This is a genomic window from Streptomyces sp. NPDC001594 (assembly GCF_042893675.1).
Classification (GTDB): Bacteria; Actinomycetota; Actinomycetes; order Streptomycetales; family Streptomycetaceae; genus Streptomyces.
Genome location: NZ_JBIAVB010000009.1, coordinates 55,317 through 281,056 on the forward strand (window position 1 = coordinate 55,317; position 225,740 = coordinate 281,056).

A 225,740-nucleotide genomic window follows, 5' to 3' on the forward strand; every position below is an offset into this window, starting at 1 on the left:
GGCGAAGGAGAGCTCGTAGACGATCAGCCGCGGCTCCCGTTCCGGCAGGGCCTGGAGGAGCTCGTCGTGCGTGAGGTTGGCTTCGACCTCTGCGACCAGGACCTGAGGCGTGCCCGTGGTGTGCATGACCACGGTGTTGATCTGTCGTGTTTCCCTCAGGTCGCGTAGGGCCTTCAGACAGCCCGAGGACAGGCTGATCATGCTGCTCAGTGGGGCCTCCGTCATGGGTAGGTGGGCAGGAACGCGTGGCGGCCCCCGGCCTGGCCGTGCGGGCCGCCGGCCTCGAGGGCCGCCCCGGTGGCTTCCCCGGCGGGGTTCAGGTGTGCAGGCGGCTGTTGTGCCCGTCCTGGTCGCCGGCGCTCTCGTCGTTGAACCAGTAGTCCCCCGCCGCCAGATAGCGGAACGCGTAAGTGCTCTCCCCCGGCAGCTCCACCGTCACCGCCCGCTTGCCGTCCTTGCGCGGCTTGAGGGTGTGGGCGCCGGGCTGCCAGTCGTTGAAGTCCCCCACCACGCTCACGGGACCCGGCGGAACATCCGCAGGAAGAACGAAGGTGACCTCGGTACGGTCCTTACGCATCGTGCGCTCCAGCATCCAAGCACTCCCGACCATCGCAGAAAAAGGGTGACCTGGCCCATCGTCAGCGGCTGGTGCCCTGGGCGCACCTCGACGCCCTCTATCCCGCGCCCACCCTCACCCCTCCGCCACAGGCGGTGATGCAGATGGCACCGCGCGCCGGCCAGGCTGGGGTACCTCTACCGCCGGTGGGCGAGGGCGTCGGCGAGCTCGTCATGCGTCATGTGCGAGCGGCCGCGGATCCCGGCCTTGGCGGCCTTCTCGCCGGTGGCTTTGAGGCTGCGGGCGCGGTCTACGGAGGCACGTAGGGCTTCGATCAGGTCGACGGCGCCGGTGGCATTCGGGGCGGCCCCTTCCTTCTCGGCCGTCTCACCCCTCTGCTCCGCCGCCTGCTCCACCCTTCAGCCGCTCCACCTCGGGAGACCGTGATTCCATCTGCTCACGACATCGGCATAGCCGAAATCATGCTGAGCATGGCGCCGTAGGCCTCGTTCCTACTGCATGAGGTCTAGCTTGGCCTTCTCCAGGTTTGTCCTGTTGAAGCTCACGTCTGTCAGGACGACGCAGGCGAGATTAGCGGATTGCGAGAACGAGAGGTCGAGATTGGATCTGACGATGCGGGGCAAATCTCACGTCGGCATGTTCCAGATTCACGGGCCCAAGACCAAGGCACGGCGGAGGAACACCCTTGTCGCCCTCAGTGAGCAGACGCTGCGTTTCATCGACACGATATGGCGTCAGGTTCAGGCCGTGTAGGTCGGCGTAGGAGAGATCGACCTGTGCTCTTACGCCCTTAGCCGCGGATCGGGTGGCTAGGATGAAAACTACTGCGGAAATGTCTGGCTTCTGTTCCTCGATCCGCCCGGAGAGCTCTTTGAATTCTCCTGTCATGGGGACAGCACTCTTCTCGCGGATGTAAGAAGTCAGGACCGCGATTACTCGTGGCTGATCTTTTTCCGAGTCACGCATGATGCGATCCAGGGCATGGATACCACCGATCCGAACTTCCCTTTCCTTTGATCCCAGATTGGTCGTCGCGTCGTTGAATCGCGCGGTGTATTGGCCCTGTTCGGCGATGTCGACCTGTGCGCCGGTGTAATCGCCGCTCCTGGGGCACCCAAGCGCACGGAAGCGGGCACCCGTGCCGGTGAGGTCGAGGACCTGAAGTGCCTGGCGGGGGACGTGCGCAAGTTCCAGGGTCCCGCCCTCGGACACGTCGATGGTCAGGGCGGGAATCATCTCGGCCGCCGTTTCTGTAGGAGCCCATCATGGTCGGCTCCCGGCAGGTGGGCGGAGGAGGCCGTCAAGCGTCCGGCACCGCGCCGGCCAGCAGCCGAGCAAGACCACCCGCACCCTCCCACCCTGCCCGGCAAGGCCGGGCAGCCCCCGCGCGGCGGGGCCGGGCATGGCGCGGCGCGGGCCGGGCAGGCGCCTGGCCCGGCCCCCACACGGCTCGAGGAGGGGATGATGGCCGACCCCGCCAAACGGCACTGCCCCTGCGAAGGCAGCGGAGCGGCAGCCCGCGCCCGCGACGAACTGCGCCACTTCCTCGACGACGTCCTCGCCTGCGGGCACCGGGTGCCGCAGACCGTCCAGGACGCGGCCCTGGTCGTCGTCAGCGAACTGGTGGCCAACGCACTACGCCACACCCGCGGGCCCTGCACCCTGGACCTGGGCTGGGCGCCGGAGGGCGGGATCGACATCGACGTCACCGACACCAGCCCCCAGCAGCCACGCGCCCGGACCCCGGACCCGGGCGGAAGAGCGGGGGGATGGGGATGGCCGCTGGTCCACCACCTGGCCACCGGGGTGGAGGTCCGCCCCACCACGACTGGCGGCAAAACCATCCACGCCCACATGACCACCGGCGTATGACCGGACGTGGGCACCAGGGCTACCGCCGGTCGGTCAGTGGCGCCTTCACCGACGCGGCGGTCAGTGCCGTGCCGATGGACGTCGGCGGCCGCGAGCCTGTGCGCCAGGGTCTGCGCGCGGGGGTTCGGCCCTCCCCGGCAGAGCTCAGGAGTCGGGGCAGGAAGGCACGCAGCGCGTCCGGCGCGGCCGTGCGCTGCACCGGCAGGGGCTCCCCGTACTCCCCCACGGTGGCGAACACGAAGTCGCGGTACTCGCCCTGGGCATGATTGGCCCAGCGGCAACGAACGGCTCCAGCCGCTGAGCCGGTCCACGGACGGCCACGTCGCCCCTCTGCGGCAACACGGTCCGATCCGCTCCCGCGAGATGTCGGCGAGCATCCAGGAGATCGCCGAACGCGCCGACGTCGGCTTCGGCACGTTCTACAACCACTTCGAGGCCAAGAACGACCTGTTCGACGCCGCGGTCGGCGACGCCCTGGAGGAGTACGGCCAGCTGCTCGACAGCGTCACCGAAGGCATCGACGACCCGGCCGCGGTCTTCGCCACCAGCGTCCGCCTCACGCTGCGGCTGGCCGCCTCGCACCCCGAGATCCCCAGATCCTGCGCCTGCGCGGCCTGCCGCACATCAACCCGCCACCGGGCTCGGGCCGCGCGCCCTGCGCGACCTGGAGGTCGGCAAGGCGTCCGGCCGCTTCACCTTCGAAGACCCTCTGGTGGCTCTGTCCGCGGTCGGCGGCGCGCTGATCGGCCTGCTCCAGCTCAACTCGGCGCGCGACCTCGGTACAGAGGCCGGCGAGCAGATGGCCGAGATGATCCTGCGCATGCTCGGGCTCCCCGTGGACGAGGCCCACGAGATTTCCGTCCGCCCCCTGCCCGACCTGCCCTGACCCCGTCGGTCCGCCGACCCCGCGACTGGGGGCCAGGCGATGGTGCTGGTTCGGTTTATGAGGGGTCCGAGCGGTCATACGGGGCGCTGTAAGGCTTTTTCGACTGAGCAGGGAGTGATCAGCTGTGTCTGGTGAGCAGAAGGCCGAGGCGAAGGGCGAGCAGGCCAAGGGCAAGCTCAAGGAGACCGCTGGCCGCCTGACGGGCAATGAGCGGATGGCCGGCGAGGGCCGCGCGGAGCAGGCCACGGGCGATGCGCGTGAGGCCAAGGAGAAGATCAAGGACGTCTTCAAGCACTGACCTACACGTCGTGAGGGCCCGGACCGCTCTGCGGTCCGGGCCCTCACGACGTGTAGGTGGTCACGCGGCGGCGGCCTGAGGTCGGGCTGCCGGAGGGCGGGGCGGGATGTCAGTTTTCTATGCCGAAGTAGCGGGTGAGGTAGTCGATGATTTCGGGGGCGTGGGGGACGAGTTCGGGCAGCTGGGTGGCGAGGGCGTCGCGGGTGGCGGCGGCCAGGCCGGCGCTGCTGGTGGCGGCGGGGCGGACGTAGGGTTCGAGGCGCTTGATCAGCTCGTAGTTGCTGTCGATGTTCTCGGCGCGCATCGCCTTGTCCAGCGGCGGCGCTCCGGGCGGCGGGACGGGTGCGAGGACCCGGCTGACGTAGGTGACCCGGTGCAGGACGCGCCAGCACGGGGGCTTGGCGGAGCTCTGGCGGGTCTGACGCAGGGCTGCGGCGTCGGGGGCGTCGCTGTTCGACAGCCAGGTGGGGTCGACGACCTTGTTGTAGAAGTCGTCGAAGTTGGCGCTGTTCTCGCCGAGGTAGAAACTCAGGAAGCGGTAGGCGTCCACCTTGCCCGGCACCATGACGGGCTTGCCCGCCCCGTCATAGAGGGGCTTGCCGTCCTTGTCCCGGCGTTGCAGGTCTCCGGACGGCGCGCACTGGACGTCGAGGCCGAAGCTGCGGGAGGTGTCCCTGCTCTTGGCCCGGGTGACGGTGAAGCCGCCGCCCCTGGAGCCGTCCAGGTGGGCGGTGAAGCCGATGCCGAGGACGCCGAAGCTGAAGTCCATGGATCCGCCGAACTTGCTGCTGTAGGTGTAGGAGCCGGAGGTGGTCTCGCTGACGGCGTCGGTGGCCTCCGTGGTCTCGGCGAAGAAGCCGCCCTGGGCCGTCCAGACGTAGGTGTTGACCAGGTCCCGGTGGGAGTAGCCGGTGGCGGTCTTGCTGCCGGCGGTGGTGCGGCGGCCGTCCGGGCCGACGGACACGCCCATCGAGCGCAGGGCCGTCTTGGCCTGTTCCTTGGCCTGGTCGTCGCTCGTGTTGTGGTCGACCTCCGTGGAGAGCGACTCGTAGAAGGCTTGCAGTCGCTGCTGGTCGCGGGTGATGCGGCGCTTGAGCGCGTAGGCGTCCTTCGGCTTGAAGTAGCTGTACTCGCCGTAGTCCTTGGCATTGGGGTAGTCGGGGTCGAGGACCTTGCCGTTGTCGTTGAAGCCGACCGCGCCGTCCAGGGTGCCCTGCTTGGTGTAGCGGGGGTTGATCGGGAAGTGGATGACGTTCCAGTCCAGCGGGATGTCGGGGTTGGGCATCATCCGGTAGGCGACGAGGGCGCCGGTGTGCGCCAGGCGCAGGGCGAAGATGTCGGCGGTCTGCGACTGGACCAGTGCCATACCGGTGTTGGCGGGCACGTAGCGGCGGCCGACGGCGGCGTTGAGCACCTTGGCGGGGTCCTCGACGTAGCCGCTCAGCGCGAGCTTGGTCTTGCGGGCGGTGTTCTTGCCCTGGCTGACCTTGGTGTCCTCGCTCCAGGTGTTGGAGAACTCGAGGCTGCCCGTCGCGGCGAGCTTCAGCTGGAAGCTGGCCGCGGGGGTCGCGGTGCCGACGCCGAGCGGCGCGGTGACGGTCATGGTGCCGGTGTCCGTCTCGCCGCCGAAGGAGAAGTTGAAGGCGGTGTTGACGCTCCGGGTCCGGCTGGCGGAGAGGCTCTGCACCACCTGCTCGGCCTCGCCGAACTCCACCGAGGAGGCGGCGGCGTAGCCGTCGGCCTTGTCGGTGAGGTTCTCCGAGGGCACCGGCGGGGCACCCTCGATGTAGCCCATGAGCTGCGGGTCGAACTGGGCCTGGCCGACCCATTCGGTGATCAGGTCGCCCACCTTGTAGCCGGTGATCAGGTGCCAGCGGCCGTCGCGGACGAAGCCGTAGCAGCGCTTGAGCACGCCGAGCGCCTGGCCCCGGGCGTCGTACTGGAGGTCGGCGTACTCGGTGGCGCCGGGTGCGCCGGCGATGGTGCTGTGGAAGGGGGTGCGCACGTCGGCGAGGGCCGAGCGGACCTGTGCGGTGTCGGCGGAGACGGGCGCGGTGGAGAGCAGGATGCGCGGCCGCTTCGGGGAGAAGTCCAGGTTGTTGCCGCGCAGGCCTTCGTCGCGCACCGAGGCGGCGCCTGGCGCGGTGGAGTCCTTGTCGAAGGGCCAGTAGCCGAGCAGGTCCTGCTTGTCGCCGCGCAGGCGGGTGAAGAGGTTGTCGGAGATCTGCTCCCGGGTGCGGACGGTTCGCCAGACCCGTACCTCCTCCAGGGTGCCTGCCAGCAGCTCGGTGGGCTTGCCGCCCACCAGGCGTCCGCCCAGGGTGAGCTGGGCGTCGCCCCAGGCGTCGTGGTCGCGGGGGGTCACCGGGCCCTCGGACAACGGCTCGCCGTTGCGGTAGAGCCGCAGGGCGCTGGCCTTCGGGTCGGGGTCGCGGGTCCAGCGGGCGCCGCGCAGCTTCGCGGGGAAGGATCCGCCGACGTCGTGGGTGACGTTGCCGGTGTTCTCGTTGAAGGGCCAGCAGGCCAGCAGGCCCTTGTCGCGCGGCCGGACCGGCAGTCCGAGCTGGGGGGCGGTGCGCGCGGTGCTCCACAGCCGCACCTCGCACAGGACACCGTGCAGTCCGCGGCCCATCTCCAGCGGGCTGGTGTTGGACTGCGGGCCCGGGCCGCTGTACAAGGTGGTGCCGGCCGACACGCCGTCGAAGTAGAGGCGGATCTGCTGCACCGGCGGGCTGCTCTCGGTCAGCGTCGCGGTGGTGCGGGCCTCGGGGCTGAGGCGTTCGCGCACCACGGTGAGCCGGTGGAAGGTGCCGGGCTTGACGGCTTGGGCGGTGGTGTAGCGGCTGGCCTTGCCGTCGGCGTCGGCGAAGGCGAACTCCACCCGGCCGTCGGCCCGGATGCCCAGCTGGTACGGGACGCCGTCACGGCCGCCGTCGACCGCCGCTCCCTTGGCGAACAGGACCACGGGCTTGCCCACCTGCTCGACCTGGACGAACGCCTCGATGGTGAGGTCCTCCAGGATGTTGAGCGAGTCCTGCGAGTCCACCGACAGGCCCTCGCCGCCGTCCAGGCGCACCGCCCAGGACTGGGCGAAGGTCGCGGCGACGTGCCCCCACTCGTTGCAGGGGAATCGCTCGGCCGAGCGCGCCACCTGGCCGCCGACCCGCGCGACCACCTGGTAGCCCTTGATCGGAGAGGCCGTGTCGTTGGAGCCCTCGAAGTTCCAGTGGCCCAGCAGGCCGGGCTCCAGGCCGGACAACCGCTGGTAGCGCTGGGCGGTGATCTCCTCCGGGGTGCGGACCCGTCCGAAGACGCGGACCTCGTCGATCAGGCCGTAGAGGTGGGCCCCGGTGAACTGCTGGTGGCCCAGGACCAGCGGCCCGTTACCGGCATAGGCCCCGGTAGCGGTCCGCCGGGCGACCTCGACGCCGTCCCGGTAGAGGATCTGCTCGCGGGTGGCGTTCTTGTACACCGCGGCCCAGTGGTGCCACTCCAGGTCGGCATACGCCTGTGTGGTGGTCAGGTCGTCACCGAACAGCGCGAAGCCGAAGGTGTTGTCGGGCTCGAAGTGCAGGTGCAACGTCCGGTCCTTGTGGCCGCCCTCCTGGAGGCCGTGGGTCAGCAGTGGCTCCCGGACGCTGCGGGCGTTGTCCCGCTTGGCCCACAGTTCGATGGTGAAGTCGCGGTGCGACAGGTCGAGCGAGCCGGTCAGTTCGACCTTGGAGTTGCCGAGGAACTGCCACACCGGGAGGCCGGCTGCGCCGAGCGCCAGCGAGTAGGACGCCCCGTCCGTTTTTCCGTGGATGAGCCGGCCCTGCCCGGCCTCGGGGTGGACCCACGCCTCCAGGCTCAGGTCACCGCCCGGGGTGACGGCCTGCTGCTGGGCGGCGGGCAGCGTCAGGTACTGCTCCTTGCCGTCGAACAGGAAGGCGCGGCCGGGCATTTCGGCCCGCCAGCGGCAGCCGCGGCCGGTGATGGACGCCTTGGCCGTGCCGTTGGGCACGGAGTCGACCCCGCCCGTGGCCAGTCCGATCAGCCGGGACCCGGCGGACAGCAGCACTCCCGGGCGGCTGGACTGCGCCTGGTCCCAGTCGTAGTTGACGATGCTGACCTTGTCACCGGGCTTGATCGCGGTGCCCGCCGAGGTGAGGGTGAGGCTCTTGGCACCGACCGGCGCGTCTGCGGACACGGCGTAGTTGGTGCTGCCGATGAGCAGGTGGGCCCTGGCCGACGCGGCGACGGTGGTGGGGGCGGTCAACTCCACCGTGCTGCCCGTCACCCGCGCGACCGCGCCGAGCGTCACCGGCCGGCCGGGGCTCCCCGCCAGCGCGGCGGCCATCAGCTCGGCCTTGCGCGGCAGGGACTTCCAGGTCTCGGTGTCCGACCCGACGGTGACGGTCAGGTCGCAGCGGCCGGGTGCGTCGCCGTCGCTGACCTTGATGGTGCACGGGTTGAGGGTGACGGCCGGGTCGCGGGCGAGGAAGGCCAGCGTGCCGCCGTCCCCGGCCAGCGTCTGGGTGCCGCGGATGACCGCGGTGTCGTAGTACGTGGCGAAGAACTGCTCGTTGACCCCGCGGAAGTACAGCACGAGGTTGCCGGTGCCGCTGTCCATCAGCGCCGGCCGGTCGGTGCCCCGGGCGAACTCCAGCAGGCTGCCCGACAGGCTCAGCCCGGTGGAGTCCACCGCGATCAGCGGCATGGCCAGCGTCAGGTCGTCGTCACCCTGCAGAGCGGTCGACAGGGCGGCCAGCTTGCTCTGCGCCACTTGCAGTTCGGCCTGCCGGGCGGCGAGCCGAAGCTGCAGCTCAGCGGTACGCTGCTGGGCGGTGAGCGCCTCCGCAAGCTTGCGGCGCAGTTCGTCCATCGCCGTCTTGGCGGCGCCGTACTGCTTGTCGAGACCTGAGGCCAAGCCGAGGTTCACCAGCAGGAACAGGCCCGACTCCGCGGTGAGGCACTCGCTCGACTGGCACAGGTTGGCGAACGGCACGGCGGAGGGCGAGCCGATCGCGAGCTGGCTCTTCCGGTTGACGAAGCGGACCTCGCGCGTGGCGGTGACGTCGGGATTGCTGCTGACGAGCGTGAACTGCATGGCGGGGTTGGTCAGGTGGCGGGGGGACGCGTCCAGCCTGGCGTTCTCCGCAGTCGAGTCGTCGACGACGTGCAGTACCTGCTGGTTCTTGTTGGTGGAGGCCAGCCAGTAGCAGGGCTTGCCGTCCGGGCTCTGACCGGCGAGCTCCAAACGCCAGACCATCCGCGACCGCGCCTCGGCCGGCTTGTCCTCGGTGAAGACCGCCAGGCCGTTGCCCCCCGAATTGGTGGAGGCGAACAGCCAGCGCCACCGGTAGCCGCTCGGCGCCACCCGCTCGGTCTTCAGCCCCAGGTTGTAGTTGTAGGCGGTCGCCAGGTCCTTCTCGGCGAGGTAGCGCCGCTCCAGGTCCTCGAAGCCCGGCCGCTCGCGGTCGTACTGCGCCTGGTACTCGGTCGCCTTGCCGGCCACGCCGGCGAGTTGGGTGATCTGCTGTTGCAGGTCGGCGATCTCCGGTTCCAGCCGCTTGATCGTCTGTTGCAGGGCGCTGATCTGTTCCGAGTCCTGGCCCTTGACCGGGCGCTTGAGCACCGCAGGGTCCAGCACGTCCGGTGCCTGGGCCAACCGGCCGTCGCGGCCGACGGCGAAGTCCAGAGCGGCCATGTGCGGGTCCTGGCCGTCCTTGGCGGCGAAGGCGAGCATCACCCGTGCCTGCCGCTTGGCGGGCTTGGGGTCGGGGCGGTACCCGGCGACGACATTCTCCTGCTGGTGGTAGAGCACGGCCGACATGCCGGACTCGACCGTGCGCCCCTTGAGGGTGAAACTGTCGCGCCGCACCCCGGGGTGGTCCCCGACCGGTGCGTCCGAGCCGGTCCACCGCGCGTCGGCGCTGAGCGTGCCGTGCAGGGCGTTGTCCGTCTGGTCGTACGCGGTGGTGCCGGCGCCCTCGTCGAAGCGGTAGTAGGCGACCAGGCCCGGCTCGTTGCCTATCAGCCGGTACTTCATGTCCTCGGTCAGCTCGGCCTGGGACCGTACCCGGTTCCAGATCCGCAGCTCGTCGACGTCACCGTCGAAGTGCTCGCCCGCCTCGTCCTTGCCGACCAGGCTGTTGGCGCCGGTGGCCGGGGTGAACGGCAGCGCCCCGCTGCCGGCGGCCTGGCCGTTGACGTACAGCGTCGCGGTGGTGCCGTCGAAGGTGGCGGCGACGTGGGTGTAGGTGTCGGTGGGGAGGGTCTCGGTGGAGGTGAGCGGGGCGGGCGCCCCCGCGTGGGTGAGCGTGACCGCACCGGTGGTGTCCAGGCTCAACTGGTACTCGCCGCCCCGGCCGAGCACCGGGCCGTCGTACGAGCTGGGCTTGACCCAGGCCTCGATCGAGTACGCCTTGCCGCCGAAGCGCAGCGCCGCCGGATCGCCCAGGTCGACGCAGGGGTCGGTGCCGGTCAGCCGCAGCGCCGTCTCCGCGTGCCCCTCGGTGCCCGTGACGGGGACCAGCTCGCGCCCGGTGAACGGACACGTGCCCGGTCGGCGTTCGAACACCGAGTCCCGGTAGAGGGGGTCCGGGCTGGTGTAGAAGCGGGTACCGAGGGTGTTGAACAGACCCTGGACTCCCTGCTCGACGTTGAAGCAGTCGATGCGTCCGGTGGCGTCGTTGTGGGCGAACAGCTGCCAGCGCTGCACGTTGCTGATCGCGGTGGGTATCAGGACCGCGGCGAACCGGCCTCGGGTCAGGTTCCGGACGAAGGAGAGTTCCTGGGTCGGCTCGTGGAACGGGCGGCCCTCCATGTCCTCTGTGCCCAGGCTGTCCTTGGCCGACTCGGGCCGGGTGGCGTGCCGGCTGCGCTTGAAGCGCACCTCCAGGACGGGCTTGAGCTTGCCGTCCACCAGCAGGAAGCGGTCGGCCAGCAGGGTGTCGCGTACCAGCGGCACCTTCTTCGCCCCGCTGAGCACGTAGTCGCCGCGGGCGGCGTCCCCGGAGCAGCCACCGCCGGTCAGCTTGTGCACCGCATCGGGGTGCGTCCCGCCGACCGACTGCCGCAGCACCACCAGGTACGTGCCGTCGGAGACCACGTGGAACGGCGCGTCCGCCGTTAACCGGGCGGTGGTCGACAGGAAGGAGTCGGTCTCACCGGCCGTCGGCCGCTCGTCGGGGCCCGCCTCGGTCCCGCCGCGCTTGACCGTGGGCATCGCCGTCGCACCCACGACGGCGTACCCCACCTCAGCCAGTTCCCGGGGGAAGGCCAGTTCGGCCGGGTTCTCACTCCAGTACGCGGAGTCGATCTCCCCCTTGGTCTGCTGGCCGGACAGATCGAGCACGGAGTAGACGATCCGGCGAGCTGCGTCCATCGCGAACGCGATGGTCGTGCCCTGGTGCCGCGCCATCGTCACATGCCGGTACGACCGGTCTCCGTAGACCTTGAGCAGAGATTCCTGAGGTGCCACTGTTCCCCTCCCACAAACATGGACGCCTGGCCTCCGGTTCCTCCGCCAACAGGAGCACGGCGATGGATCCGCGGAGCACTCCTCACGAAGCGTCGACAGTCTGGCATTCGTGGCCCGAAGGCAGAGGATGTTAGGAAATTACCGGAGTACAGATGACTTAATAGCGCTTTGGTGGCCGGACTTCGCTGTCCGACCGGGTGGAGTGCGGCCGTTCTCAAGCAGTAAATTCCAAAGCCAGCCGCATCACGTCGCTCGCACAGCTCACACCCATTGACCAGGTGTTACGTCCGTAGGTGGCTGGCGGTCCGGGGAGGCGAGCAGCCTTTCACCCCTCACCTGACCAATGACTACGCGGCCGGCAGCCACCCCGCCGAAACCAAAGCCGCTTTCCGCCCCGGTGGCCGGTTCCCCTCCGGAATGCGAGGCCGCCTCCGCACTCCCAGCGACGATGTGAACGCCCCGGCCCGGAACGCAGGGAGGTCAGCAAAGTGCCCCGGGACGTCGTGACTGTAGGTGAGGGAGAGCTGGCCGACGGCCGCGTAGCGCACGTCCTCGCCGTCGAGGTCGTCCGCGTTCCACTGACCGAAGCCTCACGGGTCGCCAGCGGCCGCGCCCAGGATGTCCCACACGGTGTCTTCGACGTGCTCGGGCAGGGTGTCGAGGACCTGGGCGGCCGGTGCGGAGAAGCGGACCGCGTACGGCTGTCCGCTCACCGGCGCCTTCGCCTTCCCCGCAGCTCCGCCATGTCGATGGCCTCGCTGTCGTCGTAGCCGGAGGCGACGAACGCGTCGAACGCGGGGGCGTGGGCGAGGCGGCCCTGCCAGTCCTGGACGACCTCGTACAGGCCGGCGAGGGAGAACGTCCGGCGGGACTCCTCCAGCGCTGCCGCCCACTCCCGCTCGAAGGCCGGCACCCAGGTGTCGGCGCGCGGGTCGGCGCGCAGCTGGGCGAGGAGTTCGGCCGGAGCACCGGGCGCCCAGTGGGTGTGAGTGGTCCTCGACATACCGCGTACTGTCGGGCGCGACTCGGCCTGCGCCGGATTCCTCTCGCCGTCAGTTGCGCCGACCTTCGGTAGCAGAGGTCAGAGCCTGGACATGTGACAGAGCAATACGACAGCGCGCGAGATCGACGTCGATGATCTTCACAGTCAGGGCGTCACCGACCTCGAGGACGTCTCCGGACGATTTGTCCAGCTCGCTGGTATGCACAAGCCCTTGGAAACCGTCCTCCCGGTCCTCGATGCGGACGAAGACGCCGAACGGCACGATCTTGGTGACCGGTCCGACGACCACCTGGCCGATCCTCTGCGCTACCTGCGGCCACGGGTTTTCCCGCACTGCTCTGAGCGACAGCGGTACACGTTCCCGGACCATGTCGACGTCGAGGACCTCGGCTGTGACCTCCTGGCCGACGCTGACGACGTCGGACGGGAAAGCGAAGGGGCGCCAGGACAGTTCCGGGATGTTGATCATCGCGGTGAAGCCGCCGATGTCCACGAACGTGACGCCGAAGCCGGCGATGGTCGTCACCGTGCCGGTGACCACCTGGCCGCGCCGCAGGGTCTTCAGGAACGCCCAATCCCGGTCGCTGGGCGTGGGCTCGGTCTGCCAGCGAGCGCGCAGAACGCCGTCGCTGTCGGGTAGCACAGCGGTGAACAGCGGGAGATCCTCACCGGCGTACATGGATACGACGCCGGCAGAACGCGCGCTGGCGAGCTGGGAGGTCACTGCCTCGAACTGGGTCTCGTCCACGACCGTGCTCGTCATCTGCCCGTCCTCGTCCTCCCAGACGATCTCCACGAGGCCTTCGTCGGGCAGGGCGGCCACGGCCGTGTCGACGTCGGTGAGCAGGTCTGGCCAGACAGCCAACTGGGAGCGTGGGACCAGCTTGGAGCGCACGGTCTCGATGTTGTCGCGGGTCAGGCGGTGCCACCGGGAGGCGTTGCCGACGAAGGTTTCCTCCAGGAACACCGCCCGGTGGCTACTGACCGTCCAGTGCAGGCGGGCCCAGAGTCGGCGTCGGCCGGCCGCTGCACGTACGCGGGGTCGTCGGGGGCGAAGTCGTACGGCGAGGCGTCCATGCGTTCAGGGAACAGGCCGAGCGCTCGGGTGCGGGCCAGGGCGGTCTCGCAGGGCAGGTTGCTGCCGATGTAGAGGTACTGGTCCCAGCCGACGTGCAGGGCGAACGCTCGCCCTGCCTCCAGTCGGCACCAGGCGCCGTTGTCGCGGAGCATGGACCGGACGAGTTCCAGGCCGACGGCGATCGGCACCAGAGCGCCGTCGTGGAACGCGGCCGGGCCGGCCGGGAACAGGTCGGCCAGGCCGTAGCCGTCGACCGGGGGCTCCAGCCCGAAGTGGGCGAAGCCTCCGATCTGTGGCTCGCGGACCTCCAGTTGGTCGATGCCTGCCGCTTCCGCGAAAGCGGCGACGCCGCCAGGTAAGCCTCCTCGACCGGCCCGTGGTCACTGACCGTGTCCTCGGTGCCGGTGTCGTGACCGTGCTCGTCACGGTGGGCGGGGTCGTACTTGGTGATCCGGTAGACGAACGGCGGCACGCTGCTCCCTGGGTGGCCTGAAGGGGATCCCAGCGTAGGCTCCGCCGGCGAGTCCGCGGTCAGGATCTTCGGAGGAACAGCCCAGGTGAACAGCCTGATCAGGATGATCCACCCGCTACCGTGCGCGCCACCTGGCACGATGGACAACTCCGATGCTCAGATCAGCCGCGACAGAACCGGCCGGCCGCCGGGCGGACCAAGTGGCCCCTAGCGGATGTATGTGAGGGTCCACTTCTGGTTCGGTAGTCCCTGGTTGTCGTTGGTCACGACCGGGGACTCGTTCGCGCCGTTCCAGCCGCGGTCGGGCTCCAGAACACGGCCGAAGAGATTCGCGATGCGGGCCGGGCCGGACTGGGTTGCCGGATCGACGTACCAGAGCTGGTCGACGTTGGAGAAGGACGGGTCGCAGTTGGACAGCCAGGTCGCCCACCCGCTCGGACCCTGCGCGTAGCCCGCGAGGCAGCGGCCGTCCCTGCGGGTCACCATGTGATAGCGGCCCCGGCCGTCGGGGACCAGGTCCCAGAGCTGGTACGCCTCCGTCGTGCAGTTCCACACCCGCATCCGGTCGTCACCGGCGGGCATCCCCATGCAGCGGCCCGTGCCCTGGTTCCTGACCTGGAAGGGCCCGGTTGCGGCGGCGGCCGCCGGGGCCCTCTCCGCGCCGGTCTGCGACGCGGGGCAGCCCCAAGGCAACCTGGAGGTCGGAGGACCGGCGGAACGGTCCAGGTCGGCCCTCCTGGCGCCGCCCTGCCCCCGACAGCTCCAATGCACCGTTGACAGCTCCGGTGCTCAGTCACAACAGCGTTACTGGGCGGAGTAGTTGGCGGAGTTCGCCACGTACCCCGGTCATCTGCCGAGTGCGACCGGGCCGAGGTCGGGCGGCAGGTGGCGTACGGCCAGTGCCACGGCCTCGTGCGGTGTGGCGAACAGGCCGAGGTCTGGAGTGATGAAACCCCTTCCCACACCGTACGTGCCGTCGCTGCCCGCGGTCAGGCAGGGTCCGCACAAGGTCAGGCTCGGTCGGGTGGTGGCGGAGAAGCGCAGCGCCCAGTGGCTCGTGAACGGGTAGAGGGCGCGCAGCGCCGGCTCGGCGTACGCCGCCTCGATCAGGGCCTGGTACGACTCCTGCCAGGCGTGCTCCAGGTCGGCCGCCTCCTGGCGCATGCCCTGCCACTCGGATTCCGTCAGACGCACGGGATCGTTGTCGGGCACCTCGAACCGGCCGGTCAGGTGCACGAAGGGGGCCGCCCGGCGGATGTCCTCCAGGGGCGCCCCGTCGTGCCACGCCCGCGCGGCCCTGGCGACTTCCGCCAGGGCCGTCGTCTCGCCATCGACGAGGGGCAGGCCCTGGAACGGCTCCTCGCCCCGGATCGACCACTTCCGTTCGTGCTCCCATGCGCTGATCCGCAGCGGCTCGCGGTGCGGCAGGGTGCTCGCGACGGACGCGTGCAGCAGCGGAGCGATGTCCGAGGACGTGACGGGGACGGCGCCGAGGCGGCCTTCCGGCTCGGCCCGAAGCGCGGTGGCGAGGCTGCCGCAATTCGCGACGTCGGGGTACAGAACGGCGGGATCAGGAGGGGTAGGCACGGCCCTGAGTATGCCTGACCTGCTGATTCCAGGAGCAGGCAGACCGGCTCCCTCAGTGGTGGGGCGCCTTCGCGCGGAGTGGTCGTGCGCGGCTCTCGGGGCGGGCAGGACTGGTGGTGGGCATGCCGTGGCTCGCTTCAGCCCTGCGCTGCCCGCTCACGCGCAGGTGTCGAGCACCGCCTGCAGCCGATCGCGCTCGGCCTCGGTGAGGTTCAACCAGTCACGATGTCAGGTGCGATGTCCAGCACCAGGAGCGCCGCCGCCACATGGGTCGGGTTGTCCTCCACCTTGACGGCCGAGAGCTCGTTGGCGCGTGAGACCCGCCGTTCGACGGTGTTGCGGTGCGCGTAGAGGTTGGCGGCCGCCCGGGTCGTACTGAAGCCGCACTGTACATAGGTGAGCAGTGCCTGCCGCAGCGCTGTGTCGGCTTCGGCCAACGGCCCGAGGGTGTTGATGACGAACCGGCGTGCGCCGGGCCGGTCCTTCGTGAGCGCGTCGATCAGCTCGACGTCGGCGTAGGCGGTGAATCGCCGGTCGGACCCCAGCCGGATCACCAGCGCCTGCGCCGCGAGGGCGTCCTGGTGGCTGGAGCGGAATCCTTCGAGTCCGCGTCCCGGCCTTCCCAAGGCCGCGCGGACCTCGTCGGCCGCCGCGAGGTCCTTCTCCACGTGGTGGGGGTCCGGGACGGCTTCCCCGGAGAGCCAGATCCACCGGGACGTGGCGCTGGCGCGCGCCACCAGGGCGCTTCGGCCGGCGGCGGAGCGCACGGCGGCGATCGCCTCGTCCAGGGCGCCGGCGTCCTGGGGATCATCGACCCAGAGGACGAGGCCCACGTGCCACCGCGCCATCCGGTAGCGCAGGTGCCCTTCGGCGAGGTCCTCCGCCGCGGTGTGGCAGGCGCAAAGCGGTCAGGACCTGCGCCGGCAGGCCCGCCAGGCGCAGCAGCAACTCGACTCCGTCAGCGCCGTGCTGGCAGCACCCGATGCCCGCACCGTCCACGGCAGGGCCGTCAACGGTGCCGTCACCACCGTCGTCGCCTCCGCCCGGCAGAACAAGGCCGTCTTCACCACCGTCAACCTCCCCGCCCCCGGCACGGGCAAGACCTACCAGCTGTGGCTCGAGCACGACGGAACGATGCGTCCGGCCGGACTCATCGACCACGACGGCAGCGTGCTCCTCACCGGCGACCCCGCCGACGCGGGCGCCGTCGGGCTCACCCTCGAACCCGCAGGGGGCTCTCCCCAGCCCACCACCACCCTGCTTGTGATGACCCTGCCCGCCTGACCGGGCGCCCGCAGCGACAGATCGAGGGCGGGGACACCCTCGGCGGCTTCCGCCTGTCCGGCGGGCACCTGGACCGCGACACCTCGGGCTGGGCGCGAGCGAGGGAGTACCGGAGAGCTACGGCCCGTACAGAGGAGCGGTCCGCGTTCGGGGCCCCGGGCCGGAGGAGGCCGGGGTGGGGGGCGACTTTTGCGCCGGCGTGGCGGGCGCGGAGCGCGAGCAGCATTCCATGGCACGCCACCAGCGGCCTTCCCGGTCGGCGACGACAGCCAGCACGAACGCACCGCCGCACCGCCAAGGCCGCTTGCACAGCTTGCGGTCAGCGGGACGGGCGTGGATGCGGCAGGTCAGTTCGGCACGCGCAGTAGGCGTCGGCCCGAGGCGCGGCGGCTGCCTTCAGGTGGGCCTTGAGGTGAGAGACCGGGGCCCAACGGCCGGCGGCGGCTTGGCAGGCGATGTTCGGAACAGAGGGCGGCTGCACGAGACGCGTACGGCGCCGCTGCCGCGCCCGGCGGCTTCCAGAATGCAGATCCACCGCCGCGCCTCCTTCAACACAGCACGAGCATAGCCACCCTGCAATGTCGATCACCCGACGGATGGTCACGGGGTGCCCCGGGCCTGGACTTCCGCAGGGTAGCCAGAGGCGACGCAGGCGCTCGCGGGTGGACCGGTCGGCCTCATGCCGGCGGAGTCATGAAGCCATAGCAGGATTGATCTTGGACGCAGCCGGTGCGCCGCACCTAGCGTCGTCGGTGTCCGATCGACCCGCCAGATGGGGGGGGACCAGCCATGGTCACCGAAGGAAACCCGCGCCACACCGCCAACCGCCGCACCGTACGCACACGGATCGCCGCCGTGTCGCTGGCCGCCGCGGCGGTCGGCGTCCTCGCCGCCAACGGCGCCGAGGCCGGCACCCCGGCCCGGGGCGGGGTAGAGATCGTCGAGGCGCAGCTCCGCACCGAGCAGTGGCACGTCATCGACGCCGCCCCGGAGGGGCCGAGCCTGGGCGACCAGGACGTCTACTCCGGCACCGTACTCAAGGGCGGCCGTGAGGCCGGCCGCGGCGCAGGTTCCTGCCAGGTGGTCCGTGTGGACGGCGCAGACGTCACCACCCAGTGCGTGCTCACCTTGGAGCTCGAACGCGGCTCCGTGACCCTGCAGGCGATGTGGACTAAGGGACCGGAGCCGCTCGACATGGCCGTCACCGGCGGGACCGGCGCGTATCGCAACGCCCGGGGGACCGCCCGCTTCTGGGACGTCAGCACCCCGTCCGAGCGCGTGCGGGCCGAGATCCTGCTCTGACCCCTCGCCCCTGGCTTCCTGGGCCAGGCGGCCGAGCTCGCGTACCTCTGGCCGGACAGGGCGAGGGAAGCGCCCGGTCCTTTTGGTACCGAGGACAACGCGGGCAGCCGGTACCGCCCGACGGCCGTCGAGGGCGGCGGCGATCGCCTGAGCCATTGCGGCCACGAGGTAAAGCACGCTCAAGCCAACCAGGCACCGGTTGGCGAGGTCGGGGTCCAGGCGGTGGGCGGCGGCCGCCTGGGGCCGACCCTCGGCATACATAACTCCGGCCAGATGGCGGGCTGCACTGAACCAAGCCGGCTCCCCAGGGTCGGTTGCTGGTGGCGCGCCCACGCGGTACCTCAACCGCCTCGTGGCCGGGAGGGACATCCAGGTCGGGGGACGTGCCGCGGGCCATGGCCGTGCGGCCGGCGGGCTGCTCGGCAGTTCGCTGCAAAGCAGCTGGTGCCGGTCACTGCCACCGTGCGCGCCCCCGATCCATTCCCGACGGCCGGCTCAGGACGGCCACCACCCACCCCACCGCGGCCGCCACCCGGTCGCGGCCTGCTGGGCGCTCCGGGCCTGTCCGGTCGGCCGCTGCCCATGGACCTGGGGGCCGGCGCGGGCAGCCGACCGTGCAGGGCGCTTGGCGGGGTCTTGCGGCGTTGGCGGGCTCTGCGGTCAGTTCAGTCCGTGGTGGAAAGCCATGAGCTGGCCTTGCAGGCCGTGCTGGTCGCGGTAGACGGCCAGGGCGGGGCCGGCGGCGCGCTGCCATGGGCGGGAAGTCTGGTGCCGCGGCTCCAGCCATTGCCGTCGAACGCGGCTTGGCGCCCGGCGGTTGAAGACCGCACCCGGCTTCCCCCGAGCCTGGGGCCTTAGCGGGGCGCATGGCCACGGGTGCCGACTGGGTGGGTTTGAAATCGCGGCCGGCGCGCACGAGCGAAGTGACAGCGGAAACGACCATCACCTCACATCGAATGGGCGGAGGCACATCATGGGCATCATCGCGTGGATACTCATCGGGCTCCTGGCCGGTCTCATCGCCAAGGCCCTCATGCCGGGCAAAGACCCCGGCGGCATCATCATCACCACCCTCATCGGCATCGCCGGCGGACTGCTCGGCGGCTGGCTCGGCAAGGTGATCTTCGGCGTCGACTCCATCGACGGCTTCTTCGACCTCTCCACCTGGATCGCCGCGATCGTCGGCTCCGTCATCCTGCTGGCCCTCTACCGCCTGCTCACCGGCAACCGCCACTCCCACCGCCACGCCTAACCCCCGGCGACGGCCCCACACCACACGCGGGCGGCCGGTGCCCACGCCGATGGGACACCGGCCGCCCACGCATGCACGAAGCCGTCCCGACCAACATGAAGGTGCTCTCCCCCTTGGCTGTGGCGGGACCCAGAGTGCTCGCACGGGTATGCGGAGGAGCATCGAGCAGCTGAGTGTCGAAGCCGTGCGGTAGATCCGCGAAGCGGGATCGCGGAAGCCGCCGGGTTCAGAACGCAGGTGCCGCAGCGGCCTGCGGGGCCGCGGATCTCGCCGGTGACCACATCACCCACACCACCGCCCGCCGGGCCGCCTTCCCGGTCTCCGCCAAGTGCAGAGACCGCAGGCACCACGACTCGCCTCCTTCACAAAGGCCGCTTCCCGGGCCGCTCACGGCCGATCGTATGGAGCGGCGCCTCACCGAGCACCGGAACTGCTTGTCGACCAGTGCACTTGCCGAAGTGGCCCCCGGCCGGTTCCCGTGCTGGGCCACTTCGGTTCTCTATGCTCATGCGTCACGAATCGAAGAGCACGATCCCAGAAGGGAAGCCGCTCCGCGTCCCGTGAGCGGCGCACCCCACAGGAGAGGCAGTGACTGACATGTCTGGTAGCAGAGCCGCCGCCCGTATCCGCCATCCGCGCCATGAACGGCGCGGCGAAGCCAGACTGCCTGCGGTCGTCGCCACGCTGGCGGCCATCCTTCTTTACCTGGCGCTGCCGCAGAAGTTGTTGATCGCTCCGCGCTACGTGCTCCCAGCGTTGGAGGCACTGCTCCTCCTGCCCCTGATCGCGATCAATCCGCGTCGTCTGACGCGCCAGACGAAGGTGTTCCGATCCTTGTCGGTGGCGCTGGTCATGCTCATCGTGGGGAGCAATCTGACCGCCCTCGGCATCCTCGTCCACGAACTCCTCTACGCCGGAGTCGACGATGGGCGTTCTCTTCTCGTGGCGGCACTCCAGGTATGGCTGACGAACATCATCGCGTTCGGGCTGGCCTACTGGGAACTCGACCGCGGCGGCCCCGTCAGCCGTACCCAGACCCCTCGTGAAGACCTGCCACTCGCCGACTTCCGTTTCTCGCAAGACGAGAACGACGATGCCGTGCAGGAAGTGGCAGACGGCGCCAGCAAGGTCTCCGACTGGGTCCCCACACTGGTCGACTACCTGTACGTATCGGTGACCAACTCGACCGCCTTCAGTCCGACCGACACGATGCCCCTGTCCGTGCGCGCCAAGATGCTCATGGCCGTGCAGAGCGTGGCGGCGCTGCTGACGTCGCTTCTGGTCATCGCCAGGGCGGTCAGCATCCTGCGGTGAACGCCGCACTCCTCCGCCGTCGAATCCGAGGTGTCCCCCGCGCTCAGCGTGAGGCCACCGTGCTGATTCTCCGGGGTCTGCGCGCCCTGACCACCTGGCCCGGCAGCCCAGCCCCCGACCTTCCGCGCGTCCCCGCCACCCTCGCTCGCTCCCGCTCCACCACCACCCCCACCGGCGCCGCCCCCGGGGAGCCAGCCGTGCCCGCGCACCAGCAGGACATGATCAGCGCGGCTTGACCATGCTGTTCGGCGAACAGCCAGTGGTCGTTCGCCGAACGCGAGCCACGCCCGTCCAAACCCTCGGAAGCACTGCCGGACAGGACAGACCGAGCAAGCGGCGGATCACACGGGTGCGAGGACGAACCAACTGGGGCTGTTGAGGCGCGAAGCGTTCAACCTGATCCCAGCGAGCCTGCCACTTCGGCGGCGACCCCCGCCGGGATCCCCGCACCGACCCTCAGGAAGCCACGTTGACGCGCCTAGCCGACTCCCCGCGCGTGATCGCCGTCAGCAGCATCGGCTCCCCCGGCGGCCTCAATACCACTACAGGCCCAGGGTCAGCAGGATCGTGACCGTCGGCGGGACCGTCGCGATCCATCCCGCCCAGCGGCCGGCTCTGGCCAGAGCGGGGTGGCGCCGGGACAGCCAGAAGGCCACCGCGAGCAGTGGAGTGGCCGTCCAGGACCCGAACCAGCAGACCGTGACGACCGCAACGGTCTGAGGATGAACCTCTGCGGCCATCCCGGCCAAGGCCCCGAAGACGAATGCCACCGGAGTCAGGGCCACCGCCAGGGCCGTGACCCATCGCAACACCACATCAGACGCTGGGGTTTCGGCGGGGCGGTCGGTTGCCGGGGAGGGGGCTGTCTCGTGCATGGGTACAGCCAAGCGGCTCCGGGGCCGGTTCGCCTGCGCGGGCGTACTCAGGGGCGGCAGGTCTTCGTACTCATCCGGGCGCCGGGGCCGTCACGCGGAGCTGCGGGCCGTGGCCGATCCAAGATCCCCCTGGGGATCTTGGAGGCCCCTGCGGCGGTGTTTCAGTAGCCGATGGTGAAGCGGCGCTGGACGAAGCGGGGCAGTTCCGCCTCGTCGACCAAGGCGATGGCGGCGTCCTCCGCGGAGATACGGCTGCGGCCGTCGGCATCCCGGACCGCCTGATCACCACCGACCCGGAAACGGCCGGTCCGCTCGCCAGGGGCGATCTCCTCGGCGGGGCTGAAGTAGGTCCAGAGCCGGTTCGACGTGCGCAGGACGTTCAGGCCGTCCCGGGCGCCGCGCGCCGCGGCCGCGTACTCGCGGGGAAGCCCGAGCTGATCGAGGGTCTCGTGCATCCGCTCGACGTCGTCGGCAAGAACCACTCCGGGCGCTGTCTCCAGACTGCCGGCCCCGCCGATCACGATGAGCCGGGTCCGGGGGTGGCTCTCCAGGGCCTTGAGTAGCGCCCGGGCTGCGGTCGAATGGACCGTGGGGTCGGCTATGGACCGACGCACGGTGTCCGCGATGTCCTTGGCTGCGTTGCCCGGTTGGAACCCGCTGATCAGTACATCCAGACCGGGCAGGATCGCGGCGATGCTCGCGGGGTCGAGGACGTCCACGCTGGCCCAGGTGACGTTCGCTCGGCTCTCGTTGATCTGCGAGGCATCGCGGCTCAAAGCCATGACGCTGTGCCCGCGGCCGAGGGCCTCCGTGACGACCCGGCTGCCGATGGTGCCGGTGGCACCGATCACTCCGATGTGCATGGTTCTCCCCTTGTTCATGCCCGGACGTACGGGCTACCGGCATCGTTTGGACGCCGTGCGAAAACTATACGCCGTATAGTTTGAGTACGGCAATCAATCCCGTGACGCTGTAGACTGAGCGCATGGTGAACACCGGGACCAGGGGGCGGCGTGAGCGGCTGCGGGCCGAGACGACTGCCGAAATCAAGAGCGTGGCGCTGGAGTTGATGGCTTCGGGAGGCCCGGGAGCGATCACACTGCGCGCCATCGCCCGCGAGATGGGCATGACCCCCAACGCCATCTACGGCTACTTCGCCACCCGCGACGACCTGGTCACCACGCTGATCAACGACGTGTACACCTCGCTCGCCGACGCAGTCGAGGCCGCCTGGGACGCCACGCCCGCCACGGACCCGGCCGCCCGGATCCGGGCATGGGCGCACGCCTTTCGCGGCTGGGCGCTGGTCAATCCCGAAGGTTTCCGCCTCATCTACGGCGACCCGGTGCCCGGATACATCGCGCCCGAGGGCGGCGCCGCCCCGGAGGCCGCGCAGCGGGTCTGTACGGCTCTGACCGGGCTCGCGGACGCGGCCTGGCCGCATGCGGAATCCCTCTACGCGGACGGCGACTTCCAGTGGTCCGACTTCGACCCCGGCCTCCTCGACAAGGTCCGCCCCACCTTCCCCGACCTTCCCCCGGCCGGCGTGGCCCTGGCACTGCGGATCTGGGGTCACCTCCACGGCCTGGTGTCACTGGAGGTCTACGGCCATCTGCACCATCAGACCGTTAGCCCGGAGAAGCTCTTCCACGAGGAACTGATCCGACTCGTCGCTTCCTTGGGTATCGCACCGAAGGGCTGACGGCGTTCGGGACCGCTGGACGCACGAGTCGGGCAAGGTTTCGGTCACGCGCCCCTGCCGCATGGCAGCGAGCCTCGCGGGCAAGCGCCTGCCGGAAAAGGACCCGGGCATGGCGGGGCACTGCCGGGGCCCATTCGCGATCACGCCCACCCCGTGGCCTTCATGGGTTCGGCGAGGCATTCGCGGAGAAATTCGAACACGTGTTTCCATTGGAGGGTGAGACCACCGTTCCGCTTCCCTGAGGACCTGATCGCCCTGCAACAGGCGTGGCAGCAGACCTACGCCGCCCTCGCCCAGGCCCCCGCCGGGACCGGCACGACGGCCCTGCGGCGTCGCCTGCTCGCCCTGTCGGGACGCCTGTGCACCCACTCCTACTGGACCGTCCCCACCGGTCGGCGGGCCGGTGCCGCCGACTTGCGCCTCGCCGCCCGAGCCCCCAGCGGCCCGGGCCCCGAGGGAGGACCGCAGCATGAGCCACCCCCCATCGAGGCCGCAGCCCCGCGGCCCACGCCGGACTCGACCGGGGCGTGCACCGGGTGCCGCCGACCCACGACGCACTACGGAGCCGGCGCCAGCGCCCTGTGCACACCGTGCCAGCGGGCCCGGGCGGAGCGCCTCGCTCGCACGTGACCGTGACCTCAAGGACCGGGAGAGCCCTGGGATTGCCCGGCCGTGGCAGTCACGGATTGCGGGGTGCGACGGGCTGTGTCAGCGTGGTTAGCCGGAAGCTGGGGGATGTCAGGGGCGGGGACCACCCGAGGAATCCCGGACGAGGGGAAACCCATGAGGCACATTCCGAGTACTGCCGTGAGCGCAGCCGCAGCGCTGCTCCTGTCCGTCGGCGGAGCCACCGCCGCCTTCGCGGCCGATCCGAGCCCCAACCAGAGTGCCGCGGCCGCGCAGTTGTGCACCGATCTCAACAAACTCCGGTCCGACGCGACGGCACTGTTCGGGCTGAAGCCGGCGTCCGCGACCAAGGACCAGGTCAAGGACGCGTACAACGACGTCAGGGACGGCTGGGACGCAGTCTCGAAGTCCACGGCGGAATGGAACGCCGCCCAGAAGGACGCCGTGAAGTCCGCGGCAGACGGGCTGAAGAAGACCTGGGACGGCCTGCCGGGCGACGCCACCGGTGCCGAGGCCGCAACCAAGCTGAAGCCCCAGGCCCAGATGCTGGACAGTGCGGTGAAGTCCGCGCGGACCGGCCTGAAGTGCCCGGGCTGACCACCCGGCTCGGAACCCCGACGATGATCCCCGCGACGTGTGACCACGCCGCGGGGATCACTCGCAACAGGCCAGTTCCGGCCGCTACCCGCACGGCTAGTTTGGGGGTGACTCGTCGGCTCGCTGGTTGCCGAGGCCGATCTCCGGCATGTGTGTCTCGGCACTGCGGCCACATCGTCCCGCTGCACCGGCCGCACGCCCTGCTCACGCTACTGCGTCCGTTCCTGGCCGGTGAGGACGCGAAAGCAGCGTGACGGGGGCGGGGCTGGCAGGGGGGTGCGTGCCGCCGTGCGGAGGGTAAGAGGCGACAACAGGTGCTCAGTTGATCCCGCGACAGCGCGGTCAGCGGGGGGCGAGTACGGAGTCGTCGAGAGCGCCCGTGCCAGGCAGGTGGTGCCGAGCGGCTATCAGCGCGGCGTGCACGTCCGCCGTGCCTGTCGCCACGCACAGGGCCTGCTCGACGTACCGCAGTTCCTGGCGTACGGGCGAGGCATCGTCTGCGGCGTCGAGTACGGACAGTGCCCAGTAGCGGTCGACGAGGCCGGGGAGCACGGCCGGGTGAGCCATCAACATGAGATCTGCCTTCCGCCAAGTGATCGATCTTGTGGCCGTCGCTTACCCTGCCGATCACGGTTGAATCCCGGGATGCGCGCGCCGCCGCCCCCTTCCCTCGCGACCGGGAGGCGTCTTCCTCCGCGTCCAGCCCGCCGAACGCCGGCTACACCTGCGCCTTCAGGCTTGCGCGGTGGGGCGCACGACGATCTCGCTGACGTCGACGCCATCGGGTTGTTCGATGGCGTAGCCGATGGCGGAGGCAATGGCCGAGGGCGGCATGGCGATCTCGTCCCGCTGCCGGGTCATCGCGGCCGCGACGTCAGGGCTGACCCCCTTGCCGATGCCTTCGGTATGGGTGAAGCCGGGTGAGACGAGTGTGACGCGCAGGTCGGGTCCCGACTCCTGGCGTAGGCCCTCGGTGAGCACCTTCACCGCCGTTTTGGTGGCCGCGTAGACCGCCTGGGGGGTCTTGACGACGTAAGCCGCAGTGGAGCCGACGTTGACGAACTGGCCGAAGCGCTGCCGGCGGAAGATGGGCAGGGCCGCACCGATGCCGTTGAGCAGGCCGGTGATGTGGGTGGAGACCATGGCGTCCCAGTCGTCTTGGCGCAGGTCGTCGAACGGTGAGACGGCCATCGTGCCCGCGTTGGAGACGAGGACGTCGAGCCGACCGTACTGGTCGAGGGCCGTGTCCGTCAGCCGCTGGAGGTCTTCGCGGCGCGTCACGTCGACGACGACACCGGTGGCGGTGCCACCCTTCGACGTGATGCCGTCCACGACGGCGTTCAGCCGCTCTTCACGCCGGGCCCCGAGCACGAGTTGGGCGCCCCGCGCGGCGAGGTAGGACGCGGTTGCCTCACCGATGCCGCTGCTGGCACCTGTGATCGCGATGACTTTGCCCTGGATGCCCGACATGATCGGTTTCCCTTCTTGGGGGCGCCTCATCCCGATGGCCTACAGTGAAACCGGAGGAGCCCCCAGTTAGACCAATCTAAGTGGGGGCGTATCCGGTTAGCAAGTCGTCGGGCTTCGAAGAGGGGATGGCAAGCACGAATGACGGATGGAACGCTTCGGCCGCTGCGCGCTGACGCACGGCGGAACAGGGAGAAGATCCTCACGGCCGCCGTACGCGTCTTCACGACGGAGGGGCTGGATGCGCACCTGGAACGCATCGCCAAGGAGGCGGGCGTGGGCAGTGCGACCCTGTACCGCAACTTCCCCACCCGGGAGGCCCTGATCGAGGCGGTCTACCGCAACGAGTTGGCCCATCTGTGCGAAGCCGCCCCCGCTCTGCTGGCACAGAAGCCGCCGACAGAGGCCCTGCGCGCGTGGACACGCCTGTTCCTGGACTACGTCACCGCCAAGTACGGCATGATCGACGCCCTGCGCGCCGTCGCCGCGACGGGGGGCAATCCTTATGGCCACAGCCGGGAAATGATCCAGGCCGCCATCACCTCACTCATGGACGCCTGCACGGCCGCCGGGGCGATCCGCACCGACATCCAGCCCACCGACATCGGCGCCGCCCTGGAAGGAATCGCCCTCACCTCGGCGGGTGCCGAACACCGACAGCAAGCGGAGCGCCTGCTCGACCTCACCCTGGACGGCCTCACGGTCCGCCCCTGAGCGGTCGATCGCCACACAGGCCCAGCGGCAGCCCGCACCGGCACCGCCGCCCCTCAGAGCCGCCCCACACGGCGGGAGCCAGGCACCCCACCGACGCCTCCGGCCGCCACCCGCAGCCCCGCCCTCCTGCGGCTGGACCGGGCACAGGCAGCAGCTTTCGGCTTTCATGATCACTGCCCGGTCCGTAGGCTGGCCCGGACGCGACGCGCATCGATCAACAAGGGGGCCAGATGAGCAACTTGAGCGACAGCATGGCAGCGAAGTACAACGACCTGGCGTGGCGGCACAGCACGAGCGCCAACGAAGCCTTCCAGTCCTGGATGCTCCGCAAGGAGCAGGAGGACCATGCGGAGGCGATGCTCCACGCCCAGATGGCCACCATGTACGCGGGCATGGCCGCAGCCGCAAAGCTCACCGGCTGACGACTGCGCCGCCACCTGCGGGGGGTGGCCCAAGCGGGTTCGGCCCCGTACGACGCCGCAGCCGCTGCTCGGCCCGCCGGCCGGCTGGCCGGTCGGCGACGCTCGCGGGGCGGGTGGTCCGCGCCAGTGACCAGGCGGTCAGGCCGCGCTGGGAGCCGCTGTGTCAAGGCCGCGCGTGGCGACGAGCTGTGCGCTGCCGTCGCCCAAGCGGTAGGAGAGCCCCACCACGCCGAGGCGTCCCTCGGCCACCCGGTCGGCCAGGATGCGAGAGCGTTCCAGCAGCAGGTCCACCGTCTGCTCGATGTGCTCGGCCAGTATCTCCTCGGCACTCTCGCGTCCGGCGGCGCGGGCCGCCAGCACGCTCGGCGTCACCCGCTCGACGACGTCGCGGACGAATCCGCCCGGCGTCTGCCCGTCCTCCAAGGCAGAGCAGGCCGCACCGACGGCGCCGCACGAGTCGTGGCCGAGGACGACGATCAGGGGCGCGCTGAGGACAGCCGCGCCGAATTCGATCGAACCCAGAACTTCCGTTCCCGCGACGTGTCCGGCGGTGCGCACCACGAAGAGGTCACCCAGGCCGCGGTCAAAGATGATCTCGGCTGCCAGCCGGGAGTCGGAGCAGCCGAACAGCACGGCGAAGGGCTGCTGGGACGGTGCGGTCTCGGCGCGGCGGGCAGCGTCCTGATTGGGGTGCTCGGGGGTGCCGGAGACGAAGCGCTGGTTGCCGGCCATGAGCAGTTCGAAGGCATCACGGGGTGTAAGCGGCGGAATCTCAGTCATGGAACGAAGGCTACGGCCGGTCTCGCACAGGCGCTCGACCGGGGGCCCACGCACCGGCACCTGCGGAGGAGGCTCGGGGGAGGCCTGGCTGCGGCGAGCTGCCTGTGCGGTGGGGATGAGTCAGGGGTGCTTACGCCGACGGACGCGGGACCGCGGGCGCTCGGGACGGTACAGGACTTCCGGCGGGACGGGCAGGCGGGGCTCCAGCGGGCTTCGGTCGAGCATGAGTCTGCCCAGCCCCGTGAGCGCGTCCGCCCCGAGCCGGCCCAGTATCGCGTCGAAAGCCCCGTACAGGCTGCCGCTGTCACCGACCAGCAGTACACAGTTCCGACCTGAGAACTCCCCCACCGGGAACACGGGCTCCCCCGCCGCCCGGCTCCACGTCCCGACCCAGCCCAGAATGTCCGCGCCGCCGCCGATGTCGATGTCGGTCTCGCCAGAACTGTTCCGCGGATCGGCGAACACCAGATGCAGTCCACCGTACTGAGCCAGGAACTCCCGTGCCGCGCGCGGCGCCGGCCCGTACTGCGCCACCATGTCCGGCCTGGGGCCCGGTCCCGCGCTCCGACCGGGCTTCCACCCCGCCGCACGCAAAACCTCCGTCGCGGCCGCACGGTAGGCCTCGTGGAGGGGGCCGGCATCGAGGGGTGGTACTCGTCCTGGGGCAGTGCTCATCGTCCGGCTCCGGTCGCGTCCTGGTCACCTGGGGAAGGGCGCGGCGCCGCAGCCACGCCGGACGAGTATCACAGGGGCCGCGCACCCCCGCCGCACACGGCGGTCTCGGTCAGTTCCGCCTGCTGCCCGCGCGCGTGCGGTCTGAGCGTCGGAGGGGTTTCGACGGGCAGCGCGCCAGGGCGGCGCTCGTGTTCTCGCGCGGAGCGGGTGGCGATCCCGCGCCATTGCTTGAGGCGGTGGAAACAGCGTTCCACGACGTTGCGGCGCAGGTAGGCGGCCTTGTCGAACCCGTGGGGCCACTCGCGTCGCCGTCCGCCGCCGGCCAGTTGGGCGACCCGCTTGGGGAGGTGGCCTTGACACGTGTAACGGCACCGTCGTCGAGACCGGCACCGACTCCTGCCGCCTCGCCGGCCGATACCCGAGCCCGAGCCGAGGAGCCGGTCCAGGCCGGCTGGACCATCCGGGGCCGCCTTGTCTGCGGCGGGGCGGACGCACTGCCAGGACGCCTGGGCCAGCCGTGAGATCCTCTCCCTCATGTTCGAGAGCGAGCGCAGCAAGCGGGCGACAGCAGGCGTCGAGGCCCACGTTCGCGGCTTCTTCACCGGCCACATGATCACGGTCAGTGATCACGACCTGGGACCTGGGCGAAGGGAAGCGGTTCCCAACCTGCGGATCCTCACCGTCAGCCCAGGACCGCGCGCCGACAGCTGGGCCTACATCACCGCCGGCTGCTGGCCCACGGCCGAGACGGACGGCCACGGCCTCGAATTCGTCCTCACCGCTCCCGTCCGCGACGAACGCTTCGTTGAGCTCCTGACCATGACCGCCTGTTACCACGCCGATCGCCATCTGGATCTCGAGCACAGCCTGCCCATCGGGGAGCCGTGGCTGCCCGGATCCGACTGCGACCACCTGCTGATCAGCCTGCCCTACCTCCACGGCCCTGACCTGGAGCACTGCCCGCTGCCGGACGGCCACGCCCGTATCCTCTGGGCCCTGCCGGTCACCGCGGCCGAGATGGCATACCGCCGTGAGCACGGCCACGAGGCCCTTGAACAGCGCTTCGACGAGCACGCGATCGTCCCCACCGATCCAAGGCGTCCATCCGTCGCCTGAACCTCGCGACCGGCGTATCGGTCGGCGAGCGGCCGCGGACGCCTGCACCCAGGTCCGGGGGCCACCCCCGGAACCGGTGGTCACTCCATGTCACGTTAGCTGGGGCGGCCCAGTGCGCTGGGGTGACGACATCACTCCAGGTCAGGGCCTTTTGCAGCTATTTTGAGCGGCGTGTCGCCGGGGCGGGAGGGCGGCTCCGGTTGCGATGCGTGACGGGGTGGCGGTGAGTAGTACGGGGCATCCACCCCGCCCCGGGCCGACTCCGGCCACACCACATCGTCATCACCGAACAGGAGCAAGCCGTTGTCCCGTATGACCCGCTATTGCGTACCCGCCGCCCTCTGCGTGACCCTGCTGACCGCGTCACCGGGTATCGCGGCAGCCGCCCACGACCCTGGGCAGCCGCCGACCGCCGTCACGGGACAGGCCGTCCCCGGCAGTGAAACGCTGCTCGCACAGGTCCAGTCGCTCGGTGCTGCCGCCGGGGTGCTGGAGCCCGTCACGGGTCTGCTATCGGCGGTGCTGAAGTCGCCGGACGGGAAGGTGTCGGCGGCCGAACTGGCCGCGGTCAAGTCGAAGATCGAGCCCGCCTTCGCGGACCTGAAGAAGTCCGTGCCCGCCGCGCAGACCCCGGCGAAGCCCGTCGTCACCACCCCGGAGAAGCCCGCTGTCCCGCCGTCGGACCCGGTGGTGAAGCCTCCGGTGGCGAAGCCGGCCGACCCGGTAGCGAAGCCTCCGGTCGCCGAGCCCGCGAAGCCGGCCGACCCGGTGGCCCAGCCGCCCGTCGCCCAGCCGCCCGTCGCCCAGCCGCCGGTCGCCCAGCCCGCGAAGCCCGCCGAGCCGGTGGCTAAGCCGCCGGTCGTCGCGCCCGCGAAGCCCGCCGAGCCGGTCGCGCAGGCCCCGGCCGCCGTGCCCGCGAAGCCGCCCACCGTGCTTCCGGCGGCCGCCCCCAAGTCCGCCCGTGTCGAGCAGGCTTCCGCCGCGATCGACAAGCTCAAGGGCTCCGTCGACAGCCTGCTGATGGTCGCCGAGAAGGGCGCCACCACCGCCGACGCCAAGGCCAAGGCCAACACGGTCGTGTCCGACCTCGGCACAGCCCTGGTCGCCCTGCTCAACGTCCAGAAGGCCCCCACCGCCTGAGTGTGGTCCCGCAACGAGCCGTCCCCGGCGTCCTCCGGGCGCCGGGGGCGGCTCACGTACACCCCACGCACGGGCGCACCCGCCTCCCCTGGAACCGACTGCGCGGCCCCGCCCGGTGTCCTCAACCACGACGACGAGTGGCTACCTCGACAGCCGGCCCGGCGGTAGCGGGGCCGGCGGTATCGGCGTGAGCCGGTCGGAGCCCGGTGGTCAGAACGGCGGGGCGGGCTCGATCAGGAAGAGGCGGGTGGTGCCGGTGAGTTCCAGTAGGCGCAGCACCTGGTCTCTCGGTGCGGCCAGGTAGAGGGCGCGGCGGACGTCGGCCGCAGCTGTGCGGGCCTCGAGCAGTGCGTTGAGGCCGGCGGAATCGCAGAAGTCCAGGTGTTGCAGATCGACGACCACGTCGGTGGGCAGCGGATCGCGGGCGAGCGCGGCCAACAGTGCCCGGCGGAAGAGGGGTGCGGTACCGCGGTCGAGGTCGCCGAAGGGACGGATGACGGCGGTACCGCCGCGCGTCTCGACCTCGATGCCGGGAGCACCGGCCTCGCCGTCCTGCTGCATGCCCCTGCCTCCCTCCGGTCGCTCCAGCCCGCGCACGCAAGAGGTGCCGGGCCGGCGTCTCTGACGGCCGGCCCCGCAGGGGAACCCCCTGTCAGTGCCCTGCCCCGCTGCACATGCCCCGGCACGGGCGCCGCACGCCTCCAAGGGGCCAGACGGCCCTGCCGCCACGCGTCGCCTTCGCCCAGGGCCGCCCCGCCCGTCGGCACCGGCACTCGCGGCGCCCAGGGCGAGATCGTCCAGAAAACCGGCCGCACGCTCCGCCTCAACGAGGACGACTCCACCGAGGTCACCCGGATCATCGTGCCCGGTGTCGAAGGAGAACCCGGCGGGGCCTCGCTCGGCTGACGGCCGGGTCGCCGGGCGGCGGAATGGGAGTGAGGCCCCAAGGATGGGGCCCTCACCCAGACCGTCAGCCCTGGTCGCTGCTGCGCCCCCTGCTGTGATCGACGATCGCCTGGAGGCCTCGCGACTCGGGCTGCTTGGTGCCCTTCGTCGTGGCCTGCCGCGACTTCTCCCCCGCGTGCGACGCCCCACCCTTCTTCTCCGCCTGCTTGGCCTTGTCGGAGAGCTTTCCGGCCTTGCCCTGGGGCTGGTCCTTGGTAGCCATCGACTGCCTCTTTTCCTGGTTCACAGCTCGAACGGGCCGGTCGGCCCATCCCCACCACGCTCATTGCCACGAAGGCTGCACGCCACCTCTGCTCAGCCAACCGGCCGAAGGCCGGAACGCCCCGCGCAGGCATGAGGCCCCGCCGGGGAAGGGCTGTGGTCGGTAGCAGTGCCTTCGTGGCCGGAGCGGGCTGGGTCGTGGGCGAGCACGGTCAGGTCAGGGCGGAGGGTGACGGCTCCGGACTTGGTTCCGTTCCAGGTGAAGACATGGCCTCCACCAGGGCCCTCGCCCCGGCTCCTCCCGGGGGCGGCACCAGTCACGTTCGCGTTCACGCCGCGGCGAATTCCCCGGCCCGCGATCCGGCGCTCCCTGCACGGCGGTCCAGCACGACGGTCGGGGATGGGCTCCGTGGCCAACCAGGCGCGGACTGTGGTCAACTCCCCCCTTGTGGACACCATTTTGGCCAGCGTGGTGGCCGTCGCCGGTACGCTGATCGGCTCTTTGAGCACGTACCTGTTTCAGCGACGGACCGCCGAGCACGCGCACGCCGTCGCCCGGGAGGAACGTCTACGGCAAGAGCGCCTGGCCGCCTACAGCGGGTATGCCAGCGCCGTCACGGAGCTGAAGCGCGCCATCATCACCCTGTGGTTCCGCCGGCGGGCCTCCCCCCACGACCGGGCCTCCTCCACGGCCGCGCAGCAGGAGGGCGACCGCCTCGGAGCCGCGGCCGAGTCCGCCGCCTCCCACCTCCGGCTGGTGGCACCCGACCCGGCCCTCGATCAGCTGATGGACGCGGTCTCCGCCAAGCTCGCTGCGCTGGCAGAAGCCGAGAACCGGCAGCGGGTTGCGCGCATCGAGGGCGAGTTCGAACAAGCGGTGCGTGCGTTCCTCGATGCGGCTGCCGAATGGATCTGCTGACGTGCAGGGCAGCATCGCGGCCGAGCGCTACGACCGTTTCCCGGCCGGCAGCGTCGAGGACCACCGAGGGCGCTCCGGTGATCACGGTGCCCAGAGCGGACCAGGCGTTCGCCTGGGCGGTGCCGCCCCGGTGGTAGAAGATCTCCAGCCGGCCGTCGGCGTTGCGGCCGACGGTGATCGGGCCGGCCGGGGCGGGACCGAGGTATCCGCTGTCCTCGGTGAAGGAGGCGCTGTCCGGCCCGCGAGTACGCCTTGTCGCCTGCGCGGCGGTAGCCTGCGTTGCTCCGGGCATGGCACGAGGGACGGCGAGGAGAACGGGATGCTGCGGGGCGCAGAGGCGTGGTTCACCGAGGAGCACCGGGATGCACCGGTGCTGCTCGATTCGGCGCATGCCGTCGACGCCATGATGGACGCGTTGATCGCCGCCGGCCCGCTCCGCAACACGGCCCAGCTGATTTCCCTGGACCGCCAGACGCTTTCGTCGGGCTGGCCGGACCACGAGTTCCTGGTCGGGGTCGGCGCCGGGGGGACGTTCGGCATCCTGTCCTACAGCACAGGTGACGAGGGCGCTTTGATCCCGGCCGGCGCGCCGACCGCGCCGGTGGCGACCTACATGCTCAACACCCACCCCCGTGAGTTCCTGGAGCCGACGGAAGTCCCGATCGACCTTGTGCGCGAGGCTGTGAAGGAGTTCGTCCTGTCCGGCGGGCGCCGGCCCACCTGCCTTGAGTGGCGGGAAGAGCCGTACTGAGCCCCAGGCGCGAAAGCCCGAGGCACAGGGGTGTTGTCCGGAGGCCCGCGACACCCGAGGCGCACTCACGGTGCCGGGCCCGGCGTCATCGGAGGTCGTAGGCGCTGAGGGTGCGCCCCGCCCAGACTTCGCGGGACGCCTGCTCGGGGTAGCGGACGGTCCGCGAAGTGGCGTCCAGGACTCGCGTCAGCTGCCGCTCCGGCTCGAAGGCGGCCCACCCCGGGTCGCCGGTGGTGGCGAACCGGATCCAGGCCTGCCGCAGCTCCCGGGAGACCCGGACGGCCTCAGGGGACGGCGGCTCGCCGAGGAAGTGGCGACCCACGGGGCTGTCCAGGGTGCCGAACGCGAGCGGGACGTCCAGGCCGTGGCAGGCGCCGAACGCGCCTTCCATCGCGGGGGCGGGGAGGGCGAGTGCGAAGAGGTACGAGGTGCCCCCGGCCGCGGCCGCCGTGTTGGCCTCGGCCAGCCGGAGGGACGGCATCCGGAAGAGGGCGTCGGAGCTGACCGCTTCGAGCAGGTCGGAGGCCGTGGCCTCCGGGTACGCGGCGCGGTAGTCGTCCGGTCCGGACGGCGAGGGGGCGAACAGGTTCAGGGCCAGGCGGGCCTCCTCGTCGGTGAAGGCGCCGTGCCGTCCGCTGAGGACGCTGAACAGCCTGAACTCGTCGCGGGTGTGACCCACCAGCAGGTCGACGCCGCCCACCCCGCCGGAGGCCAGGACGGACCACGGCGCGCCGGTCAGGACCTCGCCGTCCACGACCGGGACGGTGGCGATGCCGCTCTGCGCGAGCCGCCCCCAGCGCGCGAGGTGCTGCGGGAGCGCCGTGCCGAGGTCGGTGACCGCCGCGGCCAGGCGCCAGGGGTCGACCCCGGCCAGTCCGGCGGCCGTGGCGGTGGTGCCGAGCAGGTCGGCGAGTTGGGCCGTGACCTCGGCCGCGAGCGCCGGGGTGCAGAGGTTTCCCGGGACGCTGTGGGCGATCGCCCGCCGGAAGAGGCCGCGCGCCTCTCCCATCGTCAGGAGTGCGGCGACCGACCCGGCTCCGGCGGACTGGCCGGCGACGGTCACCTGGCCCGGATCGCCGCCGAACCGGGCGATGTTGCGCCGCACCCACCGCAGGGCGGCGATCTGGTCGAGGAAGGCCCGGTTGGCCGGGGCGCCCTCCAGCAGCGCGAAACCCTCTGCGCCGACACGGTAGTTGACGCTCACCACGACCAGTCCGGACCGGGCGAGCTCGACCGGATCGTACAGCGGGTCGTTGGCGGTCCCGGAGATGTAGCCGCCGCCGGGGATCCAGAACAGGACCGGCAGCCCGGCTCGGCCCGGGTCTGGGGTGCAGACGTTGAGCGTGAGCCAGTCGGTGCCCCCGGTCGGCTGCGCGGGCATCGGGCCGGACTGGGGGACGACGGGGCCGAACTCGAACGCCTCGCGGACGCCGTCCCACCGCTCCGGCGGGGCGGGGGCGGCGAAGCGCAGGGCCCCGACCGGCGGCTGGGCGTAGCGGATGCCGCGGAACACCGCGAGCCCCCGGTCCGCCAGGCCGCGGACGGTTCCCTCGGCGGTGTGGACGACGGGTTGCGTGAGCATGCGGAGCCCCTCCCTCGGAATGCTTCGGAACGCTTCGGAATGCCCGTCAGCGTTGTAGGTCACGTGTATTATGTCAAGCGTATTGGAAAGGCGCTGCCGGAGCCCCCGGCGGGCACGAGGACGGAAGAGGGGCGGCCATGCCCAAGCAGGTGGACCACCAAGAGCGCCGCGAGGCCATCGCCCGGGCGCTCTGGCGGGTGGTGGACCGGCGGGGCGCCACCCACCTGACGATGCGCGAAGTCGCCCAGGAGGCGGGCATGTCGCTCGGGCAGCTCCAGCACTATTTCACCTCCCGCACGGCGATGCTCACCTTCGCCATGGACTTCGCCGGCGAGCAGAGCGCCCTGCGCGTCGGCCGCGTGCTGGCGGAGCTCGGCGAGCGGCCCCACCCGCGCGCGGTGCTGCGGGCGATGCTGGTCGAGCTGTTGCCGCTGCACGCGGACGCGCGGGCGACCAGCCGGATGAGCGCCGCCTACGTGCTGGAGGCCCTGCACGACGAGGAGGTCCACGCACGGGCGCGGGCCGGACTGGTGCGGGGGCGGGCGATGGTCGAGCAGGTGGTCCGCCAGGCGGTCGCCGACGGGCTGATCGCGGCTGACCGTGACCCGGTGGTGGAGACGGACCTGCTGCTCGCGCTCACCGGGTTCACCACCCTGCTGGAGCTGGACGTGGTCGGGCCCGCCGCCGTCCTCACCGCCGTCGACCGGCACCTGGAGCGGTTGTTCGCGGCTTAGGGCGGGCCGTCGAAAGCGTGGAGGCGTACCGGAGGCCGGCGGCGCAGGACGGGCCAGACCGGCTGCGGCCACGGCGGCTGTGCCGCGCCGCGCGCAGCGCCACCCTCACCCCCGGATCACCAGAGCCCGCGCCACCGGGGCTCTCGACGAAGCAGTACCGGTGCGCGCGGGGACGCGGGCGGCGTAGCGTGGTGCGGTATGGATGAGGTTGTGGAAGCCAGGGGTCCGAAGGTTCCGCCGAGTTTTCCTCCGAAGTCTCCGCCGCCGCAGAGGAAGCCCGTGGAAGCGCCCCGGCCGCGCCCCGCCACGAAGCCGAAGGCGGCGTGCGGGTGTCCGCCTGCGCGCCTGCGGGGTTCCGCGCGGGTCCCCCTGCGCGGCGCGGACCGGTGTCAGATCAGGTCGGTGCGGGGGTCGACGGCCCAGTGGTTGGTTTGCAGGACTTGACCGGCGAAGGGCACGTCTCGCGTGCCCAGGAGTCGGAAGTCGTGAGGCCACAAGGTCACGGTTCCCGCCACCACGTCCGGCTCCGCCTCATCGGGCACGATCATCTTGGGATGAGTGCCCTACCCGAGGGCTTGATCCTCACGTAGGGGGAGGTCCTACGGTCCCTGTCATGAAGATCATCGTTCAGGACACGGCGTCCGCCATGCTCGATCTCCTGCAGCGCCCGCTGGAGGAAAGGCCTGATGCCCTACGGGAGATGTTCAGCCCCCTGCAAAGCGCCATGTCCGCGATCGGCGACCTGGACATGGTCCAGATGCACCAGGCGGGCAGCGGCTTCCGCATCGACGTGGAGGACGCCCGTTACGCGGCAGCACTGCGGCAGATGCAGGACGCACAGGTATGGAACCAGATCGAGGACCGTCTCGCCGCAGCCTGGACATGGCTGAACGCAGCCCTGCCCGGGGTCAAGACCGCCGAGACCGTCCATGTCGTCCTCGCACTGGGCAACCCCGACGACGAACTGCTGACCGTCCACAACGGCGGCTACTTCGGAATGGGCGGCATTCCAGGGGCGATCCAACTGACGATGTGGCCCACCGAGACCAGCCTCGCGAAGATCGGATACGCCGCAGCGCACGAGCTCCACCACAACGTGCGCTACGCCAACGTGATCTGGGATCCGGCCACCGTCACCGTCGGCGAGCAGGTGGTGGCCGAGGGGCTGGCCGAGGCGTTCGTGCGCGAGCTGGCCGGTGAAGAAGCGATGGGGCCGTGGGCGACGACGTTGTCCGGCCGGGAACTGGAGCAGGCACAGGCCAAGGTGACGGCGGCGGTCGACGTGGCCGGGATGGCGAACCTGCCCCCGTACGTGTACGGCGACGCCACCGCCCGACGCATGGGCTGCGAACCCGTCGGGCTGCCCGACGCCGCGGGGTACGCGGCCGGGCTGCGCATCGTCGACGCCCACATCAGGGCCTCCGGTCTCACCGCAGCACAGAGCACCGCTCTGCCCGCCCGCGAGATCCTCAGGAACGCGGGCGTATCCACCAGCATGTGACCCGCAGCACGCGGACGCCGTCCCCGAATGCGCCGCGTCGAGCACTCAGGACCGACAGGGCAAACCGGACCCCGTACGAGCGAATCCGGGCGTATCTGGAGCGCGAGCGCGACGTGTTGCGCGGCTGCCCCGTGGGCCGCCTGACGATGGACCCGGATGTGATCGCGAACGAGGATCTGCGGGCCCCGGTGGACGAGACGATCGCCCGGCTGCGTCCAGCAGCTCGCCCGCGGCCTTCGAGGGGAGTTGAGGAGTTTCCCATATGTACATCACGACAAAGCGGCCCGACAGCGTACAGGGTCCCGCGGAGCACTTCACGGGCACGGTGTGGCTCGACGAGATCGCCGCCCCGCGGCCACCGTCCCGGTTGCGGATGTTCAACGTGCACTTCGCCCCCGGCGCGCACACCGCCTGGCACCGCCATCCGCAGGGCCAGGTCCTGCACGTCCTGGAGGGCGCGGGCCTGGTCCAGTGCGAGGGCGGTGACGTCGAGGCGATCCGGGCGGGCGACACCGTGTGGATCGAGCCCGGTGAACGGCACTGGCACGGCGCCGCTCCCGGCGCCTTCATGACGCATCTCGCCGTCGTGGAGGCGGCCGAGGACGGCTCGACCGTCGAATGGCACGAACACGTGGACCACTACCCCGCCTGAGGAAGGACCTCACGATGCACGCCATGCAGTACGAGATGACCCTGCCCGCCGACTACGACATGGGCATCATCCGCGACCGTGTCTCCCGCCTCGGGCACGCCCTCGACGACTGGGACGGCCTCGGCTTCAAGACGTACCTGATGCGCGAGCGCGGGGTGCAGGGCTCGCCGGTCAACCAGTACGCGCCGTTCTACCTCTGGAACACCATGGAGGGGATGAACGCCTTCCTGTGGGGAGGCGCCTTCCAGGGGCCCGTCAATGACTTCGGGCGGCCCGCCGTGCGGCAGTGGACGGGTCTGTCCTATGAGGAGGGCGCCGCGGCCGGCTCCCCCGCCGTCGCCGCGGTACGCCGGCGACAGCGGGTCCCGGAGGGCGTGACGCTGTCCGAGTTCATGGAGGACACGGTGCGCGAAGCGGGTCGGCTGGCCTCGCAGGAAGGCGCCGTACTCGCCGCGGCCGCCGTCGACTCGCACCGCTGGGAGCTGGTCCACTTCTCGCTCTGGGACCACCCCGCACCCAAGGCCCCGGGCGACGTCTTCGAGGTGCTGCACGTATCGGCGCCCGGAAGGCGGGTACTGCCGCGCGGACGGCAGTGGTGAACCGCGTCCGCACGGTCCTCGGAGCCGTGCGCCCCGATGACCTCGGCGTGTGCGACGCCCCCTCTTCCCGCGCAGCCCGTCTCCGGGGCGCGGTCGGTCGACGGCGGCCGCGGGACGCTCCCGGGCGGTCCTTCGTCGCGGTCCACTCCGCGGCCGAAGTCCCTGACCTGTGCGTAGTGTTGCGGCAGCCGGATCGGTGCCGTCCCTGCGCACCGGGGGCTCGGGCTCGGAGGGGTACGGCATGAGGGAGACGGGGGCGGGTTCGATGGTGGAGGAACTGGAGGCGTACCGGAAGGAGTTGACCGGGTACTGCTACCGGATGCTGGGGTCGTACGCGGAGGCCGAGGACGCGGTGCAGGAGGCGCTGGTCCGGGCGTGGCGGAACGCGGAGCGGTTCGAGGGCAGGTCGTCGGTCCGCTCATGGGTGTACCGCATCGCCACCCACGTCTGTCTGGACGCGCTCGCCGCGGGCAAGCGGCGGGCGTTGCCGATGGACCTGTCCGGCCCGGCGGACGGCGCCACGCCGCCGGGAGCGCCGGCGGCGGACCAGGCATGGATCGATCCCCTGCCTGGGAGCGACCCGTCGGCAGTGGCGGAGGCCTCCGAGTCGGTGCGGCTGGCGTTCGTCGCCGCGCTGCAGCACCTGCCGCCCAGGCAACGGGCCACGCTGATCCTGCGGCAGGTCCTGGGCTTCTCCGCCCGCGAGGTCGCCGACCTGCACGGCTCGACCATCGCCTCCGTCAACAGCGCCCTCCAACGGGCCCGCGCCACCCTCGCCGACCGCAGGGAGGCAGTCGAGGGGCCGGCCACACCGGCGCCCGAGGGCGTCCGGCGCATCCTGGCCGAGCGGTACGCGGCGGCGTTCTCCCGGTACGACATGGAGGAGCTGAAGCTCCTGCTGCACGTCGACGCCACCCTGTCCCTGCCGCCGTACGCGAAGTGGATGCGCGGAGTCCGCGACATCGAATCGTGGCTGGCCGGGCCTGCCATCGGCTGTCGGGGATCCCGGCTCGTCCCTACCGTGGCGAACGGCTCCCCGTCCTTCGGGCAGTACCGCCCGCGTGCCGACGGAACGGGCTACGAGCCGTGGGCCCTCCAGGTCGTCGAGTTCTCCGGAGACCGGATCACGAGCATCACGGCCTTCCGCGACACCGCGCGTCTCTTCCCCCAGTTCGGCCTGCCGGACCGCCTGGGCGCCGAGACCGGCCTCACGGTCCCAGCGGTGTTCGCCTAGGGCCTGTCCGGCGGATCAGGGTCGGACAGGCCGCGGTGTCCGGCGCGGTGCATCGCAAGGCGCCGGAGCGTCTCGATAGCGGAGCTATTGGGGCGTTTCGGCAACGCCGCGAGGCGCCGTGCCGGGCGCCGCGGCCCCGGCCATGATCCGCCGGACAGGCCCTAGCGGCCTGTGGGGGCGCTCGCGAGGCGGGCGGTCAGCGCGCTCAGCCACAGCAGACCGAGGCCGGCCCCCAGGGTGAACGCCAGGACCGACGCGGCCGAGGCCGCGAATCCGGCGAGAACCGCCACCGGGACGACCCTGGATGCCATGGCCCAGCCCCGCGTGCCCCGGGCCGCGAGCGGACGGGCCAGGACGAAGAAGGCGGCGCACAGGGTGAGGTAGCCGACCATCCCGCCGAACATGTGGACGGCACCGTGACCGCTCAGCACGGTCACCTCGGGTGCTCCGGCGGGGAAGCCCGCCCCGGGGTCGGCCGGGAAGGCGCCCGCGACCCAGAAGGAGACGCCGAAGACACCGACCAGGGCCGGCCCCCACGTGCCGCCCGGACCACCGCGCAGCGCCGCCCGCAGTCCGGCCGCGCCCGCGACGAGCAGCGCACCGGTGATCACGAAGCTCACCGTCTGGATCCAGCCCTCCTCGCCGAGGGCAAGCTGGCTGATCGCGTTCCGCGTGAAGTCGAAGCCGTCCCGTGCGAGAGCCTGGGCGACCCCCGCTGCCAGGAACAGCGGTCCCGCCACCACGCCGCCGGCCACGGTCCACCGCACCGCCGGGCGCCTCCCGGGCGCAGCAGGGACGACCTGGCGGGGAGCGGTGAGCATGTCGGTCATGGCGGAGCCTTCCTCGTTTCGATGGTGTCGCTCATATGACCGACGGAACCGAGCGAAGTCATCGCTCCCACTGCCGTGGCCTGGATCACATGCGGGCGGGGGGTGGCGCCCCCAGCGTGCTGGCGGGGCCGCGGTGGGGTCAGGGGCGCAGGGTGAACAGGTGGCGGGGGTCTGTCCGTTCAGGGGGAAATCGTCGGTGATCTTGACGAGGTCAGGGCGGTGTCCATGTCGAGCTCGCCTGCCACGAGCAGCACGATGTGGCTGGTGCGCGTGAAGACGTCGAGGGTCAGGGCGGGCATCATCTCGGCCGCCGTTCTGTAGGAGCCCATCACGGTCGGCTCCCGACAAGGGCTGCGGAGGAGGCCGTCAAGAGTCCGGCATGGTGCCGGGCAGCAGCCGAGCGAGACCACCCGCACCCTCCGATAGCCACCTCCGGGTGGCCGGCTGGTAGCGCGGGGTCTCCCACAAGACCAGGCTGGATACCCCGCACCTACCCAAAACACGAAACCCGCACGCGCGTCCGAAAGTCCGGCCACCGCCGCAGGTCGGGGCCGGCGGTGGCCGGGCACCGGCATGCCGCAGGCGCGGGCAGGGCAGGCACCGGGCCCGGCCCACCCGCGAGGCCCCCAGGAGGGAACGATGGTAGACCCCGCACCACGGCACTGCCCGTGCCAGGGCAGCCGCGCAGCAGCCCGCGCCCGCCAGGAACTACGCCGGTTCCTCGACGATGCCGCGGCCTGCGGACACCAGCCGCCGCGGCTCCGGGCCCCGGACCCGGGCGGGAGAGCCGGCGGGTGGGGGTGGGGTGGTGGCCGGCCGCCCGGCCGGACCGTTCCCCGAACTCCGGTGGTGGCACTCCCGCTGGTGCCGGCCCCGGGACTCGGCCGAGCGGTCCTCTCCCCCGGCCGGCTGCGCTCCCGGCGCAGCTGCCAGCCCGGTGTTTGCGATGGCCTCTAGGGTGGGGAGATGCAGATCATTCTGGTGAGCGGGCCCTCGGGATCCGGGAAGACGACCGTCGCGCGCATCCTGGCCCAGAGCAGGCTCGCGCCCAGCGTGCATCTCCATACGGACGACTTCTATGCGGCGATCAAGCAGGGAGCGCTGGCGCCGTACCTGCCGGAGGCGGACGAGCAGAACCGGACCGTCACCGGGGTGATCGCCCGAGCCGCCGCCGGCTACGCCGCCGGGGGTTACCACACGGTGGTCGACGGGGTGGTCGGGCCGTGGTTCCTGGAGGCCTACGAGAAGGCGGCGAAGGCCGCAGGTGTCGAACTCGTCTACGTGGTGCTGCGGCCCGAGCGGGAAGTCGCGCTTGATCGCGGGACGCGCCGGTCTCAGCACCCGCTCACCGACCGGCAGATCCTCAGCCAGATATACGACGGCTTCACCGACCTGGGGCCGTACGAGAAGAACGTCCTGGACTCCACCCACCTCACCGCGGAGGAGACGGCAGACGCCGTGCTCCAACTTCGTTGAGACTGCTCCAGCCTCGCTGGGACAGGGACCAGTGCGGCTGAGTGGAACCAGGCCCGGGGCCGAGGTCCGTCGGCGGGCCTACTGGCGGTGTTCCGCGCGGAGACCGTGCGGCAGTTGGCCGATGTGGTCGGCGGTTGGCAAACACGTCCGGCTGCTCGTCGACGGCCTGGGCGCGACCGGGGTGCTGACGCCGACCAAAGGTCGGACGCGGCAGGGCGGCGGGATCCCGCGTGCTCAGTGCCCCGGCTGTGCGGGCCCCGACAGGGGCGCCTCCTGCGCGTCGATCAGCTCGTCCCAGTGCTCCTGCGTCCATTGGCACGCCGCGTCCAGCTGGCCCAGCAGGCCGCGGCCCAGCGGTGTCAGGGCGTACTCGACCCGGCGCTCCGCTCCCCCGTGCTCCTGCCGTGCGACGAAGCCGCTCTGTTCCAGTCTGCGCAGGGACTGCGTCAGCGACTTGGCCGTCACTCCGCGCAGCGGGACCTTGAGTTCGGAGAACCGGCGGGGGCCGTCCTCAAGGCAGCGCAGGATCAGCGCGGCCCACTTGTCGCCCACGCGGAACGGCACCAGCGTCGAAGGGCAGACGGGGTCGAACATCTCCGGGTCCAGGGGGGCCCGTTCGGTCTGCGGCATTTTCATGATCCACACCGTAGGGCGGTATCCGTTCGGAAACCAGCCCCCGTCCTACGCTCAGGTCCATGGAAACGAAGAGCAGCAGGATCATCGTGTTCGGGGCCCGCGGGCGGGTCGGCAGGGCGGCCGTGGCAGAGGCCCGGCGGCGGGGCCATGAGGTGACGGCGGTCGGGCGGGCCGACGGGGACGTCGCGGACCCGGCGGTCGTGGCGCGGCTGGCGGCCGGGCACGACGCGGCGATCGTCGCCGTCTACGACCCCGCGGCGCCCGCGGGCACGTTCTTCCCCACCGTCGCACGCGCCCTCGCCCAGGGGCTGTCGGCGGCCGGGGTGGAGCGGCTGGTATCGGTCGGGCTGGCCTCCGTGCTGCCGACCGCGTCGGGGGAGCTGTTGATGGACACGGCCGGATACCCGCAGGAGTGGAGGGAGTTCTACCTCGGCCACGGCGCCGGCAGCGAGGCACTGCGGGAAGCCGCGCCCGCGGAGCTGGACTGGGTGGTGTTGAGCCCGGCAGGGGACTTCGACCACGAGGGCGAGCCCTCAGGCGGTTACGTCCTCGCTCCGGCCGCCGCCGACAGCCGGATCGCGCCCGCGGACTTCGCCCGCGCACTGCTGGACGAGATCAAGACCCCGACCCTGCACCGGACGCATGCGGGGGTGGCCGCCGCATGAGCGACACGGTTCACGACAGCCCCGCCCCCTGGGTCGCCGACCACATCCGCCGGTTCGAGGAGACGGGTGGTCGGCCCCGCCCGGGGGTGGCCGACCTGCTCCTGACCACCCGCGGCCGCAGGTCCGGCCTGCTGCGCCGCACCGCGCTCGCGTACGTCCGCAGCGGGGAGGCGTACGTCCTGACGGCGTCCAACGCGGGAGCGGACCGTCACCCCGCCTGGTACCTGAACCTGTTGGCCGATCCGGACGTCACCCTCCACGTCGGCACGGACACCCTCCGGGCGACGGCCCGGCCGGCCACCGCCGAAGAGGCGGCCCGCCTGTGGCCGGCGGTGGTGGCCTCGATGCCCTCCTACGCGGCCTACCGGAGCGCCACCACCCGGGAGATCCCCCTGGTCCTGGTCACCCCCACCAAGCACGCCGACCATCCGTAACCTGGCGGTCGGGCGGAGCAGCTGCCGGGTCAGCCCGCGCGGCCCGTCCCGGGGACCAGCAGCGCTCCGCGGCGGCCGGCCGTGCGGGGGCGGTAGCGGGAGACGGCCACCCCGGTCAGGCACAACAGGCCGCCCAGCAGGGTCAGCCAGGCCGGAACCTCCCCCAGGAGGATCCAGCTCAGGGCGACGACGATGGCCGGTACGGCGTACGTGGTCGCGCCCAGCTTTCCGGCGGGCATCCGCGCGAGGGCGTAGGTCCAGGTGGTGAAGGCGAGGGCGGTCGGGACCACGCCCAGGTAGACCATGTTCAGGGTCGCCGGGAGCGGGGCCCGGGGGACCTCGGCCACCAGCTGCCCGGTGAAGGGCAGGCAGGCCACGGCGCCGGTGAGGCAGCTGAACGTGGTGATCTGCAGGGGCGTGCCGGAGGAGAGGGCGGGCTTCTGCGCGACGACGCCCGTCGCGTAGGCGACCGCCGCGAGGAGGCACAGCGCCACTCCGAGCAGGGAGGTGGAGCCGTCGCCGCCGGAGGACATCGACAGGCCGACGACCACGGCGCCGGCGAAGGAGACGGCCATGCCCGTGAGCAGGCGTGGCGGCAGGGCCTCACCGAGCAGGCGCGCGGCGAGGAGCGCCATCAGGATGGGCCCGGTGTTGACGAGCAGGGAGGCGGTGCCGGCGTCGACGAGGCGCTCGCCCCAGTTCAGCGCGACCGTGTAGCCGGCGAACCAGACGAGTCCGGAGAGCAGGATGCCGCGCCGGGCACCGCGCGGGGGCAGGCCCTCGCGGCGCAGGAGGAGCAGCGTCACGAGGGTCAGCGAGGCGGCGAGCAACCGGCCGAGGGCGAGCGCCCCCGGCGAGTAGGCCGCTCCCGCACTGCGGATGGAGACGAAGGCGGACGCCCAGGCGAACACCGTGAAGCAGACGGCGCCGCCGGTGAGGAGGCCGGGCGGCAGGGCACGCTGAGAGGTCTTCATGACTCTGACCCTACACCCAATAGTTCGGCATCCACCGAAGTATTTCTTCTGAAAGTTCGCGGCTGGGTCGCCAGACCCTAGCTCCAGGCCTCCGGGGTGAGCCCCAGCAGTTCCCCGAAGGCCTCCTCCCCCGCTCCCGTCACCAGCAGGCCCCGGCCGCCGCCCTCCGGCCGGACCACCCAGCCCTCCCCCAGGGCCCGCGCGCACAGCCGCGCCCCGACGAGGCCGCCCAGGTGGCGGCGGCGCTCGGTCCAGTCCAGGCAGGAGCTCGCGAGCGGCCGGCGGCCGGCGCCGGCCGTGTCGACGCCCGCCCGGCGGCACCAGTCCAGTCCGGCCGCGGTCAGCTCGAAGACGGCGTCCGTGCGCAGCAGCCCCCGCTCCTCCATCGCGTCCGTGACCGCCATCCCGAGCCGGCCCGCGAAGTGGTCGTAGCAGGTGCGGGCCCGGGCCAGCGGGTCGGGCGCGGCCACCACCGGCACGGCGTGCGCCGCGTCCCGGCCCGGTACGGCGTAGCAGGCCAGTTCGTCCACCAGGCGGGCGGTGGCCGCGTCGGCGATGCGCACGTAGCTGTGCCGCCCCTGGCGTTCGGTCACGCAGATCCCGGCGTCGATCAGCCGGGTCAGGTGCCCGCTGACGGTGGAGGGGGCGACCCCGGTGGTCCTGGCCAGCTCGCCCGCGGTCCAGGCGCGGCCCTCCAGCAGGGTCATGCAGATGGCGGCCCGGGTCTCGTCGGCCAGGGCGGCGGCCAGCGAGGCGAGCCGCGCGGCGGGGGCCGGGGACTCCGCCGGTCCGGGAGCAGAGGTGTGATCCATGCTTCCAGAGTGCCTCATCGTTTCGGCGGATGACGAATGATGGGCCGTTTCGTTTCCGTCTCGGCCGCCTCCCAGGGCGGGTGCCGGACCGCATGCGTGCAGGTCGTCCGGGCATGTGCGCGGTGTGATGACGAAGCTCAAGGTGATGACGTTCGCACTGCCCGGCGTGCTCGCGGCCGGCGCTGTCGGTGCGGCGGTGGCGTTCTCCGCGTGGTGGTGGGTGCCGGCCGTCCCGATGGTCCTCCTGGTGGCCCTGGCGGTCCGGGACGTGAGCCAGCGCAAGCACTCCGTCCTGCGCAACTATCCGGTCCTCGGCCATTTCCGGTTCGCCCTGGAAGCTCTGCGGCCCGAACTCCAGCAGTACTTCATCGAGCGGAACTTCGACGGCCGTCCCTTCGACCGCGACATCCGCAGCATCGTCTACGAACGCGCCAAGGGGACCGACGCCGAGGAGCCGTTCGGCACGGAACGGGACCTGTACCGGGCGGGCGCCGAGTACCTCGTGCCGTCCATGGCTCCACGGCCGGTCGCCGAAACCCCGCCGCGGGTCAGGGTCGGCGGCCCCGACTGCGGCCGCCCCTACGACATGGCGCTGCTCAACGTGTCCGCCATGAGCTTCGGCTCGCTGTCGGCACAAGCGGTCACGGCGCTCAACACCGGTGCCCTGCGCGGTGGTTTCGCCCACGACACCGGCGAGGGCGGTCTGTCCGAACACCACCTGGGGCCGGGCGGCGACCTGGTCTGGGAGATCGGTACGGGGTACTTCGGCTGCCGCACCCCGGACGGCCGCTTCGACGAGAGGCAGTTCGCCGAGAAGGCCGCGCACGAGCAGGTGAAGTGCCTCTCGCTGAAGCTGAGCCAGGGCGCCAAGCCCGGTATCGGCGGGGTCCTGCCCGGGGCGAAGGTCAACGCCGAGATCGCGGCGGTCCGCGGGGTGCCCGAAGGGGTCACCGTGGTGTCGCCGCCCTACCACACGGCGTTCTCCACGCCCCGCGGCCTGGTCCGCTTCCTGGCGCGGATGCGGGAGCTCGCGGACGGCAAGCCGGTCGGCTTCAAGCTCTGCGTGGGCTCGCGCAGGGAGTTCCTCGCGGTGTGCAAGGCCATGCTGGACGAGGGCACCACCCCGGACTTCGTCATCGTCGACGGCGCCGAGGGCGGCACCGGCGCGGCGCCCTTGGAGTTCGCCGACCAGGTCGGGCTGCCCCTCACGGAAGGCCTCGTCACCGTCCACAACTCCCTCGTCGGCACGGGCCTGCGCGACCGCGTCAGGATCGGAGTCAGCGGCAAGGTCGCCACCGGGAGCGACCTGGTCAAACGCCTCGCCCAGGGAGCCGACTACGCCAACGCCGCCCGGCCGATGATGTTCGCCCTGGGGTGCATCCAGGCCCAGCGGTGCCACACCAACACCTGCCCCGTCGGAGTCGCCACCCAAGACCCCCGCCGGGCGGCAGCCCTCGACGTGGCGGACAAGGCCGCCCGCGTCCAGCGCTACCAGGAGGCGACCGTCAAGAGCGCCCTGCAGATCATGGCGGCGATGGGCGTCGACGAGCCCCGCCAGCTCCACCCCGGGCTGGTGCTGCACCGCGTCGACCCGCACACCGTCCGCTCCGGCGCCGAGCTCTACGAGTGGCTCTCCGCCGGGCAGCTCCTCGACGGGGCGCCCCGTACCTGGGCCGAGGACTGGACCGCGGCCGACCCGGACCGCTTCGCCGGCTGACCGCCTGTTCCCCCCTCCCCCACAGCCCCACCGTCCCACCACCCCACGACCACAGGAGTGCCCATGACACGCACCGTTGCCCGCGCCATCGTCGACACCCTCAAGGAACTCGACGTCCACCACGTCTTCGGCGTCGTCGGCGACGCGCTCAACCCGCTGACGGACGCCATCCGCACCACCGACGGCATCGAGTGGATCGGCTGCCGCCACGAGGAGGCGGCAGCCTTCGCAGCCGGCGCGCAGGCCCAGCTCTCCGGCCGGCTCGGCGTCTGCATGGGCACCGTCGGCCCCGGCTCCGTCCACCTCCTCAACGGCCTCTACGACGCGGCCAAGAGCCACGCACCCGTCCTCGCCGTCTGCGGCCAGGTCCCGCTCACGGAGATGGGCACCGACTACTTCCAGGAGGTCGACAACGACCAGGTGTTCCGCGACGTCGCCGTCTACCGGGCGACGGTGACCTCGCCGCAGCAGATGCCGCGGATGCTGGAGTCGGCGGTCCGCGCGGCGGTGACGCAGGGCGGTGTGGCGGTCCTGACCGTTCCCGGGGACCTCGGGGACCAGGAGATCGAGGACGACCGTCCGGTGCGCCTGGCCCCGGCCAGGCCCGTGACCCGGCCCGACGACCCCGCGCTCGCCGAGGCCGCACAGCTCGTCAACGCCGGCTCCAAGACCACCCTGCTGGTCGGCCGCGGGGCCCGGGACGCCCGCGAGGAAGTCCTGCGGCTGGCGGAACTCCTCGCCGCGCCCATGGTGCTCACCCTGAAGGCCAAGGAGGGCTTCGAGCACGACAACCCGTTCCAGGTGGGCCAGACCGGGCTGATCGGAAACCCCGCCGCCTCGCACGCCCTCGACACCTGCGACACCCTGGTCATGCTGGGCACCGACTTCCCCTACCGCGACTGGTACCCCTCCGGCTGCAAGGTCGTCCAGATCGACACCCGGCCCGAACACCTGGGCCGCCGGGTCCCGGTGGACGCCGCCCTGACCGGGGACGTCGGAGCCACCCTGCGCGCCCTGCTCCCCCGGCTCGAGGCCTCGTCCGACCGCTCCCACCTCGACGGGGCCCGATCCCGCTTCGATTCCTGGACCGAGGACCAGCTCAAGCTCGCCGACCCGCGCCACGACCGCCGCTGGACCGGCCGGCTGCGCGCACTGGTGGACAACCGGGACCACGACATCCGCCCCGAGGCCCTGGCCCTGGCCGTGGACCGGCACGCCGCCGACGACGCCGTCTTCACCTCCGACACGGGCATGGCCACCGTCTGGCTGTCCCGTTTCGTCACCCTGCGCGGAACGCGGCGGCTGCTCGGCTCCTACAACCTGGGGTCGATGGCGAACGCCATGCCGCAGGCGCTCGGCGCCCAGCTGTGGGCCCCGGGCCGCCAGGTGGTCGCCTTCTGCGGGGACGGCGGCCTGAGCATGCTGCTCGGGGACCTGATGACGATCAAGACGTACCAGCTGCCGGTCAAGCTCGTCCTGTTCGACAACCGGCGCTTGGGGATGGTCAAGCTGGAACAGGAGCAGGCGGGACTGCCCGAGTTCGGCACGGAACTCGACAATCCCGACTTCGCCGCCGTCGCCACCGCCCTCGGCCTGACCGGCATCCGCGTCACCGACCCGGCCGCGCTGGACGACGCCGTGCGCCAGGCGATGGACACACCCGGACCGGTCCTCCTCGACGTGCTGACCAACCCCCGCGAGATCGCCGTCCCCGCCAAGCCCACCGTGGGGCAGGGCTGGGGCTTCGCCATCGCCAAGGTCAAGGAGACCCTCGCCAGCGACCGGGACTGAGGGCCGGCCCCGCGCCGCCGGCGGGTGCTCAGGGGCGCTCCGCAGCGCCCACCGGCGGCTCGGGGTGCTCGGAGCGGATCTCCGGCTCCAGACCCTGCGCGGGCGTGGTGGTGGCCCGGCCGACGTCCACCCGCCAGGCCTCGAAGGCGAGGGTGGTCGCCGTCACCACGGCCAGGCCGAGGAACCAGCCGCCCGCGACGTCGCTGACCCAGTGCACGCCGAGCGCCACCCGCGTGTAGCCGACGCCCACCACCGACACCGCCGCCAGCGCCCACGGCAGCGGACGCCACCCGCGGGGCACCAGCGGCAGCAGCACCAGCAGCAGGACCGCGCAGGAGGTGGTGGCCGTCATGGCGTGCCCGGACGGGAAGGAGAAGCCGGGCGCCTGGGAGACCGGGTCGGGCAGGTGCGGCCGGGCCCGCGCCACGACGTCCTTCACGAGGAGGCCCAGCAGCCCGCTCGCCGTGGCCGTCACGGCGGCCCACAGCGCCAGCCGCAGCGCGCGCCGGACCAGGAGCCACACCACCAGGGCCGCCACGAGCAGCCGCATCGTCACCGGGTCCCACACGACGTGCGTCAGGAAGTCGAGTACCCGCACCCACGCGGGATGCTCCAGTGCCGCGGTGTGCAACCGTCCGGCCGTGCCCCGGTCCAGGCGCAGCAGTGGGGCCCACTGCGACTCGACCAGGACGAGGGCCAGCGCGAACGGTACGGACACCAGGGCGGTCAGGGCCACGGTGGTCAGCAGCCGCACGCCGAACCGGGCGTCGGGGCCGGAGCGGCCGCGGAGGAACCGGGCGGGCGCGCGCCGCGGGGCGGAGGGGCGGGTCATGGTGGTGCCTTCCTTTCAGGGGGGTGCGCCGCGGGCTCAGACGCCGGGGTCCGGGGTGACCGGTTCGCTCACCCCGGCCCGTGCGGCCTCCAGTTGCGCGGCGAAGGCCAGGCCGAGGAACAGGGCCATCGAGGTCAGATAGGACCACAGCAGCAGCGCCACGAAGGCGCTGAGGGGCCCGTACACGGTGGTGAAGGAGCCGCCGGCGCCCACGTAGACGCTCAGTCCCCATGTCGCCAGCAGCCACAGTGCCAGGTACACCCCCGCGCCGAAGGCCAGCCAGGTGTAGCCGGGCTGCCTCCGGCGGGGGGAGAGACGGAAGATCGCACTGGTGGCGAGGAGGGCCAGCAGGACACCCACGGGCCAGCGGAGCAGGTCCCAGGCGTGGACGGGGCCGGGGCCGAGGTGGTAGACCTCCGCGACGGCGCGGCTGAGGTGGGCGCCGAGGACGGTGACGCAGAAGCTGAGCCCGAGGGGCAGGCCGGCCAGCACGGACATGACCAGTCCGCGGGTGTACTTGTGGAGGAACGGCCGGTCGCGTTCCGTCCCGTAGATGCGGTTGGCGCCCCGCTCCACCTGGCACAGGGCGGTGGTCACGTTCACGACGGAGAACAGCAGGCCGAACCAGAGCGCGGCCTGGCTCCCGTCCCCGGACCGGTGCCGGCTCTGTGCCAGGGCCTCGTCCACCACACCCCGGCTAGGGCCGCCGGCCAGTCGCCGGATCGTCAGTTCCGCCAACCGGCCGACGGCCTCCGCGTGAAGGGCTCCGGACAGCCCGATGAAGGCGATGGCGAGCGGGACGATGGCCAGGACCGTCTGCAGGGCCAGCGCCCTGGAGTGGCTGAAGCCGTCGGCGTAGCGGAAGCGGATGAAGGAGTCCCGTACGAGGCTCCAGCCGCAGTGACGGCGCAGCGTGGCGAGGGCTTCCTCCGCGGACAGTTCCTCGCCCTCGACGGCCCGTGCCGCGGAGGCCGCCGCCAGGTCCTGGCGCTGCGGTACGCGTGTGGCGGTACCCATGAACCCCTCACCCCCTGTCGAAGTCCGGTATCCGGCGGGCCGGTTCGCCCTCCGGGGCCGTGCGCGGCCGTACGGTCCGCTCCCGGGGTGCGTAGGGAGTGCGCGGGGGGACCCGGATCAGCAGGGCGCCCGGTTCCACCTCCGCTGTCAGCCGGGTGCCGGCGGCCATGACGTCGCCGTCGAGCTCGCGGGGCTGGGGCCGGGTGAAGCGGATGTCCACGCGCACGGCGCTGAAGTACTCCAGCGCGCCGCCGGCCACCGGGCCTTGGCTGCCGCCGGGGCCGGGGACCGGCCCGCCGGGCAGCATGCGCGCCACGAGGTGGCCCGCCGCCCCGAGCCAGCCTCGGATCCCGCGCGGGTCGAGCAGCACCACCTCCAGCCGGCCGCTGTCGGGGCGGGCGTCGGGCAGCAGGGGGAGTCCGCCCTGCAGGGTGCCGACGTTGCCGATGACGACCATGCGGGCGCGGCGCTCCCGTACGGGGCCGCCGTCGAGCCGGATCGACAGGCGCATGCGGGGGTCGCCCAGGTGGCGGACGGCGGACACGGCGTACGCCGCCCAGCCGAGGCGTCGTTTCACGCGCTCGGAGGCGCCGGCGACCATGGCGGCGTCGAAGCCCGCTCCCGCCATCACCGTGAACCGGGTGGCCCGCGGCCCGTCGCCCAGGACCCGGCCCACGTCGATGTGGGCGGTCTCGCCGGAGAGGGCCGCCTCCAGGGCGGCGGACGGGTCCGTGGGCAGGCGCAGGTTGTGCGCGAGCAGGTTCCCGGTGCCGCAGGGGACGACGGCGAGCGGGATGCCGGTGTGGGCCAGGAGATCGGCGCAGGCGCGGACGGTGCCGTCCCCACCGCAGGCGACCACGAGGGCCGGGTCCTCCTCGTCGATCCGTCGGGCGAGCGCGCCGGCGGGGTGCTCGGCGGAGGTCTTCGTCCACACCGGGTCGGCGTAGCCGTGGCGGCGCAGCGCTTCCCCCACCTGCTCGGCCAGTTGCGGCGCGCAGTGGGGGTGGCGCACCACCACGGCCGGCCGCCGGCCGGGGCCGGGGCGGCTCCGGTACCGGTCGGCGGTCAGGGCGGCGGGGGCGGTGGCCGTGGCACCGGCCGTGTGGCCGGGCGTGCGGGTCCGCACGGGCAGCAGCACCGCGTGGGCCAGGACGAGCAGGGTGCAGGCGCCGTTGAGCAGGCCGCCCACGACGTCGGACGGGTGGTGCATGCCGCGGTAGAGCCGGGAGCACGCCACGAGAACGGGGATGGCGAGCAGGGCGGCGGCCAAGGCGTGCCGCAGGCACGGCCGGCCGGGGCGGTGGCGGAGCACCGCCAGCACGGCGAGACCCCCGAACAGGGCTACGGCCGCGCCGACGTGGCCCGAGGGGAAGCTGGAGGTCGGCGGCGCGGCGTCCAGCTGGGCCACGTTCGGACGCGGCCGCTCCACCAGGAGGGTGACCAGGAGGAAGACCGCCGACTGCGCGGCCACGGCCCCCGCCAGGAACAGCGCCTCCCGCAGCCACCGCCCCCGCGACAGCGCCAGCATGGCGGCGACGGCGAGGACGGTGAGGGCGATGATGCTCGGGGTGCCGGCCAGCAGGGACAGGCACTGCGACAGGGGGAGGGCGGGGCCGCCGCGGTGGGCGGCGAGGCCGCGGTTGACCGCGTCTTCGGCCGCGAGCGGCCACTGGTCCGCCAGCGGACCGGTGACCAGCAGCCCGACGCCGACCATGAGGGCGGTCTGTACGGGCAGCAGCCACAGGAGGCGGAGCCGGCCGGGGGCAGGTACCTCGGGGTGTCCAGGTCTCATTGACGGCGTGTAACCCGCGGCGAGCGGCTCATGCGCCCTGGGTGGGCGGGCGGCCGCCCGGGGTGGCGTCCGCCCGGTCCCTCAGGAGCCCGGATCGACCGGTCGATCACCGATCACCACGCCGGTGGGCCGGTACCTGAGGTCAACGGACCTCGATTCCGATGAGGCAGGTGTCGTCGTCGGTGTCGGAGGCGCTGTACGTCAGCACGCTGTCCAGCCGCTTCTCCAGGGTGTCGGCGGAGCGCGAAGCGACGGTGAGCAGTTGGGCGAGGGAGTCGGTGACGGCGATGTCCCTGCGTTCGACGAGTCCGTCCGTGTACATCAGCAGGATGTCGTCGGCCTCGAGCTGCACCTCCTCCTCCTCGAACGCGGCATCGGGCAGAGCTCCGAGCAGCAAGCCGGCGGTGAGGGGGAACGACTGGGCCTGGGCGTCCCTGATCAGGACGGGTGGCAGATGGCCGGCGCGCGCCCACTGCAGGGTTCGGGTCTCGGGGTCGAAGAGGGCGCAGACGGCGGTGGCGGTGAGGTGGCTGGTGAGGTGGAAGGCGACCCGGTTGAGCCAGGCGAGCAGTTGCGCCGGGCCGGCGCCGGTGACGGCGAGACCGCGGAGGGCGTTGCGGAGCACGACCATACCGGTGGCGGCCTGGATGCCGTGGCCCGCGACATCGCCGACGCTGAGGAGGATCTTGCCGTTGGGCAGGACCACGGCGTCGTACCAGTCGCCGCCGACGAGGGATTGCGATTCGGCGGGTCGGTAGCGCACCGCGATCCGGATGCCGGGTACTTCGAGGGGTGCCGGGGCGGGCGGCATGATCGCGTGTTGCAGTTGGAGGGCGAGGCGGCTGCGGTCGGCGGATTCCGCTTCGGTGTCGGCGAGCTGGTCGCGCGTCGCGGCCAGGGCGACCTCGGTCCAGTGCTGGGAGGACACGTCCTGGCAGGCGCCGCGTACCGCGTAGAGCCGGCCCTGGTCGTCCAGGACGGGCTCGGCCACCATGCGGATGTGACGGGTGATGCCGTCGGGTCGCTGGAGGCGGAATTCCACGGACGATTCGCGCCGGCTGTGCAGGAGAGTGCGCAGGAAGCGCCCGATGGAGTTGACGTCATGGGGGTGGGCGTGGGCGGCGAGATCCTCCAGGGGGAGGGGGGTGGCGGTCATCGGCAGACCGAAGAGGGCGAACAGCTGCTCGTTCCAGCTGATCTCTCCGGTGCGCATGTGCTGTTCGAAACCGCCGACCCGGCCGAGCCGCTGCGCGTGCTGCAGCAGGTTGGCGAGCCGTGCCTTCTCGTCCTCGATCTTCCAGACGAGGAGGAGGGCGGAGCCGTGCCGGCTGATGCGCACGTCGGCGACGGTGGTGAGGGGCACCTCTCCCACGAAGGTGGTCAGGGCGGTGCGCACCGCCTGGCAGGCCTCGCCGGTGGCATAGGTCCTCTCCAGTGCGTCGAAGAGGCCCCCGTCCTCGGCTGCCGCCGGGTAGATCTCGAGGAAGTGGCGGCCGGTGACCATGGAGCGGGGGCGGCCGGCCGGATCGATGAAACCGTTGCTGAGGTGGTGGATGCGGAAGTCCGCGAGATGGCCGTCGCGGTCGAGCACGGGTGCGAGGACGAGGACCGTGTCCTCAAGGTGGTTGGCGAGGTCGGTGAGTTCCGCCAGGGTCGCGTGGTGGGCGGCGTCGGTAGCGTCCGGGATGTTGTGCGGGGACTGTTCTTCGAGGGTGTGGGCGCACAGTTCCGCAAGGGCTTCGAGCTGGCGTGTGATCGCTGCGGACTGCGGGGGCAGGGGTTGGGGCCAGCCGATCTCCAGTACGCCGTGGATGCGTCCTCCGGTCCCCGCGGGGATGACGATGCGGCCCCCGCCGGGGTGCTGGCGCCGTCCGATGGTCGGCAGGCTGGCGTGGGACAGGCTGGTGACGACGGAGAGCTCGCGGTGGGTGAGGGCGAGCCGGGCACACGTGGCGACCTCGGGCGGAACGTAGCGCCAGCGGTCGGCCTCCTCCGGAGTGAAGCCCGCCTGACCGGCCAGGGTGAGCGAGGCGTCGGCTCCCGCGAGCCAGATCGCGACGCCGTGGGCACCGAGCGGGGCGAGCGCGTTTTCGAGGAGGGCCTCGGCGACGGCCGGTGTGTCGTCTGCCGCCAGGGCGCGGCTCTCCGCGGTCCGCAGCCGGACCGCCGGCGCCGCCTCGGAGGCCTGCTCGGCGACGGCGGTGGCGAGGAATTCCTGCGCCACCTCGCTGACGCGGTCACGCGCGGACTGGTTGATGATGTCCACGGCGAGGGCGAGCAAGGTGGTGCCGGACTGTTCGGCGAGCTTGGCCAACTGGCGGGACGCCTCTACGGGTCCGCATCCCAGGCGGCCGACGAGGATTCCCTTGGCCAGTTCCAGAAGCGCGCGGCCGTCGGCCGCGGACTGGGCTTCCAGCGCCTCCTCGCGCAGGCGCTCGACGGTCGCGGCGAGACGGCCGCCCTCCGTCCCGGAGGGGGCGGGGGCGGACCGGGTCGGCAGGGGTCCGTCGTTTTCGGCCCCCTTGGGGGTGTCGGGTGTGGCGTTGTCCTCCGCGGGGGCGGAGATGGCGTCCGGCTGGGACACCGTGTGATCGTCAGGAGTGATGTTCACCGTGTGGTCGCCAATTCCTCAGAGGGGTGGCCAGGGGCGGTCAGGCGCGGGTGGCGTCTGAGGTGCTACGGGGCGGAAGCCACCGGCGGAGTCGGGTGATGAGGTCGTTGGCGTCGACGGGCTTGGTGACGTAGTCGTTCGCGCCGGAGGCCAGGCTCTTGTCGCGGTCTCCCGGCATGGCCTTCGCGGTGACGGAGATGATGGGCAGATCAGTGTATTCGGGCATGCGCCTGATCTCGGTGGTTGCCGCGTAGCCGTCCAGTTCCGGCATCATCACGTCCATCAGGACAAGGTCGATTCCCTGGGTCTGGGTGAGGGTTTCGATGCCCCTGCGGCCGTTCTCGGCGTGCAGGACGTGCATGCCGTGCAGTTCCAGGATCCCGCTGATGGCGTAGAGGTTGCGGGGGTCGTCGTCGACGACGAGGACCGACCGGCCGGCGAGGCTGGCGTCGACGACGGCGTGCTCGGTGACGGTGTGGCTGTCGGCGTGCACGAGTGTGGGGACGTCGCCCGGCCGCTCCGCCGACAAGTGCAGCGCGATGCGCTCGCGGAGCTCGTCCAGGCTGGAGAGCACCTGTAGCGGCAGAGCGGTGGCGTGCTCGGCGACTTCTGCCTGCTGCTCCCTGGTCATACGCCGGTTGTCGTGGGCGAGGACGGGCAGGGAGGCGGTGGCGCCGTCCCCTCCGAGGGCTTGGAGGAAGCGCAGTCCTTCCCCGTCGGATCCGAGTTCGAGCACCACGCAGTGGAAGGGTGCCTGTGCCAGTGCGGCTGCCGCGTCCGCCGCGGTGACGGCGGTGACGACCTCGGCCCGGTCGGCCGGGACGGCCACCGCTCGTCCTGCGGTGAGGTCCCCTGCCGCGCTTTCGGCGACCAGGCTGAGCAGACCGTTGCTGCGCTGCTCGACGACCAGAATGCGGCGCGGATGACGCTGTGCTTCGAGGGCGGCCTGCCCGGCGGCGCCGGCCGACTGCTCGAGCTCCGAGCCGGCGGGCTCCGCGCTGCCGGGGCCGGCCGTCGCCCCTCCGGCGATTTCGCGTCCTGAGACGGGGAGGTACAGGGTGAAGGTGGAGCCCTTGCCGACCTCGCTGCGGGCGGTGACGGCGCCGCCCAGGAGGCGGGCGATCTCCCGGGTGATGGACAGGCCCAGGCCGGTGCCGCCGTACTTGCGGCTGGTGGTGCCGTCGGCCTGCTGGAATGCCGCGAAGATGGCTTCCAGCTGCTGCTCGGCGATCCCGATGCCGCTGTCGATCACACGGAACGCGACCACGGACCCGGCCTGGGCCAGCTCGTCGGGGAGCTCCGCCGAACTCGCGGGTTCGATCTTGACGTGAACGCGGCCGCGCTCGGTGAACTTCACCGCGTTGGACAGCAGGTTGCGCAGGATCTGCTGGAGGCGGGCGTCGTCGGTCAGCAGGTCCACGGGCACGCCAGGCGCGGTGGTGATGGCGAACTCAAGGCCCTTTTGGCTGGTCAGCGGCCGGAAGGAGGCTTCCAGGTAGTTGAGGAGCTGCTTGAGGGAGACCCGCTCGAGGTTCACGTCCATCTTGCCCGCCTCGACCTTCGACAGGTCGAGGATGTCGTTGATGAGCTGGAGCAGGTCGGAGCCGGCCGAGTGGATGATGCCCGCGTACTCGACCTGCTTGGGCGTCAGGTTGCGGCTGGGGTTCTGCGCGAGCAACTGGGCGAGGATGAGCAGGCTGTTGAGCGGGGTGCGCAGTTCGTGGCTCATGTTCGCCAGGAACTCCGACTTGTACTTGGAGGCCAGCGACAACTGCTTCGCCCGGTCCTCCAGTTCCTGGCGGGCCTGCTCGATCTCCAGGTTCTTGGCCTCGATGTCGCTGTTCTGGCTGGCGAGGAGGGCGGCCTTCTCCTCCAGTTCGGCGTTGGAGCGCTGCAGTTCCTCCTGCTGGACCTGCAGCTCCTCCGAGCGGGCCTGGAGCTCTGCCGTGAGCCGCTGGGACTCGCCGAGAAGCTCGTCCGTGCGGGCGTTGGCGACGATCGTGTTGACGTTGACGCCGATGGTCTCCATCAGGCGGCCCAGGAAGTCGCGGTGCACAGGACTGAACGGAGCGAAGGAGGCGAGCTCGATGACGCCCAGGACCTGGTCCTCCACGACGATGGGCAGAACGATGAGATGGGCGGGCGTCGCTCGTCCGAGCCCGGACGAGATCAAGTAGCCGGCCGGCACGTTGTCGGTGGTGAGGATGCGGCGGCTGCGGGCCGCCTGTCCCACCAGCGTCTCGCCCTGTCCGACCCGCGCGGCGGCGGGGCTCTCCACCGGCCGCCCGAAGGAACCGATCAGCGTGAAGCCCGCCTGGCCGTCGATCTCCTCACCGAGGTAGAAGGCGCCGTAGCTGGCGTCGACCAGCGGCGTCAGCTCGTCCATGACGAGCTCGGCGACGGCCGCGAGGTCGCGGTGGCCCTGCATCAGGCCGGAGATCTGGGCGAGGTTCGACTTGAGCCAGTCCTGCTCCTGGTTCGCCCGCGTGGTCTCGCGCAGGGAGCCGACCATGGAGTTGATGTTGTCCTTGAGTTCGGCGACCTCGCCGGAGGCGTCGACCGTGATCGATCGGGTCAGGTCGCCCTCGGCGACCGCGCTGGCGACTTCGGCGATGGCCCGTACCTGCCGGGTGAGGTTCCCGGCCAGCTCGTTGACGTTCTCGGTGAGCCGCTTCCAGGTGCCAGAGACCCCTTCGACCTCGGCCTGGCCGCCGAGGCGGCCCTCGCTGCCGACCTCACGGGCGACGCGGGTGACCTCGGCGGCGAAGGAGGACAGCTGGTCGACCATGGTGTTGATGGTGGTCTTCAGCTCCAGGATCTCGCCGCGGGCGTCCACGTCGATCTTCTTCGACAGGTCGCCGTTGGCGACGGCGGTCGTGACGAGGGCGATGTTGCGGACCTGGCCGGTGAGGTTGTTCGCCATGGAGTTGACGTTGTCGGTGAGGTCCTTCCAGGTGCCCGCCACGTTGGGCACCCGGGCCTGGCCGCCGAGGCGGCCCTCGGTACCCACCTCGCGGGCCACGCGCGTGACCTCGTCGGCGAACGCGGACAGTGTGTCGACCATGGTGTTGATGACGCCGGCCAGAGCGGCGACCTCGCCCTTGGCCTCCACCGTGATCTTCTGCGACAGGTCGCCCCGGGCCACGGCAGTCGCCACCTGGGCGATGGAGCGCACCTGCCCGGTCAGGTTGGAGGCCATGACGTTGACGTTGTCGGTGAGGTCCTTCCAGGTGCCGGAGACCCCTCGGACCGTGGCCTGGCCGCCCAGGTTGCCCTCGGTGCCGACCTCGCGGGCCACGCGCGTCACCTCGTCGGCGAACGCGGACAGCTGGTCGACCATCGTGTTGATGGTCTCCTTCAGCTCCAGGATCTCCCCGCGGGCGTCCACCCGGATCTTCTGCGTCAGATCGCCCTGGGCCACGGCGGTGGTGACCTCGGCGATCGAACGGACCTGGGCGGTCAGGTTGTCCGCCATGAAGTTGACCGAGTCGGTCAGATCGCGCCAGGTTCCCGAGACGCCCTTCACGTCCGCCTGCCCGCCGAGGCGGCCGTCCGTGCCCACCTCGCGGGCCACGCGCGTCACCTCGTCGGCGAACGCGGACAGCTGGTCGACCATCGTGTTGATCGTGGTCTTCAGCTCCAGGATCTCGCCCCGCGCGTCCACCCGGACCTTCTGCGAAAGGTCGCCCTGCGCCACGGCGGTCGCCACCTGGGCGATGGAGCGCACCTGGGAGGTGAGGTTCCCGGCCATGAAGTTCACCGAGTCGGTCAGGTCGCGCCAGGTACCGGAGACGCCCTTCACGTCCGCCTGCCCGCCGAGGATGCCCTCCGTGCCCACCTCGCGGGCCATGCGCGTGACTTCACCCGCGAACGCGGACAGCTGGTCGACCATCGTGTTGATGGTGTTCTTCAGCTCCAGGATCTCCCCGCGGGCGTCGACGGCGATCTTCTGGGAGAGGTCTCCCTTGGCGACCGCGGTGGTCACCTGGGCGATGTTGCGGACCTGGTCGGTGAGGTTGCCGGCCATGAAGTTCACCGAGTCGGTGAGGTCACGCCACACTCCGCCCACTCCGGGCACCTCGGCCTGGCCCCCGAGGCGGCCCTCGCTGCCCACCTCACGGGCGACGCGCGTGACTTCGGCGGCGAACGAGGACAGCTGGTCCACCATAGTGTTGACGGTGTCCTTCAGCTCCAGGATCTCGCCCCGGGCAGCCACGTCGATCTTCTGCGAGAGGTCGCCGCGCGCCACCGCCGTCGCCACTTGCGCGATGTCGCGGACCTGGGTGGTGAGGTTGCCGGCCATGGCGTTCACCGAGTCCGTCAGATCCGCCCAGGTACCCGACACTCCCGGTACCTCGGCCTGACCGCCCAGCGTGCCCTCGGTGCCGACCTCACGGGCGACGCGGGTGACCTCGGACGTGAACAGCGACAGCTGGTCGACCATCCCGTTGAAGACGGTGGCGATCTCCCCGAGAAGGCCGTCGGCCTCATCAGGGAGGCGGGTACCGAAGTCCCCGTCGCGCACCGCCGTCAGGCCGGCCAGGAGCTGCCGCAGCTCCGGCTCGCCGACCTCCCCCGTCGTCGCCTGTGACGAACCAGCCGTCCTGGCCATAGCAGTCCCGCCCTCTCGTGCTGCCCATGGGACGCCCGCAACCCTTCCGCGCCCCATGGTGTAGTCCATCACATGTGCAGCCGTGCCCAGGGCCCGAGGGGGACTAAGAGCCGACGCGCGCATGGATGGGCGGTGCCGAGGCATGCGAGGGGGATGGAATGCGTCATTTACGAGCAGGCTTCGGGAGCGTCGGAGCACGTGGAGTGCGATCTGCCGGACGACACCTGTCGCACGGCCCTCAAACGGATGCGGGACCTGGGAGACGGCGCGTTCGCCTGGGTCCGGCTGACCGACCCCTCGGAGGGCGAACTGCTCCAGCTCGCCGACGAACTCGCCCTGCATCCTCTGGCCGTCGAGGACGCCCTCCATGGACGACAGCGCCCCAAACGGGAGCGTTTCGACGATGTCCTGGCCGTGGCTCTGAAGCCCCTGCGGTATGTGGAGGAGGACACGGCGGTGGAGACCGGAGACATCATGATCTTCGTTGGCCCCCGCAGCGTCCTCACCGTGAGCCACGGAACGATCGACCCCTGCGCCGAGGCCGCACGTCGGCTGGAGGCCCATCCGCAGATGCTGCGCATGGGGCCCTGGGCCGTGCTGCACGCCGTGCTGGACGTCGCGGTCGATGCGTACGGCGACGCGGCCCGGAGGGTGCGCACCACGCTCGACCGGCTCGAGGACGAGGTGTTCTCGACCTCCCGTGTCGACCACACCCAGAGCATCTACTCCCTCAAGCGGGAGGTCCGCGAGTTCCGTGATGCCGTGCAGCCGCTCGTCCCGGTCGTCCAGGGCCTCTTGGACAGGCCGGGTACAAAGGAGGACCTTTCAGACATCGCCCCGTACGTCCGTGACGTCGCCGATCACCTGCACCGCACGGACACCGAGGTCCGGACCCTGGACGAGCTGGTGGACTCCGTCCTCGGCGCACAGCAGGCCCGCGTGGGCACTTGGCAGAACGACGACATGCGGCGCATCTCCGCATGGGCGGCGATCTTCGCGATCCCCACCATGGTCGCCGGCGTGTACGGGATGAACTTCGAGCACATGCCGGAACTCGGCTGGACCTACGGCTACCCGCTGGCCGTCGCGCTCATGGCCCTCGCCTCAGGCGCCCTGTACCGCGCCTTCCGCCGCAACGGCTGGCTGTAGGGCCGGCGGCCGCACCGGCCGGTGGCGAGGGCCTAGGGTGCTCGCATGGACATGCGGACGAGCATCGAGCAGCTGATCGTGGAAGCCGAACAGCAGATCCACGACCAGGTATGGGCCCCCACCAGCGCCGACCGGGCCCTCGCGGCGAAGGCCGCCGCCGACCTCCAGACCGCCATCGGCACCCCGCACGCGCAAGAGGCGTTGTGCGAGGTCGACCGGCTGGAGCGGCTGCGGGGAGGGCTGGCCGTCCTGGCGATCTCCCTCGCCCGCGTCCACGGGCGGCTCGCCTGGTTCCTCGGCGCGGCGGTCACCGCCCTCACTCCCGTCCTGCACTGGCGCGCCCTCTCCCCCGAAGGCGGGCCCGCCTTCGGCACCGTCCACGCGGAAGCCCGGCAGTACGCCGACGCCGAAGACGCGATCCGGCTCCTCCAGGACACCCTCAGCCGTATCTCCACCGCCTGACACCCCTGCGCGGCGCCCCCCTCCGGCACGGAGAGTGACGTAAATGATGCGGTATGTCACGGGTGGTGGCATCGTGGCGGGGGGAACCCCCCCACCACCCGTCACAAGGGAGTCGCCGACATGGGCGGAATGAAGGACAAGCGCCAGGAACCGGGCAAGGGCCGCGAGGAGCAGGAACGCATGAGCCGTCCGGGCCAGGACCCCGTCCAGCCCGGGGACAGCGAGGAGCGGATGCGGGGGAAGGGCCCGGACGAACTCAGGCGGCGCGGTCAGGACGACATGCGGCGCGAACGCGACGAGGACGACATGCGCGACGAAGAGCTCTGAGCAGCGCGCGTCGTAGCTCCCCCACACGCAGGACCCGGCCACCCCGTAGTCACCATCACCGGCCGGGTCCTGTCCCATGTCCCCTGCCCGGCCACGGGCAGCCACGTCGTGCGCGGGCCGACGACAGGCCTTCAGGCGCCTGTGCCTGCATCCTGGAGGCGGGCGTCATGGGTTCGGCGGGCTGCCCCGCCCCGGCTCTTGCGAGGCTTCGGATGTTGATCAGCCACACTCTCGACCGCGGCACACTCAGAGTGAAGTTCCACCAGGACCTGGACATCACCAACCGGGCGGCGGCCGCCCTCCAGGTCGAAGCACTCGTCGCGGCCCACCGCCCGGACGAGGTCCTCCTCGAACTGCCCCCCGGCGAACCGGGCCCCGCCACGCTCAGCGCGGTGGCCCGCGCGCAGCGGATGTGCCGGAGCATGGACGTCGCGTTCACCGTCACCGGCACGGCCGTCCCGGTCCAAGAGCCCGCGGGCGAGGCTGGGCTGCGGCTGGAATCGGGGGCGCGGCGCCGCCGCTGACGTCCGGCTCCGCGCGCCTTCCGACGATTGCACGCAGGCAGTGGATGGGGCCGACCGGAGTCAGGGCTGTCCCGCAGGCCGGTGTCCCCCCGCCGGGCCTGCGCGGACCGGCGGCGGACAGGACCTACAGTACGGCCGTGCATGATCATGAGACCCAGTTCCTCGCCGCGGTGCGCGCGGTGCTCGACGAGGCGGGCTTTCCCGCGCGCGCGGCCGGTTCCGAGGGCGTGCACACGGTGCTCCACGCCCGCGGGGTGATGGTCGGCTGGATGCCCCAGGACATCACGCGCCTGCGGGTACGGCGACGCGGCCCCCGCCGCACCCGGAAGAACGGCCGGGCGGACCCGCCCGGGCTGCGCCGGGCCTTCGGTCTCGCCCTGGCGGCAGCCTTCCGCAACGCCGGCTACACCGTCGAGACCCGCGGCGACGAATGGCTGCTCGTCATCGACCCCCAACACCAGCCCGAACTCTGAAGCCCACCGCGGCCCCCACCCGGCCGGTCGCGAAGGCACCGCCCCGTTCGAACGGGGCGGTGACGTCAGGGCGGGAGGCCGGCGCCGCTGCCTCGGCGCGGCCCCGGGGCCCGACGAGGCAGCGGCCTGGGGGTCAGACCTGGCCGCGCCACTGGCCGGTCGGGGTGCCGCGGTCCTCGATGAAGTGCTTGAACCGCTTCAGGTCGCCCTTGACCTGCCGGTCGACGAAGCCGAACTTGTCCGCGATGTTCTCCGCCATCCCATCGGGATCGAAGTCCATCATCAAGGTCACCTCGGTATGGGCGGGGTCGATGGGCCGGAAGGTCACCAGGCCCGACTGCTCCGTCTCGCCGCCGACGGTGACCCAGGCGATCTTCGTGTCGGGGACCTGCGCGGTGATCTCCGCGTCGAACTCCCGCTCCACCCCGCCGATCTTCGTCACCCAGTGCGTGAGGGTGTCACTGCGCTGCTCGATCCGCTCGACGCCGTCCATGAACTGGGGGAACGACTCGAACTGCGTCCACTGGTCGTAGGCGGTGCGGACCGGGACGCCGACTTCGATGGACTCCTTGACCTGCGACATGCTCAACCTCCTGGTTTCGGGACTGCGGAGCCGGGGCCGGCCTCTCGGGTGGCCGGCCCCGGCGGTGGGGAACCCCTCTATGGGTGCCCTCCCGGGCCGCACGTGCCCCGGCTCGGGCGCGGCACACCCCGAACGAGCCCAATCAGGGGCCCAGCCGGCCCTGCCGCCTCGCGCCGCCGAGTACGTCCACTCGGTGCCGCCCGCGGGCTCGGCGCGCGCGGCCGGGGTCAGGTGTGGAGGCGGCTGTTGGTGCCGTCGTGGTCGTCGGCGTCGCTCTCGTCGAACCAGTAGTCGCCGGCCGCGAGGTAGCGGAAGCCGTGGCTGGTGTGCGCGGGGAGGGTGACGCTCGCGGCCCGGGTACCGTCCCCGCGCGGGGCGAGGGGGTGGGCGGCGGGGTTCCAGTGGTTGAAGTCCCCGACCACGCTGACCGGGCCGGCCGGCTGGTCGGCGGGCAGGACGAAGGTGACCTGGGTGCGGCCCTTGAGCCGCTTGCGTTCTAGCACGAAGCACTCCGTCGAGGCGCGGGCGAGGGAATCGGACTGGTGCATCCTCACCCCCGGAAGCGGGCGCGGGGGCCGAAACACGCCCGCCTTCCTGCGGAGGTCATCCGGCCGGCGGCGGGCAGGCCAGGATGGAGGGCAGGGATATCCGGCCGGTGCTGGGCGGGATGCGCACGGAGCGGCTGTACGGGCAGGCCGTCCCTGCCGCCGTTCCTGCGCATGGGGAAGGACCTCGTGCGCGCCGCACGGCACACGGCAGCCCCGGCCCCCGGTGCCTGGGCGAGAGTACGGAGGCATAGCCTGTGGCCATGTCCGTCAACATCGATCTCGCCTTCACCGTCACCGACGTCACCGACGAGGCCGAAGCCACGGCCATCGTCAGCGCCGTGGAGGAACTGCTCCGCGAGGAGTCCATCCACCTCCAGGTCAGCCTCGGTGTGGCCGTGGACGACGACGGCTCGTACTTCGTCTCAGGAGAGTCGGACTTCCCGCTCGGGATCTCCCGCTTCTACCTCTGGCGCCCGCACTTCGAGGGGCTGTTCGCCACCACGGTCACCGCGGTGGCGCCGAAGGCGAAGCCGAGGATCGACTGGGGTTACCCCGACGAGGAGTACTGAACGGCGGGGCGGACTCGGCGCTGCGATACGGCGACCCGGCAGGGGCACTGCATCGGTTCGCCGCCTGAGACCCGCCGTCGTTCAGGCCTTCCTGAGCAGCTGGTTCGCCGCGCGGCCGAACATGAGGCGGGCCGTCCGGTTCACCACTCCGTCGAAGAGGCGTGGCAGGAAGCGGATGCGCAGTTCCTCCCGCCACACCACCCGGCTGCGGCCCCCCGGCCCCGGCCGGACCTCGATCTCCGCCCAGCCCAGGACGACCCGGCCACGCTTCTCCAGCCGGCACAGGCCGGGCTCGTCGCCCACCGGCGGGCGCCAGACCGTGACCTCCATGATGTCGTCGACGGCCACGGGTCCGATGCCCGACCGGGCCACGAAACGCGTGCCCTCGCGGGTCGGCGGCGCGGTGAGCACCTCGATCCCGGTCAGCGGGACCACGTCGGCGTGGCGGGGCCAGTCCGTCAGCCTGCGCCACGCCTCCGCGGGGGCGAGCAGGGGCGTGCGTTCGAGGGAAAAGGGGGACACGCCACGATCCTAGGGAATCGACGCCCTCCACCAGCGCATCGCCCAGGGCTCCCCTCGATAGCTGCAGTACCCGGGCCGGCACCCAGCCGGGTCAGCGGACCTCGGTGGCCCGGCGCTCCTTGAGCGCGCCACAGTTGGAGTTGTACACCTGCACATGCACGTTGCTGATGCCCCCACCCCAGTCGACGCAGTGGCCCTTGCCGGACACGTAGGCCGGCCCCGCGTACGAGGTGTACCGGCCGAAGTCCTCGCCCCGCTCCCGGGTTTCGGGGACTTCGATCCACAGGGCCATGTCCACCGCCGCACCCGGGTTGTTGCGGATGGTCGCGACGCAGTTCTTTCCGTTCGAGGCGTTGTACGTCAGGTAGACGGTGCCCAGCGAGCCGATGGCGGCCGAGTTCACGGTCTTGTAGGCGGTTCCGCAGACCTTCTGCGGCGTGGTGTTGGGTGCGGCGGTGGCGGGCGCCGCAAGCGCGGTCGTGGCGCCCAGGGCCAGGGCGGCGAATGCGGAGGTGGTCAGGACGGAACGGGTGAGTCGCACGTGTTTTCCCCCTGCGCTCAGTGGAGTTGGTCGCTCCTGCATGTTGTGACATCCAGGACGGCGGATCGGTTGCGCACCATGCGCAGGAGATGTGGCCGTGCCCCCAGGCGCACGGCGCTCCCGACGGCGTCCGGGCCGAAAACCCGCCACGCCGCAGACGCCCCCGGCTCCCGTGTTCAGAGCGGCGGCGGCTGGGCAGAGTGGGACGGGAGGGAAGATGACCGGTCAGTGTTCCGGGCCCCGGCCTGCCGCCGACACGGCGGTCGGCCTCGTACGGGCGGAGTCGCGGTGACCTCGGGATCGGCGGGACGGGCCCCCGGCGGGCTGCCGGTGGTCAGCCATCTCGGGGCGTTCGTACGCTCGCCGTTGGGGTTCCTCGGAGGCCTCGCCGCCCATGGGGAAGTCGTCGAGGTCCGGTTCGGTCCCCAGCGGGTCTGGGTCGTCTGCGATCCGGGCTCACCCGTGAGCTCCTGCTCAACGACCGGGTGTTCGACAAGGCTGATCGAACGGGCCCTGGACCCCTCAGCCCGGGCAGCCCCCTGCGCACCGAGGCTGCCCGCCTTCTGACCAGCCCGCCATGGGATGATCTTGAGCCCCGATCGAGAGGACCGCGTATCCGCGGTTCACATCGCCGATGGCAAGATCGGGCCATGGGATTGAACATAGTGGTCGGCGTCCTCGTCGACGCCGAGGACGCCGACCACACCGAGATGGTCCGCGCCGACTTCGTCGCGATCGGCGAGCTACTGGAGCGTGCGGGAGCGCGACCGTGGGCTGAGCCAGACCTCGATGAGGAGGAGGGCGCGGAGTTCGAGGCGTGGGGTTACTCGGGCCTGCACGCCGTTCGCCGTCTCGCTGTCCACCTTGCAGCGGGCGGGCGCCTGCCCGAGCCGTTGGACGGCGACCGACGGGCGACTGACGACCCGCTCCTGTGTGAGGTGTACGAGGCTCTCCCGAGTGATCCTCCTGGACCGTTCGACCATCTGGTCCATCATTCGGACTGCGAGGGCTACTACGTCCCGGTCGACTTCGCCCAGGTCATCGTGGACAAAAAGGCGCGGGGCGGCTATCTCGGCTCTTCGGTGCGCCTGCTGGAGGAAGCCCGCCGACTCGCTGAAGCCCTCGGCCTTCCAGAAGACCTCGATCCGCACTCCGAAGAGGTCTTCGAGGCCGCCGATGCCGAGAAGCCGGCCACTGAGGGGTGGCGTCGCTACGGCGTCGAGTCCTATGTATGCCTGCAACTCCTCCACGCGGCGAAACTCTCGATCTCGACGGGCGCGGCCATCGCCTTCACCTGAGGGCCGTGGGACTCTCCGTGCCTCAGCTTCCGTGAGTCACGTGGTCGTGCGTCGGGTGGCGGGCGGCGAGGGGGAGGGTGAGGACCCAGCGGACGGAGAGGAGTCCCGCGGCCGCCCAGAGGGCGGTGTGGGGGCCGGCGGTCTGGGCGATCAGGCCGGCGAGGGCCGCGCCCGCGGCGAGGGCACCGGTGAGCAGGAAGCGGAAGGTGGCGTTCATGCGGCCGAGGAGCTCCGGTGGGGTGGCCTGCTGCCGGAAGGAGACGCGCAGCACGTTGTCCACGCCCGTCTTGGCCAGCGTGATCGCCCAGGCGGCGCCTGCGAGCCGCAGGTCGTGCAGGCCGATGGCCAGGGCGAACGGGGCCAGCAGCGGGCCCGGGAGCCACAGGGAGCGGAGGGGGCCGAGGGCGCGGCGCAGGAGCGGTGCGGTGAGTGAGCCCGCGAGGGTGCCGAGACCGCCGGCGGCCAGGAAGAGCCCGGCGGTGCCGGGCCGGTCGGCGAGGGTGATGAGCAGGGACACGACGGCGAGTTGGATCGCGAGGTTGGTGAGCGCGCCTTCGAGCGCGATCGGTCGCAGGTGCGGGTGGCGGAGCACGAACCGCAGGCCTGCGCCGACGTCCCGCAGCATCGGCGCGCGTCCGCGCTTGGGGAGGCCGGGTTCGGGGCGGCGGACGCGGGCGGTCAGCAGGGCCGAGGCGATGTAGCTGGCCACGTCGAGCAGGAGGGCCAGCGGTGCTCCGGCCGCCTGGACGATCAGGCCTCCGGCGCCGCGGCCCGAGACGTCGGCGACGGAATTGAGGCTGACGAGCGCCGTGTTCGCCGCGAGCAGCCGGTCCCTGCCGACGACGTGGGGCACGTAGCTGAGATGGGCCACGTCGAAGAGGACCGTGGCGACACCCATCAGCCCGACCACCGCGTACAGGTGGGTGAGGGTCAGCGTCCCGCACGCCCAGGCCAGCGGGACCGAGGCCAGTAGGCCGGCACGGATCAGGTCGGCACCGATCATGACGGGGCGTTTGCGGAGGCGGTCGATCCAGGTGCCGGCGGGCAGTCCGACGAGGAGGAAGGAGAGGGTGGTGAGGGTGGCCAGCAGGCCGACCTGCGCCGGGTCGGCATGGAGTGCGGACTGGGCCAGGAACGGCAGCGCGAGCGCGCTGATCTGGGTCCCGAATTTACTGGTGGCGTCTGCGACGAAGATCCGGCGGAAGTCCCGGTCGGTGGAGAGGAGCATGACCCGGACTCTCGCCCCGGCCTCGTGAACGGCGTGAACGATTTAGCCTTGGCCGAATGGAGCTGAGACTGGAGTACTCGGCGGCGGAGCTCGCCCACACGCGGTTCGCCCTGTCTCCCCTGTGGGAGGCGGTCGCGAGTCTGCGCGTCCTCTCCTTCCCCGCGGAGCACCCGCTGCACCATCCCTGGGAACGGGCCGTACGCCCGCGACTGACGGGGCTGGACCTGCGCCCGCTGACCGAGCTGATCACACCGGGTCTCATCGCCGCGTTCGTCTGCCCGCCCCCGGTGAGCCACGCACCCGATCTGGAACTGGAACTGGCGACCCTGCGCGCCCAGCCCCACGACCGCGTCCAGGCCGGCCTGGCGGCCTGCGGCCTGCACCACCCCGACCCCGCCGGCCGCCTCGACGAGCTGGCCGGGCTCGTCCGCGCCTACTGGGCCATCGCGATCGCCCCGTACTGGCCCCGCATCCGGGCCCTGCTCGACGGCGACGTCCTGCACCGGGCCCGGCTCATGGCCACCAGCGGCGCCCGCGGCCTCTTCGAGGACCTCGACCCCGGCATCACCTGGCAGAACGACACCCTGCACGTACGCCGACGCCGCCAACGTACGGCGCACGTGCGCCTGGAAGGGCAGGGGATGCTGCTCATACCGTCGGTGTTCGCTCACCCGCGCGTGTTCTCGCTGACCGCCCCCGGCTGGCAACCCCTCCTGCGCTACCCCGTCCGGGGCGTCGCGACCCTGTGGGAAAGCAAGGGGGCGGCACCGCCCCACGCGGCACTGGCGAAGGTGCTCGGCCGCTCCCGCGCCCTGCTGCTGTCCCTCCTCGACCAGCCCGCGACGACCACCACCCTGGCCGCCCGCACCGGCCTGACCTCCGGCGCGGTCTCCCAGCACCTCACCGCGATGCGGGACGCCGGACTCCTCACCGCACACCGCCTGGGCAAGGAAGTCCTCTACGCCCGTACCACGCCGGCCCACGACCTGATCGACCGAGCCGTGTCCCGCTGAACAGGGTGCGGCCCGGCGTCAGCGCGCCGGTTCCGGGCGGCGGGTGACGGCCCGTCGGGCGATCTTGGCGAGGACCGACGGGTGCATCAGCAGCGAGGACGGGGCGGTCATGTTGGCGACCTTGACGAAACGGGTCCACACGTCGGCGTCGTGCCGGGCCAGCGCGAACACCTGCTGGTTGTACCAGTGCGCGAACCGGGCGGCCAGGGGCTGGCCGGCCGGGCTCCACATCAGGTCCGAGGTGGTGGACAGGGACCACGGCACCTTGATGATCCGGGCCGCCGTGCGCAGGTACTCCCGGCTCAGGCCGGCCAGGCCCGTGCCCGTGGAGCGGCGGCGGCCGAGCAGCGAGCCGAGTGCTTCGGCCTCGATGGCGGGCACGGTCAGCCCCTGGCCGTAGACCGGGTTGAAGACGCAGAGCGCGTCGCCGATCGCGATCAGTCCCTCCGGCCAGCCGGGGTTGCGGTGGTGCAGCCGCCAGGTGCTGCCGGGGTTGGTGTAGCGGTGCAACTCGTCGTGGCGGCTGCGGCGGGCGATCTGCTCGGCCAGCAGGGGGTTGTCCAGGCTGCGCGCGTACTCCAGGAAGCCGTCCGGGTCGGTCGGGGGGTGCTGTTCGAAGCCGAACAGCGAACAGACCCAGCGGCCGTGCTCGACCGCGAGCATGGCGCCGCCGCGGCGCACCGAGGGGGCGAAGGTCATCTGGTAGGCGAGGTCGTAGTCCTTCTCCTCGGGGGTGCGGTCGAAGACCATCGTGGTGTAGGTGATCTTCGCCTTCACCGTGCTCTTCGGCGAGGCCGGCAGCCGGGCCTCGCCCAGCCACTCGTCGATCGAGGTGGTGCGCCCGGAGGCGTCCACCACCAGTTCGGCGGTGACCTCCCGCTCCCCGCCCTGCCCGGTCCGGTACCGGACCGCCCCGATCCGGCCGTCCGGGCCGCGTACGAGGCCCAGGACCCGGGCCCCGCCGAGCACCTGAACCTGCGCCAGGTCCAGCACCCGGGCCCGGATCCGCCGTTCCAGCTCGTCGCGGGTGAAGGACTGGATCCGCACTCCGGTGGCGGCGCGCACGGCGTAGCCGGTGGGCAGGAGGAAGCTGATCCGCTCACCGTAGTCGTAGACGGGCGCGCCGAGCCGCTCCAGCTCCGCGCGCAGGCCCGGGAAGAGCAGCTCCAGCGTCTGGGCGCCCTTGGCCAGCATCGCGTGCGCGTGGTACGACTGCGGCGCGGTCGGGTGTGCACCGGTCGTGCGGTCGACCGCGTCCCGTTCCAGCACGAGGACCTCGGCGAAGTGGTCGGCCAGGACCCGGGCCGCCAGCAGGCCCGCGTAGCCGCCGCCGATGACCACGGCGCGCCCCCAGGCCGGGCTGCCCGCAGCGGTTGTGGGGTCCGTGCCCGTGTTCGGGCCCGCGTTCGTGTCGGCGTTCGTGTCCGGTGCCACGGTGCCCTTGTCAGCGTCCGTCATGCCGCCCCTGATCTTCGAGTCGCCGGAGACCCGGTCGGGCCGCCATCCGGGCACCACCTCACCGCACTGCTCCGAGGACGATCAAGGGCGGCGAAGGGGCGCTCGGGGGTGCACCAGGGGCGCGGCGTCGCGCCGTCCAGCATGGCCTTGTCCACCTCGATCGCGGGCGACGTACCCGCCGGCGTGGTCGCGCTCGGCGGGGTGGTGGCGGGTGATCCTGTGTTCGAGGTGGTCATCACGAATCCCGTCTGCGGAAGGGGGTGAGTCGCCACGGCGCCAGCAAGCACTGAGGACCACCCACGTGCCGCCGACGTCAGTGGGTGGGGGTCGCAGCGTGAACGTGGCCTTCGTAGAGGCGGTCGGCGAGGAGGGCGTGGGCGAGGGTGCCGCCGGCCCGGACGGAGGCGGTGACGAAGGCGGTCTCGGCGAGTTCCTCGGCGGTTACGCCGTGCCGGCGGGCGGCCGCGGTGTGGACGTCGAGGCAGTAGGCGCATTGGGTGACCAGGGCCACCGCCACGGAGATCAGCTCGCGGTAGCGGCGCGGTACGGCGCCGTCCTCGCGGTCGACGGCGTTCTGGAAGGCGAGCCAGGCCGCGAACTCGGGCGCGGCGGCGGCGCCGACGGAACGGGCACGGTGGAGGTCGTCGGGGTGTGCGTACATGGGTACTCCTCGGGGTGAGCGACGGGGGCTGAGGTGGCCCGGGGGGTGTGGGGAACGGAATTGTGCGGGGGGGGACGGCTCCACTTCACCTCGGATCCCGCCGCCGCGTCCAAGACCGGTTGCGCGGGGGCGGTGCCGTTGTCGGTATCGTGGCTGGTCATGGACTTGAGGGCGTTGCGCTGTTTCGTGGCGGTGGCGGAGGAGGGCCACTTCGGCCGGGCCGCCATGCGGCTCCATCTCGCCCAGCCACCCCTCAGCCGCAGGATCCGCGACCTGGAGGCGGACCTGGCGTGCCGGTTGTTCGAGCGGATCCCGACCGGGGCGCGTCTGACCGCGGCCGGTGAAGTTCTTCTCCCGGAGGCGCGCGACCTGTTGGCGCGGGCGGAGCGCGCCCGCGAGCTGGTGCGTGCGGCGGAGTCCGTCCGTGAGGTCGTCCTGGGCACGGTGGCCGGCGCGGGCCTGGAGGCCGGCGCCGAGGCCCTCGCCGTCTTGCGGGGTACCCGACCCGGGCTGCGTGTCCGGCTGCACGAGGCGCCCGTGACCGATCCGACGGGAGGGCTGCGCGAGCGGCGGGTCGACCTGGCGCTGACCCGGCTCCCCTTCGACACCTCGGGGCTGACCATACGTCAGCTGGGGACGGAGCCCCTGGTGGCGGCACTGCCCGCAGACGACCCGCTCGCCGTGCGCCCGCGCCTGCACGTGGGCGAACTCGCCGGGCGGCCGCGCTTCCGGCTGCCGGCCGGAACGGACGCGCGGTGGCGCACGTACTGGCTCGCCGCCGACGAGGACACGCCCGGCCCGGTGGTGACCTCCGCCGAGGAGTGCCTGCACGCGGTGGTGTGGGACGGGGTGACCGGGCTCCTGCCGGCCGGGGCCGCGCGCAGGCACGCGCGCCCGGGCATCGCATTCGTCCCGGTCGACGGACACCCGCCGAGCCGCGTCGTGCTGGCCCGCCGGGCGGACGCCGGCGACCGGCTCGTGGACGCCGTGGCGGACGCCCTGGCCGATGCCCATGCCGCGCGCGCGAACGGCTCCGCCCGTCCGGACGCGACGCCGGCACACCTCATGGCCTTGCCCCGCCCCACCCGACCGGGCGACCGCCTGGCGGCCAGGGCGCCGCAGTAGGCGGCTCGGCAGTCGATGTCCGGGGCCGGCCGCCGTGCTTGAGCCTGGCGAGAATGTGTCGAAGGCTGACCTTTCTGACGTGGCCCGGGGCGGGGTCGAACGGCAAGGATCGAGGCACGACCTCGACGGAGCCCTGTGGGGACCTCAACCCCCTGGGCCGTCGTCGGGATCGAGCAATCCGAATGCCGAACACAGGAGGTTTCCCGTGGCCAAGGGCTACTGGGTCAGCGTCTACCCCGTCATTTCCGACCCCGAGGCGCTGGCTGCCTACAACGAGCTGGCCGGTCAGGCTGTGCGGGCTGCGGGTGGGCGCGTCCTGTCCCGGGGTGGTCGAGTCGTGGCCCACGAGGACGGAATCGCGCAGCGCGTCGTTCTGATCGAGTTCGACAGCTTCGAGGAGGCGGCCGCCGCATACGAGAGCGAGTCATACCAGAAGGCGCTGGTCGCCCTCCCCGACGGCTTCGCGCGCGACTTCCGCATCATCGAGGGCATCGACTGACCGGCACGAGCAGGCCCGGCTCGGCCCCAACTTCCTCCTGTCACAGGCGTTCGCACAACCCGGGGCCTTGGGTTAGGTTCCCGTCGTGACTGATGATCGCGGACCATTGCTGGCGGGCCGGTACCGGTTGGCCGGACCGCTCGGCCGGGGCGGCATGGGGACCGTCTGGCGGGCCCAGGACGAGCAGCTCGGCCGGCAGGTCGCGCTCAAGGAGCTGCGGCTCCCCGACGACCTCGATGCCTCCGGGCGGGATGCGTGGATCGCCCGCGTGGACCGCGAGGCGCGCGCGGCCGCCAGGCTGAAACATCCGGGGGTGATCACCGTCCACGACCGGATAGCCGATGGCGACGGCCGCCCGTGGATCGTGATGGAACTCGTCCACGGCCGCTCCCTCGACGAACTGGTCAAGGAGGACGGCCCGCTTCCGCCCGCCCGCGTGGCCATGATCGGCCGTCAGGTCCTGGACGCGCTGCGTGCCGTGCACGCCATGGGCGTCGTCCACCGGGACATCAAGCCCGCCAACGTCCTGCTCGAAGGCGACCGGGTGGTGCTGACCGACTTCGGGATCGCCGCCGTGGAGGGCGAGCCCGGTCTGACCCGGTCGGGGGCCCTGATGGGGACCCCGGTCTACATGGCGCCCGAGCAGATGCGCGGGCATGCGGCAACCGCCGAATCCGACCTGTGGTCCCTGGGCGCGACGCTGTTCACCGCCGTGGAGGGGCACCCCCCGTTCACCGGTTCCGGCTCCTGGGCCGTCTTCGTCGCCGTCGCCACCGAGGAACCCGCCCCCGCCGTCCGCGCGGGGGAGCTCGCCCCGGTGCTGACCGGCCTCCTCCGCAAGGAGCCGGCGCAACGCCTCACCGCCGAGGAGGCGTACGACCTGCTCGCCGGACCGGCGGGCGAAGCCGAGCCGTCCCGGCCGGAACCCGCGCCGGCGTCCGCGTCCACCCTGCGGCTGGGCCGGGAGCCGGGCGCCGGCCCCGCCCGTCCTGCGCGTCCCGCCCGGCGGCGGTACCTGCTGGGCGGCCTGGCGGCGGTCGCGGTCGCCGCGATGGTGATGCCCTGGGGGTTACCGGATTCCGGTTCGTCCGGCGCCACCGGCCGCACCGGCGCGATCGGCTCCACCGGGCCCACCCGGCCGTCCCCCTCCTCGTCCTCCCCCGTCGCCTCAGCCACCCCGTCCGTCCCCGGACCGACCCCCAGCCCGAGTCCGAGCCCGACACCGCCCCCCACGCTCAGGCCGACCCGAACTCCCCTCGACCGCCAGGCCATCGAGCGGGTCTTCGCGCTCTACATGAACGGCCTCGCCGACCACGACATGACCTCGCTGCGCCGAGGCACCTGCCCCCGCCTGCGCTCGACCCTGCTCGGATTCGCCCTCAACGGCTACTACGTGGACCGCTGGGAACTCCAGCACTACGAGATCCCACCCGACCGGGACCAGCTCAGCGTGGAGGCGAAGATCACCCGGCGCGACCCCGAGACCGGAACACTCGCGGGCGACATCCTCAACCAATGGATCATCGAGCGGGACGCGGACCAGGAGTACTACGTATGCGGCTGGCTCAACGGGGAATGAGCCTCCAGCGGTGACGCTCCGCCGGGCGGCAGCAGCCGACGGGTGCGCACTGGCCTGGGCGGAGTCCGTCCGCACGCAGGGGACGGTCGCCGCCGGCAGGCCGGAGCCGTCGCCGCCGCGCTCGGAGCGCCGGTGCGCTTCCACGAACTGACCCGCGAGGAGGCAAAGCCGCCATGACCCGCTTCGTCCCACCGGAGCTCGCGGACGACACCCTGGACGTCATCGGCGCTCCGAACGCCGCCGAACCGCGGATCAGCCCGGACGTGCACCGGGTCCTGGGCCGCGGACCGCGGCCCTTCAGCGACTGGGCCGCCCGTAACATCGCCGCTTTCCGCTGAGCCCGGACCTGCGGGCTCAGCCGAGTACGGCCTCGCCCAGCAGGCGGGCCGTGTCGGCGACGAGCCTGGCGTCGTTCGGCCCCTGCGGCGCGTGCGGCCTGGTCGTCAGGACCGCCATCACCACCGGCACACCGGCCGGGCTCCAGACCACGCCCACGTCGTTGGCGACGCCGTAGGCGGTGCCGCCGCCGGTCTTGTCGGCGAGGGTCCAACCGGGCAGGCCCTCCTTGAACCGCTGGGTGTTGGTGGTGTTGGCGAGCAGCCAGCCGGTGAGCCGGTCCCTGTCCTTGCGGGGCAGTGCGTCCGTGCGCAGCAGCCGGGCGTACGTCTCGCCGATGGCGTGCGGGCTGGTGGTGTCCTCGGTGCGCCAGGGTTCGGCGGAGTTCAGGTCCGGCTCCCACCGGTCGAGCCGGGTGACGCGGTCGCCGAGGGAACGGGCGAAGCGGGTGATCGCGGTCGGGCCGCCCAGTTCGCGCAGGAGCAGGTTGCCCGCCAGGTTGTCGCTCTGGCTGACCGCGGCCGCGCACAAGGCCTCGACCGTCATCCCGTCGGGCACGTGGTCCTTGGTGACGGGGGCCCAGTCGGCAGCTTCGACCTCGGCCCGGGTGTAGTGGATCCGGCGGGCCAGGAACTCCCCGTCGCGGTCGAGGTCCCGCAGGACGGCCGCCGCGGCCAGCGGCTTGAACACCGAGCAGACCGGGAAGAGCTCCTCCGCCCGGTGGACCACCGTCCGGCCGGTGACCAGGTTGCGGGCGTAGACGCCGAGGCGGGCGCCGTGCTCCCGTTCCATGTCCCGCAGCCGGCGCACAGGGCCCGCATCCGGGGCCGGCCGGACGTCCGCGGACGCCGAACCGGCGGTGCCGAGGCCGAGGGCGGCCAGGCCCCCGGTGCCGAGGGCCAGGACCGCACGCCGGGACGGACGGCTTGCCACGCGCTTCACATCGTCTCCTCACCATGGATCATCCCTACGGGAGGAATCACGCGAAGCACCCCGGGACGGTTGCACCCACCCATGACGCCGACCCCTTTTCGTCCTCTTGACGATATGGCGATCTTCCGCTTATCGTCGCACTGACGAAATCAAGGGGGTCCCTCATGGCCGACATCACGCGGCGCCTGGGCTGGCGCCATCTGCGCTCCGCGCCCACCGCCCACATCCGTCACCACAGGCGCGGCCGGCTGGTCCACGACGGCCGGGGGCTCAGCTTCTGGTACCGGTCGCTGTCCGCGGCGCTGTCCGAAGTTCCGGTCGACGACCGGGAGTTGGCCATGGCCTTCCACGCCCGCACGGCCGACTTCCAGGACGTCACCGTGCAGGCCACCGTCACCTACCGGATCAGCGACCCGGCCGCGGCCGCGGACCGGCTCGACTTCTCCGTCGACCCGGACACCGGCAGCTGGCGCGGCGCGCCCCTGGAGCAGATCGCCACCCTCCTCACCGAGACCGCGCAGCAGCACACGCTGGACGTACTGGCCCGCACTCCCCTGGCCGCCGCCCTGGTGGACGGCGTCGCATCCGTTCGGCAGCGGGTCGCCGGCGGTCTCGCCGCCGAGCCCAGGCTCCCGGACACCGGCATCGACGTCGTGGCCGTGCGGGTCGTGGCCATCCGTCCCGAGGCCGAGGTGGAGCGCGCCCTGCGCACCCCGGCCCGCGAGCAGATCCAGCAGGAGGCGGACCGGGCCACGTACGAGCGGCGGGCCGTGGCCGTCGAGCGCGAGCGGGCCATCGCCGAGAACGAGCTGGCCAGCCAGATCGAGCTGGCCCGCCGCGAGGAACAGCTGGTGGACCAGCGCGGCATCAACGCCCGTCGCGAGGCCGAGGAGAAGGCCGCCGCGGACGCCGTACGGACCGAGGCCGAGGCGGCCCGCAAGGTCCGCCTGGCCCGGGCGGACGCCGAGGCGGCCCGCGAGACGGGCGCGGCGAGCGCGGAGGCGCAGGCCGCCTGGCTGCGGGTGCACGACGAGGCCGGCCCGGGCACGCTGCACGCCCTGGCGGCGACCCGGCTGGCGGAGAACCTGCCCCGGATCGAGAGCCTCACCCTCTCCCCCGACGTCCTCACCGGGCTCCTCACCCGGCTCGGGCGTCCGAACGGCGGGACGGCCGAGTGAGCCTGGCCCCGCGAGCGGTACTCGTGCACCGCAGGACCGAGTACGAGGAACTGCTCGCGCGGCACGGGACGCACGGGCAGGCCGCGTTCTTCCTCTCCAGCCGGGGCCGCTCCGTCGACGAGGTGGTCCGCCGCCACGAACGCACGCGACAGGCCCTGCGGGAAGTGGCGGCCGCGGTGCCACTGACCTGGCGCAGCAGCAGGGTGGAGCGGGCGGACCTGGACCGCTTCCTGTTCGGCCCGGAGGACGTCGTGGTGGTGGCCGGGCAGGACGGCCTGGTCGCCAACGCCGCCAAGTACCTCCGCGGGCAGCCGGTGGTGGGCATCGACACCGACCCGGGGCGCAACCCGGGTGTCCTGGTCCGTCACCGCAGCTCCGACACGGCCGCCCTGCTGCACGCCGCGACCGGTCCCGGGGTTCCGGCGGAGGAGCTGACCATGGTCGAGGCCGTCGCCGACGACACCCAGCGCCTCCTCGCGCTGAACGAGATCTACCTGGGCCCGCCCGGCCACCAGACCGCCCGCTACCGCCTGGGCGCCGACGGCGAGGAGGACCCGGGCGAGGCCCAGGCGTCCTCCGGGGTCCTGGTCGGCACCGGGACGGGAGCGACCGGCTGGCTGCGCTCCCTGTGGCTGGAGCGCGGCAGCACCGAGGAGCTGCCCGCACCGTGCGACCGGCGGCTCCTGTGGTTCGTACGCGAGGCCTGGCCCTCCCCCACGACCGGAACCACCAGGGTCTCCGGTGAACTGGGCCGCGGTCAGGGGCTGCGGCTGACCGTGGAATCGGACCGGATCGTCGTCTTCGGCGACGGGATGGAGGCCGACGCCCTGGAACTGACGTGGGGGCAGAGCGTACGGCTGGGCATCGCGGACACGTCGCTGCGCCTGGTGACATGAACGCCGGCCCCCTAACCGGTAACGTCCGCGCGGCGCGTTGACGTCGGGCGGTGTCCTCGCGCGCGCCGCGGCCTCGCGACGGCCCCCTCCAACTGGCGGCGAGGCCAGGTGGGTTGGAGGCCGGAGTGGGCCCCCTTTCGGCGCGGCGGCACGGACGGCCCTTCCGCCGTTCGTGTTGTTCTCGCGGTTGCCGTGTCCTGGGCGGCCGCCACGCCGGCCATCTCACCGCGCCATATGGAAGCTTCTCTTCCGCAAGGGATCCGTCCAACAGACGTCCATCAGAGGAGAGGTCCATGTACGAGTGGCTGCGGGACATCATGGTCGAACGCCTCCGGCTGCCGGCCGACGGGGTGCGGCCGGAGGCCACCGCCGACGAGGCGGGGCTGGACTCCCTCGCCGTCACCGAGCTGGTGCTCATCGTCCAGGACGAACTCGGCGTCACCCTGGACGAGGACCGGCTCTACGCCCTGCGGACCGTCGGGGACGTCGCCGCGTTCCTGGAGCGCCACGTCCAGCCGTCCACCACTCGGTGACGGGGCCCCAGCCCCCCGCGGCCGTCCTGTGCGGGGTCGGATCGTGGCTGCCTCCGGACGTGGTGGGCAACGACGTCCTGGCCGCCCGGCTCGGGGTCACCGACGACTGGATCCACCAGCGCACCGGCGTACGCAGCCGCCGTCGGGCCGAACCCGGGACGGCGACCGTCACCATGGCGGTGGAGGCCGGGGCCCGGGCGCTGAAGTCGCAGGGCCACGGGCAGGCGGACGCCGTGCTGCTCGCCACGGCGACACCGGACCGGCTCTGCCCGGCGAGCGCCCCCGAGGTCGCCGCCAGGCTCGGACTCACCGGAGCGGCCGCCCTGGACGTGTCGGCGGCGTGCTCGGGCTTCGTCTACGCCCTGTCGGTCGCCGCCGGACTGATCGGCGCCCGGACCTGCGAGCGGATCCTGGTGATCGGCGCGGACACCATGTCGGCGGTGCTGGACCCGGACGACCGGGCCACCTCGCCGATCTTCGGCGACGGGGCCGGGGCCGTCGTCCTGCGGGCCGGCCACGCCGGCGAACCGGGCGCGCTGGGGCCGTTCGTCCTGGGCAGCGACGGCGAGCGGGCGGACCTGATCCGGCTCCCGGCCGGCGGCTCGCTCACCCGCTACCGGTACACCGCGGACGCCCCGGACCCCTATCTGCGGATGAACGGCCGGGAGGTGTTCCGGCAGGCCCTCGACCGCATGGGCGGCGCGGTGACGACAGCCGTGGCGCGGGCGGGCTGGGCCCTGGAGGAGGTGGACCGGTTCGCCGTCCACCAGGCCAACGCCCGGATCTCGCGGGCCCTCGCCACCCGGCTGGGCGTTCCGTGCGAGCGGTGGCTGTCGAACATCGAGCACGTCGGCAACACCACCGGCGCGTCCGTGCCCCTGCTGCTGGACCACGCCCACCGCGGCCGCCTGCTCCTGCCCGGGCAGCGCACGGCCGTCGCCGCCTTCGGCGCCGGCCTGGCCTGGGCCGCGACCACCCTGACCTGGCCCGACCTCACGCCGGGCACCCCCTAGCCGCGCGACCCCGGGACGAGAGGAGCACGATGGCCGTGCCGAACGCCGCCTACCCGGCGTTGGACCAGATCATCTGGGAAATGGAGCGCACCGGCTCCGGGCACTACCTGCACATCGGCGCCGCGCTGGAGTTCGAGGGCCCGCCGCCCCGGCTCGACGCGGTGCGCGAGCACGTCCTGCGGCGGACCGCCGGGCTTCCGCAGGCCGCGGACGGGGGCTGCGACCCCGGCGACCGAGTCCGGGAACTGCGTCTCGCGCCCGGCGCGAGGCCGTACGACGCCCTCCTCGACGCCCCCGTGCCCGGCGTGGGACGCCCGTGGGGGGTCTGGCTGGTCCACGGCCACGAGCCCGGCCGTCACCTGCTCGCCTACCGCGGCCACCACGGCCTGCACGACGGCGTCAGCATGGCCCGGATCCTGCCCGTCCTCTTCGGCGCGGAGGAACGGACCGGGGAGGACGGCGGCCTCCCCGCGTCCGGTACCGCTCCGGCGGGCCGCCCGGCCGCCCCTCCCCTGGCCGCCCGGCTTCCGGCGCAGGCGCGCCAGGCCGCGGCCTCGCTGCGGCTGTTCCTGCCCGCGCCGAGCACCCCCCTCACGCCGGGCCCCCGCGCGGGCCGGCGGGTGCTGTCCACGGCCTCGGTGAGCGTGGACCTGCTGCGGTCGACCGCACGCCGCCTCGGCTGCTCGGTCCTCGACGTCCACTTGAGCGCCCTGTCCCGTACCGCGCAGCGGGCGGACCGGACGGGCTGGACCGCGGAGCGGGGACGGCCGCGCGGCATCGCCGTCCCCGTCTCCCTCACCCGCACGGAACGCGGCCCCTACCCGGGCAACCGGTTCTCGGTCGTCCTCCTCGACGTCCCGTACGACGAGCCCGACCTCGCCCGCCGGGCCCGGCTGCTGTCGCGGCAGACGCGCCGCTACCGCGAACCCGCGACCCGCTGGGCCCTGGGCGATGCGCTGGGCCGGCTCGGGGTGGGCGGTACCAGGGCGGTGTCCGATCGGATCTTCGCGCGGACCGGCGTGCAGACGACGGTCCTGACCACCTCCGCCGACCTGGGGTTCGCCGGCCGGCCCGCCGTACGGCTCACCGGCCTGAACTGCCTGCCCGCCGACTTCCCGTACCAGCCCGTGCTCGCCCTGTGGCGCGACGAGGCGGTGTGCTCCTTCACGGCCGACGCCTCGGTTCCCGACGCGGCGCTTCTGGCCGGGCACTGGCGGGAGGCCGTGGAGGTCCTCGTCCGCGACGCGGGCGGGGCCGGCGCCGCCCGGGCGGGCTGAGCACGGTGCTCGTCTACGCCGGGACCCGGGCGGTGATGCGCCTCGCCGCCTCCACCCTCTGCCCCCTGCGGGTCGAGGGGGCCGAACACGTGCCGCGCGACGGGCCGGCCCTGCTCGCGGGCAACCACCTGTCGGCCTGCGACACCTTCTTCCTGATGGCAGCCGTGCCCAGGCGGCTGGTGTTCCTCGGCAAGGCCGAGTACTTCCGTACGCGTTCTCCCGGCGGACTGCTGTCCCGGGCCTGGTGCGCCGGGCTGGGCTTCCTGCCGGTCGACCGCGACGGCGGGCCGGCCGCCGCCCGCCGGTCCCTCGCCCTCGCCGCCGCCACCCTGGCCGGCGGCGCCGGCCTGGCCGTCTACCCCGAGGGCACCCGCTCCCCCGACGGCCGGCTCCACCGGGGCCGGTCGGGGGCCGCGGCCATGGCCCTCGCCTCGGGTGCGCCGCTGGTGCCGTTCGGCATCGTCGGCACCGACCGGGTACAGCCCGTGGGGTGTTCGGGGTTGCGCCCGCACCCGGTGACCGTCCGCTTCGGGCCTCCCCTGCCGTACGAGGGGTTCCTCGCCCGGGAGCGGCGCCCGGACGGTCTCGCGACCACGGCGGTCCTGCGGGAGCTGACCCTGCTGCTGATGCAGAACGTGTCCCGGCTGTCCGGTCAGGTCTACGTCGACACCTACGCGCCACGCGCACGGCGCCGGCCGTGAGGTGGCGGTCGGCCGGGGGCGGCGGGCCGGTCGTCCTCGGGGGGTACGCGATCCGGTTCCCCGTCCGTACGCTCGCGCTGGTCCTGGGCGGCACGCTCCTGGCCGTCCTGGCCGCGGTCGTGTGTGGCGGGCGGCTGAGCCATGGCGGCACGACGGCTCCGGGTGCGGAGGCGGCCCGGGCCCAGGCCCTGCTGGCCGCCGGGTTCCCGGGGGCGGGCACGCCCACGGCCACGCTGGTGGCCACCGTGGCCGGGTCGGTGGACGACGCCGGGGCGGTCAGGGCCGGAACCCTGCTGACGGAGCGGGCGAGGAGGCTGCCCGGGGTCGTGTCCGTCCGCTCCTACTGGCCGGACCGGCCCTCCGCGCTGCGGGGCCGGGGAGGCCGGTCCGCACTCGTGCTGCTGGACATCGCGACCACGGAGGAGTCGGCGCTGCGGGACGTCGAGCCCGTACTGGAGCGGCTGACGGGTCGCCAGGGGCCCCTGCGGGTCCGGGCGACGGGCCCGACGGCGGTCGGGCTGGCCATCGAGCGGCAGAGCCGCGAGGACCTCCGGACCACCGAGCTGCTGGCCGTGGCCCTGACGGCGGTGGTGCTGGCGGTCGTCCTGGGCAGCCTCACGCCGGCCGGGCTCGCCCTGCTGGTCGCGCTGACGGCCGTGGTCTGTGCCGGATCGGTGCTGCACGTGCTGGCCCGCGTCACCGAGGTGTCCGTGATCGCGCTGAACATCACCGTGGCCCTCGGCTTCGCCCTGACGGTCGACTTCGCCCTCCTCCTCGTCACCCGGCTCCGCGAGGAACGTCACCGGGCCGCCGCCGATCCGCTCGGGGCCGCAGTGCGCGCGGCGGGCCGTACGATCGCGTGCTCGGCCCTGACCGTGAGCTGCGGCCTCGCCGCCCTGCTGGTCTTCCCCCTGCCCATGCTCCGTTCGCTCGCGTACGGGGGCATCGCCGTCGTGGCCCTGGGTGCCGGGCTGAGCGTCACCGCCCTGCCGGCGGCCCTGGCACTGCTGGGACGGCGGGTCGAGGAGCGGCCGCGCCCGCTCCGGTACGCCCGAGGAGCGGACGGCGACCGGTGGCGGCGGTGTGCGCGGGCGGTGACGCGCCGGCCCGCCGTGGCGGCGGTCCTGGCCGGTGCGGTGCTGATCGCCCTGGTGCTGCCCTTCGCCGGGGTCCGGTTCGGCACGTTCGACGACCGTGCGCTGCCGGCCGGTTCGGACGTGCGCGGTGCCACCGACGTCCTGCGCCGCGACTTCGACTATCCCGCCCTCCACCCCGTCCAGGTGGTACTGCCCGCGTCCGGATCCCGCCACCGGCTCCCGGCCGGGCGGGCGGCCGTGGACGCGTACGCCCTGCGGCTGTCGCTGCTGCCCCATGTCGTGCGCGTCGAGTCGGCGACGGGCACCCACCGGCTCGGGCGCCTCGCCGGTCCCCCGGGCGACGGTCCGTACGTGTCCCCGGCCGGGGCGCGCCTGACGGTCGTGACCGACGTCGGCCCGGAGACGGCCGAGGGCACCGCCGTGGTGCGCGCCGTACGGGCCTCGCCCGCGCCGGCCCCCGCCGTGGTCGGGGGCACCCAGGCATGGCTGGCGGACCTGGAGGAGAGCGTCCGGGCAGGGCTTCCGTGGGCCCTGGCGGTGGTCGCCCTCACCACGCTGGTGGTCCTCGGCGGGTACACCCGCAGCGTCCTGCTGCCCGTGAAGGCCCTCGTCCTGAACGTGCTGAGCCTGACGGCGGTGTTCGGCACGATGGTGCTGGTCTTCCAGCGGGGGCATCTGCGGGGCGTGCTCGGCGGGTTCACGCCCACGGGGGTGACCGACGCCCTGGTTCCCGTGCTGGTCCTGTGCGTGGCCTTCGGCATGTCCATGGACTACGAGGTGCTGCTGCTGAGCCGGGCCGTGGAGGCGTACGAGGCGGGCGCGGACACCCGGGAGGCGGTGGCCGCCGCCGTGGGGCGCACCGGGCGGCTGTTCACCGCCTCCGCCGTCGTGGTCGTGGTGGTCATGGGCGCGCTGGCGGCTTCGCGGCTGGTGGTGCTGAAGGTGGTCGGGGTGAGCCTGGCGGTCGCCGTGGTCGTGGACGCGACCCTCGTCCGGCTGGTGCTGGCGCCCGCGCTGATGGCCCTGGCGGGCCGCGCCAACTGGTGGCCGGGGCGGCGGCGCCCCGGCCGACGTGCGGACGGACAGGACGGTCCGCCGGTCCGGGGGCCGGCCGGGGAGCTCGCGGCGGAGCGGGTGGTCAGCCGCTGAGGGTGGCGGTGGGGGCGTCCTGGCCCAGGTGCGTGCCGGTCCACGACCGTGCCGTCCAGCCTTCCTCCGGGCTGCCCTCCAGGGTCACGACGCCCGTGTTGGGCAGGGGGTGGGCGGTGGCGAACTCCACCGACACGTTCCGCACCCGCGCCGCCGTCCACACCCGCACCGCGGTCCCGTGCGCCACGACCGCGACGGTCGGCGCGCCCAGCGCGGCGGCCTCGGCGACGGCGCGGTCGTAGCGGGCGAGGAAGGCGGCGCCGCCCTCGGCGCCGGGCATGGGGACGTCCGTGCGCCCGGCCCCCCACGCGACGGCCGTGGACATGTAGGACCTGACGGCGTCCGCGTCCCGGCGGCCCTCCCACACCCCGGCCTCCAGCTCCCGCAGTTCCCGGCGGACGAGCGGCTCCAGGCCGAGCGCGCGGGCGAGCGGAGCGGCGGTCTGGCGGGCGCGGAGCAGGCTGGAGGCCAGCAGGGCTCCGATGTCCTCCCCCGCCAATGCGTGCGGCAGCGCGGCGGCCTGCCGCAGTCCCTCGTCGGTCAGGGCCGAGCCGGGTTCGGCCGTGTCCAGGGTGTGGTCGAGGTTGGCGGGGGTCTGGCCGTGGCGGATCAGGAGCAGGCGCATGGTTCCTCGGCGGGGTGTGGGGAGGCGGCGGCGGGTTTGCGGCCGATGAAGACGTAGTGGGGGACGCGGGCCCGTACGTAGGGGACCGGTGCCAGGCACTGCTCCAAGTGGACGGTCTCGAAGCGGTGGCGCAGGTACGGCAGGTGGTCGGCGGAGAGGAAGACGTTGTTGTGGCCGAACCACACCGGCCACAGCAGCCGCTGCCAGGCCGCGTGGCGGACCAGTCCGGCGGGCGGGTGCTTGGCGGAGACGTGGAAGTCGCAGACGCCGATCACGCCGCCGGGCCGCAGGAGCGACAGGGCGTGGTCGATCGCGCCGAACCAGTCCGGGATCATGGTCAGCGCGTACGAGAACACCACGACGTCGGCCGGGCCGTCGGACAGGGGGTGGCGGGTGGCGTCGGCGTGGACGGTGGTGACGTTGTGCCAGCCGCGCCGCTCGGCGCGGTCGCGGGCCACCCGCAGCATCGACTCCGACGCGTCGACGAGGGTGATCCGGCGGCACAACCGCCGCCGTTCGTCACCGAGGCGTTCGATGCCCGTCGCGGTGCCGGCGCCGAAATCGACCAGGTGGTCGCCCTTCCGGAGCGGCAGCCTGCCGTAGAGGGCCCCGCGCGCGTGCAGCAGGCGGTCGCCGGCACGGAACGCGTCGTACGCGTGGACGGTGGGGCCGTAGTACGACTCCATGCGCTCGGTCGGCGTGGTGCCGCGGGCGCGGGGGAAGAGCATGTGGCGGACGACCTGGAGCTCCGACCGGATTCCCATGCGGGGCGCGGCCTTTCCGTGTGCGGGGCGGGTGTCGGGGCGGATCAGGGGAGGTCGGCGATGTGGAAGCTGCCGTAGGTGTGGACCCGGTCCCGCGCGTGGAGCCGGGCGGCCAGGTCCTCGTCGCGGCGCAGCAGGTCGTTGAGGGGGCGCAGGCGGCCGCCGTGGGCGACGCGGACGGGGTCGAGGAAGCGGGTGGTCAGTCCGGCGCTGCGGTGGATGACCCGGGCGCCGGGGCGGGCGGCGTCCACGATCGCCTGCCACTCCCGCGCGAGGGCTCCCTGGTCGGCCCAGCCCATCCAGTCCATGTGGTCCAGCAGGACGAACTTGGAGACGCTCGGTCGCGGCGCGCCGGTGAGGAATCCGGTGACCGTGGCGGTGTGTACGTCCAGCCGGTCGAGGGCGTCGCGCAGCGGGACGAAGTTCTCCCTCTTCAGGTACTCGGGGCAGCAGTCCGGGGTGTAGGACCCGAGGACGTAGCCGCGCCAGAAGTAGTTGTCCTGGACGGGCAGTCGGCCGAACACGGCGTCGAAGGCGTCCTGGACGAGTCTTTCCGCACCCCCGGGGTATTCGGTGCTGATCTCCCGGCGCTGCTCCGGGGGGACTCCGGCCAGGGCCAGTGCGAGCGGGCGGGAGGCGAGGCGGGCCGCGGTGCGCAGCGGCTCGCGCAGCCGGGACTCGTACACCTGCGCCTGGTGGGCGGGGGTGGTGGTGTGGAAGAGGTCCTCGAAGGCCCGGCCGACCCCTTCGCCGCGGCGCAGGACGAACATGATCACTGCGGCGAGGAGGCCCGCGGTGCCGTGGTGGTGGAACGAGCCGCGCGGGCCGCGTCCCGTGAAGGCGTCGATGTGCCGGTCCCAGTAACGGCGTGCGAAGGGGGACAGGTCGCGCCGCAGGGCGTCGCGGTAGAGGGCGCGGGCGCGGGGGGTGCGGCCGTGGCCGAACAGGGCGAAGAACTCGGGGTGTTCCAGCCTGCGTGCGGCGGCCCTCTTCAGCTCCAGGAGCGCGGTCTGGCGGGGGTTGACGTCGACGGCGCTGACCCGGCCGGCGCCGGCCAGCAGGTAGTCGAGGGCGTTGCATCCGGCGCTGGTGATGACCAGGACGTGGTCGTCCGGGTCGAGCCGCAGGGCGGCGCGGTCGAGGGCGGGGTCCTCCCAGCAGACGTTGTAGACCAGGCTGCGGCCGTGGAGGAGGCTGAAGAGGCGCCCCGCGACGGGGGACTTCGCCGGGCGGGCGGAACGCGCGGCGGTGCGACGCCGTTCGGGCGCGGCGGGCGGCGGGGGCGGTGCCGTGGGGGGTGCCGGAGCAGGAGATGCCGGGGCGCAGGACGCCGGGGAAGCGGATGCCGGAGAAGGGGATGCCGGGGAGGCGGGATACTCGGCCACGCTGGACACCTTGATCGATTCCCGGGCGGGAGGGCCAGCCGAGAGCCCCGGATTAGCCCGCACGGCGCATCCGCCGCCCGTGGCGGCGGCCGTTCGGGTGGCGTGGCGGCGACCGGCGCGGCGGACACCCCGCGCCCACCGGAGTTCTGCGTCCCATGGGCCGACGGGCCGGGCACGCGGCCCGCCCCGCACGGAACGGAACCCGCCATGTCCACGCCCCGCCCCGGAACCCTGACCGTCCTGGCCCTCTCCGCGATGGCCGCCACCGTCTTGGTCCGTACCGCCACTTCCGCCCCCTCCACCCCCTCCGCCCACCGCGCGCAGCCGGGCGTCGGGGCGGGCGGTGCGCCTACGCCTACGCCTACGGACCGGCTCGGCCGTCCTGAGCGTCGCCGGAGGTGGCAGCCGCTCCTGCTGCTGGCCTGACGGGAGTCGCCGGAGCGCACGCGCCGTCGCCGCCGGACGGGACGGCGCGCTGCGCCCCTTCACCGCCCTGGGGGCGGACGCGCCCGGGCGCGGACGGAGGTCGAGGCGGCGGTGGCCCGTGGGGTGCGCCTGCCGCCGGCCGGTGGCCCGGTCGGCGTCGAGGCGAGCAAGGGATCCGGCTCCCCGAGACCGCCGCCTGGCCGGCGCCGGGTGTGGCCGCCCGGTCGGCGCGCGCTCCGTTCCGCGTGCCGGGACGGGTCGGCAGACCTGCGGCTCCACGGACCGCGGCCCACCCTCAACCCTCTGGACCCCGCCCGATCGCCGCGCATTTCGGGGGCCGGTTCCGGGGCCGCGGTCGGGGTGGGGCCCGCCCCTCGCCACCGGCTCGGACGCAGCGGGGTCCGTACGCATACCCGCCGCAGGGTGCCGGCATCGGGTTCAAGCCCATGGGCGGCCTGTTGCTCACCCGGGACCGGGCCGGGCTGAGCGGCCCCGGCCTGACGCCCCCGCCCACGTCGCCCCGGCCCCTGCGCCCGGGGGCTCCGGGGCGCCTGGACCCGCACCTGGGTTACGCCGACACCGCCCACGGCCGTCGCGGCACCGCGCTGCGCGCCCGGGACCGGATCGCCCGCGCCGGGCTGCCGCTGGACGTTCGGTGGGCCTCGCCCAGGGGGCCCGTGACGCCGAGGTGGACCTCGTTCACCGGCCGGCTCGACGCGCGCCGCCGCATCTCGCCGAGCAGACCGGGAAGCGGCCGGGCGGGCGGCGGCGGTCCGCTACGGCCCGGTCTCGGCCCGCTCGGGTACCGGCTGCGTACGGACCGGTGCCGGGGACCGGCCGGCGCGGCCGGTCGTCACGGTGAGCGCGGCGGCCGCGGCCAGGCCGACGGTGCCGGCGAGGAGGATCTGGACCCGGTAGTCGAGACCGGCCACCATTCCCGTGCCGATGAGCAGGGCGAGCCCGGTGGGCGCGAACATCAGGGTGCCGGCCGTGGCCGCCACCCGGCCCAGCAGCTCGCCCGGCGTCTCCCTCTGGACGGCGGTCATGGCCGCGATGAGTGCGCAGGGCAGGCCGAGTCCGATGGCCAGGCTGCCGCCCAGCACGGCCGGCAGCCAGGGAGTCGCCCGCGCGAGCACTCCGAGGGCGAAGATCGCGAGTCCGGCCGCCGCGAAGGCGCGTTCGGACATGCGGCGCATCGACGCGCCGGCCGCCAGCCCCCCGACGACCGAACCCAGCCCCTGGAGCGCGGTGAGCACGCCCGCGTAGGCCGGGGTCCGGTGGAGCCCGGCGTCGAGCATCGCGAACGTCGCCGTGCTGCTCAGGCCGGACAGGGCCATGGCCGTTCCGCCGGTGACGACCAGGGGGCGCAGCACGGGGTGTCGCCACAGGTACCGGGCGCCTTCCGCCGTCTCGGTCGTCCATGCCCGCTTCTCGCGCGTGGCGGGCGGGGAGTCCGGTACGCGCACGAACCGGAACGCGAGCGCGGCCAGGACGAAGGTGACCGCGTCCAGCACCGCCACCGCAGGCCCGCCGAGCCGGGTGAACAGGGCGGCCCCGGCCAGCGGAGCGAGCAGCTTCATGCCCTCGATCGCGGTGAACACCAGGCCGTTGAAGTCGCCCCGCAGTGCTTCCGGCACGGCGGTGGCCACCAGCGCGGTCTCGGCGGCTTCGGTGAGGACCGTGCCGGCACCGACCAGGGTCAGCACGGCGAACAGCACCCAGGCGTCCGCCGGCGTGCGCACCGCCAGGGGTGCGGTCATGACCGCGGCCAGGGCGAGGTTGGCGGCGACGAGCAGTCGGCGTCGGGGTACCCGGTCCGCGGCGGTGCCGATCACGGGCCCCGCGAGGGTCGGCAGCCAGAAGCAGAAGCCGACCAGGGCGGCGAGGCTGTCGGAGCCGGTGAGGGTCTTGACCCAGATCCCGGCGGCCAGCGACATCGCGGAGTCGCCGAAGCCGGAGACGACCACGCCGCCCAGGTACAGGCGCGCGTTGCGGTCCCGCAGGACCCTGAACACCGTCCAGCTCATACGTATCCCCCTTGCAGTGTGCTTGATCGCGGCGCTCACCCTACCCCCAAGCATTTGGTTGGGGGTAGGGGTCCGGGCGGCGGCGCTGCGGTTTACTGGCCCATGTGACCGATACCGACCCCGTACTGCGCGCGCTCGCCCACCCCTTGCGGCTGCGGATGCTCAGCCTGCTGTGGCCCGGGCCCATGTCCGCCGCCGAACTCTCCCGCGAGCTGGACGTCTCGCACGCGCTGGCCAGCCAGCACCTGCGGCGCCTGGACGCCGTGGGCCTGGTCGAGTTGGCGGAGGAACGCACCCGCCGCGGCGGCAGGGAGCGCCGCTACCGGGCCGTCCGCGGCACTCCGTTGTCCGACCAGCACGGCGGGACCCCGATGCTGGCCGAGACCATGGCGCACGCGCTCCGCGAACGGGCCGGTCGTCGGCTCGAGGGGGCCGAGGGGGTGACCGTCGACGCCGAGCTGTGGGTGGATCCGCAGATCTGGCAGGACGTGCGGAGCCGCCTCGCCGAACTCGCCGTCGAGCTCCACGAGGCCGCACGGCCGGCGCACACGCCGGGCACCGTCCCGCTGGGCGTCAGCCTGATGGCCTTCCCCTTGCGGGACACGACGGCCTCTGAGGGGTGAGCGGGCACGGCTGAGCATCTCCTGGGTGCGGGTGGGGTCGTCACTTTCCCAGCGAGCACGCCCTCTTCGCCGCCGTGGACCGGGCGCCGCCGCGGCGGGTCGGCGGTGGCGCGTAGGGCGTCGACGGGCAGCCGTTTCCGGCCGCGAGGGCGAGGAATCACTCCGCTGAACGGGGCGCGCCGCCGGGGGCGCAGGCGCTCCGTGTAGGAACCTCGTCCTCCACGGGCGCGGCGAAGTACTCGGGAGGCGACATGAACGAGCGGCCGGTACCCCTGCCCTATGCCGACCCCGCCTTCGTCACGGACCCGTTCCCGCTGTACCGGAAGCTGCGCGAGGCGGGCCCCGTGCGCCGTGTCGTCATCGCGGGCGGTCTGGAGGCCTTCCTCGTCACCCGCTACGACGACGCGCTGGAGGCCCTGTCCGACGCCCGGCTCAGCAGCGACGTACGCGACGCCTCGGACACCCGGCTGCTGCGGCAGCTGCCCGAAGTGGAGCGCGAATCGATGCTGAGCACCATGCTCCGCAGCGACCCGCCCGACCACACCCGCCTGCGCCGGCTTGTCTCCAAGGCCTTCACCGCCCGCAGGGTGGCCGGGATGCGGCCGCGGATCCAGGCCCTCGCCGACCGGCTGCTGGACGCGCTCGCGCCGGCCGGACACGCCGACCTCGTCGCGGAGTTCGCGCTACCGCTCCCGGTCGCGGTCATCAGCGAACTGCTCGGAGTGCCGGTGGACGACCGGCACGACTTCCAGCACTGGACCGACCGCATGATCAGGCGGGGCGTGGAGCCTCCCGACCCGGCCGTGGTGAACGAGGCGTGGCAGCACATGCGCGCGTACGTGGCGGGGCTCATCCGCGACAAGCGGGCGGAGCCGGGCGACGACCTGCTCAGCGGGCTCGTCACCGCCCGCGACGAGGAAGGGCAGCTGTCGGAGGACGAGCTGGTCGCCATGGTGTTCCTGCTGCTGGCCGCCGGCTACATCACCACGGTCAACCTGATCGGCGGCGGCATCGCGATGCTGCTCGCCCATCCCCGGCAGCTCGATCTGCTGCGCTCGGACCCGGCTCTGCTCCCGGGGGCGATCGAGGAGTTCCTCCGCTACGACGGCCCGGTCAGCCCCGGCATCGCGCGGTTCGCCCGCGAGGACCTCGAGATCGCGGGCGTGCGCGTGCCGCGCGGCGCGACCGTGCTGATCGGGTCCGCACTCGCGGACCGGGACCCGGCCCGGTTCCCCGATCCCGAGCGCCTCGACATCACCCGGCGGGACAACGCCCATCTCGCGTTCGGTCACGGGATCCACTACTGCCTCGGTGCTCCGCTGGCCCGGCTGGAGGGGGAGATCGCCATCGGTACGGTCCTGCGCCGACTGCCCGGGCTCGCCCTCGCCGTGCCGCCGGACGCGGTTCCCTGGCGGCCCGGCGGGCTGCGCGGTCCCGAGAGCCTGCCGGTGACGTTCGTGCCGGGCGGCTGAGGCGGCCGGCAGGGCACTGGTGACCGCGATGTACGGAACATGTCACAGGGTGCGTACCGCCGGGTGCCGCGGGTTCCCCCGGCGCTCCGGCGGTGGCATGCTCACAGGCCACGGCTGGCCCGGCAGCAGGCCGCGGGGAGGGATGGGGTGGACGCCTTGGTACACCGCAGACAGCGCACCGCCGGTGCGGGAAGAACCGCCGGTGCGGGAAGAACCGCAGCAAGGGCGCGGGACATCGGACCGACCGGAGCACGCGGCGCGGCGCCCGCGCGCGGCCGGGCGGTGGTCACCGCCGCGGCGATCGCCGTGGCCGCGTCCCTGACCCTCGGCGCCGCCGCGGACGCGGGGGCGGCGCCGGGGACGGCGGGGGTGACGGGGGACCGTCCGATCGTCTTCGCCCGCTACACCGGCGCGGCCCCCACGGAGGACCTTTACGCGCTCTCCCCCGGTGGCGGCGCGGCCGTCCAGCTCACCCACACCCCCACCGTCAGCGAGGTCATGCCCAGTTGGTCCCCGGACGGCAAACGGTTGGCCTTCGTCCGCTACGGATCCGGTGGCGCCGTCGACGGCATCTGGACGATGAACACCGCGGGCGGCGACCTGAAGGCCCTGCCCGGCACCAAGGGCGCCTCCGACCCGGCGTGGTCACCGGACGGCAAGCGGATCGCCTACGCCCAGCCGGTAGGCACCCAGCGGGAGATATACGTGGCCGGCGTCGACGGCAGCGCTCCTGCCACCCGGCTCACCCACACGGCGGCTGACGACCTCCACCCCACGTGGTCCCCGGACGGCAAGTACCTCGCGTTCAACCGGGCGGACGCGGCCGGGCACAGCCGGCTGATGAAGATCCGGCTGTCCACCCTCGCCCAGACGGCCGTCACCGGGCCGGGCTCCCACGACTGGACGCCCGACTGGTCGCACGGCGACCGGCTCGCCTTCAGCCGGGTGGACTCCACCGGCTTCGCCCACCTCTACGTCGTCCGCCCCGACGGCACCGGCCTCCACCGCATCACGGCGGCCCGCGCCAACGACAAGAACCCGTCCTGGTCCCCGGCCGGCAACAGCCTGGTCTTCACGAGGGGAGGCACCGACGACGCGGACCCCGAGCACCTCTACCGGGTACGGGCCGACGGCACCGCGCCGACGCAGCTCACCAAGACCGACTCCCATGACCTGGAGGCCGACTGGCGCCCCTGAACCGCCGGCCGCGGAGTTCACCCGGCTGCCCGGCACGCCTGCACGGGGCCCCCGCCGCTGCTCTCGCACACTCGTGGGAGCGCCACGCGGGGCGGCGCGGTGCCCGAGGGAGTGGCCGTGGTGGATGTGGGACGACGTACCGCGCTGACGGCGCTGCTGGCGGCGGGGCTGGTGCCCGGCCCGAGCGCTCTGGCCGCACCGGCCGCCCGGAGGCGCGCGGCCGGTGCCGCCGCGGGTCCCCGTCCGCCCGCGGCACTGCTCGGGCAGGAGATCCGGCGGCTGCCCACGTCCCGCAAGGTGGTGGCGCTCACCTTCAACGCCGCGTGGGACGCGAGCGGGCTCTCCGCCGTCCTGGCGGAGCTGCGCCGGCGCAAGGCACCCGCCACCTTCTTCCCCACGGGGATGTACGCGGAGACCCTTCCGTCGGCCGTGCGGGCGATGGCCGAGGCCGGACACGGGCTGGGCAACCACTCCTACAGCCACCCGTACTTCGACGACCTGAGCACGCGGGAGCGGGCGCGGGAGGTCCGCGCGGCGGACGCGGCGATCCGTACGGCCTCGGGGGCGGAACCCCTGCCGTTCTTCCGCTTCCCGTACAGCTCCACGACCGTGGACGCGGTCGCGGACGTCAACGACCTGGGCTACGCGGCGATCGAGTTCACCGGTGACACGAACGGCTACCTGGGCTCCTCCGGGGGCATGACCGTGGACGAGGCGGTGCGCAGGGCGGCGGACTCGCTGGAGCCCGGGGCCGTGCTTCAGATGCATGTCGGGAGCAGCACGGACGACGGGGTGGTACTCGACGCCGAAGCCCTGCCACGGATCATCGACGCCGCATTCGAAGAGGAGTACGCGGTCGTGGACCTGCGCGAGTTCCTCACGGCGGCGGCGCCGTAACGGCGGACACGGCGCGGACGACCGGTCAGGAGGGGATGCTCCGCCTCCCGCCCGCAGCGGCCGGTCCGGGTCGAAGGCCCGAGCCGCCGGTGCTCGGTCCCGGCCAATTCCGCGCGGCCGCCGCCTGTTCGGCGCGCAGGGGGGCAGAACTCCGGCATGCCGCGCACCGCTATGCCCGCGAACCAGCCCTCCTCGGCTCGCCGGATCGCCGACGAACACGTGGACGCCCTCGTCGCCCTCGATCCCCTCGCCGGCACGCTCCTCGGGCTGCCCGGCGGAGAGCGCCGCCTGCCCGACTACTCCCCCGACGGCGCACAGGCCCGGGCCGACCTGGACCGGGCCACGCTGGCACGGCTGCACAGGGTCCGAAGCTCCCCAGGCGCCCCGGGCTCTCCGGACTGCCCGGACGCCCCGGACGGCGACGCCGTGGAACGGCGCTGCGCGCGGCTGCTGCACGAGCGGCTGACCGCCGAGCTCGCCCAGTACGAGGCGGGCAAGCACCTGCGTACCGTGAACAACCGTTCCGGCCGCCCCGCCGCGTACCTGGACAGCGAGGTGGTCCGGTACCTGGGCCGGCCCGCACAGGCCATCACGTACAAACTCGGGAAACGCGCATGGCTGGAGGCCCGCGAGTCGGCCCGCCGCGCCCTGGGCGCGAAGTTCGACCTCAAGGCCTGGCACATGGCCGCCCTCTCCCTGGGCTCCCTGGGCCTGTCCGACCTCCACGCCGAACTCTCCGGGGCGTGCGCGTCATTCCGCGCGGGCGGGCGCGGCAGGGCGTACGACGATCTCGTTGACGTCGACCTCCGGGGGCTGGGCGATGGCGAAGGCGATGGCGTCCGCGATCGCCGAGGCGGGCAGCGCGACGGCCCGGTAGGTCTTCATGGCCTCCCGGGCCACCGGGTCGGCGATGGTGTCGGCGAGTTCGGACTCGGTGACGCCCGGGGAGACCAGGGTGACCCGGACGGTGCCGGCGGACTCCTGGCGCAGGCCCTCGGAGATGGCGCGCACCGCGAACTTGGTCGCGCAGTAGACAGCGGCGGTGGGTGACACCTCGTAGGCGCCCACGGAGGCGATGTTCACGATGTGCCCGCTCCCCTGGGCGCGCATCGCGGGGAGGGCGGCCGCGATGCCGTGCAGGACGCCCCGGACGTTCACGTCGAGCATGCGGTCCCAGTCGTCGGTCCTCAACGCGGCGAGCGGGGACAGCGGCATCAGGCCCGCGTTGTTCACGAGGGCGTCGAGGCGGCCGTGGGCGCCGAGCGCCGCGTCGACGAAGGCGCGCGTGTCGGCGGCGTCGGTGACGTCCAGCCTGCGGTACGCGGCCCGGCCGCCGGACTCGTTGATCTCCGCCGTGATCCGCTCCAGCCGGTCGGTCCGGCGCGCGCCGAGCAGGACGCGGTGGCCGTCCGCCGCCAGGCGGCGTGCGGTGGCCTCGCCGATTCCGCTGCTGGCGCCCGTGACGGCGACGGTCTTGGCGGGGGTGGAGCCGCCGTTTGTGGTGCTGCCCGTCATGTCTGTTCCTCCTGGGGTGAGTCCCGTAAGTCCCGTACGGTTTCGTGTTCCGGAGTCTGGCCGGGCGGCCGGGGGCGGGCCAGGCCGGTGCGTGCCGGGGTACGGCGCACCCAGGTTCGCGTTCCGGGGCGCGGCTAGCCTGTGGGGATGACCGGCAACGACCTCGGCGACTTCCTGCGGGCCCGCCGCGCGGCACTGACTCCGGCCGACGTGGGGCTGCCTTCCCACGGGCGGCGCCGGGTGGCGGGGCTGCGCCGGGAGGAGGTGGCGGTCCTGGCGGGGATGAACGGCGACTACTACACCCGTCTGGAACAGGGCCGCGAGCGCTCCCCCTCGCCCCAGATCCTGGACGCGATCGGGGCCGCCCTGCGCCTGGACCGCGAAGCCCTGGCCCACCTCCGCCGACTGGCGCTCGGCGGCCCGGAACTCGGCCGGGAGCGGCCGGCCAGGACGGTCTCACCGATGCTGCGCCGGCTGCTGGACGGGTTCGCGCACACGCCGGCGTTCGTCCTCGACCCGGCGCTGGACCTGCTGGCCGCCAACGCCCTGGCCGAGGCGCTTTTCTCACCGTTCACGGCGGCGGACAACCTGGCCCGCATGACCTTCCTCGACCCCGCGGCCCGCGCGTTCCACCCCCGGTGGGACCGGGCGGCCGGGGCGGTCGTCGCGGAGCTGCGCCGCGCGTCGGGCCTCGCACCGCGCGATGCGCGCCTGCGGGAGGTGGTGGACGGCCTGTGCGCGGCGAGCGCGGAGTTCGCCGCGCTCTGGTCCGCGCACACCGTCCGGGGCAAGACCCGTGACGCCAAGGAGCTCGTCCACCCGGACGCCGGCCGCCTCTCGCTCGCCTACGAGTCGTTCGACGTTCGCGGCGCGCCGGGCCAGCAGCTGGTCGTCTACCACGCGGAGCCGGGCAGCCCGAGCGACCGGGCCCTGGCCCTGCTCGGCAGCCTCCACTCCACGCGCCGACGGGAGACGGCGTCCCCGGGCCGACGACCGGGGTGACCAGCCGTCCGGGCCTACCCGAAGCGGCCCGCTGCCCGTCCGGCGACGGGACCTCCGTGGTCAGCGGGGGTCGGGCCGCAGGTGGGCGGCGGCTGCGGCGACGAAGGCCGCGGCGGCTTCCTTGGCCGTGTGCCGGAGGGCGTCCAGGTCGGCACGGGTGGTGGCGCCGCGCAGGGCGTACGTGGCGTCGGCGGCGGTCTGGGCGGCCCCGGCGAGCTCGGGAACCAGGACCTGGAGGCGGACGTGGGGCGCGGTGACGGCCGCGCGGGTGTCGTGGGACTTCGTCTGGGCTTCCAGCTGGTGCTCGGCGTCGGCCCCGCCGGGCCGGGCCCAGGCCCAGCATGCAGCACACGGGTGCCGTCGGTCATACGGTCCGGCGATGTCGGCCCCGGTGCCCTTGGCGTTCGACGGCCTCGGGCACGGGGCGTCAGCGGCTTTCGGCCGCCCCGGCGTTGTCAGTGGCCCGGCTTAGCCTGAGGACATGACGACGCATCCGACGGCACACACGGCACCGATCTCGGTCGTCTCCGGGGACGCCACGTGCCCGCAGGCCCGGGGACCCAAGATCATCGCGCATGTCTGCAACGACCTCGGCGGCTGGGGGAAGGGCTTCGTCCTGGCGATATCCAAGCGCTGGCCGGAGCCCGAGCGGGACTACCGGTCCTGGCACCGGGGCCGTGCCGGAAACGACTTCGGGCTCGGCGCGGTCCGGCTGGTCCGCGTCCGGGAGGACACGTGGGTCGCCAACATGATCGGCCAGCGGGGCATACGCACCGGAAGCGCGGGGGTCCCCATCCGCTACGACGCCCTGGAGCGCTGCCTGACCGCCCTCGCCGAACACGCCCTCGAACGGGGCGCCTCCGTGCACATGCCCCGCATCGGCTGCGGCCTGGCCGGCGGGAAGTGGTCGCGGGTGGAACCGCTGGTCGAGCGGGCCCTGACCGCGAAGGGCGTTGCCGTGACGGTCTACGACCACGGCGACACGGACCGCTCCCGTCGGCGGGGTCACTGACCTCCCCCGCCCGCGCCGCACGCGTGGACCCAGCGGGCGACCACGCCTCGGCAAGGCGGACCGTCGCGGGCGGCCGACGCCGACAGCCGCTGCTACCGGTCGTCGGGTGGGCCGCCGTGGCAGCCTCCGCCGTGGGCGTTCCCCGCGGTGGGGACGCCGGTACCTCTGGGTCCCCGAGGGCCGGCGGGCCCGTTTGGCCACACGGGGGCTGGTGCCTGTTCGCCACCGCCCTGCCTCTGGCCCTGGCCCGCCGCGATGCCGGCCGCCGTCGGCGTGCCCGAGGCGTCAACCGGTTCCTCGGCGGCGGCCGGGCGAACGCGTGTCGGTTACCGACCCGGGTGCCGAGCCGCCAGGGGCGCGGATCCGGCCGGCGCCCCGCGACGGGTGTCCCGGGCACCGTGGCTGCCCGCGCGGAGCCCGTGCGCACGCCGGGCCGGGCTGCGCTACGTTCGCCGCCATGGACATCCTGAGCGAGAAGATCAGCCACGGCTTCGACCTGCTGGACGCCGACGGCGACGGGGCCCTGACCGAGGCCGACCACGTCACCATGGGCGACCGTGCCGCCGACCAACTCGGTTACGGCCGCGGGTCGGACGAGCACGCACGTATGGTCGACGCGTACGTCGCCATCTGGCGCGATCTGCACGCCCCGCACGTCGGCGGACCCGACGGCCGGCTGACCAAGCGGGAGTTCGTCACCAGCACCCTCACCCTGGCCGCCGACCCCGACGCCGCCGCGACCACCGTGGGAGCGCTGGCGCGCTCGTTCTTCGCGATCGCGGACGCCAACGCCGACGGCGTCGTCAGCAAGGCGGAGTTCGACGCCTTCCAGCGCAGCCATTTCCCGGCCATGGCCCAGGCCGACCTGGACGAGGCGTTCAGCCACCTCGACCGCGACGGCGACGGCTGCCTGGATCCGGTCGAGTTCGAGACTGCCGTCGTCGAGTACTGGTCCAGCGTCGACCCCACCGCCCCGGGCAACTGGTGGACGGGACGGCCGGGGGGCCGCACCGGAGCGTCGACGGACCTCTGATCACCGCCTGCGTACCAGTGGGGGCGCGTCGCGGGGTCGGGCCCGGCCGGCCGGGGCGTGATCCGGGCGGTGTTAGCCTGCGGCCATGCGCGCTCCGCTCGGGATCTTCGACAGGTTCGACAACGCCGTGCCGGCCCCGGCCCGCCTCGGGCAGCTCAGCAGGCCCGTGGCCGAGGCGATCGCCGGCTGGGCGGGGCGGGTCCCCACGGACGAGATCCTGTACGTGGACACCGACCCGGCGATCGCCGACACCGCCGAGTTCGTCGCGCACTACGGGCAGGAACTCCTCGGCCGGTCGGCGAACTGCGTGGTGGTCGCCGCGCAGCGGGGCGGCGAGACCACCCTCGCCGCGTGCCTGGTGCCCTCGTACGGCCGGGTCGACGTGAACGGTGCCGTGTGTCGCCGGCTGGGCGCCCGGAAGGTGTCGTTCGCGCCGATGGCGACGGCCGTCGAGGCGACGGGCATGGAGTACGGGGGGATCACCCCCGTGGGCCTGCCCGCGGACTGGCCGCTGCTGGTCGACGCGGCCCTCACCGAGATGCCCTGGGTGCTCGTCGGCAGCGGCCGCCGACGCGGCAAACTCATCGTGCCCGGGGCCGCGTTCGCCGAACTCCCCTCCGCCGAAGTGCTCCCGGACCTCACGATCACCCCCTGATCGGCCCGCGCCCCGCGCCGGAGGGTCCGATAGCCTGCGCGGCGTGATCGACTCATACGCTGGTTCCGATGACGCCGCCGTCGCGATAGCCGGGGCACGGGCGGGTGCGGACGTGGTCCGTGCCCTGTACGGTCGGCGCCTCGACCGTATCGACAAGGGTGCCGGGGACTTCGCCACCGCCGCCGATCTGAAGGCCGAGAAGGCGATCCTCGCCGTCATCCGCGCCGCGCGGCCCGATGACGCGGTGCTCGGCGAGGAAGGCGGGCGGCACGGCGACGCCGATGCCGTGCGCCGGTGGTTGGTGGATCCTTTGTGCGGCACGTTGAACTACGCCGTCGGCAACATGCTGGTGGCTGTCAACGTGGCGCTGCTCGGCGGGGCGGCGGCGGTGGCCGACCCCTTCAGCGGCGAGGTCTTCTTCACCGACGGGGCCACGGCCCGGGTGCGGCGTGACGGGGCCGACGACGCGCTCCTGACGCCCACGCCGGGCACTCGGCTGGTGGACGTGAACCTGGATCCGCCGTTCCCCGGTGCGCCGGGGTTCCGGGCCGTGGACCTGCTGGCCCACCCGGAATTCGGGGCGCGGTTCCGGCCGCGCGTCGTCTCGACGACGCTGGCGCTGGCCTGGGTCGCTGCCGGCAAGCGCGCCGCGTACGTCACCGATGGCGGTGACCTGTCCCGGAGCGTGCACTTCGCGGCCGGTATCGCCTTGTGCCGTGCTGCGGGCTGCACGGTCACCGGGATCGACGGTGCCCCGGTCGGTGAGGCCGGCCGCGGACTCGTGGCCGCCGCCGACGAGGAGACCCACGGGGCGCTGATGTCGATGATCCGCAGCCGGCGGTAGAGCGGGCCCGCGTGGGCCGCGCCGTCGGCCGTCGCGCCGCCGCTAACGCGGCGGCGATGTCGGGGCCGGACTCGTCGAGTCGGCATCGGGGGCGGGGGCGGGGGCGGGGACGCGGATCGGGGCCGTGCTGGGACTCGGTAGGGGTGGGTGGGAGGCACGACTGCGGGTGGTGGACTGCGCCTTGGCGTCGCGGGGTGCTGTCCGGCCACGGAGCGCCGGTCCGGAGGCGGCGTCGCGGATGTCCTGCAGGCCCCGGTGCAGGCCGGAGCGGAGCAGTCGGGTGGCGGGGCGCTCGACGTAGCGCTGGATGCACCAGGCGAGGGTGATCATGGCGACCGTCAGGCCGCCGGCCAGCGGCACCGGTGGGACCCTGTCACGGAAGTGGTGGATGACGGTCAGCCCCGCGATCATGTGGATGAGGTAGAGCGGGTACGTGAGCGCGCCCGCGGTCCGCAGCCAGCGCCACTGGACGCGGTCGAAGGCGCCGAGGGCGATTCCCGCCATGGCCGCGAAGGCCAGAGTGATCACGAGGTGGGCGGGCCAGACGTGCGCGTCGTGGTCCACGTTGGCGTCGAGGCGCCCGGCGACGTAGGTCTGCGCCAGCAGGAACTGCAGGACGACGATCACCCACAACAGGTACGTCGGCCGGAAGCGGTGCATCAGGTAGAAGGCGATGCCCGCGACGAAGTACGGGGCGAACTGCGGCACGGCGAAGAAGTCGAGCAGACCGGAGTCGGCGGTGGGGGCCATGACGCCCGCCGCCGTCCACAGTCCGCAGAACAGCACGCAGTTGCGATAGGTCACGCCCCGCAGGACGACGACCGCGAAGAGCACGTAGAACTTCAGCTCCACGAAGAGCGTCCAGTAGCCGTCGTCCAGGTGCTTGACGTGGAGACCGCCCTGCATCATGGAGAGGTTGACCAGTACGTCGCTCCAGCGGTCTATGCGGCGCATCTCCGGCCACAGCCACAGCACACCGGCGGTGAAGGCCACGGCGGCCCAATAGGCGGGGTAGAGGCGGGAGATGCGCGAGATCGCGAAGTCTCCGAGCGTGCGGCCCCAGGTGCTCATGCAGATCACGAAGCCGCTGACGAGGAAGAAGACCTCGACGCCGAGCCAGCCGTATTCGGCGACCGGCTGGGCCACCGGGAAGACGGCCGAGCCGGGGCGGCCCCAAGCGGAGGCGAGGGTGACGTAATGGTAGAAGACCACCATCAGGGCCGCCAGGATTCTCAGTCCGTCCAAAGCGGTCAGACGTATGCCGGTCCGGGCTCTGTCGCTCATCGTGTGTCTCGGTTTCGGAAGGGTCCCGTCGCCGTCGCGGTGACCGCCGCATGTCTGGTCACCGCGAGGCGACGGGAAGCACGGCCGCCGGCCCCGCCAGGAATTTCCTGCCGGAGCCGGGGGTGGGGGGTTGGTGTTGGTCAGCTGATGGACTTGATGGCGCCCCAGCCGCTGTTGCCGACCTGGATGCTCGGGCCGTCGATGGGGCCGTGGATGTCGGTGCCGCCCTTGTAGAACTTGAGGGTGCCGTCGCCGGCCGTGGCCCACAGGTCGGCTGTGCCGTCGAGGTTGGCGTCCGCGGCGCCGGCGATGAGCGGCCGGTTGGTGACGGTGTAGGCGCGGCCGAACTCGTTGCGGTCGGAGAAGGTCTTCCCGTCGGGCTGGCCGAGGTAGGCCCAGACGACGCCGTCACGGGTGTCACGGGCCAGCAGGTCGGGGCGGCCGTCCTTGTTGGCGTCGCCGAGCGCGCTCAGGTCCATGACGTCCCAGCCGCCGTTGCCGATCTCGACGGGAGCGCCGACGGCCGCGTCGGTGCCGACGGCACCCGGGTACAGGAAGAGCCTGTTGGAGTGCTTGACGACCAGGTCCGGCTTCCCGTCGCGGTTGGTGTCGCCGATGGCGACGACCTGGGCGGTGGTGGGCAGGCTTCCGACGATCTTGGTCGGCGCGCCCAGGGTGCCGTTGCCGAGGTTGGGGTAGACGCGGACCTCGCCGCCGACGCGGGCGACGACGTCCTCCATGCCGTCACCGTTCCAGTCGCCCCGGTGCGTCACGGAGGCTCCCGACCAGCCGCCGGTGCCGATGATCGTGGGCGCGGTGATGCCGCCGGTGCCCGTACCGGGGTACAGGCGCAGCTTGCCGGTGTCGTCGACCGCGACCAGGTCCGGCTTGCCGTCACCGGTCAGGTCGCCGGGTACGGCGTACGACGTGCTCGCGATCCAGGAGCGCACGTCGTCCACGCGGGTCGCGACGGCGCCGGTGCGGGTCTCCGTGGACGGCGTGCCGAGGCATCCGCCCTGCCACGAACGGCTGACGACGGCGAGGAGCTCGGGGGTGCCGTCCTTGTCGCGCAGCACGGGGCCGCCCGCGTCGCCCTGGCAGATGGCCCCGTCGCCGGAGGCGGTCAGGGCGAGGTCGCCGGAGCCGGTGGCGGCCGCCGTGAAGGAGGCGGTGTGCAGGCGGTCGGGGACCCAGGCGGTCTTGGTCCGGCCGAAGCCGGCCGCCCGTACGGCCTCGTCGGCGCCCGCGGGAGCGGCGGCCGGGACGGCCGGCTTGACGTTGGCGATGCCGGTGTCCAGCTTCACCATGACGAGGTCCCGCTCGGGGTGCGGGACGAGCCGCACCGCGGTGCGGGCGGCTCCTGCGGGGCTGGTCTGGGTCAGGTCCGTCCTGCCGACGGTGACCGTGGTGGCGGTCTTGGGGGCACCGGGCTGGACGGCTCCGGTCGCGTCGGCGAAGCAGCTCGCGGCGGACAGGACCCACTGGGGGGCCACGAGGGTGCCCGTGCAGGCGCGCTCGGCGTTGCCGATGACGATGTGGGCGGTGTGGGAGTAGGCGGCGGCGTCCGCCGGGGTGCCCTGCAGGGCCTGCGCGGGGGAGGCGAGCAGGCCTCCGGCGATCGCGGCGACGGCGGCGGCCCCGCCGGTCCATGCTCTGCGCCTGCGTATGTGGGACATGGGTTCTCCGAGGATCGAGTCAGGATGTTCCGGCCGCGCGTGGCGGGCGGAAGGATGGTCGGTGGAGGGCTAGGCGGAGACGGTGATCTCGACGAGGACGTGATCGCGGCGCTCGGGGTCGGCGCCCGAGCCCACGGCCTTCCACTCGTTCGGGGCCATGGTCACGTTCTGCTTGCTGCCCTCGGCGGTCAACGTCACGTCGGCCTGGTGGCCGGCGTCGCCCTTCATCCCGTAGACGGTGGGGATCTCCAGGCTGAGGTGGCCGCTCTTCCCGGTGGCGCGGAAGCAGATCTTGCCCCGGGTCCGGGAGTACACCTCCATGAGCCCGGTGGCCGAGGCGCAGTCGGCGAGCACGATGTGTCCGTCGCCGCGCTTGAGGGTGATGCCCAGTTCGGTCTGGATGCGGGCGGCGTCGGGGTAGGCGAAGGACTCCACCGCGTACGGCGGCAGGTCGGCGCTGACCGCGGCCGTGTTCCGGGCGGCGGGCTCACTGGCGTGCGTCGCGGTGACGGCGAGGCCTATGCAGGCCGCGGCCGCCGCCGTGGTCGCGATGACGCGTCGTACGAGCTTCATTCCGTGTTCCTTTTCATACGCGGGGGTTTCATACGCGGGGGTGCGGGCCGCCGGTGCGGCCGTTGACGATGGGGGGCCGAGGGGCCGGGCCGGGGGGATTACCACGTCAGCAGGCCGATGACCGTGGACACCGCTCCACCCGCGACGCGCTTGATCCCGGCGCCCACGGCGTTGGCCACGCCCGACTTGTAGAGGTAGCCGGACCTGCCGAGGAAAAGGCCACCGAGCACGAAGAACCCGAGCGAGGCGTGGAACTGGCTGCTGTCCCAGCCGTAGGCCTGGCCCGTGAAATAGGCGCTGACCCCCTTGAGGCCCACGGAGACACCGCCGAGCACGAGGAAGGGCACGCCTCCGGCCGGCGCGGCGACGAGCGAGGCGGTGCCGGCCATCGTCGACCAGTGTTTGGTGACCTTCGCCCAGTCCTGGGCGCTTCCCGTGTCCGAGGGCCAGAACCCCCTGTCCACGTACCAAGGGGTGTCGCTGGCGTCGGTCTGCGAGGGATGGGTGCCGTTCGCCTCGTTGCGCCGCGCCTCCTCGGCCGCCTGCTTCGCCTTCGCGACGGCCTCGGCCTTCTGCTTGGCCTGGGCGGTCTGGCGGGCCGCGGTGGCGGCGTCGGCGGCGGCCCGCGCGTCCTGGCCGGCCTGCAGGGCGGAGGCACGGGCCCGGCTGGCGCTCGCCTGGGCGCTCGACGCGGAGGACGCCGCCTGCTGCGCCGATGCCATGGCCTGGCGCATCGAGTAGTTCGCGGAGCGGGCGGCCACCTGGGCGGCGGAGGCCGCCTGCTTGGCAGTCGCCGCCGACTTGGCCGCTTCGGCCGCCGACACGTCGGCGGCGTCCGCGTTCGTCTTCGCGTCCCGCGCCGCGGTCTCGGCGTCCGCGGCATAGCCCTGCGCCTTCAGGGCCCACTGGCTCGCTTCGGCCGCGGCCTTACGGGCCTCGGCCGCCACCTTCGAAGCCAGCGCCGCTTCCTCCAGGGCCTGCGCCGCCACCTTCGCGGCGTGCGCGATCGAGGCGCGGATCGCGGAGACGTGGGCGGCGTGGTCCTGGTCCAGCCGGGCGACGTCGAACCTGTCGTGGCGGATGAAGTTCCGCCGCATGTAGGCGGGGCCTTCCAGCACGATCTGCGCGGCCGACTTCATGTAGGGGCCGCCGGAGGAGAGGAGGGCGAACACCTCGGCCTGGTCGTCGACCTTGATCGCGTCCGGCAGTTCGACGGTGAGGAAGCGGTGCAGGGCGGTGGCGCTCCCGTCGGCCAGGGCCGCTTGTGCCTTGGACTTGACGCTGGGGCCGGGGTTCTGGTTGAGGAGTTCGAACACCGCCATGCGGTTCTGCGTGGCGGAGGCCTCGATGATCCCGCGGGTGAGGAAATCGCGCGCCGCGTTCGGGTCGTCGCTCGCCAGCGCCTGGTGGGCGGCGGTGGCGACCTCGGAGCCGGCGGTGGTGGCGATGGCGAGCACGGTCTCCCGGTCGTCCTGCCGCTCGGCGAGAAGACGGTCGGTGTCGATCCAGTTGACGACGTCCTGTTCGGCGCCTGCGAGGGCGAACTCCGCGGCGTCGCTCGTCCAGGTGCCGGGCGAGTCGAGGAGCCGTACGGCGGCTTTCCGGCCGGCCGTGACGGCCGCGTCCAGGTCACCGCGGCGCAACGCGTCGGAGGCGGCCGCGACGAGGTCCTTGATGTCCGTGGCGGTCCTGTCGGCCTGGGTGCGCTCCCGGGCCGCCCGGGCGATCTCCTCGGTCTCGGCCTGTGCTCTGAGGCGGGCCTCCTCGACTCCCATCGCGGTGTCCTCGGCGATGCGGGCGGTCTCGGCCTCGCGGGCCGCCCGTTCCACGGCCTGGGCTTCCTTGACCGCGCCGGCCGCCGTGTTGGCGGCCTGCAGCGCGGCCTCCGCGTAGGTGGTGGACCGCTTGGCGTACTCGATCGCCTTTCCCGCGTTGGCCGCCGCGTCGTCCGCCGCCGCGGCGGCCTTCTCCGCATGGTCGGCGGCGCTGTTGGCGGCGTCGCGTGCGGCGCCGGCGGCGCTCGCGGCCCGGTTCGCCAGGGTCTGCGAGAGGGCCGCGGCCCGGGCGGCGCGTCCGGCGGCCGCGTCGGCCTCGGCCGCTGCCGCCCGTGCCTCCGCCGCCTGGGACTTGGCGCTGCCGGCGGAGGCGGCCGCGTCGGCGGCGGCGTTGGCCGCGGCCGCGGCGTTCTGTGCCGCGCTCGTGGCGGCGGTGCAGGCGGCGGACGACTGCTGGGTGGCGGCTGCGGCCTGCGCGGCGGCGGCGGCCGCGGTACGCGCGCGCCCGGCCGCGTCCCGTGCCCCCTGGGCGGCCTGGCGCGCCGCCGAGGCCTTGCCGGCGTCCTTCGAGGCGGCGATGGCCGCGCCGTAGGCCCGCGAGGCGGCGCTGCCCGCCGCCGCGGCGGCGCCCGCGGCGGCCTGGGCGGCCTGCGCGGCTCGGCTGGAGGCGGCCTGAGCGGTACGGGTCGCGGAGATGGCGGTGTGGGCGGCGCTCGCGGCGCTCCGTGCGGCACTCGCGGCGTTGTTCGCCGCCTTGGCCGACTCCGCCACCTTGTTCTGCGCCTCCCTCGCTTCCGCGGCGGCCTTCAGCGCGTCGGCCTTCGCCTTCTCCGCGGCGTCCTTGGCCCGGTTCGAGGCGGCTACGGCCTGTTCCGTCTGCAGTTTCGCCCGGTTGCTCTCCCGGATCACGATCTTGACCAACTGGTCGACCGTCGCGGCCTCTTCGTCACGGGCGCGCGCGATGTACTGGCCGGAGGCGAGGAACTGGGCTATGGCCTCGGGCGAGCCGTCGCCGAGGGCTCGCTCCGCGTACTTCTTGACTTCGGGGGAGGCGGTGTTGAGGATCGCGAAGACCTCGGCCCGCTCGTCCTCCTGCTGGGCGGTGTACTGCGTCGTCTGCAGGAACGTGCCCAGCGCTGCCGGGGTGCCCAGTTGCAGCGCCTTGGCGGCTTCCTCCTTGACGGCGGTCCCGCCGTTGTTCATGACCGTGAAGACCGCTGCCCGCCTGTCCGTGTCGAGCGACTGCACGTAGCCGTCACGCAGGTAGGCGGCGGTCGCGGCGTCCCCGGCGGACAGTGCCGCGTTCGCGCTCTCGCGGACCGCCGTGTCCGCCAGGGAGAGCACGGAGAGAACGCCGAACCGGTTGTCGACGGCCTTCGCCTGCGGCAGTTCGCTCGTGAGGAAGGCCGAGACCGCGGCCGGGGTGCCGACGAGGGCGGCGGCAGCGGCCTCGCGGACGGCCCGGCCTCCGCTCTTGTAGGCCCACACGGCCCTGCCCCGATCGGTGTCGGGCAGGCCGTCGCCCGTCGCGGGGTCGCCCTCGGCGGCCCGGGCCGGACCGGCGCTCAAGGTGACGACGGAGGTCATGGCCGGGATCGCGGCGGCCCCGGCGATGGTGTTGAGTATCCGGCGCCTGCTCCACAGCGAGGGCGGCGTCACGGGCACACCTTGGTGACGCCGTCGCACGGTGGGCAGGGCGGGGCGAGGACCTTGTCCAAGGGAGATCTCCTCGGTTCGAACGGGAAGGGCATGGCGGCGGCGTCAAGGCCGGGGGATGGATCGCCCGGCCGCGCCGACCCACAGACTCCCGTGTGGAGATCGTCTTGACAACGCTCAATATGGGAACCGGTGTTTAGCCTGGCTCAACACCGGGCCGAGGGTGATGACACGGATGCCGGCCGCCCCGCAAGGCCCCCGTGCTTCGAGGAGAGATACTGGAACCTTCGTTTGACCGGGGTGGACAAAAGGGGTGGTGGCCGGGTGCTCGAACGCCTGGAGATGGAAGCGTTCCTCGGGCTGGCGGCAGAGCTGCACTTCGGGCGTACCGCGGAACGCCTGCACGTGACCACCGGCAGGGTCAGCCAGCTGATCAAGGCGATCGAGCGCAAGGTCGGGGCTCCGTTGTTCGAGCGCACCAACCGCAGCGTCCGCCTGACCCCGCTCGGCCACCGTCTCTGCGACGAAGTCCGGCCCGCGTACGAGGAGATACAGGCCGCTTTCGCCCGTGCCGTCAACAACACCCGGGCGACCGTGGACGTCTTGCGGGTCGGCTTCATCGGCGCCGCCGCCGGCCACATCGTCCATCGGGCTGCCGACTTGTTCCCCGCACGCGAGCCCGGCTGGCGCGTCCGGCCCCGTGAGGTCCAGCTCTTCGAAGCCCTCACGCGGCTTCGGGAGAAGGACGTCGACATCCTGATCCTGCACCTGCCGGTCACCGAGCCCGGCATCGACGTCGGCCCGGTGATCCTTTCCGAGCCGCAGATGCTGGCGATTCCTTCGAACCACCCCCTCGCCCGTCGCGAGAGCGTGACCATGGAGGACTTCGCCGACGTCGCGCTGCTGCGCGTCGCCGGCGTACAGCCCGGAACGGGCCTCTCGGACCGCTGGCCCGACCGCACGCCCCAGGGCAGACCGATCGCCGCCGGCCCGGAGATAGAGACGTTCCTGGAAGCCTTGCAAGTGATCGCCTCAGGAGCGGGCGCCGGCATCGTCGGCGAGCAGGCCACCCGCTTCTACAGCCGTCCCGACATCGCCTACGTGCCGATCACCGACATGATGCCCAAGGGGTGGGGTCCCGTCTGGCTGAGTTCGTACCACTCCCCCGCCATCCGCCCCTTCAACGCGACCCTCCTTGAGGCGACCCGACTCCACTACCCGCCACCGCCGGGCCCGAACCCGGCCGGGTGACGCGGAATCCTGTGGCTCGGGAGCCCGGCGTTTGCGTAGCGTGGCGTTGGGTACGCCGCCTTGGCCGAGGCCTTGGACCGGCGCGGCGTGGAGCTGCTCGTGACACCGCAGCGGTACCGGACCGCTCACGAACTGCCCGGCTGGTACGCGACGTTCGCCGACGTCACGCCGACGAGCGTGTGGCGTCAAATCGCGCAAGCACGAGTGGGAGCAGGCGTGCCTCCTCCCCGATCTCGCCGACACCGAGAGCCTGACGCGGGTCGTGCGGCGTTTCGTGGAGCGGCAGGAGGAGTTCCTGGCGGGCCGAATCGTCCTGCGGGCCTTCGAGGCGTTCTCGCGTCTCGAGTCCGTCGCGGCTGAAGTGCGCGTGTGGTGGCTCGACGGTGAGCCCAGGTTGCTGACGCCCCATCCGGACAGTCCGTTCGGGCGCGGGCTGGTGCCGGACCTCGATCGCGTAGCGCCGGCGGTGCGCCGCTTGGGACGCCGGTTCGTCACCACCGACGTGGCGCTCCGCGCGGACGGCGAGTGGCGAGTCGTCGAGGACCAGGGGGCGGCTCGCCGAGATGGAGAAGCGCTACGCCGTCCGATGCTCCGTGCCACGAAGAACGCGGACCGTACTTTTGCGGGTGGAACTGCGTGGACCGTACCCGTCCACCGTGATCGACTGTGCCTGCCGCAGGGGCGCTCCCCTGCGCCGGCGGTCACCCCCACCGCTGCCCTGCGGCGCCCCGGTCGCACGAAGGAGAGAGCCATGCTGGTCCGGAAGTTCAAGGTGGCCGTGATCGCGGCCGCCGCGGTCGCGAGTGTCGCGGTGGTGGCCACCCCTGCCGAGGCGAGCAACTGCTCGCGCGGGGGCGGCGTCTACCTCTGCGAGTACGGCGTGACCAGCTACAAGCTCCCCAACGGCACGAAGCAGGAGTTCATCGTCGGCACCGACCGGGCGGTGTGGACCCGCTGGACCGACTCCGACGGGGACTGGTCGGGATGGATGTCCATGGGCGGAAGGGCGTCGAGCACGGCGCGTGCCTACGACTACGACTACGACGCCAACGACCCTTGGACGTTCAGGGTGTTCTACTACGACGAGAGGGGGGAGTACTGGGGCCGCAACCGGAATCACGACGGCAACTGGTCTCCGTGGACCCGCTACGACCTCCCGCTCAACGGCTGATCACCGAGCCCGGCTGCGGGGCCCCTCGCCCCGGTGGGCCCCCTGTGCGCGGTCGGTGGCCGTGGCGTCGGCCTCGATCACGGGCGTAGCGTATGCGTCGGGCTCCTCGGATCCCCACGCCGGGGTGTCACGCGGGGCGGGCGACCGCGACGACCGGTCCGGGGCAGTCCTGGACGCCGAGCCGGCGGATGTCGATGCGCAGTGGGTCAGGCCGCCTGGCGCGCGCTCTTGGCGGGCGCCGACAGGCCGCCGAATTCGCCGTCGAACCGCTCCGCGATGCCGCGCGCCCCAGGGCGAGGGCGGGTCCCGCGATGCTCGCCCCCGCCACCAGGGACTGCGGATCCGTACGGAACCCATCGGCACGGCCGCCTGCCGTGCGCCGGCACCTATCCGTTCAGTGCGTTCCACGTGCGTGCGGCTTCGGCCGCGGCCGCGGCGGCCTTCTTGAGCGCCGTGTCAGCCTGCCGGCGGCGTCGGGCCGCGGCTTCCTCGGCCTCGTGGAGGCCGGCCCGCTCGTGGCGGGCTCGGCTGAGGTCGTCCTGCAGCGCGCCGATCCGTTCGTCGAGCGCGGCAACCGCCGCCCTGGCCTGCTCGAGGTCCCGCTCCGCCGTTGTGAACTCGGACTCGGCCCGGTCCTTCTCCCGTTCCGTGCGTTCGGCCTCGGCCTGTGCCTTCGTCCGGAGTTCGCGCTCCCGCTTCCGCTCCCGCTCCCGGGAGGGCGCCGTCGTCGCGGCCCTGCGCGTCGCTTCGGCACGCGGGGGTGGTGCGGCTGCCGGGCGTGGGGTGGCGCCGGCGGCGGGTTCCAGGCCGGTGAACCCGACCGGGGAGGGCGGCGCTGCCCTCAGGACACCGCGGGCCCAGTCGGTGGCCGGGCCGGCGGCGGGGTCGGCCAGGACGGCGTGGAGGATCTCCTCGACTTCGTGCTGGACGGTGTCGGAGACGGGGTGGCCCGCATCGCGTGCGAGTCGGCCGGCTTGGCGGGCCATCTCCGTGATCACCACGTGTCGTTGGTGCGACAGGTCCCGCAGCTCGGGGCCGGCCAGCGTCCGGTGGGCCTCGCGCAGCCCCTCCCCCAGCTCCAGGAGCCGCCGTGCCTGCTGCTGGTCGGAGCGGGCCAGCAGGTTCGCGGCCCACACCCCGAGCGTCGGCCGCCGCCAGACGGCGACCTGCTTCGCCACGGCCGCCTCCCCCGCCGAGCGGGCACGGGCCGCGCAGGCATCACGGGCGGCGGTGAACGCTTCCGGTCGCAGTCCGTACAGTTCCCACGCCGCCTCATCGACATCCATGGGCCCACTCTCCCCCGCCGGCCCGCGGTGCGCGGGGAAGCAGGGCGGTTCCGGCTCCGTCGCTGCCGCCGGACGGGGCGCCCGAAGCGTGGCCTAAGGGGCCGCGCAGCGGGCCGGAACGGGGGCCGTGTGTGCGATCCGTATCCGGGACCCGTCCCACAGCACCGTCTCCGCGGGCAGGATGAGCAGCCCCGGCTCACTGTCCTCCCAGGACCCGCCCATGCGCCGCACCTGTACGGCAGCGCCCCCGGCACCGGCCATGTAGACCGTCGGGTCGACCTCCCAGCCGTACGCGGAGAGCCACGCCTCCAGCTGGATCATGTCCGACGGTGTCGCGCCGCGCGGCCACTCGTACGTGCTCGTGCCGGTGCTCTCGCTGCCCATGCCCATCCCCCCGTCGCGGCCGGATGCCCGGCCACCGGGGATCCTGCCATCGAGCACTGACAGCCGGCACGCGATTTCCGAGCGTCGCGCGGTGGCCGCTCACTGGCCGCGGTGCGGCCGTGCAACTCCTCGTAGGCTGCGTCTCATGAGCGTGTGGGACGTCCTGCCGGACACGGAACGACAGCAGTGGACCCTGGATCCGTTCGTAGGCGCGGGTCCCTTGCGGTTCGGGATGAGCTGGAACGAGGCTTCGGACGCGCTCGGCGGCCTGCGCCCGGCCGACTGTCGGCACGACCCCCGGCTGGCCATCACCTGGCAGGTCTGCCGCGGGGCGGGGCTGAAGCTCTACTTCGCCGCCGATGCGGGCCTGTGCGGGCTCTCGGCCGATGCGTTGCGGGGGCCGCAGGTCCTCGCGGACGGGACGGCACTGGTGGCCAGGGTCCCCTCCGAGCTGGAGCGGTGGCTGTTCGACCGTGCCGATGCCCGTGAGCCCTTCACGGAAGCGTTCTACATGCCGGGCGGGGAGGTCGGATCGTTGACGCTCGGAGTGGTCCTGTGCGTTCAGCGCGCCGGCGATCATCTGCTCACACGTCCGGTTCTCCTCTCCGCCGACGTGCTGGACGACGCCTACCATCGGCTTCCGGTCGAAACCTGGCGCATCTCCTGACCCGGCAAGGGCTCCCTGCAGACGAAGGCCGGGGCGGCTGGCGCTCGCCTCCCCGCGGGCGCGGTGTCAGATGCGGGCGTTGCGCAGCGACTGCCACACGGCGCCGGCCAGCGCCCGTGTCGCCCGCGGGAGCGAGAGGTGCTCGTGCTCGCGGTACAGCGACCAGTTGTACTGCACGAGCGAGAGCTTGTTGGAGGACAGGGAGCCCGCCTGGTGGGCGCGGTACACCGCGAGCGGCTCGGCCAGGCCGCGGGCGTCGGCGCCATCCCGCATGATCGACAGCCAGAGGGCGTAGTCCTGGCGCTTGCGCATCTCGGGCATCAGCCTCGTGCCCAGGACATTGCGGTCGTACATGGCGGTGAGGGCCCCGATGTGGTCGCGGACCAGCATCGCGCGGTAGTCCACGTGCTCGCGCGCGCGGACCACGCGCCCGTTGGGGACCCAGTCGACGCTCTCGCCGGCGTAGTCGGCGTCCATCTTGAAGTACGAGGTGAAGGTGAGCGGCGCGGTGGCCTGCGCGGCGAAGGCGAGCTGCTTCTCGGTCTTCTCCGGCAGCCACATGTCGTCGCTGTCGAGGAAGGCGACGTAGTCCCCGCGGGCCCGCTCGATCGCGCGGTTGCGGGCTCGACCCGCCCCGCCCTGTTCGGGTGCCCGCTCCGGCAGGACGCGTTCGTCCTGCCGGGCGAACTCCATGAGGAGGTCCATGGAGCCGTCGGAGGACTGGTCGTCGGTGATCAGCAGCTCCAGGTCGCTGTGGGTCTGGGTGAGTACGGACCGGACGGCCGCACCGAGGGTCGCCGTCGAGTTGTAGACGGGCATCACGACAGATACCAGGGGCACAGCACTTCTCCTTGCCAGACCAGGAACGACCCCCCATTCAAGCACCGCGGCGGAGCAGGAGCTTCCGTCGCCTCCGGTGTCGCCCCGCACAGGGGCTGCGACGAGGCCCGGTACCGCGGGGTCGGAGGTCTGATGTGGGCTCAACTCCCCCTCTGTGCTTAGCCGTCGAGGTCGGAGGAGATCCGTGGCCGACACCGTCCCTCACTGGTCCCCCGCCTCCACGAGCCGATGGTGACGCACCTCACCCGGGAAGCCGCCGGGGCCAACCGGCGCGGGACGCCGGGCTCCGGAACGCGGCGGCGGCCGAAGCGGGGCGGCGGCGTGGAAGGGGGACGGTCGTCGTCCCGCCGGCGGGCCCGGGGACCGCTGTGGGTCAGTGGTCGCCGGGGGCTTGGCCGGGCCGGGTCCGCGGGGAGGCGTGGACGGGCCGTGGGCTGTGCCTGCGGCGGGACGACGGAACGGTGCCGTGGCGGTGGCCCGCAGACGGCACCCCTGGGGGGGAGGAGGGGTGCCGCCTACGGTCGCCGGTCTGGCGAGACGTACCACCGTCAACAGCGCGTGTGTCCCCGTTCGCCGTCCCCAAACCTCCTGACTTGCCACGGAGTTGTGGCCGAACGGCGGGCGTTGGGGTTCGTGGCGACGGCCGCGGACCGGGACGGCCGTCGATCGTTGGAGGCGAGCAGGTCCCCTGCTGCGTCACGACGACCGCCCCGGCTGTCTCCGCGCCTACCCAGGTGCACCCGTCGTGACCCACGGGGCGCGGACATGGCGGTGGCCCGCACCCCTCCTCGGGGTGCGGGCCACCGCCATGCGCCGCGCGGAACACGCGGCTGTGTACGGGCTACCAGCGGTACCAGCGGCCGCTTCCGCCCCGCGGGCGGGCGACGAAGCCGAGCAGCCACAGGACCAGCACGGCGAGGGCGACCCACCAGAGCACCTTCACCGCGAATCCGACTCCGAAGAGGATCAGGGCGAGCAGTAGAACCAGAAGCAGGGGAACCATGATTATCAACCTCCGAAGCCACTCCTGCCCTCCCGCCGCACAACCATGCGCTTGATATTTACGTGTTTCTTATCCGCCGGAGCGGACAGAAGAGTCCACCGGCTCCCCGCCGGGTTTCACGAGGTCAGCCGGTGCCGGCCCCGGGCGGCCGGTGCATCGCCCAGCGGATGGTGGCGGTCACCGCCGCCCCCGCGGGAGCGGCGCACCACCGTTCGGTCCTCGGCAGCAGCGGCAGACCCAGCGGGTGCCGGGCCCAGGGCGGCAGCAGGGCCACGGCGGCCGCCGCGAGCAGGGCGTACGGGGGACGCGCCGGCCAGGGCAGTGGGGGCCTGAGCAGGATGAAGCGGGCCGCGGCCCGGGCTTCCCGCGTTCCGCGCAGCTCCGGTCGGAAGGCTTCGATCCGCTCCGCCAGTTCCTCCGCCGTACGGGGCGGGTGCCGCACGCCCAGGGCCTGTCCGACCCGGGCGGCCGAGGCGACGTAGGCATCGCATCCGGCGGCGTCCAGGCGCCTGGCGCCGTACCGCTGGTGGGCCCGCAGGAAGCTGTCGACCTCGGCGACGTGCACCCACTCCAGCAGGTGCGGGTCGTCGGCCCGGTACGGCTCGCCCTCGGGGCTGCGGCCCCGGATGCGGGCGTGCACCGCCCGTACGCCGTCCACCGCGCGCTGCGCGTCCTCGGCGGTCCCGTACGTGGTGTAGGCCAGGAAGGTGCTGGTGCGCTGGAGGCGGCCCCAGGGATCCCCCCGGTACCCGGAGTGGGCGGCCACGGCGGCCATCGCGCGCGGGTGCAGGGACTGCAGGAGCAGGGCGCTCAGCCCGCCGACGAACATCGAGGCGTCGCCGTGGACGCGGCAGATCGGCTCCTCGGGCGCGAACCATCTGGGGCCGGGGGTGTCGTGGATCCTCGCCCGGTTCTCCGCGCCCGACGGACCGGCGACGTGCCGGAAGAGGGCGTCGCCGAGGCGCTCACGGGCCCGGGACGGCGCCAGCCGGTCCAGCCCTCCCCATCGGTTCACGGTTCGATTCTCACGCCGCCGCCCGCTGCGGGGAAGCCCCGCCGGTCAGCGGGCGGACGGGACGTGCGGTCGGCCGCCCGGAGCCGGTGCGGCCGGATCGACCGTCATCGTGATGCCCGTCGCGGTGAGCGCGCTGACCAGGGCGAGACCGATGGCGAGCCGGCGTGAACGCGCGGGCCCCCGGTGCCGGGCGGGCGTCCGGCGGCGCGTGCGCGGCGACCCGGGGGAACGGCGGACGGCAGCGCGCTCGGGGGCGGCCGGCCCGGAGGGGGCCGGCGGCTGCGCCGGGAGCAGCGGTGGCGGCGGATCCGCCGGCGGGCTCACGGGTGGGTTCGCGGGTGGGTTCGCGGACTGGTTCATGGTCAGGGTCAGGTCCTCAGGAGGTGAAGCACTCGGAATGGATCCGCCCGGAGGGGACGCCCGCCCGGATCAGCGACGCCGTCGTGGCGTCCGTCATTCCGGGCGGTCCGCAGAGGTACACGTCATGGTCGGCCAGCTCGGGCACGAGCGAGCGCAGTGCCTGCGGGGCGAGCGGGTCGTACGCCTCGTCGGAGCGTCCCACCAGGTAGTGCAGGGCGGCCTGGCGCTCCGCGGCGATGGCTTCCAGCTCGTCCCGCAGGACCAGCTGGCCGGCGTCACCGGCCCGGTAGAGCAGCGTGAGGTCACCGGGCGCGGCGGGCAGCGCCTCGAACAGGGCCCGCATCGGTGTGATCCCGATGCCGCCGGCGATCAGCAGGACCTTGGGGCGGGTGCGCCGCCACCGGGTGAGCGCGCCGAACGGGCCCGTCGCCAGCACCCGGGTCCCGGGGCGCAGCCGCCGCACCCGCCGGGAGTGCGCGCCGAGCGCCTTCACCGTGATCCGCAGGCAGTCGTCGTGGACCGGCGCGGAGAGGGAGAACGGCAGGGCGGTGTGCCACAGGCCGCGCCGCAGGAAGCGCCAGCGGAAGAACTGTCCCGGCTCGGCCTGGAGCTCACGGAGCCGGCCGCCCCGGATGGTCACGGAGACGACGTCCGGGCCCTCGCGTTCGACGGCGGCGACCCGCAGCCCGTGCCGCAGGGCCTGGCGCACCGGGACGACGGCCCGGTACCAGACGAGCAGGACGGCGACGAGGGTGTGCAGCAGGGCCCAGAACCAGGTGGTCAGGGAGGTGACGGCGACGTCGGGGCCGGCCAGCTGGTGGACGAAGCCGAGGGCGGCGGCGATGTAGGTGAGCAGGTGGATGCCGCGCCACGTCTCGTGCGCGATCCGGCGGCGTACGGCCCTGACGGAGGCCACGCCCGCGCAGGCGAGCAGGGCGGCTGCGGCGTAGGCGGCGGCCACGGCCGGGTACCCGAGCAGGTCCCTGTTGGCCGTGACCAGGTCGGTCCCGCCGCGCAGGGCGTACACGAGGAGGGCGAGGAGGCCGTGGGCGGCGACCAGGAGCAGCGCCCAGCGGCCGCCGAAGGCGTGCCAGCGGGCGAGGCGGTCGGCGCCGACGCCGTGTTCGACCGCCGGGACGCGTGCCATCAGGAAGAGCATGACCAGGATGCCGTAGCCGGCGAGCAGTCCGGTGAGGTGCGCGCCCGCCCCGATGAGGTCGTCGGGACGGGCGGAGGGCTGCAGCTGGGCGGCCCACAAGAGGACGACGGCGGCCGCTCCGGCGGCCAGGCCGGCGCGCAGCCGCCGGGGCGCGGTCTTCATCGGCGCACGTCCCTTCCACGGAGTGATCGGCATGGTCCCCGGGCCCTGGAACCGGGGGTGCCCGAACTGACCGGCGGGGATCGATAGCAGTGGCAACTATGTGCAAATTCGCTCGCGCCAGGCAATGACGATCTCCGTGGAATGACCTCTGTCACGCCCATCGATGGGGGTCGAGTGTCCCGTTATGCGGAGTTATGGAATGCGCGGGGTATCCCGTCCGCACTTCCCGCCTTCACGGATGTGGCTTTGCGTTTCCGCAGGACAGGCACACCGGGTGGCGGCCCCTACCACGCATCGGCGGGGCTCTTTGGGGAACTCTTTACCCTTCCGGCGCCCGTTCTCGCGCCCGGGCGGCATCGGCGGACCGCCGGGCCGCCGCGGCATCCGTGACGTCCAGGAAGACCTGGTCCAGCTCGGGCCAGCGCCGCTTCAGCTCGGTGCGGACGCGTACCATCGCGTCCTCGACGGTCTCGCTGTCGTAGCCGGCCGTCAGGTCGATGCCGGCGGCGAGCAGCACCGCGTCGGGCCCCAGTCGCATGGTCAGCAGGGCGGTCACGGAGTCGATCTCGGGCTGTCCGTCGAGGAAGGACTGCACCTCGTCCCGCAGGCGCGGGTCGGCGGCCTCGCCGATCAGGTGGGCCCGGGCGCCCTTGCCGAGCACGTACGCCACGTACACGAGCAGGAGGCCGATGAGGACGGAGGCGCAGGCCTCGTACGCCACCTGCCCGGTCGCCAGGTGGAGTGCCATCCCCGCCATCGCGAGAAGCACGCCCACACAGGCGGTGCCGTCCTCGGCGAGCACGGTCCGCAGGGCCGGATCGCGCCCGGCACGTACCTCCTCGGCCAGCCCGTGGCCGGCCGCCCGTGCGGCCCGCCGGACCTGGAGGACGGCGCGCAGCAGCGAGCCGCCTTCGGCGAGGAGGGCGACGAACAGGACCGCCAGGCCGATCAGGTACCCCTCGCGCGTTTCCCCGCCGCCGCCGCGGAAGGCTTCCACTCCCTGGAACACCGAGAAGCACCCGCCCGTGACGAAGATCCCGACCGCGGCGAGCAGCGACCAGAAGAACCGCTCCTTGCCGTAGCCGAAGGGATGCCGCTCGTCGGCCGGGCGCCTGCTGCGGCTGACGGAGGCCAGGAGGAACACCTCGTTGAGGCTGTCGGCCACCGAATGGGCGGCCTCCGAGAGCAGGGCCGGTGACCCGGCGACCACCCCTCCCACGGCCTTGGCCCCGCAGATCACGAGGTTCGCCGCGAGCGCCACCCACACCGTGACCCGGGTCTCGCCGTCCTGTGCGGTCTTCGGGGATGGGCCGGTGATCACACCGGCGCTGTCCCGCTGTACGGCCATGATCCGCTCCTTCGCCCCACCCCGCGGCGCCCGGCCGCCTCCGCACGTACCTCTCGCCGGTGCTCGCTGCGGCGGGGTTCAAACATCGGGGGCCGGCGCCCCGGCCCGCAGGCGCGCGCTCACGTGAGGCTGCTGACGGCCGCCTCCTCGGAGCAGAAGACGTCGAAGACGCTGCCCAGGTGGCCCGCTGCGAGCAGTTCGCGCACCTGTGGGTCGAAGGCGGCCAGTCTCAGCCGGGCGCCTTGGCCGGAGGCCAGGACGTAGCAGTCGGCGAGGTCGCGGAATCCGTACTGGTCGGCCGCGGTGATCTCGAGCAGGTTGATCACGATCCTGGTCCGTCCGGCTTCCACGAGCGCGGCGACGGCCCGCGTCAGCTCCTGGTCCGGCGCCTGGTAGGCGAGCGTGCCGGTGACGTCGACGACGGTGACGTCCAGGTCACCGACCTGTCGGATGCTGACCTCGGCCATGGGGAGCATCAGCCCGTGGGTGAGGGCGTCATGTCCTTCTGGACGGCCGCCGGAAGGTTGTAGACGTGGTCGGGGGTCAGGATGCCGGTCAGCGCCTGGCCGAAGACGGTGCTCGGTTCCTCCTGCCGCGGCCCGTACGGGATGTCGGTGTTGAGCAGGACCACCAGGGTCGCCTGCTGGCCGGGCAGGTACACGGTCAGGGACTCGTAGCCCGGCAGCGAACCGTTGTGGCCGATCCAGCCCTGCACGTCGAAGATGCCGAGGCCGTAGTCCGCTCCGGGGATGCCGGTGGGGCGGGTGTCCAGGCGCTGCTTCTGCAGGTCGGGGACGACCATCCGGGTGCCGTCGGGGAAGACGCCGGTGGCCAGGGTCTTGGCCCAGATCCGCAGGTCGTGCAGGTCGGAGATCATCGCGCCGGCGGCCCAGCCCCAGGAGGGGTTCCAGTCGGTGGCGTTCTGGGTCCTCGCCGACGCCGTCTGCCGGGTGTAGCCCTGGGCGTGCGGGGTGGGGAACGAGGCGTCGTCGGGGAAGCTGGTGCGGTTCATTCCGGCGGGGCGCAGGATGTGGTCGCGGATGTAGGCGGGGAGCGGAAGCCCGGACTGCTTCTCGACCACCAGGCCGAGCAGGATCAGGTTGGTGTTGGAGTAGTTGAACCGCGTGTTCGGTGCGAGGATCTCCGGCTTGGGCGCCTTGAAGGCGTAGTCCAGCAGTTCCCGGGGGGTGAAGTGGCGCGTCGGGTCGGTGGTGAGCGCCTTGTAGAAGGTCTCGGTCGCCGTGTAGCTGAGCAGTCCGCTGCGCATGCCCGCGAGTTCCCTCAGGGTCACCTTGTCGCCGTTGGGCACGCCCTTGACGTACGTGCCGATGGAGTCGTCCAGGTCGACCTTGCCCTGCTGGGCGAGCTGGAGCAGCGCCGTCACGGTGAACGTCTTGGTCTCGCTGCCGATGCGGGAGTACACGTCCGTCGCCATCGGCTGTTTCGTCGCCTTGTCGGCGACGCCGAAGGCCCGCGTGTACGTGCCCTTGCCGGGTGCGGATATGCCGACGACGACGCCCGGGACGCCGGTCTTCCTCAGCACGTCCTGGACAGCCCGGTCCAGTTTCGCGGCCGTGGCGTCGTCGAGGGTGGGGAAGCCGGCCGCCGGGGAGGGCTCCGCCGAGGCGGTCGGCCGGGGGGCGGGCTGCGGCGGGCGGGCGAGGGCACCGGTCGCCGGGAGGGCGAGGAGGCCCGCCGTGGCGAGCCCCACGCAGGCCTTCCGGTACCGGCGGTGTCGCCTCTCTGCACGGCTCACGGCGGCCTCCTCACCGGCCTGGACCTCAGTTCTTCCCAGGTTAGGCGGGGTGGTTCCCACCCGCAGGGCGGGACGGACGGCGCGGGGCCGCCATGGCCGCCGTCGGCGCCGGGCCGGGTCCGGGACCGCCCGGCCGAGCGGCGGCGACTGCAGGCCGTCGCCCGGCCGGGGCGCTACCGCCGGAGCCCGTCCGCCGTCAGCACTTGAGGCCGGTCGAGGCGTCCGTCGAGGCCTCGTCCAGCTTCTGGATCTGCGGCTGGAGCTTGGTGAGCGCGTCCTTGCCCGTGGTGTCGCCCGGCAGGGCCTCGTAGCCCTTCTTCAGGTTCTCGGCGGCGTCCTTGACCGCCTCCTGCTGCGCCTGCTTCATCTTCGTCAGGTTCTCCTTGACGTTCGACCAGTCCTTCTGGACGGCGTCGTAGGCGTCCTTGACCTGGTCCTTCGTCGCGGAGGAGGGGTTGAGGGCCTTCAGCTTGGCGTTGTCCGCCTTGAGGGCGTTCAGGTCGGTGCACAGGTCGGCGGCGGCCTGGGTGGCCTGCTCCTCGGCCGCGTTCTCGTCCTTGTTGTCGGAGCAGGCGGCGAGGCCGAACACCGCGCTGACGCACAGAACACCGATCAGGGGCAGTCGCTTCATGGAAGGCCTTTCTCACAGGGACCGGAAGGGAGGAACACGACTTTTCGGCTTTCTCGGTAAAACTAAGCAGCAAGCGGACACCACGCATCCGTACGAGGCCCGTTCGGAGCACGGCCTGGTTTGGTAACCTGCGACGATGGACGAGGTGTTGGACGAGGGACCGTTCTTTCACGGCACGAAGGCCGAGCTGCGGGTCGGGGATCACCTCACGGCGGGTTTCCGTTCCAACTACCGGCCCGAAATCGTGATGAACCACATCTACTTCACCGCACTGCGCGACGGCGCGGGCCTCGCCGCCGAACTCGCCGCCGGCGACGGGACACCGCGCGTGTACGCCGTCGAACCGACCGGGGAATTCGAGAACGACCCCAACGTCACCGACAAGAAGTTCCCCGGCAATCCCACCCGCTCCTATCGCAGCAGGGATCCGCTCCGCATCGTCGGCGAGGTCACCGACTGGACGCGGCAGACGCCCGAAGCCCTCCAGGTGTGGCGGGACCGTCTGGCCGCGATCCGCGTGGACGACCGCGCCGAGATCATCAACTAGAGGCCGTCCCGGCCCTGCTCGGCCCGGCGGGCGAGCACGGCGTTGAACTGGGCCCCGGCGAGGAGCGCCAGGTTGGTGACCCAGAGCCACACGAGGAACACGACGGTCCCCGCCAAGGAGCCGTACAGCCGGTTGTAGGTGCCCGCCTCGGCGTAAAGGGTGAACAGGCCCGAGGCGCCGAGCCAGAGCAGGGCCGCCAGGGCCCCGCCGGGCAGGCAGCGCCGCGTGCCACGGGCCGGGGCGGGGCCCGTGCGGTAGAGGACGAGGATCAGCGCCGTGACGATCAGGAGCAGGACCGGCCACCGCAGGAGGGTGAGCGTCTCGCTGCCGGAGCGATCGGCCGCCGCGGCGAGCCGGCGGACCACGGGACCGGTGGCGACCAGGCTCGCGGCGCCCGTCACCAGCAGGGCCAGCAGCGCCGCGGCGGTCAGGGCCAGGACGTGCGCCGAGCGCAGGGGCGGGCGGGTGTCGGGCAGCCGGTGCATGGCGTGCAGGGCGCGGCGGAAGACCGCCAGGTAGCTGGAGGCCGACCACAGGGCGCTCAGGACCGCGCTGCCGAGGAGCAGCCAGAGGGACGACGGACCCGAGGTGAGGCCGTCCAACGCCTCCCGGAGCACCTGGGCCGACTGGGGAGGGGCGTACGAGGTGAGGTCCAGGATCAGGCGCTCGCGCGTGTCTTCCCCGGCGAGCCCGACGAGGGAGACGCACACGAGGAGCGCGGGCACCAGGGCGAGGACGGCGTAGTAGGTGAGCGCCGCCGCGTGGTCGGCGACGTTGTCGTCCCAGAGCCGTACCGCGGTGCGGCCGAGGGCCGCGGCGATCCGTCTGGCGGGGGTCCGGTGTGCGGGGGCGCGCCGGTGCGCGGGGAGCGTGTTCGGTGTCACGGACCGCTCTTGCCCCGGGTGCCCGAACCCATCCGCAGGGCCCGCCGTGGGGCCCCTTCACCCGCCCGGGGCGCGCCGACGCGTTTCGGGGGCCGTCGGGCGGACACACGCGGGGAAGCCGGACAGATCGAGAGGAATTGTCATGGCCACCATGATCCTGCTGATCGCGCCCATGCTGCTGGCCCTGCTGCTGGTCACCCGGGGAAGCGGGCGCCGCCCCCGGCACCGGGCCCGCGGCTGAACGGCACGTGCTCCGGGCGGGGTCCTGCCCCGCCGGAGGACCTTGCCGTCACGCGTCGAGGGCGGCCCGTACGTCGGGGTACAGCAAGAGGATCCCGTCCGCTCCCGTCAGGGCGAACAGGCGGCGCAGTTGGTTGCCCGGCCCCGCGACCCGCAGGGCGGTCGTGCGGTGCACCCGCAGGAGCAGGTTGAGGAACGAGGAGTCGCCGAAGGTGACGGCGCTCGCGTCGAGGACCACCACCGGGTGCCGGTCCGCGGCGGCGGTCAGGACCTCCTCCAGGGACGGCAGGGTGTCCTGGTCCAGTTCTCCGCGGGCGACCACGACCCAGCCGGGCCCCGCCGCGTAGCTGTCCTCGACCACACCGTCGCACGGCACGTCCTCTGCTCCGCTCATGTGTGCCTCCCCGATTGGGTCACGGTACGGGTTCCGGAATGGAGTATGCACGGTCGATCACCGCACGACGACGCCCAGGGCCCTTCTCCTACGCGATGGAACTGTCGTGCCGCGGGAGGCGTGCGAGCCGGATCCCTGGGCATGAGCGCGATCGGCAGCCAACGACCACAGGGAGGGAACGGTCATGATGTCCCGTTCGGCCGCAGTCATCACCCCCGAAATCGCGACGGACCACCGGATCCCGGCCGACGCCGCGGCCGCGGAGGGAGCGCCCACGGCGGGAGTCCTGCCGCACGTGGAGCTGGCGCGCGAGCTGTCGCCCACGGACGCCCGGGAGCTGTCCCGGCTGTTCCTCGCGAGGCTGCGCACCCTGGAGGAGGGAACGCGCGCGTACCAGTACGTCCGCAACACCCTCATCGAGATGAACCTCTCCCTCGTGCAGTTCGCCGCCCGTCGGTTCCGGGCGCGGGCCGCCGGCGGCGGGACCGACATGGACGACATCGTCCAGGTCGGCACCATCGGCCTGATCAAGGCCATCGACCGTTACGACCCCGAACGCGGGGTGGAGTTCAGCACGCTCGCGCTTCCCTACATCACCGGCGAGATCAAGCGGCACTTCCGCGACACGACCTGGGCCGTGCACGTGCCGCGCCGCCTCCAGGAGCTGCGCACCGAGCTCGCCAAGGCCCAGGAGACCCTCACCGACGAGCTGAAGCGGGCCCCGACGGTCAAGGAAGTCGCCGCCCACCTCGGACTGTCGGAGGAGGAGGTGATAGACGGCCTGGTCGCCGCCAACGGCTACACCAGCGGCTCCCTGGACCTCGCCTGCGAGGAGGACGAAGCCGCGGGGGCGGGCCGTCCCACCCGGGCACTGGCGGACAAGCTGGGCGACACGGACCCGGCCATGGAGCTCTTCGAGGAATTCCACACGCTCGCTCCGCTGCTGCGTGAGCTCAGTGCGCGGGACCGGCTGATCCTGGACATGAGGTTCGGCCAGGAGAAGACGCAGGCGGAGATCGGAGCGGAGCTCGGTGTGTCGCAGATGCAGGTCTCCCGACTGCTCTCCCGCATCCTGAAGCAGCTGCGCGCCGGCATGCTCACCTAGGAGTTCCGGTGGAAGACCGGGCCGGTGCGCGCCTTCGGCTCCCGTCCGGGGACCGCATATGAACCACGTCTGAGAACGCGGCACATTACACTGTCCCGACGCTCGACGGCGCGCCGCGACGGAGGCCGCCGGATGTCCGCGTCCGGCTGGGGAAAGACCGCACAGAACGACAGCCACGCAACGGTGGGGGTGCAGCACAGTGAAGAGCAGCGGGCCGCCGGCCGGCCATCCACCGCGCAAGCAGTCGGCGGCGGCGCGCCAGCGGCGACAGCTGGCACTGGACGGTGCCCGGGGCCAGGTCGCGAAGGGCCGCGACTTCACCCGGCAGGCGCTGCGCGACTGGGGCTGGGACCGGACCGAGAGCTCGGAGGACTGCCTGCTCGTCGTCTCGGAGCTCCTGACGAACGCGAACCTGCATGCCGGCGGGTGCCTCCAGCTCGTCCTCACCCTCGGCGACTCCCTGCGCATCGAGGTGGTCGACGGTTCCCCGGCCCCCCCGCGCCGCGCCCCCGCCCCCCGGCGCGGCATCCCGGGCGGCCACGGGCTCTACATCGTCGAGCGGCTGTCCGACCGCTGGGGCTACGAGCCCCAGGGGCACGGGAAGGTGGTGTGGGCGGAGATCGAAGGAGCCCGCCTGGTCTCCGGCGAGGCCGCCGGGTCCTGAGCCCCGCGACGGCGACCGCGCGCGCCGTGCGCCCCCTCCGGAAGGCCGGCCGAAGCCCGTCCGCGGTCGCGGATCCGCCCCCGCGTCGCGGGCGTGGCGTCGGGACGTGGACGGGTTGGGGGGGTGATGATGGCGCGGTGCGACTTGATCACGTGTCCTATGCCGTGGCCCGCGACAGCTTCGTCTCGACCGTCCAGTGGATCGGATCGGCCCTCGGAGCCGGGTTCGTGGACGGTGGGGTGCACCCGCGATTCGGCACACGCAACTTCATCCTCCCGCTGAGCGGCGGCACCTACGTCGAGGTCGTCACCACGCTCGACCATCCCGCCGCCGACCGCGCGCCCTTCGGGCAGGCGGTCGCGCGCCGCGCCGCCGAGGGCGGCGGCTGGCTCGGCTGGGTGGTCTCCGTCGACGACATCGCCCCGGTCGAGGCCCGCCTCGGCCGCACCTCGTCCGAGGGCCACCGCGTCCGCCCCGACGGGTTCGACCTGAGGTGGCAGCAGATCGGCCTGCTGGAGCTGCTGGAGGACCCGCAACTGCCCTACTTCCTGCAGTGGCTGGTCCCCGACGAGGAGCGCCCGAGCGCCGGCCCGCGCACCTCCACCACCATCCACGGGGTCTCCATCGCCGGCGACGCCGCCTCCATCGCCGAATTCCTGGGCGAACCGGCCGACCACCCCCTCGACCAGATCGACGTCACCTGGGTCGAGGACGAGGAACCGGGCCTGGTCTCGGTCGAGTTCGAGACCGCCCACGGCCGGGTCACGATCTGACCCCGGCCCTGAACGTCCCGCAGGCCAGGTCCGCGACCTGCCCGACCTTCGAAGCCGTCGTGGCCCGCATCCGCGTCATGCCGTCAGGCCGTCATGCCGCGCCGCCCGGAGAGACGGGGCCCGGCGCCGGGGCGTTCGCGCCCGCTTCCCAGGGCGGAGGGGTGTGCTGTTCGGTCCAGGCGGCCAGCGCCTCGCCGTCGACCCGGACGATCCCGCAGGTGTCGGCGTACTCGGCGGCGGGCGCGGTGAAGGAACTGGTGGTCACGAGGACGGCGACGTCGGCGTCGTGGACCGCGAAGCAGGTGCCGCCGAAGCGCTGGAGGTCCTGCGAGCCGACGCGGTGGTCCTGCGCGTAGTGCTTGCACTGGATCACCACGCGGCGGCCGTCCGCCGCCGTGGCGACGACATCGGCACCCAGGTCGCCCGCGCCGCCGACCACCTCGACCGACGTGCAGCCGTCCCGGGCGCACAGCGCCGCCACCGTGTGCTCGAAGCCATCGGCGTCGGCCCCGACGTGGTCGAGGGCCTCCCCCCCTATGTCGGGGAGGTCCTCCGCGGGTGACGGCGCGCTCCCTCGGGCCCGCGGGGCGCGGGGCCCGCGCCGGCGCCGGGCGGGTGCGAGGCTCCACTTCGCCAGGAGCACACCGAGCAGCAGCACGGCGAGCGCGGCGACCGGGGCCATGGGGAGCCTGATGCCGTCCGCCGACACGGCCCTCACGAAGGCCGTCACGCCCGCGACGGCGGTGGCGAGCAGCCCCAGGGCGAGCACCACGTCACGTCCCGGGCCGGGGCGCCGCGCGGATCCGGCGCCTCGTACGGACACGGGCCCGTCCTCCTCGGGCATGGTCATACGGGTCCCCCCTCTCCCCCGGTGGCACTGCGGTGCCTTGAGCTACTTGGACGCTCGTATGGCCGGGAGGACGGATCTCAAACCCGCGACTCCGGCGTCACGGGCCCGCTCGGAGGCCCGTCGCGGCGCCCCTCTCAGGCCGGTCGGGCTCCCGGGGTGGCGCGGTCCGCGTCCGAGGGGCGGGGGCCCGCGGCACGGCGGAGCCGGTTGGCGATGGCCGCGCCGAGACCCTCTTCGGCAGGCAGGGAGGCGATGATCAGGTCGCAGCCCCGCTGGTCGAACGCGCGCAGGAGCCCGTACAGCTCGCGGGCGTAGGCGGCCGTCGAGGCGGGAACCGCCACCACGGCATGTGCCTTCACCGGGGTGCCGGCGAAGGCGGCGGGCAGGAAGACGCCCACCTGGTGGCCCAGCTCCTGTGCGCGTTCCGCTTCGGCGACGACCTGCTCGGGCTCCACGAGGACGACCCGCGCACGCGGGGCGTAGTGGGAGGGATGCTGCCCCGGAACGCGGACGGGGGCGGCCGACGGCGCCGCCGGCGGGTATCCCAGGGCCGCTTCGATGTCCTCGGCCGTCACTCCGCCGGGCCGCAGGATGCTCGGGACGTCCGAGGTGACGTCGACGATGGTCGACTCGACGCCGACCTCGCAGGAGCCGCCGTCCAGGACGAAGTCCACGGCGTCGCCGAGTTCCGCGCGGACGTGCTGGGGGGTGGTGGGGCTGACCGAGCCGAAGCGGTTGGCCGACGGAGCGGTCACCCCGCCGCCGAACGCGGACAGCAGAGCGAGGGCGACGGGGTGGTCGGGCACGCGCACGGCAACCGTCTCCAGCCCCCCGGTGGCTTCGAGGGGCACCCGCCGTCCGCGTCGCAGGACCAGCGTGAGCGGACCCGGCCAGAACGCCTCGGCAAGTACCCGTGCCGTGTCCGGCACCTCTTCCACCCAGTCGCCGAGCTGGTCGCCGTCGGCGATGTGCACGATGAGGGGGTGCGAGGGCGGGCGGCCCTTCACTTCGAAGATCCTGCCCACGGCGGCGGGATCTTCCGCGTTGGCACCCAGACCGTAGACGGTCTCGGTGGGCAGGGCTACCAGGCCGCCGGCGCGCAGCACGCCCGCCGCCTTCTCGATGTCGTCGTTCGTTGCCGTCACCCGCACAGTTTCTCACCGTCTGACCACCGGCCCTGCCGGGTCCCCTTCGGTGCTCATCCGGCGTCGGCTAGGGTGCGCAGGTGATATTCGGACGTGGGCGGTTTTCGGCCGCCGTAGGGGCCTTCGAGGCGGCTGTGCGGGCCCAGGACGCTGACGCGGCGGAGCGTGCCTTCGCGCGGCTGACGCAGGGTGTGGCCAAGGCGGCGGACCCGGACCTGCGGGCGGCGGGGCCTCGGCTCGCCGCTCTGCTCGGGCAGGTGCCGCCCGGGCCGCGCGCCGTGGTGGCCGTGCTGATCGGGGCGTGCGTCGAGCGGGGCGCCGACCCGCTGGCCTGCGCGCCCGCCGTGTTCGCGGTTGCCGGGGACGCCTTCGGCCAGGCTGCGGTCTTCTGCGAGCGGTGGGCGGAGGGGGGCCGCGGCGGGCTTCCCGGCCACGAGGGCGAGGGCCTGGAAGAGGCCGACTTCGAGCGGATCGGCTTCGAGCCCGTCATGGCCTGGCAGGCGCTGCCGCAGTTCGAGATGGCGTGCGTGGCCATGCTCAACTCCCCGCGGGTGCGCCGCGAGGTCCCCGGCCGGCAGGAGTTGGCGGCGGCCGTCGCACGGGTGGCGGAGCTGTCGGGCGAGCCGTTCAAGTGCCTCGCGTACGCGCTCGCCGTCCTCGACGACGAGCCGCTCGTCGCGCTCGACCGCGCCACCGGCGCCGGCTTCGCGCTGCGCGCCTCCGGGATCGGGGACAACTTCCAGCTGCACACGCTCCTGGCCGACGCCCTGATCGGCCGGGGCCTCGTGGAGGGGCGGGCGCCGTCGGCGGAGGCCGTCGCCTGCTGCCGCGACCAGCCGGGGATGGTGCCGACCACCGGCTCCTTCGACCTGGTCGGCGCCGACGGCGAGTGGATCTGGAACGAAGGCAAGCCGGCGGACATCCCCGTCGTCGACGGCGTCCGCCTCGTGGTCCTCGACCCGCCCGCGTACCAGAGGAGCTGGCCCGCCGGGCGCTTCTTCCCCGGGATGACCGGCGAGCTCGTCTACGACCGCGCCCTCACGCCGGCGGAGTCGGCGGCCCTGCTCGCGCGGGCGGCCGAGCCCGTCCGCTGATCCGGGGTGCCGGTCAGGGGGTGAAGAGCACCTTGATCGCTCCGTCCTGCTTCTTCTGGAACATCTCGTAGGCCTCGGGTGCCTCGTCCAGGGGGAGGCGGTGGGTGGCGAAGTCCTCGACGCCGAGGGGGTCCCCGTCGCAGACCAGGGGCAGGAGGTCGGGGATCCAGCGCCGGACGTTGGCCTGTCCCATCCGCAGCTGGACCTGCTTGTCGAACAGGGTCAGCAGCGGGAGGGGGTCGGCCATGCCGCCGTAGACCCCGGACAGCGAGATCGTCCCGCCGCGGCGGACCAGTTCGATGGCCAGGTTGAGGGCGGCCAGGCGGTCGACGCCGGCGCGCTTCATCAGGCGGGCCGCCAGGGAGTCGGGCAGGAGCCCCGTCAGGGTCTGGGCCCCGGCCGCCGCCGTCGAGCCGTGCGCCTCCAGCCCTACCGCGTCGATGACCGCGTCGGGGCCGCGGCCGCCGGTCAGGTCGCGCACGGCCGCCACGAGGTCCTCGTCCTGTCGCAGGTCGAGGGTGTGGACACCGTGCCGCCGGGCGCGGTCCAGGCGTTCGGGCACGAGGTCGATGCCGATCACCGTCTCCACACCGAGGTGGGCCGCCACGCGGGTGCACATGTCGCCGATGGGCCCAAGGCCGATCACGGCGAGGCTGCCGCCCTCCGGTACGTCGGCGTACCGGACGGCCTGCCAGGCGGTCGGGAGCACGTCGGAGAGGTAGACGAACCGGTCGTCCGGCGGCCCTTCGGGCACCTTGACGGGCAGGGTGTTGCCGAAGGGCACCCGCAGGTACTCGGCCTGTCCGCCGGGGACCTGGCCGTAGAGCTTGGTGTAGCCGAAGAGCGCAGCGCCCTTGCCGTGCTCACGGACCTGGGTGGTCTCGCACTGCGAGTGCAGGCCGCGGGCGCACATGAAGCAGGTACCGCAGGAGACGTTGAAGGGCACGACGACCCGGTCGCCGGGGCGGACCGCGGTGACGTCCATCCCCGCCTCCTCGACGATGCCCATCGGCTCGTGGCCCAGGATGTCGCCCGCTTCGAGGAAGGGACCGAACACCTGGTAGAGGTGCAGGTCGGAGCCGCACAGGCCGGTGGTCGTCACCTTGACGATCACGTCGGAGGGGTCCTGGATCACCGGGTCCGCCACGGTGTCGACGCGTACGTCCGCCTTGCCGTGCCAGGTCAGCGCTTTCATCGCCGTTCCTCCTCGCCCTCGCCCGCCGGGCCGGGGGTGTCCGCTTCGTCCGGACGGCCGGCCTGGCTGTCGTTCCATGCGTCCATGCCCTGCCGTGTGCCCGGTCCGGGGGCGGATACGCCACGGGCGCCGAGGGCGCCGAGGGGTTCCCGGGTGAAGCGGACGCCCCGGGCGCGCAGGCGGCGACGGGGATGCCGTCCGGGCGAGGGCGTCGCGGTAGGGCTGGACGGCCGGGTGGCCGGCGGGCTCCAGCAGGGACGGTCGTGTCCCGCGACGACCCCGCCAGCACCGGGTGCCCTCGCTGGGTGGTCGTCTTGTGGCGCTGCTCGACTGTGTGCCCGATCGCCTGCCTATGCTGCGGCTCATGGGACTGGACCTGGCTCTGTTCATGGCGGACTGGCAGCGGTTGGGCGTCTTCCCCGTCGGAGAACGGATCGACGCGCTCGACGACGCGGTCGGGCCGCCGGGCCCGCTGGCCGGCGGGTGGCGGTGGCCTGCGGACCCGGGGGCCCAGTGGTGCGCCGAGTACGAGTTCTTCACGACCACCGGTTCCTACCGGCCGCACTCCCGCGCCGGCGACGGGTGGGCGGACATGCGGCCGCTGGTCGACGCGTCCGTGCGGGAGGCGATGGACGCCTTCCTCTCCGGTCTCATCTGGAACGCGGATCCGGACGAGGATCCTGCCCTGAGCGGCGCGAAGGGGTTCTTCCCGCCGTCCGCCGATCCCTGGCGCCCGCACCTTCTGCTGGTCTGCCCTCCGGAGGCGATGGAGAGGAAGGTTTCCGCCTGGAAGGAGGTGGAGCCGTGCCTCGACGTGCTGCGTGCGCCGTTCGCCGCCGAGTGCGAGGGCTGGGTGGGCCGTCCGGACACCTTCGAGGGGTTCGCCGCGCTGCTGCGGGAGTGGGGCGGTGTGGTCGGGGAGGCCGCCGGGCGCGGTTGGGGGCTGGTGGGGGTGCCGTAGCCGGGTGGCGCGACAGGCTTCGTGCGTGGGGTGGGCGCCGCCGTGGCCCCGGCATGACGGGGAACGTCCCGGACGGCTCGGACGTAGACTCCCACGGTGATGGAGATCTTGGAGAACCTGGACGTCCTGTCCCAGCCGCACCTCGACCTCACGGCGATCCGGATGGGCGGCATAGCCCTGGGAGCGCCCGCCGACAGCATTCCCCGCCAGAGGATCCTCGAGGCCCAGTCGTCCGTGGTCGCCCGGTATCGCGGCGGGGACGACATCGACAGCGAGTACCACGACTCCGACGGGCGGCGGCTGACGCTCGACCAGGTCATCGACCACACCGTCCGTTCGGACGGATTCCTGTACTGCGCCGAGGAACTCACCTACAAGGTCAGCGGCGGGCTCGTCGTCGGCTTCGCGATCTACGGGCCGCATCTGTCCCATTTCGCCCACCTGACCTCGTACGAGAGCTGCTGGATGTGTTCGGCACGCCCGATCTGGTGCGTGAGGAGGGGGCGTACGGCGACCTCATGGGCTACGACCTCTACTACTGGGGCGCGCGCAAGCATGTGAAATGGGACGCCACTGGCAACCGGGTGAGCCTGATCAACGTGGGCGACTTCAAGGGGAACACGGGGCCGTGAGCGGTCGAGGCGCCGGAAGGAGTCGGGAATGAGTGAGCTGTACCCCGCGATCGAGCCGTACGAGGAGGGGATGCTCGACGTCGGTGACGGCAACCTCCTGTACTGGGAGGTCTGCGGCAACCCTGACGGCAAGCCCGCGGTCGTGGTGCACGGCGGCCCGGGTTCCGGCTGCGGCACAGGCGTACGGCGGTACTTCGACCCGGAGCGGTACCGGGTCGTCCTGTTCGACCAGCGCGGCTGCGGTCGCAGCACCCCGCACGCGAGCGACCCCGCGACCGACATGCGGCACAACACCACCGGGCACCTGATCGCCGACATGGAGGGCCTGCGCGAGCACTTGGGGATCGACCGCTGGCTGCTGTACGGCGGCTCCTGGGGCTCCACACTGATCCTGGCGTACGCCGAGACGCACCCGCAGCGGGTGTCGGAGATCGTCATCTCGTCCGTGACGACGACCCGGCGCTCGGAGATCGACTGGCTCTACCGGGGCGCGGGCCGCTTCTTCCCCGAGCAGTGGGAACGCTTCCTGGCGGGAGCCCCCGGTACCGCGCGCGACGGGGACCTCGTCGCCGCGTACGCGCGGCTCACCGAGCACCCGGATCCCGCCGTGCGGAACAAGGCCACCGCCGACTGGTGTGCCTGGGAGGACGCCGTCCTGTCCGGGGAGACGGACGGCACGTCCCAGCCCTACGGCGACCGCCCGCCGGCCGCGCGACTGGCCCTGGTCCGCATCTGCGCCCACTACTTCTCGCACGGCGCCTGGCTGGAGGAAGGCGCCCTGCTCCGCGACGCTGCTCGGCTGGCCGGCATCCCGGGCGTCCTGGTGCACGGCAGGCTCGATCTGGCGGGCCCGCTGGACACCGCGTGGGAACTCGCCCGCGCCTGGCCCGGCGCCGAGTTGGTCGTCGTCGACGACGCCGGTCACCTGGGCGGCGATACGACGACCGGCCACGTGCTCGGCGCCCTCGACCGCTTCGCCCGCCGGCTGTAGGGTTGGGCGTACCTCGGCCCGGTCGTGGGTCCCGGGGCGGAGCGCTACCGGTCCCGGGTGACGCTCCAGGCCGGCATGTGCTCGAAGAACGCCACCGCGTCCGGCCGCCAGCGCTCCCGCCACGTCGCGGCCTGGGCCGCGGCCCGGCGTGCGTGGCGCTCGGCCTCGGCCTTCAGCTGCCGGTCGACGCCGTGCGCCCGCGCGATGCCACGGATGCGGTCGAGGGTGTCGTCATCGCAGCCCGGGGTGCCCAGGGCGGCGTCCAGCAGCTTGCGTTCGTTTCCGTCGCAGGCGGCCAGGAAGGCGCGGACGGCGTAGCTGCGGCGGCCCGAGCGGATGTCGGAGCCGACCGGTTTGCCGAGGGATTCGGGATCGCCGAACAGGTCGAGCCAGTCGTCGTGGATCTGGTTGGCGATGCCCAGGGCGGTGGCGTAGCGGCGCAGTTCGCCGTCGTACGGGGCGAGGTCGGCGCCGGCGGCCAGCAGGCCCAGGCGCAGCGGGGCGAGGACGGAGTAGCGGGTGGACTTGTACTCGGTGACCTCGTGCAGGAGTTCGGTATCGGGCTCGGGGTGGAAGTCGCGTTCCAGGTCGAGGAGTTGTCCCGCCACCGTGGCGGCCGCGGTGTCGGCGTGGACGGCGGCCATGGCCAGGGCGCGGTCGGGGGGCAGTGCGCCGGTGAGCAGGACGCGGCCGGCGAGGAAGGCGGCCAGGTCGCCGGCGAGGACGGCGAGGGCGAGCGCGGTGTCGGGGCGGTCCGGGAAGTCCTGGCGGTAGGCGTAGTAGGTGGAGGGGCCGCCACGGCGCGTGGGGGCGTCGTCGATGATGTCGTCGTGGATCAGGCCGTGGGTCTGCAACAGCTCGATGCTGATGGCGGCCTCGTCCAGGCCGGGAACGCTCTCACCGGTCACCAGGGCCGCGGCTTCGTGGAGCAGGACCACGCGCAGCCGCTTGCCGCCGCGCAGCGAGAGCTCGCGCACCAACTGGAGGGCGCGGGCGGGGAAGGTGCCGCGCCGGGGTATCTCCAGGCTGCTGTCCTCGGGGTCGGTCAGGGAGTCGAAGTAGGAGGCGAAGCGGGCGTCGAACCGGCGCTGATGGCCGGCCGCGCGCCGCCAGGCGGCGGTGATGGCGTCGTTCACCGGCCCAGCCTGCCATGTCCCCCGGATCGTGCGCGCCGGCGCCCTGCCGATCCGGCGGCCCGCCTGCCGGGGCCGGGCCGGTCGCGGGGGCCCGCGACCGGCCCGTCACCCATGGGGCGGCCGTCAGTCCGTGAGCTTGTACGCGCAGGGCGCGGCCGACTTGCCGCCCTGGTTGTCGGCGACCTGCTTGCCGTCGACCTTGATGGTGCACGGGGCGGGAACGAGCATCCCGTCCGCGCCCTTGACCGAGCCCGGCACCACCGAGACGGTGATGCCGACCTTGAGCTCGGCGTCCACCAGCTGCATGGACTCCGTCTTCGTCCAGGGCAGCGTCACCTGGTCGAAGTGGTTGGAGTTCCCGTTCCACATGACCTGCGCCGCACCGGAGCCGCCCACTTCGAAGACCACCTCATGGGGAACGCCCTTCTTCTTCGCCGTCGAGCCCTTCGCGCCGCCGCTCGACGGGGCGCCGGGCGCGGCGGGTTCCTTGGCGGGGCCGGCGTCCTTCTTCTCGCCGCCGCACCCGGTCAGCAGCGCGGCGGCTGCGAGCAGGCTGATGGTGAGGGTTGCTGTCTTGCGCATGCGTGTACGTCCCCGTGGGTCAACTGCGTTACGTGTGCCGGAGAAGACGGTAGATCACGGTCCCTGGGCGTGGATATCGGGTGCCCTCTTGCCGGACCCGGGTGATGTAATGATCCCTGTAGGGACAGGATCATTACACGTGGGGGGAATCGTGCCCGAGGAGCGGCTCGCCGGCTGGGTGAGGCAGTGGGTCGACGGATGGATCGTCTCGCGCGGCGCGGCCGATCCGGTTGACGAACCGTGGGGGTGGACCGTCGCGGTGGGGAATGCGAAGGAGGTCGCGCGGCATGTGGTGCCGGTGCCGGAGGAGGCCGATGTGCGCAAGCTCGCCGCCACCGCCCCGCCGGGGACCTGGCTCAAGCTGTTCGCCGCGGACGAGGTGGTGCTGCCCTGGGCGGGGGACGGGTGGGAGGCGGACGTCGCCGGCTTCCTGATGACCCTGCCCCTCGCCCCCGTGACCCCCGGTCCGCCGCCGGCCGGGTACACCGTGACGAAGTGGAACCGGGGCGGGGTGGTCAAGGTCCTGGTCCGCGCCGGGGACGGGCGGCTCGCGGCCCGGGGGCAGGCGGGACTGGCCGGGCGCGTCGCGGTGCCGGACCAGATCGAGACCGCCGCGGACCAGCGGCGCCGGGGCCTGGGCGCCCTGGTGATGCGCACGTTGCAGCAGGCCGCGTGGGAGGCGGGGGCGCGGGACGGGGTCCTGGTGGGCACGCCCGACGGCAGGGCGCTGTACGAAGCCCTCGGCTGGACCCCGCGCTCCCCCATGGCGAGCCTGAGCCGCCGCACGGACTAGCGGAGTACCGCGGCCAGTAGATCGGTGCCCAGGGCCGTCAGGTCCGAGAGGTTGAGGCTGTAGCGGACGTACCGTCCCTCGCGCCGGCCCGCGAGCAGGCCCGCGCGCCGGAGCAGGGCCAGGTGGCGGGAGACCTCCGGCGGTGTCATGTCCCAGGTGTGGGCCAGTTCGCCGTTGGTGTGCGGGCCCCGGGCCAGGGTGCGGAGCAGGCGCAGCCGGGCGGGGTGGGAGAGGGCCTCCAGCCGGAGGGCGACGGTGTCCAGGGAGACGGGCTGCGACGGGCCCGGCTCGGCCACCGGGTACTGGACCACCGGCTGCCAGCCGGGGGCGTGGACCACCGCGAGGTGCGGCCGGCCGAAGACGCTGGGGATGAAGGTGACGCCGGCGGTGTGGGCGTGCGTCACCTTGTCCAGCAGTTTGTCCACGAGGATGCCGTGACCGTCCGGGGCGAGGGTGACCGCGCCGGAGACCGAGGCGAGGGCGGCTCCGGGGCCCTGCCGCTTCAGCAGGTCGTTCTTGAGCCGCAGGTCGGTGGCGAGCCGCACGGCGGCGTCGGCCCAGGCCGAGTCGAAGAAGGCCTCGGCGCAGGCCTCCAGCGTCTCGCGGACGCGTGCTCGTACCGCCGCCGGGTCCGCGAGCAGCCGCTCGGCGAAGGCTTCCTGGCGCGGGCCCCGGGCCTGGGCGAGGTCCAGGGCCAGATCGCGGGCGGCGGCGTCGTCGAGGGGTGAGGGGCAGCTGAAGTGGATCCGGTTGCCGCAGGTGGTGACCAGCGCGGCGGAGACGTACCGCTCGTCGTCGATCCGGTCCACGTCGTCCAGTTCCTCCCCGAGGGTCGGCCGGGGCCGGGCCGGGAGCATGAAGTCGGCCTGGGAGGTCCGCCAGAGGAACTCCGCCTCCCGCAGCCGGTCGGCCAGCCCCGGCCGCAGTCCGGCCCACACATCGGCGGCCCACGCGCCGAACTCCGGATGGTGCTCCGGTTCGGCGAGCACGTGCAGCATCGCGGTCAGTTCGGCGAGCGGGGACGCGGCGAACCGCAGCCCGTCGGGCGGCATGCCTCCGATGTCGATCCTCAAGGTCATCGACCCATCATCCCCGCCGTGCCGGGGGGCGCCGACGACTGTTGACGATCTCCGTCAAGCGACGTGCCCGGCCCGGCGGCCGCGTCCACTGTTCAGTCCATGACAGCCACGAGCACCGGCCCGGCCCCTGCCCTCAGCCCCTCCCCCGTCCCCAAGGTCGGGCCGCGCGCCCTCCTGCGCGCCTGCGGCGGCCCCCGATACACCGTGGCCCTGGCCGTCGACGCCCTCGGCACCGGCCTGTTGAGGCCCTTCCTCCTCCTCTACGGGGTGACGGTGCTCGGGCTGTCGGCGTCGGCCACCGGCCTGGCCATGACGGCCGGCATCGTCACCGGGCTGCTGTGCGTGCCCGCGGTCGGGAGGTGGCTGGACCGGGGCGCCCGCAGCACGGTCGTCGCCGCGTCGATGCTGGTGCGCGTGCTGGGGGTGGCCGTGCTGGTGGCGACCCCGGCGGGGCGGGTGTCGCCGTTCGCGGCCGCGGCCCTGCTGCTCGGCATCGGCAACCAGGCCTGGCCCGCCGCCCATGCGGCCCTCGTCGCCACCCTCGCCCACGGGCGGGAACGCGACACCGCCCTCGCGGCGGGACGCGCGCTGCGCAACGCCGGGCTGGGGGTGGGGGCGCTCCTCGCCATGGTCTGCCTGGCGGGTGGGACCTCCGCCCTGCGGGCGCTGGCGGGGGTCACGGGAGCGGCGTACCTGCTGGCCGCGGTCCTGGCGTGGTCGGTGCGGGTGCGCGCGCAGGCGCCGGAGGCGGCGTCGGACCGGTCCCGCGGAACGGCGGGGCCGGAGGGAGCGCCGCCGCGCATGCGCGCCCTCCTGGCCGCCAACGTGGTGTACGTCTTCTGCCTCAACGTCCCCGAGATCGCACTGCCGTTGGTGCTGCTGACGCAGCTGCACGCCTCGCCCGTGTGGTCGGCGGCGGTCTTCGTCGCCAACACGGTGCTGGTGGTCACCCTCCAGGTCCCGGTCACGGTCCTGATGGCCCGCTACGCCCGGCGGACCGCGCTGGTCGTCGCCGGTGCCGTCCTCACCGTCTCGTACCTCGGCTTCCTGGTGGTGACGCTGCTCGGCGAAGGGGGCGGGCACGCGCAGGGGTGGGCCGCGGCCGGCATCGCGGCCGTCTCCGTCGTCTGCACCCTCGGCGAGATCGTCTACGCCGGCAGCGCCACCGCCCTGGTGACGGCCCTCGCCCCCTCCGGGGCGCTGGGACGCACCCTGGCCCGCTTCGAACTCTCCTCCGGGTTCGGGCTCGCGGTCTCACCGGCCGTGATCACCGCCCTCGCCCCCTACGGCCCGACCGCCCTCTGGGGCACCCTGGCCGCGACCACCCTCCTGTCCTCCGCGGCCGTGGCCGCCGAAGCGGACGGCGCGGCGCCGGAGGAGTGAGGTGGCCGGGCCAACCGCCGTGCTCCCGGGGCGGATCGGCCGCGGCGCGCGCCGGCCCGCACGGCCGGGATTGGCGGGTCGTGTGGAGGGGAAGTCACCAGGGGCCGTCCGCGGGGCCCGTCCGGCGCGCTCGCGGGGAGGGGGCCGCGGGGGCGGCCGCCCGGTACATCCTGTGACGGAGTGGGGGAGTTCAGCACATGACCACCGCCGCATTCACGAACAAGGCGATCCTGACGTACTCGATCACCTTCATCGGGTATCCCGACCTCGAAGGGGAGTTCCGGAGCGTCTCGCACCAGGAGCCCCGCGGGGACAGCTACTACAAGGACGTCCCGGAGCCCGCCGACTGGACCGGCGCCCTCAAGGGCCGCCAGCACGGCAGGGACGCCGAACGCCAGGCGGTGAACCTCCTCGCCGACCAGATCTACCGGCACCTGGGGTGTACGAGCACCGCGGACTACAAGGCGCGGATCGGAGCGGTCCGCAAGGGCACGCTGGACCTGTACTCCGACATGGGCCCGTGCCACTCCTGCCGGTCGGTGATCAAGGACTTCCGCAGTGACTTCCCGGCCCTGACCGTCCGGGTCCGCTACCGCAACGCCGTGCACGGCGGCGGCTCCGCGGCCCTGATCTCGGCGGGCGGCGGCCTGTACGGGGCCTACGGCATCGGCGACGCCGCGCAGGGCGGCGACGGACTGTGGGCCAAGACCTTCCCGGGCAGCCCCGTGGCCGCGGCCACCGGCACGTTCGACGTCAAGTTCGCCGGGGGGAAGGCCGGCAAGAGCTACCGGGGTGGGGCGACCGCCGTCGACCAGGAGCCGCACGCCTCGTACCTCTACCCGGCGCCGAGGCCGGCCCCGGCCGCGCTCGACGAGGTGACCGCCGTCCTGGACGGGATCGCCCTGGACCTCAGCTCCCAGATGGTTCCCGAGCCGCTGATGCGGCCGCAGTCCTTCCGGCAGTGGATCCAGGGCATCGAACGGGGCACCGTGCGGCTCGACTGCGAACGGGGGCCCGTCAAGGAGGGCCGGATCGCGGTCGCGGCGTTCATCAAGGACTTCCCCCACGTGGCCGTCGAGGTGGCCTACCCGGGTGCCGCGGCCCAGGCCGACGGCTGCGGCTACACGGACGCCACCGCACAGGGCGACGGGTCGTGGCTGAAATCGTTCCCCGCCTCCTCGTAAACCCCCGCTCCGGCCCGTGCGGCTTTCACTCAGCGTGTTTAATTACCCGCCATTCGGTAACAACACGTGGTGACAGGCAGTCAGAATCGACGAAAGGAAGGAACATGGCCCTCGTCACCGTGCTCATTCTCGTCGCCGTCCTCGCCCTCGTCGCCCTGCTGGCCCTGGCGCCCAGCGTCCCGGCACGGCGAAACCCCTTCCCGGGACGGCACCGCCGCATCCCCGACGGTCGCGCCCCTGCGCGCCGCCTGACGACCCTCCCCCACCAACGCAACTTCCGCCACCACGCCCGCTGATCCGGTTCGCCCGCCGCCGGCGGGCACGGGTCACAGCCAGCCGTTGCGTTGGGCCTGGAGGGCCAGCTGGAAGCGGTTTTCGGCGCCCAGGCGGGCCATCAGGATCTGGAGGCGGCGGAAGAAGGTGCGGCGGCTGATGCCCAGTTCGCGGGCGATGACCTCGTCGGCCGCGCCCCCGGCCAGGAGGCGGAGCAGGCGGCGGTCGGCGGGCGGGAGGCCGGCGGGGCGGGTGGTGCGGCCGTGGAAGGGCAGGGCCTGCTGCCAGGTCTGCTCGAACAGGGCGACCAGGGCCGAGAGCAGGCCGCACGGCTGCACCACCAGCGTCGTGTTGTGTACGTCGGCCTCCCTGATCGACAGGGACACCAGCGCGTACGCCTCGTCGATGATCAGCAGCTTGACCGGTACCGTCGGCGCCACCCTGGCCTGCTCCCCCGCCTCGATGCACGGCTCGATGGCCGCCTCCAGCCGTCCGGGCACCTCCAGTGACGCCTTCGAGTAGACGACCCGTTGCGTCACTCCGCGGGCGAGGGTGCTCAGCGCGTCGTCGAGGGCTTCGGCCTGGGGGAAGTAGGGCGGCGATTCGAGCTGGCGGATCTGTTCGCGCGCGCTGGCCCACGCCTGGCGGAGCCTCGGGCCGACCGCGTCACCGGTGACGACTTCGACGAGGTGGTCGTCGCGGGCCGTGAGCCGCCGGCGGCGGAACGATTCGAACGCGCCGCCCACGGTGATGCGGGACGCCTCCAGCTCGGCCGCGCGGCGCCGGGCGAGGATCTCCAGGCCGGCGGCGGGAGGGACCGGCGCCGCCACGTCCGCGCCCTCCTCGGCGGCGCCCGCCAGCCCGGCGTCGACCAGCTCCCCGTACGCCGCGGCGAATTCGGTGCCCTCCAGCCCGGCCGCCCGCCGCAGCTCGCCGAGGGGGGCGGGGGCCAGTTCCAGGAGTGACCGGTACACGCGGCCCGCCGCGGGGCCGACGCCCAGCATCCGCAGGGCCTCGTCCAGTTTCGCGTTCGCCATGCACCGCATTATCGACGACCGCGGAGCACCGGTGGCCGATCGGTGCCACTGGCACGACGGGGACTCCGCAGGGCGCGCGGCCGCAGTACCGTCCGGGCATCGCCGGGGCCTCCCGGCAGCCGTCCGGAAGAAGAAGGAGCACGACGTGGCGAACGGTCGCAAGAACGGCCTCTACCCAGAGATCTCCGAGGAACTGTCCGCCCTGATGAGGACGGGCTGGGCCGACACCGAACGCCACGACCTCGCGGCCGACGAGCAGGCCCCGTACGCGGCCCAGCGCCGCGCCGCCCTCTCCGCGCGCTTCCCCGGCGAGCGGCTGGTGGTCCCGTCCGGCAACCTCAAGACGCGTTCGAACGACGACCCCTATCCGTTCCGCCCGTACTCCGGCTACGTCCACATGACCGGCGACCGGGCCCGCGACGGCGCCCTCGTCCTCGAACCCCGCCCGGACGGCGGCCACGACGCGTACTGCTACCTGCTGCCGCGCGACGGCCGGGACACCGACGAGTTCTGGCTGGGCTACACCGCCGAGCTGTGGATGGGCCGCCGCCGCTCCCTCGCCGAGTCGGAGCGCGTGCTCGGGCTGTCCTGCCGCGACGTCCGCTCGGCGGTCGGCGACCTGGCGGCCGCGCCCGGCGTGCCGACGCGCATCGTCCGCGGCGTCGACCCCGCATTGGAGGCCGCCGTCGCCACCGACGCCGGGCGCGACGCCGAGCTGGAAGAGGCGCTGAGCGGGCTGCGGCTCGTCAAGGACGCCTGGGAGATCGGCGAGATGCGCAAGGCGGTGGACTCCACCGTCCGCGGCTTCACCGACTGCGTCGGCGAGCTCTCGCGGGCCGTCGCCTCCTCCGAGCGGTGGATCGAGGGCACCTTCTTCCGCCGGGCCCGACTGGAGGGCAACTCCGTCGGCTACGGCTCGATCTGCGCCGCGGGCGACCACGCCACGATCATGCACTGGACCGACAACGACGGCCCGGTACGCCCGGGCGACCTGCTCCTGCTGGACGCCGGCGTGGAGACCCACACCCTCTACACCGCCGACGTCACCCGCACCCTGCCCGTCAGCGGCACCTTCACGGCCGTGCAGCGCACGGTCTACGACGCGGTGTACGGGGCCCAGGAGGCGGGCTTCGCCGCCGTGAAGCCGGGGGCCGCGTACCGCGACTTCCACGTGGCGGCGCAGCGGTACCTGGCGGAGAAGCTCGTCGAGTGGGGCTTCGTCGAGGGCCCGGCGGACCGGGCGTACGAGCTGGGCCTGCAGCGCCGCTTCACCATGGCCGGCACCGGCCACATGCTCGGCCTGGACGTCCACGACTGCGCCCAGGCCCGCACCGGGGAGTACGTCGAGGGTGTGCTGGAGCCGGGCATGGTGCTCACGGTGGAGCCGGGCCTGTACTTCCAGCCGGACGACCTCACGGTCCCCGAGGAGTGGCGCGGCATCGGTGTCCGGATCGAGGACGACCTGCTGGTGACCGCCGACGGCCACGAGAACCTGTCCGCGGGCCTGCCGCGCTCGGCGGACGAGGTCGAGGCGTGGATGGCGCGCGTGGCGGGCTGACCGGCGGGGCGCGTTCGCGTTCCTCAGGTGTCGATGGGCGTGAGGGCCGGGTAGACGTCGTTCCACCGGTAGCGGCGGCAGCGGAGGTGGAAGTAGACGTATCCGGCCGTGTAGCGCTCCAGGTGCGGGCGCTGGTCGTCGGTGGCGAGGGCGAGGATCCGGTCGCGGGCGGTCAGGCCGCCGTCCAGGGTGCGGCGGGCGACCGCCCGGTACGGGGCGCCCTCGCGGACGCTGTCGCGGTGGAGCCGGCTGCGGACGAAGTCGGCTCCGTCGACCGCCTCCTTGTAGGACGACAGTACGTCGTTGACGTCGTTGAGGAAGGTCACTCCGGAGCAGAGCGAGGCCGACCAGAACGCCCGGTTCGTACGGGCCTCCAGGCAGGGGTCGGTGAACTGCAGCGAGACGAACCAGAACTGCGAGAAGCCGTTGTAGGCCCGCACGAAGTCGCTGTCCACGCCGTCGGACACGTCGGGCGTGAACTCCGCCTCCATCAGGACGCCGACGAGCGCGTTGTGGAGGAAGGCCCGGTAGACGGCCAGGAACGTCGGATCGCAGAACGGCGCGATCCCCGCGAACAGGTGCCGCAGGTAGCGGGTGGTCGGCCGGGCGGGGGCGCGTTCGGGCAGCAGGGCCTCCCGCAGGACCGCCTCGGCCTCGGCCGGCTCGCGGCTGCACAGGTCGTCGAGGTAGGTGCCGAACACCCAGACGCGGTCGAGCGCGAGGGCGAGGCCGGCCTCGGCGACCGGCACCATCAGGCCGCGCATCGTGGTGATGGTACGGATCGTCGCGGCCGGGACGGCGATGCCGAAGGCCTCGAACTCGGCGGCCAGGAGCCCGGCGCGGGTGCGGGCCGCGGCCCGGTCGAGGGGCGGCTCGTACGCGCCGGCGAACGCGACCAGCCCGTCGAGGAGGCCGGAATCCAGCAGGCCGGCCACCATGGCGCGGTGGCGCGGGTCGGGGATCGCTTCCAGCCCCGACCGCGCCGTGCAGCGCAGGGTGTCGATGCCGGGCGGCCGGGGATGCCGGATCTCCCGGTGCCGGTCCAGGCTCATCTGCCGTCCTTCCCCGCGGGGCGGCCCGTCGGCGGCGTGCCATGTGCCGTCCCGCCCGCCGTCCGTCCGTCCGTCCGTCCACCATCGTCCGCCGTCTCGCCCGTCACTGTCCGCCCGGATGATCACACGGGCGCAGGACCGGCCGGGTGCGAAGCCGGGGAGCCGGGCCCGACCGAGTGAATGGGGGGTGGACGGTTGACGCGGGCCCGGTCGTGGGGGGGCGGGGTGCGGGGGTCGGGTTTCAGTGGCCGGTGGCGGCCTTGACCACCGCCACCGCCGTGCCGATCGCCGCGTCGATCACTCCGGCGAGCAGGGCGAGGGCCGTTCCGCCGCCCATCCGGAGGCCTCCGTAGCAGCCCCATCCGAACAGGGTGGCGACGTTGACCGCGGCCGCCGTGTACAGCGCCGTCCTCAGCTCCATCGCGCCCAGGGCCGAGACGCCGATCAGCAGCAGCGGGCCCACCGCCGACAGCAACAGGGGGCTGCTGACGAAGAGCATCAGGCGCAGGTCCCGTCCCCGGGCGAGGGCGCCGTGCGTGACGCGGTGGGCCTGCTGGTCGGCGACGAGCGAGGCCAGCCACAGGCCCGCGGCGGCGGTCGCAACCGTGGCCGCGGCCCCGGCGGCGTCCGGATGGCCGGTGCCCGCGAGGCCGATGACCACCGAGATCATGGTGATCGTCGCGTAGAGCCGCTCTTTGAGGTGCGCGGTGACCGTCGCCGTGCCCACCGCGTCCGCCACCCGTTCCGCCACGGGCTCCACCGTAGGGTGCGGACGTGGCGGGTCCGCGGAGCAACACCCGCGTCGTGCCGTGGCGGGTCCGGCCACTGCGCCCGTGCGGCCCGTGGGCGAGGTCAAAGTGGCGCCGCCCCTCAGGCGGCGGTGTCCGGGGAGGGGCGGCGGCGGATGCGGATCGGGCCCCGGGCCTTCGCCGGGTCGACGGGGCGGCCGCCCTGGGTGATCTCCACGGCGCCGTCCGCGACCAGTCGCCGGGCGGCTCGGCGGACCGGTTCCATGAGGTCACGCCAGCCGTCGTCGTCTCCCGCGTACGCCGCCCGCGCGGCATCGGAGGGGCAGATCGTCGCGTCCGGCCCACGACGGTCCAGCAGGTCGAGGATGGCCCGCTCCAGGCGGCCGTCCCGCTGCCGGTCCCCGTCGTCGTTCATCCCTCCAGTCTGGCACCGGGTCAGCGCTGCCCGTCCTCCGGCGAGCCGAAGTTGCCGTAGCCCTTCATCTCGTGCGCGGTCCGCCGGCTGCCGTCCGAGGGGAACGACTGCGCCTCTGCCTCCCGGCTCCGCTCGGGGCGCCCCGCGTCAGCCGGGCGCCGGGGCTGTTCGGCCGGGGTGGGCGGTGTCGGCTCGTGGGCACGCCGCTTCACGCCCCACCACACCGCACCGATGAGCAGCACGACGACGATCACGCCGGCTGCCGAGGCGAACGCGGTTCCGGAGGCGTTCACGGCGAGTCCGGAGGCAGCGTGGATCATGGGGCCGTTTCCTTTCGTCGGCGGCGCCGCGGAGCTCCTGTCGGCCCGTCGGGCGTCCTCGTGTTCCTGTCCACGGCGCGACTGCCCGCGGGGCCGGGGGCGAAACGGCGGACGTGCTTACCGGGCAGCGGCGGCCCCTCCGCGCCTGCCGCGCCGTCCGGGGAATCGGGGCACGCGTCCCGGCGTTCTCGCAGCATGGCCCCTGCACCGGAGTACGGCCCCGACGGGCCCACCGCCTCCAACGGCTCGGACACCCGCCGGCGCCTCGCGGCCGACCGTGCCGACACCCTGGGGCGGCTGGCCGCGCTGACCCGCGACTTCGAGGGGATCGTCGCGGCGAACGCCCTGGTCGCGGTGGACGACGAGCACGATCCCGAGGGCGGCACGACCGCGTTCGAGCGGGCGCACGTGGCGTCCCTGATGGCGCAGGCCCGCGAGCACCTGGAAGAGCTGGACCTGGCGCTGGACCGGCTGGAACGGGGGACGTACGGGCGGTGCGAGGCCTGCGGCGGGACGATCGCCCCGGAGCGGCTGGAGATCCGCCCGGCCACGACCAGGTGCGTGCGCTGCGCCGGGGCCGGCCCGGTCCGTCACGCGCGTTCCGGCTGACGCCGCCCCGACCGCCGGAGAGCACCGCTTCCCATGCCGGGGGCGGTCTGTCATTCCGGATCGTTGCGGGTTCGCAGCCCGGCCGCCGTATGGGTGACTGTCCCCGAAGCCCACCGGATCCCGACCGAAAGCTGCCATGACATCCCACTTCATCCGTGCCGCAAGGGCCTTGGCGGCTCCCGCCCTCGCCCTCGCCGTCATCACCCCGGCTCTCGCCGTCGCCGCGGCTCCCCCGGCGGCCGCCGCGACAGCGGCCGACGCGTACACCTTCACCAACACCGACGGCACGCTCAACGCGACGGGCAACAACGACGGGAACCAGATCTCCGTCACCCCCGACGGCACCAACTACACGAACTGGCGCCTGATCAGGCTCGCGGCCCCCGGCACGTTCAACCTCGCCAGCGCCTCCTCCGGCAAGTGCGTGTACGCCAGCCAGCCGGCCGTCCAGCAGTCCTGCGGCAAGGACGGCGAGCAGTGGCACTTCCGTCCCGTCGACGGCAAGCCCAACGCGTTCGGGATCGTCCGGCGCGACGAGTCCAGCGGCACCGAGTGGTGCATGGACAACCGGGGCGGCCTCCACCTGTGGGGGATCCTCGCACAGCCCAACGTCTGCAACGGCGGTGCGAGCCAGGAATGGACGGTCCCCGCCTCGAAGGCGGCCGAGGCGAGGGGCCTCGCCCTCGACTACTACACGGACCTGTGTTCCAAGCGGACGTCGACGTGTTCGTGGACCCAGAGGTCGGAGGGACAGCCCGAGGTGCTGCCGCGCCAGGTCGCCTCGTCCGTCTGGTTCAACGGCACCGACAGCACGATGAAGCAGATCTTCACGACGGTCTACCACTCCGGCTGGGCGCAGTCGTTCTCGGCCGGCGTGTCCACCTCGTTCGGGGTCTCCACACCGGTCCAGGCCATGATCTCCAGCCAGCTGTCGGCGACGCAGACCTACACCTCGGACGAGACGACGATCAACGGCATCGCCGTGGACGTCCCGGCGAAGAACTACGCCTGGGTCGACTTCGCGGCGGTCGGCAAGAAGGTCACGGGCACCTGGACCTTCGACACGGACAACCAGCCGTGGACGACGGACGCGACCGTCACGGTCCCGGTCGTCAACTCGTCGGCCGGCTCCACGATGTACATCGCCCGCACCAGCACCGGCGCGCCGGGCAGCGGCGCCGCCACCGCCGGTGCGGACGTCCAGCCGCAGGTCCTGGCCACCACCGAGAGCGCGGACCTCGAGATCCCCGACGGGGCCACCGCGACCGTCGAGAACGACACGGTCAAGCTCACGGACGGCTCCGGCAAGAACATCGCCACCGTACGGCCCGGCATCGTCCGGGAGCCGAACGGCGCCACGCACAAGGTCGGCCTCGCCCTCGCCGGCAAGCGGCTCACCCAGACGATCGAGGGCGTCGGCGGTGACACGGTCACCGGCTTCGTGACGCCGCCCACCATCTCGGTGCGTGACGGCGTTCCCGCCGCTGCCGCCGCCCCGTCGAAGGGCGCCGCCGGGCCGGGCACGGCCGTGATGTCGCCGGCCGGTCTGTTCGACAAGCCGAAGACCGAGGACGAGTGGAACAAGTGCATGCTCAAGCACCTGGGCAGCAGCATCTACATCAGCACGGTCGTGGGCACGGCGACCGGCGCCATGGCGGGCGGGGCCGGCGCCGTGCCGGGACTCGCCATCGGCATGATGACGGGCACGGTCAAGGGACTCGGCGAGGCGATCTTCTTCTGCGGCACGGGCCCCAAGGGCTAGCCGGCGCGCATGGTCGGACAGGCCGCGGGGTCATGCCGGGGCGGCCCAGGCGGTCGTCAGACCGTCGAGCCAGGCGGGCGGGAGTTCGGCGGCGTCCCACTGTTCCCGCAGGGCCCGGGGGGAGGCGAGGAGGCGTTCCAGTACGGCGAGGCTCGTCACCGAGTGGAGGAGCGAGTAACGGCCGTGCACCACGGTGGTGCTGTCCGGGCCGAACGCCGCGAACAGCTGCTCGAGCCGGCCGCGGTGGAGCGTGGCGAACTCCGTCAGGCGTCCGGCGTAGCCGGCCCGCTGCCGGGGGCTCATCGTGCCGAGGACGGCGACGAGCACCTCTTCGGTCACCTCCGGGTCCAGCTCCGAAGCCGCGGTGAACGACAGGTAGAGGGGGGTGAGCGCGACCTTGGTCCGCTCCACTTCCATGCGCCGGGCCCGGGGGTGTGCACCGGTCCCGCCGTGGTCCCCTTCCGGGCCCGCGACCCCCGCCAGGGTCCGCTCGGCCACGGCGCCGAGCTCCTCCAGCAGGGCCTCGGCGCCGTCGAGCCAGCCCGCCCGGTACTCCTCGCCCTTGTCCCCCGGGACGGTCCGGCCGGCGCCGTCGAGTTCCGCGTGCGCGAGGGCGAGGGCGCCCGCCTCGACGAGCCCGATCAGCTGGCGCGCGTCACCCGGGGGGACCCCCGCCCGGGCGAGGAGCTGCAGCAGTGTCGTCCTCGCGTTGTCGACGCTGACTTCGTCCGGCCATTGCCGTGCCTCGTGGGCCGCGCTCATCGTCTCCTCCTCTCCCGGTAGTGAAGTGTGTACAAAGAGATCGTTCCCTGCAACGTCCGACGTCCACGGGGTCCGGGCGCGGGCGTGGCGGCGCGACGGGGGGCCCGGCGGGCGCACAGGATGATCACAGACCGGTCACAGGCACCACACAGCGGGAGGGTTCCGGCGAACATGACGTGATGCGCAGACAGCACACCATCATTCTCTGCACCGCGGCCGCCGGTGTCCTCGCCCTCACGGCCTGCGGCCCCCAGAACGGCGCCGGCGACGCCAAGGCGTCGTCCGCCGGCACGCCCGCACCGAAGGGCTCGTCCTCCTCCGCTCCGGGCTCCGCCGCGAAGACGGCGACCCTCCCGGACCTGGTCGGCAAGGGCCTGCAGACCGCGCAGGACGAGGCGCAGGCCGCCGGGTTCTACGCGCTCAAGTCCCACGACGCGCTCGGCCGTGACCGGTTGCAGGCCCTCGACCGGAACTGGAAGGTCTGCTCCCAGACCCCGGCCGGCGGCGGCAGCGTGAGCACCGGCACCACCGTCGACTTCGGCGCCGTCAAGCTCGAGGAAACCTGCCCGGCCTCGGACGCGCCGGCCCCGAAGCCGGCGGGCGACACCATGCCGGACTTCGTCGGCCAGGGGATGAAGGCGGTCCGCGCCGCGCTCCCGGGCAATGCCTCGATCACGGTGAAGGACGCGGTGCAGGGCCGGATGGTCCTCCAGGAGTCGAACTGGAAGGTGTGCACGCAGGATCCGAAGGCCGGTGCCCCGCTGAACGGCCGGCCCGTCTCCTTCACCGTCGCGAAGGTCGAGGAGAACTGCCCCTGACCCCGGCCGGGGGCTCCTCGGATCGCAGGGGCGTGGTCAGGTGAGGCTCCACGACCACGTCCCGTCGGCGGTGACGAGGCAGGCGAGGACGACCAGGTCGGCCACGCCCAGGGCGATGCCCAGGCGGGCGCGGCCGGGCCTGCGCGTGCCCCGCCGCAGGGCGAGGACGCCGAGGACGACGGAGACCGGGCCGAGCAGCAGGTTCGTCACGAGCAGCCCGACGAGGCCCAGGACGAAGGCCGTGACGGCCATGGCGTCGGCCTCGCGGGTACGGCGCTCCCCTTCGGTCCGGGTGCTCATCGCGCACCTCCGCGCGCCTGGCCGGCCCGTGTGGTCCGGCGGCGGTCCGAGAGGCACTCGCGCGCGGCGAACACGGCGAGCCAGAGGGCGATGGCGAGGCCGGCGGCCACGCCGACGGGCACGGGCACGTGGGCCACGGCACCGAGTACGACGCCGAGTACCAGGAGGGCACCTACGAGGAAGAGCACGGGAACGTCCTTCCGTTCAGGCATTCAGGCGTTCAGGCCTTCAGACTTTCAGACTTTCAGGTAACAGTTGTGTACTGACTACCCGGTTCAATTGGCTTCATGCTGGCGGAGCGCGAGTGTGACGCGCTTGACTGCGTGTCATGACCGTCCACACCACCGGAGCCCGCGAGATCCAGCGCCGCCGCACCCGACGGGCCCTGCTCGACGCGGCCCTCTCGGAGCTGGAGGAGCGCAGCCTCGGCAGCCTGGGCCTCAGGGAGGTCACCCGGGCGGCCGGGGTCTCCCCCACCGCCTTCTACCGGCACTTCAGGGGCATGGACGAGCTCGGGACCGTGCTCGTCGAAGAGGCCCTGGCCAGCCTGCACGTGACGGTACGGGGGATGCTGGCCGCGACCGGTGACGCCGAGCGGCGGGGCGACGCCGGGGTGCGGCTCGTCGCCGCGCTGGTGCGCAGCAGGCCCGCGCACGTCCGCTTCCTGGTCCGGGAGCGCCATGGCGGGGTACCGGCGGTGCGTGAGGCCATCGCCGCCCAACTCGACGCCTTCGCGGAGGAGATCGGCGCCGTTCTGCGCACGGACCCCGTCGGTGCGGGCTGGGAGGCCGACGACGTGCGGATGCTGGCCCGGCTGCTGGTGGACCACATGTTCATGACGGCGTCGGCGTTCCTGGCCGCCGCACTGCGGGGCGAGGACTGGTCGGCCGCCACCGCGACCGCCCGGGCCCAGCTCCGCCTGATCCATCTGGGACGCGTGCACTGGAGGGGATGACCGCCGGGGCACGTCCTGGTTCTCCTTCGACCGTGCGGCACGCCGCGGGTAGCAGGGTGGCAGCTCGGGGGCAACGGGCCGGGCCCACAGGCCGTGTCGGGGGGTGTGGGGCGGCGCACCATTCTCCGGTGGTGCGGGGGGTCCTACGGTTACGGGCACCTTCCGTGTCCACCCGTAGGGGGAGCCGCCATGTCGATGCGTCGGAGAGGGCCCGGGCGCGGGCGCGGGCAGGAGGTTCCCGTGCGCCTGTCCGGACCGCTGCGCAGGGCCGCCGCGGCGGCGGCCGCGTTCGTGACCGTCGCGGCAGGGCCCGCGGCCGCCGGGGACCGCGGCGCGGCCGCCACGGCGGACGGGCACTGTGCCGGGATGTCCCGGCTGCGGGTGCCCGGCGCCGAACTCCAGGTTCGGGCCTGCCTGGACGAGCTGACCACGGCCGGGACCGTCGCCACGGGGCACACGGACCCGGCCGACTGGGCGGGGCTGACTCCGGCCGGGCTGAGCGTGCCGAGCGGCGTACCGGGAATACAGGTCGACGGGTACTTCCCGGACTCCTCGACCGGCAACACCGATCACGGCTGGAACCACGACTCCCAGTTCGTGATCCGCCTGCCGGACCACTGGAACGGCGGCCTGGTCGTCACCGGCTCGCCCGGGGTGCGCGAGCAGTACGCCAACGACCGGGCCATCGGCGACTGGGTCGTGGCCCGCGGATACGCCTTCGCGGCGACCGACAAGGGCAACACGGGCACCGCCTTCCACCGCGACGGCCGGACGCCCGGGGACGCGATCGCCGAGTGGAACGAACGGGTCACCCAGCTGACCCGGGCGGCCCGCGCCGCCGTCGCCCAGCGCTACCGCCGGCCGCCCTCCCGCACGCTCGCCACCGGTATGTCCAACGGCGGCTACCTGGTGCGCTGGCAGCTGGAGAACCATCCCGAGCTGTACGACGGCGGGGTGGACTGGGAGGGCACCCTCTGGCGGGAGCAGGGGCCCCACCTGCTCACCTTCCTGCCGCCGGCCCTCGCCGCCTACCCGCGCTACGCCGCGGGGGGCGCCGGCGCGGAGCAGGCCCGCCAGGAGCTCCTCGCGGCGGGCTTCCCGGCCGGCTCGGAGTTCCTGTGGCCCTTCCACCACCAGTACTACTGGGACCTGACCCAGCGGATCTACCGCGAGGAGCTGGACCCCGGCTATGACGGCCCGCAGGAGGCGGGGACGCCGTTCTGCGCGCCGGGCACCCCCGCCTGCGACGCGGACTACGACTACCGCCTGCGGCCCCGGAGCGTCCACGAGGCGGTGGCGAAGATCGCGCTGACGGGCCGGATCGGCAAGCCCCTGATCACGCTGCACGGCACGCTGGACGTCCTGCTGCCGATCGGTCAGGACTCCGACGTCTACGCGCGGATGGTCACCGAGGCGGGCCGGGGCGGTCTGCTGCGGTACTACCGGATCGAGGGAGGCACCCACGTCGACTCCTTGTCCGACGCCTTCCCCGACCGGCTCCGTCCCCTCGTCCCCTGCCACCGCTCCGCGCTGGCCGCCCTGGAGACCTGGCTCGACCGCGGCGTACCGCCGCCGGCCGGCCACACGGTCCCGCGCCCCTCCGCGGGCGAGGACCCGCTGACGAGCTGCCGGCTCGGCCCTTGACCTCGACCTTGGTTGAGGGAGGACCGTGGTGCGCATGAACACGGAATCCGCTGCGCACGCCGCAGACATCGAAGCCATCGAGCAGGTCGTGGCCACCGTCGAGCACGCCCAGCAGCACAAGGACCCGGAGGAGTTCCTGGCCCTCTTCCACCCCGAGGCGATCTGGACGACGGCCCACGGCAAGGTCCTCACAGGCCTCGCCGAGATCGCGGAGTTCACCCGCAGGGTCCTGCCCTCGGCCGACTGGGACGGCAAGGTCACCTACGAGGTGGTCCACGTCCTCTTCATCCGTCCCGACGTCGCGGCGGTCAAGGTCCGCCAGCGCTACCTGTCCCCGGGTGAGGAGAGCGAGGGCGCCCCGCTGTACGTGATGTCCCGGCAGGGCGACGGGCGCTGGCTGCTGACCGCCTGCCAGAACACCGGGGTCGCGGCCCACTGAACCGGACGGAGCCGGCCGGGGGGTCAGGTGGGCGGGGCGGTGGGGAACTCGGTGGCGGGGTGGGTGGCGTAGCGGGCCATGGCGGTGGTGTTGGCCTCCGGGGTCAGGGGGCGGCCGCCCGCGAGCATGCCGCCGAGGTCGCGGAAGTACTGGGCGTACCGGCCGGGGGCGAACGTCCCTGGCCGGGGCGGACCACGGACACGGCGGGATCGGCTCCGGGGTGCGCGGCGGGTGCGTGTTCGGTCATGTTCCGATTCCAGCGCCGGGGCCCCGGGCCCGTCCAATACCGCCTGGGGTACCGATACCGGCTGCGTATCGTTGCCGGTCATGGAGCTGAGAACGCTGCGCTATTTCGTCGCCGTCGCCGAGGAGCTCCACTTCGGCCGGGCCGCCGCCCGGCTGCACATGAGCCAGCCGCCGCTGAGCCGGGCGGTCAAGCTGCTCGAGGCGGATGTCGGGGCGGTCCTGCTGGACCGCTCGGCCGCCGGTGTGACGCTCACCCCGGCCGGGGCCGCGCTGCTGGACGAGGCGCGCACGCTGCTGGAACGGGTCGAGCGGGCGCGGGCTCGGGTGGCGGCCGCGGCGGGCACCGGGGCCCTCACGGTCGGCATGCTGAGCGATCGGACCGACCCGGGCGCCCACCGGCTGGCCGCGGCGTTCCGGCGGCGCCATCCGGGGGTCGAGGTCCGGGTCCGCGAGACCGATCCGGCCGATCCGACGTGCGGGCTGCGGGCCGGGCTCGTCGACGTCGCGCTGACCCGCGGGCCGTTCGACGGGACCGGTCTGACGGTACGTGAGCTGCGCGCCGATCCGGTGGGGGTGCTGCTGCGCGCGGACGACCCGCTGGCGGGGAGGGGCCGTCTGGAGCCGGCGGAGCCGGCCGGCCGGCGCTGGTTCCGGCCCGCCGGGTACCGATCCGCTGTGGCAGGCCTACTGGAGCGGGGGCGAGGAGCGCGAGGGGCCCGTCGTCCGTGCGGTGCAGGAGTGCCTCCAGGCCGTGCTCTGGAACGGCACCGTGGGCCTGGCTCCGCTCGGGCACGCCCCGCCCGAGGGGCTGGTCCTGGTGCCGCTCGCCGGGATGGCGGCGAACCCGGTGGTGGTGGCCTGGCAGCGCGGCGACACGAACCCGCTGGTGACGGCGTTCGCCCGGCTCGCGGTCGCGGCCTACCTGACTCCCCCGGGCCCCGGACCTGCCGTCGATCCTGCCCGGCCCCGCTCCCTCGGCCGGGTGGACCGCCCGGCCGAGGGAGCGGCAGCCGCCGTCCGTGGTGTCCGGCACCCGGGCAGGCCTTCCTGGCACTTCCCCGGGGTCCCCGACGGCCTGCCCCACGTATGGCCCGCCTCCGACCGTGACCGGGGCGGGGGCGGTCATGAGCGGCGCCCTCACCCCGTTCAGTCCCCCTCGTCCTCCCGGCTCTTGTCCTCCCGGCTGCGGTCCCGGTTCTTCTCCTGCCGGTCCCGGAGCTCCTCCGGCGGCCTGCCCGCCACGAGCCGGCTCGCCTCGGGGTGGACGGGGTCCGGGCCGGGGTGGGCGCTGGTCTGCTCCTCCCGTCCGATGCCGGGGGCCTGCCGCTTCTTCTCCATGCCGCCGGCAGAATCCGCTCCGTGCCGTGTGCCGTCGTCCATGATCCGGGCTCCTTTCCTCGACCGGTGGCGTCTACCCACATCGGGCCGCCGCACGACCGCGGCCTGGCCGACACTGGCCTGAACAAGGATGAAGATGACCAAAAGGGCTGATAGGAGTGGCTGCCGCGGGGTAGGCCGTGGGGGTAGGAGGACCGGAGCGGCGATACGGAGGAACGAAGGATGTCGAACGAGCGAGCGGGGCAGCGGGCGCGGGCCGAGGACCTCGTCGACGTGTCCCGGCTGGTGACGGCGTACTACGCCCTGCACCCGGACCCCGCCGATCCGGCCCAGCGCGTGAGCTTCGGCACCTCGGGACACCGCGGGTCGTCCCTCGCCACCGCGTTCAACGAGGACCACATCGCGGCCACCAGTCAGGCCATCTGCGAGTACCGGGCCCGGCAGGGCGTGGACGGGCCTCTGTTCCTCGGGGCCGACACGCACGCGCTGTCCGAACCCGCCCGGGTGACGGCGCTCGAGGTGTTCGCCGCCAACGGCGTGGACGTCCTCGTCGACACGGCGGACGGCTACACCCCCACCCCCGCCGTCTCCCACGCCATCCTCACCCACAACCGCGGCCGCACCGGCGCCCTGGCCGACGGGGTGGTCGTCACCCCCTCGCACAACCCGCCCGCCGACGGCGGGTTCAAGTACAACCCGCCCCACGGCGGCCCCGCCGGTTCGGACGCCACCGGCTGGATCCAGGACCGGGCCAACGAGATCATCGCCGGCGGATCGAAGGAGGTCCGGAGACTGCCGTACGCGCGGGCCCTGGCGGCCCCGACGACCGGGCGGTACGACTTCCTCGGGGCGTACGTCGGCGACCTGCCCTCCGTGCTCGACCTGGACGCCGTCCGCGCGGCCGGCGTGCGCATCGGCGCCGACCCGCTCGGCGGCGCGTCGGTCGCCTACTGGGGCCGCATCGCCGAGGAGCACCGCCTCGACCTGACCGTGGTCAACCCGGAGACCGACCCCACCTGGCGGTTCATGACCCTGGACTGGGACGGGAAGATCCGGATGGACTGCTCGTCCCCGTACGCCATGGCCTCGCTGGTCGAGGACCGGGGCCGGTTCGACGTCACGACCGGCAACGACGCCGACGCCGACCGGCACGGCATCGTGACCCCGGACGGCGGGCTGATGAACCCCAACCACTACCTCGCCACCGCCATCGACTACCTCTTCCGCCACCGCGCCGGATGGCCGGTCTCCGCGGGCATCGGCAAGACCCTGGTGTCCTCGGGGATGATCGACCGGGTGGCCGCCGACCTGGGCCGGGACCTGGTGGAGGTCCCCGTCGGCTTCAAGTGGTTCGTCGACGGCCTCGCCGGGGGGACGATCGGCTTCGGCGGCGAGGAGTCCGCGGGAGCCTCCTTCCTGCGGCGCGACGGGTCCGTGTGGACCACCGACAAGGACGGCATCCTCCTCGCCCTGCTCGCCTCCGAGATCCTCGCGGTCACCGGGCAGAGCCCGTCCGAGCGGTACGCCGCGCTCACCGACCGGTTCGGCGCGCCGGCCTACGCCCGGATCGACGCGCCGGCCACCCGGGAGGAGAAGGCCGTCCTGGGCCGGCTGTCCCCGGAGCAGGTCACCGCGGACACCCTGGCCGGGGATCCGGTGACCGGCGTACTCACCAGCGCACCGGGCAACGGGGCGGCGTTCGGCGGGATCAAGGTGACCACCGAGCACGCCTGGTTCGCGGCCCGCCCCTCGGGCACCGAGGACGTCTACAAGATCTACGCGGAGTCGTTCCGGGGCTCCGCCCACCTCGCCGAAGTCCAGGAAGCGGCGCGTTCGGTGGTCTCCGCCGCCCTGTCCTCCTGAGCCGGGACGGGAGGGATGACGACCTCGGGGATTGCGGGCCCGCCCTCGGGGTAAGGGCGGCCTCGAGTGTCCGAGGAGGGGGTTGCCGTGTTTGATGAGACCGAGGCCGTGGTCGAGGCGGAACTGGAGCCGCACGAGCCGTCGCCCGGCGAGGCCGAGGCCCGCAGCCGGGTGCGGAGCGAGGCCACGGGCATGACCCACCATCAGGCGGTGGCCGCGCTGGAGCGCGTCCGGGCCGGCGTCGGCGAGGTCGCCGACGCCGACCCGCCGCAGCGGGCGGCGCTGGCGGAGTGGTACCGGATCACCGAACTCCTCGCCGGCCACGGCGGCCCGTACAGCTCCGAGGCCGACCCCTACGCCCAGGGGCAGCTGACCGCCCGTCACCGGGGTTCCGCCCCGGCGGAGGGGTGACACCGCGCCGGCGGGAACGGCCGCAGCGGCCCCCTTCCTGCGGGCGGTCAGGAGTGCCAGTGCTCCTGGTGGCGGGTGCGGTAGGGCTCGATGACGGCTTCGGGGTCCCACAGCGCACGCCGCGCCCGACCCCGGAGCCGCATTCGGCCACGCGTTCCCACTCGAAGGCGCGCTGGGGCCGGGGGCAGCAAGCCGCACTCTGGCCCGGAGGGACCGGTGGACCCTCCGGGCCCTCGGGCTTCGCGGCGGCAGCCGCTAGCGGATGTTCAGGTCGGTCTGGAGGAGGTGGTGGTCCGAGTGGGGGGTGGGGCGGACGAGGTGGGTGCGTGGGGGGATGCCGCGGAGGAAGACGTAGTCGAACTTGAGGTTCCAGTCGGTGGTCGTCGTGCAGGTGGCGGCGTCCGGCGCCGAGGGGCGGCAGGCGGGGTCGGTGTCTGACGCGAGGGGCCACAGCGGGGCGAGTTCGGGGGCGGTCGGGACGGCGTTGAAGTCGCCGAGGACGATCGCGCGGTCGTGGCGGGCGACTTCCGCGGCGAGGACCTTCACCTGGGCCGCCCGCACCGCCGGCTGGCGGCGCTCGGCGAGGTGGGTGTCGAAGACGCGGACGGGCCGGCCGCCCACCAGGGTGGTGACGGCCAGGTAGCCGCGGTGCTCCGATCCGCCGTCGGGGTAGGCGACGCTCACCCGGTCCGTCATCGGCTCCGCCGACAGGATCGCCTGGCCGAAGCCGCCCGGCCGCCAGGGCAGGCCGCCACAGCGGTTCCAGTTCCGCAGGACCGATCCGTACGCGACCCGGTAGACCAGCCCGTAGACCTCCCGGAGGTGGGCGCGGATCTCCTCGACGTCCCGTACGCACGCCTCCTGCAGGCCGATGACCTGCGGCGCGGCGGCGGCGATCTCCTTCGCCCGGCCGAAGTTCCGCCCGCTCCCGCCGCAGGGGTTGCAGATGTTCCACGTGGCGACCCGGTCCGGTACGGCCTGCCGGCCGGCCAGGGCGGCGCTGCGGCCCGGTGCGGCGGCGGAGCCCAGGAGCAGCAGCATGCAGACCGCGGCCGTCGCGCCCGCGGCCCACCGTGCGCCCCTTTTCCGCACCGTCCCTCACCTCCCCGGAGTGGACTCCATGGTCACACGGCGTCCTCGACGCGCGATCGAGGTGCCGTCCGCCGGTGCCGTCCGGCATCATCGCGGCATGATCGGCAATCGGCTCACCCATCGCACGGCGGACGGCGTCCGCATACCCGGCACCTGGCGGCACGCGTTCATCTGCAACGGCGGCTCCTACTTCCTCACCGACCTCTTCATCTACGCCGACGGTCTCGTCGACTGCTGGGAGCTGGTCACCCTGGAGGAGTTCGAGGAGAAGCTCCGCTGCGGGTGGGTGGCCACCAGCCTCCCGGAGGGCGGGCGGGCCTCAGCGCACCACCTGGCCTCGTGGACCTTCGGTACACCGGACAGCCGGCTGACGCCGGACCTGCTGCTCGCCGAGGTCCGCGACACCGTCGACGAGCTGAACGGCCGCCCCGACTCGACCGCCCGCTGCCTCACCGCGGTGGACGTCTTCATGGCGGACCGCACGGAGGAGAACCGGGCCGCCGCCCGGGCCGCCTACCTGGAGATCCCCGAGACCGTGCGGCTCTACGCGCTCGGCGACATGGACCGCAAGGACCGCCCCCTGAAGGTGCTGGTGGCGGGGCCCGGCGGCCGGATCCCGGACGAGTCCGCAGCAGTCGTCTCGCAGCGGGAGTACGACGCGGCCGTGGCCTACTTCGAGGAGCTCGAGGAGTGGCGGGCGAAGGCTCCCGCACGGGTGCCTGCGGACGGGCCGGCCGAGTCCTTCGCCCCCGCCGTCAAGATCTACCACTCGTATCCGCAGCGGGCGCTCGAGGACCCCGGCAAGCAGGGGCTGCGCAACGACTACCCCGCCCCGATCACCGTTGGTGACGCCACCTACCCGTCGGTGGCGCACGCCTACTGGGCCCGGTCCGTCGCCGGACCGGAGGCCCGGGCCGCGGTCGTGGCGGCGGAGTCGGGCGCGAAGGCCCGTGCCGTCGCGGCCGAGGCCCCGCGGCGCGAGGGCTGGGAGCAGGTCCGCACGGCGGTCATGGCCCGTCTCCTGCGCGCCAAGTTCGAGCAGCACCCCGACCTCGCGGCGGTCCTGCTCGCCACGGGGGACGCGACCGTGCTGTACGACGACGCCGACTCGGGCTTCTGGGGCGACAACGGGGGCCGGGGCCGCAACTGGACGGGCCGCCTCCTGGAACTCGTACGGGCCGAGCTGCTGGCCGGGGAGGCCCTCGTCGACTGACACGGGCCGGCAAGTGGGCTGAAGCGGTGGGAAGTTTGACCACTCGTCAGTAACATCCGTCCGGCCAGTAGCACTCCGTCGAGAAGCCACCTCCGAAAGGCTCTCCCGCATGCGCCGGTCCTTCCGTTTCGCCCCCGTCGCGCTCGCCGTGGCGGCCCTCCTGTTCGGTGTCCTTCCCGCCCAGGCCCAGGCCGAGTCCGGTCGCGCCCCCGACCGGGTCACGGTCGGGGGCCGTACCTTCATCGCCGACGACCGCGGACGCGCGCTGCAGTGGCGCGGCTTCAACCTCGCCGACAAGAGCGGCCGGGGCGCCGACGCGTTCGCCGACATCCACGAGAGCGACCTCAGGGACATGGCCGCCCGCGGCTTCAACCTGGCGCGCCTGGCGTTCTTCTGGGACGACCTGGAGCCCACCCCCGGGCACTACGACCGCGGTTACCTCGGCAGGATGCGGCGGATCCTCGACTGGGCCGACCGGTACCACGTCAAGGTCGTCCTCGACGCCCACCAGGACGTGTACGGGCCGCACTTCGGCTCCCGCGGCGTTCCCGACTGGGCCTCCCGCGACGACGGGCTGCCGTTCCGGCCGATACCGGAGGACTGGTTCTCAGAGTACTTCGAGCCGTCCGTGCAGGCCGCCTTCGACCACCTGTACAAGGACGCCGACCTGCGCGCCGCGCACGCCCGCATGTGGATGACGGTCGCCTCAGCCCTGGGCGGGCACCCGGCGCTGCTCGGATACGACCTGATGAACGAGCCGTTCGCGAAGTTCCTGGAAGGTGAGGACCTGCCCGCCGCCGCGGGCCGTTTCGAGGCGGGCGAGCTCACCGAGATGTGGAACCGGCTCGCGCGGGCGGTCCGGCTGGTCGACCGCAGGTCGTGGGTGTTCGTCGAGCCCACCGTGATCGTCGGTCTCGGCGTCCCCACCCGGCTGGGCCGCGTCGACGACCCGCACGCCGGGTACGCGCCGCACTTCTACGAGACCTCGATGGAGACCGGCGGCGACTACGACCCCGAGGGCACCTTCATCCCCGCCTACGAGGCCGCGATCAGCGACTATCCGAGCCGCAACCGCATGCCGGTGATCGTCGGCGAGTGGGGCGGCAACCCCTACGTTCCGCACGCGGGCCGGTTCGTCACCGACATGACGGCCGCCATGGACCGCTTCTCCAGCGGCTGGACGTGGTGGCAGTGGTGCAAGGGCGGCGGCTACTGCTTCCTCGACGGGACGGGCGCGGTGAAGCCCGCCGCGCGGCTCCTCGTCCAGCCGTACGCGCCGGCCGTCGCCGGTGACCCGCTGGGCTTCGCCTACGACCCCGCCTCGCGGACGTACACCCTCGCCTTCCGCACCCGTGACGACACCCAGGGGCCCACCCTGATCACCGTGCCCCGGGACACCTACCCGGCCGGCTACCAGGTCACGGTCGAGGGCGGGCGGGCCCGGTGGGACGGGCACGGGCAGACCGTCAGCGTGGACGCCCGCGGCACGGCGGGCACCACGTACAAGGTGACGGTCAGCCCGAAGTAGCCCCAAGTAGCCCGGATCGCCCGTCAGTCGAAGCGGCCGCTGCGCACCGGGCCCGAGGAACGGATGCGGTCGCGCGGGCCCTGCGCCCACAGCCCGGCCGCGCGGGCCGCGAACGCGGCCAGTGCGGCGTCCGGGTCGTCCGGGGTCCGCCCGTCGCCCTCCGGCGGGGCGGGGTCCGCCGCCAGGATGGCCTCGGCCAGCTCCTCGGCCGACCGGCCGTCGGGCTCCGTGCTCTCGGGTCGGCCGTCCTCGGAGAACCGCAGGCCGGCCTCCCAGGGTGCGGTCACGCTCTGGACCAGCAGGGTGCAGACGTCCGCCGTCGCGCCGGGCGTCTCGGTCCAGCAGGTGGCGTGCTCGAAGAGGATCTCGCCCGGCGCCCGTTCGGTCAGCGCGTGCACCGCGTCGGGATCGCAGGCGGTCAGGTCGTACGCGACGACCAGTACGTCCGGGGTGCCCGGCTGGTAGGGGTGGGCCGGGACGCCGAGCATCCGGGCCGCCGCCAGGCCGAGCGCCCGGCTGCCGCGGTCCGGCAGCAGGCCGACGGAGGCGGGCTCGCGGCCGGTGGCGGCCAGGACCGTGCGCAGGCGCTCCAGGCCGTGCCGGCAGGAGTCCAGGTCGTCCTGGAGGAAGGCCCAGCGGCCGGTCATGCCCTGGTCGAAGCCGTGCGGGGAGAGGGTGAGGAGCAGGCCGCCGGTCAGGGCGTGGTGCCAGCCCCGCAGGTCCTGGTCGCCGGTCGGGGGCAGGGCCGCGGCGCGGTCGAGCATCCGGCCGACGCGTCGGCCGGGCTCGACCCAGACGCCCTCGGGCTCCGACAGCCGGCCGAAGACCTGCCGGGCGGTGTCGATCCGGCCGGCCATCAGGGCGTTGTAGACCGTCAGGTAGCGGTCCGGCCAGTCCTCCATGAGGGAGTCGTGTTCGCGCAGGAGCGCCAGGGCTTCGGCGTGCCGCTCGACCTCCTCCAGCGCCGTCGCCAGTTCGAGGAGCACCCGCCGGGGCGCGAGGCGCGTCCCGGTGCGCGGCTTGGCCATGCGGCGGAAGAGGCCCTTGCGCTCGGGCGCGGGCGCCAGGGCCAGGTGCAGGGCATCCCGCAGCGCGGGGACGGCCAGCGCGGGGATCCCGCGCTCGACACAGGCGTAGCCGAACCGGTACAGGCCCTCGGCCTCCCCGGGGCGCGCCGCCAGGTCTGCCGAGGCCTCGGCGAGGTCCGTGAACCCGGCCCCTTCGGCCAGCCTGGCCACCAGCGGGGCGACCTCGGCGGACGCGAGGCCGTCGGCGGCGAGCCGCAGGGTCCGCATGGCCTCCTGGGGGTCGCCGGATTCGAGGAGTTCCCAGGCCTTGGACAGTTCCGTGCTCATGTGTCTCCGGTGATCGGGTGCGAGATTCCCTGGATGATCACCGGCGAGCGACCCTGCGGGCAAACCGATTACCCCGGGGTCAGTCCTTCCCGAGTTCCTGGGCCAGCATCACGAGGATGCCGCTGGGGCCGCGGAGGTACGTGAGCTTGTAGGTGTCCTCGTAGGTCGCCACCCCGCGGAGCGGGTGGCAGCCGTGGCGGGCCGCTGTCGCGAGGGCCTCGTCGATGTCGTCGACCGAGAAGGCGACCCGGTGCATGCCGATGTCGTGGGGGCGGGTGGGCCGCGTCTCGATCGCCTCGGGGTGGATGTACTCGAAGAGTTCGAGGCGGCCCTGGCCGTCCGGGGTCTGGAGCATCGCGATCTTGGCGTGGTTGCCGTCGAGGCCGACGGCGGTGTCCGTCCACTCGCCGCTGACGGTGTCCCGGCCGATGACCGTCAGGCCGAGGTCGGTGAAGAACGAGATCGCCGCTTCCAGATCGCGGACGGCGATGCCGACGTTCTCGAGTTTGATGGGCATGCGGCGCATGCTACCGAGCCGGTGCCCCGTTCGGGGTCGGGCCGGTGGCCGCCAGGACGAAGGCGTGGCCCGCCGGGTCGGCGTAGCGGCGGTGGGTCGTCCGGCCGTCGGGGCCGGTGGCGTCCGACTCCACCGTCAGCGGGCGTGCTCCCAGGGCCACGGCTTCGCGTTCCGCCTCGTCGAGCGCGTCAGGCGTGACGAGTATGCGCAGGTGGGGCTGTTCGGGGCCCTCGGGGAGCGGCCAACTGGGCGGTATGCGGTCGGGGTCCCGGCGGATGCCGAGCACCGTGCCCGTGGGGCCGGCCACGAGGAGGAGGTCGGGGTCGCCCTCGGCGGGGGCGGTCCGGGCGTCCAGCAGGGAGGCGTAGAAGCGGGCCAGGGCTTCGGGCTCGGCGCAGTCCAGTACGAGCACGCTTGTCTTGGGGACGGTCATGGACCTCGTGTGCCCTGCGAAGCCGTACGTACACGCGGCGTGTCGGCGCCGGATCCCCGCGCGGCTCCCCGATGTCCACCGGGGAGCCGTCGTCGTGTGGGTCAGGGCCGTCGGTCGCGGCGGGCCGTGCGGCGCTGGGCGTCGGTGTTCGGGGTGAGGGCGTCGCCGGCCTCTCCGTCCTGGCCGCCGGGCATGACCGCGTCCTCGGCTTCCTGGCGGGCCTTGCGGTCGCCGCTCTCCCCCTCGGCCTTCGAGGGAGGGGTGCGTTCGGGGTGCTTGTCGTGCTCGTTCACGTTCTGCTCCTCGTGCCGGGTCAGAAGGGGCCGCCGAACGGGGTGCCCGGGAGGTAGTAGTAGGCGGCCAGTTCGTCGTGGTAGTCGGGGTTGTCGAGATGCTTCTCGCGGTGGAACTCGGGGGCGTTCTTGATCTGCTCCTTCGTCCGGTTCACATAGATCCTCTCCTCGTCCGCGTCGATGCGCGAGACGGTGCCGGCCGGCAGGAGGACCTCCTTGCCGAAGATCCACACGCCGGTGTCGACCACGATCCAGGCGGAGCCCGCCTCGTCCGAGTGCTTGTCGACCTTGCCGATGGAGCCGTCGGTGGCCTCGACCTTGAAGCCGCGGAGGTCGATGCCGTGCGGCCGGGTGGTCGTCTCGCCGTAGTTCCAGACGTTCTCGGTCATGGCGGGTGTTCCTTCCGATGGGCTGTTCGGGTGGGTCGTCTGCTTGCTCTCCCTTCCCGGGTGCCCAGTGCGGCGGTTCTCACACGGGCGGGGTGTCCGGGGCGGCGAGGGCGGTCAGGATCCGGTCCGGGGTCAGGGGCAGGTCGCGCAGGCGGCGGCCGGTGGCCCGGCTCACGGCGTTGCCGATGGCGGCCGCGGCTCCGACGATGCCGATCTCGCCGATGCCCTTGCCGCCCATCGGGTTGAGGTGCTTGTCGTGTTCGTCGATCCAGTGGGCCTCGACGGCGGGCACGTCGGCGTTGACCGGTACGTGGTAGGCGGCCAGGTCGCGTTCCGCGAAGTCGCCGAACGCCGGGTCCAGGGTGCTGTGTTCGGTCAGGGCCATGCCCAGTCCCATCACCATGCCCCCGATGAACTGCGAACGGGCCGTACGCGGGTTGAGGATGCGGCCGGCCGCGAAGACACCGAGGAGCCGGCGGACCCGGACCTCGCCGGTGACCGTGTCGGCCTGGACCTCGGCGAAGTGGGCGCCGAACGCGTGGCGCGCGTAGGGGGACTTCTGTTTCGCCGACTGGGTGGTGTCCGCGGACGCGGAGAGCCCCGTGTCGGGCAGGGGGCCGTGGTGGCGGGCCAGCCGGTCGGTCAGGGCGGTGCAGGCGTCGTGGACCGCCCAGCCCCAGGAGGCCGTCCCGGTGGAGCCGCCGGCGACGGGGCCGTCGGGCAGGGCGCTGTTGCCCAGGGACAGCGAGACGGCGTCGAGCGGGACGCCCAGGGCGTCGGCGGCGATCTGGGAGAGCACCGTACGGGCGCCGGTGCCGATGTCGGTGGCGTTGACCTCGACCAGGTAGGTCCCGTCGGGGCGGGCGTGGGCCCGGGCGCCGGCCGGGGCGATGTACACGGGGTAGGTGGCGGCGGCCATGCCGCTGCCGATGAGGAGCGGCCCCTCCCGCCGGGGCGGCCGCCGGTCGGCCCAGCCGAAGCGGGCCGCGCCCTCGCGCAGGCACTCCACCAGGTGGCGGCTGCTGAAGGGCCGGCCGCTGTCGGGCTCGGTCGCGGGGTCGTTGCGTACGCGGAGTTCGACGGGGTCCATGCCGAGGGCGTCGGCCAGCTCGTCCATGGCCGACTCCAGGGCGTACATGCCGGGGGTCTCGCCGGGGGCGCGCATCCAGGAGGGGGTGGGCACGTCGAGGGCGGTGACGCGGTGGGTGGTGCGGCTGTCCTGGACGGCGTACATCACCCGGGCGGGGACGGCGGCCTGCTCGACGAACTCGCGCACCCGCGAGGTGTGGGTGACGACCTCGTGGGTGAGGGAGGTGAGGGTGCCGTCGGGACGGGCGCCGAGGCGGACGCGGTGCAGGGTGGGGGCGCGGTGTCCGACGGTGGCGGCCATGTGCTGCCGGGGCAGGGCCACGGTGACGGGGCGTCCGCAGTGCCGGCTGGCCATGACGGCGAGGACGAGGTGGGGCCGGGGGGTGCCCTTGGAGCCGAAGCCGCCGCCCACGTGCTCGGCCAGGACGGTGATCCGGTCCTCCGCCAGCCGGAACAGTCCGGCCAGCACGGTGCGCACCACGGTGGTGCCCTGGCAGGAGTCGTACACGGTGAGGTGGCCGCGTTCGGCGTCCCAGTCGGCGGTGGCGGCGTGGGGTTCCATCGGGTGGTTGTGCAGGGGCGGTACCGAGTAGCGGACGTCGACGCGTACCGGGGCGGCGGCGAACGCGGCGTCCGGGTCGCCGTGTTCGCGGTGGGCGGGGTAGCCGCCGTTGACCTCCTCGGGGGTGTACAGGCCGGGGTGTCCCTCGTGCAGGGTGACGTCGTGGGGTTCCGGCTCGTAGCCGACGCGCACCGCGTCGGCCGCGGCCCGGGCGCCCTCCAGGGTGTCGGCGACGGCGAGCGCCACGTACCAGCCGCGGTGCGGTACCCGCAGGTCCTGGAGGAGTTGGAGGGTGGGGTCGTCGGAGGGGCCCAGGCGCGGGGCGTCGTGGGGGGTGAGGACGGCCAGGACCCCGGGGAGGGCGAGGGCGGCGGCGGTGTCGACGGAGGTGATCCGGCCGCGGGCGACGGTCGCGGGCACCGGCCAGGCGTAGGCGCGTCGGGGCGGGTCCTGCTCGGCGGCGTAGCGGGCGGTGCCGGTCACCTTGTCGTGGGCTTCGCGGCGCGGGACGGGGGTGCCGAGGGTGGCCCGGGCGGTGGGAGCGGCGGTGTCGAGGGTGGCGGAGGTGGGGCTCATGGTGCTCCTGTCCTGGTCGGCGGCGCCGCTCGCTCAGGTGGTGGCGGGGGGACCGGGGCGCGTACCGGCGAGGGCGGCGATGGTGTCGCAGGCGAGGTTGCGGGCGAGGGGGATCTTGTACGCGTTGTCGCGCAGGGGCTGCGCCCGGTCGAGTTCCGCGTCGACGGCCTCGCGGACGGTGTCGGGGTGTGGTTCGGCTCCGGTGAGGCGGGCCTCGGCGGTGGTGGCCCGCCAGGGCCGGGGGGCGAGGCCGCCGAAGGCCAGGGCGACGCTGCGGACGCGGCCGTCGGCCGGGTCGAGGTCGAGGACGACGGCGACGGAGGCGAGGGCGAAGGCGTACGAGGCGCGGTCGCGGGCCTTGCGGTAGAGCGAGCGGGTGCCGGGCGCCGGGGCGGGCAGGAGGACGGCGGTGACGATCTCGCCGGGGCGGACGACGGTGTCCTGTTCGGGGTGGTCGGCCGGCAGCCGGTGGAATTCGGCGGCCGCGACGGTGCGGGTGCTGTCGGGCCCGCCGTACAGCTCGACCCGGGCGTCCAGCGCGGCGAGGGCGACGGCCATGTCGGAGGGGTGGGTGGCGATGCAGTGGGCGGAGTGTCCGAGGACCGCGTGGTCGCGGTGGATTCCGTCGCGGGCCGCGCAGCCGCTGCCGGGTTCGCGCTTGTTGCACGGCTTGGAGAGGTCCTGGAAGTAGCCGCAGCGGGTGCGCTGGAGCAGGTTGCCGCCGGTGGTGGCGACGTTGCGCAGCTGGCCGGAGGCGCCGGCGAGGAGGGCCTGGACGAGGGCGGGGTAGCGGGCGCGCACCCGTGGGTCGGCGGCGAGGTCGCTGTTGCTTACGGTGGCGCCCACGCGCAGGCCGCCGTCGGGGAGTTCGGTGATGTCGTCCAGGGGGAGGCGGGAAAGGTCGATCAGGGTGGTGGGGGTCTCGACGCCCAGTTTCATCAGGTCCACGAGGTTGGTGCCGCCGGCGAGGTAGCGGGCGCCGGGGTGCGTGGCGTGGGCGTCGGCGGCCTCGCGGAGGCTGGTGGGGCGTACGTAGGCGAAGGGCTTCATGCGAGTGCCTCCGCTCCGGTGCCGGTGGCCGCGGCGTCCGTGCCCGCTTCGGCCACGGCCCGGACGATCGCGGGGTAGGCGCCGCAGCGGCACAGGTTCCCGCTGAGCCGTTCCCGGATCTCCGGCTCGGTCAGGGTGACGGGCCCTTCCTGGGGAGCGGGGGCGGTGACCTGCGAGGGGTGTCCCGCGGCGGCTTCGCGGAGCGCGCCGACGGCGGAGCAGAGCTGGCCGGGGGTGCAGTAGCCGCACTGGAAGGCGTCGTGGTCGATGAAGGCGCGCTGGAGCGGGTGGAGGGAGCCGTCGGGCGCGGCGAGGCCTTCGACGGTGGTGACGGCGCGGCCGTCTAGGGCGACGGCGAGCAGCAGGCAGCCGTTGGCGCGCCGACCGTCCACGAGGACGGTGCAGGCGCCGCACTGCCCGTGGTCGCAGCCCTTCTTGGAGCCGGTCAGGCCCAGGTGCTCGCGCAGGGCGTCGAGGAGGGTGACGCGGTGGTCCAGGTCGAGGTCGCGGCGGACCCCGTTGACGTGCAGGCTCACGCGGGAGCGCGTCCCGCCGGCGGCCGCGTCGTCCGGGGTGCCGGGTGCGGGACCGGGTGCGGGCGGGTCGGTTGCGTGGGCCACGGCGAGCTCCCTTGTCGTCCGTCGGGGGAGGGACCTGCGTCCGTCCCGCTGCCCAGCCTGGCCCCTCGGGGGCCCGCGCACGCCCCACGCCCCCGGCGGCCCCGGCGGGCCTCCCCCGAACGGCCGACGGCGGGAGGGTCTTCGGGGGCCGTCCGGGGTGGCCCGGGGGGCGTGCCGGGGATCCCGGGGGGCGGGCGGCCGCGGCCGGTGTGCCCGTATGCGGTGGAGGGCTGCCCTCATGGGGAACGCCGCCGCCACCGCGTACGTGCAGCGGGTCTCCGACGAAAGCGGGAGCGGGCCGAGGCGCGGCGGCAGCGGTGGGAGGAGCGCGACCTCGCGAGCGGCGGCGCCCGGCCGGTGGGCGAGTTCACCACGCAGGACACCCCGTTCGGCCCGGTCAACGAGCGGCGCGGGCGCGGCGGGGCGCCGTACATCACCACCAACGAGGACCAGTACCCGGGAACGAAGGCCGGTGAGGTCTTCGCAGCCGGGCCGCGCGCCGGGCGGGAGGGCGCTGACGCCCGCGCAACTCGTCCCCGGCTTCGGCGCCGTGGGGGTACGGGCCGCCGCGGACGGGATCGCGGCCGTCGGGGAGCTCCTCGTCGGCCGGCGGCCTCACGCCGGCCGCGCATGGACGCGGGGATGGCGGTGATACGGGGGTGTAGAGAGCGCGGTCATGACGGACCGCCCAGGGCCGAAGGAAGCCATCCGTGAACGTTCTCCCCCGTACCCACGCGTTGCCCCCGTCCCCCCAGGGCGGGCCGGGCGGACTGCCGTGCCTCACGACCGCCCGGGACGTCTTCGCACGGAGCACGGACGAGCACGCGGCGGCCGCCCGGCAGCGCGAGGAGGCCGCCCGCGAGGTCTGCCGGGCCTGCCCGGTCCGGCTCCCCTGCCGCCGCCACGCCCTGGCCGAACGGATCGTGCACGGCGTCCGCGGCGGCCTCACCCCCGACGAGCGCCGCTCCCTGCTGGCCGACACGTAGTCACGCCGCCGTTACGAGCGGCGGGCCAGGAGGTGGGCGTCGAGGAACCCGCGCTGGGAGGCCGGGTCGTGGAGCAGGCGGGCGAAGACGGGGAGGCCGGCCTCGGCCAGCAGGCCGGCCAGGCGGTCCGCGGGCCAGCTGTAGGCCGGTGCCACCTTGTGGTCGAAGCGGACCGGGTCCGGGTCTTCGGTGCCGAAGAACGACACCAGGAGGAGGCCGCCGGGTGCCAGGACGCGCGCCTGCTCGGCGAGGAGGGCCGGCAGCTCCTCGGGCGGGGTGTGGATCACCGAGTAGTGGGCCAGTACCCCGCCCAGGGCGCCGTCCTCGACCGGGAGGGCCTCCATCCGGGCCTGCTCGAAGCGGAGCCGCGGACGGGTCCGCCGGGCGTGGCCGACCATGCCCGGGGAGAGGTCGAGGCCGAAGGCGTCCAGGCCCAGGTCGTGCAGCATGGCCGTCAGGTGTCCGGGCCCGCAGCCGACGTCGGCCGCGCGCGGGTTGCCCGTCGCGCGCACCAGCTCGGCGAAGGTGGCGATCATGGCCCGGGCGAAGGGCTGGGTCTCCAGGCGGTGGTCGGCGAACATCGAGGCGTAGAGCTCGACGACGCCGTCGTAGGCGGCCCTGGTCTCGTCCTGGTGGTGCGGCACGCGCAAGAAGCTAGCAGCCGGTGTCGCGGCGCCGGCGTGCCCCCCGTGCGGGCAGATCCACGACCCGGTCGGCTACCGGACCCGGGCCTTCGAGCGGATCGCCCCCCTTCACGGAACTCGGCGCGGCGCCCGCGCAGGCCGCGTGCACGCTGCCGGCCAATCCCGCACCGGTGTTCCTGGCCATGACGACCGTCAACCAGCTCCGCGGCCTGGGCTTCCGCCCGGATCCCGCCGCCCCGGGCGCGCGCTGGTCCCGTCCCGGGGCCGGCCGCCGGCCCGGGGGCCGCGTCGGCTGCGGGGCGGGCCCGGCCGGGACGGGGCGCCGACGGTCACGCCCCGGGCGACCGCGTCGCGGGCGCGGAGCCCGCGACGGGGTTGCCCGCCCAGGCAGTGCCCGCGGGGAGGGTCTCGCCGCGCATCACCAAGGAGGCGGGGGCCACGGAGGTGTGGGCGCCGACAGTGCTGCCGGGGAGCACGATGCTGTGCGGGCCGAGTGAGGATCCCGGGCCCAGGCGGACGGTGTCCATGCGCATGATGCGGTCGTGGAACAGGTGGGTCTGCAGGACGCAGCCCCGGTTCACCGTGGCCCCGTCCCCGAGGGTGACCAGGTCGGTCTCGGGCAGCCAGTGCGTGTCGCACCACACGCCCCGGCCGATCCGCGCCCCGAGGGTGCGCAGCCACCAGTTCAGTACCGGCGTCCCGGTGTAGGGGCCGGCCAGCCAGGGGACGGCGAGGGTTTCGACGAAGGTGTCGTACAGCTCGTTGCGCCAGACGAACGGGGTCCACAGCGGGTGTTCGGCCACCCGGAACCGGCCGACCAGCAGCCACTTGGCGGCGGTCGTCGTCAGGGCGGCGACCACCCCGGCGGCCGGCAGCAGCGGTACCGCGGCCGCCGCGGCCCACAGCGGCCCGCCGGTCAGCAGGACGTCCTGCTGACCGAGGAGCACGGCCTCGGCCAGCAGCAGTCCGCAGACCAGCGGCAGCAGCCGGCACAGTTCGACGGCGGCCCGGGCGACGACCAGCCGCCGGGGCGGGGCGAAGGTGCGGCTCGCGTCGGCGGGCGGGGCGGTGCGCGGCAGTTCGAGGGCGGGACGGCCCAGCCAGGAGCTGCCGGGGGCGGGGTCGGCCGGGGCGTCGGAGAGGACGCCGACCAGGGCGCCGTCGGGGACGTGCCGGCCGGGGCCCACGATGCCGGAGTTGCCGACGAAGGCCCGGCGGCCGACCCGCACCGCGCCCAGGTGCATTCGCCCGTCCCGGAGTTCGTAGGGGGCGACGAGGGTGTCGTCGGCGAGGAAGGCCCCGTCGTCGACGCGGAGCAGCGAGGGCAGCGGCAGGACCGTGGAGATCTCGGTGTTCCGGCCGATCCGGGCGCCCAGCAGGCGCAGCCACAGCGGGGTGGCGAGGCTCGCGTAGAGGGGGAACAGGCCGCTGCGGGTGCCGTCGAGGAGCCGGTGGACCAGCCACACCCGCCAGGCCACGCCGCCGTCGGCGGGGTGGCTGCCGGGGGTGATGCGCCGGCCCAGGACGCGGACCACCAGGGCGACCAGGGCGGTCCAGCAGAGCGCGGCCACCAGGACGGAGGGCGGGGCGGCGAGCACCAGCCGCCCGGCGACCCCGGCGAGCGTGGCGCGGTCCTTGACGAGCTGGTAGGTGGCGAGCGCGACGGGCAGTGCCGCGACGGCCGGCAGCAGGGGCAGCAGGAGCAGGGAGAGCGCGTAGGCGGCCCGCCAGCGGAGCGGTCCGTGCGGCCGGGACGCCGTGGGGCGCGGGCCCCGGTGGGCCGGTGCCCCGTACTGGAGCCGGGCCGGGGAGCCGTGCCAGGTCTCGCCCGCCGGGACCCGGCCGTCGAGGCAGGCTCCCGTGGCGAGTTCGGCGCCCTCGCCGAGCTCCGCCCCGGGCATCAGCACCGCGCGGTGGCCGACCCGTGCGCCGGCCCCGACGCGGACGGCCCCGACGATCAGCCGGTCCCCGTCCAGCCACCACCCGCGGACGTCGGCCTCCGGCTCCACCGCGCAGCCGGCTCCGAACTCGGCGAGGCCGGTCACCGGCGGCATCGCGTGCAGGGCGGCCCCCGGTCCGGTGGCGCAGCCGAGGGCGCGGGCGTACCGGGCGGCCCACGGGGTGCCGAGCAGTGCGGGGACCCCGAAGAGGGCGACGGCCCGTTCGGCCGCCCAGAGCCTCAGGTGGGCGCTGCCGCCGCGGGGGTGCGTGCCCGGGCGCACTCCCCGGGTCAGCAGCCGTGCGGCGAGGGTGCCCAGGGCGAACCGGGAGGGGGCGGTGAACAGCAGGAGCCAGCCCGTCAGTACGAGCCACCAGGGGGTGTACGGGGTCCAGACGTGCGGGGTGAGCAGGCCCAGGACGTTGTCGAGGGCGGCCAGGACGACCACGCCGCGCAGGCCGGTGACGGCGTGGGCCGCGGTCTGCGTGAGGCACTGGACGAGGCCGGCCCGGCGCGGGACGGGGCGGACCGGGGGCCGCGGGTCCCGGCCCGCGACGAGGGTTTCGGCGTGGGCCGCCATGTCCCGCAGGACCGGCCGCCGGTAGAGGTCGGCCACCGAGATGCCGGGGTGGTCCGGGCGCAGCGCGGAGGCGAGGCGGGCCGCGCCGAGGCTGCTGCCGCCGAGGGCGAAGAAGTCGTCGCCGGGGCCCGGGCGGACGCCGAGCTGGTCCTCCCACAGGGCCGCCAGCCGTGCCTCGGCCGGGGTCATCGGGGCCTGCGGTGCCGGGTCGGCGGGCAGTGGCCAGGGCAGGGCGTCCCGGTCGACCTTGCCGGAGGTGCGGGTGGGCAGCTCCGGCACCTCGGCGAGGAGCGGGACGAGGGCGGCGGGCAGGAGCCGGGCGAGCTGCTGACGGGCGCTGTCGCGCGCGTAGTCCGGGCCGGGGACCACGTAGCCGACGAGGATCCGGCCGCCCGCCGGGGTCCGGCGCACGGCCGACGCGGCCGCGCGCACGCCGGGCAGCGCAGTGAGCGCGGCGTCGATCTCGCCGGGCTCCACCCTCCGGCCGCCGATCTTGACCTGGTCGTCGGCGCGGCCGGCGAACACCAGGCCCTGCGGGTCGGCCCGGACGAGGTCGCCGGTGCGGTAGGCCCGGTCGGTGCCCAGGGCGGGGCAGGGCCGGTAGCGCTCCCGGTCCTTGGCGTGGTCGAGGTACCGGGCCAGGCCCACGCCGGCGACGGCCAGTTCACCGACCTCCCCGTGGGGCAGGGGTTCGCCGGCCTCGTCCACCACGGCCAGGTCCCAGCCGTCGAGCGGCAGTCCGATCCGCACGGGTTCGCCGGCGCGCAGGCGGGCGGCGCAGGCCACGACGGTGGTCTCGGTGGGGCCGTAGGTGTTCCACATCTCGCGGCCGTCCACGGCGAAGCGGTCCACGAGCTCCGCCGGGCACGCCTCGCCGCCCACGATCAGGAGCCGGACCCGGTCCAGGGAGCCGGGCGGCCACAGGGCGGCGAGGGTGGGAACCGTGGAGACGGCGGTGACGCCCCGTTCGACCAGCCAGGGTCCGAGTTCGTGGCCGGCCCGGACGAGCGGGCGGGGGGCGGGGACCAGGCAGGCGCCGTGCCGCCAGGCCAGCCACATCTCCTCGCAGGAGGCGTCGAACGCCACCGAGAGCCCCGCCAGGACCCGGTCCCCCGGGCCGAGCGGCCGGTCGGCGAGGAACAGTGCGGCCTCGGCGTCGACGAAGGCGGCCGCGCTGCGGTGACGGACCGCCACCCCCTTGGGGAGGCCGGTGGATCCGGAGGTGAAGATGATCCAGGCGTCGTCGCCCGGCACGACGGGGCGCGGCGTGGTTCCCGGCGTGCTCCCGAGGGGCGGGACCGCGCCGGGTGCGAGGGCCGCCCCCTCGCCCAGGACCAGGCACACGCCCGCCTCGCGGAAGACGGTGGCGGCCCGCTCCTCGGGGTCGTCGGCGTCGACGGGCACGTAGGCCGCGCCGCAGCGCAGTACCGCGAGCACCGCCACGTACAGGTCCGCCGTGCCCGAGGGGACGCGCACGCCGATCCGGTCGCCGGGGCCGGCCCCGGCCCGGCGCAGCCGTGCCGCCAGGGCCTCGGTCTCGGCGGCGAGGGCGCGGTAGTGGAGGATCCGGTCGCCGGTGTCCAGGGCGGGTGCGGCCGGGTGCGCGGCGGCGGTGGCGTCGAAGACGTCGAGGAGGGTGCGCGGCGGGTGGGCCGGGGCGCCGCGCAGGACGGCGGCGTCGCGCGGGCGGCTGCGCGGGTTCGGGACCGGGGGGAGGTGGTGGCCGGACGGGAGGGTTGACATCGGCAGGGCCTCGGTTTCACGTGCTGGGGGGTGTGCGGTCCGCCGCCCCGGGGAGCGGTTGCCGTACGCCTGCACAGATACCGTCGAGCCGTCGGCGGTTCACCCGTCGCGGGCCGCTGTCTCGTGCGATCGAACAGGTCCCCGCCCGCCCCATGGCCCGGTCAAGTCGCCCGTCGCACACGGGGCGCGGGGGGCCGTGCACCGCGTGTCAGGGCGGCTCGGGCCGCCGCTCCTTGATCAGGATTTGGCCGGCTCCTGGCCCGGTGTTCGGTTCCGCCGTCCCCCGTTCGACCGCCCGGCCAGGGCGGCGGGCGGTGCGGTGGGCGGTCAGGCGGAGGGGGTCGTCCCGGGGGTGGGGGTGGTGTGGGGGCGTTGGGGCAGCAGGGCCTTGCAGGTCTCGAAGGCCTGGGCCGAGGCCGGGTCGGAGGTGGGGAAGCCGCGCGTGCCGGGCGCGTTCGGGGAGGCGGAGGGCAGGACCACCCCGTGGTCCTTGAGGCAGCCGGTGAACGCCTTCATGGCGCTGCCGTCGCCACCGCCGCCGCGGCCGCGGCCGCCGCCGAACTGCGGGCGCAGGCTCGCGCAGGCCTGCGCGGCCTCCTGCCGCCGGGGGTCGGCGGACGGGCCCCGGCCGGGGCCGTGGGAGCCCTCGCCCCAGCCGCCCGGGCCGCCTCCGGGGCCGCGCGAACCGCTCGGGCGGGGGGCCGGGGTGACCCCGTGCCGGGCCAGGCACTCGCGGTAGGCGTCGGCCGAGGCGGCGCCCGGTGAGGGCGCCGTGCCGCCGGCGGCCGCGCCGCCGGACCCGGAGGCGCAGCCCGCGAGCAGCAGCCCGGAGACCGCGAGGGACACGGCGGTCAGCGCCGCCCGGGACGCGGGGCCGGTGGTGGTCCTGGGCATGTCCGTGCTCTCCTCGGGGCTCCGGTTCACCGGCGGCTGGGGCACACCGGTGAACCGGGACTGAACCGTACGGACGTGGGTGCGGGCCGGGCATCGGCTGGGAGTTGTCTGGGAACGGGCGGGGGCCCGGGTCCCGCGGCGGCCCGGACGGCGGGCGTTGCGCACCGTTCGCCGCCGTACGTCCCTTCCGTCCGGGCTCTCGGTTCCCAGGGAACTCCCAGGAAGTTCCCAGGACCTCCAAAGTGCCGGGGGCCAGCATGCCGCTCCATGAAGGTGCTCCCCCGGCGGCGCAAAGCCGTCCTCATCAACTCGACGCTCGCCGTGGCCGTCCTCGCGGGCGCCGGCGGCGCCTACGCGGCGGTGACCACCGGCGCCGACGCTCCGGCGCGCGGCGGCGCCCGGACCGCCACGGTCGCCAAGGGAACCGTCCTGGCGACCGTCTCCGGCTCGGGTTCCCTGAGTTCGCCCAACGACGCCGGGGTGAACTTCACCACCGGCGGGCGGCTGACCGAGGTGGACGTCAAGGCGGGCGACAAGGTCACCGCGGGACAGGTGCTGGGGAAGGTCGACGCGACCGCCGCCAAGGAGGCCCTGGCGCAGGCCGAGGCCGCGCTGACCGCGGCGCGGGCGAACGTCACCAAGGCGGAGGCCGGGCAGGCCCCGGCCTCGTCGGGCAGCGGCTCGTCCTCACGCACCGGCTCCGCGCCGGCGGCCACGCCCACCGTCGATCCCGCGCAGGTGGCCCAGGCCAACGCCCAGCTCACCCAGGCCCAGAACGCCGTGGGCGCCGCGCAGCGCGCCGTCGACGGCACCGTGCTGAAGGCTCCGTCCGCCGGGACGGTCGCCTCCGTGTCGGCCAGGACCGGCGACACGGTCCCGGGCACGGGCGGCACGGGGAGCGGCAGTGGCGGCAGCGGGGGCAACGGCGGCGGGGGCGCGGGCGCGGGCGGCGGCTCGGCCTCCTCTTCCTCGGCCTCTTCCTCGGCCCCTTCCTCCTCCCTGTCCGGGTTCGTGGTGCTCACCAACCCCTCGGGCATGCAGGTGACGGCGAACTTCTCGGAGGCCGACGCCCTGCGGCTCCAGCCCGGCCAGGCGGCCACGGTCACCCTCAACGCGGTGTCCGGGCGCACCCTCAACGCCCAGGTCCTGTCCGTCAGTTCGCTTCCGGTCAGCAGCGGCGGCTCCGGTGGCGGCGGCGCGGGCGGCGGGAGCGCCGTGCAGTACGCGGCCACCCTGAACATCACCAGCCCCACCGACGACCTGCGCAGCGGGCTCAGCACCAGCATCCAGGTGGTCGTCGGCGAGGCCTCCGGGGCACTGTCCGTCCCCACCACCGCCGTCTCGGGGACCGGGGCGAACCGCAGCGTGACCGTCGTCCGGCCGGACGGCACCACCCTGCGCACGCCCGTCACCGTCGGGCTGGAGGGCGACGGCAGCGACCAGATCCTCAGCGGGCTGACCGAGGGCCAGCAGGTACAGCTGGCCACGGTGTCCTCGGCCGGCAACGGCGGCTTCCCCGGCGGGGCCTTCCCCGGCGGCGCCGGCGGCGGCAACCGCAACCGCGGCGGGGCCGGCGGCGGTGGCGCGGGCGGCGGGTTCCGGTCCGGCGGGGGCGGGGGTGGCCGCGGATGACGCCGCCACTGTGGCCGCGCCGGACCCGCCCCGCCGGGCCGCCCGGCGCCGGGGGACCCGGGGCCCTGGAGCCCGGGGCCCTGGAGCCCGGGGCCGCCGGCCGGCCGGTGCCGCCCGTGATCGAGGTCCGGTCGCTGCTCAAGACGTACGGGCAGGGCGACGCGGCCGTCCGCGCCCTGGGCGGGCCCGCCGACCCCGCCACGGGGCGCCGGGCCGGGGTCGACCTCACCATCGAGCAGGGCGACTTCGTCGCCGTCATGGGCAGCTCCGGCTCGGGCAAGTCCACCCTGATGAACATCCTCGGCTGCCTGGACGTCCCCACCTCGGGCCGCTACCTCCTCGACGGGATCGACGTGGGCGGCCTGGACGAGCACCAACTGTCGCTCGTGCGCAACCGGAAGATCGGATTCGTGTTCCAGTCCTTCAACCTGGTGCCCCGCACCACCGCGATCGCCCAGGTCGAGCTCCCGCTGGCGTACGCGGGGGTCAAGGCCGCCGAGCGGCGCCGGCGCGCGGAGGCGGCGCTGACCCTGGTGGGGCTGGCCGACCGGCTGGGCCACCGGCCCAACGAGCTCTCCGGCGGGCAGCAGCAGCGCGTGGCCGTGGCCCGGGCCCTGGTGACCGCGCCCGCCATGCTCCTGGCGGACGAGCCGACCGGGAACCTGGACAGCCACAGCACCGAGGAGGTGCTGGCCCTGGTGGACCGGCTCAACGCCTCGGGCCGCACGGTGGTGCTGATCACCCATGAGGACGAGGTGGCCCTGCACGCCAAGCGGGTCCTGCGCCTGGTCGACGGTCAGATCGTCGAGGACGTGCGGCAGGCGCCCGTGGCCGGACCGCCGCCCGCGATGCGCGAGCGGCAGACGGTGGCGGGGGGCGCGCGGTGAACCCGTTCCAGACGCTGCGCTTCGCCTTCGGCGGGCTCGCGGCGAACAAGGTGCGCTCCGCGCTGACGATGCTGGGCGTACTGATCGGCGTGGCCGCGGTGATCCTGCTGCTGGCCGTCGGCAACGGCTCCTCGCAGGCGGTGAAGGAGTCCATCGAGCGGCTCGGTACGAACGCCCTCACCGTCTCCTCCGGCAACGGGTCCGGCGGCGGGCGCTCCGGCCCGGCCACGGGTACGAAGCCGCTGACCGTCGCGGACGCGCGGGCGCTGGCCGATCCTTCGGCGGCCCCGCACGTCGAGTCGGTGGCGCCCGAGGTCACCACCTCGCAGACCGCGCTCTACGAGGGCACCTCCCACACCGTCGGGCAGGTGGTCGGCACGTATCCGGCCTACTTCAAGGCCTCCAACAGCAGGGTGGCCAAGGGCGACTACTTCGGCGACGACGACGTGTTGGGCTCCCGCAAGGTCGCCGTGATCGGGGCGACGACGGCCGCCGACCTGTTCGGGACGGCCGATCCGGTGGGCCGCAAGGTGGTCCTCGGCGGAACACCGTTCACCGTCGTCGGGGTGCTCGCCGCCAAGGGCGGGACCGGGTTCCAGGACCCGGACGACGTGGTGGTCGCCCCGCTGCCCACCGTGCAGAACGCCTTCACCGGGTTCGGACCGCTGGGGCAGGTGCTCGTGGAGGCGAAGTCCGCCGACGCGACGACGGACGCGCAGAACGAGGTCACGACGGTGCTGATGGCGCGGCACGGCATCAAGGACCCCGGCGCCCTGGACTTCCGGGTGGCCAGCCAGGCGTCCCTGCTGACCGCGCAGGCGTCCACGGACAAGACGTTCACGGTGCTGCTGGGCGCCGTCGCCGCGATCTCCCTGCTGGTCGGCGGGATCGGCATCACCAACATCATGCTCGTCACGGTGACCGAGCGGACCCGTGAGATCGGCATCCGCAAGGCGATCGGCGCGCCCCGGGGGGTCATCCTCGGCCAGTTCCTCGCCGAGTCGACGCTGTTGTCGCTGATCGGCGGCGGGCTCGGCGTCGCGGCCGGACTGATCGGCTCGCACTTCACCATCGTCGGCATCAAGCCGGTGGTCATTCCGGAGTCGGTCGTCGGCGCCTTCGCCATCGCCGTGGCGATCGGGCTGTTCTTCGGCGGCTATCCGGCCAACCGGGCCGCGAGCCTGCGGCCCATCGAAGCGCTGCGGCACGAATGAGCCGGCACACGCAGGGACAGGGAGAGACGGAGAACATGGCACGACGCCGCACCGAACCGGAGAAGAAGCCAGAGGCGGACGGAGAGCGGTTCGCGCCGTTCGCGGAGGTGTTCGCCGCCTCGGCGGACGCGGTCGCGGCCTCCGGCGCCGGCTCTGCCGCCGGAGGGGGACCGGAACCGGCGCGGGCCGCCGACCCCGAGGAGATCCTCGCCCAGCCCCCGGACACCCGGGACATCTCGGCGGAACTCGCCGCTCCGCCCCGGGCCCGGTTGCCCTGGCTGACCCTGCTGCTCTCGGGCGGTGTGGTCGCCGGGCTGGCCTTCACCGGGGGCGTCCTGGTGGAGAAGGGGCAGTCGCAGGGTTCCGGCGCCGCGCGCGGCGGTGGCGGATTCGCCGCCGCGGCGGCCGGCGGAGGCCAGGGCCGTACGGGCACCGGCGCGGCCGGCGGCGGGCAGGGCGGCCGGCGGCAGGGGTTCGGCGGTGCGACCGGCGGCCCGGGCGCCGGGGGCGGGACGACCACCGGTACCGTGAAGCTCGTCGACGGCAGCACCCTGTACGTCACCGACGCGCAGGGCGACGTCGTCCGCGTCACCACCGACACCCACACCCAGATCACCGAGGCCAAGAGCGGCAAGGTGTCCGACCTCCAGCCGGGTCAGACCGTGACCGTCCGCGGCACCCAGGACGCCTCCGGGGACGTCGCCGCGGCCACCGTTACCCAGGGCGGCGCCGCGGGCTTCGCGGGCGGCGGCCGGGGCTGACCCCAGAGGGAGGACCGCATGGACACGGGCGTGCCCGAGGCGAGCCTGCTCGTCGTCGACGACGAACCGAACATCCGGGAGCTGCTGTCGGCCTCCCTGCGCTTCGTCGGCTTCAAGGTCACCTCGGCGGCCACCGGCGCCGACGCCCTCGCCGCGGTCTCCGAGGAACGTCCCGACCTGGTGCTGCTCGACGTGATGCTGCCCGACATCAGCGGCTTCGCCGTGGTGCGGCGGCTGCGCGAGGCCGCCGGCACCGGGCCGGGCGCCGACCACCTTCCGGTGCTGTTCCTGACGGCGAAGGACGGGGTGGACGACAAGATCAGCGGACTGACGGCCGGCGGCGACGACTACGTCACCAAGCCGTTCAGCCTGGAGGAGCTGATCGCGCGGATCCGGGCGATCCTGCGCCGCACCTGGGCGGCGGGCGGGGACGGCCGGCTGCGGGCGGGCGACCTCGAACTGGACCCGGTGGGCCACCAGGTGCTGCGCGCCGGCCGGCCCGTGTCCCTCTCCCCCACCGAGTTCAAGCTGCTCGCGTACCTCATGGCCCATCCCGACCGGGTGCTCTCCAAGATGCAGATCCTGGAGCACGTGTGGGCGTACGACTTCGGCGGCGACCTCAGCATCGTCGAGTCGTACATCTCGTACCTGCGCCGCAAGGTGGATGCGGGTGCGGACGGGTCCCCCAAGCTGATCCACACCGTGCGCGGGATCGGCTACGTGCTGCGCCGCCCGCAGGGCTGACGTGGCGCGGCGGACCTTCCGGTGGCCGGCCCGGGCCCGGCGGCTGCTGCGGCGGCTGGCGCGCCCGTTCAGCGCCCTGTCCCTGCGGGCCCGGCTCGTGGCGCTGTCGATGGTGCTGGTGGCCCTGGGCCTGGCCGTCAGCGACACGGTCGTGCTGGGTTCCGTACGGGCCCAGTTGCTGGGGCGGGTGGACCAGCAGCTCCAGCGGTTCGGCGACTCGATGGCCTACCGGGTTCGGGCCGAGGGCCGCCCCCAGCCGCGTTCCGGGCACTCCGGCGGGGGCCGGGCCTGGCTGCCGAGCCAGTACGTGATGGCCTTCGCCGAGGCGGACGGCACGGTCACGCAGCCGCTGCGGCAGCCCGTGGCGGCCGGGGACCCGGCCCCGCTGTGGCCGGCGATGGACGCGGCGGGGCTGCGCGCCCGTACCGGGAAGCCGTTCGAGGTGCCGAGCGACCACGGCGAGGGCACCTGGTGGGTGCTGATCGTGCCGGTGGACGGGGACGATCCGGCGCTGCCGGCGGGGGTGGTGGTCGCGGCTCCGCTGGCGGACGTGACCTCGACCCTCGACAGCCTGGCGACCGCCTTCCGGATCATCGGACTGGTGGTGTCCCTGCTGCTGGCGGTGGCCGGGTGGTTCGCCGTGCGGGCGGGGCTGCGGCCGCTGCGGCGGATCGAGGAGACCGCGGCCGAGATCGCGGCCGGGCGGCCGCTGTCGCACCGCATCCCGGGTGCCTCGCCCCGGACCGAGACCGGGCGGCTGAGCAGCGCCCTCAACGGCATGCTCGCGCAGATCGAGTCGGCGTTCGCCGCGCGCACCGCCTCGGAGAGCCGGATGCGGCGCTTCGTGGCGGACGCCAGCCACGAGCTGCGCACGCCGCTGGCGGGGATCCGCGGCTTCGCCGAGCTGTACCGGATGGGCGCCCTCACCGAGGAGGCGGACGTCCGGCGGACCATGGCCCGCGTCGAGAGCGAGGCGGTGCGCCTGAGCGCCCTGGTGGAGGACCTGCTCACGCTGGCCCGGATGGACGAGCAGCGCCCGCTGGAGCCGGCCCCGATGGACCTGCGGACCCTGGCGGTGGACGCCCTGCACGACACCCGGGCCCTGGATCCGGCACGGGAGGTCACGCTGAGCGGGCCGGACGGCCTGGGCGCGCCCGGACCGGCGCCGGTGGAGGGTGACGAGGCGCGGCTGCGCCAGGTGGTGGCGAACCTGGTCGGCAACGCCGTCGCGCACACTCCTGGCGGCTCCCCGGTGCGCATCGGGGTGGGCACGGTGGACGGCTGCCCGGTCATCGAGGTCGCCGACCGGGGGCCGGGGCTGGCCCCGGAGCAGGCGGCCCGGGTGTTCGAGCGGTTCTACCGGGTGGACGCCTCGCGCAGCCGGCAGGGCGGTGGCGGGGCCGGCCTCGGCCTGGCCATCGCCTCCGCGCTCGTGGCGGCGCACGGGGGCGAGCTCGAGCTGCGGACGGCGCCGGGGCGGGGGGCCTTGTTCCGGGTCCGGCTGCCGCCCTCCGCCCGCTGACAGCGGCGCACCGGCCTCCCCCTCCGGTCCGGCGGAGGCGGCTGGTCAGCCGTGCGCGGGCGCCGTGAAGGCGCCCGCGCGGGCGGCCAGCGCGGCGGCTCGGGCGGCCGCGGCGGGCAGCGCCGGGTCGGGCGGCGAGCCCAGCAGCACCAGTTCCTGGTAGAGCGGCGCGGTGGCCGCGACCAGCAGGGGCCGCGCCAGGGTCCCCGGTGGCACCTCGCCCCGCTGCGCGGCCCGGGTGACGGCCTCGGCCGAGCGGGCGTAGCGGTCCTCCCAGAAGGCGCGCAGGGCGCGGGCCGCTTCGGCGGACCGGAAGGAGGCCGCGATCAGGGCCTGGGTGAGCGAGGGCCGGGCGGCCAGGGCGTCCAGCACCTCCTGGTTCATCGCCGTCAGGTCGCCCTCCAGGGATCCGGTGTCGGCCGGGCGCCAGGCGTCGTCGGCCGCGGCCTCCAGCAGATCGGCCAGCAGTCCACCGACGTCCCGCCAGCGCCGGTAGACCGTGGTGCGGTGCACTCCGGCGGCTTCCGCCACGCGGTCCACGGTGAGCGCGTCGTAGCCCTCCTCGGCCAGCCGTCGGCCGGTGGCCTCCAGGACCTGGGCCCGGACGCGGGCGCTGCGGCCGCCGGGGCGGGGGCCGCCGGAACGGTCGCTTGCCGGGGTGGTGGTGTCCATGCCACCATCCTAACGCTATGACCGTCGCTTTAAGCATCGTCGCTTCAAGGAGTCCGATGGCCGATCCCCGGTTCACCCTCCACCCCGTGCCCGGTACGGCCACCGGCCCCTACGGCATCACCGCCGGACCCGACGGGGCGCTGTGGGCCACGCTCGTGCACGCGGGGGCCGTGCTGCGCCTCCACCCCGGCGGCGAGCACGCCGTCCACCCGCTCGGCGCCCCCGGATCCGGCCCCTCCGTGATCACCGCGGGGCCGGACGGCGCCCTCTGGTTCACCCGGATGCGCGACCACCGGATCGGCCGCATCACCCCCGGCGGCGACCTCACCGATCACGGACTCGAACCCGGCTGCGCCCCGTTCGGCATCACCGCGGGCCCCGACGGGGCGCTCTGGTTCACCGAGACGCGGTCCGGCCGGATCGGCCGGATCACCGTCGAGGGGCAGGTCTCCGCCTTCCCGCTGCCCGTCGCGGACGCCTTCCCCGCCTTCATCACGGCGGGCGCGGACGGGGCCCTGTGGTTCACCCTCAACCGGGCCGCCGCCCTCGGCCGCGTCACCTGCGGCGGAGAGGTCACCCTGCACCCGCTGCCCAGGCCGGACGCCGCTCCCGTCGGCATCGCCGCGGGCCCGGACGGAGCGCTGTGGTTCACCGACATCGCGGCCGGCCTCATCGGCCGCCTGCGGCCGGACGGGACGATCACCGAGTACCCGCTCGACGACCCCGGCTCCCGCCCGCACGCCGTGGTCGCGGGGTCCGACGGCGGCTGCTGGTACACCGAATGGGGGACGGGCCGGCTCGGCCGGATCACTCCGGACGGCCGCATCACCGGCTACGCGCTGCCGGCCGTCGGCACCTCCGGCGCGCCCGGGGCGCCCGGTGCGCCGGAGGTGTGCGACGCGGCTCACGCGACCGCGCCCGAACCGCACGGCCTCGCCTTCGGCCCCGACGGCGCCCTGTACGTCGCCCTGGAGGCGGGCGCCGTGGCCCGGTTCGCGCCCTGACCGGTGCGGGCCCGGCCGGCCGGCTCAGGCCCGCCAGATGTTGGCGAAGGCCGCCTTCTCGATGGACCGCCGCTGGCGGACGGCCTCCAGCTCCATGACCGCGTCGCCGACGGCGGCCAGGACGGTGCCGACCTCCTCGTCCTCCGGGTCGGGGCCGGGCCCGTCGGCCGCCCCGGGGCCCGTGTCATCGAGGCCCACGGCCGAGGCGAGGACGGCGAGCACGGGTTCGCCGCGCTCGCGGCGGTCGAGGGCGCGGCGGCGGTCGGGGGTGTCGGCCGGCTCCACCCGGTCGGGGCCGAAGGGCGATCGGCCGCCGCGGGTGCGCAGGAGCCGCCCCTCCGCCTCCAGGGTGGTGAGGTAGGCGGTGGCGAGGTCGCGGCCGCGCCGCCACAGCCAGTCCTCGACGCGTTCGTAGGGCGTGGTGCGGGTGAGGGCGGAGGCCGCCTCGGCCAGGAGCGGGTCGGTGTCGGCCCCACCGGTCCCGCCCGGCACGATGCGGTCGCCGTCCAGGATGACGGTGCGCGCCGCGAGCAGATCGATCAGCTCCGCGCCCGCGAGGGCGAGCGAGAGATCGCCCTGCCCCACGGGCTGCCGCGCCCCCGGCTCCATCGCGATGACGAACAGGTCCTTCGCGGTACTCATGTACGGCTCCCCTCGCAGACACCGCCGATGGTAGGCACAGTCGGCGGTCCCGGGCGTGAGGAACATGACTTCCGGCGCGCTACGGCGTCGGGTGGCCGGTGGAGCCGTGGGGGCGGCGGCCGCTGGGGGGTGGCGGCCCTCAGGAGAGCTTCACGGCGTCCGGGTTCTCCTTCAGCCAGGCGCGGACGGCCTGCTGCTCCTTGCCCTTGCCGGTCTGCTGGATCTTCGCCTCCAGCCCGGTCAGCTGCTCCTCGGTGAGCTTGAAGTCACGCAGCCAGCGCGCCACCTCGGGCTCGTCCGCCGCGAAGCCCTTGCGGGCGAGGGTGTGGATGCCGTCGCCCTTGCCCCAGGCACCCTTGGGGTCCTCCAGCTTGGTCAGCTCGTAGGAGGAGTAGGCCCAGTGCGGGGACCACAGCGCGACGGCGACGGGCTCCTTCTTCTCGTAGGCCCGCTTCAGCTCGGCGAGCATGCCGGGGGTCGATCCGTCGACCACCTGGTACTCGCCCTCCAGGCCGTACTCCTTCATCACCTTGTCCTTGAGCAGCGCCATCTCGCCGGCGCTCGGTTCGATGCCGATGATCCGGCCCTTGAAGCGGCCGGACTTGCCCTTGAGGTCGGCGAGGGAGCGCACGTCCTTCACGTAGGAGGGGACGGACAGCTCCAGCGAGGTCGGGCCGTACCAGGAGCCGAGGTCCTCCAGCCTGTCCCCGTACTTCTTCCAGTACTGGGCGTGGGTGACGGGCAGCCAGGAGTCGGTCTGGAAGTCGACGCCCCCGCCGGCGAGCCCGGTGTAGAGCGCTCCGGCCTCCAGCTGGCGGGCGTCGACCTTGAAGCCGCGCCGTTCCAGGAGTTCCTTCCAGAGGAAGGTGGACGCGATGCCCTCGTCCCAGGGGATGTAGCCGAGGGAGATCGTGCGGCCGCGGCCGGTGTCGGCGGCGCCGGCCGGTCCGTCCCCGCCCCGCGCCGGTCCGGCGAAGGCGTTGAGGGCGCCGGCGGTCAGGGCCAGGACCAGGACCCCGGCGACGGCGTGGGCGGGCTGGGGGCGGTGGCCCCACAGCCGGGCCGCGCCGCCGGCGGCCGAGCGGGCCCCGGCCAGGGCGCGGCGGCCGAGCGGGGAGACCTGGCGGCCCAGGGCGCCGGTCATCCGGTCCAGGTACATGGCCAGGATCACGATGGACAGGCCCGCTTCGAAGCCGAGCCCGATGTCGACGTTGCCGATGGCCCGGTAGACGGCGCCGCCCAGTCCGCCGCCGCCCACCATGCCGGCGATGACGACCATGGACAGGCCCAGCATGATCACCTGGTTGACGCCGGCCATGATCGTGGGCAGGGCCAGCGGCAGCTGGAGGCGGAGCAGGACGTCGCGCGGCGCCGTCCCGAAGGCCTCGGCGGCTTCGACGAGTTCGCCGTCGACCTGGCGGATGCCGAGCTCGGTCATGCGTACGCCGGGTGGCAGCGAGAAGACGATGGTGGCGATGATCCCGGGGACGACGCCCACGCCGAAGAAGATGATGCCGGGAATGAGGTAGACCATGGCGGGCATGGTCTGCATGAAGTCCAGCACGGGGCGCAGGACCGCGCTGGTCCGGTCGGAGCGCGCCGCCAGGATGCCGAGCGGGACGGCGATCACCAGGGTGACGAGGGTCGCGACCAGGACCAGGGAGAGGGTGGACATGGCCTCGGACCACAGGCCGAGGGAGTCGACGAGCGCGAGGCCCGCGAAGGCGAGCAGGCCGGCGAGGAGGCCGCGCAGCCACCAGGCGGCGACGGCGAGGATCCCGGCGAACAGCAGCGGGGCGGGCGCCGACAGGACCGCGGTGATGCCGTCGTCCAGGGTGGTGACGAGGGCGCCGATGGCGTCGAACAGCCAGGAGAGGTGGCGCTGGAGGAAGCCGACGGCGCTGTCGGCCCAGTCTCCGAGGTGCAGGCGGGGCATCAGGCGGCCACCTCCGCGCAGCGGAGCGGGGGACGCTGCTCGTCCCCGATGAAGCGGACGAGGCGGCCCTGCGGCACGGCGCCGACGACGGTGCCGTCCGCCCCGGTGACGGCGACCGGGTGGGGGACGCGGACGCTGACGGCGCAGACGTCGGCGAGCGGGGTGTCGGCGCTGACCGTGGGGCAGCCGCACGGCTCGGCGCCGGCGGGGGCCGGCGCCATGACGGCGTCGGCCGTGAGCACGCGCGAGCGGTCGACGTCCTGGACGAAGGAGGCGACGTAGTCGTCGGCGGGGCGGGTGAGGATGTCCTCGGCGGTGCCCTGCTGGACGACGCGGCCGTCCCGCATGACGGCGATGCCGTCGCCCAGGCGCATGGCCTCGTTGAGGTCGTGGGTGATGAAGACGATGGTCTTCTTCAGGGTGCGCTGGAGTTCGAGGAGCTGGTCCTGCATGTCGCGGCGGATCAGCGGGTCGAGGGCGCTGAAGGACTCGTCCATGAGGAGCAGGTCGGCGTCGGTGGCCAGGGCGCGGGCCAGGCCCACGCGCTGCTGCATGCCGCCGGACAGCTCGTCGGGCCAGGACTTCTCCCAGCCGCCGAGCCCGCACAGCTCCAGGGCCTCCGCGGCCCTGCGCTCGCGCTCGGCCCGGGGGACGCCCTGGACCTCCAGTCCGTAGCCGGCGTTCTCCAGGACGTTGCGGTGCGGGAACAGCGCGAAGTGCTGGAAGACCATGCTGATCTTGGTGGAGCGGACGCGGCGCAGTTCGCGCGGGTCGAGGGCGGTGAGGTCCTCGCCGTCGAAGAGAACGCGTCCCGAGGTGGGCTCGAGGAGCCCGTTGAGCATGCGCAGCAGGGTGGACTTGCCGGATCCCGACAGGCCCATGACGACGAAGATCTGGCCCGGTTCCACTCTGAACGAGACGTCGATCACAGCGGCCGTCGTACCGTCGGCGCGCAGCGCCTCGCGGTCGGCGCCTTCCTCGAGCGCGCGGACCGCGGCTGCGGCGTCGCCGGGGTTCCTTCCGAACACCTTGTACACGTGCTCGGTCTGGAGCGTGGACACATACACCTCACGGGTCGTACCTGAACCGGCGCGCCGCCTCCCGCAGGACCGGGAGGCGGCGGCGCCGTGGAGCGGGACGGGATCGGCCCGCGTGCGCCCCGCTCCGGCCCGTATGTCCGGAGGGCAAGGTTCCGCTCCAGCGACCCCCCTGCCCGGCCTTCACGACAGCAAACGCGAAGGTGAGTTACCTCACGTGGTCAGGGCCCGCGGGAGCCAGGAGCGCGGCCGCCTCCCGGCGGGCCCGGTCCAGCCAGGCGGCCCGCTCCTCGGCGGTGGAGTCGCCCACCGTGCGGAAGACCACCCGGCGCACGTCCCGGATCCCGACGTACGGCAGGACGCACGCCGACCAGATGCGCTCCAGCGGGTCGCCGAACTCGCCCTCCTCCCGCTCGGCGGGGGTGTCGGAGGTGTTCAGCACCAGGGCCTTGCCCGCCGTGAGGAGCCCGGCGGGCTCCCCCTGCGCGGTCCCCAGCTTGTAGGCCACGCCCGGCACGAGGACCCGCTGCACCCAGCCCGTCAGGACGGCGGGCGGCATGCCCCACCAGTTCGGGTGGACGAAGACCAGGGCGTCGAGCGTCGCCACCTGCTCCCGGTGCAGCGCCAGCTGCGCGTCGCGGGGGCTCGCGGCCTCCGCGACCGTCTCCGTCTCGTCGGCCGACAGCAGCGGGGCGAACCCCTCGGCGTACAGGTCGTACGCCGACACCTCGGCTCCGCACAGGCGCAGTTCCTCCACCACGGCGTCGAACAGCGCGTGGTTGAAGCTCCCCCGCCGCGGATGGGCGAGATAGACCCCGATGTGCATCCGTCCCCCAGTGGTCGACTCGAACTCGGTTCCCCTGCCCCGCCATTGTCTTCGGCCCGGCCGCGGCCGGTCGCCCGGGGGCCTCATCCGTCGAGAGCGGCGGGCAGTTCCGACCTGCGTCGTACGGCGAGTTTGCGGTAGGTGCTCGTCAGGTGGGTTTCGACGGTGCGGCGGGCCACGTGCAGGAGGTCGGCGATCTCGGTGTTGGTCAGACCGGACGCCGCCAGATCCGCGATGCGGCGCTCGCTGTGGGTCAGGGCCCCGGAGCCGGTGCGGGCCGTCGCCGGGACGCGGGCTCCGCCCTCGCGCAAGGCCTGTTCGGCCAGGGCCAGCAGCCGTCGGCCGCCCTGGCGTTCGGCCAGGTCCGCGGCCTCGCGCAGCCGGTCGCGGGCGCGTGCCCGGTCGCCCGCGGCGAGGAGCCGGCCGCCCTGGGCGAGGAGGGCCTCGACCAGTTCCATGCCGGCGTCGGCGGGGGCCGCCCGGAGCGTCTCGACCGCCTCCTCGGCGAGTTCCAGCCCGTGCCGGCCCCCAGTGGCGGCGGCGAGGACGCGCAGGGCGCGGCCGACCGTGCGCGGGGTGTTCCACACCCGGGCCAGCCGCAGCTCCTCGCCGGCCAGGGCGAGGGCCTCCTGGCGGGCGCCGAGTGCGAGGCGGCACTGGGCCACCGCGGTCCGCCAGGGGGTGACGACCGGGCTGAGCACCTCCCGGGCGGTCTGGCGCCGGCCGCACTCGAGGAAGTCGTGGAGCGCGCCCGCGGGGTCGCCGGCGGCGAGGCGCTGCACTCCGCGCGCGTAGAGGAAGCGGTTGAGCTGCCAGGAGTCCGGGGCCCGGCTGAGGTCGAAGGCCTCGGCCAGGCGGGCGGCCTCGTCGGCGCGGCCCGCGTGGACGAGGGTCATCAGCACGTGGGCGTCCCGGTTGGACGGACCGCTGTGGGCGCGGGCGGCGACCACCGCGCCGTCCGCGCGCACGGCGATCAGCCGGGCGACGTCCCCGCGGGCGGCGGCGATGTCGGCGCGGGTGTTGAGCAGCGCGTCCTCCATCGGGTGGAGCAGGGCGGGGTGGCGGCCGGCCAGCCCGCGGTCCACGAGCCGTTCCGCCTCGTCGAGTTCGCCGGCCCATTCGGCGACCGCCGCCGCCGTCCCCAGCAGGAACGGTTCGGCCAGCGGGTCGGAGGGCTGGGCGAGCAGGGCCCGTACCCGGGTCATGGCCTCGCGGGCGGAGATCAGTCCGGCCGTGGACTCGTAGCGCACCAGCAGGGCCCGGCTGGCGGTGCCGACCAGTTCCGGCGCGTGCTGCCCGCTCTCGGAGAGCCTGCGGTAGGTCTCCTGCCGGGTCAGGAGGTCGGCGTCGGCGAGCAGGGCGGTGGCGGTCTGCACGGTGCGGGTCAGGCCCGGGTGTCCGTCCAGGCTGCCCTCGGTGCGCCGCAGCACCGCCAGGGCGGTGGTCACCTCGCCACGGCCGACGAGGGCGGTGCCGAGGGCGACGGCCGCGCGGACCCGGTCGGGGGGTGCGGCCGGCAGGTGCTGGGCCTCCGCCAGGCGGGCGATCGCCACCGCGCCGCCCGCCGAGGCGTATTCCAGGGAGCCGAGCTCGGTCAGCAGCCGCTGGCGCCGGTCGTCGGAGAGGGGCTCGTCCAGGGCGCGGCGCAGGTAGCCGGCGGCGTGGGCGGGGCGGGCGTCGTGGACGGCGACCGTCGCCGCGTCCCGCAGGACGCGCAGCGCCCAGGGCAGGCCGACGCCCGGTGTGCGCAGCAGGTGGGCGGCGACCGCTTCGGCGGGGGCGCCGCGGCGCAGCATCTCCTGCGCGGCCGCCCGGTGCACGGCCTGCCGCCGTACGGTCGGCCAGCCGGTCAGCACGGCGTCCCGCAGCAGCGGGTGGGCGTAGCGGGGCAGGCCGGCGGGGTCGTGGCGCAGGAGCCCGATACGGGTCATGGCCGCGAGCCATCCCGCCACCCGCGCCGGGTCGGCCCCGGCCGCCTCCCCCAGCACGGCGACCAGGTCCGCCCCACCCGACCCCCCGGGACCGCCGCCCATGCCCGGATCGCCGGGCCCGCCGAAGACACCGGCCCCCGGCGGGGCACCAGGGGCGCCCCGAACCCCGGGCCCGGCCAGGGCACCGAGCGCGCCCGGATCACCCGGCCCCCCGGGACCGCCGCCCATGCCCGGATCGGCTGGAGCGGCGGGGAGGCCCAGGACGGCGGGGGTGCCGGGCCCGCTCTGGACGTCGGAGGCGCCCGTCTGTTCCAGGGGACCGGCGACGGCGGGAGGGCCGGGGGTGCCGGGGTGGGGTTCCGGGGGGTGGGGCGGCCAGGCCTGTTCCAGGGTGGCGAGGCAGCGGGCCACCTCGGTCGTCGCGGGGCCCGCGCTCTCCAGCCACCAGGCGACGGCCGCCGGGTAGTTCCCGGGGTACAGCGCGGCGCAGCTGTCCGGCAGCGGGCCGTCGCCGAGGTCGTGGAGCAGGGCGTCCATGAGGAGCGGGCTGCCGGCTCCCGCGCGGACCAGTTCGGCGGTCCGGGCGGGCCCGGCCTGCGGCCGGGCGGCGCGGACGAGTTCCGCGGCCGAGGCGTCGCCGAGCGGGTCGACGGTGTGGGTGCGGACGAGGGACGGGGGCAGGGACCGCGCGAGCCCCTCGTAGCGGGGGTCGATGTCGTACTGGCTGCGTTCGCTCACGACCAGGAGCACGGGTAATCGGTCGATGCGGCGGGCCGCCTCCCGCAGCCAGCGGCGTGACGGGGCGTCGGCCAGGTGGACGTCGTCCACCGCGACCAGGAGGGGCCCCTCGGCCGCGCGGGCGCGCAGCAGCCGCCAGAGCCGGTCGGCGCCGCCCCGGTCGTCACCGTCGGGCGGGGGGACGGTGAAGTCCGGTGCGGTGCAGAGCAGTTGCAGGACCGTGGCGTAGGGGGCCCCGGTGTCCTCCGGGGAACACCGTGCCCACAGCACCCGCATCCCCCGCTCCTCGGCGTCGCGGACGGCCGCCTCCAGCACGGCGGTCCGGCCGGTGCCGGTGGCCCCCTGGAGCAGCACCAGGCGGCCTGAGCCGGAGCGGGCCCGCTCCGTCTCGGCCGCGATCAGCGCGCGGGCCGCGGTGCGTTCGCGGAGCGGTCCGGTCATCGGTGCCTCCAGGGGTGGGCGTGGTGTTTCCCGCCAGGTGAATGGCGCGATCCGTGTCGTGGTGGTGCGAAGTGGCGTACCTCACTGGCCGGCCCCAGCCCGGTCCGTCGGCCGCCGCGCCCCGCTGTGACCTGCGGTGACGCGCGCGGGGACGGCCGGTCTCGTGGTGGCGTTCGAGGTGGTCTCGTGGTGTGGGCCGTGGTGCTCCACGATTGCGGTCCGCGCGGGGCCCGCAGAAGGGTTGAAGGAGCTCATCCGACACCGGCCCGCGCTCCGCCGCGGGTCTTTGAACAGGGGAAACGGTTGATCAGCACATCCCGGACCACGCCCTCGTACTCTCCCGCCCCGGGCCGCACCCCCGGTCCCCCGGACCGGCGCGTCCCCGTGGCGGTGTCCGCCCCGGACCCGGTCAGCCGTGAGGGCGCCGTCGGCCTGCTGCGCAGACACCCGGAGATCGACCTGCGCGAGGAGTCCGGGCCGGACACGGTGGCCCTGCTCGTGGAGGACGCCCTGGACACGGCGGTCCTGACCCGGCTGGGCCGGATCGTGCGCAGCGAGGGGGCGCGAGCGGTGCTCGTGGTGGGCGCGATGCGCGAGAGCGAGCTGCTGTACGTGGTGGAGTGCGGGGTCGCCGCGATCGTCTGGCGCCGCGAGGCGACCGCCGAGCGGCTGGTGCGGGCGGTGCTGGCCGCTTCCCGGGGCGACGGGGACCTGCCCGCCGATCTGCTCGGCCGGCTGATCCACCAGGCGGGCACGCTGCACCGGGGCGCGGCGGGCCGGACCGGTGCGCCGGCCCTCGGGCTGACGGCACGCGAGGTGGACGTCCTGCGGCTGGTCTCCGAGGGCCTCGACACCGGTGAGATCGCGGGCAAGCTCTCCTACTCCGAACGGACCGTCAAGAACGTGATGCACGGGCTCACCACACGGCTCCACCTGCGCAATCGCGCCCACGCGGTGGCCTTTGCCCTTCGGGAAGGCTACATCTGACCTTCCGGGCAGCCTCGGGCGGCCCTCGGGGTGCGCCGGGGCAGCGGGCGGTGCCCCGCAGCCGTCCCCCGCGGCCCCTGCGGCCCGGGCGGCCCTCCGGGGGACGATCGAGGACCGACGGCGCGGGACGGGCGGACCGGGAGGGTGCAGGCGTGATCCACGAGGTGGACGAGACACTCAAGCGCCTCCTCGGCGGCGGGGCGTTGGCGGGTTCGGGCGTCGAGGTGTCGTTGGAGGCGCCGACCCGTGACTGGGCGGCGCGCCGCAACGCGCCCGTGGTCAACGCCTATCTGTACGACATCCGGGAGGACGTGACTCTGCGCCAGCGCGGCCACGTGGCGGTGCGCGACGGGCGCGACGTGGTCGTGCGGCGGCGCCGGCCGCCGCGCTGGTTCCGGCTGTCGTACCTGGTGACGGCGTGGACGAAGACCCCGCAGGACGAGCACCGGCTGCTGTCCGCGGTGCTCGCGACGCTGCTGCCCCGGGAGCTGCTCGCTCCGGACGAACTGCCGCTCTCCCTGCGGGCGCTGGGGCTCTCCGTGCCGCTGACGGTGGCCGGCGGCCAGGCGGAGTCGCGGTCGCTCGCCGAGATCTGGTCGGCGCTCGGCGGGGAGCTGAAGCCCTCCCTCGACCTGGTGGTGACGGCGCCGTTCCCGGCCTTCCCGGAGTACGACGCGGGGCCGCCGGTCACCGAGGGCGCCCCCGTCCGGGTGGGCGGCCCGGACGGCGCTCCGGCGCTGCCCGAGGAGCGTTCGCACCGGCCCCGCCAGGTGGCGGCCGCCCGGGCGTCCCGCGCCTCCTGCCAGGACCCCGCCTCACGCCAGGACCCCGCCCGCCGTCCGGACGCGCGGTGACCGCCCCGTACGTCTTCGCGGAACCGGGCCCGCGCCCGGGCCGGCCGGGCGGCCAGTGGCGCCCGTTCCGCGTCGGCGAGGCCACGAAGGTCCGCTTCACCGTCGATGTCCGCGCACGCGGCCTCCGCCGACAAGCAGGTCGCCATCGCGGAGATCGAGTTCTTCGGCCCGTCGAGCGCCGGCCGATGAGTTCTTCCGTGTCCGGCGGTCATAGATCATGGCTGGTGCGCCCCGGCCGCCGCGAGGCGGACGGCGGCGCACCCGCCGGATCCGGTTGACCACCGGTCGACCACCGTCGCACGAGACACCGAGGACCACAGATGCGCACCCTGATCAGCACCGCTTTCATCTCCCTCGACGGCGTCGTCGAGGCCCCGGGCGGCGAGCCCGGCTACCGCAACGCCGGATGGACCTTCAAGGACGTCGAGTTCCTGCCGGAGGCCTTCGCCATCAAGGGCGCGGAGCAGAAGGAGGCCACCGCGATGCTGCTGGGCCGGACCAGCTACGAGGCGTTCAGCCCCGTGTGGCCGGACATGGCCGACTTCGCCGACTACAAGGTGATGCCGAAGTACGTCGTCTCCACCACCCTCACCGAGGAGGACCTGGTGACGAACTGGGGCGAGACGACCATCCTGCGCTCGCTCGACGAGGTCGCCGCGCTCAAGGAGACCGAGGGCGGCCCGATCATCGTCCACGGCAGCGCAACGCTCAACCGGGCCCTTTCGGACGCGGGCCTGATCGACCGCTACCACCTGCTGGTCTTCCCGCTCCTGCTCGGCGCGGGCAAGCGGCTCTTCAGCGCCACGGACAAGGACGCCCAGAAGCTCAAGCTGGTCGAGCACGAGGCCTACGCCAACGGCCTGCAAAAGCAGGTCTTCGACGTCGTCCACTAGGCCGGCCGACGGCCCCACGCCGAGATCAGCGGGGCGGTGGCCAGGTCGAGGCGGCCCTCGGCCACATGGGTGAGGTGGGCGTCGATCTCGGCGTCCGTGGCCAGGCCCGCGGCCACCAGGCGGGCCCGGATCTGGCGTACGGTCGCCGCCTCCAGCGCCGCGCAGGCCGGCGAGGTGATCGGGAAGTAGGCGTCCGCGCCGACCTCCGCCAGGCCGGCCTCGCGCAGCACCCGCGGCAGGGTGCGGCCGAAGGAGAGGTCCGCGCCGCGCCCGGCCATCAGCGTGCGGAACCCGGCGCGCAGCCGGTTCGCCAGGCGCTGTTCGGGGCCGGTCTCCTCCGGGCAGAGCAGCGGCTGGAGCGCCGGGTCGGCGTCCTCCAGCAGCAGCCAGCCGCCGGGCCGCAGGGCCCGCACCATCCGGCGTACGGCTTCGGCCCGCCGGGTGACGTGGACGAGGACCAGCCGGGCGTGCACCAGGTCGAAGCGGCCGTCGCCGCCCGGGGGTTCGTCGGCGGCGACGTCGTGCCGGAGCACCCGCACCCCGTGGCCGGCGAGGCCGCCGGTCCAGGACACGTCGATGTCCGTGGCGACCACGGCGCCGCCGGGTCCGACCCGGGCGGCCAGGCCCAGGGGCACCGAGGGCCCGCCGGCGCCCACCTCCCAGCAGCGCATCCCGGCGCCGATGCCGAGCCGGTCCACGTGCCGGAAGGTCACCGGGTCGAAGAGCTCGGCCAGCGCGGCGAAGCGCGCCCCCGCCTCCGTCTGCCGGTTGTCCAGCAGGTACCCGCTCTCCCCCGCGCCCTCTTCGGCGTGCCGCTCGCTCATGCCGCCGATTGTCGCAGCCCGCCCGGACAGCGCCCGGCGGAAATGCGGAGGCGGCCCGCGCGCACGTCTCGTAGCATCGGCCCGCATCCACCCGTCGAACAGCGCCCAAGGACTTTGTGAACCCCACCGACCTCCCCGCCCTGGCCCCCTCGATCGCGGCCGGCATGGCCGCCTCCGACCACAGCCCCGACGTCCAGCTGGCCCAGACCCGCCACCGGGCCTCGCTCGTGGCGGGCTGGGACATCACCCCGGGCTCGCGGGTCCTCGAACTGGGCTGCGGGCAGGGCGACATGACCGCCGTGCTGGCGGAGGCGGTCGGACCCGACGGCCGGGTGGTGGCCGTCGACGTGGCCGATTCCTCCTACGGGGCGCCGGTCACCCTCGGGGAATCCGCCGCCCGGCTGGCCGCGGGGCGGCTCGGGCCGCGCATCGAGTTCCGCTTCGGCACCGACGTCCTCGACCCGTCGGCCGTCTTCCCCGACGGCGCCTTCGACCACGTGGTGCTTGCGCACTGTTCCTGGTACTTCGCCTCGCTCGGACAGCTGGGCGACACCCTGGCCCGGGTGCGTCCGTGGGCGCGGCGGCTCTGCTTCACCGAGTGGGACCTGACGCCCGGGACCGGCGGCCGGCTGGCGCACCTGCTGGCGGTGCTGGTCCAGGGCCAGGCCGAGGCCGCGGGCTCGCACGGCGAGGGCAACGTCCGCACGCCCTTCTCCCGTGAGACGCTGCTGGGGCTGCTGCCCGGGACGGGCTGGACGGCCGACGCCTGCGCACCGGTCGACACTTCGGAGCTCCAGGACGGCGACTGGGAGGTCGCCGCCTGCCTCGAACTCGCCGCGTCCCAGGAGCGACTGGCCGCGCTCGCCGAGCCGGTGCGGCAACTCGTGCTGAGCCAGGCCGACGTGCTGCGGGCCGTCGCCAGGCCACGGGGCAACCGCGCGCTCGCCGCGTACTCGGTCACCGCCCGCTGAGGGACGCAGGCCGGCTCCGGCGGGCCCGTGACGGTGACCTGCCCGGACCCGTCACGCGCCATTACACGGGATGGGGAATTCCGTGGACTCTCATGGGGGTCCGTCTCACCGCCGTTCACCCGGTGGTCCGTTGCCCGTCGCCTCGGGAGAGGAAGTTCGCCCCCATGGCACTGGACGTACCCGATTTCGGAATCCCCCAGAAGCTCGCCGCCCGCATGAGCATGGCCGAGCAGCACGAGTACCTGCGTGCGCGGTTCACCCGGCGCGGCGCGCTGCGCGCCGGCGCCGTGACCGCGGCCGTCGCGGGGCTGGGCCTGGGCGCGGGCGCGGCCTCGCCCGCGTACGCCGCGGCCCCGGCCCTGCTCTCCTCCGGGGAGCGGCGCGGGGTCGACGGCTCGCTGGCCGCGCCGTTCGGCCGGCACCTGCAGTACGGGGCCGACCCGAAGACGCAGATGCGGGTCTCCTGGCAGGTGCCGTTCGCCGTGCGCAAGCCCTACCTGCGGGTGGGGACCAGCCCCTGGGCGCTGAGCGGGAGGATCGACGCCGAGGTGCGGCACCTGACCACCCCGGTCCTGAACGGCGGGAAGATCGCCGCGGCGGAGCAGTTCTACCTGCACGCGGCCCTGGACCGGCTGCGGCCGGGCCAGACCTACTACTACGGGGTGGGCCACGACGGCTTCGACCCGGCCGACCACCGCAACCTGGGCACGCTGGGCACCTTCACCACGGCTCCCGCCCGCCCCGAGGGCTTCACCTTCACCGCCTTCGGCGACCAGGGCGTCAGTTACCACGCGCTGGGCAACGACGCGGTGCTGCTCGCCCAGAACCCGGCCTTCCACCTGCACGCGGGTGACATCTGCTACGCCGACTCCTCCGGCTCGGGCGGCACCGGCGACACCTACGACGCCCGCGCCTGGGACCAGTTCCTCGCGCAGACCGAGACGGTCGCCAAGACGGTGCCGTGGATGGTGACCACCGGCAACCACGACATGGAGGCCTGGTACTCGCCGCAGGGCTACGGCGGCCAGAAGGCCCGCTGGTCGCTGCCGGACAACGGCCCCGACCCGGTGAACCAGCCGGGCGTGTACTCGTTCGTCCACGGCAACGTCGCCGTCGTCGCGCTCGACGCGAACGACGTCTCGTACGAGATCCCCGCCAACTTCGGCATCAGCGGCGGCCGGCAGACCGCCTGGCTCGACCGGCGCCTGGGCGAGCTGCGGCACCACCGCGACGTGGACTTCATCGTGGTCTTCTTCCACCACTGCGCCTTCTCCACGACGAGCTCGCACGCCTCCGACGGCGGGGTGCGCGACGTGTGGGTGCCGCTGTTCGAGAAGCACCAGGTGGACCTGGTCGTCAACGGCCACAACCACGTGTACGAGCGGACCGACGCCATCAAGGGGAACAAGGTCGGGCGCAAGGTGCCGATCGGGGAGCGCACGGACCCGACGCGCGACGGCATCGTGTACGTGACGGCCGGCGCGGCCGGACGCTCCCTGTACAGCTTCCCGGTGCCCGACTCCTACGAGGGACACGTCGCCGACCGCGACAGCGTGGACACCTACCGCTGGAACAAGGGCGCGACGAAGGGGGCGGAGACGGTGGAGTGGTCGCGGGTGCGGTACACCGACTACTCCTTCCTCGCGGTCGAGGTGGAGACGGGACGCTCCCCGAAGCTGAAGGTGAGCGCGCTGGCCGAGACCGGGCAGCGGATCGACCACTTCGAGATCCAGCGCGGCTCCGACCGCTGAGCGGTCCCCGGCGGGCGCCCTGTCGCCGGGGGCGCCCGGAGTGGTAGACCTGCCTCCTGGAGCAGAGGGGGGCGGCCGTGCCGGACATCAGGATCGGGGTCCTCGGATACGGCCTGCGCGGGGCCCTGGCCCGGACGGCCCACCGCCCGGGCCGGGGCGCGGTGGTGGCCGCGGTCGCCGACCCCGACCCGCGGGCCCGCGCCGCGGCCGCCCGGGCGTTCCCCGGCGCTCGGGTCCTCGCGGATCCGGCGGAGGTGATCGGGGGGCCCGGCATCGACGCCGTCCTGGTCCTCACCCCCGACCACACCCACGCCGGGCTGACGGTCCGCGCCCTGCGGGCCGGCCGGTCTTCGTGGAGAAGCCGCTGGACATCAGCGTGGAGCGGTGCGACGAGGTGCTGCGTACGGCGTACGAGACGGGTACCCGGCTGTACGTCGGGCACAACATGCGGCACATGCCGGTGGTCCGGCTGATGCGGGAGCTGATCGGGCGGGGCGCGGTCGGCACCGTGAAGACGGTGTGGATCCGGCATTTCGTGGGCTACGGCGGCGACTGGTACTTCAAGGACTGGCACGCCGAACGCCGCTTCACGCACGGGCTGCTGCTGCAGAAGGCCGCGCACGACCTGGACGTGCTGCACTGGCTGGCCGGCTCCTACACCGAGGACGTGCAGGCCCTGGGCGATCTGATGGTCTACGGCGGGATCCCGCACCGCCGGGCGCCGGGCGAGCCCAAGTCGGCCGACTGGTACACCGAGGACGGGCACTGGCCGCCGGGCAGCCAGCGGGACCTCAACCCGGTGATCGACGTCGAGGACGTGTCGCTGATGAACCTGCGCCTGGGCAACGGGGTCCTCGCCGCCTACCAGCAGTGCCACTTCACCCCCGACTACTGGCGCAACTACACCGTCATCGGGGACGCCGGCCGGCTGGAGAACTTCGGGGACGGCCCGGGCGGCGAGGTCCGGGTCTGGAACGCCCGGCGGTCCTCCTACCGGGCCGAGCCGGACGCCCGCCACCCCGTCCCCGCCGCCCCGGCGGAGGGCGGGCACGGCGGGGCGGACCCGCTGCTGGTCGACGAGTTCCTGCGCTTCGTCCGCGAGGGCGGGCGCACGGACACCTCCCCCGTCGCCGCCCGGATGGCGGTGGCCGCCGGGTGCGGGGCCACGCAGTCGCTGCGGGACGGCGGGACCCCGCGCAGGGTCCCGCCGCTCGATCCGGTGCTGGCCGCCTACTTCGAGAACGGGCAGCGCAGGCCCGCCGGGTGAGGGGTCGTCATGCGGCGGGGGCCGTGCGGAGCCGGTCCGCCATGGCCCCGATGACCTCGGCCTGGTCGCGGACCAGGTAGAAGTGGCCCGGGGAGAACACCTTCAGCTCGAAGGGTCCTTCGGTGTGCTCGGCCCAGGCGGCGGCCTCGGCCAGGGTCACCTTGGGGTCCTCGGTGCCGACCATGGCCGTCACGGGGCAGCGCAGCCGCTCCCCCGGCCCGGGGGCGTAGGTCTCGGCGGCGCGGTAGTCGGCGCGGATGGCCGGCAGGACCATCCGCAGCACCTCCTCGTCGCCGAGCAGCCGGCTGTCGGTCCCGCTGAGCGCCTTCATCTCCTCGATCAGCCCGTCGTCGTCGCGCAGGTGCACGGTCTCGTGGCGGTACGCGGAGGGGGCCCGCCGGCCGGAGGCGAACAGCGCGGCCGCCACGACGCCCTCCTCCCGTTCGAAGCGGCGGGCGACCTCGTAGGCGACGGAGGCCCCCATGCTGTGGCCGAAGAAGGCCAGGGGCCGGTCCGCCCAGGGCAGCAGGGCGGTGAAGACCTGGTCGGCGAGCTCCTCGACGCTGTCGACGAGGGGTTCGGCGCGCCGGTCCTGGCGGCCGGGGTACTGGACGCACAGGACGTCGGCGAAGTCCGGCATGGCGCGGGCGACGGGCAGGTAGAAGCTGGCGGAGCCGCCCGCGTGGGGCAGGCAGACCAGGCGGACGGAGCTGTCCGGCCTCGGCTGGAAGCGGCGTATCCACAGGCTGCTGTCGGTGGTGGTCGGGGTGTTCACGGTACGGGTCGGTCCTTTCGAACGGGGAGCGGGACGGGGGTCACGGCAGCTTGAGGATCCACTCGTCGACGGCGGTGGCCGTCGACTCGGCGTGGCGTTCCATCAGCGTGTAGTGGTTGCCGGGGACTTCGGTGACGGTCCGGGCGTGTTCGGGGGCCGGCGGGCGCTCGTCGGCGCTGCCCGCGGCGGGGCCGTCGGCCATCGGGTCGGCGGCGCGGACGACGAGGGTGGGGGCGGCGGCCTCGGGGGCGTTCCAGTCCTGGAAGAGGGCGAGGTAGCCGCCCATGGCGGTGAGCTGGGTGCCGGGTGCGGAGATGAACCCGAAGCGGTCGGACTGCTCGCGGACCACGGCGGCCTGGAACCGGTCGCCCATGCCCTGGGTGCGGGTGAAGCAGTCGAGCATCACGATGCCTTCGACGGGCCGGCCCAGCCGCTCCAGCCGGCAGGCGACGGCGTGGGCGACCCAGCCGCCCGAGGAGTAGCCGACGAGGACCACGGGGTCGTCGCCCGCGCAGGCGGTGACGGCCCCGACGTGGACCTCCAGGAGGGCGTCGAGGTCGCGGGGCAGGGCCTCGCCCGGGGCGAAGCCGGGCTCGGGCAGTCCCCAGATGCTGCGCCGGCCGCCGAACGCCGCCGCGAAGCGGGCGTACTGGTGGACTCCGGAGGGGGCCATGTACGGGCCGAAGCAGACCAGGTGGGGGCCTTCGTCGCCGTGGGCCAGGCGGACCGGTACGGGCCGGTGGCCGAGGGCGTCGGCGGCGTCGAAGACGGGGCGCAGCCGGGCGGCGGCGGTGAGCATCCCGATGCCTTCGGTGAGGCGGCCGGTCTCGCCCGCCCGCCGGTAGAGGGCGACGAGCAGGTCCTCCCCGGCGGTGTCGGCGGCCGGCGCGGCGGGTGCGGCGCCGGGGCGCAGGGCGGGCAGTTCCAGGAGGTGGGCGGTGAGGGCGGCGGGGGTGGTGTGGTCGAAGACGAGGGTGCCGGGGAGTTTCACGCCGGTGGCCCGGCCGAGCCGCTGGGCGAGCTGGACGGCGGTGAGCGAGTCGAAGCCGAGTTCGAGGAAGACCTGCCGCTCCCCCACCGCGTCGGCGGACGGGTGGCCGAGCACGGCGGCCGCTTCGGCGCGGACGAACTCCAGGACGGCCGGGGCCGGGTCGGCGCCGCCGAGTGCGGCGAGTCGGCGCGGCAGGGGCGGTCCGGCGTCGGCCGGGGTGTCCGTGCCGTCCTCCTCGGCGGCGGTCAGGCGGCGGACCTCGGGCAGGTCGGCGATGAGGGGGCTGGGTCGGGCGGCGGTGAAGCCGGGGACGAACCGGGTCCAGTCCAGCCGGGCGACGACCGCGGTGGTCTCGCCGCGTTCCACCGCCCGGCGCAGGGCCAGCACCCCGAGGGCGGGGTCCATGGGGTCGAGGCCGCGCAGCCGCAGCCGTTCCTCGGCGTCCCGGTCGACCATGCCTCCGCCGCCCCAGGCGCCCCAGGCCACGGAGGTGGCGGTGAGGCCGCGGGCGCGGCGGTCCTCGGCGAGGGCGTCCACGAGGGCGTTGGCGGCCGCGTACCCTGCCTGGGCGCCGCTGCCCCAGGCGGCGGCGCCGGAGGAGAACAGGACGAAGGCGTCGAGTTCCCGGTCGGCGAGGAGCTCGTCCAGGTGGGCGGCGCCGGCGGCCTTCGCCCCGAGGAGCACGGCGAGGTCGGCGACGGTGGTGTCGGCGAGCATCGCGGGGGTTCCGGTGCCGGCGGCGTGGACGACGGCGCTCAGCGGGGGCAGGGCGTCGAGGGAGTCCAGCAGCCGGGCCACGTCCGCGCGGTCGGCCAGGTCGCAGGCGGCCAGGGTCACTCCGGCGCCCAGGGCCCGGAGTTCGGCGGCCAGTTCGGCGGCGCCTTCGGCGTCGGGGCCGCGGCGGCCGGCGAGTACCAGGTGGGCGGCTCCGGCGCCGGCGAGCCAGCGGGCGACGTGGCTCCCGATGTGCCCGGTGCCGCCGGTGACCAGGACGGTGCCGCGGGGCCGCCAGCCGGGCCCGTCCGGTGCCCCGGCGGCGGTGGCACGGAGCATCCGGCGGGCGAGGAGCCCGTCGGCGCGCAGGGCGAGCTGGTCCTCGCCGCCGGTCGCGGTGAGGGCGGCCACCAGCCTGCGGCCGGTGCGGCCGTCGGTGGCCCGCGCCCCGTCGGGCAGGTCGACGTGGCCGCCCCAGCGGCCGGGGTGTTCGAGGGCGGCGACCCGGCCCAGGGCGGCCACGGATGCCTGGCGGACGGAGCGGACGGGGTCGGCGGGGCCGGTGGAGACCGCGCCCCGGGTCAGGCACCACAGGGGGGCGTCCAGGCCGGCGTCGCCGAGTGCCTGGACGAGGAGCAGGGTGGTGGCCAGGCCGAGGGGGACGGCGGGGTGCTCCGGGTGGTCCCGTTCGTCCAGGGCGAGCAGGGACAGGACGCCGCCGGCCGTGCGGCCGGCGGCGCGCAGCGCGTCCGCGAGGGAGTCCCGGTCGGCGTCGCCCGCCACGTCCAGGCGGACGATCTCGGCGCCGTGGGCGGCGAGGGAGTCCAGTGCCAGGTCCACGGCGGGGTCCCCGGGCAGGTCGCGGGGGACGACGGCGAGCCAGGTGCCGGCGGGGCCCGCGGGCGCGGCCGGGTCGGCCACCGGCTTCCAGGCGATGCGGTAGCGCCAGGCCTCGGTGGCGGCCTCCTCGTGGCGGCCGCGGTGCCAGGCGCCGAGGGCCGGGAGGGCGGTGCGCAGGCTGGCGTCCTCGTCGATGCCGAGTTCCCGGGTGAGGGTGGTGAGGTCCTCGCGGGTCACGGCCTCCCAGAACCCGGCGTCGGCGTCGGCCGCGCCCGAGGGGGCCGGGGCGGTGGCGGTGTCGGGGGCGTCGAGCCAGTGGCGCTGCCGCTGGAAGGGGTAGGTGGGCAGGGCCACGGCCGGTCCGGGGCGGGGTGTGCCGTCGCCGAGGACGGCCGTCCAGTCCACGGGGACGCCGTGGGCGTGGGCCTCCCCGAGGGAGGTGAGGAAGCCGCGCTCGCCCCCTTCGGTCCGGGTGAGGGTCGACAGGACGGCGGCGGGGGTCTCCGTGGGGGTGTCGTCGACGGTGTCCTGGAGCCCGTAGACGAGGACGGGGTGCGGGCTGACCTCGATGAACACCCGGTGTCCGGCGGCGAGCAGCCGCCTGGTGGCCTGTTCGAAGCGGACGGTGCGGCGCAGGTTGGCGTACCAGTAGGCGGCGTCGGGTGCGGTGTCGAGGGGTTCGCCGGTGACCGTGGAGTGGAACGGGACCAGGGGCGCGGCGGGGGTCAGCGCGGCGAGTTCCGCGGCGAGTTCCTCGCGTACGGCTTCGACCTGGGCGCTGTGCGAGGCGATGTCCACCCGGACCCGCTTGGCGCGTACGCCGTCGGCGGCGCAGGCTTCGAGGAGCTGGTCGAGGGCCTCGTGGTCGCCCGCGACGACCACGGTGCGGGGGCCGTTGACGGCGGCCACGGCGAGGCGGCCGTCCCAGGGGGCGATGCGGTCGGCGGCCTCGGTCTCGGGCAGCGGGAGGGAGACCATGCCGCCCCGGCCGGACAGGCGTAGGAGCAGGGCGCTGCGGCGGGCGACGAGGCGGGCGCCGTCCTCCAGGGTGAGGGCTCCGGCGACGACGGCGGCGGCGATCTCGCCCTGCGAGTGGCCGACGACGGCGGCGGGGCGGACCCCGCAGGAGCGCCAGAGTTCGGCGAGGGAGACCATCACGGCCCAGAGCACGGGCTGCACCACGTCGGGGGTCTCCAGCGGCGGTGCGTCCTCGGCCGCGCGCAGGACGCCTTCGAGGTCCCAGGTGACGTGGGGGGCCAGGGCGCGGCCGCAGGCGGCGATCCGGTCGCGGAAGACCTCGGAGGTGTCGAGGAGGGCGACGGCCATGCCGGCCCACTGGGAGCCCTGGCCGGGGAAGACGAACACGGGCTGGGCGGGGGCGGCCGCGGTGCCGCGGACGGCGCCGGTGTGGGAGGCGCCGGAGGCGAGCGCGTCGAGGGCGGCGGTCAGTTCCCCGTGGTCCTCGCCGACGACGACGGCGCGTTCGGCGAAGGGGGTGCGGGTGGTGGCGAGGGCGTGGCCGGTCGCGCGGGGGTCGGGGCCGGGGTCCTCGCGCAGGAGGGCGGCGATACGGGCCGCCTGTTCCTCCAGGGCCGGCCCGGTGCGGGCGGCCAGGGGCAGTGCGGTGACCCGCGGGGACAGGGGCCGCAGGGCGGGGGCCCCGTCCGCGCCGGTCCCGGGGGCGGGTTCGGGGTCGGGGTCGGGCTGCGGGGCTTCCTCGAGGATGACGTGGGCGTTGGTGCCGCTCATGCCGAAGGAGGACACGCCGGCCCGGCGGGGCCGGCCGTCGGCGTCGGGCTCCCAGGCGACGGGGACGGTGAGCAGCCGGACGTCGCCGGCGGTCCAGTCGACGTGCGGGGTGGGTTCGTCGGCGTGCAGGGTCCTGGGGAGCAGGCCGTGCCGCAGGGCCTGCACCATCTTGATGATGCCGCCGGCTCCGGCGGCCGCCTGGGTGTGGCCGATGTTGGACTTGAGGGAGCCCAGCCACAGCGGCCGGCCGGGGTCGCGTTCCTGTCCGTAGGTGGCGAGCAGGGCGGAGGCCTCGATGGGGTCGCCGAGGCGGGTTCCGGTGCCGTGGCCCTCGACGGCGTCGACGTCGGCCGCGGTCAGGCGGGCGTCGGCGAGGGCCTGGCGGATCACGAGTTGCTGGGCCCGTCCGCTGGGGGCGGTGAGCCCGTTGGAGGCGCCGTCCTGGTTGACGGCGGAGCCGCGGACCACGGCGAGGACGGGGTGGCCGTTGCGGCGGGCGTCGGAGAGCCGCTCCACCAGGAGCATGCCGACGCCCTCGCCCCAGCCGGTGCCGTCGGCGTCGGCGGAGTAGGCCTTGCAGCGGCCGTCGGCGGAGAGGGCGCGCTGGCGGCTGAACTCGACGAAGGCGCCGGAGCTGGACATCACGGTGACCCCTCCGGCGAGGGCCAGTTCGCATTCGCCCTGGCGCAGCGAGCGGGCCGCCAGGTGCAGGGCGACGAGGGAGGAGGAGCAGGCGGTGTCCACGGTCACGGCGGGGCCTTCGAGGCCGAGGGTGTAGGCGATGCGTCCGGAGGCCACGCTGGCGGCGTTGCCGGTGCCGAGGTAGCCCTCGACGCCTTCGGGGACGGCGAGTCCGCGCCGGATGTAGTCCTGGTAGCCGGAGCCGACGAACACCCCGGTGCGGCTCCCGCGGACGGTGGCCGGGTCCAGTCCCGCCCGTTCGAAGGCCTCCCAGGAGGTTTCCAGGAGGAGCCGCTGCTGCGGGTCCATGGCGGTGGCCTCGCGGGGCGAGATGCCGAAGAAGGCGGCGTCGAAGTCGGCCAGGTCGTAGAGGAAGCCGCCGGCCCGGGCGTAGGTGGTGCCGGGGTGGTCGGGGTCGGGGTGGTAGAGGGAGTCGAGGTCCCAGCCGCGGTCGTCGGGGAAGACGGACATGGCGTCGGTGCCCTCCGCGACGAGCCGCCACAGTTCTTCGGGCGAGCGGACGCCGCCGGGGTAGCGGCAGCTCATGGCGACGATGGCGATGGGTTCCTCGTCGGCGCCGGCCCGGGGGGCGGCGGCCGCGGACGGCTTCTGCGGCTCGTCGGCGCCGAGGAGTTCGGCGAGGAGCCGGCCGGCGAGGTCGAGGGCGCAGGGGTGGTCGAAGACGAGGGTGGTGGGCAGGTCCAGGCCGGTGGCGCGGACCAGGCGGCCGCGCAGTTCGACGGCCGTGAGGGAGTCGAAGCCCAGGTCGCGGAAGGCCCGTCCGGGTTCGACGGCCTCGGGGCCGCCATGGCCGAGTACGGCGGCGGCTTCGCGCCGGACGAGTTCCACGAGGGTGCGGTCCCGGTCGGCGGGGTCGGCCTGGGCGAGGGTGCGGCGCAGGGCCCGGGCGGTGTCCTCGGCCGCGCCGGCGCCCGTGGGGCGGCCGCCGGAGGCTTCGCGGACCTCGGGCAGGTCGGCGAGGAGGGGGCTGGGGCGGCCGATGGTGAAGGTCGGGGCGAAGCGGGCCCAGTCGACGTCGGCGACGGTCACGGCCGTGGCTCCGCGGCCGACGGCCCGCTCCAGGGCGGTGAGGGCCTCCTCGGCGGGCAGGGGTTCCAGGCCGCGCTTGCGCAGGCTCTCGGCGATCTCGGGGGTGGCGGCCATGCCGGAGCCGGCCCAGGGGCCCCAGGCGAGGGCGGTGGCGGGCAGGCCGTCGGCTCGGCGGGCGGCGGCGAGGGCGTCGAGGTGGGCGTTGGCGGCGCTGTAGGCGGCCTGGCCGCCCGCTCCCCAGACCCCGGCGATGGAGGAGAACAGCACGAACGCGTCGAGGGGGTGCCCGTCCGGGAGTTCCCGCAGCAGGGCGTCGAGGTGGACGGCGCCCGCGGCCTTCGCGGCGAGGACGGTGTCGAAGGCGGCCGGGCCGGTGTCGGCCAGAAGTCCGGGCGTGTCGATCCCGGCGGTGTGGACGACGGCGGTGAGGGGGTGTGCGACGTCCGGGGCGGTGAGTTCGCCGAGGAGCCGGGCGAGGGCGTCCCGGTCGGCGACGTCGCAGGCGGCGACGGTCACCCGGGCACCCAGTGCCTCCAGTTCGGCGGTCAGTTCGGCGGCGCCCTCGGCGGCGGGGCCGCGGCGGCCGGCCAGGACGAGGTGTTCGGCGCCGCGGGCGGCGAGGAGCCGGGCGACGTGCCCGCCGAGGGCGCCGGTCCCGCCGGTGATCAGGGCCGTGCCGCGGGGCCGCCACGCGGCGGCACGCCGGGCTTCGGCGTCGGGCGTGCGGGTGAGGCGGCGGGCGAACACCCCGTCCGGGCGGACGGCCAGCTGGTCCTCGGGGCCGTCGGCGGTGAGGAGGCCGATCAGCCGGTCCAGGGCGGTGGTGTCGCAGTCCTCCGGCAGGTCGACGAGGCCGCCCCAGCGGTCGCCGTGTTCCAGTGCGGCGACCCGGCCGAGGCCCCAGATCCGGGCCTGGGCGGGGGCGGTCGGCCGGTCCTGGGGTCCGGTCGTGACGGCTCCCCGGGTGGCGCACCACAGGGGGGCTTCGACTGCGGCGTCGCCGAGGGCCTGGAGCGCGGTGAGGGTGGCGGCGTCGCCGCCGGTGAGGGCGGCCAGTCCGGCGGCGGGGCGCCCGTCGAGGGCCAGCAGGGAGACGACGGTACGGGGTGCGGCGCCGGCCGTGGCCTGCCGCAGCCGGGCGGCGAGGGCGGAGCGGTCCTCGGCGGGGTCCACGGTGAGGGTGGTGGTGCGGGCCCCGCGGGCGGTGAGCGCCTCGCGGAGCGCGCCGGTGAGGTCCGTGGCGGCGGGGCCGGCGCCGTCGGCGGGGGCCAGCAGGAGCCAGTGGCCGTCGGCGGGGCCGGTGGCGGGGGCGGCCAGCGGCTTCCAGGTGGTCTCGTACTGCCCGTCCTCGATCGGGGACCGGCGGCCGGCGGGGGCGGCGGGCAGCAGCCAGTAGTCCTGGCGCTGGAAGGCGTACGTGGGCAGGCCGATGCGGCGGGCGCCGCGGCCGGCGTGGACGGCGGCCCAGTCGACGGGGGTGCCCTGGACGTGGAGGCGGGCGAGGGCGGTGGTGACGGCCAGGTGCTCGGGACGGTCGGTCCGCAGCAGCGGGACGAGGACGGGCCCGTCGCCGAGCACGTGCCGGGCCTGGGCGGTGAGGACCCCGCCGGGGCCCACCTCCAGGAAGGCGGCGACTCCTTCGGCGGCGAGGGAGGCGACGGCGTCGGCGAAACGGACCGCTTCGCGGACGTGGCGGACCCAGTGTTCCGGGGAGCAGAACTCCTCGGCGGTGACGGGGCCTCCGGTGAGGGTGGAGACCACCGGCAGCCGCGGCGGCGCGAAGGTGACGGATGCGACGGCGGCCCGGAAGGCGTCGAGCATCGGGTCCATCAGGGGCGAGTGGAAGGCGTGGGAGACGGCGAGGGCCTTGGTCCTGCGGCCTTCGGCGGCGAGCCGGTCCACGACCTGGGCCACGGCGTCGGCGGCGCCCGAGACGACCACGGAGCGCGGCCCGTTGACGGCGGCGACGCCGGCCCGGTCCGCCAGGCCGGCGAGCAGTTCCCGTACCTCCGTCTCGGAGGCCTCGACGGCGACCATCGCCCCGCCGCCCGGGAGCGCCTGCATCAGCCGGCCGCGCAGGGCCACCAGCTTCGCCGCGTCGGCCAGCGACAGCACGCCCGCCGCGTGGGCGGCGGCGTACTCGCCGACGGAGTGCCCGGCAAGGTGGTCGGGGCGCACCCCCCAGGCCTCCAGCAGCCGGAACAGGGCCACTTCGATCGCGAACAGGGCCGGCTGGGTGTACTCGGTGCGCTCCAGCAGGTCGGGGTCCTGCCCGAACACCACCTCCTTCAGGGGGCGTTCGAGGTGCGGGTCGAGGGCGGCACACACCGCGTCGAAGGCCGAGGCGAACCGAGGCTGGGACTCGTACAGTTCACGGCCCATGCCCAGGCGCTGGCTGCCCTGGCCCGAGAAGAGGAACGCGGTGGCCGCGTCCCGTCCGGCCACGCCCTCGACGAGCTGCGGGGCGGGCTCGGCGGCGGCGAGGGCGGTGACTCCGGCGACGAGCCCGGGCAGGTCGGCGGCGACCACGGTGGCGCGGTGCTCCAGGACGGCCCGGGAGGTGGCCAGGGAGTGCGCCACGTCCACGGGGCTGACCTCGCCGAGGCCGAGGACGTGCCGCAGGAGGCGTTCGGCCTGTTCGCGCAGGGCCGTGGTGTCGCGGCCCGAGAGGGTCCAGGCCACCGGCAGCGGACCGGCGGCGGGTACGGGTTCCGGCTCCCGCTCCGGCTCGGGCAGGGGCGGGGCCTCTTCGATGATGGTGTGTGCGTTGGTGCCGCTCACCCCGAAGGAGGAGACGGCGGCCCGGCGCAGCCGGCCGTCCGCCGTCCAGGTCACGGGCTCGGTGAGGAGGCGGACGGCGCCGGAGGCCCAGTCGACGTGCGGGGAGGGTTCCTCGGCGTGCAGGGTCCGGGGCAGGACGCCGTGGCGCATCGCCTCGACCATCTTGATGATCCCGCCCACACCCGCCGCGGCCTGGGTGTGGCCGATGTTGGACTTGAGGGAGCCCAGCCACAGCGGCCGGTCCTCGGGGCGGCCCTGCCCGTAGGTGGCGAGGAGGGCCTGGGCCTCGATGGGGTCGCCGAGGGTGGTGCCGGTGCCGTGCGCCTCGACCACGTCCACGTCGGACGCGGCGAGCCCGGCACCGGCCAGGGCCTGTTCGATGACCCGCTGCTGGGCGGGGCCGTTGGGGGCGGTGAGGCCGTTGGAGGCGCCGTCCTGGTTGACGGCGGAGCCCCGGACGACGGCGAGGACGGGGTGCCCGTTGCGCACGGCGTCCGAGAGCTTCTCGACGAGCAGCATCCCGACGCCCTCGCCCCAGCCGGTGCCGTCGGCTCCGGCGGCGAAGGACTTGCAGCGGCCGTCGGCGGACAGGCCCTGCTGGCGGCTGAACTCGGTGAACATGCCGGTGGCGGCCATCACGGCGGCCCCGCCGGCCAGCGCCATGGTGCATTCGCCCCGGCGCAGGGCCTGGACGGCCAGGTGGAGGGCGACGAGGGAGGAGGAGCAGGCCGTGTCGACGGTCAGCGAGGGGCCTTCCAGCCCGAAGGTGTAGGAGAGGCGGCCGGAGGCGACGCTGGGGGCGGTGCCGGTGAGCAGAAAGCCCTCCAGTTCCTCGCGGGTGTCGCCGCTGCCCGCGTACCCCTGGTAGGCGAGGCCGACGTACACGCCGGTGCGCGAGCCCCGGACGGAGGTGGGGGCGATGCCGGCCCGTTCGAAGGCCTCCCAGGCGACTTCGAGGAGGAGCCGCTGCTGGGGGTCGGTGGCCAGGGCCTCGCGGGGGGACATGCCGAAGAGGGCCGGGTCGAAGCGGCCGGCGTCGTGGAGGAAGCCGCCCTCGCGGGTGTAGCACTTGCCGGGGACGCCCGGGTCGGGGTCGTAGAGCCCCTCCAGGTCCCAGCCGCGGTTGCCGGGGAATCCGGTGACCGCGTCGGAATCGCTGTCGACCAGCCGCCACAGGGCTTCGGGGCTGTCGACGCCGCCGGGGTAGCGGCAGCTCGTGGCGACGATCGCGATGGGCTCCTGGTCCTGCGCCTCCACCTCGTGCAGGCGGCGGCGGGTCTGCTTGAGGTCCGCCGTCACGCGCTTGAGGTAGTCCAGCAGCTTCTGTTCGTTCCCGCTCTGCTGGTGCTGCTGGTCCTGCCGGTTCTGCTCGTTCTGCATGTTCTTCACCCGTCGAGAAGTGTCGGGAAGGTGTGCGGTGGTGCGGCCGCGGTCGTGTGCACCTGCTGGCCCGGGCCCGTCCGGGTGCTCAGGAGCCGTCGAGCTCCTGGTCGATGAGGGCGAAGATGTCGTCGACGGTGGCGCTCGCCAGCCGCTCGTCGGACGTCTCGCCGGGGTCGGGGGCGGTGCCTTCGGCGAAGGCCGCGAGCACCCCGTGCAGGCGGGTCCTGATCCGGGAGCGGACGAGCGCGTCGTCGGCCCCGACGGTGGCGAGGACCTGCTCCAGCCGGTCGAGTTCCCCGAAGACGGAGACGGCCGACGGGGCCCGGTCCTCCTGCGGCGCGAGGTCGGCGCCGATGCGGGCGGCGAGGGCCGCGGGGGTGGGGCAGTCGAAGACGAGGGTGGCCGGGAGCCGCAGTCCGGTCGCGGAGTTCAGCCGGTTGCGGAGCTCCACCGAGGTCAGGGAGTCGAAACCCAGCACCTTGAACTCCCGCTCCCGGTCCACCTCCCGGGGGCCGCCGAGGCCGAGGACCGCCGCCACCTGGGTGCGCACCAGGTCGAGCAGCGCGCCGTCCCGTTCGGGCCCGGACAGGCGGGCCAGCCGCTCCCGCAGGGCGTCCGGGCCGCCGCCGGGCGCGGCCTCCCGGACGGTGCGCCGGGCGGCGGGGCGCAGCAGGCCGCGCAGCACCGCCGGTACGGCCCGTTCGGCGTCGGGGCCCGCGGCGGCCGGGGCCGCGGCGGCGAAGCGTACGGGTACGGGGACGGCCTGCTCCCCCGCCCGGGCCGCGTCGAAGAGCGCGAGGCCCTCGTCCGGCCGGAAGGGGACCAGCCCGGAGCGGGCCATCCGGTCCTGCCCGGCCGCGTCCATGCCGGAGGCCATGCCGCGGTCGGCCCACGGCCCCCAGGCCAGGGAGGTGGCGGGCAGGCCGGCGGCGGCGCGGCGCTGGGCGAGGGCGTCGAGGAAGGCGTTGGCGGCGGCGTAGTTGCCCTGTCCCGCGCTGCCCAGGGTCGCGGCGACCGAGGAGAACAGCACGAAGGCGGACAGGTCCGTGCCCCGGGTCAGTTCGTGCAGGTGGAGCGCCGCGTCCACCTTGGGTCGCAGGACGGCCTCCAGCCGGTCCGGGGTGAGGGAGGTGACCAGTCCGTCGTCGAGGACTCCGGCGGCGTGGACCACGGCGGTCAGCGGCCGGCCGGCGGGAACGGCGGCCAGGAGGGCGGCGAGCGCCTCCCGGTCGGAGGTGTCGCAGGACGCGAGGGTGACGGTCTCGGCGCCCGCGGCGAGGAGTTCCTCGCGCAGGGTGCCGGCCCCGTCGGCGTCGGCGCCGCGCCGGCTGGTGAGCAGCAGGTGGCGCGCCCCGTGTGCGGTGACGAGGTGGCGGGCGACGAGCGTGCCCAGCGCCCCGGTCGCGCCGGTGACGAGGACGGTGCCCTCGGGGTCGGGCGCGGCGGGGACGGTGAGGACGAGCTTGCCGATGTGCCGGGCCTGGCTCAGGTGGCGCAGGGCGGCGGGAGCCCGGCGGACGTCCCAGCAGGTGAGGGGCAGCGGCCGCAGGACCCCGGACTCGAAGAGGGTGACGAGCTCGTGGAGCATGGCGCCGATCCGGTCCGGGCCCGCTTCGATGGTGTCGAAGGCGGTGTAGGCGGCGCCCCGGTGTTCCTCGGCCACCCGGCGGGGGTCGCGGACGTCGGTCTTGCCCATCTCGAGGAAGCGGCCCCCGTCGGCGAGGGTGCGCAGCGAGGCGTCGACGTACTCCCCGGCGAGGGAGTTCAGTACGACGTCCACGCCGCGGCCGCCGGTGGCGGCGAGGAACCTTTCCTCGAAGCGGAGGTCGCGGGAGGAGGCGAGGTGGTCGGCTTCGGGGCCGCCCCCGGCCGTCAGGTCCGCCCACTTGCCGGGCCCGGCGGTGCCGTAGACCTCGGCGCCGAGGTGGCGGGCGAGCTGGGTGGCGGCCATGCCGACGCCGCCCGCCGCCGAGTGCACGAGCAGCGTCTGTCCGGGCCGCAGGCCGGCCAGGTCGACGAGCGCGTAGTAGGCGGTGAGGAAGACGACGGGCACCGATGCGGCCTCGGCGAAGGTCCAGCCGTGCGGGATCCGCGCCACCATGCGGTGGTCGGCGACGGCGAGGGGGCCGAAGGACTCGGGGATCATGCCGAACACCCGGTCGCCCACCGCCAGGCCGGTGGTACCCGGTCCGGTCTCGACGACGAGGCCGGCGGCTTCGCTGCCGAGGGTGGCGTCGCCGGGGTACATGCCGAGGGCGATGAGGACGTCCCGGAAGTTCACGCCGGCGGCGCGGACGGCGATCCGGACCTGGCCCTCGCCGAGGGGGGCGGTGGCCGCGGGGTTCTCGGTGAGCGCGAGGGCGTCGAGGGTTCCGGCGGCGCCGGTGGTGCCCGCGGCGCCGGTGGTCAGCCGCCAGCCGGCCGTCCCCGGGGCGGGGGTGAGCGCGTCGGCGGGGGTCCGGCGGGCGAGCCGGGGGACGTGGGCGGTGGTGCCGCGCAGCGCGAACTGCGGTTCTCCGGTGGCCAGCGCGGCGGCCAACAGCCGGTCCTCCGCGTCCGCGTCCCCGGCCGCGGGGGCCAGGTCGGCGAGCACCAGGCGGCCGGGGTGCTCCGACTGCGCGGAGCGGACGAGGCCCCACAGGGCGCTGTGGGCCGGGTCGGTGACGGTGGTCCCCGGTTCGGGGGCGACGGCGCCGCGGGTCAGCAGCACCAGCCGCGAGCCGGCGGTCCGGTCGTCGCCGAGCCAGGTCCGCAGCAGGGCGAGGCCCTCCCGGGTCACCGTGTGGACCCGCTCCGCCTCCGGTGCGCCGTGGGGGCCGCGCGGCGCGGGGACCAGGACGGTGTCCGCGGGCCGGCCGGCGTCGCCCAGGGCGTCCAGGAGGGCGCTCAGGCCCGCGTGGTCCGCGACGCGGGTGAGGGGGCCGGCGGTGTGCTGGTGGACGTCGTGCGGGGCCGTCGGCAGGACGGGCCAGTCCAGCCGGTACAGCGCGTCCGGGTGCTCGACGCCCCCGGCGGCGGGCAGCTGCTCCGCCGTCACGGTCCGCAGGACGAGGGAGTCGACGGAGACGACCGTACGGCCGCTGCCGTCGGCGGCGGTCAGGGAGACGGTGTCCGGGGCGGGCGTGGTCAGCCGGACCCGCAGGGCGGTGGCGCCGGTCGCCTCCAGCCGTACACCGCTCCACGCGAAGGGGATGCGGCCCTGGCCGGTGTCGGGCAGCAGCCCGCCCAGGCCGACCGCGTGCAGGGCGGAGTCCAGCAGCGCCGGGTGGACGCCGAAGCCGTCGTCCGGGGTGTCCTGCGGGAGGGAAACCTCGGCGAACACCTCCGTGCCGCGCCGCCACAGGGCGCGGAGCCCCTGGAAGAGGGGCCCGTAGCCGAAGCCGAGTTCGGTCAGGCGCTCGTAACAGCCGTCCAGGGGGACGGGCTCGGCGTCGGCGGGCGGCCACTGCGAGAGGTCCTGAGCGGGCAGGGTGTCGTCGGCCGGCGGGGCGAGGAGGCCGAGGGCGTGGGTCGCCCAGGGGGCGTCGGGGCCCGCTGCGTCCGGCCGCGAGTGGACGCTGACGCTCCGGCGCCCGTCGTCCTCGGGGCCGGCCACCGTGACCTGGAGCTGTACGGCGCCTTGGGCGGGCAGGACGAGGGGGGTCTGGAGGGTGAGTTCGTCGACCCGGTCGCAGCCCGTCTCGTCGGCGGCGCGGATCGCGAGGTCCACGAGGGCCGTTCCGGGGAGCAGGGCCGCGCCCATGACCCGGTGCTCGGAGAGCCAGGGCTGGGCCGAGAGGGAGAGCCTCCCGGTGAGGACGAGGCCGTCGCCGTCGGCGAGGGCGACGGAGGCGCCCAGGAGGGGGTGGCCGGCGGGGGCCAGGCCGGCGCCCGCGAGGTTCCCGGCGGCGGGCCGGGTCTCGAGCCAGTAGCGGCGGCGTTGGAAGGCGTAGGTGGGCAGGTCGACCCGGCGGGCGCCCCGGTCGGCGAGGACGGCCGTCCAGTCCACCGGAGTGCCCTGCACGTGGAGCCCGGCCAGGGCCGTCAGGACGGCCGTCTCCTCCGGCCGGTCGCCCCGCAGCAGCGGGACCGCCGTCCGGCCGTCGTCGAGGACTCCGGCGGCCAGCGCGGCCAGGACACCACCCGGCCCGACCTCCAGAAACGTACCGGCGCCCTCCGCCGCCAGGGCCTCGACGGCGTCCGCGAAACGGACCGCCTCACGGACGTGGCGCACCCAGTAGTCCACGGAGCAGAACTCCTCCGCCGGGACCAGGGATCCGGTGAGCGTGGAGACCACAGGCAGGCACGGGGTCCCGAAGGACACCGCCTCGACCGCCTTGCGGAAGTCCCCCAGCATCGGCTCCATCAGGGGCGAATGGAACGCATGCGAAACCGTCAGGGCCTTGGTCCTACGACCGTCGGCAGCCAACTTGGTCACCAGCTGCGTGACGGCCTCTTCGGCACCCGAAAGCACCACCGAAGCAGGACCGTTGACCGCCGCGATACCCACCTCGGACTCGAAACCGGCCAGCAGCTCACGGACTTCGGACTCCGCCGCCTCGACCGCCACCATCACCCCACCGGACGGAAGCTCCTGCATCAACCGGCTCCGAGCAACCACCACAGCCGCGGCGTCCTCCAGCGAGAACACACCCGCCACATGGGCCGCGGCGAACTCCCCGATCGAATGCCCCGCCAGGAAGTCAGGGCGTACTCCCCAGGACTCCACCAGCCGGAACAAGGCCACTTCCACGGCGAACAACGCCGGCTGGGTGTAGACAGTCCGGTTCAACAGCTCCGCGTCTTCGCCGAACACCACCTTCCGCAAAGGGAGTTCCAGATGCCCGTCGAGGTGCGCGCACACCGCGTCGAAGGCGTCCGCGAACACCGAGAAGGCCTCGTACAGTTCACGCCCCATCCCAAGGCGCTGACTCCCCTGCCCCGAGAACAGGAAGGCGGTCCCCGGCCGGGAGCCGGCCGTGCCGGTCAGGGCCGGGGCGGGCTCCGGGGCCGGGTCGTTCGTGGCGAGGGCGCGCAGGGCGGGCAGGAAGTCCTCCCGTCGGGTGCCGATGACGGCGGCCCGGTGTTCCAGCGCGGCGCGGGAGCCGGCCAGGGAGAGGGCCACGTCGGCCGGGTCCAGTGCGGGGTGGCGCTCGATGTGGTCGAGGAGGCGTTCGGCCTGCTCGCGCAGGGCTTCGGGGCCGGCTCCCGAGAGCAGCCAGGGGACCGGCGCCGGCTCGGGACGGGTGCCGGGGGTGGTGGCCGGGGACTCGGCGGGGGGCTGCTCGATGATGACGTGGGCGTTGGTGCCGCTCACCCCGAAGGAGGAGATCCCGGCCCGCCGGGTGCGTCCCGCGCCGGCCGTCCAGTCGACGGCTTCGGTGAGCAGTTCGACGGCTCCGGCCGACCAGTCGACGTGCGGGGTCGGCTCGTCCACGTGGAGGGTCTTGGGGAGCAGGCCGTGGCGCATGGCCTCGACCATCTTGATGATGCCGCCCACCCCGGCCGCCGCCTGGGTGTGGCCGATGTTGGACTTGAGGGAGCCCAGCCACAACGGGTGGTCCCCGTCCCGCTCCTGCCCGTAGGTGGCGAGGAGGGCCTGCGCCTCGATCGGGTCGCCGAGGGTGGTGCCGGTGCCGTGGGCTTCGACCGCGTCCACGTCGGCCGCGGTCAGACCGGCGTCCGCGAGGGCCTGGCGGATCACCCGTTGCTGCGCTGGCCCGTTGGGGGCGGTGAGGCCGTTGGAGGCGCCGTCCTGGTTGACCGCCGAGCCCCGGACGAGGGCCAGCACGGGGTGGCCGTTGCGGCGGGCGTCGGAGAGCCGCTCCACGAGCAGCATGCCGACGCCCTCGCCCCAGCCGGTGCCGTCGGCTCCGGCGGCGAAGGACTTGCAGCGGCCGTCGGCTGCCAGCCCGCGCTGGCGGCTGAACTCGATGAAGGCGTTGGGGCTGGACATCACGGTCACCCCGCCGGCCAGGGCGAGGTCGCACTCGCCGCGCCGCAAGGCCTGGGCGGCGAGGTGGAGGGCGACGAGGGAGGAGGAGCAGGCGGTGTCCACGGTGAGCGTGGGCCCCTCCAGGCCGAAGGTGTAGGCGATGCGCCCGGAGACCACGCTGGCGGAGCTGCCGGTGCCGATGTAGCCCTCCAGGTCCTGGGGGACGCTCAGCAGGCGGGAGGCGTAGTCCTGGTAGCCGGAGCCGATGAACACGCCGGTGTCGGTGCCGCGCAGTGAGGTGGGGTCGAGGCCGCCGCGTTCGAAGGCCTCCCAGGCGGTCTCCAGCAGCAGCCGCTGCTGGGGGTCCATGGCGAGGGCCTCGCGCGGGGAGATCCCGAAGAAGGCCGGGTCGAAGTCGGCGACGTCGTAGAGGAAGCCGCCGTCCTTGGCGTAGGTGGTGCCGGGCCGGTCGGGGTCGGGGTCGTAGAGGGAGTCCAGGTCCCAGCCCCGGTCGGCGGGGAAGGCGCCGACCGCGTCGCGGCCCTCCGCGACGAGCCCCCACAGGTCCTCGGGGCCGCGCACCCCGCCGGGGTAGCGGCAGCTCATGGCGACGATCGCGAGGGGCTCGCCGTCGGCGGCGGTGCGGGCGGCGGCCGAGGGCGCGGGGGCGGCGGCATGGCCCGTGCGGGCCGTGGTCAGTTCGGTGAGGAGGTGGTCGGCCAGGGCGGCCGGGGACGGGTGGTCGAAGACCAGGGTGGCGGGGAGCCGGATCCCGGTCGCCCCGGCGAGGCGGCCCCGGAGTTCGACGGCGGTGAGGGAGTCGAAGCCCAGTTCGCGGAAGGCCCGGTCCGCGGGGACCGCTTCGGCGTCCTGGTGGCCGAGGACCGCGGCGGCCTCCGCCCGTACCAGGGCGAGGACGGCGCGGGCCTGCTCGGGAGCGGTGAGGGTGGCGGTCCGGCGGGCGAACTCGGGGAGTTCGCCGTCGCCCTGGCCGCCGGCCCCCGGGGCCGTCGCCGCTTCGGCGAGGGCGGCGGCGGCCTCCGGGATCCCGTTCAGCAGCGGGCTGGGGCGCAGCAGGGTGAAGGAGGGGGCGAAGTGTTCCCAGGCGACGTCCGCGACGGTCACCGCGGTCTCGTCCCGGTCGAGGGCGGCGCGCAGGGCGGCGAGGGCCGACTGCGGGGCGAGGGCGGGCAGTCCGCGCTTGCGCAGCCGGTCCTCGGCGTCGCCGTCCTCGACCATGCCGCCTCCGGCCCAGGGTCCCCAGGCGACGGCGGTGGCGGGCAGGCCGCGGGCCCGGCGGTGTTCGGCGAGGGCGTCGAGGGAGGCGTTGGCCACCGCGTACGCCGCCTGGCCGGCCGCGCCCCAGATGCCGGAGATCGAGGAGAAGAGGACGAAGGCGTCCAGGTCCCGGTCCGCGAGGAGTTCGTCGAGGTGCCGGGCGCCGGCCGTCTTCGCGGCGAGGACGGCGGCGAACTCCTCGGCCGTGGTGTCGGCCAGCATGGCCGGGGTGCCGATGCCGGCCGCGTGGACGACGGCGGTGAGGGGGTGTTCCTGCGGGAGGCCGGCCAGCAGCCGGGCCACGGCCTGCCGGTCGGCCATGTCGCAGGCCTCGATGGTGACCCGGGCGCCGAGTTCCTCCAGTTCGGCGCGGAGGGTGTCGGCGCCGTCCGCCGCCGGGCCCCGGCGGCTGGTGAGGACGAGGTGCTCGGCTCCGGCTCCGGCGAGCCAGCGGGCGACGTGGGCGCCGAGGGCTCCGGTACCGCCGGTGATCAGGACGGTGCCGTGCGGCTGCCAGGGCTTCTCGGGGGTGCCCGGCCGTTCCTGCGGGGCGCGCAGCAGACGGCGTACGAAGACGCCCGCGCCGCGCACGGCCAGCTGGTCCTCGTCGGCGTGGCTGCCCGCGAGGACGGCCGCGAACCGGCGGGCGGCGCGGTGGTCGAGCGTCTCCGGGAGGTCGACCAGGCCGCCCCAGCGTCCGGGGTGTTCGAGTGCGGCGGTCCGGCCGAGGGCCCAGACGGCCGCCTGGTGGGGGCTGCGCAGCGGGTCGGAGGCACCGGTGGAGACGGCACCGCGGGTGGCGCACCACAGGGGGGCGTCGACTCCGGCGTCGCCGAGGGCCTGGACGAGGGCGAGGGTGGCGGCGATGCCTTCCGCCAGGGCGGGGTGGTCCTGGTGGGGCTGTTCTCCGAGGACCGGCAGGGACAGGACCCCGTCGACGGTGTGCTCGTTGGCGGCGGTGCGCAGCAGCTCGGCGAGGTCCTCCCGGCCGGTGCCGGGTTCGACGGTCAGCCGCCGCACCGTCGCGCCGTGTTCCTCCAGGGCCCGCAGGGCACCGGCCGTCCACGGGTCGTCGGCGGGGCGGGCGGCGGGGACGAGGGCCAGCCAGTGGCCGGGGCCGAGGTCCACGGGGGTGGTGGCGGGGGCGGCCTGCCAGGTGATGCGGTAGCGGCGGCCGTCGAGGGCGGACCGCTCCCGGTGGTCGCGGCGCCAGAGGGACAGGGCGGGCAGGACCGAGCTGAGAGGCGCGTCGTCGGCGAGGCCGAGGCGCTCGGCGAAGGCGGCGAGGTCGGCGCGTTCCACGGAGTCCCAGAATCCGGCCTCCGCCGGATCCGCGGCCCGGGCGGTGTCGGTGCCGGCGGCGGTCCGGCCGGAGAAGGCCGTGGACTCCAGCCAGTAGCGGCGCCGCTGGAAGGCGTAGGTGGGCAGGTCGTGGAGGGCCGGGCGGCCGGCGCGGTCCGCGCACAGGACGGTCGGGTCGACGGGGTGTCCGTGGACGTGCAGCCGGGCCAGCGCGGACACGACGGCCGTGTCCTCGGCGGAGTCCGTCCGCAGCAGGGGTACCGCGTGCGCGGAGTCCTCGTCCAGCAGGGGCTGGGCCAGGCCGGACAGTACACCCCCGGGCCCGATCTCGAGGAACAGAGAGGCCCCGGCGTCGGCCAGGTGCCGCACGGCGTCCGCGAACCGGACCGTGGCGCGGACCTGGTCCACCCAGTACGCGGGGTCGGCCAGTTCGGCGGCCGTCAGGCGCCGACCCGTCACGGTGGACACCACGGGCAGGGCCGGTGCGGCGAAGGGGACGGTTTCGACGAGCGCGCGGAAGGCGTCGAGCATCGGGTCCATGAGCGGGGAGTGGAAGGCGTGGGAGACGGTCAGGGCCTTGGTCCTGCGGCCCTCGGCCGCGAGCGTCCCGGCCAGCTGCGCCACCGCGTCCTCGGCACCGGAGACCACCACGGAGCGCGGCCCGTTGACGGCGGCGATGCCCGCCCGGTCCGCGCACCCGGCCAGCAGGGCGCGCACCTCCTCCTCGGCGGCCTCGACCGCCACCATCACGCCGCCCGGCGGCAGCGCCTGCATCAGCCGGCCGCGCGCGGCCACCAGCTTGGCCGCGTCGTCGAGGGAGAGCACGCCCGCGACGTGGGCCGCCGCGAACTCGCCGACGGAGTGCCCGGCGAGGAAGTCCGGGCGGACGCCCCAGGACTCCACCAGCCGGAACAGCGCCACCTCGGTCGCGAACAGGGCCGGCTGGGTGTACCCGGTCCGGCTCAGGAGCTCGGCGTCGTCACCGAAGACGACCTCCCGGAGCGGGAGTTCGAGATGCGGGTCCAGCGCCGCGCACGTCTCGTCGAAGGCTTCGGCGAACGCCGGGAAGGCGGCGTGGAGTTCACGCCCCATGCCCAGGCGCTGGCTGCCCTGCCCGGAGAAGAGGAAGGCCGTCTTGGTCTTGCGGGCCCTGCCCTCGAAGGCGCGGCCCGTCGGCTCCCGGCGCGCGAAGGCGTCGAGGGCGGCCAGCAGCTCGTCGCGGTCCCGGCCCACCACGGCCGCGCGGTGGGGCAGTGGGGCGCGGGTGGTGGCGAGGGCGTGGGCGAGGTCGGCGGGGTGGGTGTGCGGGTGTTCCCGGAGGTACGCCAGGAGCCGGCCGGCCTGGGCGGGCAGGGCCTCGGGGGTGCGGGCGGAGAGGGACCACAGGAGCGGGGTCCGGGGGGCTCCGGCGGCGTGGTCGGCTCCGGAGCCGGGCGCGGCGGCTTCGGAGGCCGGCTCGGGGGCCGGCTGTTCCAGGATGACGTGGGCGTTGGTGCCGCTCACCCCGAAGGAGGAGACTCCCGCCCGGCGCGGACCATCCGTCTCCGGCCAGGCGACGGCCTCGGTCAGCAGCCGGACGGCGCCCGCGGACCAGTCCACGTGCGGGGAGGGCTCGTCGAGGTGCAGGGTGGCGGGCAGTGACCCGTGCCGCATCGCCATGACCATCTTGATGACCCCGGCCACCCCGGCCGCCGCCTGGGTGTGGCCGATGTTCGACTTGAGCGCCCCCAGCAGCAGCGGCCGCTCGGCGGGGCGGTCCTGGCCGTACGTGGCGAGCAGGGCCTGGGCCTCGATGGGGTCCCCGAGCGAGGTGCCGGTGCCGTGGGCCTCGACGGCGTCCACCTCGGCCGGGGTGAGCCGGGCGTCGGCCAGGGCCTGGCGGATGACCCGCTGCTGGGCGGGGCCGCTGGGGGCGGTCAGCCCGTTCGAGGCGCCGTCCTGGTTGACGGCGCTCCCGCGCAGCACGGCCAGGACGCGGTGGCCGTTGCGGCGGGCGTCGGAGAGCCGCTCCACGAGCAGCATGCCGACGCCCTCGCTCCATCCGGTGCCGTCGGCGGCGGCCGAGAAGGGCTTGCAGCGGCCGTCGGCGGCCAGCCCGCGCTGGCGGCTGAACTCCATGAACGCGCCGGGCGTGGACATCACCGTCACCCCGCTGACCAGGGCGAGGGTGCACTCGTCCTTGCGGAGGGCCTGGGCGGCGAGGTGCAGGGCGACGAGGGAGGAGGAGCAGGCCGTGTCGACCGTCACGGCGGGGCCTTCGAGGCCGAAGGTGTAGGCGAGCCGGCCGGAGATCACGGCGGCGGCGTTGCCCGTGCCCAGGTAGCCGTCGAAGTCCTCGGGGGAGGTGGAAAGACGGGCGTAGTCCTGACCGTTGGTGCCGGCGAAAACCCCGGTGCGGGTGCCGCGCAGGGTGGCCGGGTCGATGCCCGCACGCTCGAACGCCTCCCAGGCGGTCTCCAGCAGCAGCCGCTGCTGCGGGTCCATCATCAGGGCCTCGCGGGGGGAGATCCCGAAGAAGGCGGCGTCGAACTCGCCCACTCCGTCGAGGAATCCGCCGTGGCGGACGTAGCAGGTGCCGGCGTGGTCGGGGTCGGGGTCGTAGAGGGCGTCCAGGTCCCAGCCCCGGTCGGCGGGGAAGCCGGAGATGGCGTCGCCGCCGTCCGCGAGGAGGCGCCACAGCTCCTCGGGCGAACCGATGCCGCCGGGGAAGCGGCAGCTCATCGCGACGATGGCGATGGGCTCGCGGGCCTCGGCCGTCATCTTGCGGTTCTGGCGGCGCAGCCGCTCGGTCTCCTGGAGGGAGGCGCGCAGTGCCTGAACGATCTTGTCGTCGTTCGGTGTGGTCATGATGTGCTCCGTACTCGGGACGTTGATCAGGCTTCGCTGTCGCCCAGCGCCAGTTCGATGAGGTGGTCGAGGTCCATGTCCGCGATCGCGGCTTCGGTTGCCGTGTCGGGGTCGGTGTCGGTGTCGTCGCTGCCGCCGGTGTCTGCGTCGGCGGGCAGCAGGGTGTCCAGGAGCGCGTCGGTGAGGGCGCTCGGGGTGGGGTGGTCGAACACCGTGGTGGTGGGGAGCTTCAGTCCGGTCACGGCGCCGATCCGGTTGCGGAGTTCGACGGCGGTGAGCGAGTCGAAGCCCAGGTCGCGGAAGGCCCGGTCGGGCTCGATGGCGTCCGTGGCCGGGTAGCCCAGTGCCGCGGCCGCCTCCTTGCGGACCAGGTCCAGCAACAGGTCGTGCCGGTCGTCCGGGTCGAGGTCGGCCAGTTCCCGCACCAGGTCCGCGGCAGCGGCGGCAGCGCCGCCGGCGGTGACCTCGTCGGCCTCGGCGGTGGCGGCGAGCGCCGCCCGGGCCTCGGGCAGGTCGGCGAGCAGGGGGCTGGGCCGTCCGATGGTGAAGGAGGGGGCGAACCTGGGCCAGTCGACGTCCGCCACCACCACGGCGGTCTCGCCCCGGTCCATGGCCAGGCGCAGGGCCGAGACCGCCAGGGCCGGGGAGAGCGCGGGCAGGCCGCTGCGCCGGAGGTACTCCTCCGCGCCGCCGTCGGCGGCCATTCCTCCTTCGGCCCACGGGCCCCAGGCGACGGCCGTCGCGGCCCGTCCCCTGGAGCGGCGGTGCTGGGCGAGCGCGTCGAGGAAGGCGTTGCCCGCGCTGTAGGCGGCCTGGCTGCCGCTGCCCCAGACGCCGGAGACGGACGAGAAGAGGACGAAGGCGTCGAGGTCGTGGTCGGCGAGCAGCTCGTCCAGGTGGACCGCGCCCGCCACCTTGGCCGAGACCACGGCGGCCAGTTCCCCGGGGGTGGTCTCCGCCACGGTGGTGAACTGCGGCAGACCGGCGGCGTGCACGACGGCGGTCAGCGGGGCGGGGTCCCCGGACAGGGTGTCCAGCACGCCCGCCAGGGCCGCCCGGTCGGCGACGTCGCACGCGGCGACCGTCACCCGGACCCCCGACTCCCGCAGCTCGGCGGCGAGTTCGGCGGCACCGGGGGCGTCCTCGCCCCGCCTGCTGGTGAGCACCAGGTGCTCGGCACCGGCCGCGGCCAGCCAGCGGGCGGTGTGCCCGCCGAGCGAGCCGGTCCCGCCGGTGATCAGTACCGTGCCCCGGGGCCGCCAGCCGCCGCCGGTGCCGGCGGCTGCCGTGGTGCGGGGCATCCGGGCCAGCCTGCGGACCAGGGTCCCGGAGTCGCCGACCGCGAGCTGGTCCTCGCCCTCGGCTCCGCCGAGCGCCGCGGCGAGCCGGGCGAGCGTCCGCTCGTCGGGGGCGCCGCCGCCACGACCCGTGTCGGGGAGGTCGATCAGGCCGCCCCAGCGGCTCGGCACCTCCAGCGCGACCGCGCGGCCCAGGCCCCAGACCAGCGCCTGGAGCGGCCGGGTGACCGGCCGGGAGGCGCTGACGGCCACGGCTCCGGCGGTGAGGCACCACAGCGGTGCCCCGACTTCCAGGTCGCCGAGTGCCTGGACGAGGGCGACGGTGGCGGTGAGTCCGGACGGCAGGCCGGGGTGCGGCGGGTGGTCCCGTTCGTCCAGGGCCAGCAGGGACAGCACCCCGGCCGCCGGTACGCCGTCCAGCGCTCCGGCGTCCCTGAGCAGGGTGGCGAGCGCCTCGCGGTCGGCTCCGGGGTCGGTGACCGTGACGAGGAGGGGTTCGGCGGCGCGGTCGCGGAGCATCCGGGCGTAGGGCTCGGCGGTGGCCGCGTCCGGGGCCACGAGCAGCCAGGTGCCGGACGGGGCGGTGGCCGGCAGGTCGGCGCGGGGCTGCCACACCGCCCGGTAGCGCCAGCCGTCGACGGTGGTCCGGGTCCGGCTTTCCCGGCGCCAGGCCGCGAGCGCCCCGAACACCACCTCCAGGGGCGCCCCGGCCGCCAGCCCGAGCCGCTCCGCGAGGGCCTCCGGCCCCCCGTTCTCGACGGTGTCCCAGAACTCCGTCTCCGCGGGGTCGGTAGCTGGGGCCGTGGCGGCGGCCGGTGCGGGGGCCGCCGTCAGCCAGTAGCGCTCGCGCTGGAAGGCGTAGGTGGGCAGGTCGACCCGGCGGGCGCCCCGGTCGGCGAGGACGGCCGTCCAGTCCACCGGGGTTCCCTGCACGTGGAGCCCGGCCAGGGCGGTCAGGACGGCCGTCTCCTCCGGCCGGTCCCCCCGCAGCACCGGGACCGCCGTCCGGCCGTCGTCGAGGACTCCGGCGGCCAGCGCGGCCAGGACACCACCCGGCCCGACCTCCAGGAACGCACCCGCTCCCTCCGCCGCCAGGGCCTCGACGGCGTCCGCGAAACGGACCGCCTCACGGACGTGGCGCACCCAGTAGTCCACGGAGCAGAACTCCTCCGCCGGAACGAGGGATCCGGTGAGCGTGGAGACCACCGGCAGGCACGGGGTCCCGAAGGACACCGCCTCGACCGCCTTGCGGAAGTCACCCAGCATCGGCTCCATCAGGGGCGAGTGGAAGGCGTGCGAAACCGACAGGGCCTTGGTCCTACGTCCGTCGGCGGCCAGCTTCGCCACCAGCCGCGTGACGGCCTCCCCGGCACCCGAAAGCACCACCGACGTGGGACCGTTGACCGCCGCGATACCCACCTCGGAGTCGAAACCGGCCAGCAGCTCACCGACTTCGGACTCGGCCGCCTCGACCGCGACCATCACCCCACCCGACGGAAGCTCCTGCATCAACCGGCCCCGAGCAGCCACCACAGCCGCGGCGTCCTCCAGCGAGAACACACCCGCCACATGCGCGACGGCGAACTCCCCGATCGAATGCCCGGCCAGGAAGTCAGGACGCACACCCCAGGACTCCAGCAACCGGAACAACGCCACCTCGACCGCGAACAACGCCGGCTGAGTGAACCGCGTCTCGTTCAACAGGCCTGCGTCTTCGCCGAACACGACCTCCCGCAGCGGGAGTTCCAGATGTCCGTCGAGGTGCGCACACACCGCGTCGAAGGCGTCCGCGAACACCGGGAAGGCCTCGTACAGTTCACGCCCCATCCCAAGGCGCTGACTCCCCTGCCCCGAGAACAGGAACGCCGTGCGGGCTCCGCCCGTCGCCGCCGTCCGACCCCGGACCAGGTCCGGTGCGGACGCGCCCTGGCTCAGCGCGGCCAGGCCGGCGGCCAGTTCCTCCGTGGTCGTGCCCAGCACCACCGCGCGGTGGGGCAGGGCGGTGCGGGTCGCGGCCAGGGAGAGGGCCAGGTCCGCCGGGGTGAGGCCGGGGTGGGAGCGGCTATGGGCGAGGAGGGTGCGCGCCTGCTCGCGCAGGGCCGCCTCATCACCGCCGGACAGGGTCCAGGGCAGGCAGCCCGGGCGGCCCCCGGCTTCCTCGGGCGGCGTCTCCTCGGAGGCCGTCGGGGCCTGCTCGATGATGGTGTGCGCGTTGGTGCCGCTCACTCCGAAGGAGGAGACGGCCGCCCGGCGCGGCCGAGCGGGGTCGGCGTCCGTCCAGGTCACCGGCTCGGTGAGGAGCCGGACCGCGCCCGCCGACCAGTCGACGTGCGGGGAGGGCTCGTCCACGTGCAGGGTCTTGGGCAGCAGTCCGTGCCGGAGCGAGAGCACGGTCTTGATCACGCTCGCCAGGCCGGAGGCGGCCTGGGTGTGGCCGATGTTGGACTTCAGGGAGCCCAGCCACAACGGGTGGCCCCCGTCCCGCTCCTGCCCGTAGGTGGCGAGCAGGGCCTGCGCCTCGATCGGGTCACCGAGGGCCGTGCCGGTGCCGTGTGCCTCGACGGCGTCCACATCGGCCGCGGTCAGACCGGCGTTGGCGAGGGCCTGGCGGATCACCCGTTGCTGCGCTGGCCCGTTGGGGGCGGTCAGGCCGTTGGAGGCGCCGTCCTGGTTGACCGCCGAGCCCCGGACGAGGGCCAGCACGGGGTGGCCGTTGCGGCGGGCGTCGGAGAGCCGCTCCACGAGCAGCATGCCGACCCCCTCGCCCCAGCCGGTGCCGTCGGCCGCCGCCGCGAACGGCTTGCAGCGGCCGTCGGCCGCCAGCCCGCGCTGGCGGCTGAACTCGACGAAGGCGTTGGGGCCGGCCATCACGGCCGCCCCGCCGACCAGGGCCAGTTCGCACTCCCCCTGGCGCAGGGCCTGCGTGGCCAGGTGGAGGGCGACGAGTGAGGAGGAGCAGGCCGTGTCCACCGTGAGCGCGGGGCCTTCGAGGCCGAGGGCGTAGGCGATGCGGCCGGACATGACGCTGCTGGAGGTGCCGGTGAGGAGGTGCCCCTCGACGCCGTCGGGCAGGTCGCCGGGCGTGGCGCCGTAGCCCTGGTAGCCGGAGCCGATGAACACGCCGGTGCGGCTGCCGCGCAGGGAGGAGGGGGCGAGGCGGGCTCGTTCCAGGGTTTCCCAGGCGGTCTCCAGCAGCAGCCGCTGCTGCGGGTCCATGGCGAGGGCCTCGCGCGGGGAGATCCCGAAGAACCGGGCGTCGAAGCGGCCCGCGTCGTGGAGGAAGGCGCCCTCGGCGACGTAGGTGGTGCCGGGGTGCTCGGGGTCCGGGTCGTAGAGGGAGTCCAGGTCCCACCCCCGGTCGGCGGGGAACGGGGTGACGGCGTCCACTCCGTCCACGAGCAACTGCCAGAGTTCCTCGGGTGAGTTGGCCCCGCCGGGGAAGCGGCAGCCCATGGCGACGATCGCGATCGGCTCGTCGGCGCCGTCCGACCCGGTGGGCCGGGCCGCTCCGGGGCCGTCCGTCGGCCGGGCGGCCGGTGCGTGGCCGGAGGCCTCGGAGGAGAGGAACGCGGCGAGGGCGTCCGCGTTGGGGTGGTCGAAGACCAGGGTGGTGGGCAGGCGCAGCCCGGTGGCGCCGCTCAGCCGGTTGCGCAGTTCGACGCCGGTGAGGGAGTCGAAGCCCAGGTCCTTGAAGGAGCGTTCGGCGACCACCTCGGACGGCCCCGAGTGGCCCAGGGCCCGGGCCACTTCGGCCCGGACGAGGTCCAGGAGCACCCGGTGGCGCTCGGTGGCGGGGAGCGCGGCGAGTCCGGCGGCACGGGAGGGCGCCGCGTCGTCGGCCGTGCCCGCGCCGTCCCCCGCCGGGCCGGTGGCGGCGAGGGCCGTACGGGCCTCGGGCAGGTCGGCGAGGAGGGCGCTGGGGCGGGCGAGGGTGAAGGCGGGCGCGAACCGGTCCCAGTGGACGTCGGCGACGACGACGGTGGTCTCGTCCAGGTCGAGTGCCCGTTGGAGTGCGGCGATCGCGGTGTCCGGGGCCATGGCGGGCAGTCCGCGTCGGCGCAGGTGGGCCTCGGCCTCCTCGCCGCCGGCCATGCCGGCGTCGGCCCAGGGGCCCCAGGCGACGGCGGTCGCGGCCAGTCCCCTGGAGCGGCGCTGTTCGGCGAGTGCGTCGAGGTGGGCGTTGGCGGCGCAGTAGGCGGCCTGGCTGCCGCTGCCCCAGGTGGCGGCGACGGAGGAGAACAGGACGAAGGCGTCCAGGTCCCGGTCGGCCAGGAGTTCGTCGAGGTGGCGGGCGCCGGCCGCCTTCGCGGCGACGACCGCGGCGAGGTCGGCCGGGGTCAGGGTGTCGGTCGGGGTGAACTGCGGCAGGCCGGCCGCGTGGACGACGGCGGTGAGCGGGTGGGGGTCCTCCGAGAGGGTCCCGAGGAGCTCCGCCAGCTGCTCCCGGGCGGTGAGGTCACAGGCCGTGAGCGTGACGCGGGCGCCCAGTTCCTCGATCTCGGCGGCGAGTTCACGGGCTCCCGGGGCGTCGGGGCCGCGCCGGCTGGTGAGCACCAGGTGGTCGGCGCCGCCGCGGGCCAGGTGCCGGGCGACGTGGGCGCCGAGGGCCCCGGTGCCGCCCGTGATCAGGACGGTGCCGTGCGGCCGCCAGGTCCTCTCCGCCGAAGCCGACGGGGCCGGGGCGACGGCGAGGGCGCGGGCCAGGCGGCGGACGAAGATACCGGAGGCCCGGACCGCGACCTGGTCCTCGCCTCCCTCCTCGTCCGCGAGGACGGAGACCAGGCGGTGGGCGGCCCGCTCGTCGAGGGCGGCGGGCAGGTCCACGAGTCCGCCCCAGCGGTCCGGATGGTCGAGTGCCGTCGAGCGGCCGAGGCCCCAGACCATGGCCTGCTCCGGGGCGGCCGGGGTGTCCGAGCGTCCTACGGCCACCGCGCCGCGGGTGGCGCACCAGAGCGGTGCGGTGGTCTCCGCGTCGCCCAGGGCCTGGACCAGCAGGGTGGTCAGGGCCAGTCCGGCGGGGAGGTGGGGGTGGTCGGGGTGGGGTCCGTCGGTGAGCGCGAGGAGGGACAGGACTCCGGCCGGCGCCGCCCCTTCGGGTGCGCGGCGCAGGCGGGCCGCGAGTGCGGCACGGGTCTCGTCGGTGCGTACGGGGACCAGCGCGACCTGGGCGCCGTGGCGGGACAGGGCGTCGGAGACGGCGGTGGCCGTCGGGCCGTCCTCGCCGCCGTCGGGGACGGCGAGCAGCCAGGTGCCGGCGAGTTCGGTGGTGTCCCGGGCGCCGGTGCGGGGCTGCCAGTCGATCCGGTAGCGCCAGGAGTCGACGGCGGAACGGCTGCGCTGGCGTCGGCGCCACTGGGACAGGGCGGGCAGTACGGAGCTGAGCGGGGAGTCTCCGGTGACCTCCAGCCGTTCGGCGAGGGCGGCCAGGTCCTGGCTCTCGACGGTGTCCCAGAACGCGGCCTCGGCCGGGTCCGCCGTCCGGGCGCCGGTCTCCCGGGGGCCGGCGGGGACCAGCCAGTACGGCTGGTGCTGGAAGGGGTAGGTGGGGAGGTCGACGCGGCGGGCGCCGCGTCCGGCGAAGACGGCCTCCCAGTCGACGGGGGTGCCGTGGACGTGGAGGAGGGCGAGGGCGGTGGTGACGGCCAGGCTCTCCGTGAGGTCGCCGCGCAGGGCGGGGACGGCCGTGACGGGCCGCTCGTCGAGGAGTTCCCGTGTGAGGGCGGTCAGGACGCCGCCGGGCCCGATCTCCAGGAAGGCGGCGGCCCCTTCGGCGGCGAGGTTGGTCACCGCGTCGGCGAAGCGGACTGCCTCACGGACATGCCTCACCCAGTAGTCGGCCGAGCAGAGCTCCTCGGCGGCGACGGTCCGGCCGGTGAGGGTGGAGACGACCGGGACCTTCGGCGCTTCGAACGTGGCCGATTCCACGACCTCCCGGAAGGCGTCGAGCATCGGGTCCATCAGCGGGGAGTGGAAGGCGTGCGACACGGTCAGGGCCTTCGTCTTGCGGCCGTCGGCCGTGAGCTGGTCCACGACCGATGCCACCGCGTCCTCGGCGCCCGAAACCACCACGGCGGCGGGCCCGTTGACGGCGGCGATGCCCGCACGGTCCTCCAGCCCGGCCAGAAGAGGTCGTACCTCCTCCTCGGAGGCCTGGACGGCGACCATCACACCACCCGACGGCAGCGCCTGCATCAAGCGACCACGCGCCACTACCAGCCTGGCGGCATCCTCCAACGACAGCACGCCCGCCACATGGGCCGCGGCGAACTCACCGATCGAATGCCCCGCCAGGAAGTCGGGACGCACACCCCAGGACTCCACCAGCCGGAACAACGCCACCTCGACCGCGAACAACGCCGGCTGAGTGAACCGCGTCTCGTTCAACAGCCCCGCATCCTCACCGAACACCACCTCCCGCAAGGGGAGTTCCAGGTGCGGATCCAGAGCGGCGCACACCGCGTCGAAGGCGGCCGCGAACACCGGGAAGGCGTCGCACAGTTCACGCCCCATGCCCAGCCGCTGGCTCCCCTGCCCCGAGAACAGGAACGCCGTGCGTCCGGCGGTCCCCGTCGCCCCCGTGCCGCGTACGGTCTCCGGGCCCGGGGTATCGCCGCGGGCGAGGGTGGTCAGGGCGTGCAGGAGGTCGTCCCGGTCCTGGCCGGTGATGACCGCGCGGTGCGGGAAGGCGGCGCGGGTGGTCGCCAGGGAGAGGGCGATGTCCGTCGTGTCGGGCCGGTCGGCGGACCGGACGTGGGCCAGGAGCCGTTCCGCCTGGGCCCGCAGGGCGTTCTCGTCCTTGGCGGAGATCAGCCAGGGGACGGGCAGCGGGGCGGGGGTCCCGTCCGGGCTGCCGGCCGCCTCGGCGGTAGGGGCGCTGCCGAGCGGGGCCTCTTCGAGGAGGACGTGGGCGTTGGTGCCGCTGACGCCGAACGAGGAGACACCCGCCCGGCGCGGACGCTCGCCGTCGACGGCCCACTCGCGGGCCTCGGTCAGCAGCCGCACCTCCCCCGCCGACCAGTCCACGTGCGGCGACGGCTCGTCCACGTGCAGGGTCTTCGGCAGCACCCCGTGACGCATCGCCTCGACCATCTTGATCACACCCGCCACACCGGCGGCGGCCTGCGTGTGCCCGATGTTGGACTTGACCGTGCCCAGCCACAGCGGCCGGTCGGCCGCGCGGCCGGTGCCGTAGGCCTTGAGCAGGGCCTGGGCCTCGATGGGGTCGCCCAGGGTGGTGCCGGTGCCGTGCGCCTCGACCACGTCCACGTCGGCGGCGGACAGCCCCGCGTCCGCGAGGGCCTGGCGGATCACCCGCTGCTGCGCGGGCCCGTTGGGGGCGGTCAGGCCGTTCGATGCGCCGTCCTGGTTGATCGCGGAACCGCGGACGAGGGCCAGCACCCGGTGGCCGTTGCGGCGGGCGTCGGAGAGCCGTTCCACCAGGAGCACGCCCGCGCCCTCGGCGAGGCCGGTGCCGTCCGCCGAGGCGGCGAAGGCGCGGCAGCGGGCGTCCGGGGCGAGTCCGCGCTGGCGGCTGAAGCCGATGAGGGCGCCCGGGGTGGACATGACGGTGACCCCGCCCGCGAGCGCCAGGTCGCATTCGCCCCGGCGCAGGGACTGGGCGGCCAGGTGCAGGGCGACGAGGGAGGAGGAGCAGGCGGTGTCGACGGTCACCGCCGGGCCTTCCAGGCCGAAGGTGTAGGCCACCCGGCCCGAGACCACGGAGGCCGAGTTGGCGGTGAGGAGGTGGCCCTCCATGCCCTCGGCCTGTTCCGGGGAGAGGCCGAGCGCGTAGTCCTGGCCGTTGGTGCCGGCGAAGACGCCGGTGCGGGTGCCGCGCAGGGTGGCCGGGTCGATGCCCGCGCGCTCGAACGCCTCCCAGGAGGTCTCCAGCAGGAGCCGCTGCTGGGGGTCCATGGAGAGGGCCTCGC

General features: G+C 73.8%; 190 protein-coding genes and 8 pseudogenes (2 of these 198 cut by a window edge). 99 read left to right on the top strand and 99 right to left on the bottom strand.

Annotated features, from left to right (window positions below; translation table 11 throughout):
• The 4 genes from ACFY0O_RS19195 to ACFY0O_RS19210 form a co-directional block, all read right to left on the bottom strand.
• On the bottom strand, positions 1-225 hold the 5' portion of the coding sequence (locus ACFY0O_RS19195) for a cofilin family protein (RefSeq protein ID WP_388947834.1). It extends 201 nt beyond the left edge of the window; only the first 225 of its 426 coding nucleotides appear in the window; its start codon is at positions 223-225; its stop codon lies off the left edge, out of view.
• A 91-nt stretch (positions 226-316) separates the two neighbouring features.
• Positions 317-592 (bottom strand): isoamylase early set domain-containing protein, encoded by a 276-nt coding sequence (locus tag ACFY0O_RS19200; RefSeq protein WP_388947836.1) that lies wholly within the window; start codon positions 590-592, stop codon positions 317-319.
• Positions 593-753: 161 nt separating this feature from the next.
• Entirely contained in the window at positions 754-972 is a 219-nt protein-coding gene (locus ACFY0O_RS19205; RefSeq protein WP_388947838.1) for a hypothetical protein, read from the bottom strand.
• A gap of 175 nt (positions 973-1,147) precedes the next feature.
• Positions 1,148-1,813, bottom strand: coding sequence for a hypothetical protein (locus ACFY0O_RS19210; protein ID WP_388947840.1), 666 nt, complete (start codon positions 1,811-1,813; stop codon positions 1,148-1,150).
• Between the two features lie 228 nt (positions 1,814-2,041).
• Between ACFY0O_RS19210 and ACFY0O_RS19215 the strand changes: the two genes are divergently transcribed.
• The 3 genes and pseudogenes from ACFY0O_RS19215 to ACFY0O_RS19225 all read left to right on the top strand — a co-directional run bounded on the left by ACFY0O_RS19215 (position 2,042) and on the right by ACFY0O_RS19225 (position 3,633).
• Complete coding sequence (locus tag ACFY0O_RS19215; RefSeq protein ID WP_388947842.1) at positions 2,042-2,449, top strand: ATP-binding protein; 408 nt, start codon at positions 2,042-2,044, stop codon at positions 2,447-2,449.
• A gap of 363 nt (positions 2,450-2,812) precedes the next feature.
• Positions 2,813-3,335 (top strand): annotated as a pseudogene (locus ACFY0O_RS19220) (TetR/AcrR family transcriptional regulator).
• 124 nt (positions 3,336-3,459) lie between these two features.
• A complete protein-coding gene (locus ACFY0O_RS19225; protein ID WP_388947843.1) occupies positions 3,460-3,633 on the top strand; it encodes a CsbD family protein in 174 nt (57 codons plus the stop codon).
• A 109-nt stretch (positions 3,634-3,742) separates the two neighbouring features.
• Here the strand turns inward: ACFY0O_RS19225 and ACFY0O_RS19230 are convergent, their stop codons facing one another.
• The 8 genes from ACFY0O_RS19230 to ACFY0O_RS19265 form a co-directional block, all read right to left on the bottom strand.
• Positions 3,743-11,098 (bottom strand): LamG-like jellyroll fold domain-containing protein, encoded by a 7,356-nt coding sequence (locus ACFY0O_RS19230; protein WP_388947845.1) that lies wholly within the window; start codon positions 11,096-11,098, stop codon positions 3,743-3,745.
• Between the two features lie 590 nt (positions 11,099-11,688).
• The gene (locus tag ACFY0O_RS19235; protein ID WP_388947846.1) at positions 11,689-11,811 is read right to left on the bottom strand and encodes a hypothetical protein; all 123 of its coding nucleotides are present in this window, start codon (positions 11,809-11,811) and stop codon (positions 11,689-11,691) included.
• A complete protein-coding gene (locus ACFY0O_RS19240; RefSeq protein WP_388947848.1) occupies positions 11,808-12,101 on the bottom strand; it encodes a DUF6247 family protein in 294 nt (97 codons plus the stop codon). Before ACFY0O_RS19240 ends, ACFY0O_RS19235 begins: the two co-directional genes overlap by 4 nt.
• 49 nt (positions 12,102-12,150) lie before the next feature.
• A complete protein-coding gene (locus ACFY0O_RS19245; protein WP_388947850.1) occupies positions 12,151-13,068 on the bottom strand; it encodes a S1 RNA-binding domain-containing protein in 918 nt (305 codons plus the stop codon).
• On the bottom strand, positions 13,017-13,367 hold the full coding sequence (locus ACFY0O_RS19250) for a hypothetical protein (protein WP_388947852.1): 351 nt from the start codon (positions 13,365-13,367) through the stop codon (positions 13,017-13,019). The genes ACFY0O_RS19245 and ACFY0O_RS19250 overlap by 52 nt, the downstream gene beginning before the upstream one ends.
• Positions 13,368-13,858: 491 nt before the next feature.
• Positions 13,859-14,422, bottom strand: a complete 564-nt coding sequence (locus ACFY0O_RS19255) for an RICIN domain-containing protein (RefSeq protein ID WP_388947853.1) — start codon at positions 14,420-14,422, stop codon at positions 13,859-13,861.
• Positions 14,423-14,497: 75 nt separating this feature from the next.
• Entirely contained in the window at positions 14,498-15,238 is a 741-nt protein-coding gene (locus tag ACFY0O_RS19260; protein WP_388947855.1) for a DUF6193 family natural product biosynthesis protein, read from the bottom strand.
• A 212-nt stretch (positions 15,239-15,450) separates the two neighbouring features.
• Entirely contained in the window at positions 15,451-16,098 is a 648-nt protein-coding gene (locus tag ACFY0O_RS19265; protein WP_388948223.1) for a helix-turn-helix domain-containing protein, read from the bottom strand.
• A 28-nt stretch (positions 16,099-16,126) separates the two neighbouring features.
• Between ACFY0O_RS19265 and ACFY0O_RS19270 the strand changes: the two genes are divergently transcribed.
• The 5 genes from ACFY0O_RS19270 (at position 16,127) to ACFY0O_RS19290 (ending at position 20,626) form a co-directional block, all read left to right on the top strand.
• Positions 16,127-16,522, top strand: a complete 396-nt coding sequence (locus ACFY0O_RS19270; protein ID WP_388947856.1) for an anti-sigma factor — start codon at positions 16,127-16,129, stop codon at positions 16,520-16,522.
• Between the two features lie 789 nt (positions 16,523-17,311).
• Entirely contained in the window at positions 17,312-17,824 is a 513-nt protein-coding gene (locus ACFY0O_RS19275; protein ID WP_388947858.1) for a hypothetical protein, read from the top strand.
• 973 nt (positions 17,825-18,797) lie between these two features.
• Positions 18,798-19,076, top strand: a complete 279-nt coding sequence (locus ACFY0O_RS19280) for a GlsB/YeaQ/YmgE family stress response membrane protein (RefSeq protein ID WP_385874689.1) — start codon at positions 18,798-18,800, stop codon at positions 19,074-19,076.
• A 597-nt stretch (positions 19,077-19,673) separates the two neighbouring features.
• Positions 19,674-20,390, top strand: a complete 717-nt coding sequence (locus ACFY0O_RS19285; protein WP_388948226.1) for a hypothetical protein — start codon at positions 19,674-19,676, stop codon at positions 20,388-20,390.
• A gap of 59 nt (positions 20,391-20,449) precedes the next feature.
• A complete protein-coding gene (locus tag ACFY0O_RS19290; protein WP_388947860.1) occupies positions 20,450-20,626 on the top strand; it encodes a hypothetical protein in 177 nt (58 codons plus the stop codon).
• 306 nt (positions 20,627-20,932) lie between these two features.
• Here the strand turns inward: ACFY0O_RS19290 and ACFY0O_RS19295 are convergent, their stop codons facing one another.
• On the bottom strand, positions 20,933-21,130 hold the full coding sequence (locus tag ACFY0O_RS19295) for a hypothetical protein (protein WP_388947862.1): 198 nt from the start codon (positions 21,128-21,130) through the stop codon (positions 20,933-20,935).
• Between the two features lie 296 nt (positions 21,131-21,426).
• The gene (locus ACFY0O_RS19300; RefSeq protein ID WP_388947864.1) at positions 21,427-22,128 is read right to left on the bottom strand and encodes an NAD(P)-dependent oxidoreductase; all 702 of its coding nucleotides are present in this window, start codon (positions 22,126-22,128) and stop codon (positions 21,427-21,429) included.
• 122 nt (positions 22,129-22,250) lie between these two features.
• On the opposite strand from ACFY0O_RS19300, the gene ACFY0O_RS19305 reads away from it, so the two are divergent.
• Both ACFY0O_RS19305 and ACFY0O_RS19310 read left to right on the top strand, forming a co-directional pair.
• The gene (locus ACFY0O_RS19305; protein ID WP_388947866.1) at positions 22,251-22,967 is read left to right on the top strand and encodes a TetR/AcrR family transcriptional regulator; all 717 of its coding nucleotides are present in this window, start codon (positions 22,251-22,253) and stop codon (positions 22,965-22,967) included.
• Between the two features lie 807 nt (positions 22,968-23,774).
• Entirely contained in the window at positions 23,775-24,191 is a 417-nt protein-coding gene (locus ACFY0O_RS19310) for a hypothetical protein (RefSeq protein ID WP_388947868.1), read from the top strand.
• A gap of 342 nt (positions 24,192-24,533) precedes the next feature.
• Here the strand turns inward: ACFY0O_RS19310 and ACFY0O_RS19315 are convergent, their stop codons facing one another.
• Positions 24,534-24,764 (bottom strand): DUF5133 domain-containing protein, encoded by a 231-nt coding sequence (locus ACFY0O_RS19315; RefSeq protein ID WP_388947870.1) that lies wholly within the window; start codon positions 24,762-24,764, stop codon positions 24,534-24,536.
• A 159-nt stretch (positions 24,765-24,923) separates the two neighbouring features.
• The gene (locus tag ACFY0O_RS19320; RefSeq protein ID WP_388947872.1) at positions 24,924-25,661 is read right to left on the bottom strand and encodes an SDR family oxidoreductase; all 738 of its coding nucleotides are present in this window, start codon (positions 25,659-25,661) and stop codon (positions 24,924-24,926) included.
• Between the two features lie 138 nt (positions 25,662-25,799).
• Here ACFY0O_RS19320 and ACFY0O_RS19325 point away from each other — a divergent pair, with 138 nt between their 5' ends.
• Entirely contained in the window at positions 25,800-26,372 is a 573-nt protein-coding gene (locus tag ACFY0O_RS19325; RefSeq protein WP_388947873.1) for a TetR/AcrR family transcriptional regulator, read from the top strand.
• Positions 26,373-26,602: 230 nt separating this feature from the next.
• The gene (locus tag ACFY0O_RS19330) at positions 26,603-26,794 is read left to right on the top strand and encodes a hypothetical protein (RefSeq protein WP_388947875.1); all 192 of its coding nucleotides are present in this window, start codon (positions 26,603-26,605) and stop codon (positions 26,792-26,794) included.
• A gap of 138 nt (positions 26,795-26,932) precedes the next feature.
• Here ACFY0O_RS19330 and ACFY0O_RS19335 read toward each other — a convergent pair whose 3' ends face one another.
• The 3 genes and pseudogenes from ACFY0O_RS19335 to ACFY0O_RS19345 all read right to left on the bottom strand — a co-directional run.
• Positions 26,933-27,574 carry a carbonic anhydrase gene (locus ACFY0O_RS19335; protein ID WP_388947877.1) on the bottom strand — a complete coding sequence of 214 codons (642 nt, stop codon included), beginning with the start codon at positions 27,572-27,574 and terminating at the stop codon, positions 26,933-26,935.
• Positions 27,575-27,694: 120 nt separating this feature from the next.
• Positions 27,695-28,249: an SUKH-3 domain-containing protein gene (locus ACFY0O_RS19340; RefSeq protein WP_388947878.1), complete on the bottom strand. Its 555-nt coding sequence runs from the start codon at positions 28,247-28,249 to the stop codon at positions 27,695-27,697.
• Positions 28,250-28,452: 203 nt separating this feature from the next.
• Positions 28,453-28,596, bottom strand: a pseudogene (locus ACFY0O_RS19345) (IS5/IS1182 family transposase); the annotation flags it as partial.
• A gap of 187 nt (positions 28,597-28,783) precedes the next feature.
• Between ACFY0O_RS19345 and ACFY0O_RS19350 the strand changes: the two are divergent.
• Both ACFY0O_RS19350 and ACFY0O_RS19355 read left to right on the top strand, forming a co-directional pair.
• The gene (locus tag ACFY0O_RS19350; protein ID WP_388947880.1) at positions 28,784-29,365 is read left to right on the top strand and encodes a suppressor of fused domain protein; all 582 of its coding nucleotides are present in this window, start codon (positions 28,784-28,786) and stop codon (positions 29,363-29,365) included.
• Between the two features lie 303 nt (positions 29,366-29,668).
• Positions 29,669-30,505 (top strand): hypothetical protein, encoded by an 837-nt coding sequence (locus ACFY0O_RS19355; RefSeq protein ID WP_388947882.1) that lies wholly within the window; start codon positions 29,669-29,671, stop codon positions 30,503-30,505.
• 210 nt (positions 30,506-30,715) lie between these two features.
• On the opposite strand, the gene ACFY0O_RS19360 is transcribed toward ACFY0O_RS19355, so the two are convergent.
• Together ACFY0O_RS19360 and ACFY0O_RS19365 are read right to left on the bottom strand one after the other, a co-directional pair.
• Positions 30,716-31,066 (bottom strand): STAS domain-containing protein, encoded by a 351-nt coding sequence (locus tag ACFY0O_RS19360; RefSeq protein WP_388947883.1) that lies wholly within the window; start codon positions 31,064-31,066, stop codon positions 30,716-30,718.
• A gap of 409 nt (positions 31,067-31,475) precedes the next feature.
• A complete protein-coding gene (locus ACFY0O_RS19365) occupies positions 31,476-31,673 on the bottom strand; it encodes a hypothetical protein (RefSeq protein ID WP_388947885.1) in 198 nt (65 codons plus the stop codon).
• A gap of 408 nt (positions 31,674-32,081) precedes the next feature.
• Here ACFY0O_RS19365 and ACFY0O_RS19370 point away from each other — a divergent pair, with 408 nt between their 5' ends.
• Together ACFY0O_RS19370 and ACFY0O_RS19375 are read left to right on the top strand one after the other, a co-directional pair.
• Positions 32,082-32,591, top strand: coding sequence for a hypothetical protein (locus ACFY0O_RS19370; RefSeq protein ID WP_388947886.1), 510 nt, complete (start codon positions 32,082-32,084; stop codon positions 32,589-32,591).
• 319 nt (positions 32,592-32,910) lie between these two features.
• Positions 32,911-33,342 carry an Imm1 family immunity protein gene (locus ACFY0O_RS19375; RefSeq protein WP_388947888.1) on the top strand — a complete coding sequence of 144 codons (432 nt, stop codon included), beginning with the start codon at positions 32,911-32,913 and terminating at the stop codon, positions 33,340-33,342.
• 85 nt (positions 33,343-33,427) lie between these two features.
• On the opposite strand, the gene ACFY0O_RS19380 is transcribed toward ACFY0O_RS19375, so the two are convergent.
• On the bottom strand, positions 33,428-34,924 hold the full coding sequence (locus ACFY0O_RS19380) for a carboxylesterase/lipase family protein (RefSeq protein ID WP_388947890.1): 1,497 nt from the start codon (positions 34,922-34,924) through the stop codon (positions 33,428-33,430).
• A 137-nt stretch (positions 34,925-35,061) separates the two neighbouring features.
• On the opposite strand from ACFY0O_RS19380, the gene ACFY0O_RS19385 reads away from it, so the two are divergent.
• From ACFY0O_RS19385 to ACFY0O_RS19410, 6 genes and pseudogenes are all read left to right on the top strand, one after another.
• The gene (locus tag ACFY0O_RS19385) at positions 35,062-35,658 is read left to right on the top strand and encodes a TetR/AcrR family transcriptional regulator (RefSeq protein ID WP_388947892.1); all 597 of its coding nucleotides are present in this window, start codon (positions 35,062-35,064) and stop codon (positions 35,656-35,658) included.
• Between the two features lie 613 nt (positions 35,659-36,271).
• Complete coding sequence (locus ACFY0O_RS19390; RefSeq protein WP_388947894.1) at positions 36,272-37,159, top strand: DUF2268 domain-containing protein; 888 nt, start codon at positions 36,272-36,274, stop codon at positions 37,157-37,159.
• Positions 37,160-37,227: 68 nt separating this feature from the next.
• Positions 37,228-37,374, top strand: a pseudogene (locus ACFY0O_RS19395) (TetR/AcrR family transcriptional regulator); the annotation flags it as partial.
• A 47-nt stretch (positions 37,375-37,421) separates the two neighbouring features.
• A complete protein-coding gene (locus ACFY0O_RS19400) occupies positions 37,422-37,811 on the top strand; it encodes a cupin domain-containing protein (RefSeq protein WP_388947896.1) in 390 nt (129 codons plus the stop codon).
• A gap of 14 nt (positions 37,812-37,825) precedes the next feature.
• Positions 37,826-38,410 (top strand): DUF4865 family protein, encoded by a 585-nt coding sequence (locus ACFY0O_RS19405; protein ID WP_388947898.1) that lies wholly within the window; start codon positions 37,826-37,828, stop codon positions 38,408-38,410.
• Positions 38,411-38,651: 241 nt separating this feature from the next.
• Positions 38,652-39,644 (top strand): sigma-70 family RNA polymerase sigma factor, encoded by a 993-nt coding sequence (locus ACFY0O_RS19410; protein WP_388947900.1) that lies wholly within the window; start codon positions 38,652-38,654, stop codon positions 39,642-39,644.
• A 161-nt stretch (positions 39,645-39,805) separates the two neighbouring features.
• Here ACFY0O_RS19410 and ACFY0O_RS19415 read toward each other — a convergent pair whose 3' ends face one another.
• Both ACFY0O_RS19415 and ACFY0O_RS19420 read right to left on the bottom strand, forming a co-directional pair.
• The gene (locus ACFY0O_RS19415; RefSeq protein WP_388947902.1) at positions 39,806-40,474 is read right to left on the bottom strand and encodes a DUF998 domain-containing protein; all 669 of its coding nucleotides are present in this window, start codon (positions 40,472-40,474) and stop codon (positions 39,806-39,808) included.
• A gap of 179 nt (positions 40,475-40,653) precedes the next feature.
• Positions 40,654-40,803, bottom strand: coding sequence for a hypothetical protein (locus ACFY0O_RS19420; RefSeq protein ID WP_388947904.1), 150 nt, complete (start codon positions 40,801-40,803; stop codon positions 40,654-40,656).
• Positions 40,804-41,440: 637 nt separating this feature from the next.
• Between ACFY0O_RS19420 and ACFY0O_RS19425 the strand changes: the two genes are divergently transcribed.
• Positions 41,441-41,950, top strand: a complete 510-nt coding sequence (locus ACFY0O_RS19425; RefSeq protein WP_388947906.1) for an AAA family ATPase — start codon at positions 41,441-41,443, stop codon at positions 41,948-41,950.
• Positions 41,951-42,184: 234 nt separating this feature from the next.
• Here the strand turns inward: ACFY0O_RS19425 and ACFY0O_RS19430 are convergent, their stop codons facing one another.
• The gene (locus ACFY0O_RS19430) at positions 42,185-42,586 is read right to left on the bottom strand and encodes a winged helix-turn-helix transcriptional regulator (protein WP_388947907.1); all 402 of its coding nucleotides are present in this window, start codon (positions 42,584-42,586) and stop codon (positions 42,185-42,187) included.
• 59 nt (positions 42,587-42,645) lie between these two features.
• Between ACFY0O_RS19430 and ACFY0O_RS19435 the strand changes: the two genes are divergently transcribed.
• A complete protein-coding gene (locus ACFY0O_RS19435) occupies positions 42,646-43,251 on the top strand; it encodes an NAD(P)-dependent oxidoreductase (protein WP_388947909.1) in 606 nt (201 codons plus the stop codon).
• Positions 43,248-43,685 carry a nitroreductase/quinone reductase family protein gene (locus ACFY0O_RS19440; RefSeq protein WP_388947911.1) on the top strand — a complete coding sequence of 146 codons (438 nt, stop codon included), beginning with the start codon at positions 43,248-43,250 and terminating at the stop codon, positions 43,683-43,685. Before ACFY0O_RS19435 ends, ACFY0O_RS19440 begins: the two co-directional genes overlap by 4 nt.
• A gap of 29 nt (positions 43,686-43,714) precedes the next feature.
• Here ACFY0O_RS19440 and ACFY0O_RS19445 read toward each other — a convergent pair whose 3' ends face one another.
• Together ACFY0O_RS19445 and ACFY0O_RS19450 are read right to left on the bottom strand one after the other, a co-directional pair.
• Positions 43,715-44,659: a DMT family transporter gene (locus ACFY0O_RS19445; RefSeq protein ID WP_388947912.1), complete on the bottom strand. Its 945-nt coding sequence runs from the start codon at positions 44,657-44,659 to the stop codon at positions 43,715-43,717.
• Between the two features lie 77 nt (positions 44,660-44,736).
• Positions 44,737-45,471, bottom strand: a complete 735-nt coding sequence (locus ACFY0O_RS19450) for an ArsR/SmtB family transcription factor (protein WP_388947914.1) — start codon at positions 45,469-45,471, stop codon at positions 44,737-44,739.
• Positions 45,472-45,616: 145 nt separating this feature from the next.
• Here ACFY0O_RS19450 and ACFY0O_RS19455 point away from each other — a divergent pair, with 145 nt between their 5' ends.
• Both ACFY0O_RS19455 and ACFY0O_RS19460 read left to right on the top strand, forming a co-directional pair.
• On the top strand, positions 45,617-47,188 hold the full coding sequence (locus ACFY0O_RS19455) for an FMN-binding glutamate synthase family protein (RefSeq protein WP_388947916.1): 1,572 nt from the start codon (positions 45,617-45,619) through the stop codon (positions 47,186-47,188).
• A gap of 63 nt (positions 47,189-47,251) precedes the next feature.
• Positions 47,252-48,979 (top strand): thiamine pyrophosphate-dependent enzyme, encoded by a 1,728-nt coding sequence (locus ACFY0O_RS19460; RefSeq protein WP_388947918.1) that lies wholly within the window; start codon positions 47,252-47,254, stop codon positions 48,977-48,979.
• A gap of 28 nt (positions 48,980-49,007) precedes the next feature.
• On the opposite strand, the gene ACFY0O_RS19465 is transcribed toward ACFY0O_RS19460, so the two are convergent.
• The 5 genes from ACFY0O_RS19465 to ACFY0O_RS19485 form a co-directional block, all read right to left on the bottom strand.
• On the bottom strand, positions 49,008-49,811 hold the full coding sequence (locus ACFY0O_RS19465; protein WP_388947920.1) for a phosphatase PAP2 family protein: 804 nt from the start codon (positions 49,809-49,811) through the stop codon (positions 49,008-49,010).
• 36 nt (positions 49,812-49,847) lie between these two features.
• Positions 49,848-50,828, bottom strand: a complete 981-nt coding sequence (locus ACFY0O_RS19470) for a YihY/virulence factor BrkB family protein (RefSeq protein WP_388947922.1) — start codon at positions 50,826-50,828, stop codon at positions 49,848-49,850.
• A gap of 7 nt (positions 50,829-50,835) precedes the next feature.
• Positions 50,836-52,620 (bottom strand): diacylglycerol kinase family protein, encoded by a 1,785-nt coding sequence (locus ACFY0O_RS19475; protein WP_388947924.1) that lies wholly within the window; start codon positions 52,618-52,620, stop codon positions 50,836-50,838.
• 142 nt (positions 52,621-52,762) lie between these two features.
• A complete protein-coding gene (locus tag ACFY0O_RS19480) occupies positions 52,763-55,204 on the bottom strand; it encodes a SpoIIE family protein phosphatase (RefSeq protein WP_388947926.1) in 2,442 nt (813 codons plus the stop codon).
• 67 nt (positions 55,205-55,271) lie between these two features.
• Positions 55,272-59,843, bottom strand: a complete 4,572-nt coding sequence (locus ACFY0O_RS19485; RefSeq protein WP_388947928.1) for a HAMP domain-containing protein — start codon at positions 59,841-59,843, stop codon at positions 55,272-55,274.
• Between the two features lie 153 nt (positions 59,844-59,996).
• Here ACFY0O_RS19485 and ACFY0O_RS19490 point away from each other — a divergent pair, with 153 nt between their 5' ends.
• The 5 genes from ACFY0O_RS19490 to ACFY0O_RS19510 all read left to right on the top strand — a co-directional run bounded on the left by ACFY0O_RS19490 (position 59,997) and on the right by ACFY0O_RS19510 (position 62,778).
• Positions 59,997-60,992 carry a magnesium and cobalt transport protein CorA gene (locus ACFY0O_RS19490; RefSeq protein WP_388947930.1) on the top strand — a complete coding sequence of 332 codons (996 nt, stop codon included), beginning with the start codon at positions 59,997-59,999 and terminating at the stop codon, positions 60,990-60,992.
• Between the two features lie 45 nt (positions 60,993-61,037).
• On the top strand, positions 61,038-61,454 hold the full coding sequence (locus ACFY0O_RS19495; protein ID WP_388947932.1) for a hypothetical protein: 417 nt from the start codon (positions 61,038-61,040) through the stop codon (positions 61,452-61,454).
• Positions 61,455-61,574: 120 nt separating this feature from the next.
• Positions 61,575-61,781: a hypothetical protein gene (locus tag ACFY0O_RS19500; RefSeq protein ID WP_388947934.1), complete on the top strand. Its 207-nt coding sequence runs from the start codon at positions 61,575-61,577 to the stop codon at positions 61,779-61,781.
• Between the two features lie 251 nt (positions 61,782-62,032).
• Positions 62,033-62,305: a hypothetical protein gene (locus ACFY0O_RS19505; protein WP_388947936.1), complete on the top strand. Its 273-nt coding sequence runs from the start codon at positions 62,033-62,035 to the stop codon at positions 62,303-62,305.
• Positions 62,306-62,442: 137 nt separating this feature from the next.
• Positions 62,443-62,778, top strand: coding sequence for a hypothetical protein (locus ACFY0O_RS19510; RefSeq protein WP_388947938.1), 336 nt, complete (start codon positions 62,443-62,445; stop codon positions 62,776-62,778).
• 133 nt (positions 62,779-62,911) lie between these two features.
• Here ACFY0O_RS19510 and ACFY0O_RS19515 read toward each other — a convergent pair whose 3' ends face one another.
• Complete coding sequence (locus ACFY0O_RS19515; RefSeq protein ID WP_388947940.1) at positions 62,912-63,361, bottom strand: SRPBCC family protein; 450 nt, start codon at positions 63,359-63,361, stop codon at positions 62,912-62,914.
• 227 nt (positions 63,362-63,588) lie between these two features.
• Entirely contained in the window at positions 63,589-63,864 is a 276-nt protein-coding gene (locus ACFY0O_RS19520; protein WP_358894744.1) for an isoamylase early set domain-containing protein, read from the bottom strand.
• A 305-nt stretch (positions 63,865-64,169) separates the two neighbouring features.
• On the opposite strand from ACFY0O_RS19520, the gene ACFY0O_RS19525 reads away from it, so the two are divergent.
• A complete protein-coding gene (locus ACFY0O_RS19525; protein ID WP_388947943.1) occupies positions 64,170-64,478 on the top strand; it encodes a hypothetical protein in 309 nt (102 codons plus the stop codon).
• A gap of 81 nt (positions 64,479-64,559) precedes the next feature.
• Here the strand turns inward: ACFY0O_RS19525 and ACFY0O_RS19530 are convergent, their stop codons facing one another.
• Both ACFY0O_RS19530 and ACFY0O_RS19535 read right to left on the bottom strand, forming a co-directional pair.
• The gene (locus ACFY0O_RS19530) at positions 64,560-65,000 is read right to left on the bottom strand and encodes an SRPBCC family protein (protein WP_388947945.1); all 441 of its coding nucleotides are present in this window, start codon (positions 64,998-65,000) and stop codon (positions 64,560-64,562) included.
• Between the two features lie 91 nt (positions 65,001-65,091).
• Entirely contained in the window at positions 65,092-65,541 is a 450-nt protein-coding gene (locus ACFY0O_RS19535; protein WP_388947947.1) for a spore-associated protein, read from the bottom strand.
• A gap of 650 nt (positions 65,542-66,191) precedes the next feature.
• Between ACFY0O_RS19535 and ACFY0O_RS19540 the strand changes: the two genes are divergently transcribed.
• Positions 66,192-66,839, top strand: a complete 648-nt coding sequence (locus ACFY0O_RS19540; RefSeq protein WP_388947949.1) for a hypothetical protein — start codon at positions 66,192-66,194, stop codon at positions 66,837-66,839.
• Positions 66,840-66,861: 22 nt separating this feature from the next.
• Here ACFY0O_RS19540 and ACFY0O_RS19545 read toward each other — a convergent pair whose 3' ends face one another.
• The gene (locus ACFY0O_RS19545; RefSeq protein ID WP_388947951.1) at positions 66,862-68,067 is read right to left on the bottom strand and encodes an MFS transporter; all 1,206 of its coding nucleotides are present in this window, start codon (positions 68,065-68,067) and stop codon (positions 66,862-66,864) included.
• A 56-nt stretch (positions 68,068-68,123) separates the two neighbouring features.
• On the opposite strand from ACFY0O_RS19545, the gene ACFY0O_RS19550 reads away from it, so the two are divergent.
• On the top strand, positions 68,124-69,080 hold the full coding sequence (locus ACFY0O_RS19550) for a DUF5937 family protein (protein ID WP_388947952.1): 957 nt from the start codon (positions 68,124-68,126) through the stop codon (positions 69,078-69,080).
• A gap of 18 nt (positions 69,081-69,098) precedes the next feature.
• Here ACFY0O_RS19550 and ACFY0O_RS19555 read toward each other — a convergent pair whose 3' ends face one another.
• Together ACFY0O_RS19555 and ACFY0O_RS19560 are read right to left on the bottom strand one after the other, a co-directional pair.
• On the bottom strand, positions 69,099-70,538 hold the full coding sequence (locus tag ACFY0O_RS19555; protein ID WP_388947954.1) for an NAD(P)/FAD-dependent oxidoreductase: 1,440 nt from the start codon (positions 70,536-70,538) through the stop codon (positions 69,099-69,101).
• A 313-nt stretch (positions 70,539-70,851) separates the two neighbouring features.
• Entirely contained in the window at positions 70,852-71,199 is a 348-nt protein-coding gene (locus tag ACFY0O_RS19560; protein WP_388947956.1) for a carboxymuconolactone decarboxylase family protein, read from the bottom strand.
• Positions 71,200-71,358: 159 nt separating this feature from the next.
• Between ACFY0O_RS19560 and ACFY0O_RS19565 the strand changes: the two genes are divergently transcribed.
• The 4 genes and pseudogenes from ACFY0O_RS19565 to ACFY0O_RS19580 form a co-directional block, all read left to right on the top strand.
• A complete protein-coding gene (locus ACFY0O_RS19565; protein ID WP_388947958.1) occupies positions 71,359-72,324 on the top strand; it encodes a LysR family transcriptional regulator in 966 nt (321 codons plus the stop codon).
• A gap of 205 nt (positions 72,325-72,529) precedes the next feature.
• Positions 72,530-72,823: a DUF1330 domain-containing protein gene (locus tag ACFY0O_RS19570; RefSeq protein ID WP_388947960.1), complete on the top strand. Its 294-nt coding sequence runs from the start codon at positions 72,530-72,532 to the stop codon at positions 72,821-72,823.
• A gap of 85 nt (positions 72,824-72,908) precedes the next feature.
• A complete protein-coding gene (locus ACFY0O_RS19575) occupies positions 72,909-74,402 on the top strand; it encodes a serine/threonine-protein kinase (protein WP_388947962.1) in 1,494 nt (497 codons plus the stop codon).
• A gap of 90 nt (positions 74,403-74,492) precedes the next feature.
• A pseudogene (locus ACFY0O_RS19580) lies at positions 74,493-74,740 on the top strand (NmrA family transcriptional regulator); the annotation flags it as partial.
• Positions 74,741-74,756: 16 nt separating this feature from the next.
• Here the strand turns inward: ACFY0O_RS19580 and bla are convergent.
• Positions 74,757-75,680: a class A beta-lactamase gene (bla, locus tag ACFY0O_RS19585; protein ID WP_388947964.1), complete on the bottom strand. Its 924-nt coding sequence runs from the start codon at positions 75,678-75,680 to the stop codon at positions 74,757-74,759.
• Positions 75,681-75,835: 155 nt separating this feature from the next.
• Between bla and ACFY0O_RS19590 the strand changes: the two genes are divergently transcribed.
• The 7 genes from ACFY0O_RS19590 to ACFY0O_RS19620 all read left to right on the top strand — a co-directional run bounded on the left by ACFY0O_RS19590 (position 75,836) and on the right by ACFY0O_RS19620 (position 83,515).
• On the top strand, positions 75,836-76,849 hold the full coding sequence (locus tag ACFY0O_RS19590) for an SPFH domain-containing protein (protein WP_388947966.1): 1,014 nt from the start codon (positions 75,836-75,838) through the stop codon (positions 76,847-76,849).
• Positions 76,846-77,745, top strand: coding sequence for a hypothetical protein (locus tag ACFY0O_RS19595; protein ID WP_388947968.1), 900 nt, complete (start codon positions 76,846-76,848; stop codon positions 77,743-77,745). Before ACFY0O_RS19590 ends, ACFY0O_RS19595 begins: the two co-directional genes overlap by 4 nt.
• A 293-nt stretch (positions 77,746-78,038) precedes the next feature.
• Complete coding sequence (locus tag ACFY0O_RS19600) at positions 78,039-78,278, top strand: acyl carrier protein (RefSeq protein ID WP_388947970.1); 240 nt, start codon at positions 78,039-78,041, stop codon at positions 78,276-78,278.
• Entirely contained in the window at positions 78,275-79,291 is a 1,017-nt protein-coding gene (locus ACFY0O_RS19605) for a beta-ketoacyl-ACP synthase III (protein WP_388947972.1), read from the top strand. Before ACFY0O_RS19600 ends, ACFY0O_RS19605 begins: the two co-directional genes overlap by 4 nt.
• Before the next feature lie 29 nt (positions 79,292-79,320).
• Complete coding sequence (locus ACFY0O_RS19610; protein ID WP_388947974.1) at positions 79,321-80,568, top strand: hypothetical protein; 1,248 nt, start codon at positions 79,321-79,323, stop codon at positions 80,566-80,568.
• Positions 80,569-80,573: 5 nt separating this feature from the next.
• Complete coding sequence (locus ACFY0O_RS19615) at positions 80,574-81,269, top strand: lysophospholipid acyltransferase family protein (protein WP_388947976.1); 696 nt, start codon at positions 80,574-80,576, stop codon at positions 81,267-81,269.
• Complete coding sequence (locus ACFY0O_RS19620; RefSeq protein ID WP_388947978.1) at positions 81,266-83,515, top strand: MMPL family transporter; 2,250 nt, start codon at positions 81,266-81,268, stop codon at positions 83,513-83,515. Before ACFY0O_RS19615 ends, ACFY0O_RS19620 begins: the two co-directional genes overlap by 4 nt.
• On the opposite strand, the gene ACFY0O_RS19625 is transcribed toward ACFY0O_RS19620, so the two are convergent.
• Genes ACFY0O_RS19625 through ACFY0O_RS19635 form a run of 3 tightly spaced genes read right to left on the bottom strand, consistent with a single transcriptional unit; the run spans position 83,505 to position 86,289 of the window.
• Positions 83,505-84,140: a histidine phosphatase family protein gene (locus tag ACFY0O_RS19625; RefSeq protein ID WP_388947980.1), complete on the bottom strand. Its 636-nt coding sequence runs from the start codon at positions 84,138-84,140 to the stop codon at positions 83,505-83,507. The two genes, ACFY0O_RS19620 and ACFY0O_RS19625, sit on opposite strands and share 11 nt — an antisense overlap.
• Entirely contained in the window at positions 84,125-84,904 is a 780-nt protein-coding gene (locus tag ACFY0O_RS19630) for a class I SAM-dependent methyltransferase (protein WP_388947982.1), read from the bottom strand. Before ACFY0O_RS19630 ends, ACFY0O_RS19625 begins: the two co-directional genes overlap by 16 nt.
• Before the next feature lie 44 nt (positions 84,905-84,948).
• Positions 84,949-86,289 (bottom strand): DUF3419 family protein, encoded by a 1,341-nt coding sequence (locus ACFY0O_RS19635; protein ID WP_388947984.1) that lies wholly within the window; start codon positions 86,287-86,289, stop codon positions 84,949-84,951.
• Between the two features lie 207 nt (positions 86,290-86,496).
• Between ACFY0O_RS19635 and ACFY0O_RS19640 the strand changes: the two genes are divergently transcribed.
• Positions 86,497-86,715 (top strand): hypothetical protein, encoded by a 219-nt coding sequence (locus ACFY0O_RS19640; RefSeq protein ID WP_388947986.1) that lies wholly within the window; start codon positions 86,497-86,499, stop codon positions 86,713-86,715.
• A 776-nt stretch (positions 86,716-87,491) separates the two neighbouring features.
• On the opposite strand, the gene ACFY0O_RS19645 is transcribed toward ACFY0O_RS19640, so the two are convergent.
• Positions 87,492-88,742 (bottom strand): MFS transporter, encoded by a 1,251-nt coding sequence (locus ACFY0O_RS19645; protein WP_388947988.1) that lies wholly within the window; start codon positions 88,740-88,742, stop codon positions 87,492-87,494.
• Between the two features lie 104 nt (positions 88,743-88,846).
• Between ACFY0O_RS19645 and ACFY0O_RS19650 the strand changes: the two genes are divergently transcribed.
• The 5 genes and pseudogenes from ACFY0O_RS19650 to ACFY0O_RS19670 all read left to right on the top strand — a co-directional run.
• Positions 88,847-89,365, top strand: coding sequence for an ArsR/SmtB family transcription factor (locus ACFY0O_RS19650; protein ID WP_388947990.1), 519 nt, complete (start codon positions 88,847-88,849; stop codon positions 89,363-89,365).
• A 251-nt stretch (positions 89,366-89,616) separates the two neighbouring features.
• The gene (locus ACFY0O_RS19655) at positions 89,617-90,837 is read left to right on the top strand and encodes a cytochrome P450 (RefSeq protein ID WP_388947992.1); all 1,221 of its coding nucleotides are present in this window, start codon (positions 89,617-89,619) and stop codon (positions 90,835-90,837) included.
• A gap of 147 nt (positions 90,838-90,984) precedes the next feature.
• Positions 90,985-92,034, top strand: coding sequence for a hypothetical protein (locus ACFY0O_RS19660; RefSeq protein WP_388947994.1), 1,050 nt, complete (start codon positions 90,985-90,987; stop codon positions 92,032-92,034).
• Between the two features lie 126 nt (positions 92,035-92,160).
• Positions 92,161-92,931 carry a polysaccharide deacetylase family protein gene (locus ACFY0O_RS19665; protein WP_388947996.1) on the top strand — a complete coding sequence of 257 codons (771 nt, stop codon included), beginning with the start codon at positions 92,161-92,163 and terminating at the stop codon, positions 92,929-92,931.
• A 456-nt stretch (positions 92,932-93,387) separates the two neighbouring features.
• A pseudogene (locus ACFY0O_RS19670) lies at positions 93,388-93,669 on the top strand (DUF885 family protein); the annotation flags it as partial.
• Between the two features lie 12 nt (positions 93,670-93,681).
• On the opposite strand, the gene ACFY0O_RS19675 reads toward ACFY0O_RS19670, so the two are convergent.
• The gene (locus ACFY0O_RS19675) at positions 93,682-94,446 is read right to left on the bottom strand and encodes an SDR family oxidoreductase (protein WP_388947998.1); all 765 of its coding nucleotides are present in this window, start codon (positions 94,444-94,446) and stop codon (positions 93,682-93,684) included.
• A 147-nt stretch (positions 94,447-94,593) separates the two neighbouring features.
• On the opposite strand from ACFY0O_RS19675, the gene ACFY0O_RS19680 reads away from it, so the two are divergent.
• From ACFY0O_RS19680 to ACFY0O_RS19700, 5 genes are all read left to right on the top strand, one after another.
• Complete coding sequence (locus ACFY0O_RS19680; RefSeq protein ID WP_388948000.1) at positions 94,594-95,448, top strand: helix-turn-helix transcriptional regulator; 855 nt, start codon at positions 94,594-94,596, stop codon at positions 95,446-95,448.
• 481 nt (positions 95,449-95,929) lie between these two features.
• Positions 95,930-96,460 (top strand): macro domain-containing protein, encoded by a 531-nt coding sequence (locus ACFY0O_RS19685; protein ID WP_388948001.1) that lies wholly within the window; start codon positions 95,930-95,932, stop codon positions 96,458-96,460.
• Between the two features lie 457 nt (positions 96,461-96,917).
• Positions 96,918-97,493, top strand: a complete 576-nt coding sequence (locus ACFY0O_RS19690; protein WP_388948003.1) for an EF-hand domain-containing protein — start codon at positions 96,918-96,920, stop codon at positions 97,491-97,493.
• 85 nt (positions 97,494-97,578) lie between these two features.
• Positions 97,579-98,148, top strand: coding sequence for a YbaK/EbsC family protein (locus tag ACFY0O_RS19695; protein ID WP_388948005.1), 570 nt, complete (start codon positions 97,579-97,581; stop codon positions 98,146-98,148).
• Between the two features lie 43 nt (positions 98,149-98,191).
• On the top strand, positions 98,192-98,992 hold the full coding sequence (locus tag ACFY0O_RS19700) for an inositol monophosphatase family protein (RefSeq protein ID WP_388948006.1): 801 nt from the start codon (positions 98,192-98,194) through the stop codon (positions 98,990-98,992).
• 42 nt (positions 98,993-99,034) lie between these two features.
• Here the strand turns inward: ACFY0O_RS19700 and ACFY0O_RS19705 are convergent, their stop codons facing one another.
• The 4 genes from ACFY0O_RS19705 to ACFY0O_RS19720 all read right to left on the bottom strand — a co-directional run bounded on the left by ACFY0O_RS19705 (position 99,035) and on the right by ACFY0O_RS19720 (position 105,959).
• Positions 99,035-100,276, bottom strand: a complete 1,242-nt coding sequence (locus ACFY0O_RS19705; protein ID WP_388948008.1) for an acyltransferase family protein — start codon at positions 100,274-100,276, stop codon at positions 99,035-99,037.
• Positions 100,277-100,416: 140 nt separating this feature from the next.
• Positions 100,417-101,952: an FG-GAP-like repeat-containing protein gene (locus tag ACFY0O_RS19710; protein ID WP_388948010.1), complete on the bottom strand. Its 1,536-nt coding sequence runs from the start codon at positions 101,950-101,952 to the stop codon at positions 100,417-100,419.
• Positions 101,953-102,021: 69 nt separating this feature from the next.
• Entirely contained in the window at positions 102,022-102,525 is a 504-nt protein-coding gene (locus ACFY0O_RS19715) for a hypothetical protein (protein WP_388948011.1), read from the bottom strand.
• Between the two features lie 98 nt (positions 102,526-102,623).
• Entirely contained in the window at positions 102,624-105,959 is a 3,336-nt protein-coding gene (locus ACFY0O_RS19720; RefSeq protein WP_388948013.1) for an ALF repeat-containing protein, read from the bottom strand.
• A 189-nt stretch (positions 105,960-106,148) separates the two neighbouring features.
• Here ACFY0O_RS19720 and ACFY0O_RS19725 point away from each other — a divergent pair, with 189 nt between their 5' ends.
• The 3 genes and pseudogenes from ACFY0O_RS19725 to ACFY0O_RS19735 all read left to right on the top strand — a co-directional run bounded on the left by ACFY0O_RS19725 (position 106,149) and on the right by ACFY0O_RS19735 (position 108,378).
• A complete protein-coding gene (locus tag ACFY0O_RS19725; protein ID WP_388948014.1) occupies positions 106,149-107,207 on the top strand; it encodes a LysR substrate-binding domain-containing protein in 1,059 nt (352 codons plus the stop codon).
• A gap of 241 nt (positions 107,208-107,448) precedes the next feature.
• A pseudogene (locus ACFY0O_RS19730) lies at positions 107,449-107,688 on the top strand (ATP-grasp domain-containing protein); the annotation flags it as partial.
• 270 nt (positions 107,689-107,958) lie between these two features.
• The gene (locus ACFY0O_RS19735; RefSeq protein ID WP_388948016.1) at positions 107,959-108,378 is read left to right on the top strand and encodes a hypothetical protein; all 420 of its coding nucleotides are present in this window, start codon (positions 107,959-107,961) and stop codon (positions 108,376-108,378) included.
• 386 nt (positions 108,379-108,764) lie between these two features.
• Here the strand turns inward: ACFY0O_RS19735 and ACFY0O_RS19740 are convergent, their stop codons facing one another.
• Positions 108,765-109,664, bottom strand: coding sequence for a hypothetical protein (locus ACFY0O_RS19740; RefSeq protein WP_388948018.1), 900 nt, complete (start codon positions 109,662-109,664; stop codon positions 108,765-108,767).
• A gap of 93 nt (positions 109,665-109,757) precedes the next feature.
• Positions 109,758-110,048 (bottom strand): hypothetical protein, encoded by a 291-nt coding sequence (locus ACFY0O_RS19745; protein ID WP_388948020.1) that lies wholly within the window; start codon positions 110,046-110,048, stop codon positions 109,758-109,760.
• A 145-nt stretch (positions 110,049-110,193) separates the two neighbouring features.
• Between ACFY0O_RS19745 and ACFY0O_RS19750 the strand changes: the two genes are divergently transcribed.
• The gene (locus ACFY0O_RS19750; RefSeq protein ID WP_388948022.1) at positions 110,194-110,715 is read left to right on the top strand and encodes a hypothetical protein; all 522 of its coding nucleotides are present in this window, start codon (positions 110,194-110,196) and stop codon (positions 110,713-110,715) included.
• A 66-nt stretch (positions 110,716-110,781) separates the two neighbouring features.
• On the opposite strand, the gene ACFY0O_RS19755 is transcribed toward ACFY0O_RS19750, so the two are convergent.
• The 8 genes from ACFY0O_RS19755 to ACFY0O_RS19790 all read right to left on the bottom strand — a co-directional run bounded on the left by ACFY0O_RS19755 (position 110,782) and on the right by ACFY0O_RS19790 (position 118,989).
• Positions 110,782-111,555 (bottom strand): glycosyltransferase family 2 protein, encoded by a 774-nt coding sequence (locus tag ACFY0O_RS19755; RefSeq protein ID WP_388948024.1) that lies wholly within the window; start codon positions 111,553-111,555, stop codon positions 110,782-110,784.
• A gap of 841 nt (positions 111,556-112,396) precedes the next feature.
• Complete coding sequence (locus ACFY0O_RS19760; protein ID WP_358894781.1) at positions 112,397-112,558, bottom strand: hydrophobic protein; 162 nt, start codon at positions 112,556-112,558, stop codon at positions 112,397-112,399.
• Positions 112,559-112,682: 124 nt separating this feature from the next.
• Positions 112,683-113,555: an oxygenase MpaB family protein gene (locus tag ACFY0O_RS19765; RefSeq protein ID WP_388948228.1), complete on the bottom strand. Its 873-nt coding sequence runs from the start codon at positions 113,553-113,555 to the stop codon at positions 112,683-112,685.
• 394 nt (positions 113,556-113,949) lie between these two features.
• Positions 113,950-115,254: a ferric reductase-like transmembrane domain-containing protein gene (locus tag ACFY0O_RS19770; protein WP_388948026.1), complete on the bottom strand. Its 1,305-nt coding sequence runs from the start codon at positions 115,252-115,254 to the stop codon at positions 113,950-113,952.
• Between the two features lie 319 nt (positions 115,255-115,573).
• Entirely contained in the window at positions 115,574-116,602 is a 1,029-nt protein-coding gene (locus tag ACFY0O_RS19775; RefSeq protein WP_388948028.1) for a cation diffusion facilitator family transporter, read from the bottom strand.
• 119 nt (positions 116,603-116,721) lie between these two features.
• A complete protein-coding gene (locus tag ACFY0O_RS19780; protein ID WP_388948030.1) occupies positions 116,722-117,078 on the bottom strand; it encodes an STAS domain-containing protein in 357 nt (118 codons plus the stop codon).
• Positions 117,078-118,358, bottom strand: coding sequence for a serine hydrolase domain-containing protein (locus ACFY0O_RS19785; protein ID WP_388948032.1), 1,281 nt, complete (start codon positions 118,356-118,358; stop codon positions 117,078-117,080). Before ACFY0O_RS19785 ends, ACFY0O_RS19780 begins: the two co-directional genes overlap by 1 nt.
• 196 nt (positions 118,359-118,554) lie before the next feature.
• A complete protein-coding gene (locus ACFY0O_RS19790) occupies positions 118,555-118,989 on the bottom strand; it encodes a type IV pili methyl-accepting chemotaxis transducer N-terminal domain-containing protein (protein ID WP_388948033.1) in 435 nt (144 codons plus the stop codon).
• A gap of 136 nt (positions 118,990-119,125) precedes the next feature.
• On the opposite strand from ACFY0O_RS19790, the gene arr reads away from it, so the two are divergent.
• Positions 119,126-119,536 (top strand): NAD(+)--rifampin ADP-ribosyltransferase, encoded by a 411-nt coding sequence (gene arr, locus ACFY0O_RS19795; RefSeq protein ID WP_388948035.1) that lies wholly within the window; start codon positions 119,126-119,128, stop codon positions 119,534-119,536.
• Here the strand turns inward: arr and ACFY0O_RS19800 are convergent.
• Positions 119,533-120,420 (bottom strand): YihY/virulence factor BrkB family protein, encoded by an 888-nt coding sequence (locus ACFY0O_RS19800; protein WP_388948037.1) that lies wholly within the window; start codon positions 120,418-120,420, stop codon positions 119,533-119,535. The two genes, arr and ACFY0O_RS19800, sit on opposite strands and share 4 nt — an antisense overlap.
• Positions 120,421-120,709: 289 nt before the next feature.
• Positions 120,710-121,054, bottom strand: coding sequence for an STAS domain-containing protein (locus tag ACFY0O_RS19805; protein ID WP_388948039.1), 345 nt, complete (start codon positions 121,052-121,054; stop codon positions 120,710-120,712).
• Positions 121,055-121,241: 187 nt separating this feature from the next.
• On the opposite strand from ACFY0O_RS19805, the gene ACFY0O_RS19810 reads away from it, so the two are divergent.
• The 3 genes from ACFY0O_RS19810 (at position 121,242) to ACFY0O_RS19820 (ending at position 123,596) form a co-directional block, all read left to right on the top strand.
• Complete coding sequence (locus ACFY0O_RS19810) at positions 121,242-122,159, top strand: SigB/SigF/SigG family RNA polymerase sigma factor (protein ID WP_388948230.1); 918 nt, start codon at positions 121,242-121,244, stop codon at positions 122,157-122,159.
• A gap of 199 nt (positions 122,160-122,358) precedes the next feature.
• Positions 122,359-122,823 (top strand): ATP-binding protein, encoded by a 465-nt coding sequence (locus ACFY0O_RS19815; RefSeq protein WP_388948041.1) that lies wholly within the window; start codon positions 122,359-122,361, stop codon positions 122,821-122,823.
• Positions 122,824-122,960: 137 nt separating this feature from the next.
• Positions 122,961-123,596, top strand: coding sequence for a VOC family protein (locus ACFY0O_RS19820; RefSeq protein WP_388948043.1), 636 nt, complete (start codon positions 122,961-122,963; stop codon positions 123,594-123,596).
• Positions 123,597-123,687: 91 nt separating this feature from the next.
• Here the strand turns inward: ACFY0O_RS19820 and ACFY0O_RS19825 are convergent, their stop codons facing one another.
• Complete coding sequence (locus ACFY0O_RS19825; RefSeq protein WP_388948044.1) at positions 123,688-124,446, bottom strand: restriction endonuclease; 759 nt, start codon at positions 124,444-124,446, stop codon at positions 123,688-123,690.
• Between the two features lie 134 nt (positions 124,447-124,580).
• Complete coding sequence (locus ACFY0O_RS19830) at positions 124,581-125,591, bottom strand: L-threonylcarbamoyladenylate synthase (RefSeq protein ID WP_388948046.1); 1,011 nt, start codon at positions 125,589-125,591, stop codon at positions 124,581-124,583.
• An 80-nt stretch (positions 125,592-125,671) separates the two neighbouring features.
• On the opposite strand from ACFY0O_RS19830, the gene ACFY0O_RS19835 reads away from it, so the two are divergent.
• Positions 125,672-126,685: a hypothetical protein gene (locus tag ACFY0O_RS19835; protein WP_388948048.1), complete on the top strand. Its 1,014-nt coding sequence runs from the start codon at positions 125,672-125,674 to the stop codon at positions 126,683-126,685.
• A gap of 13 nt (positions 126,686-126,698) precedes the next feature.
• Here the strand turns inward: ACFY0O_RS19835 and ACFY0O_RS19840 are convergent, their stop codons facing one another.
• Positions 126,699-127,880, bottom strand: a complete 1,182-nt coding sequence (locus ACFY0O_RS19840; RefSeq protein WP_388948050.1) for a zinc-dependent alcohol dehydrogenase — start codon at positions 127,878-127,880, stop codon at positions 126,699-126,701.
• Between the two features lie 364 nt (positions 127,881-128,244).
• On the opposite strand from ACFY0O_RS19840, the gene ACFY0O_RS19845 reads away from it, so the two are divergent.
• The 3 genes from ACFY0O_RS19845 to pip all read left to right on the top strand — a co-directional run bounded on the left by ACFY0O_RS19845 (position 128,245) and on the right by pip (position 130,464).
• Positions 128,245-128,841, top strand: a complete 597-nt coding sequence (locus ACFY0O_RS19845) for a hypothetical protein (protein ID WP_388948052.1) — start codon at positions 128,245-128,247, stop codon at positions 128,839-128,841.
• A gap of 96 nt (positions 128,842-128,937) precedes the next feature.
• A complete protein-coding gene (locus tag ACFY0O_RS19850; RefSeq protein ID WP_388948053.1) occupies positions 128,938-129,402 on the top strand; it encodes a hypothetical protein in 465 nt (154 codons plus the stop codon).
• 99 nt (positions 129,403-129,501) lie between these two features.
• A complete protein-coding gene (gene pip / locus ACFY0O_RS19855) occupies positions 129,502-130,464 on the top strand; it encodes a prolyl aminopeptidase (protein WP_388948055.1) in 963 nt (320 codons plus the stop codon).
• A 44-nt stretch (positions 130,465-130,508) separates the two neighbouring features.
• On the opposite strand, the gene ACFY0O_RS19860 is transcribed toward pip, so the two are convergent.
• Complete coding sequence (locus tag ACFY0O_RS19860; RefSeq protein WP_388948057.1) at positions 130,509-131,600, bottom strand: polyprenyl synthetase family protein; 1,092 nt, start codon at positions 131,598-131,600, stop codon at positions 130,509-130,511.
• Positions 131,601-131,723: 123 nt separating this feature from the next.
• Positions 131,724-132,182, bottom strand: coding sequence for a hypothetical protein (locus ACFY0O_RS19865; RefSeq protein ID WP_388948059.1), 459 nt, complete (start codon positions 132,180-132,182; stop codon positions 131,724-131,726).
• Positions 132,183-132,321: 139 nt separating this feature from the next.
• Here ACFY0O_RS19865 and ACFY0O_RS19870 point away from each other — a divergent pair, with 139 nt between their 5' ends.
• Positions 132,322-132,975 carry a GNAT family N-acetyltransferase gene (locus ACFY0O_RS19870; protein WP_388948061.1) on the top strand — a complete coding sequence of 218 codons (654 nt, stop codon included), beginning with the start codon at positions 132,322-132,324 and terminating at the stop codon, positions 132,973-132,975.
• Here ACFY0O_RS19870 and ACFY0O_RS19875 read toward each other — a convergent pair.
• The gene (locus ACFY0O_RS19875; RefSeq protein WP_388948062.1) at positions 132,972-134,054 is read right to left on the bottom strand and encodes a DUF5937 family protein; all 1,083 of its coding nucleotides are present in this window, start codon (positions 134,052-134,054) and stop codon (positions 132,972-132,974) included. The two genes, ACFY0O_RS19870 and ACFY0O_RS19875, sit on opposite strands and share 4 nt — an antisense overlap.
• 99 nt (positions 134,055-134,153) lie before the next feature.
• Between ACFY0O_RS19875 and ACFY0O_RS19880 the strand changes: the two genes are divergently transcribed.
• The 3 genes from ACFY0O_RS19880 to ACFY0O_RS19890 all read left to right on the top strand — a co-directional run bounded on the left by ACFY0O_RS19880 (position 134,154) and on the right by ACFY0O_RS19890 (position 136,917).
• Positions 134,154-135,437, top strand: coding sequence for an MFS transporter (locus ACFY0O_RS19880; RefSeq protein ID WP_388948064.1), 1,284 nt, complete (start codon positions 134,154-134,156; stop codon positions 135,435-135,437).
• A 197-nt stretch (positions 135,438-135,634) separates the two neighbouring features.
• Complete coding sequence (locus ACFY0O_RS19885; protein WP_388948066.1) at positions 135,635-136,621, top strand: deaminase domain-containing protein; 987 nt, start codon at positions 135,635-135,637, stop codon at positions 136,619-136,621.
• Positions 136,622-136,725: 104 nt separating this feature from the next.
• Positions 136,726-136,917, top strand: coding sequence for a hypothetical protein (locus tag ACFY0O_RS19890; RefSeq protein WP_388948067.1), 192 nt, complete (start codon positions 136,726-136,728; stop codon positions 136,915-136,917).
• 30 nt (positions 136,918-136,947) lie between these two features.
• Here ACFY0O_RS19890 and ACFY0O_RS19895 read toward each other — a convergent pair whose 3' ends face one another.
• Entirely contained in the window at positions 136,948-137,931 is a 984-nt protein-coding gene (locus ACFY0O_RS19895; protein WP_388948069.1) for a LuxR family transcriptional regulator, read from the bottom strand.
• Between the two features lie 145 nt (positions 137,932-138,076).
• On the opposite strand from ACFY0O_RS19895, the gene ACFY0O_RS19900 reads away from it, so the two are divergent.
• On the top strand, positions 138,077-139,489 hold the full coding sequence (locus ACFY0O_RS19900) for an aminopeptidase P family protein (protein ID WP_388948071.1): 1,413 nt from the start codon (positions 138,077-138,079) through the stop codon (positions 139,487-139,489).
• 23 nt (positions 139,490-139,512) lie between these two features.
• Here ACFY0O_RS19900 and ACFY0O_RS19905 read toward each other — a convergent pair whose 3' ends face one another.
• The 4 genes from ACFY0O_RS19905 to ACFY0O_RS19920 all read right to left on the bottom strand — a co-directional run bounded on the left by ACFY0O_RS19905 (position 139,513) and on the right by ACFY0O_RS19920 (position 142,025).
• Positions 139,513-140,541, bottom strand: coding sequence for a hypothetical protein (locus tag ACFY0O_RS19905; RefSeq protein ID WP_388948073.1), 1,029 nt, complete (start codon positions 140,539-140,541; stop codon positions 139,513-139,515).
• 241 nt (positions 140,542-140,782) lie between these two features.
• Entirely contained in the window at positions 140,783-141,292 is a 510-nt protein-coding gene (locus tag ACFY0O_RS19910) for a hypothetical protein (RefSeq protein ID WP_388948075.1), read from the bottom strand.
• A 119-nt stretch (positions 141,293-141,411) separates the two neighbouring features.
• On the bottom strand, positions 141,412-141,705 hold the full coding sequence (locus ACFY0O_RS19915; RefSeq protein WP_388948076.1) for a DUF3253 domain-containing protein: 294 nt from the start codon (positions 141,703-141,705) through the stop codon (positions 141,412-141,414).
• A gap of 20 nt (positions 141,706-141,725) precedes the next feature.
• Positions 141,726-142,025, bottom strand: a complete 300-nt coding sequence (locus tag ACFY0O_RS19920) for a DUF6479 family protein (protein WP_358894810.1) — start codon at positions 142,023-142,025, stop codon at positions 141,726-141,728.
• Positions 142,026-142,220: 195 nt separating this feature from the next.
• Here ACFY0O_RS19920 and ACFY0O_RS19925 point away from each other — a divergent pair, with 195 nt between their 5' ends.
• Positions 142,221-142,634, top strand: coding sequence for a TraR/DksA family transcriptional regulator (locus tag ACFY0O_RS19925; protein WP_388948078.1), 414 nt, complete (start codon positions 142,221-142,223; stop codon positions 142,632-142,634).
• Positions 142,635-142,770: 136 nt separating this feature from the next.
• A complete protein-coding gene (locus ACFY0O_RS19930) occupies positions 142,771-144,396 on the top strand; it encodes an RICIN domain-containing protein (protein WP_388948080.1) in 1,626 nt (541 codons plus the stop codon).
• Positions 144,397-144,426: 30 nt separating this feature from the next.
• On the opposite strand, the gene ACFY0O_RS19935 is transcribed toward ACFY0O_RS19930, so the two are convergent.
• Positions 144,427-145,158: a hypothetical protein gene (locus ACFY0O_RS19935; RefSeq protein ID WP_388948082.1), complete on the bottom strand. Its 732-nt coding sequence runs from the start codon at positions 145,156-145,158 to the stop codon at positions 144,427-144,429.
• Positions 145,159-145,337: 179 nt separating this feature from the next.
• On the opposite strand from ACFY0O_RS19935, the gene ACFY0O_RS19940 reads away from it, so the two are divergent.
• A complete protein-coding gene (locus ACFY0O_RS19940) occupies positions 145,338-145,976 on the top strand; it encodes a hypothetical protein (RefSeq protein WP_388948083.1) in 639 nt (212 codons plus the stop codon).
• Positions 145,977-146,012: 36 nt separating this feature from the next.
• Here ACFY0O_RS19940 and ACFY0O_RS19945 read toward each other — a convergent pair whose 3' ends face one another.
• Positions 146,013-146,360 (bottom strand): DUF4190 domain-containing protein, encoded by a 348-nt coding sequence (locus ACFY0O_RS19945; RefSeq protein WP_388948232.1) that lies wholly within the window; start codon positions 146,358-146,360, stop codon positions 146,013-146,015.
• A complete protein-coding gene (locus ACFY0O_RS19950; RefSeq protein WP_388948085.1) occupies positions 146,273-146,464 on the bottom strand; it encodes a hypothetical protein in 192 nt (63 codons plus the stop codon). The genes ACFY0O_RS19945 and ACFY0O_RS19950 overlap by 88 nt, the downstream gene beginning before the upstream one ends.
• Before the next feature lie 140 nt (positions 146,465-146,604).
• On the opposite strand from ACFY0O_RS19950, the gene ACFY0O_RS19955 reads away from it, so the two are divergent.
• From ACFY0O_RS19955 to ACFY0O_RS19970, 4 genes and pseudogenes are all read left to right on the top strand, one after another.
• A complete protein-coding gene (locus ACFY0O_RS19955) occupies positions 146,605-147,231 on the top strand; it encodes a TetR family transcriptional regulator (protein WP_388948087.1) in 627 nt (208 codons plus the stop codon).
• 189 nt (positions 147,232-147,420) lie between these two features.
• Entirely contained in the window at positions 147,421-148,875 is a 1,455-nt protein-coding gene (locus ACFY0O_RS19960; protein ID WP_388948089.1) for a 3-hydroxybutyrate oligomer hydrolase family protein, read from the top strand.
• A 34-nt stretch (positions 148,876-148,909) separates the two neighbouring features.
• Positions 148,910-149,314, top strand: coding sequence for an SgcJ/EcaC family oxidoreductase (locus tag ACFY0O_RS19965; protein WP_388948091.1), 405 nt, complete (start codon positions 148,910-148,912; stop codon positions 149,312-149,314).
• A 327-nt stretch (positions 149,315-149,641) separates the two neighbouring features.
• Positions 149,642-150,482 (top strand): annotated as a pseudogene (locus ACFY0O_RS19970) (LysR family transcriptional regulator); the annotation flags it as partial.
• A gap of 224 nt (positions 150,483-150,706) precedes the next feature.
• On the opposite strand, the gene ACFY0O_RS19975 reads toward ACFY0O_RS19970, so the two are convergent.
• Complete coding sequence (locus ACFY0O_RS19975) at positions 150,707-150,940, bottom strand: hypothetical protein (protein ID WP_388948240.1); 234 nt, start codon at positions 150,938-150,940, stop codon at positions 150,707-150,709.
• Between the two features lie 180 nt (positions 150,941-151,120).
• Between ACFY0O_RS19975 and pgm the strand changes: the two genes are divergently transcribed.
• Entirely contained in the window at positions 151,121-152,761 is a 1,641-nt protein-coding gene (gene pgm, locus ACFY0O_RS19980) for a phosphoglucomutase (alpha-D-glucose-1,6-bisphosphate-dependent) (protein WP_388948093.1), read from the top strand.
• Positions 152,762-152,848: 87 nt separating this feature from the next.
• On the top strand, positions 152,849-153,172 hold the full coding sequence (locus tag ACFY0O_RS19985) for a hypothetical protein (protein WP_388948095.1): 324 nt from the start codon (positions 152,849-152,851) through the stop codon (positions 153,170-153,172).
• A gap of 255 nt (positions 153,173-153,427) precedes the next feature.
• Here the strand turns inward: ACFY0O_RS19985 and ACFY0O_RS19990 are convergent, their stop codons facing one another.
• Positions 153,428-154,213, bottom strand: coding sequence for an endonuclease/exonuclease/phosphatase family protein (locus ACFY0O_RS19990; protein ID WP_388948233.1), 786 nt, complete (start codon positions 154,211-154,213; stop codon positions 153,428-153,430).
• A 148-nt stretch (positions 154,214-154,361) separates the two neighbouring features.
• On the opposite strand from ACFY0O_RS19990, the gene ACFY0O_RS19995 reads away from it, so the two are divergent.
• Entirely contained in the window at positions 154,362-155,477 is a 1,116-nt protein-coding gene (locus ACFY0O_RS19995) for an NADAR family protein (protein WP_388948097.1), read from the top strand.
• Between the two features lie 109 nt (positions 155,478-155,586).
• The gene (locus tag ACFY0O_RS20000; protein WP_388948099.1) at positions 155,587-157,005 is read left to right on the top strand and encodes a cellulase family glycosylhydrolase; all 1,419 of its coding nucleotides are present in this window, start codon (positions 155,587-155,589) and stop codon (positions 157,003-157,005) included.
• A 23-nt stretch (positions 157,006-157,028) separates the two neighbouring features.
• Here ACFY0O_RS20000 and ACFY0O_RS20005 read toward each other — a convergent pair whose 3' ends face one another.
• From ACFY0O_RS20005 to ACFY0O_RS20040, 8 genes are all read right to left on the bottom strand, one after another.
• Positions 157,029-158,360: a hypothetical protein gene (locus ACFY0O_RS20005; protein ID WP_388948101.1), complete on the bottom strand. Its 1,332-nt coding sequence runs from the start codon at positions 158,358-158,360 to the stop codon at positions 157,029-157,031.
• Positions 158,361-158,439: 79 nt separating this feature from the next.
• Entirely contained in the window at positions 158,440-158,877 is a 438-nt protein-coding gene (locus tag ACFY0O_RS20010; RefSeq protein WP_388948103.1) for a VOC family protein, read from the bottom strand.
• Between the two features lie 10 nt (positions 158,878-158,887).
• Positions 158,888-159,310 (bottom strand): VOC family protein, encoded by a 423-nt coding sequence (locus ACFY0O_RS20015; RefSeq protein ID WP_388948105.1) that lies wholly within the window; start codon positions 159,308-159,310, stop codon positions 158,888-158,890.
• A gap of 101 nt (positions 159,311-159,411) precedes the next feature.
• Complete coding sequence (locus ACFY0O_RS20020; protein ID WP_388948106.1) at positions 159,412-159,603, bottom strand: hypothetical protein; 192 nt, start codon at positions 159,601-159,603, stop codon at positions 159,412-159,414.
• Positions 159,604-159,623: 20 nt separating this feature from the next.
• Positions 159,624-159,992, bottom strand: coding sequence for a PRC-barrel domain-containing protein (locus tag ACFY0O_RS20025; protein ID WP_358894832.1), 369 nt, complete (start codon positions 159,990-159,992; stop codon positions 159,624-159,626).
• Between the two features lie 79 nt (positions 159,993-160,071).
• Positions 160,072-162,219 (bottom strand): xanthine dehydrogenase family protein molybdopterin-binding subunit, encoded by a 2,148-nt coding sequence (locus ACFY0O_RS20030; RefSeq protein WP_388948108.1) that lies wholly within the window; start codon positions 162,217-162,219, stop codon positions 160,072-160,074.
• A gap of 33 nt (positions 162,220-162,252) precedes the next feature.
• The gene (locus ACFY0O_RS20035) at positions 162,253-163,269 is read right to left on the bottom strand and encodes an FAD binding domain-containing protein (RefSeq protein ID WP_388948110.1); all 1,017 of its coding nucleotides are present in this window, start codon (positions 163,267-163,269) and stop codon (positions 162,253-162,255) included.
• Positions 163,266-163,889: a 2Fe-2S iron-sulfur cluster-binding protein gene (locus ACFY0O_RS20040; protein ID WP_388948112.1), complete on the bottom strand. Its 624-nt coding sequence runs from the start codon at positions 163,887-163,889 to the stop codon at positions 163,266-163,268. The genes ACFY0O_RS20035 and ACFY0O_RS20040 overlap by 4 nt, the downstream gene beginning before the upstream one ends.
• Positions 163,890-164,599: 710 nt before the next feature.
• On the opposite strand from ACFY0O_RS20040, the gene ACFY0O_RS20045 reads away from it, so the two are divergent.
• Positions 164,600-164,875 (top strand): WhiB family transcriptional regulator, encoded by a 276-nt coding sequence (locus ACFY0O_RS20045; RefSeq protein WP_388948114.1) that lies wholly within the window; start codon positions 164,600-164,602, stop codon positions 164,873-164,875.
• Positions 164,876-164,886: 11 nt separating this feature from the next.
• On the opposite strand, the gene ACFY0O_RS20050 is transcribed toward ACFY0O_RS20045, so the two are convergent.
• The 3 genes from ACFY0O_RS20050 to ACFY0O_RS20060 form a co-directional block, all read right to left on the bottom strand.
• Positions 164,887-165,519: a class I SAM-dependent methyltransferase gene (locus ACFY0O_RS20050; RefSeq protein ID WP_388948116.1), complete on the bottom strand. Its 633-nt coding sequence runs from the start codon at positions 165,517-165,519 to the stop codon at positions 164,887-164,889.
• 329 nt (positions 165,520-165,848) lie between these two features.
• Positions 165,849-169,781: a Pls/PosA family non-ribosomal peptide synthetase gene (locus ACFY0O_RS20055; protein ID WP_388948118.1), complete on the bottom strand. Its 3,933-nt coding sequence runs from the start codon at positions 169,779-169,781 to the stop codon at positions 165,849-165,851.
• Positions 169,782-170,108: 327 nt separating this feature from the next.
• On the bottom strand, positions 170,109-170,675 hold the full coding sequence (locus ACFY0O_RS20060; protein ID WP_388948120.1) for a hypothetical protein: 567 nt from the start codon (positions 170,673-170,675) through the stop codon (positions 170,109-170,111).
• Positions 170,676-170,942: 267 nt separating this feature from the next.
• Here ACFY0O_RS20060 and ACFY0O_RS20065 point away from each other — a divergent pair, with 267 nt between their 5' ends.
• Genes ACFY0O_RS20065 through ACFY0O_RS20090 form a run of 6 tightly spaced genes read left to right on the top strand, consistent with a single transcriptional unit; the run spans position 170,943 to position 177,435 of the window.
• A complete protein-coding gene (locus ACFY0O_RS20065; RefSeq protein WP_388948122.1) occupies positions 170,943-172,307 on the top strand; it encodes an efflux RND transporter periplasmic adaptor subunit in 1,365 nt (454 codons plus the stop codon).
• On the top strand, positions 172,304-173,194 hold the full coding sequence (locus ACFY0O_RS20070; RefSeq protein ID WP_388948124.1) for an ABC transporter ATP-binding protein: 891 nt from the start codon (positions 172,304-172,306) through the stop codon (positions 173,192-173,194). The genes ACFY0O_RS20065 and ACFY0O_RS20070 overlap by 4 nt, the downstream gene beginning before the upstream one ends.
• On the top strand, positions 173,191-174,408 hold the full coding sequence (locus ACFY0O_RS20075) for an ABC transporter permease (protein WP_388948125.1): 1,218 nt from the start codon (positions 173,191-173,193) through the stop codon (positions 174,406-174,408). The genes ACFY0O_RS20070 and ACFY0O_RS20075 overlap by 4 nt, the downstream gene beginning before the upstream one ends.
• A 35-nt stretch (positions 174,409-174,443) precedes the next feature.
• Positions 174,444-175,169, top strand: a complete 726-nt coding sequence (locus ACFY0O_RS20080; RefSeq protein WP_388948127.1) for a hypothetical protein — start codon at positions 174,444-174,446, stop codon at positions 175,167-175,169.
• Between the two features lie 18 nt (positions 175,170-175,187).
• Positions 175,188-175,913, top strand: a complete 726-nt coding sequence (locus ACFY0O_RS20085; protein WP_388948129.1) for a response regulator transcription factor — start codon at positions 175,188-175,190, stop codon at positions 175,911-175,913.
• 1 nt (position 175,914) lies between these two features.
• A complete protein-coding gene (locus tag ACFY0O_RS20090) occupies positions 175,915-177,435 on the top strand; it encodes a sensor histidine kinase (RefSeq protein ID WP_388948131.1) in 1,521 nt (506 codons plus the stop codon).
• A 45-nt stretch (positions 177,436-177,480) separates the two neighbouring features.
• Here the strand turns inward: ACFY0O_RS20090 and ACFY0O_RS20095 are convergent, their stop codons facing one another.
• Positions 177,481-178,107, bottom strand: a complete 627-nt coding sequence (locus tag ACFY0O_RS20095; RefSeq protein WP_388948133.1) for a TetR/AcrR family transcriptional regulator — start codon at positions 178,105-178,107, stop codon at positions 177,481-177,483.
• 56 nt (positions 178,108-178,163) lie between these two features.
• Here ACFY0O_RS20095 and ACFY0O_RS20100 point away from each other — a divergent pair, with 56 nt between their 5' ends.
• Complete coding sequence (locus ACFY0O_RS20100; RefSeq protein WP_388948135.1) at positions 178,164-179,111, top strand: virginiamycin B lyase; 948 nt, start codon at positions 178,164-178,166, stop codon at positions 179,109-179,111.
• A gap of 24 nt (positions 179,112-179,135) precedes the next feature.
• On the opposite strand, the gene ACFY0O_RS20105 is transcribed toward ACFY0O_RS20100, so the two are convergent.
• From ACFY0O_RS20105 to ACFY0O_RS20125, 5 genes are all read right to left on the bottom strand, one after another.
• The gene (locus ACFY0O_RS20105) at positions 179,136-179,753 is read right to left on the bottom strand and encodes a GPP34 family phosphoprotein (RefSeq protein WP_388948137.1); all 618 of its coding nucleotides are present in this window, start codon (positions 179,751-179,753) and stop codon (positions 179,136-179,138) included.
• 139 nt (positions 179,754-179,892) lie between these two features.
• A complete protein-coding gene (locus tag ACFY0O_RS20110) occupies positions 179,893-181,689 on the bottom strand; it encodes an ABC transporter permease/substrate binding protein (RefSeq protein ID WP_388948138.1) in 1,797 nt (598 codons plus the stop codon).
• On the bottom strand, positions 181,689-182,750 hold the full coding sequence (locus ACFY0O_RS20115; protein ID WP_388948140.1) for a glycine betaine/L-proline ABC transporter ATP-binding protein: 1,062 nt from the start codon (positions 182,748-182,750) through the stop codon (positions 181,689-181,691). Before ACFY0O_RS20115 ends, ACFY0O_RS20110 begins: the two co-directional genes overlap by 1 nt.
• Positions 182,751-182,934: 184 nt before the next feature.
• A complete protein-coding gene (locus tag ACFY0O_RS20120) occupies positions 182,935-183,552 on the bottom strand; it encodes an NAD(P)H-dependent oxidoreductase (RefSeq protein ID WP_388948142.1) in 618 nt (205 codons plus the stop codon).
• 83 nt (positions 183,553-183,635) lie between these two features.
• Positions 183,636-186,662 (bottom strand): AAA family ATPase, encoded by a 3,027-nt coding sequence (locus ACFY0O_RS20125; RefSeq protein ID WP_388948144.1) that lies wholly within the window; start codon positions 186,660-186,662, stop codon positions 183,636-183,638.
• A gap of 303 nt (positions 186,663-186,965) precedes the next feature.
• Here ACFY0O_RS20125 and ACFY0O_RS20130 point away from each other — a divergent pair, with 303 nt between their 5' ends.
• The 3 genes from ACFY0O_RS20130 (at position 186,966) to ACFY0O_RS20140 (ending at position 189,396) form a co-directional block, all read left to right on the top strand.
• Positions 186,966-187,649: a LuxR C-terminal-related transcriptional regulator gene (locus ACFY0O_RS20130; RefSeq protein ID WP_388948145.1), complete on the top strand. Its 684-nt coding sequence runs from the start codon at positions 186,966-186,968 to the stop codon at positions 187,647-187,649.
• A 152-nt stretch (positions 187,650-187,801) separates the two neighbouring features.
• Entirely contained in the window at positions 187,802-188,503 is a 702-nt protein-coding gene (locus tag ACFY0O_RS20135) for a DUF4255 domain-containing protein (RefSeq protein WP_388948147.1), read from the top strand.
• A 320-nt stretch (positions 188,504-188,823) separates the two neighbouring features.
• Positions 188,824-189,396 carry a dihydrofolate reductase family protein gene (locus tag ACFY0O_RS20140; RefSeq protein WP_388948149.1) on the top strand — a complete coding sequence of 191 codons (573 nt, stop codon included), beginning with the start codon at positions 188,824-188,826 and terminating at the stop codon, positions 189,394-189,396.
• Here the strand turns inward: ACFY0O_RS20140 and ACFY0O_RS20145 are convergent.
• On the bottom strand, positions 189,393-190,220 hold the full coding sequence (locus tag ACFY0O_RS20145) for a methyltransferase domain-containing protein (protein WP_388948150.1): 828 nt from the start codon (positions 190,218-190,220) through the stop codon (positions 189,393-189,395). The two genes, ACFY0O_RS20140 and ACFY0O_RS20145, sit on opposite strands and share 4 nt — an antisense overlap.
• Positions 190,221-190,336: 116 nt before the next feature.
• On the opposite strand from ACFY0O_RS20145, the gene ACFY0O_RS20150 reads away from it, so the two are divergent.
• The 3 genes and pseudogenes from ACFY0O_RS20150 to ACFY0O_RS20160 all read left to right on the top strand — a co-directional run bounded on the left by ACFY0O_RS20150 (position 190,337) and on the right by ACFY0O_RS20160 (position 194,209).
• Positions 190,337-191,191, top strand: coding sequence for a methyltransferase domain-containing protein (locus tag ACFY0O_RS20150; protein ID WP_388948152.1), 855 nt, complete (start codon positions 190,337-190,339; stop codon positions 191,189-191,191).
• Positions 191,192-191,361: 170 nt separating this feature from the next.
• On the top strand, positions 191,362-192,942 hold the full coding sequence (locus tag ACFY0O_RS20155) for a purple acid phosphatase family protein (RefSeq protein ID WP_388948235.1): 1,581 nt from the start codon (positions 191,362-191,364) through the stop codon (positions 192,940-192,942).
• Between the two features lie 77 nt (positions 192,943-193,019).
• Positions 193,020-194,209 (top strand): annotated as a pseudogene (locus ACFY0O_RS20160) (Gfo/Idh/MocA family protein).
• Between the two features lie 7 nt (positions 194,210-194,216).
• On the opposite strand, the gene ACFY0O_RS20165 reads toward ACFY0O_RS20160, so the two are convergent.
• From ACFY0O_RS20165 to ACFY0O_RS20180, 4 genes are all read right to left on the bottom strand, one after another.
• Positions 194,217-194,984: a thioesterase II family protein gene (locus tag ACFY0O_RS20165; protein ID WP_388948154.1), complete on the bottom strand. Its 768-nt coding sequence runs from the start codon at positions 194,982-194,984 to the stop codon at positions 194,217-194,219.
• Between the two features lie 40 nt (positions 194,985-195,024).
• Positions 195,025-205,179, bottom strand: coding sequence for a type I polyketide synthase (locus ACFY0O_RS20170; RefSeq protein WP_388948155.1), 10,155 nt, complete (start codon positions 205,177-205,179; stop codon positions 195,025-195,027).
• A 79-nt stretch (positions 205,180-205,258) separates the two neighbouring features.
• A complete protein-coding gene (locus ACFY0O_RS20175) occupies positions 205,259-216,544 on the bottom strand; it encodes a type I polyketide synthase (protein WP_388948238.1) in 11,286 nt (3,761 codons plus the stop codon).
• Positions 216,541-225,740 carry the 3' portion of a type I polyketide synthase gene (locus ACFY0O_RS20180; RefSeq protein WP_388948157.1) on the bottom strand. 6,418 nt of this gene lie beyond the right edge of the window, so the window shows 9,200 of its 15,618 coding nt (coding positions 6,419-15,618); its start codon lies off the right edge, out of view; it ends in the stop codon at positions 216,541-216,543. The genes ACFY0O_RS20175 and ACFY0O_RS20180 overlap by 4 nt, the downstream gene beginning before the upstream one ends.

What these genes read in the sequence shown, in the direction of transcription:
- ACFY0O_RS19545 (WP_388947951.1), bottom strand. Translation starts at nt 68,067, where the DNA reads ATGCTCCTCTCCACCGACCGGGACTTCCGCCGGATCTTCGTCGCAGAC.
- ACFY0O_RS19385 (WP_388947892.1), top strand. Translation starts at nt 35,062, where the DNA reads ATGCCCAAGCAGGTGGACCACCAAGAGCGCCGCGAGGCCATCGCCCGG.
- ACFY0O_RS19680 (WP_388948000.1), top strand. Translation starts at nt 94,594, where the DNA reads ATGACCGGCAACGACCTCGGCGACTTCCTGCGGGCCCGCCGCGCGGCA.
- ACFY0O_RS19990 (WP_388948233.1), bottom strand. Translation starts at nt 154,213, where the DNA reads ATGCTGCTGCTCCTGGGCTCCGCCGCCGCACCGGGCCGCAGCGCCGCC.
- ACFY0O_RS19960 (WP_388948089.1), top strand. Translation starts at nt 147,421, where the DNA reads ATGTCGATGCGTCGGAGAGGGCCCGGGCGCGGGCGCGGGCAGGAGGTT.
- ACFY0O_RS19525 (WP_388947943.1), top strand. Translation starts at nt 64,170, where the DNA reads ATGTCCGTCAACATCGATCTCGCCTTCACCGTCACCGACGTCACCGAC.
- ACFY0O_RS19750 (WP_388948022.1), top strand. Translation starts at nt 110,194, where the DNA reads ATGAGCGTGTGGGACGTCCTGCCGGACACGGAACGACAGCAGTGGACC.
- ACFY0O_RS19865 (WP_388948059.1), bottom strand. Translation starts at nt 132,182, where the DNA reads ATGCGCAAGACAGCAACCCTCACCATCAGCCTGCTCGCAGCCGCCGCG.
- ACFY0O_RS19350 (WP_388947880.1), top strand. Translation starts at nt 28,784, where the DNA reads ATGTTCGAGAGCGAGCGCAGCAAGCGGGCGACAGCAGGCGTCGAGGCC.
- ACFY0O_RS20025 (WP_358894832.1), bottom strand. Translation starts at nt 159,992, where the DNA reads ATGACCGAGAACGTCTGGAACTACGGCGAGACGACCACCCGGCCGCAC.
- ACFY0O_RS20145 (WP_388948150.1), bottom strand. Translation starts at nt 190,220, where the DNA reads ATGAGCGAGCGGCACGCCGAAGAGGGCGCGGGGGAGAGCGGGTACCTG.
- ACFY0O_RS19445 (WP_388947912.1), bottom strand. Translation starts at nt 44,659, where the DNA reads ATGAAGACCTCTCAGCGTGCCCTGCCGCCCGGCCTCCTCACCGGCGGC.
- ACFY0O_RS19470 (WP_388947922.1), bottom strand. Translation starts at nt 50,828, where the DNA reads ATGGGTACCGCCACACGCGTACCGCAGCGCCAGGACCTGGCGGCGGCC.
- ACFY0O_RS19775 (WP_388948028.1), bottom strand. Translation starts at nt 116,602, where the DNA reads ATGGCCGTACAGCGGGACAGCGCCGGTGTGATCACCGGCCCATCCCCG.
- ACFY0O_RS19405 (WP_388947898.1), top strand. Translation starts at nt 37,826, where the DNA reads ATGCACGCCATGCAGTACGAGATGACCCTGCCCGCCGACTACGACATG.
- pip (WP_388948055.1), top strand. Translation starts at nt 129,502, where the DNA reads ATGAGTGAGCTGTACCCCGCGATCGAGCCGTACGAGGAGGGGATGCTC.
- ACFY0O_RS19215 (WP_388947842.1), top strand. Translation starts at nt 2,042, where the DNA reads ATGGCCGACCCCGCCAAACGGCACTGCCCCTGCGAAGGCAGCGGAGCG.
- ACFY0O_RS19455 (WP_388947916.1), top strand. Translation starts at nt 45,617, where the DNA reads ATGACGTTCGCACTGCCCGGCGTGCTCGCGGCCGGCGCTGTCGGTGCG.
- ACFY0O_RS19805 (WP_388948039.1), bottom strand. Translation starts at nt 121,054, where the DNA reads ATGAGCGGAGCAGAGGACGTGCCGTGCGACGGTGTGGTCGAGGACAGC.
- ACFY0O_RS19375 (WP_388947888.1), top strand. Translation starts at nt 32,911, where the DNA reads ATGCTGCGGGGCGCAGAGGCGTGGTTCACCGAGGAGCACCGGGATGCA.
- ACFY0O_RS20120 (WP_388948142.1), bottom strand. Translation starts at nt 183,552, where the DNA reads ATGCACATCGGGGTCTATCTCGCCCATCCGCGGCGGGGGAGCTTCAAC.
- ACFY0O_RS19555 (WP_388947954.1), bottom strand. Translation starts at nt 70,538, where the DNA reads ATGACGGACGCTGACAAGGGCACCGTGGCACCGGACACGAACGCCGAC.
- ACFY0O_RS19625 (WP_388947980.1), bottom strand. Translation starts at nt 84,140, where the DNA reads ATGCGCCTGCTCCTGATCCGCCACGGCCAGACCCCCGCCAACCTCGAC.
- ACFY0O_RS20030 (WP_388948108.1), bottom strand. Translation starts at nt 162,219, where the DNA reads ATGAGCCCCACCTCCGCCACCCTCGACACCGCCGCTCCCACCGCCCGG.
- ACFY0O_RS19740 (WP_388948018.1), bottom strand. Translation starts at nt 109,664, where the DNA reads ATGGATGTCGATGAGGCGGCGTGGGAACTGTACGGACTGCGACCGGAA.
- ACFY0O_RS19320 (WP_388947872.1), bottom strand. Translation starts at nt 25,661, where the DNA reads ATGTCGGGCATCCAGGGCAAAGTCATCGCGATCACAGGTGCCAGCAGC.
- ACFY0O_RS19430 (WP_388947907.1), bottom strand. Translation starts at nt 42,586, where the DNA reads ATGAAAATGCCGCAGACCGAACGGGCCCCCCTGGACCCGGAGATGTTC.
- arr (WP_388948035.1), top strand. Translation starts at nt 119,126, where the DNA reads ATGGACGAGGTGTTGGACGAGGGACCGTTCTTTCACGGCACGAAGGCC.
- ACFY0O_RS19285 (WP_388948226.1), top strand. Translation starts at nt 19,674, where the DNA reads ATGTCTGGTAGCAGAGCCGCCGCCCGTATCCGCCATCCGCGCCATGAA.
- ACFY0O_RS19415 (WP_388947902.1), bottom strand. Translation starts at nt 40,474, where the DNA reads ATGACCGACATGCTCACCGCTCCCCGCCAGGTCGTCCCTGCTGCGCCC.
- ACFY0O_RS19495 (WP_388947932.1), top strand. Translation starts at nt 61,038, where the DNA reads ATGGACATGCGGACGAGCATCGAGCAGCTGATCGTGGAAGCCGAACAG.
- ACFY0O_RS19825 (WP_388948044.1), bottom strand. Translation starts at nt 124,446, where the DNA reads ATGACCATGCCCGAGGAGGACGGGCCCGTGTCCGTACGAGGCGCCGGA.
- ACFY0O_RS20055 (WP_388948118.1), bottom strand. Translation starts at nt 169,781, where the DNA reads ATGTCAACCCTCCCGTCCGGCCACCACCTCCCCCCGGTCCCGAACCCG.
- ACFY0O_RS19420 (WP_388947904.1), bottom strand. Translation starts at nt 40,803, where the DNA reads ATGGGCTCCTACAGAACGGCGGCCGAGATGATGCCCGCCCTGACCCTC.
- ACFY0O_RS20125 (WP_388948144.1), bottom strand. Translation starts at nt 186,662, where the DNA reads ATGACCGGACCGCTCCGCGAACGCACCGCGGCCCGCGCGCTGATCGCG.
- ACFY0O_RS19630 (WP_388947982.1), bottom strand. Translation starts at nt 84,904, where the DNA reads ATGGGAATCCGGTCGGAGCTCCAGGTCGTCCGCCACATGCTCTTCCCC.
- ACFY0O_RS20070 (WP_388948124.1), top strand. Translation starts at nt 172,304, where the DNA reads ATGACGCCGCCACTGTGGCCGCGCCGGACCCGCCCCGCCGGGCCGCCC.
- ACFY0O_RS19210 (WP_388947840.1), bottom strand. Translation starts at nt 1,813, where the DNA reads ATGATTCCCGCCCTGACCATCGACGTGTCCGAGGGCGGGACCCTGGAA.
- ACFY0O_RS19315 (WP_388947870.1), bottom strand. Translation starts at nt 24,764, where the DNA reads ATGTTGATGGCTCACCCGGCCGTGCTCCCCGGCCTCGTCGACCGCTAC.
- ACFY0O_RS19975 (WP_388948240.1), bottom strand. Translation starts at nt 150,940, where the DNA reads ATGGACGACGGCACACGGCACGGAGCGGATTCTGCCGGCGGCATGGAG.
- ACFY0O_RS19710 (WP_388948010.1), bottom strand. Translation starts at nt 101,952, where the DNA reads ATGTCCCACATACGCAGGCGCAGAGCATGGACCGGCGGGGCCGCCGCC.
- ACFY0O_RS19770 (WP_388948026.1), bottom strand. Translation starts at nt 115,254, where the DNA reads ATGAAGACCGCGCCCCGGCGGCTGCGCGCCGGCCTGGCCGCCGGAGCG.
- ACFY0O_RS19485 (WP_388947928.1), bottom strand. Translation starts at nt 59,843, where the DNA reads ATGGCCAGGACGGCTGGTTCGTCACAGGCGACGACGGGGGAGGTCGGC.
- ACFY0O_RS19875 (WP_388948062.1), bottom strand. Translation starts at nt 134,054, where the DNA reads ATGACCTTGAGGATCGACATCGGAGGCATGCCGCCCGACGGGCTGCGG.
- ACFY0O_RS19940 (WP_388948083.1), top strand. Translation starts at nt 145,338, where the DNA reads ATGCGCAGACAGCACACCATCATTCTCTGCACCGCGGCCGCCGGTGTC.
- ACFY0O_RS19965 (WP_388948091.1), top strand. Translation starts at nt 148,910, where the DNA reads ATGAACACGGAATCCGCTGCGCACGCCGCAGACATCGAAGCCATCGAG.
- ACFY0O_RS19380 (WP_388947890.1), bottom strand. Translation starts at nt 34,924, where the DNA reads ATGCTCACGCAACCCGTCGTCCACACCGCCGAGGGAACCGTCCGCGGC.
- ACFY0O_RS19450 (WP_388947914.1), bottom strand. Translation starts at nt 45,471, where the DNA reads ATGGATCACACCTCTGCTCCCGGACCGGCGGAGTCCCCGGCCCCCGCC.
- ACFY0O_RS19590 (WP_388947966.1), top strand. Translation starts at nt 75,836, where the DNA reads ATGGCCGACATCACGCGGCGCCTGGGCTGGCGCCATCTGCGCTCCGCG.
- ACFY0O_RS19695 (WP_388948005.1), top strand. Translation starts at nt 97,579, where the DNA reads ATGCGCGCTCCGCTCGGGATCTTCGACAGGTTCGACAACGCCGTGCCG.
- ACFY0O_RS19515 (WP_388947940.1), bottom strand. Translation starts at nt 63,361, where the DNA reads ATGTCGCAGGTCAAGGAGTCCATCGAAGTCGGCGTCCCGGTCCGCACC.
- ACFY0O_RS19340 (WP_388947878.1), bottom strand. Translation starts at nt 28,249, where the DNA reads ATGAGCACTGCCCCAGGACGAGTACCACCCCTCGATGCCGGCCCCCTC.
- ACFY0O_RS20110 (WP_388948138.1), bottom strand. Translation starts at nt 181,689, where the DNA reads ATGCCCCGCCTGCACCTCGGAGACTGGGCCGACAGCGCCGTCGGCTTC.
- ACFY0O_RS19895 (WP_388948069.1), bottom strand. Translation starts at nt 137,931, where the DNA reads ATGGCGAACGCGAAACTGGACGAGGCCCTGCGGATGCTGGGCGTCGGC.
- ACFY0O_RS20065 (WP_388948122.1), top strand. Translation starts at nt 170,943, where the DNA reads ATGAAGGTGCTCCCCCGGCGGCGCAAAGCCGTCCTCATCAACTCGACG.
- ACFY0O_RS19675 (WP_388947998.1), bottom strand. Translation starts at nt 94,446, where the DNA reads ATGACGGGCAGCACCACAAACGGCGGCTCCACCCCCGCCAAGACCGTC.
- ACFY0O_RS19690 (WP_388948003.1), top strand. Translation starts at nt 96,918, where the DNA reads ATGGACATCCTGAGCGAGAAGATCAGCCACGGCTTCGACCTGCTGGAC.
- ACFY0O_RS19465 (WP_388947920.1), bottom strand. Translation starts at nt 49,811, where the DNA reads ATGACCCGCCCCTCCGCCCCGCGGCGCGCGCCCGCCCGGTTCCTCCGC.
- ACFY0O_RS19360 (WP_388947883.1), bottom strand. Translation starts at nt 31,066, where the DNA reads ATGCAGCAGGACGGCGAGGCCGGTGCTCCCGGCATCGAGGTCGAGACG.
- ACFY0O_RS19600 (WP_388947970.1), top strand. Translation starts at nt 78,039, where the DNA reads ATGTACGAGTGGCTGCGGGACATCATGGTCGAACGCCTCCGGCTGCCG.
- ACFY0O_RS19705 (WP_388948008.1), bottom strand. Translation starts at nt 100,276, where the DNA reads ATGAGCGACAGAGCCCGGACCGGCATACGTCTGACCGCTTTGGACGGA.
- ACFY0O_RS19810 (WP_388948230.1), top strand. Translation starts at nt 121,242, where the DNA reads ATGTCCCGTTCGGCCGCAGTCATCACCCCCGAAATCGCGACGGACCAC.
- ACFY0O_RS19565 (WP_388947958.1), top strand. Translation starts at nt 71,359, where the DNA reads ATGGACTTGAGGGCGTTGCGCTGTTTCGTGGCGGTGGCGGAGGAGGGC.
- ACFY0O_RS19640 (WP_388947986.1), top strand. Translation starts at nt 86,497, where the DNA reads ATGTCCACGCCCCGCCCCGGAACCCTGACCGTCCTGGCCCTCTCCGCG.
- ACFY0O_RS19460 (WP_388947918.1), top strand. Translation starts at nt 47,252, where the DNA reads ATGACACGCACCGTTGCCCGCGCCATCGTCGACACCCTCAAGGAACTC.
- ACFY0O_RS19780 (WP_388948030.1), bottom strand. Translation starts at nt 117,078, where the DNA reads ATGCTCCCCATGGCCGAGGTCAGCATCCGACAGGTCGGTGACCTGGAC.
- ACFY0O_RS19610 (WP_388947974.1), top strand. Translation starts at nt 79,321, where the DNA reads ATGGCCGTGCCGAACGCCGCCTACCCGGCGTTGGACCAGATCATCTGG.
- ACFY0O_RS19560 (WP_388947956.1), bottom strand. Translation starts at nt 71,199, where the DNA reads ATGTACGCACACCCCGACGACCTCCACCGTGCCCGTTCCGTCGGCGCC.
- ACFY0O_RS20035 (WP_388948110.1), bottom strand. Translation starts at nt 163,269, where the DNA reads ATGAAGCCCTTCGCCTACGTACGCCCCACCAGCCTCCGCGAGGCCGCC.
- ACFY0O_RS20015 (WP_388948105.1), bottom strand. Translation starts at nt 159,310, where the DNA reads ATGACCGTCCCCAAGACAAGCGTGCTCGTACTGGACTGCGCCGAGCCC.
- ACFY0O_RS19400 (WP_388947896.1), top strand. Translation starts at nt 37,422, where the DNA reads ATGTACATCACGACAAAGCGGCCCGACAGCGTACAGGGTCCCGCGGAG.
- ACFY0O_RS19280 (WP_385874689.1), top strand. Translation starts at nt 18,798, where the DNA reads ATGGGCATCATCGCGTGGATACTCATCGGGCTCCTGGCCGGTCTCATC.
- ACFY0O_RS19240 (WP_388947848.1), bottom strand. Translation starts at nt 12,101, where the DNA reads ATGTCGAGGACCACTCACACCCACTGGGCGCCCGGTGCTCCGGCCGAA.
- ACFY0O_RS19300 (WP_388947864.1), bottom strand. Translation starts at nt 22,128, where the DNA reads ATGCACATCGGAGTGATCGGTGCCACCGGCACCATCGGCAGCCGGGTC.
- ACFY0O_RS19760 (WP_358894781.1), bottom strand. Translation starts at nt 112,558, where the DNA reads ATGGTTCCCCTGCTTCTGGTTCTACTGCTCGCCCTGATCCTCTTCGGA.
- ACFY0O_RS19645 (WP_388947988.1), bottom strand. Translation starts at nt 88,742, where the DNA reads ATGAGCTGGACGGTGTTCAGGGTCCTGCGGGACCGCAACGCGCGCCTG.
- ACFY0O_RS19365 (WP_388947885.1), bottom strand. Translation starts at nt 31,673, where the DNA reads ATGGCTACCAAGGACCAGCCCCAGGGCAAGGCCGGAAAGCTCTCCGAC.
- ACFY0O_RS19955 (WP_388948087.1), top strand. Translation starts at nt 146,605, where the DNA reads ATGACCGTCCACACCACCGGAGCCCGCGAGATCCAGCGCCGCCGCACC.
- ACFY0O_RS19500 (WP_388947934.1), top strand. Translation starts at nt 61,575, where the DNA reads ATGGGCGGAATGAAGGACAAGCGCCAGGAACCGGGCAAGGGCCGCGAG.
- ACFY0O_RS19490 (WP_388947930.1), top strand. Translation starts at nt 59,997, where the DNA reads ATGGAATGCGTCATTTACGAGCAGGCTTCGGGAGCGTCGGAGCACGTG.
- ACFY0O_RS20005 (WP_388948101.1), bottom strand. Translation starts at nt 158,360, where the DNA reads ATGAGCACGGAACTGTCCAAGGCCTGGGAACTCCTCGAATCCGGCGAC.
- ACFY0O_RS20100 (WP_388948135.1), top strand. Translation starts at nt 178,164, where the DNA reads ATGGCCGATCCCCGGTTCACCCTCCACCCCGTGCCCGGTACGGCCACC.
- ACFY0O_RS20000 (WP_388948099.1), top strand. Translation starts at nt 155,587, where the DNA reads ATGCGCCGGTCCTTCCGTTTCGCCCCCGTCGCGCTCGCCGTGGCGGCC.
- ACFY0O_RS20105 (WP_388948137.1), bottom strand. Translation starts at nt 179,753, where the DNA reads ATGAGTACCGCGAAGGACCTGTTCGTCATCGCGATGGAGCCGGGGGCG.
- ACFY0O_RS19390 (WP_388947894.1), top strand. Translation starts at nt 36,272, where the DNA reads ATGAAGATCATCGTTCAGGACACGGCGTCCGCCATGCTCGATCTCCTG.
- ACFY0O_RS19715 (WP_388948011.1), bottom strand. Translation starts at nt 102,525, where the DNA reads ATGAAGCTCGTACGACGCGTCATCGCGACCACGGCGGCGGCCGCGGCC.
- ACFY0O_RS19425 (WP_388947906.1), top strand. Translation starts at nt 41,441, where the DNA reads ATGCAGATCATTCTGGTGAGCGGGCCCTCGGGATCCGGGAAGACGACC.
- ACFY0O_RS20080 (WP_388948127.1), top strand. Translation starts at nt 174,444, where the DNA reads ATGGCACGACGCCGCACCGAACCGGAGAAGAAGCCAGAGGCGGACGGA.
- ACFY0O_RS19890 (WP_388948067.1), top strand. Translation starts at nt 136,726, where the DNA reads ATGGCCCTCGTCACCGTGCTCATTCTCGTCGCCGTCCTCGCCCTCGTC.
- ACFY0O_RS19325 (WP_388947873.1), top strand. Translation starts at nt 25,800, where the DNA reads ATGACGGATGGAACGCTTCGGCCGCTGCGCGCTGACGCACGGCGGAAC.
- ACFY0O_RS19410 (WP_388947900.1), top strand. Translation starts at nt 38,652, where the DNA reads ATGAGGGAGACGGGGGCGGGTTCGATGGTGGAGGAACTGGAGGCGTAC.
- ACFY0O_RS19440 (WP_388947911.1), top strand. Translation starts at nt 43,248, where the DNA reads ATGAGCGACACGGTTCACGACAGCCCCGCCCCCTGGGTCGCCGACCAC.
- ACFY0O_RS19550 (WP_388947952.1), top strand. Translation starts at nt 68,124, where the DNA reads ATGGAGCTGAGACTGGAGTACTCGGCGGCGGAGCTCGCCCACACGCGG.
- ACFY0O_RS19745 (WP_388948020.1), bottom strand. Translation starts at nt 110,048, where the DNA reads ATGGGCAGCGAGAGCACCGGCACGAGCACGTACGAGTGGCCGCGCGGC.
- ACFY0O_RS19925 (WP_388948078.1), top strand. Translation starts at nt 142,221, where the DNA reads ATGGCCCCTGCACCGGAGTACGGCCCCGACGGGCCCACCGCCTCCAAC.
- ACFY0O_RS20085 (WP_388948129.1), top strand. Translation starts at nt 175,188, where the DNA reads ATGGACACGGGCGTGCCCGAGGCGAGCCTGCTCGTCGTCGACGACGAA.
- ACFY0O_RS19880 (WP_388948064.1), top strand. Translation starts at nt 134,154, where the DNA reads ATGACAGCCACGAGCACCGGCCCGGCCCCTGCCCTCAGCCCCTCCCCC.
- pgm (WP_388948093.1), top strand. Translation starts at nt 151,121, where the DNA reads ATGTCGAACGAGCGAGCGGGGCAGCGGGCGCGGGCCGAGGACCTCGTC.
- ACFY0O_RS19915 (WP_388948076.1), bottom strand. Translation starts at nt 141,705, where the DNA reads ATGAACGACGACGGGGACCGGCAGCGGGACGGCCGCCTGGAGCGGGCC.
- ACFY0O_RS19295 (WP_388947862.1), bottom strand. Translation starts at nt 21,130, where the DNA reads ATGGCCGCAGAGGTTCATCCTCAGACCGTTGCGGTCGTCACGGTCTGC.
- ACFY0O_RS19840 (WP_388948050.1), bottom strand. Translation starts at nt 127,880, where the DNA reads ATGAAAGCGCTGACCTGGCACGGCAAGGCGGACGTACGCGTCGACACC.
- ACFY0O_RS20095 (WP_388948133.1), bottom strand. Translation starts at nt 178,107, where the DNA reads ATGGACACCACCACCCCGGCAAGCGACCGTTCCGGCGGCCCCCGCCCC.
- ACFY0O_RS19845 (WP_388948052.1), top strand. Translation starts at nt 128,245, where the DNA reads ATGGGACTGGACCTGGCTCTGTTCATGGCGGACTGGCAGCGGTTGGGC.
- ACFY0O_RS19920 (WP_358894810.1), bottom strand. Translation starts at nt 142,025, where the DNA reads ATGATCCACGCTGCCTCCGGACTCGCCGTGAACGCCTCCGGAACCGCG.
- ACFY0O_RS19275 (WP_388947858.1), top strand. Translation starts at nt 17,312, where the DNA reads ATGGTCACCGAAGGAAACCCGCGCCACACCGCCAACCGCCGCACCGTA.
- ACFY0O_RS19685 (WP_388948001.1), top strand. Translation starts at nt 95,930, where the DNA reads ATGACGACGCATCCGACGGCACACACGGCACCGATCTCGGTCGTCTCC.
- ACFY0O_RS19330 (WP_388947875.1), top strand. Translation starts at nt 26,603, where the DNA reads ATGAGCAACTTGAGCGACAGCATGGCAGCGAAGTACAACGACCTGGCG.
- ACFY0O_RS19335 (WP_388947877.1), bottom strand. Translation starts at nt 27,574, where the DNA reads ATGACTGAGATTCCGCCGCTTACACCCCGTGATGCCTTCGAACTGCTC.
- ACFY0O_RS20010 (WP_388948103.1), bottom strand. Translation starts at nt 158,877, where the DNA reads ATGCCCATCAAACTCGAGAACGTCGGCATCGCCGTCCGCGATCTGGAA.
- ACFY0O_RS20140 (WP_388948149.1), top strand. Translation starts at nt 188,824, where the DNA reads ATGCGCACCCTGATCAGCACCGCTTTCATCTCCCTCGACGGCGTCGTC.
- ACFY0O_RS19935 (WP_388948082.1), bottom strand. Translation starts at nt 145,158, where the DNA reads ATGAGCGCGGCCCACGAGGCACGGCAATGGCCGGACGAAGTCAGCGTC.
- ACFY0O_RS19655 (WP_388947992.1), top strand. Translation starts at nt 89,617, where the DNA reads ATGAACGAGCGGCCGGTACCCCTGCCCTATGCCGACCCCGCCTTCGTC.
- ACFY0O_RS19475 (WP_388947924.1), bottom strand. Translation starts at nt 52,620, where the DNA reads ATGAGACCTGGACACCCCGAGGTACCTGCCCCCGGCCGGCTCCGCCTC.
- ACFY0O_RS19885 (WP_388948066.1), top strand. Translation starts at nt 135,635, where the DNA reads ATGACCACCGCCGCATTCACGAACAAGGCGATCCTGACGTACTCGATC.
- ACFY0O_RS19735 (WP_388948016.1), top strand. Translation starts at nt 107,959, where the DNA reads ATGCTGGTCCGGAAGTTCAAGGTGGCCGTGATCGCGGCCGCCGCGGTC.
- ACFY0O_RS19540 (WP_388947949.1), top strand. Translation starts at nt 66,192, where the DNA reads ATGGGATTGAACATAGTGGTCGGCGTCCTCGTCGACGCCGAGGACGCC.
- ACFY0O_RS19905 (WP_388948073.1), bottom strand. Translation starts at nt 140,541, where the DNA reads ATGAGCCTGGACCGGCACCGGGAGATCCGGCATCCCCGGCCGCCCGGC.
- ACFY0O_RS19200 (WP_388947836.1), bottom strand. Translation starts at nt 592, where the DNA reads ATGCTGGAGCGCACGATGCGTAAGGACCGTACCGAGGTCACCTTCGTT.
- ACFY0O_RS20060 (WP_388948120.1), bottom strand. Translation starts at nt 170,675, where the DNA reads ATGCCCAGGACCACCACCGGCCCCGCGTCCCGGGCGGCGCTGACCGCC.
- ACFY0O_RS19930 (WP_388948080.1), top strand. Translation starts at nt 142,771, where the DNA reads ATGACATCCCACTTCATCCGTGCCGCAAGGGCCTTGGCGGCTCCCGCC.
- ACFY0O_RS19435 (WP_388947909.1), top strand. Translation starts at nt 42,646, where the DNA reads ATGGAAACGAAGAGCAGCAGGATCATCGTGTTCGGGGCCCGCGGGCGG.
- ACFY0O_RS19995 (WP_388948097.1), top strand. Translation starts at nt 154,362, where the DNA reads ATGATCGGCAATCGGCTCACCCATCGCACGGCGGACGGCGTCCGCATA.
- ACFY0O_RS19790 (WP_388948033.1), bottom strand. Translation starts at nt 118,989, where the DNA reads ATGAAGCGACTGCCCCTGATCGGTGTTCTGTGCGTCAGCGCGGTGTTC.
- ACFY0O_RS19305 (WP_388947866.1), top strand. Translation starts at nt 22,251, where the DNA reads ATGGTGAACACCGGGACCAGGGGGCGGCGTGAGCGGCTGCGGGCCGAG.